Here is a 226,609-nt window from a genome sequence, read left to right on the forward strand (position 1 = left end):
ACGCCGCCGGCACGATCCCGACCTCGCGGGTCACCTCCCGCAGGCTCAGGCTGGAAAAGCTGCGGTCCTGCAAGAGCTTGAGCGCCGCGGCGATGATGGCGCGCCGCGTCGCCTCCTTGCGCTCCTCGCGCGACTGGCTTTCCCGCGAGCGTTCGCGTCCGGAGCCGCGCGCCCGTGAGCTAGGAGTACGGCTGTTCACTGTGTGAACCCTACCACATCGGGCCAGTAAACCCTTGACTACCTGGCCGTTGCGGCCGCACGGTGTACATATGTTCACTCAAAACGCTCAAGCTTCTGGCCGGGTCCTCGCAAGGACGTTCCGCCAGCGCGTGTTGGGTTCGGAGCTTCTAGACCTGCTGACCGGTCCGCACGGCGTCGACCGCTACACCGAGCTCGTCGCACCGACATGGACGCTGGGCGACGCCCGCGCCAAGGTGACCGACGTGCGCCGGACCACACCCCGCAGCGTCACGCTCGCCCTGACACCCAACGACACCTTCCTGGCCACCCACACCGTCCGGGCCGGCCAGTACGTCAACCTGACCGTCGAGATCGACGGGCGCCGGCACACCCGCTGCTATTCCCCGACCAACGCCGAAGGGGCCGCCACCCTCGAGCTGACCATCGGCCGCCACGAGGGAGGGCTGGTGTCGAACCATCTGTACGAACACGCCCGTCCCGGCATGGTGGTCGGTTTGGCCGGCGCCGGCGGCGACTTCACGCTGCCCGCGCCGCGTCCCCGGCGGATCCTGTTCGTCTCCGGGGGAAGCGGGATCACCCCGGTGATGGCGATGCTGCGCACCCTGGTAGCCCAGGGGCATCGCGGCGAGATCGCCTTCGTCCACTACGCCCGCACGCCCGCCGAGGCGTGCTACCGCGACGAGCTGGCCGCGCTGGAGTCGGTGCGGGTGCTGCGCGGTTACACCCGCGCCGACGGCGGCGACCTGGCCGGACGCTTCGGCCCGGAACACCTGGCCGCCGCGATGCCCTCACCCGACGCGGTATTCGTCTGCGGCCCACCGGCTTTGGTCGAGGCCGTGCGGGAGCACTGCGACACCGTGTACACCGAAAGCTTCGTACCGCCGGCCTTCGAAACACCGGCTGACCCGTCAGGAGGGCGAGTCACGTTCTCCGACAGCGGCGTTGACATCGTCGACGACGGACGCCCGCTGCTGGAACAGGCGGAATCCGCCGGCTTGTCCCCGGAAAACGGGTGCCGGATGGGCATCTGTCACACCTGCACGCGGCGCAAAACCGCCGGCACCGTGCGCAACCTGGTCACCGGCGCGGTCTCGACCGCACCCGATGAGGACGTGCAGATCTGCGTGTCCGTTCCGGTCGGTGACGTGGACGTCTCGCTGTAACAACGGACTTGAGAGGAAAAGCCATGACACCCAACAAGATCACCCTGACATCCGAGCAGGCCGAGGATTTCGGCCGCGAACTCGACGCCATCAAAGAGCGCGTGATGGCGGACCTCGGCGAAAAGGACGCCGACTACATTCGCCGCGTCATCAAGACCCAGCGTGCGCTGGAGGTCGGCGGGCGCGTGCTGCTGTTCCTGCCGCCCGCGTGGCTGCTGGGCACCGGCATGCTCGGCATCGCCAAAATCCTGGACAACATGGAGATCGGCCACAACATCATGCACGGCCAGTACGACTGGATGCGTGACCCGGCGATCTCCGGCCGCACCTTCGAGTGGGACACCGCGTGCCCGGCCGATCAATGGCGGCACTCGCACAACTACATGCACCACACCCACACCAACATCGTGGGAATGGACCGCGACATCGGCTACGGGATCCTGCGGATGAGCGAGGACCAGCGCTGGCAGCCGTACTTCCTGGGCAACCCGCTGTATGCCTTCCTGCTGATGGTGTTGTTCCAGTACGGTGTCGCGCTGCACGAACTGGAAACCGAGCGGATCCGCTCCGGCGAGATCCGCCTGGAGGACAAGCGCGAGGTGCTGCGCGCCATCTGGCGCAAGACCCGGCGACAGACGCTCAAGGACTACGTCGCCTTCCCGCTGCTGGCCGGCCCGTTCGCGCCGTTCGTATTCACCGGCAACCTCACGGCCAACCTGATGCGCAACGTGTGGTCGTACATGATCATCTTCTGCGGCCACTTCCCGGACGGCACACAGGAATTCACCGTCGAGGAAACCCGGGACGAGTCGCGCGGCATGTGGTACTTCCGCCAGGTGCTCGGCTCGGCGAACCTCACCGGCGGCCGGCTCTTTCACCTGCTCTCCGGCAACCTCTCCCACCAGATCGAGCACCACCTGTTCCCGGACATGCCGGCCCGCCGCTACGCGGAGATCGCGCCCGAGGTGCAGGAGATCTGCGAGCGCTACGGCATCCCGTACAACCGCGGTCCGCTGCTGCGGCAGTTCGGCACCGTCGTCCGCAAGATCGTCAGACTGACCTTCCCGGACAGCTGGCGGCCCAAAGCCAGCGCCGACGCGCCCGCCGCCCGCGAGCCGGTCGCCGCGTAACTCGGTGCCGTCCACGCATTGCCTTGCGCCGGACGAGGGGGACAATGAGGTCCGTGGAATGGACCGGCGCGCGCTACGCGGACACCCCGACGGTGGAGGCCTCGACGTGGATCGACGCCGACCCGCAGCGGGTCTGGAACCTGGTCTGCGATATCGAGCTGATGCCCGCGGTCAGCAACGAGCTCCAGGCCGTGGAGTGGGCCGAGGGATCGGACGGCCCGCGGGTCGGCGCCCGCTTCGTCGGATACAACGAGCACGAGGCGTTCGGGCAGTGGAGCACCACGTCTGAGATCGTCGCGTGCGACGAGCCACGCGAATTCGCCTGGGCCGTCGGCGGTCCCGATAACCCGGCCTCGATTTGGCGATTCCGGCTGGCGCCCCGCGACGGCGGCACGGCCCTGAACTACTGGATGCAGATGGGGCCGGGACGTTCGGGGTTGTCGACCGCGATCGACTCGATGCCCGACAAGGAACAGAAGATCGTGTTCGTGCGGATGCGGGAGTTCGAGGCCGCGATCGGAAAGACCCTAGCCTCGATCAAACGGCTGGCCGAGCACGGAGTGCGGTGATGCGGACCGCCACCACGGTGGAGTTCTCCGGTACCGGGGACGACGCCGGGCAGGCGGTGGCGCTCGCGGTCGAGGCGGAAAAGCTGGGCCTCGATGTGTGTTGGGTGGCCGAGGCGTGGGGCGCGGACGCGCCGTCGGCGCTGGGCTACCTCGCCGCCCGCACCGAGCGGATGCTCCTGGGATCCGGCGTGATTCAGGTCGGCACCCGCTCGCCCGTCCTGATCGCCCAGACCGCGATCACGCTCGCCAATCTGTCGAACGGGCGGTTCCTGCTCGGGTTGGGCGCCTCGGGCCCGCAGGTGATCGAGGGTCTGCACGGCGTCTCGTTCGAGCGGCCGCTGGCGCGCACCTCCGAAACCATCGACATCATCCGGCAGGCGTTCGCGGGCGCAAAGATTTCTTACACCGGTAAGGAATTCGAGCTTCCCCGCCCCGGCGGCGAGGCGGTGCCGATGCGGTTGTCGACGCGGCCGCAGCACCCGATCCCGATCTATTTGGCCACGCTGTCACCGGCGATGCTGCGGTTGACCGGGCGGGTCGCCGACGGGTGGCTGGGCACCAGCTTTGTCCCGGAAGGCGCCGAGGACGCCTATTTCCGCCACCTTGACGACGGCCTGGCGGCCGCCGGCCGCGCCCGGGCCGACATCGACATCTGCCAGGGAGCCGAGGTCGCCTTCGCCGCTGACGAAGTCGAGTTGCAGGGCATGGTCGCGGGCCGCAAGAAGGAGCTCGCGTTCAGCCTCGGCGGCATGGGATCGTCGAGCACGAACTTCTATAACCGGGCCTACGGCCGGCAGGGCTGGTCCGAGGTCGCCGCCGAGGTACGCGAGCGCTGGCAGCGCGGCGACCGCGACGGCGCGGCCACGCTGGTGACCGACGAGATGGTGCTGGCGACCACGCTGATCGGGACCGAGGAGATGGTGGCCGCGCGCCTCGCGGTGTGGCGCGACGCCGGCGTGAACACCGTGCGGCTTTATCCCGCGGGCGACACGCTGGACGCCAAGCTCGAGACGCTGGGCCGGGCCATCGAGCTGGTCCGCGCGGCTTCGGATTCTTGACGGCCGCCGAACGTGCACTGGCGGCGGGTTTTCCGCGCGTTTTTCGCCCTCGTTACACGCTCGGCGGTTCAGCTGGTCGTCGTCGGCGCGTCGGCCGCCTTGACGAGCTTCACCTCCGGCCGCTGCGGCACGCCGTCGGCGAGGAACCACCGGAAGGCCAGGTTGCCGCGCGGATAGCCGAGCGTGGTCAGGGAATTCGGGTGCGCGGTCTTCGCCCCGGACAGCACGATCGTCACCGAGCCGTCACTGTTGGCGACGGCGCTGTGGCCGTTGATCGAGCAGCGCGCGTCGGGGCCCTCCGAGGCGCCGTAGGTGGCCATGAACTGGTTCCACACCACCATGTTCCAGAACCTGCACGCTGGCGGCCGATGCGTGATCACCAGCGCCTCGTCGTCGTCGAGCACGAAACTGCCATACGAGTAGCAGGCGTCGCGCGCCGACCAGCCGAAGTTGGCGTCCGGCACCTGGTAGGGCTCGGCGAACGCGTTTGCGGCGTGGGCGGTTTCGTGCCCGAGGGCGTGCGCGTCTTCGACCCGGTTGCCGACGGCCAGCGGCACGATGGCGAACATGGTTTGCAGCCAGGTCGCGACCGCGCGCAGGCGCGCCGCCGTCTCGGCGTCGCCGTGGCGGATCGGCGCCGGCTCGTCGAGCGCCTCGATCCGCCAGACAACCGGGCGCCCGGTCAGGGGGTCGGCCTGGTAGTCGCGGGTCATCAACACGGCCGCGTCGGCCGTCGGGGGGAATTCGAAGGAGAAGTTGCCGTCGGCGTCGACGTCGAGGTCGGTGTCGCGGACGATCGCGACCACCCGGTCCGACCACGCCCCGAGCGTCGGCTCGTTGTAGGCGGTGACCGAAAAGTACACGCTGTCACCCTTGTTCCCGCTGATGCGGTAGCGGCGCGCCGGGTCGACCGGGCAGATGTGGTAGTAAGCGTCGGTGTTGTCCCCGCCCCAGCGGCGGTCGCGACGGAACGGGGTGTTGACCGCGACGAATTGCGGCCGATCGGGTTCGGGGAACAGGTAGGTGTCCAACGCCACGCCCAGCGTGGTGGCGAGCATGCGGTAGCCGTCGGCGATGTGCCGGTCATCGGTGACGGCGCGGTCGCCCTCCAAAAACGAGCGATCAAGGCCGCCAAGGGTTTTCAACAGATCCTGCCACGCGACCGTCGATTCGTGCGTCATGCGCTGATTCCTTCCAGGAGCAACCGTGTCGTGCGATCGACCCACGCGTCATCGAGCTCGGTGGGGCGGGTGAGCAGGGCGACCAGCGTGATGCCGGCGATGGTTTCGGCCAGTTCCGCGGCGGTGACCTCCGGGCGCACGTCGCCGCGGGCCGCCGCCGCGGCGAGCCAGTCGGCGAGCCCGCCACCGATGACGCCGGCGAAGCGCTCCAGCAGCGCCGAGTGCAGGCTCGGATCCGCGGCCATCTCGCCGATCAGGCCCGGCAGGGCCGCCCGGGCGGACGGCGTGGTGAGGAAAACCATTGTGCGGCGCACCATCTCGCGCAGGCCGTCGGGCGTCGAGCCGGTATCCGGGATGGCGGTGCCCGCGCCGATGGGGAACACCGCCTCGTGCACCAGATGCGCCTTGCTGGGCCAGCGGCGGTAGATCGCGGGCTTGCTGGTGCCGGCCCGCTCGGCGATGGCCGACACCAACAGCCCCGGATAGCCCGATTCGGCGAGCAGTTCAACCGTCGCGCGCAACACCGCGGCGTCGATACGCGGATCACGGGGCCGGCCAAAATCACCATCCATTACGAAACTGAGAGTAACATAAGTCGCCGTGACCGATGCCGTTCGCTCCGTTTCCCTCGATGACCTGGCCACGCCCCGATTCAGCGCCGAGGGTCAGCAGATCCTCGACATGATGAGCGCGATGGCCCCGCAGTGCCCGTTGGACGCCGACGCGCTGCACGCCCAGGCCAGTGCGGACACCGGCCTGCACGATTTCGGGCCCGACGACTACCGCGAACGGCTCGACGTCTTCCTCGCCGCGCTGCGCGAGATCGACGGGCTGCACGGCGCCGGGGCGGTCAACTTCTACGGGCAGCTGCTGCAGATCCTGAAGAACCGGCTGCTGCTGGCCGACCTGCTGCGGCGCCATCCCGAGATCAACGACATCGAACTGACCTCGCCCGTGGTGATCGCCGGGCTGCCCCGCACCGGCACCACGCACCTGCACAACCTGCTGGCCGCGCCACCCACCTTCCGCACCATGCCGTACTGGGAAAGCAACGAGCCCTTCCCGATGCCGAACGAGGTTGCCGTGCAGCCGGATCCGCGGCGGGCCCGGATGGACGTCGCGGTCGGGGTGATCAACACGGTGATGCCGCATTTCGCGCTCATGCACGAAATGACCACCGACCACGTCCACGAGGAGATCCAGCTGCTGGCCAACGATGTCTCCACGATGCTGCTGGAGACTCTCGCCGACGTGCCCCACTGGCGTGACTACTACCAGTCCCACGACCAGACGCCGCACTACGAATACCTGGCCACCCAGCTGCGGGCGATGCAGTTCCTGCGCGGGGGCCGGCGCTGGCTGCTCAAGTCGCCGCAGCACCTCGAACAGGTGCCGGTGCTGGATCGGGTGTTCCCCGACAGCATCGTCGTGTTCACCCACCGCGACCCGGTGCCGGTGGCGCTGTCGATGATCACGATGATCACCTACTCCGCGCGCATGCACCGCTCGCCGGTGCCGGTCGAACAGATCGCCAACTCCTGGATCGACCGCCTCGATCAGATGCTCAGCGCGCTGGTGCGCGACCGCGACACCATCGGCCCGGACCGCTCGGTCGACATCCGGTTCGACGACTTCATGGCCGACGAAGCCGGCGTGGCCGAGCGCGTCTACGCCCTGGCCGACGAGCCCTACACCGATGAGGCGCGCCAGGCCGTCGCCGGCTACCTGGCGGGCCACCGCCGCGGACGCCTGGGCAACGTCAAAACGTCGTATGAGATGTTCGGCCTGAACGAGCACAGCCTGCGCCAGCGCTTCGCGCCCTATGTGGAGCGGTTTCTGGCCTAACCCTTTCCGAGCCGCTACGTTCTCAACACATGGTCACCATGCCCACGCTGGACGGCGTCGAACACCGCTACGTCGAGCTCGGAAACGGCGTGACGATCCACGTCGCCGACGCGGGCCCGGCGAGCGGGCCGGCGGTGATGCTGGTGCACGGCTTCCCGCAGAACTGGTGGGAATGGCGCGAGCTCATCGGCCCGCTGGCCGCCGACGGGTACCGGGTGTTGTGCCCGGACCTGCGCGGCTCGGGCTGGAGCTCGGCGCCGCGCACCAGCTACCGCAAGGACGAGATGGCCGACGACCTGGCCGGGGTGCTGGATCGGTTGGGCGTCGCGTCGGTCAAGCTGGTGGCCCACGATTGGGGCGGACCGGCCGCGTTCATCATGATGCTGCGCCATCCGGACAAGGTGACCGGCTTTTTCGGGGTAAACACCTCGGCGCCGTTCGTCAAGCGCTCCCCGTCGATGCTGCGCAACGTCTGGCGGTTCTGGTATCAGATCCCAATCTCGTTGCCCGTCATCGGCCCCCGGGTGATCAGCGCGTCGAACCCGCGGTTCCTCCGCCTGCTGGGGTCATGGGTCGGCGGCGGCTACACGCTGCCCGAGGAGGACGTGCGGCTGTACCTCGAGTGCATGCGGCAGCCCGGCCACGCCGAGGCGGGGTCGCGGTGGTACCGGTCGTTTCAGACCGGGGAGATGCTGAGCTGGATGCGCGGCGAGTACGACGGGGCCCGCGTCGACGTCCCCGTTCGCTGGCTGACGGGCACCGAAGACCCGGTGATCACGGCCGACCTGACCGAGGGATATGCCGACCACATCAAGGATTTCGAGGTCGAACTGGTCGACGGGGTCGGCCATTGGATCGTCGACCAGCGACCCGATCTCGTGCTGGATCGGGTCCGGGCCTTCCTCGCCGAAAAGTAAACCGGGTGCGGGCTTTTCGGCGCACCTAGTCGACGCCGATGGTGACTTCGGTCGATTTGATGAACACGGTCGCCGGCTGGCCCACCTTGAGCCCGAGGTCGGTCGCGGCGTCCCTGGTGACCGACGACGTGACGACCTGATCGCCGCCGTCGAGCGTCACCTTCACCACGGCCATCACGGTGCCGAGTTCGACCTCGGTAATCTTTCCCCGGAGCTGGTTTCGAGTCGAGAGCCGCATCGCAGAATCCTCCATGTCAGAACGGGCGGGGTCTGCGGTGAGCCTAGCCCCGCCGGGCCGGGCCCGGGATGGCTTGCGACACCTCGATTTACGGCGCCGGACGCGCTCAATGCCGCGGACCGAGCAGGGCTACGGACGCATCCACCGCCGGTTCCACGATTTCTCGGACCGGTGTTCCGTCTTCGACCGCAAGTGCGGTCAGCTCCCGCAGACCGCCCAACAGGATCACGGCCAGGGGCGCGGTCAACGGCGGCAGCTTCGCGCGCCGGAACCCGGGACTGGCGCTGAGGTCGATCAACAGGCTGGTCAACAGCTGCAACCCGCGGCGCTGGACCGGTCGAGCGGCCGCACCCAGCGACGGCAACTCACGGATCCAGCTCAACGTGATGGCCGGGCGCGCCTCGATGTAACCGACATAGGCCTCGACCGCCTGCCGGATCTGCGCGTGCCAATCGGCGTCGGGATCGACCGACGCCGCGATCTTCGCGCCCAGTTTCTCGATGTCGACGGCCAGCAACTCGAGAAAGCACTCCTCCTTGCCCGCGAAGTGGTCGTAGAAGGTGCGTTTGGACGTGCGCGCGCAACGGACGACGTCGGCGACTGTGCTGGCGCGATAGCCGCGTTCGGTGATCGACGTGGCCAGGCCGTCGAGGAGCCGGAGGCGGAAAGGATCGACCTCTTCGAGAGCGGGGTCGCCATCCGTTGCTGTCATTGCTGAGGTCACGGCCCGCACCCCCTTTCGGTTCGAAACGCACCTTGTCAGCTTTGGTACTGCAGAGTACCGTACTCGGAAAGGTCCGTGGTACATCGCGGTACCAACTCCGGCCCGGCAGACGTGGGGAGCAATGACGCCATGAGTGAACTAGCCACCGTCCCGCCGGCCACGGTTCACCTGCCCCCCGCGGTCCGAAGCCCGAAGCTGGTGCAGGGCGTCGGTTTTGCCGTGTCGCGGCGGATGATGATGCGACGCCTGTCACGCCGCTACGGCAACGTCTTCACGCTGCGGCTGCCGATGTGGGGGCGCGTCATCATGGTCAGTGATCCACAGCTGGCCAAGCAGATCTTCACCACCAGCCCAGACGAACTCGGCAACATCCAACCCAATTTGAGCAGACTGTTCGGTCCCGGCTCCGTATTCGGACTCGAGGGCGACGACCATCGCCGGAGGCGGCGGCTGTTGGCGCCGCCATTTCACGGCAAGAGCATGAAAAATTACGAAAGCATCATCGAGGAAGAAACGCTGCGCGAGATGGCCGGCTGGCCGGAGGGCAGCCCGTTCGCGACGTTGCCGCCGATGATGCGGATCACGCTGAACGCCATCCTGCGCGCGGTGTTCGGCGCCGAGGGGGCCGAACTCGACGAGCTGCGCAGGCTCATCCCGCCGTGGGTCACCCTGGGCTCACGCCTTGCGGCGCTGCCGAAGCCGAAGCGCTATCCTCGGTTCGGCCCGTGGGGCAGGTTGGACAAGTGGCGGCGCCAATACGACATCGTCATCGAGAAGCTGATCGCCGCGGAGCGGGCCGACCCGGATTTCGCCGAGCGGACCGACGTGCTGGCGCTGCTGCTGCGCAGCACCTACGACGACGGTTCCGCGATGTCGCACAAGGACATTGGCGACGAGCTGCTGGCCCTGCTGGCCGCCGGGCACGAGACCACCGCGTCCACGCTGGCATGGGCATTCGAGCGGATCAGCCGACACCCCGAGCTGTTGGCGAGGCTGGTCGAGGAGGCCGACGGGGCCGATGAGGGCGGCAACGAGCTGCGCCAAGCGACGATCCTCGAGGTGCAACGGGCCAGGACCGTCATCGATTTCGCCGGTCGCCACGTCTACCCCGAGGCCTACCGGCTCGGCGAATGGGCGATCCCGCGCGGCTACTCGATCATCGTCGGCATCGCGCAGATACACGACAACCCCGACGTGTTCCCCGATCCGCGGCGGTTCGACCCGCAACGCTTCATCGACACCAAACCGTCGGCGCTGTCCTGGATCCCGTTCGGCGGCGGGACCCGCCGCTGCGTCGGCGCGGCGTTCGCCAACATGGAAATGGACGTCGTGCTCCGGACCGTGCTGCGCCACTTGACAATCGAGACCACGGATGCGCCCGGTGAGCGGTGGCATTGCCGCGGTGTGGCGTTCACCCCGAAGGACGGCGGCCGGATCACGGTGCGCCGGCGCTGAATTCGCCGGGGACCGCTACTGGCTGGAGGCGGCCCGATGCGGCAGCTTCCAGCCCGGCCGGATGAAGTGGCAGGTGTATCCGCTCGGATAGCGCTGCAGGTAGTCCTGGTGCTCGGGCTCGGCCTCCCAGAAGTCGCCGGCCGGGCTGACCTCGGTCACCACCTTGCCGGGCCACAGGCCGGACGCCTCGACATCGGCGATGGTGTCCAGCGCGATCCGCTTCTGCTCCTCGTCCAGGTAGAAGATCGCCGACCGGTAACTGGGGCCGCGGTCGTTGCCCTGGCGGTCTTTCGTTGTCGGGTCGTGGATCTGGAAGAAAAACTCCAGGATCGCCCGGTAATCGGTTTCCGCCGGGTCGTAGATGATCTCGATGGCCTCGGCGTGGGTGCCGTGGTTGCGGTAGGTCGCGTTGGGGACGTCACCGCCGGTGTAGCCGACCCGGGTCGAGACCACCCCCGGCTGCTTGCGGATCAGTTCCTGCATTCCCCAGAAGCAGCCGCCGGCGAGAATCGCTTTCTGGTTGGTCATCGCTCGTCCTCCTCACCCGCCACAGTGAGGCCCAGGCTACACTCCGCCGATGAGCTGCAATGGTGCCGCGAAATCATGAGCACGCCGAAGTTCTCCCGTAGCGAACTGGCCGCCGCGTTCGAGCAATTCGAAGCCACCGTCGATGCGGCCGCGCAGTCGCACGACTGGGACGCGTGGGTCCAGCACTACACACCCGACGTCTTGTACATCGAACACGCGGCGGGCACCATGCACGGCCGCGACGAGGTCCGCGAGTGGATCAGCAGGACGATGGGCAGCTTCCCCGGCAGTCACATGGTCGCGTTTCCGTCGCTGTGGTCGGTGATCGACGAGGCCACCGGGCGCATCATCATGGAACTCGACAACCCGATGCGCGATCCGGGTGACGGCACGGTCATCGGCGCGACCAACATCTCGATCATCACCTACGCCGGTGATGGCCTGTGGCGTCAGCAGGAAGACATTTACAACCCGCTGCGCTTCGTGCAGGCCACGTTGAAGTGGTGCCGCAAAGCGCAGGAGCTCGGCACCCTCGACGAGGCCGGCGCGCAATTCATGGAGCAATACGGAGGCGCCCAGTGACCGCCAGGCCCAAACTCGTCATCGGCGCCAACGGCTTCCTGGGTTCGCACGTCACGCGCCAGCTGGTCGCCAAGGGCCATGAAGTGCGGGCCATGGTGCGCGAGAACGCCAACACCCGGTCCATCGACGACCTCGAGCTCACCCGGTTTCACGGTGACGTGTTCGACACCGCCGTGCTGCGGGAGGCCATGGACGGGGTCGACGACGTCTACTACTGCGTCGTCGACACCCGCGCCTGGCTGCGCGACACCTCGCCGCTGTTTCGCACCAACGTCGAGGGGCTGCGCAACGTCCTCGACGTGGCCGTCGCGCAACCCGACCTGCGTCGGTTCGTCTTCACCAGCACCTACGCGACGGTCGGCCGGCGGCGCGGGCGCGTGGCGACCGAGGACGACATCGTCGCCACCCGCGGGTTGTCGGACTACGTCCAATCCCGGGTCCAGGCCGAGAACCTGGTGATGCGCTACGTGGCCGAATCCGGGCTGCCCGCGGTGGCGATGTGCGTGTCGACGACCTACGGCAGCGGCGACTGGGGCCGCACCCCGCACGGCGCGTTCATCGCCGGCGCCGTCTTCGGCAAGTTGCCCTTCACCATGGACGGCATCCAATTGGAGGTCGTCGGCGTCACCGACGCCGCGGAGGCCATGCTGTTGGCCGCCGAGCGCGGCCGCGTCGGCGAGCGATACCTGATCTCCGAGCGAATGATCGCGTTGACCGAGGTGGTGCGGATCGCGGCCGACGAGGCCGGCGTGCCGCCGCCGCGACGTTCCATCCCCGTTCCGGTGCTGTACGCCCTCGGCGCCCTGGGCAGCCTGCGAGCCCGGCTCACCGGCAAGGACGCCGAGCTCAGCCTCGCGTCGGTGCGCATGATGCGTGCCGAGGCGCCCGTCGACCACAGCAAGGCCGTCCGCGAATTGGGTTGGCAGCCACGCCCGGTCGAGGAGTCCATCCGCGAGGCGGCCCGATTCTGGGCCGCCATGCGAAATGCCAAGGGTAAGAGCGCGACTCCCCGCTGAACGCCACGCCGACCGCTGTTCAGGACGCGGCGCGGCGCTGGCGTGGGACTAGCCTCGAGCGGGTGAATACCGAGCGAGTGTCCGTCGATCTCACCGGGGCTCCCCAGACCATGCTGGCGACGTTCTACGCCAAGGCGCTGGACGCCGACTTCGACAAGCCGATCCTGGGTGATCGGTACGCGAAGGAGATCGTCGATCGCATCGACTACGACTGGAAGAAGACGACCATCACCGCCCGGCGGGCGCCGTCGGTCACTACCCGTTCGGCACACTTCGACGAGTGGACGCGCAAATTCCTTGCGGCGCACCCGCGCTCGGTCGTCCTGCACGTGGGCTGCGGACTGGACAGCCGGTTCTTCCGCGTGCAGCCGGGTCCGGACGTGCAGTGGTACGACGTCGACTACCCCGAGGTCGCGGCGCTGCGCGCCCAGCTCTACCCGAGCCGCGAGCACTATCGCGTGATCGCCGCCTCGGTCACCGACCCGTCATGGCTGAGCGAAATCCCCACCGATCGCCCCACGCTGATGATCGGGGAGGGGCTGACCATGTACCTGACCGAGCAGGACGGCACCGCGTTGCTGCGCCGGGTGGTCGACCGGTTCGGCTCGGGTGAGCTGCAGTTCGACGTGTTCAACTGGCTCGGGATCAAGTCGCAATGGCTCAACTCCGTGGTGCGACGGTCGGGATCCACGCTGCGGTGGGCGATCAACGGGCCCGACGACATCATCGCGGCCGTACCGGCGGTGCGGCTGCTGGCCTGCGAGCGCTGGTTCGAGTCGGACACCTTCGCACGATTGCCACGCTCCTCCCGACTCCTGGGAAGGGTGATGTCGCTGATCCCCGCCGCCGCGAACATGTCCCAGTACCATCGCTACGCATTCGGCCCGCCGGACGGGAAGGGTTGACGGCGGCCGGGTGTTACAGCCCCAATAGGCGTCTGTAGGAGGTATCGACCATGGCCCACCGGCAAGTCCTCGAGCCGAACGCGGGGCACCCGATCACCATCGAACCCACCCAGGGCAGGGTGCAGGTCCGCGTCAACGGCGAACTGGTGGCCGACACCACCGCCGCGCTGGAACTGCGCGAAGCCACAATCCCTGCGGTGCAATACATTCCGATCGCCGACGTGCAACAGGATCGGCTCACCCGCACCGACACCAGCACGTATTGCCCGTTCAAGGGCGACGCCAGCTATTACAGCGTGACGACCTCGTCCGGTGACACCGTCGACGACGTGATCTGGACCTATGAGCAGCCGTATCCGGCGGTCGCCGCGATCGCCGGGCACGTCGCGTTCTACCCGAACAAGGCCGACATCACCGTCTCGGCTCAGTAGGGGACCCATCCGGGGAGGGCGGACGCCGTCGCCCGGGTGTCGCCGTAGAGGCGCATCGAGACGATCAGCCCGGCGCGGGTGTCGAAGATGCACACGAACGGGCTGTCGTAGGAGGTGCCGTCGGACGTCGTGCCGGTGGCCTGTGCCTCCACCACCACCGTCTCTCCCTCGTTGACGCAGCGCACCAGGTCGATGACCAGCTCGAGGTCTTGTTTGCGCCGCTCGACCGCGCGCCGGAAGGTGTCCTTGTCGCATGCGGTGCGCGTGTAGAGCGTCCAGAAGGTGAAGTCGTCGCGCAGCAACGCGAAGCCCTCGTCCAGATCGCCGCCGTCGCTGATGCTCTGCAAAAACATCCAGGCCAGTTCGCCCTGAGGGTCATCGAAGGGCGTCATCACACCGCAATACTGACTGGGGACGGAGTTCAGGGTCAATCGAGCGGTCGGAGAGTCATCAGGTGAAAAGCACGCGCACGGTCGTGTTCCCCGGGGCCGCCAGCTTCGGGCACACGTTGTCGCCGCTGCGCCGCGGCCCCGCGGATCCCTGCTTCCGCGCGACCGGCGACGGCTCGATCTGGCGGACCAGCCTGCTGCCCACCGGCCCCGTCACGGCCAGGATCAGCCGCGCGGCCCCCAACGCCGCGCACTGTGTGGCGTGGGGGAGCGGCGCGGGTGAGTTCGTCGAAATGCTGCCCGCCCTGCTGGGTCTCGAGGACGACGCCTCCGACTTCGTGCCGCGGCATCCGACGGTCGCCGCCGCGCACCGGCGGGTTCCGCACCTGCGGCTGGGCCGCACCGGGCTGGTGCTCGAGGCGCTGATCCCGGCGATCATCGAGCAGCGGGTGCCCGGCGCCGACGCGTTCCGCTCCTGGCGCGTGCTGGTGACCAAGTACGGGACACCGGCGCCGGGGCCCGCCCCCGAGGGCATGCGGGTGGCGCCGTCGGCGCAGCGGTGGCGAACCATCCCGTCGTGGGAGTTTCATCGCGCCAACGTCGACCCCAGGCGCGCACAAACGGTGGTGACCTGCGCGCAGCGCGCCGCGTCGCTGGAGCGGCTGACATCACGGCCGGCGGCACAGGCGCGGGCGGCCTTGACGTCCCTGCCGGGCGTGGGGGAATGGACCGCCGCGGAGACGGCCCAACGCGCCTTCGGCGACGCCGACGCCGTATCGGTGGGCGACTACCACATCCCCAAGATGATCGGCTGGACACTGCTGGGTGAGCCCGTCGACGACGCGGGAATGCTCGACTTGCTGGAGCCGATGCGGCCACATCGCCAGCGCGTGGTCCGGCTGCTCGAGGCCAGCGGATTGGCCTACGAACCGCGCCGGGGCCCGCGCCTGCCGGTGCAGCAAATCCACTCACTGTGATCCGTCGCGTTTTTCGGCGTCGCCATCGGGTACCCAGCAGAGCAAGAAAGTGTGTGGGAACCCCACGGAAGGAAGCTAGGAAACACGCGATGACTCAGTTCACAATTCCGGGATTGACCGACAAGCAGGCGGCGCGGCTCACCGAACTGCTGCAAAAACAGTTGAGCACCTACAACGATCTTCACCTGACGCTCAAGCACATTCACTGGAACGTGGTCGGCCCGAACTTCATCGGCGTGCACGAGATGATCGACCCGCAGGTGGAGGCCGTGCGTGGCTTCGCCGACGATGTCGCCGAACGCATTGCCGCCCTGGGCTCTTCGCCGCAGGGCACGCCGGGTGCCATCATCAAGGACCGCTCGTGGGACGACTATTCGGTGGGCCGCGACACCGTCCAGGCCCACTTGGCCGCGCTGGACCTCGTCTACAACGGCGTGATCGAGGACATCCGCCAATACATCGACGAGACCGACGAACTCGACCCGGTGACCCAGGACCTGCTGATCGGCCAGGCGGGCCAGCTGGAGAAGTTCCAGTGGTTCGTCCGGGCGCACCTGGAAAGCGCCGGCGGTCAGCTCGCCCACGCGGGCAAGAGCACCGAGAAGTCCGCCGCCAAGAGTGCGCGCAGCAAATCCTGACACCCTCAGTCGCACACTTCGCGCCATCGCCCCGGCAAATCGATGCCGGGGCGATGGCGCGTCGGCTTGGCCGCCACGCAGGTGCCGACCGCCCGGAATAAGTGGACCCTAGTCCGGTTATACCGGGTAGTCCGCTCTACGAGGAGGTCAAATGCCTGCAGTTACGGCCAACCCACTGACATTGCCGCGCGTCCGCGGCCCCGGCCCCGCCGACACCGAGCGGCCGGTGCGATCGATCACCACGGGCCCGCGCGGGTACGAGGGTGAGGGGTTCCCGGTCGTGCGCGCCTTCGCCGGGGTCGGTAGCGCCGCCCTGGATCCCTTCGTCCACATGGACCAGATGGGCGAGGTGAACTACCAGCCCGGCGAACCCAGGGGCACCGACTGGCACCCGCACCGCGGCTTCGAAACGGTGACCTACATGCTCGACGGGAAATTCGCGCACCAGGACTCCCACGGCGGTGGGGGGCTGATCACCGACGGAGCGACCCAGTGGATGACCGCCGGCTCGGGCATCCTGCACATCGAGACGCCGCCGGCCGAACTCGTCGAGAGCGGCGGACTGTTCCACGGCGTCCAGCTCTGGGTGAACCTGCCGAAGAAGGACAAGTTCGCGCCGCCGCGCTACCAGGCCATCGAGGGTGGTGACGCCGCATTGGTCGCGTCCGACGACGGCGGGGCTCTGATCCGCATCATCGCGGGCGAGATCGACGGCCACCGGGGGCCCGGGGTCACGCACACGCCGGTCACGCTCGCGCACGCGACGGTCGAGAACGGCGCCCGGCTCAACATCCCCTGGCGGCGCGACTTCAACGCGCTCGTGTACGTGCTGTCGGGCAGCGGGTACGTCGGGCCGGTCGCCCACCCGATCCACCAGGGGCAGCTGGCGGTCCTGGGCCCAGGCGACCGGATCACCGTCGGGGCGGAGCGAGCTCGGGATTGGGGCGACGCGACCGCCATTGATGTCCTGCTTCTAGGTGGGCGGCCCATTCGCGAGCCGGTATTCCACTACGGGCCTTTCGTGATGAACACTCGCGCGGAATTGATCGAGGCGCTCGAGGACTATCAAGCCGGAAAATTTGGCGCTATTCCGCCAAATGCACTAATGCCCCACCATGGCGGTGGCACACTCTAGCAATGCTTCCACGGGGGACTCGCAGGCCGGGCCGTCCGCCTGCGGCGAAGGCGGACGAGACCCGGAAACGAATCATCCAAGCTGCTCGTTTGGTGTTCAGCGAACGCGGCTACGACGGCGCGACGTTCCAGGCCATCGCCTCCCGTGCCGACCTGACCCGCCCGGCGATCAACCATTACTTTTCGAGCAAGCGAGCGTTGTATCGGGAAGTTCTGGAGGACACCAACGAATTCGTCATTGCGGCCGGTATCAAAGAGGCGGACGCCGAAACCGGGCTGGTCGCGCGGCTGACGGCCTTCATCTCCGTGGCCGTTAGGGCTAATTCGGAAAATCCCGCCGGATCGGCGTTTTTAATCAGCGGCGTACTCGAGTCCCAGCGCCATCCGGATTTGACCGGAACCGACAACTCGTCGGTGCGCGTGTGCCGCGAGTTCCTGTTGCGCGCCGTCAACGACGCGATCGAAAACGGTGAGCTCGCGGCGGACGTCGATGCGTCGGCACTGGTCGAAACCCTGCTCGTCATCATCTGCGGGGTGGGCCTGTACGCGGGCTACGTCGAGAGCTACCAGCAGATGCTGGCCGTCACCGGAATGCTGCGCCAGCTGCTGGAGGGCGCGCTCTGGCGTCCGGGGGCCTAGCCCGCCGGGCGGCGCAGTGAAGTTGCGCACAAAGCGTATAGGCTAACTAACTTATCCCGGTACCATGGTCGGGATATGACTGACCTGGATGCCTCGACACCGCCTTCCGTGCGGTCTGCCGGCGACAGCTGGTCCATCACCGAACTCGTCGGCGCGACCGCGCTGGGCGTCGCCGCGTCGCGCGCGGCGGAGACCGCCGGCGCCGACCCGCTGATTCGTGACGAGTTCGCCCGCCTGCTGGTGTCGTCGGCCGGCCCGGCGTGGGCGCGGCTGGCGGACCCGGAGCTGTCCTGGCTCGCCGACGATCAGCACGGGCGGCGCGCGCACCGAACCGGCATCGACTACCAGGCCGTGCGCACCCACTTCTTCGACGAATACTTCGACGGCGCGGTGCGTTCCGGAATCCGGCAGGCGGTGATTCTGGCCGCGGGCCTGGACTCGAGGGCCTACCGGCTGGACTGGCCCACCGGCACCACCGTCTACGAGATCGACCAGCCCAAGGTGCTGCAGTACAAGTCGGGCATCCTGCAGCAGCACGGCGCCGTGCCCACCGCGATCCGCCATCCCGTCCCGGCGGACCTGCGCGAGGATTGGCCGGCCGCGTTGGCCGCCGCGGGATTCGACCGCACGGAGCCGACCGCCTGGCTGGCCGAGGGGTTGCTGCCGTACCTGCCCGGCGACGCCCAGGACCGGCTGTTCGAGATGTTGACCGCGCTCAGCGCGCCCGGCAGCCAGGTCGCGATCGAGGTGTTCGGCATCAACTCGCGGAGCAACTCGCAGCGCTGGTTGCGGATGCGCGAGCGGCTCGGCCTGGACGTCAACGTCCAGGCGCTGACCTACCACGAGCCGGACCGCTCGGACGCCGCCGCGTGGCTTTCCGACCACGGCTGGCACGTGCACGCCGTGGACAACCGCGAGGAGATGGCCCGACTCGGCCGCGCGGTGCCCGACGACCTTTCCGACGAGGCGGTGCGCAGCACGTTGCTGCGGGCGCGCCTCGGCGAAACCACCTTTTGACCTTCGCCTGCCCAAGACCCAAGGAGTTAATGCATGAGCTCACTGCGCACCCACGACGACACCTGGGACATCAAGAGCAGCGTCGGCACCACCGCGGTCATGGTGGCCGCCGCCCGGGCCATCGAGACCGAGCAGCCCGACGCGCTGATCCGCGACCCCTACGCCCGGCTGCTCGTCAACAACGCCGGTGCCGACGTCCTGTGGGAAGCCATGCTCGACCCGGACGTCGTGGCCAAGATCGAAGCCATCGATGAGGAATCCGCCGCCCGGATCCAGCACATGCGCGGCTACCAGGCGGTGCGGACCCACTTCTTCGACGAGTACTTCGCCGACGCCGTCGCCACCGGGATCCGGCAGGTGGTGATCCTCGCGTCGGGGCTGGACTCGCGGGCCTACCGCCTCGACTGGCCGGCCGGCACCACGGTGTACGAGATCGACCAGCCCCAGGTGCTGGACTACAAGACCACCACGCTGGCCGAAAGCGGCGTGACGCCGTCCGCCGATCGCCGCGAGGTGGCGATCGACCTGCGCGAAGACTGGCCGGCCGCGCTGCGCGCCGCGGGTTTCGACCCGACCCGGCCGACCGCCTGGCTGGCCGAGGGACTGCTGATGTACCTGCCCGCCGAGGCGCAGGACAAGCTGTTCACGCAGATCGGCGAGCTGAGTCCGGCCGGCAGCCGGGTCTCCGCCGAAACCGCACCGATGCACGCCGAGGAGCGGCGCCAGCAGATGCGGGAACGGTTCAAGAAGGTCGCCGACCAGCTCGGCCTGGAAGAGACCATCGACGTCGGCGAGCTGATGTACCGCGACGAGCACCGCGCGAACCTCGCCGACTGGCTCAACGACCACGGCTGGCGCGCGACGGCGCAGAACTCGATCGATGAGATGCACCGCCTGAACCGCGGGGTGCAGAGTTTCGAGCTGGACCAGGACAAGGACGCCTTCTCCGACTTCGTGATCGCCGAGCGCCTGTAACGGCGCGGTTACCGCCGTTTCGGCAGGTCATCGCCCATAATGATGACTCATTATGGGCGGCGGCGCGGCGCAGCGATCACACCGCTGGGTGCTGTTGAAGGGCCGGCTCGTCGCCGGCATCGCTTCGGCCTTCGTCATGGCCATCACCGGAATCGGCTGGACGGGTTACCACACCGCCCTGGGCCGGATCATCATCTCCCACGCGCTGCCGAATGGGGCCGCCTCGCTCGGCGACAACCAGAACATCCTGCTGATGGGCCTGGACAGCCGGTTGGACCAGAACGGTCGGCCGCTACCGCAGGAGGTTTACGACGCGCTGCACGCCGGCGACGAAACCTCGGGCGGCTACAACGCCAATGTCCTTATCGTCGTGCACATTTCGGACCGTGACGGTCCCGTCACCGCGGTGTCGATTCCCCGCGACGACTACGCCGAGCTGCCGGGCTGCCCCGGCTCGGTGTGCACGGGCAAGATCAAGCAGGCGTACGGCCTGGCCTATCAGCAATCGTTGAACACGCAGGCCGCCGGGGACTCGGGCGGCGCGGGGTCGACCGATCTGGCGGCCCGCGAGCAAACCGCCCGCGAGGCCGGCCGCAAGGCCGAAATCAGCGCCGTCAGCGACTTTTTGGGTATCTCGGTCGACCACTTCGTCGAGGTCACGTTGGGCGCCTTCTACCAGATCGCCAAGGCGGTGGAGCCAATCACGGTGTGCCTCAACGGCGATACGCGTGACAGCTACTCGGGCGCGGACTTCCATCAGGGTGTACAGCGCATCGATGCGGCGGAGGCGATGGCCTTCGTGCGGCAGCGGCGCGACGAAAACGACGGCTCGTTCACCGATTTCGATCGGACGCGGCGCCAGCAGGCGTTCCTGGTGTCGTTGGTCGAGGCGGCCCGCAGCGGCGGCGCGCTGTCCAGCGTGAGCGGGCTGCGCAAAATGCTCGAGGTCGCCCGGGACAACGTCGCCGTCGACGCCGGGCTCGACCTCGGGCAGTTCGCCGCGCGGGCCTCTCGGCTGACCGGGCGGCCGCTGTCGCTGTACACCCTGCCGATCTCCGGCTTCGGCAAGGACGCGAACGGCTCCGACATCAACCTCGTCGATCTCGCTGCGATCCGGCGCATCGTCAACGAGCGCTTCATGTCCGACGCGCCGGCCGCGCTCGACGCCGCGTCGCCGGCGGCCCAGTCACCGCCCGCGCTGACCGAACCCGTCATCCTCGACGTCGTCAACGCCAGCTCGCGCGACGGACTCGCGGCCGCGCTCGAGGAGGCCCTCACCGGCCGGGGCTTCACCCGGGGCAGCGTCACGACCGCCGCCGCCGCGGCCGACGACAGCACGATCGAATACGGTCCCGGGGCCGACGCGGGCGCGCAGGTCCTGTCCGGGCAACTGCACGTGCCGGCGACCGCGGATCCCTCGGTGGCCTCCGGAACCGTCCGGCTGACCGTGGGAACGCGGTTTCCCGCGGCGGACTACCTCTCCCATTCCGAAGCCCAACCCGGCGCGGCCGGCGACGCGCCGTCGTCCGGGCAGGTGAGTGCGGTCGCCGCCACCGGCAGCGGCGACCGCGCCCCGGCGCCGACCGACCTCAGCCAGATGACGGCCTCGAGCGTCCCCTGCGTCAAGTAACCGCGCGGCCCGATCCTTTCTACTGCTCTCCCAACCGGATGGTTAGTATCGCGGTTATCACCGATGAGCGGCCGCCCCGCGGCGGGACTCTGCTCGGGAAGGACAATGATGACCACCGAATCGGTTGCATCGCAGGCATCGCTCTCCAAGGACTCCACGAACGGGACCGGCTCGGCCGACGTCGCCGCCACGGTTGCCCGGCTTCGTCAGACCTTCGCCACCGGACGCACCCGCGACGTCGACTGGCGCAAGCGGCAGTTGCTGCAGCTGGTGAAGCTGATGGAGGAGAACGAGGCCGCGCTGGCCGCCGCGCTCGCCGAAGACCTGGACCGCAGCCCCTTCGAGGCCTACATCGCCGACATCGCCACCACCGCCGGTGAGGCCAAGTACGCGGCCAAGCGCGTGCGCAAGTGGACGCGGCGCAAGTATCAACTGCTGGAGCTGCCGCAGCTGCCCGGCCGCGGCTGGGTGGAATACGAGCCCTACGGCACCGTGCTGATCATCGGCGCCTGGAACTACCCCTTCTACCTCACGCTGGGCCCGGCCGTCGGGGCGATCGCCGCCGGCAACACCGTGATCCTCAAGCCGTCGGAAATCGCGGCCGCGTCCTCGCGCGTGATGGCCGAGCTGGTGCCCAAGTACCTCGACAACGACGCCATCGCGGTCATCGAGGGCGACGGCGCGACCAGCCAGGAGCTCATCGCCAAGGGCCTCGACCGGGTGATGTTCACCGGCGGCACCGAGATCGGCCGCAAGGTCTACGAGGGCGCGGCGCCGCACCTGACCCCCTGCACGCTCGAGCTCGGCGGCAAGAGCCCGGTGATCGTCGCGGCGGACGCCGACGTGGAGGTGGCGGCCAAGCGGATCGCCTGGATGAAGCTGCTCAACGCCGGACAGACTTGCGTCGCACCGGATTACGTGTTGGCCGACGCCACGATTCGCGACGAACTGGTCGACAAGATCGGCGCCGCCATCACCAAGTTCACCTCCGACAAGCCGGACGGCATGCGGGTGGTCAACCAGCGGCAGTTCGACCGGATCAGCGGCTACCTTTCCGGCAAGGACGGCACGGTCACGGTCGGCGGGGCGTGCGACGCGTCGACGCTGCGCATCCAGCCCGCGGTGGTGGTGGACCCCGACCCGGACGGCCCGCTGATGCGGAACGAGATCTTCGGTCCGGTCCTGCCGGTGATCACCGTCCAAAACCTGGACGAGGCAATACGTTTCGTGAACTCGCGGCCCAAGCCGCTGTCGGCGTACCTGTTCACCAAGCGGCGCGAGACCCGCGAGCGGGTGATCAAGGAGGTGCCGGCGGGCGGCATGCTGGTCAACCACGTCGCCTTCCAGGTGTCGACGGCCAAGCTGCCCTTCGGTGGCGTCGGCGCGTCGGGCATGGGCGCCTACCACGGCAAGTGGGGCTTCGACGAGTTCAGCCACCGCAAGGCGGTCCTGACCAAGCCCACCCGGCCCGACCTGTCGAGCTTCATCTACCCTCCATACACCGAGCGGGCCTTCAAGATGGCCCGCCGGATGTTCTGACCCGGCTTCGCCGAACCAGTTGCTAGACAAAGTTTTTCACAGCAGAGAGGAACCTAATGCCCGGAGTGCAGGATCGCGTCGTCATCGTCACCGGAGCCGGTGGGGGACTGGGCCGTGAGTACGCCCTGACCCTCGCCAAGGAGGGCGCCAGCGTCGTGGTCAACGATCTCGGTGGCGCCCGCGACGGCACCGGCGCCGGCCACAACATGGCCGACGAGGTGGTCAAGGAGATCAAGGACGCCGGTGGCCGGGCGGTCGCCAACTACGACAGCGTCGCCGAGCCCGAGGGCGCCGAGAACATGGTCAAGACCGCGCTCGACGAATTCGGCAAGGTCGACGGCGTGGTCAGCAACGCGGGCATTCTGCGCGACGGCACGTTCCACAAGATGTCCTTCGAAAACTGGGACGCCGTGCTCAAGGTGCACCTCTACGGTGGGTACAACGTCATCCGCGCCGCGTGGCCGCACTTCCGTGAGCAGAGCTTCGGCCGTGTCGTCGTCGCCACCTCCACCAGCGGGCTGTTCGGCAACTTCGGGCAGGCCAACTACGGCGCGGCGAAGCTCGGCCTCGTCGGGCTGATCAACACGCTGGCCCAGGAGGGCGCCAAGTACAACATCAAGACCAACGCGGTCGCGCCGATCGCCGCCACCCGGATGACGCAGGACATCCTGCCGCCGGAGGTCTTCGAGAAGCTCACCCCGGAGTACGTCGCCCCGGTGGTGGCCTACCTGATGACCGAGGAGCTGACCGACACCGACTCGGTGTTCATCGTCGGCGGCGGCAAGGTGCAGCGCACCGCGCTGTTCCAGAACGACGGCATCACCTTCGACAGCGTGCCGTCGGTCGAGGACATCGCCGCCAAGTGGGGCCAGATCACCGACCTGTCCGCCGCCCAGCAGGCCAGCTTCAAGCTGGGCTGAGCCCGGCCTTCCCGAGTGGTCGGCGGGTCAGGCGAGCAGCGCCTCGCGCAGGCGCTCCACGTCTGACTCGCTGACGCTCGCGGCGCGCAAGTAGGCGTCCAGCGACCCGAATTCCTCGTCGATGGTTTGGCGCGCGGCGGCCAGGTAGACCTCGCGGACCCCGAGCACGCCGTCGGACAGCCGCGCCTCGGTCCAGGTCACCACCTCCGGGGTCAGCTCGGCGTCCTGGCGCTGCGCGATCATCGCGGAGATCTGCGCCCGCAGGGCGGGCGCGGCGTCGTTGCTGCGCAGGAAGTCGGCCAGGATGGTGTCGCGGTCGATGCCGATCGCCTCCAGCACGGTCGCCACCACGAAGCCGGTGCGGTCCTTACCGGCGAAGCAGTGCGTCAGCACCGAATGCCCGTCGGCCAGCAGCGAGATGACGCGGTGCAACGCCCGCTGCGCCCCGTTACGCGTTGGGAATTGGCGGTATTCGTCGATCATGTAGCGGGTGGCGGCCTCGTTGACCGACTGCTCCGATTCCTCGACGCCCTCGCCGGTGAGCAGGCGCTGGAAGGCGTGTTCGTGCGGCGCCGCGTCGTCGGTCCCGGCGTCCTGCTCGCCGAGATCGGGGAAGGGCAACAGGTGCACCTCGACGCCGTCGGGAACCAGCCCCGGCCCGCGCCGCGCGACCTCGCGGGCCGCCCGCAGATCGGCGACGTCGGTGATGCCCAGCCGGCTCAGCGTCGCGCGGCCGTCGTCGTCGAGCCCGCTCAGTTCGCCGGAGCGGAACAGCCGCCCGGGTTTGAGCGCCGGTGCGCCATCGGAGACGTCACGAAAGTTCCACGCGCCCGACAGTTCTCGCAACGCCTCAGTCATGCGCGGTGACCGCCGCGGCGAGCGCCGACTTCTCCCGGCCCAGCTCGGCGCGCGCGATGGTTCGCATGTGCACCTCGTCCGGGCCGTCGAAGATCCGCATGGCGCGGTGCCAGCCGTAGAGGCGGGCCAGCACCGTGTCGTCGCTGACGCCGGCAGCCCCGTGCACCTGGATGGCGCGGTCGATGACGTCGCAGGCCACCTGCGGGGCCACCGCCTTGATCTGGGAGACCAGCAGGTGCGCGGCCTTGTTGCCGTGCTGGTCGATGGTCCACGCCGCCTTCTCGCACAGCAGCCGTGCCTGGTCGATCTCGTTGCGGGACTTGGCAATTGACTCCCGAACCACGCCCTGCTCGGCCAGCGGGCGGCCGAACGCCACCCGCTTTTGGGCCCGGTCGGACATCAGGGCCAGGGCGCGCTCGGCCCCGCCGAGCGCGCGCATGCAGTGGTGGATGCGGCCCGGCCCGAGCCGGGCCTGGGCGATCGCGAAGCCGCCGCCCTCTTCGCCGAGCAGGTTGGTGGCCGGCACACGCACGTTGTCGTAGACGATCTCGCAGTGGCCGTGCTGGTCCTGCCAGCCGAAGACCGGGGTGGAGCGCACCACCGTCACGCCGGGCGTGTCCATCGGCACCAACACCATCGACTGCTGCTGGTGGCTCGCGGCGTCGGGGTTGGTGCGGCCCATGACGATCAGGATCTTGCAGCGCGGGTCGGCCGCGCCCGACGTCCACCACTTGCGGCCGTTGATCACGTAGTCGGCGCCGTCGCGCACGATCGAGGTCTCGATGTTGCGGGCGTCGCTGCTGGCCACGGCCGGCTCCGTCATGGAGAAGGCGCTGCGGATCTCGCCGGCCAGCAACGGCTCCAGCCACTGCTTGCGCTGTTCCTCGGTGGCGAACAGGTGCAGCGTCTCCATGTTGCCGGTGTCGGGTGCCGCGCAGTTGAGCGCCTCGGGGGCGATCTCCAGGCTCCAGCCGGTGATCTCGGCCAGCGGCGCGTATTCGAGGTTGGTCAGGCCCGATTCGGCCGGCAGGAACAGGTTCCACAGGCCCTGCTGCTTGGCCTTGATCTTCAGTTCCTCCACGACGGGCGGAACCGTGTGGTCGCGCGGGCCGACTTCGTGACGGAACTTGTCGTAGTCGGCCTCGGCCGGGAACACATACTCGGTCATGAAATCGGTCAGCCGCTTGTGGTAGTCGCTGGCCTTGGCCGACATCGCGAAGTCCATGCCCGTCACGATAGGTCACGCGCGACAAGGGGGCGCGAGCAGACGCAGAAGCACCGCGACACGCCGTTGAGGAGGTGCTCGGGTGTCTGTTCGCGGCAGGATTGGGGCGTGACCGAATCCCGCCCCCCGTTCCCGCCGTTCACGCGGGAGACCGCGCTGCAGAAGGTGCAGGCGGCCGAGGATGCCTGGAACACCCGCGACCCGCACCGCGTCAGCCTGGCGTACACGGTCGATTCGCGGTGGCGAAACCGCGGCGAGCACATCGTGGGCCGCGACGAGATCGTGGCGTTCCTGACCCGCAAGTGGCAGCGCGAACTGGATTACGCGCTGCGCAAGGTTCTTTGGGACTTCCACGACAACCGCATCGCGGTCCGCTTCCAATACGAGTGCCGCGACCGGTCGGGGCAGTGGTATCGCAGCTACGGCAACGAGCTGTGGGAGTTCGCCGAGTCGGGGCTGATGGCCCGCCGCGAAGCCAGCATCAACGACGTGCCGATCGACGAATCGCAGCGACGCATCTTCGGGCCCCGCCCGTCGTCCGAACACGCCCACGACATCCCGCTCTGGTAGCGGCGCGCAACAACGACGCCTTGTGACCTCACAACGGTGTGGCCGCTACTGCATCGGCATGCGGCGGCGAACCATCGACCGGGAGTCGATCGCCCGTCGGCGGGGTATCCCGCCCCGGGTGGCCCAGAGCCGATCACCCATCCATGGCGGAACCTGGTTAAGGTAGCGAAGCGCGCGGCCGAGCCAGCGCCACGCCCATCGGCACGGACAGTACGTAAGAGTACGGAAAGTAGATGTACGCGCCATGACAGATGCGCAGACGACGGTAGGAGTGGTCTCCGAGTCCGGGGCCGACGAGCGGCGGGTCGCGCTGGTGCCGAAGGCGGTGGCGTCGCTGGTGGGCAGCGGCGTGGCGGTCGTGGTCGAGTCCGGCGCGGGCGAACGGGCGCTGCTGCCCGACGCGCTCTACACCGAGGCCGGCGCCACCATCGGGGACGCGTGGGCCGCCGACGTCGTGGTCAAGGTCGCGCCGCCGACCGCGGACGAGGTCGGCAAGCTGCACAGCGGGCAGACGCTGATCGGCTTCCTGGCGCCGCGCAACGCCGAGAACTCGATCGGAGCTTTGAAGCAGGCGGGCGTGCAGGCGTTCGCGCTGGAGGCCATCCCGCGGATCTCGCGGGCGCAGGCGATGGACGCCTTGTCGTCGCAGGGCAACGTGGCCGGCTACAAGGCGGTGCTGCTGGCGGCCTCGGAGGCGACCCGGTTCTTCCCGATGCTGACGACGGCCGCCGGAACGGTGAAGCCGGCCACGGTGCTGGTGCTCGGGGTCGGGGTGGCCGGGCTGCAGGCGCTGGCGACGGCCAAGCGGCTCGGTGCCCGCACCACCGGTTACGACGTGCGGCCCGAGGTGGCCGATCAGGTGCGCTCGGTGGGCGCGCAGTGGCTCGACATCGGGATCGACGCGGCCGGTGAGGGCGGATACGCCCGCGAGCTGACCGACGAGGAGCGCGCGCAGCAGCAGCAGGCGCTGGAGAAGGCCATCAGCGGTTTCGACGTCGTGATCACCACGGCGCTGGTCCCGGGCCGGCCCGCGCCGCGGTTGGTGACCGCCGCGGCCGTGGAGGCGATGAAGCCCGGCAGCGTGGTGGTGGACCTGGCCGGCGAGACCGGCGGCAACTGCGAGCTCACCGAACCCGGCAAGACGGTCGTCAAGCACGACGTCACCATCGCGTCGCCGCTGAACCTGCCGGCGACGATGCCCGAGCACGCCTCCGAGCTCTACAGCAAGAACATCACCGCTTTGCTGGACTTGCTGCTCACCGACGGCAAGCTGGCGCCGGACTTCGACGACGAGGTCATCGCGGACTCCTGTGTGACGCGGGACTGAGAGGACTACATGTACGACGAACTGTTGGCCAACGTGGCGATCCTGGTGCTGTCCGGGTTCGTCGGGTTCGCGGTCATCTCCAAGGTGCCCAACACGCTGCACACGCCGCTGATGTCGGGCACCAACGCCATCCACGGCATCGTGGTGCTGGGCGCGCTTGTGGTGTTCGGCTCGGTCGAGCACCCCTCGCTGGCGGTGCAGATCATCCTGTTCGTGGCCGTCGTGTTCGGCACCCTGAACGTCATCGGCGGGTTCATCGTCACCGACCGGATGCTGGGCATGTTCAAGGGCAAGAAGAAACCGGTGCCCGCCGCGAGTGAGGAGCCGGCCGCCAAATGAACTACTTGGTCATCGGCCTGTACATCATTTCGTTCGCCCTGTTCATCTACGGCCTGATGGGCCTGACCGGGCCCAAAACCGCGGTGCGGGGCAACCTGATCGCCGCGGTGGGCATGGCGATCGCGGTGGCCGCGACGCTGGTCAAGATCCGCCACACCGACCAATGGGTGCTGATCATCGCCGGCCTGGTGGTGGGCGTGGTGCTCGGTGTCCCGCCGGCGCGCTACACCAAGATGACGGCGATGCCGCAGCTGGTGGCGTTCTTCAACGGCGTCGGCGGCGGCACCGTCGCGCTGATCGCGCTGTCGGAATTCATTGAGACGCAAGGCTTTTCGGCGTTCCAGCACGGTGAGTCGCCGACCGTGCACATCGTGGTGGCGTCGTTGTTCGCCGCGGTCATCGGCTCGATCTCGTTCTGGGGATCGATCATCGCGTTCGGCAAGCTGCAGGAGATCATCTCGGGCGCACCGATCGGTTTCGGCAGGGCCCAGCAGCCGGTCAACCTGCTGCTGCTGGTCGCCGCGGTGGCCGCGGCGGTGGTGGTCGGGGTGCACGCCCATCCCGGCACCGGCGGGGCGTCCCTGTGGTGGATGATCGGGCTGCTGGCCGCGGCCGGCGTGCTGGGCCTGATGGTGGTGCTGCCCATCGGCGGCGCCGACATGCCGGTCGTCATCTCGCTGCTCAACGCGATGACGGGGTTGTCTGCCGCGGCCGCCGGTCTGGCGCTGAACAACACCGCGATGATCGTGGCCGGCATGATCGTCGGCGCGTCCGGCTCGATCCTGACCAACCTGATGGCCAAGGCCATGAACCGCTCGATCCCCGCGATCGTCGCCGGCGGCTTCGGCGGCGGCGGGGTGGCCCCCAGTGGCGACGGCGGGGGAGACAAGACCGTCAAGGCCACCTCGGCCGCGGACGCCGCGATCCAGATGGCCTACGCCAACCAGGTGATCGTGGTGCCGGGCTACGGCCTGGCCGTCGCGCAGGCGCAGCACGCGGTGAAGGACATGGCGGCCCTGCTGGAGGACAAGGGCGTGGAGGTCAAATACGCCATCCACCCGGTCGCCGGCCGGATGCCCGGGCACATGAACGTGTTGCTGGCCGAGGCCGAGGTCGACTACGACGCCATGAAGGACATGGACGACATCAACGACGAGTTCGCGCGCACCGACGTCGCGATCGTCATCGGCGCCAACGACGTCACCAACCCGGCGGCCCGCAACGACGCGTCCAGCCCGATCTACGGCATGCCGATCCTCAACGTGGACAAGGCCAAGTCGGTGATCGTGCTGAAGCGATCGATGAACTCCGGGTTCGCGGGAATCGACAACCCGCTGTTCTACGGCGAGGGCACCAGCATGCTGTTCGGCGACGCGAAGAAGTCGGTGACCGAGGTCGCCGAGGAACTCAAAGCGCTGTAAAGACTGCGGTCCTCCGCGCCGGGGCTAAACGGGCGGGTAGGCCGGCGGCGGGTACCCGTTGCCGTCGGTGACACCGCGCAAGCCCCAGGTGAGGTACCGCATGAAGAACTCGATCTCGTCGCTTCCGTCGTAATCCGGGCTCGGATCCATCGGTCCCACCTCTCGAATCTCGTTCGAGGAGGAGTCTAGTCGCATGCCCGTCGACGTGACACCCGGCGTTTTTGCTTAAACTGTCCAACCAGTTGATTGATAGTTATTCTTGGCCGAACCGGGCCTGGCCTGCCCGTACCGACGATAGTGAGAACAGATGCCCACCGACAGCGTCACACCCAATGGGCAAACGCGGCGCGAAGAGCTGCTGGCCGTCGCCACCAAGCTGTTCGCGGCGCGCGGCTATCACGGCACCCGGATGGACGACGTGGCCGACGTGATCGGCCTGAACAAGGCGACCGTCTATCACTATTACGCCAGCAAGTCGCTGATTCTGTTCGACATCTACCGCCAGGCCGCCGAGGGCACGCTGGCCGCCGTGCATGACGACCCGTCCTGGACCGCGCGCGAGGCGCTCTACCAGTACACCGTCCGGCTGCTGACCGGCATCGCCAGCGATCCCGAGCGCGCCGCGGTGTACTTCCAGGAGCAGCCCTACATCACCGAGTGGTTCACCAGCGAGCAGGTCGCCGAGGTCCGCGAGAAGGAAGCGCAGGTCTACCACCACGTGCACGGCCTGATCGACCGCGGGATCGCCAGCGGCGAGTTCTACCAGTGCGATTCGCACGTGCTGGCGCTGGGCTACATCGGCATGACGCTGGGCAGCTATCGCTGGCTGCGGCCCAGCGGGCGGCGCTCCGCCAAGGAGATCGCGGCGGAGTTCAGCACGGCGCTGCTGCGCGGACTGATCCGCGACGAGGCGATCCGCACGACGTCTCCGCTGGGTCCTTAACCGCGCAGGTGCTTGTCGAGGAACGCGAGCTGGTCGGCGACCGCCCGCTCGAACGCGTCGTCGACATAGATCGCGAAATGGCACTCGGGATACAGCTTGACCTCGCCGCGGGGCGCTCTGGCCGCGTGGCGCAGCGTCGCCGCCGCGGGGGCCACCGAGTCGGCCTCGCACACGCAGAACAGGATCGGGCAATCGATCTTCGGTGTCAGGCGTCCCGGGCGATAGGTGAAGACCTGCAACGCGATTCGGGCGGCGACCTCGTTGCGTACGTCGGCGCCGTCGGGCACCAGCCGCAGGTAGCCCTCGTACGCGTCGGGCGTGTTCATCAACGCGACCTCGCCGGGCCGCCCCGCCGTCGCGACCATCACCGGTGGCCGGCCCCGCTTGCTCGCGAGCACGTCGCGCACCGCCCGCGCGGTGATGCGCGCGGTGATCAGCGGGTTGGTGATGGTGCGCGCGGACGCGATGCCGTCGGTGAAGGGGCACTGGGCGACGGCCGCGGCGATGCCCGGCAGCCGCGCCGCCGTCGCGATCACGTGACCGCCGGCAAAAGAGGTGCCCCACAACGCGATTCGGTCGGGATCGACACCCGGCAGGGTGCGCGCGTAGTCGACGGCCGCGGCCCAGTCGGCGAGCTGCATGCCGACGTCGAGGACCTGACGGGGCCGGCCCCCGCTGTCGCCGAAGTTGCGGTAGTCGAACACCAGGCACGCGTAGCCGGCCGCGCTGAAGCGTTCGGCGTAGGCGTCCAGGCGCATGCTCCGCACGGCGCCCAGGCCGTGGGCCATCACCAGCAGCGGCGCGGGGCCGTCGCCCGGCGGGCGGTAGAGCCAGGCGCTGATCAGGTCGTCGCCGGACGGGAACCGAAGGTCTTCGCGTGTGGTCATCAACGGTTGATTCTGCCCCCGCGGTCCACGGGCGTCCGCAGGTATGCGCGCCCAAATTAATGGACTAGTGTCTAGAAACGTTTTGAGCGCTCAACGGACGGAGACTGTCATGGCGATCCGCGTCGCGCACGTCGGTACCGGCAACGTCGGTGGGCTGGCCCTCGCCGAACTGATCACCAACCCGCAGTTCGAGCTGACCGGGGTGTGCGTCTCCACCCCGGAAAAGGTGGGTAAGGACGCGGGCGAGCTGTGCGGCGTCGGCCTGGACGCCGGCGTGGTGACGGGCGTCGCGGCCGTCGACGACCTGGACGCCATCATCGCCGCCAAGCCCGAGTGCGTCGTCTACTGCGCGATGGGCGACACCCGGCTGCCCGAGGCGATGGCCGACGTCATGCGCATCCTGGCCGCCGGCATCAACGTCGTCGGATCCTCGCCGGGGCTGCTGCAGTACCCGTGGGGCGTGATGCCCGACAAATACATCGCCCGCGTGGAAGACGCTGCCAAGCAAGGCAATTCAAGCATCTTCATCAGCGGCGTCGACCCCGGGTTCGCCAACGACCTGATCCCGTTCGCGCTCGCCGGGACGTGTCAGCGCATCGAGCAGGTGCGCTGCATGGAGATTCACGACTACGCGTCCTACAACGGCACCGAGGTCATGGACTACATGGGATTCGCCAAGCCCATGGACGAGATCCCGATGCTGCTGCAGCCGGGCATCCTCAGCATCGCCTGGGGCACCGCGATCCGTCAGCTGGCGGCCGGCCTGGGCATCGAGGTCGACGAGATCACCGAGTCCTACCAGCGCGAGCCCGCGCCCGAGGACTTCGACATCGCGGTCGGCCACGTCGCCAAGGGGACCGTGGCCGTGCTGCAGTTCGAGATCCGCGGCATGGTCAAGGGCCACCCCGCCATCGTCATCGAGCACGTCACCCGGCTGCGGCCCGACCTGCGCCCGGACCTGCCCCAGCCCGCCGCGGGCGACGGCTCGTACCGCGTCGAGATCACCGGCGAGCCCTCCTACGCGGTCGACATCATTCCCAGCAGCCGCAAGGGCGACCACAATCACGCCGCGATCGCGGGCGCCGCGGGCCGCGTCGTCAACGCCATCCCGGCGGTGATCGCGGCGCCCCCCGGCATCCGGACCACGCTCGACCTGCCGCTGGTCACCGGAAAAGGCCTTTACGCACCAAGCACTTTGGTGACCAGTTAATCGAAAGGAGACCCAGGTGGGTCGCGTTGACGGAAAAGTTGCACTGATCAGTGGCGCCGCCGGTGGGATGGGCGCCGAAGACGCGCGCCTGCTCGTCGAGGAGGGCGCCAAGGTTGTCATCGGCGACATCCTCGACGACCAGGGCAAGGCGCTGGCGGACGAGATCGGGGAATCCGCGCGCTATGTACACCTCGACGTCACCCAGCCCGACCAGTGGGAAGCCGCGGTCGCGACCGCGGTCGGCGAATTCGGCAAGCTCGACGTTTTGGTCAACAACGCCGGCACCGTCGCGCTCGGCCCGCTCAGGAGCTTCGATCTGGCCAAGTGGCAGAAGGTCATTGACGTCAATCTGACCGGAACATTCCTGGGCATGCGGGTGGCCGTCGACCCGATGATCGCGGCCGGCGGTGGCTCGATCATCAACGTGTCGTCGATCGAGGGCCTGCGCGGTGCGCCCATGGTGCACCCGTATGTCGCATCCAAGTGGGGAGTGCGGGGCCTGGCCAAGTCGGCCGCCCTGGAGCTGGCAAAGCACAACATCCGGGTCAACTCCATACACCCCGGCTTCATTCGCACCCCGATGACCAAGCACCTGCCCGAGGACATGGTGACCGTCCCGCTGGGCCGGCCCGGGCAAGTGCGGGAGGTCGCAACGTTCGTGCTGTTTTTGGCCAGCGACGAATCGTCGTATGCCACCGGCAGCGAGTTCGTCATGGACGGCGGCCTGATCACCGACGTGAACCACAAGGACTTGTTCTAGTGCGGTGCTATAACCGCAATCATGCTGCGTAGGCTGGCCGGCCTGGTCGGATCGAATCACGTCGTCACCGACCCCGACGTGCTGGCGGCGCGCAGCGTCGACCACACCGGCCGCTACCGCGGGCGGGCGAGCGCGCTGGTGCGGCCCGGCTCGCCCGAGCAGGTCGCCGAGGTGCTGCGGGTGTGCCGCGACGCGGGCGCGCACGTGACGGTGCAGGGCGGCCGGACCTCACTGGTGGCCGGCACCGTCCCCGCACACGACGACGTGTTGCTGTCCACCGAGCGGCTGCACGCCATCGGGGACGTCGACACCGTCGAGAGCCGCATCGAGGTCGGCGCCGGAGCCACCCTGGCCGCGGTGCAACGGGCCGCGGCCGCGGCCAATCTCGTGTTCGGCGTGGACCTGTCCGCCCGCGACACGGCGACCGTCGGCGGCATGGCGTCGACCAACGCCGGCGGCCTGCGCACCGTCCGGTACGGCAACATGGGTGAGCAGGTGATCGGCGTCCAGGTCGCGCTGCCCGACGGCTCGCTGCTGCGCCGCCATAGCCGGGTGCGCCGGGACAACACCGGCTATGACCTTCCGGCGCTGTTCGTGGGCGCCGAGGGCACGCTGGGCGTCATCACCGGGCTGGATCTGCGGCTGCACGCCATCCCCCCGCACCGGGTGACGGCCATCTGCGGATTCGCCGACCTCGACGCGCTGGTTTCCGCCGGCCGGATCTTCCGCGACGTGGACGGCATCGCGGCCCTGGAATTGATCGACGGCCGGGCCGCCGCGCTGACCCGCGAGCATCGCGGCGTGGGGGCCCCGGTCACCGGGGACTGGCTGCTGCTGGTGGAGCTGGCCGCCGATCACGACCAGACCGAGCGCCTCGCCGGGCTGCTCGAGAACGTGCCGATGTGCGGTGAACCGGCGGTGGGCGTGGATCTTGCCGCGCAGCAACGGTTGTGGCAGGTGCGCGAATCACTCGCCGAGGTGCTCGGCGTGTACGGCCCGCCGCTGAAGTTCGACGTGTCGCTGCCGTTGTCGGCGATCAGCGAATTCGAAAGGCACGCCGTCGAATTGGTCAGCACGCACGCCCCCGGGGCGGTGCCGGTGCTGTTCGGGCATATCGGCGAGGGCAACCTGCACCTGAACGTATTGCGTTGCCCGGGCGAGCAAGAGCGGCACCTCTACGAGCCGATGATGGACCTCATCGCCCGCTGTGGCGGCAACGTCAGCTCCGAGCACGGCGTCGGCAGCCGCAAGCGGCCCTACCTCGCGATGTCACGCGAGCCCGCGGACATCGCCGCGATGCGCACGCTCAAGGCGGCGCTGGACCCGACCGGCTATCTCAACGCCGCGGTGCTGTTCAAGTAGGCCAACATGCACAGCAAAGAGGCAGTTCCACATTCATTGACTGCATAGTCTGAGGGTTCCCGGCTGCTGCACGCGCGGCCGCCCGGACTGCGGATCGGGCGGTCGAAAATGCCAACTGCGATACGTTTGTCTCCTCGACCTCAGGCTTCCCTGTCAGTTGCTACGGCCAAGTCGTCGAGGCCGACGACTTTCAATGCCTGCCGCTAAAACCAGCACAAGATAGCGTTATCAGCCGAGCTCGAGTCAAGCTATTAAGCGACGCTCATAATGCTCGCCGCTTGAAACTTTCACATCGGTCCCTCGCCGGCCCTTAACTACTCAACAGTTGCTAGCAAACAGTCCTACATCAACTCGTGACGCGATAGTTGCGCAAAACCGGCCAGAGGTGCAGCTCTATGGGTCACCATGAGCAACGATGCCGATCCCAAAGCCGAACTCGCAGGGGTACCTTGATCCCAGCACCGACCCTTATCCATGCACGTTGCCCGAATTGCATGAGCGATTCGTCTCCGAGTCGCCAGACCACAAATCCGCACGTCAGCGGATTTTCAAGGCGTTAGAGCTACACTTGGAATTGCTGTACGAGGTAGGTGGGCCTGCCAAGGTGTGGATCGACGGTGGGTTTGTCACATACAAAGCCGACGCCCCGAAGGACGTCGACCTGGTCTATTTGTGTCGCGACGAAGCGCACATGGGCACGATGTTGCGAGCGGACCGTATCCCCACATTGCTGACGCTCGGTGATGTGATCTTCGGATTCCCATTCGCTGCAGGCGCGAGGAGAATGCAGCCTGTCGGTGGCCTGGTCGATGCTTTCCTTACAGTGCCAGCTGGGCAGACGTACTGGGCAGCACAGTGGGCGATGATTAAGGGACCTGACGGCAAGCGCGTGCCAGGGACTCGCAAGGGATTTGTGGAGGTGAGTCTGTGAGTACTGATCCAGCAGACCATCTCAGCGATTTAAGGCGCATTCGCGATGAAGCGCTTGAGCATCGTTTCGGCGACGCCCTCGTCGACGCGTATCACCGCGGTTCGATCTCCATGGCTTGGCAAGACATTGTTGATGCGGAGAAGGGCGATCCTCTCCCCCTTCTGGATACCTTCCGGGTCGAGGTGCTAGGTGTGTCAAAGGTGCCTTCGCGTCTGGCAGGGCTCATATCTGCCGGTGTGCAACGAGCGACAACTCAGATGGACGGAGCACTGCTTCGACCACAGTCATCAGCGCTTCGACCATCGCGCGAGGATCTCATCGACACCTTGGTCATCCAGGAGGGCGCAGCGGGCAACACGCTGATATTCCGAGCCCCGGCGGCAGTTTTAGGGCACGGCGCCTTCGACATCGGGGCTCATCCAAGCCGCGCCGGTCGGGCGTTACAAGAGTTGATGAATGTGCTTCCCGAAAATCGGGAGGATATCGGTTCATTCGTGCGTGGCATCGGACGAGCGCCGGTGCTCGAAAGGCAAGCGGTGCAAACCATTTCGCGTGTCGCACTCGAAAGCCCATTTGGACTGGGCCTCAACTTCGAGAGTCCGCGGACTAGTGTCCGCTCCAACTTCGACAGGCAAAGCGCCGAGCAGGTCGACGATTATTTGCGTGATCGCAGCGTCAAACCGTCGACCGAACAGCACTCGGGGATCCTGGACGGCTTCAGAGGTACCAGACGCGTGTTCTACCTCATCACGGACGATGGACGCGAGATCGCTGGGTCAGTCGATGACGGTCTACTTCCGACGGTCAGACGCCTCGCTGGCACACGAGTGATGGCGCACTTGGCAGTAACGCAGTGGGCTGCGCGTAGCGGCCAGCTCGGTCCGAAGCATTACGACCTGCTGAAGCTCGAGCCCGAGCCTGAGCCTCCGGCGCTCTTTTCAGAATGAATCGATAGCCGTCTCTGCGGTACCGAAGATCTCGTGTGGTGTCATGCTCGCATCGGTCGATACAAGGTCGTCACCGTTCACAGTGAAGGCCGCAAATGGCGGCAGCGCGCCTAAAGGCACGGTTGCCCATGGATTTACCCATAGGCGCGGCAACGCTGCAAACGGATCCCACGGTTGCAAAGACTCGCCGAGTAGGACGGCAGAAATGCGGCTGCCGCCCCCGTCTGGAGGCGCCCGCCAATAGCCGTTGCCCTGCCGAGTGAGCCCTCTGTCTTCGTGTACAGCTTCGCCGATCGCGACTGTCACGGCGACCGAACCGTAAAGAGCGTTCGTCATTTCAAACACGCCTGCTGTGATTGGCCTTGCGAGCAGAGCGAGCACGAACGGATAAGGCAGCTGCCCATACTTCGAGCCCTTGTCGCTCAGGATTGTACGCATCTGCTCCGCGTGCTGGAGTACCCCGCTCTTCATTGGGCCGGCAGCGATCGACCCGCTCGCAGTTCCGCGATGGACCGGATCGACGACTAGGGCCCGCACAATAATCGTCCATCCTCGGATCTCGAATTCCTCTTCAGGCAAACTGGAGTCGCCAGCTTCCGCTGCTTCCCAAAGTGCGTCGGCATCTAGCGCCGCCAACCATGCCTCAATTGGCCGCACAATGTCTTTACGACTCGGTCGCTGGTTGCCCTCAGTCCCGATATCGACGCCCAGCCGGAAGTTTGGACTCACTACTCCGTCGATGCACTCGAGCACCCACGACTTCCCATCCGAATCGCCCCATTGGGCCTCCTCGAGCATGACCGCGCATTCGACGACCAATTTTGTGGAATCTCGCGTCAGCACGAAGTCGGGATTCTTCTTGGTGCCGGGCAACACCGGATGCACCCCGATCTCATAACCGAGCCGACGAAACAGCGTGTAGATGTACAGCTCCCACCACGCTCCCATGTGCTGACCTAACGCATCTTGCCGAAAACGACCGCGCAAGTCGCCGTCAGGATCGGGGTAGTCCGCGTACCACGACTCCAACAGAGTCCGCGTCTGATCCCAAAGCGCGCCCTCGGCTCGGTTTACGAACTCGAATAAGCTCTCGGTGGGACGCTTCGGAGGCGGAACTCGGTCGACCTCATCAAACAGTCGGGCATTGGTCATGAAAACACCGTAATTGTGGCTAACCGCTGTTATCCACAACAGCCCGGCCATGTCCAGGCGCGACCGTCCGACACAAATCCCGCGACTATCGGCGCCGTTTGACTGAACGCGAGATATCGCGCGACTAGCTGCCCTTGATCCCGACCGCGTGGCGCAGCTGCGCCAGGAACTGGTCGGCGTCGTCGCTGCGCACGATGTAGTGCGAGATCGCGATCCGGATCACCGTCGCCGCCTTCACCGCAGAGTTGGGCCCGGGCAGGTGCCGCTGCAAGCCCTCGCGCATCTGCGGGATCACCCACGAGAACTGGGCGATGGTGTGCTCGGGCTCGACGTCGACCATGCGCACGCCGGAGTACGAATGCTGGTAATCGACGATGAACCGCAGCACGGCGTCGAGCTTGTCCACGCCCTTGAGACCCGCGGTGGCCTTCACGAGGCCGCTTTCGAAGATCTGTCGCTCGTAGGCCGAAAACGCCGACAGCAACTCCTCTTTGGAAGCGAACCAGCGGTACAGCGTCGGGCGGGAGACGCCCGCCTGGGTGGCCACGTCGGACAGGCTCAGCTTGGTCTTGCCGTTGCGGCCGAGCACCTCGGCGGTGGCCGCCAGAATGCGCTGACGGGTCGAGGTGTCAGTGTCGGCGATCGTCGTAGCCCGGATCGGGTGGCTCATGTTTTCGCCTCCACGTTAGGCCCGAGGCGGGCGCCGGCGCACCAGCACCGACTGCTGGATGGCGCCGACCGCGCCCTGTTCGTCGAACAATGTGCCGATCGTCGTCCCGATCCCGTCCGGCCCGTAACTGGTTTCCGCCCTGATCCCGATCCAATCACCATCGGGGACACGAAACACGTGCACGGCCAGATCGGTGTTGAGGAAGGTCCATTTGGTGATGTCCAGCTCGCTGCCGATGCCGTTGGCGCAGTCGGCGACCGCGAACAGCCGTTCCAGCTGGGTCATGGGCTCGCCGTTGACCAGATCGACGGTCGGGTTGATCCACGATTCGCCCGGGCCTTCGCTCAGCGGCTCGGTCAGCCACAGCCACTCGAGGCTGTGCACGTAGTTGCGGTCCCAGTCCTTGGCCTTGAGGTTGCGGTCGTAGGCCTCGGCCCTCGGCCGGGGCAGGGGAGCCGCGGCGTGCGCGAGCTCCTCGGTGTCCTGGTGCTGCAACCGCCAACCGGTGGCGCGCGCCACCGGCCGGGGAGCGCCGTCGGGACCCGGCGCCAGCATCTCGGCGCTGACGAGTTCGATCTGCTTGCCGGGCCGTTGCACCTGCGAGCGGACCCACAGGTCGCCCTCGGCCGGCACCCCGCCCAGCAGGTCGATCACGACCCGGGACAGGCGGGTGTCATCGCGCTGTTCGCAGCGCTCCAGCGCCCGGACCAGCAGCCCCGACACCGGACCACCGTGCTGGATCGCCGCCGACCAGGTGCCGCGCGCCAGGTCGGTCGCCCGGAACTTCTCGCCCGGCGCGTCGGCGGGGTCGATCAGCTCGTAGTAGGCGTCGGTCATCGTCAACCTCTTCGGGGGTCAGGGCAGGCCGGCGCCGGGAGTGGTCACCGTGACGGCGTCCAGCCGGGAAAGCCGGGTGCCGGCCAGGCGCTGAGGATAGGCGTCCGTGCTCGACAACAGAAACAGGGTGCGGCGCTGCGGGCCGCCGAGGGCGCAGGCGATGGCGACCCGGTCGCCCATGTCGATCCGGTCGGTCACGTCCCCGCCCGCCACGATCCGCTCGAACTGGTGGGCCAGGGTCATCGACGTCCACACCCCGCCCTCGGCGTCGAGCGCGATGCCGTCGGGCGGCCCGTCCAGGCCGTCGGCGAAGATCCGGCGGTCGGTCAGCCCACCGTCGCCGCCGATCGAAAACGCGGTCAGCCGCCGCCCGGTCGACTCGGCGACGATCAGCGTCTTGCGGTCTGGGGTGATCACCATCCCGTTGGGGAAGTCGAGATCCTCGGCTACGACGGTCGCGCTGTCGTCGGGGTCGAGGCGGACGATGACGCCGCCGCGCAGCGCCTGGCATCCGATGTAGGCGCGGCCCACGTCGTCGATGACCATGTCACCGAGGTTGGCCGGCGCCACGTCGGCGAGATCGGCGATGGTGGCGACGCTTTCGCCGTCGTAGCGCAGCACCCGCCGGTCCTCGGTCGACGCGATCAGCAGCGAGCCGTCGGGACGGAAACCCAAGCCCGACGGCGAGTGCCCGGGCAACGGCAGCGTGGTCAGCGAGCCCCCCATGGTCGAGGTGTGGACCGCCTCGCCTAGCATGTCGGAGAACCACAGCAGGCCCTCGAACCAGCGCGGCCCCTCGCCGAAGCAGAACCCGTTGGCCAGCGGCTCGGGGATCATCCGCTCATGCCTTTGGCCAACCTTCCGCTTTACAAAACACCGAAAAAGTGTCACGCACCGCGGGTACCGGTGTCAATCTGCCGACCGGGCGAGTTCTCGTGCGACGGCCTCGTGGTAGGCGTCGATCTTCGCCGGGTTGGCCTGGATGAAGAGCTGATCGGGCAGGGGCGCGTGCTTGTACGCCTCGATCGTCATGGTCCGGGAGAACAGCGTGACGTCCTGGCCCGGCCGGGTGAAGTGGTACGACACGGTGATCCTGCCCTCCATGCCGCCGTTCCCGTCGCGGTCATGGCCCAGGCGGCCGATCGAGGTGAACACGAACAGCGTCGGCCGCACGGCGGCGGCCAGCTGCCAGCGGAAGATCCGGTCGCCGTCGGGCCCCGCTTCCTCCCAGGTGTCACCCACCTTGAGGGGTAGGTCGGGCAACCCGCCGATGTGCGCGCTGCCGGGGTAGGTCTTGGTCCAGTTCAACGGGTTGGTGACGAAGTCGTAGACGGTCTCGGCGGACTGCGTGAACGCGGTCTCCGAAGTGGTGGTCACGATGCCCAATGGCGTTGCCTCCCTGCGCTTTTCGTCGGCGGGCTGGTCCGCCGGGCCGCGGTCTTGTTAGCCAAGCTTTACAAATCCTACTCAAAGTGTCACGCTGAGCCCTGAGCTGCTAGCGCGAGAGGTGGAGCGGATTTGACGAAAGCTTCCGAGGAGTCTCAGCAGACCGAGTGGACGGTGCAAGGCCTGCTGGATCTGTTTGACGTGCAGGCCGACGGGCAGGACCGGTTCACCGGCGAGACCGGCATCGCCGGCGGCGACGAACGTCAGGTGGTGGAGGGCACCCAGGTGCTCGCCCAGGCGATTGTCGCGGTGGCCAAACGATTCCCGGACAAGTCGGTGCGCTCGGCGCACGCCGTGTTCTCCCGAGCCGTGACCGTCGGCCCGCCGATCGAGCTGATCCTCGACGTCGTGGCCGAGGGCCGGTCCACCGCCACCGCCGTCGTGGCCGTGCACCAGAACGGCCGCCGGTGCCTGAGCATCACGGTGCTGGCCGACGTCCCCACCGCCGACGTCATCCGTCACCACCTGCCGCGCCCCGAGGTGGCCGCGCCGGCCGACGCCAACCCCTCAGCGATGCCGATGGTCGGCCGCGAGCTGCGCCTGGTGGACGTCGTCGACGTCAACAGCCCCGACGAGGTCGGCCCGCCGGAGCTCTACGCGTGGCTGCACTACGACCCCATCCCGACCCGCGACGACCTGGCCAAGGCGCTGCTGGCGTACTTCACCGGTCACCTGGGGATCTCCACCACCATGCGCGCGCACGAGGGCATCGGCACCGCCCAGGCGCACCTGACCGTGTCCACCGCGCCGATGAGCATCTCGGTCGCCTTCCACGAGCCGGCGCGCTGGAGCGGCTGGCTCCTCTACACCCATGAGAGCACCCAGGTGGGCGCGGGCATGTCGTACGTGCGCGGCACCGTGCACGCCGAGGAGGGGGAGCTGCTGGCGTCGTTCTCCCAGGAGGCGCTGATCCGCCCGCTGCGGACCAGCGACACCGCGATCGATTCCCGCGCGCGCTTCTGACGGCTGGAAAGTCAGATGCGCTTCACCATCACCCACCCGATGCACAGCCATCCCTACAACCCGGAATTGGTCAGTGGGGACGGCATCGGCAAGGTGGCCGCGGCCACCGAAGCGGCCGGGATCCACGGTTTCGGCTTCACCGATCACCCCGCGCCGTCGCAGCGGTGGCTGGACGCGGGCGGGCATGACGCGTTAGACCCCTTCGTCGCACTGGGTTTCGCCGCCGCCACCACCTCCACCCTGCGGCTGATTCCCAACATCGTCGTGCTGCCGTACCGAAACCCGTTCGTGGTGGCCAAGTCCGGCGCCACCCTGGATCTGCTGTCCGGCGGCCGCTTCACCCTCGCGGTGGGCGTGGGCTACCTCAAGCGCGAGTTCGCGGCGCTGGGCGTCAGCTACGACGAGCGCGCCGAGCTGTTCGAGGAAGCGCTGCAGGTGATCCGGGCCGTCTGGACCGAAGACGACATCTCCTTTGAGGGCAAGCACTTCAGCGCGCGCGGCATCACCGCGCATCCCCGGCCGCTGAGCAGCCCGCACCCGCCGATCTGGATCGGCGGCAACACCACCGCGTCGCGCCAGCGGGTGGCGCAGTACGGCGACGGCTGGTGCCCGTTTCCCGCCCCGCCCCAGTTGGCGCAGACCGCGGGCACGGCCACCATCGACTCGGTGCCAAAGCTCGCCGAGGGCATCGAGGACCTGCGACGCAGATGCGATGCGGCGGGCCGGGATTGGTCGGCGATCGACATCACCTTCACCAACTTCGAGGGCGGCAGCCCCGCCGATGACGCGTTCAACGCCGACGCGTACCTCGACGGCCTGGACAGGCTGGCGAAGCTGGGCGTCACGTGGGTCAGTGTCCACCTGCCCGGCGACAGCATGACGCACTCGCTCGAAACCCTCGACCGTTTCCGCACCCTCGTGATCGACGCGGCCTGAATGGACTTCTCCCGCGTCGCGCTCTCACCCGAGGACCAGGATTTCTACGATCAGTTCCGGGAGTTCATCGCCGAGCATGTCACCGATGAGGTGCGGCGGCGTGACCGGGAGACCGGTGAAAACTTCAGTGAACCGGTGCATTTGGCGTTGGGCGAAGCCGGCTATCTGGAATCGGACTGGAAGCTGGAGTCCGAGGGCGGCTTCAATCCGGTGCGCCGCCGGATCTTTCACCTCGAGATCGGTCGCGCCCACGCCCCGTGGTTCCACTGGGGCACCACGGCGGTCGTCGCGCGATTGGTGCAGCAGTTCGGGGCGGCCGAACTCGTCGACGCGGTGCTGCCGGGTGTGCTGTCCGGTGAGATCCGGCTCTGCCTGGGCTACACCGAACCCGAGGGCGGCTCCGACGTCGCCACCTGCAAGACGCGCGCCGTGCGCGACGGCGATGCGTGGATCATCAACGGGTCCAAGATGTTCACCTCGAACGCGCAGAACGCCAAGTACGTCTTCCTGCTCACCAACACCGATCCGCAGGGACCCAAGCACAAGAACCTGACCATGTTTCTGGTGCCGCTGGATTCGGAGGGCATCGAGATCCAGGGCATCCGCACGCTGGATGGTGACCGCACCAACATCGTGTACTACAGCGACGTGCGGGTCGATGACCTCTACCGGATCGGCGAGGTCAACGGCGGCTGGACGGTGATGCGGTTCGCCCTCGACGCCGAACACGGCATCACCGAGGTCCAAGACCATGGCCTGCAGAACATTTCGATGCTCTCCGAGCACGGCCAGCTGATGGCCGAGGCGGCCGACGGAGTCGCGGCCATCCTGGCCACGCCCGACGCCGACGGGCGGCGCCCGATCGACGACGAGGCGACGAAATACCGCCTCGGGCGCGCCATGGCTCGGATCGAGGCGGCCATGTCGACTCCCGGGATGTACGGGCGCGTGGGCCTCATCCAGACCATGCGGGAGGTCTCCCAGGAATTGATGGACCTGCTGGGGACGGCCTCGGCATTGCCCACCGACACAACGGGTTCCGCGGACGACGGTGCCATCGAGTTCATCTTCCGCCACGGCGTGCCCGCCGGAATCTACGGCGGCACCATGGAGGTGTTCCGCAACATGATCGCCCAGCACGAGCTGGGGCTCGGGCGTCCCAGCTACGGCCGCTGACTTTTGCCGCGAGAGTGTCACCACCGACGGTGGCACCCGGGAGATGCGTTGCCAGTTACACTCTCGCGGGATCGCGGGGGCCACCGGGCAGCTCGGCGAGCACGTCGGCGCGGGTGTCGTCGAAGCTGAGGAATCCCTTGATCGGCAGGCTTTCCGGCGGCGGATCGGGATAACACCAGGCGACGTCCTCGACGACGCGCTCACCCGAGACCAACGACCAATACGTCGCAAAGCCCTTGTAGTTGCAGTAACTCGACGTCTCGGAGCGCACCAGCAGATCGGTGCGCACGTGTGCCGGGTCGACATACAACCTCGGCTCGAGCGCCGTCTCGAAGAGGATCGTCGTGTCGTCGGTGTCGACCAGCGTGGTGCCGCCGACGCGGACGCGCAGGCGGCGCTGCGTCGGACGGCAGTCGACGCGGTGATACGGATTGGGCGGATAGTGCACGAGTTTGCGCCCCTCCTCGAACCACGTGTCCACCGCGTCCCAGGGAACGTGAACGAAACCGGGGGCCTCCGGCTCGGGCTCATTCGGCAGGTCGCCGACGTCGTCGGGCGCGAAGACGTAGCTCAGCGGTCGGCCCCGCCGGTGCACCATCAGCGCCCGCTCTGTGTCGATCACCAGCCGCCCGTCCTTGACCGCCTGCACGCGCCGGGGATGCGGCTCGACGTACACAATCCCTTCTGGCCCGTCGGGTATCGCGGGCGAGAAGCGCCCCGCCGGATCGCTGCTGAGCGGTCCCCGCCCGGCCACCAGAGTCATGCGTTCCTCCCGGTTGCAACCACTCATCTAGCTCCCGCGTAGGCCATTGTGGTGCACACCGGCCTCGATCCGACAGACCCGGTTAGGGCGGGAGCCCGACCGCAGCGCGGCCGAGTAAGCGTGGCGGCATTCGGATTCGTGATTGCGAGTCAGGATGTGACGGGATCTCCGGGTGCGAGCAGGGCCGCGTACTGCTGCTCGAGCAGCTTGGCGACGCCCACCTGCCAGCGCTGCGCCAACGAACGCGACATCGGGTCGGGAAAGATCTCGTCATCGCCGTTCTCCAGCCCGTCGAAGATGCCTTGTGCCACGGATTGCGTTGAGGCCTTGGGGATGTCGAGGCCTCGGGTCATGTCGGTGTCGACGGGACCGGTCAGCACCGCATGAACCCGCACGCCCCGCCCGGCCAGGATGACACGCAGCGATTGCGTGAGGGAGAACGCCGCGGCCTTGGAGATCGAATACGCCGGGATCAGCGGCAACGGCGCCAGGGCGTTCACCGACAGGTTGTTGACGATCGATCCCCCGGATCGCGTCAGCATCGGCAGGAAGGCCTGAATCACGTCGTACGTGCCGAGCAGATTCACCGCAAGGTGCGTCCGCAGTGCGGAGGCGTCGCCGAGATCGTCGTACACCGCCAGGCCGGCGTTGTTGACCAGGACATCGAGCGAGTCGACCCTGGCCACGGCCCGCCGAATCTGCGCGGGGTCGGTGATGTCGAGGGCCAGCGGTGTCACGCGGGAATCGCCGTTGCCGGCCAAGGCCTTCCGGGTGCCGACGTACACCCGTCGGGCGCCCCGGCGTAAGGCCTCCGCGACCAGCGCGGCGCCGATGCCACGATTTCCCCCGGTGATCAGCACCGTCCTGCCTGAGATTGTGGCCACGATGACGGCCTCCTTCATTGATTGGTGTCGGATTGGGCAGGCCGCATAGGTGAGGTGGCTTGCCGCGGTCAGTCGTTGCGCGACGCCCGCATGTATTCCGATCCACGGGGCCGCCCAGATTCATCGGCGGGCAGATCAGAACGGCGAACCGGATGACCCGGTGGCATCGGGCGGCCGGCGCAGGGAGTAGGAACTTACGCATGGCGGGACCGGTGGAAGGCGTCAAGGTCGTCGAACTCGGGGTGTGGGTGGCCGGACCGGCCGCCGGCGGCATCCTGGCGGACTGGGGCGCCGACGTGATCAAGATCGAGCCGCCGACGGGTGACCCGGCGCGCATGTTCGGCCGCATGCTGGGCTGCGACATGGGCCTCAACCCGCCCTTCGAAATGGACAACCGCTCCAAGCGCAGCGTGGTCCTCGATCTCGGCACCGACGCGGGCCGCGCCACCGCGTTCGAATTGCTCGCCGGCGCAGACGTTTTCCTGACCAACGTGCGACCCGGCGCGCTGCAGCGTCTGGGGCTGGACTTCGAGTCGGTGTCGGCGACCAACCCCCGCCTGGTCTACGGGCTCATCACCGGGTACGGCGAAAACGGGCCGGACGCCGATCGCGCCGCCTTCGACGTGGCCGCGTTCTGGTCCCGGGCCGGGGTGGCCCACCTGCTCACCCGGCCCGGCGAGACGCCCCCGTTCCAGCGTGGTGGCATGGGCGACCACTCCGCGGGGATGACGATGGCCGCGGCCGTGTGCGCGGCGCTGCTCGCGCGCGAACGCACCGGGGCGGGCCAACTGGTGACCACCTCGCTGTACCGGCAGGGCGCCTACACCGTGAGCTTCGACCTGAACACCTACCTGATGAGCGGGCAGCCGATCGCGATCGGGCAACGCGAGTCGATGGGCAACCCGTGCATGAACAACTACGCCGCCCAAGACGGGCGGCGGTTCTGGGTCGTCGGCCTGGAGCCCGAGCGGCACTGGCCGGCCCTGTGCCGCGCCGTGGGGCGACCCGAATGGCGCGACGACCCGCGGTTCGCCGACGCCCGCTCCCGCGCGGCCAACTCGGCGGCGCTGATCGTCGCGTTGGACGAGATCTTCGCGACGCGCCCGCTCGACGAATGGGCGCAGATCTTTGCCGGCGAACCGGATTTCTTCTGGTCGCCGGTCAACACGCTCGAGGACGTCGTGGCCGACGAGCAGTTCCACGCCGCGGGCGGCATCGTCGACGTGCCCGACGGGGACGCGGCCGTGCCGATGGTGGCCACGCCGGCGGATTTTCACGGCACCCCCTGGGCACCGCGTTCTGCGGCACCGGAACTCGGGCAGCACACCGAGGAGGTCCTGGCCGACCTCGAGGCGCGCCGCGGGTCGTGAGGACCCGACCGGACCTTTACAAATTTCGCCGGAAGTGTCACGCTGTGCGGTGAGTCGCTTCACCCGACGCGTGCAGCGGCTCCAGCCCTTGAGAAAGCCGTGACAAGCGCGTGAGGCCCGCCAACGGAGTCGTTGGGGCCGTGGTGAGGAATGGATCGATGGTCGCTCCAACGTTCGACATCAGCAAGACCGACGCCGCCCGAGCAACCCAGGCCAACGCCGACGGCCTGCGCTATCGCCTGGACGTCGTCGCCGCCAGCGCCGTCGACGTCGTGCAATCGGCCGGGGGGTGGCTCTACGACCGGGCGATGGCCGGCTGGGAGGTGACGGTGCTGCTCCCGCAGGGCCGCGACACCCGCGCGCTGCGGATCCTGGGGGTGCGGGCGTCCGACCTCGAGCCGTCCCTGGGCGCGCTGGGTGCGGGCTCGACCAGCCTGGCCGTCAGCGCCGACGCGTTCACCGCCGACGCGCGGGTGCGCGACGCGGTGCTCGAGTCGCTGGATAACCGGCTGACGGAGGTCGCGTTGTGGGGCGACGGGTGGCCGCTGGGAGTGCAGCGTGCCACGACCCGCGCCCAGCACCTGCTCAGCGGGGCGGCGCGCATGTTCAAGGGCTATGCGCTTGCAGCAGAGGGTATTTCGGACGCCACGGTCGCCCCGACGGAGACGCTGCTGTGCGACGTGGGTTCGGGGGCCGACTCCGAGCTGATCCGGCTCGACTAGGCCATGAAGAAGTACTACAAACACGCGTTGCTCTACCTGCACGAGACGATCTCGCTGGGATCCGGGCGCAGCGACCGGTTCACCGAGGCCTTCGCCGACACCTACCAGCCGATGATGGAACAACTCGGCGCCCGGCTGTTCGCGATCTGGGAATCCACCCTGTACAACGGCCACTGGCCACAGGTGACGGTGATCTGGGAGATCGACGGGTTCGCCGATTACGCCAGGATCGGCGCCGCCCAGGCCCGCGGCGGCAGTCACGAGGCCGCCGCCGGCAAATGGTCGGCGTTCCTGGCCGACCTCGGCGCCTCGGGCGAGGGCCGCATCATGTACGCCGGCCCCAGCAACAGGACGCTCGCCCAGCTGCGCGAGGCCAATTTCACTGCGCCGCTGGTGATCCAGGAGATCATGCAGACCAAGCCCGGCCGGCAGGACGACTACATCCGGGAGCTCGAGCGGCTCTACGTGCCGTGGTCGGAACGCACCGGAAAACGCTGGCTCGGTTCGTTCACGACGACCTTCCGCTTCAACGAGGTCATCCACTACTGGGCGCTGGACGGGGGATGGGACTGCTTCGCCGAGCACTACCCGTCGTGGAAGGAGAGCCCACCCGCCGAGATCGTCACCTGGATGAGCGTGGCCCCCGCGTTGCGGGACGGGTGGGAAGATTCCATCCTGCAGGCTCTCCCGCCCTCACCCCTGCAGTGACCGAGCGCCAAGGACCCATGGACCACACCGACTTCAGCTACGACCCTTTCGACGCTGCGGTGATGGCAAACCCCTTGCCGTACTACCGAATCCTGCGCGACCAGCACCCGGTGTATTACATGCCGCAGTGGGACACCTTCGCGCTGTCGCGTTTCGAGGACATCTGGAAGGTGCTGGAAGTCAACAACGGCACGTTCGTCGCCTCGGAGGGCACGCTGCCGGCGGCATCGGTTCTGGCCCAACACAACTCCGGACCGGTCGACGACCCGCCGCTGCACCCCCTGCCGTTCCACGCCATGTTCGACGCCGACCTGTACGGCGAGATCCGGCGCACGCACTCCCGGCCGTTTCGGCCGCGTTCGGTCACCGACCTCGAGGGCAGGATCCGCGAGCTGGCCAACGAACGCCTCGACCTGCTGTTGCCGCGCGGCTCGTTCGACCTGACCCAGGACTACGGTGGCGTCGTGGTGGCCGCGATCGTCTGCGAACTCCTCGGCATTCCCACCGATCTCGCGCCGCAGGTCCTCGCCGCGGTCAACGCCGGCAGCCTCGCCCAGCCGGGTGTCGGCGTGGACACCGGGCAGGCACGCCCGAACTATTTCGAGTTCCTGCTGCCCGCGGTCGCGCGCCGCCGCGCCGACCGGTCCGGGCCGCCGCTGGACGTGGTCGACGGCCTGCTCGGCTACCACCTGCCCGACGGCAGCGCCCTGGACGACATGGAAGTCGCCACCCAGATGCTGTGCATCTTCATCGGGGGGACCGAGACGGTCCCCAAGATCGTCGCCCACGGGCTGTGGGAGCTCAGCCGGCGGCCCGACCAGCTGGCCGCCGTGCGCGCCGATCCCGAAGGCAACGTGCCCGTCGCCCGCGAGGAGATGATCCGATACTGCGCGCCCGCGCAGTGGTTCGCGCGAACGGCGCGCAAGCCCTTCGACATTCACGGTCAGACCATCAATCCCGGCCAGCGCGTCATCACCCTGCTCGCCTCGGCCAGCCGCGACGAGCGGGAATACCCCGAGCCCGACGAGTTCATCTGGGACCGGCCCATCCGCCGCTCGCTGGCGTTCGGCCGCGGCCAGCACTTCTGCATCGGCTACCACCTGGCCAGGCTGGAAATCGATGTGCTGCTTGCCGAATGGCTGCGTCGGGTGCCCGACTACGCGATCCAGACCCACGCCGCCACCCGGTTGCCGTCCAGCTTCCAATGGGGCTGGAACAACATCCCGGTGGAGGTCTGAGGTGTGGTCCTACCGGCTCATCGCCCCGTATCTGTTCGAGCGGACGACGATCGCCGACACCGCCCCTGAGTCCCTGACCGACGGGCAGGTGCTGCTGCGGTTCCTGGCGGCCGGCGTCTGCGGCAGCGATCTGCCCGCGTTTCGCGGCGCCAAGGGCCGAATCCCCGGCGACGACGGCCGCAGCGGACCCGAGAAGGACGGCTTCCCCATCCACGAGGTCGCCGGCGAGGTGATCGCCAGCCGCCACCCCGCGCACCGCCCCGGGGACCTCGTCGTCGGCTGGGCCTCCGGGTTCGACGGCATGATGGAACGCATCGTCACCGACGGTGACGGTTTGGCGCCCTACGACCCGGCGCTGACGCCGGCGCAGGCTATCGGCCTGCAACCGCTGGCCTGTGTGCTCTACGCCTGCGAGCAGCTCGGCGATCTGGCCGGGCGGCGCGTCGCGATCATCGGCCAGGGATCGATCGGCCTGCTGTTCTCCTACGTCGCCAAGGCGGCCGGTGCGCGCCGCGTCACCGGGGTCGATCCGATCGACCGCCGCGATGTGGCAAGGGCATTCGGCGTCGACGAACCGGTGCGCGCCACCAGCGACCGCTGGGCGAGTCAGCTGGAACCGGGGGACCGCGCCGACGTCGTCATCGAGGCGGTCGGTCACCAGGTGGCCACCCTCACCCACGCCATCGACGCCACCGCCCCCGGCGGCACCGTCTTCTACTTCGGTGTCGCCGACGACGAGATGTATCCCATCAGCATGCGGGCCATGCTGCGCAACAACCTGACGCTGAAATCCGGTGTGACGCTTGACCGTCGGCGGATGCTGGAGCTCGCGAGCAAGTTCGCCGCCGAGCATCCCTGGCTGCTCGGCGCGTACCTCACCCACACGTTCGGCGTCGAGCAGGTGCAGGACGCGTTCGAGCTGGCCTGCCGACCGGTGGCCGAGCGCATCAAGATCGCGATCGCCGGGTGAGGGGCCGACCGTGACCGACGCTTCGCCGGGCAATCTGCAGCTGGCGCTCAGCAGCAAGCCCGCCATCTTCGGCGGCTGGGTCACCGGCCCCACCTGGCTGGGACCCGAGGAATTCGCCCGCGCCGGTTACGACTACGTCGGATTCGACGCCCAGCACGGCTATCTCGACGACGCCGGCATCGCCCGCATGCTGCGCCGCACCGAACACCTGCCGCTGGGCACCGTCGTGCGCCTGCCCAACGCCGACGCCGCACCGATCGGGCGGGTGGCCGACGCCGGGGCCGACGCCGTCGTCATCGCGATGATCGAATCGGCCGGCGAGGCCGCCGCCGCCGTGGCCGCCACCCGCTACCCGCCGGCGGGCGTGCGCAGCTTCGGACCGCTGCGCGCCAGCCTGGGGCACGACCCCGCCGCCCACGAATCCCGGATCGGCGTGTTCGCGATGATCGAGACCGCGGCGGCGCTGGCGGACATCCGCGAGATCTGCGGGGTCGACGGCCTGACCGGGATCTACGTCGGCCCGGCCGATCTCGCCATCTCGATGGGCGCCGGCGTCCTCGGTGCGACCCGGCATCCCGAGGTGCTCGACGCGATTACGCGCATCCACCGGGCGGCCTCGGATGCGGGGCTGGTCACCGGCATTCACGCCGGGGACGGCATGACGGGCCAGGCCATGGCGCGGCTGGGCTTCGGCATGATCACCCTGGCCGCCGAGTCCCAGGCGCTGCGGCGCGGGGCCGCCGAACACCTGCGTGAGGCGACGCAATGACCGCCTACCCGCCGGACGACGAGGCAGCGATCCGCGATTTGATCGCCGGCTACGCGCTCGCTCTCGACGCCGGTGATGTCGACGGTTGCGTCCGGCTGTTCGCCCCCGACGGCGAATTCCTGGCGTACGGCCGGACTTTCGCGGGCCATGACGGGATCGCCGACATGTTTCGCGCCGCGGCGCGCGGCCTGCATCTGACCGGCGTCTCGCGGATCACAGTCGACGGGGACCGCGCGAGCGCCCGATCGCAGGTGCTGTTCGTCCGGGCCGGCGACCTGCAGCTGCGGCCCGCCCTCTACGACGACGAGCTGACCCGCGTGGACGGCCAGTGGCGCTTCGCACGGCGCCGATGCCGCTTCATCACCAGCGGCGGACTGTCCGACAACCCCGAGGGCGCGCCGGCATGAACCCACGTGTCGCACTCGTGACCGGCGCGGCCGGTGGGCAGGGCCGGGCCATCGCCGAACGGCTACGCGCCAAGGGGTTTTCGGTGGCGGCCTGCGATCGGCGGGCCGACGATCTCGCCGCCGCGGTGCGCGAATCGGGCGACGAGGAACTGATCGCGGTGGAGCTCGACGTCACCGCGGAGCGGCAGTGGGACTCCGCGGTGGCGGCGGTGGTCGAGCGCTTCGGGTCGCTGAGCACGCTGGTCAACTGCGCCGGCGTGCTACACCGGGCGTCGTTGACCGAGGAGACCGCCGAAGGATTCGAAAACTCGTGGCGGGTCAACTGTCTGGGCGCGTTCCTCGGCATGCGCGCGGCGCTGGAGCACCTGCGCGCGGCGCCCGACGCGTCCATCGTCAACATCTGCAGCACCGGCGCGATCCGCCCGTTCCCGCAGCACGGCGCCTACGGCTCGTCGAAGTGGGCGCTGCGCGGCCTGACCCAGACCGCGGCCGCCGAACTCGCGCCCTCCGGCATCCGGGTCAACGCCGTGTTCCCCGGGCCGATCGCCACCACGATGCTCGACGAGACCACCCAGACCCGGCTCGCCGCCGCATCGATGTTCGGGCGGATAGGCCGCGTCGACGAAGTCGCCGACGCCGTGGCGTTCCTGGTCTCCGGCGAGGCGTCGTTCATCACCGGCTCCGAACTCATCATCGACGGTGGTCAATGCCTGCAGATCCGATGACCGACCTGTCGGTCGGCATCATCGGCGCCGGCCCGGGCGGCCTGGCGCTGGGAATCATGCTGTCACGCGCCGGGTTTCGTGACTTCACCATCTTCGACCGCGAGGATGGCGTCGGGGGCACCTGGCGGATCAACACCTATCCGGGACTGGCGTGCGACGTCAAGTCGCACCTCTACTCGTTCTCATTCGACCTGAACGCCCAGTGGTCACGGCTGTGGTCGGGACAACCCGAAATCCTGGACTACTTCCAGCGGGCCGCCGACAAGCACGGCCTACGGCCGCACCTGAAGCTGCGCACCGAAATCCGCTCGGCACACTGGGATTCGGACACCCAGCTCTGGTGCCTGACCACCACCGCCGGCGAACGGCACCACTTCAACATCGTCGTCTCTGCCGTGGGCCTGTTCACCCGGCCACTGCTGCCCGACCTCGTCGAGGAAGAGCCCTTCGCCGGAACGGTGATGCACTCGTCGCGCTGGGACCACTCGATCCCGCTGGAAGGCAAGAAGATTGCGGTGCTCGGCACCGGGTCGACGGCCTCCCAGCTGATCCCCGAATTGGCCAAGGTGGCCGACACGGTGTATTCGGTGCAACGATCGCCCACCTGGATACTGCCCAAGCCCGACCGGCGCTACACGCGGCGGGAGCGCTGGGCCTTCGCGCACCTCCCGTTCGCCAAGAAGCTCTACCGCGCCCGGCTGTGGCTGCGCAGCGAATCCAACATCGCGGTGATCGAGCACGGCAGCGAAAAGACCGAGCAGTTCACCGAACTGGCCCTGCGGTTGCTCGAAAAGACGGTCGACGATGAGGAATTGCGCCGCAAGCTCACACCGGACCATCCGATGGGCTGCAAGCGGCTGGTGTTCTCCTCGGACTACCTGCCCGCGCTGACCCGCCCCAACGTCGAGGTGCTGACGAGCCCGGCGCGCTCCCTGCGCGCCCGGTCCCTGGTGACCGAAGACGGCACCGAACGCGAGGTCGACCTGGTGGTGTGCGCCACCGGCTACGCCGCCGCCGACTATCTCGGGGAGCTGGACGTTTCCGGCGAACGCGGAATCACGCTGCGGCAGGTCTGGCGCGACGGCGCGCACGCCTACCTCGGCATGGCCGTGCCGGATTTCCCCAATTTCTTCATGCTGTACGGGCCGAACACCAACGTCGGCTCCAACAGCGTCATCTTCATCCTCGAAGCCCAGGCGCGCTACATCGTGCGGGCGCTGCGGCACCTTCGCCGCCACCGCAAACGCTACGTCGCGGTGCGTGCCTCGGCGCTGGCCGAGTTCGTCGCCAAGATCGACCGCTGGATGGTGGGCACCGTCTGGACCACCCAGTGCAGCAACTACTTCCGCGCCCCCAACGGGCGCGTGGTCACCCAGTGGCCGCGCAGCGCCCGAACCTTCTGGGGGATGACGCGCAGGTTCAGGCCCGCCGACTTCCGTTTCGAACCGCCCGCCACCTCCGCCGCGTCCCCGGTCGCCGTGCCCGAGCGGGGCACCCGATGACGGAGCTCGACGGCGCCGACCGCCTCGACCCGGCGCTGCGCGCACTCGCGACCACGCGCACGGACTTCTCGGCCGCCGCGATCCAGCTGACGCGTGGACCGTTCAACGAACGCCGCCGCATCACCGCCGAGCAGACCGACGCCGCTGACGTCCGGATCGACGAGGACAACGCCGCCGGCGTCGGGGTGCGCATCTACCGCGGCGGCCCGGCCCCGGCGCCCGCCGTCGTGTATTGCCACGCTGGCGGTTTCGCGCTGGGAAACCTGGACACCGATCACCGCCAGTGCGTGGAGCTCGCCCGCCGCGGGCGCTGCACGGTGGTGTCGGTGGACTACCGGCTGGCTCCGGAGCACCCCTATCCGGCCGCGCTCGACGACGCGAGCGCCGTGCTGCGCTGGGTGATCGACGACGCGGCGTCGCTCGGCGTGGACCCGGCGCGGGTGGCCGTCGCGGGCAGCAGCGCCGGCGCCGCCCTGGCCGCATGCCTGGCGCAGCGCGCCGCCGACGGATCGTTGCCGCCGGTGGTGTTCCAGCTGCTGCACCAGCCGGTGCTCGACGACCGGCCCACCGGATCGAAGTCGGAGTTCCGCACCAGTCCCGCCTTCGACGGCGAGGGCGCCGAGCTGATGTGGCGCCACTACCTCGACCCAAAGGCCGCGCCGGAGGCCGCGGTGCCCGCACGGCGACCCGAATTCGCCGGGCTGGCACCGGCTTTGATCACCTGCGCGGAGATCGATCCCTTCCGCGACGAGGCCATCGACTATGCGCTGCGGCTGCTGCACGCCGGGATCTCGGCGGAGCTGCACGTGTTTGCGCGCGCCTGCCATGGATTCGACTCACTGCTGCCGGAATGGCCGGGCTCGCAACGCCTGTTCGCGCTGCAAGGCGAGGCGCTGGCCGGCGCGCTGCACGGCGACTAGGCGTCGAATCGGATCAGCTGGCGCACGGCGGTGCCGTCGGCCAGGTGGTCCATCGCCTCGTTGATCTCGTCGAGCGCGATCGTCGACGACACCAGCGATTGCACCGGCAGCCGGCCGGAACGCCACAGCTCGACGAACCGCGGGATGTCCCGGCTGGGCACCGCCGAACCGAGGTAGCTGCCGATCAGCGACCGGCCCTCGGCCACAAAACCCAACGGCGACACCGTGATCCGGGCGTCCGGCGGGGGCAAGCCGACGGTGATGGTGCGCCCGCCCGGCGCGGTCAAGGCGATCGCGGTCTCGAGCGCGGCGGGGTGGCCGACGGCCTCGACGACCACGGCCGCCTTCACCCGCGCGTCGTCGGCCTGCTGCGGCGTGTAGGCCTCGTGGGCGCCCAGGGCGCGGGCGGCGGCCAACTTGTCGGGCAACTGGTCGACGGCGACGACGCGCACGTCGTCATAGGTGAGGGCGGTGAGCAGCGCCGCCATCCCGACGCCGCCCAGCCCGACCACGGCGACCGTCTGGCCCGGCCGCGGCTGCCCCACGTTGAGCACCGCGCCGCCGCCGGTGAGCACCGCGCACCCCAACAGCGCGGCGACATCGGCGGGCACGTCGGGCGGCACCGCGACCGCGCTGGCCCGATTGACGACCGCGTGCGTCGCGAAACCCGAGACCCCGAGGTGGTGATACACCGGTTGGCCGGCCCGGCTGAGCCGGATGTCGCCGCCCAGCAGGGTGCCGGCGCCGTTGGCGGCGCTGCCCGGCTCGCACGGCGTCAGGCCTTCGGTCGCGCACGCCGCGCAATGGCCGCAGCGCGGCAGGAACACCAGCACCACCCGCTGGCCGACGGCCACATCGCCGACACCGTCACCGACCCGCTCGACGATCCCGGCGGCCTCGTGGCCGAGCAGCATCGGCACCGGGCGCACCCGGTTGCCGTCGACCACCGACAGGTCGGAGTGGCAGAGGCCGGCCGCCTCGATGCGGACCAGCACCTCGTCGCGACCCGGCGGCGCGAGGTCGACGTCGGCGATGCTGATGGGCCGCGACCGCGCGTAGGGCCGGGGCGCCCCGATGTGCTCCAGTACCGCGCCCCGAATTCCGGACATGCTGGAATACAACCATGGCGTCGGCTCCAGTAGTTCCCCCCGCCCCGGACGGGTTGACCAGCAACGACTTCCCGGTGCTGTGGCCCGTCGGGACGCGATGGGCCGACAACGACATGTTCGGCCACCTCAACAACGCCGTCTACTACCAGTTGTTCGACACCGCGATCAACGCCTGGATCAACACCGCCACCGGGCTGGACCCGATCACCACGCCGGCGCTGGGCATCGTCGCCGAGTCGGGCTGCCGCTACTTCTCCGAACTGCATTTCCCCCAGGACCTCACGGTGGGCCTGGCCGTGACCCGGCTGGGCCGCAGCAGCGTCACCTACCGGCTGGGGGTGTTCGAGTCCGGTGACGGCGACCCGCGGCCGATCACCGCGCTGGGACATTGGGTGCACGTCTACGTCGACCGGGCCACGCGCAAGTCCGTCCCGATTCCCGACCCGGTCCGGACCCTGCTGTCGACGGCCAGCGTCGGCGAATCGGCCTAGCTCCGGGCCCAGATACCGCCCTGCGCTGGGGTTTTCGCGCACCCCGTTATGCTGCGCGCATGCCAGTGTTGAGCAAGACCGTCGAGATCGGCGCCGACGCCGGGTTGATCATGAAGATCGTCGGCGATTTCGAGGCCTACCCGCAGTGGAACGAGGAGATCAAGGGTCTCTGGGTGCTCGCCCGCTACGACGACGGGCGGCCCAGCCAGCTGCGGCTCGACACCGATTACCAGGGCATGCAGAGCATGTTCATCCAGGCCGTGTACTACCCGGGGGAAAACCAGATCCAGACCGTCCTGCAGCAGGGCGACCTGTTCACCAAGCAGGAGCAGCTCTTCTCCGTGGTGGCCATGGGCGCTTCCAGCCTGCTGACCGTGGACCTGGACGTCGAAACGTCGATGCCGGTCCCGGCGCCGATGGTCAAGCAGCTCCTCAACAACGTCCTCGACCACCTCGCCGAGAGCCTCAAGCAGCGCGCCGAGCAGCTGGCCGCGACCTAGAAATTGGCGGCGACCCGCTTCGCCCGGCTGCGCCGCGCTCGCGATCGCCGCTAGGAGTTGGCGGCGACCCGCTTCGCCCGGCTGCGCCGCGCTCACGATCGCCGCTGATATGTGAGTCATTTTGTCAAGGGGCAGGGTGAAGCGGCGGCCGCAACCGTCGTCGAGGCCGCCGCTTCGTTGACCAGATGAGCGTTGAGGTGTCGAGCGTGTCGTGTCGACGCGTGTCAGTCTGATATACGCGGGTTGGTTACCGCAGGACGGGACTTTCGAGTCGGAGCGGTCCGCTTGTCTAGATGTCGAGCGTGATCGGTTGTGGTGCAACGTGATTGCTCATAGCGGCGACGCGGGTCACTCCAAGACGCTTGCCGACATCTGCTTGCTCATCTGGACGTTTGTGGGCCGCTTAGTCCTCGAGGACGGCCAGCGACCAGCACCATCCGGCCAGCTCACGCGCGATCGCGGCGTTGGCCACCACGGAGCGTTTCTTGCGCTCATCGAATCGCATCCAGCGTTCATGCAGGCGCCGGTTGCCGGCCTGGCCGCGGGCGCGGGCGGCTGGGGATGCGGCATCCCAGCGGCGGCGCATCACCGCGCCGGGCCGGTAGGGGGCTCGGTGATGCCAGGCGGCTTCGATGAGCAGGCGGCGGGCATGACCATTGCCGGTCTTGGTCACCGCGCCCTGGGTTCGCGTCGCTCCTGAGGAGTACTCGCTTGGCACCAGCCCCAGATAGGCGCCGATACTGCGCCCGGTCAGCCGAGACCAGTCCCCGATCTCGACGGCCAGCCCGAACGCGGTCAGCGTGGACACCCCGCGCAGACACCCCAGCCGGGTCACCACCGGGGTGAACCGCGAATCAGCGGCCATCTCGGCGATCGCGGTATCGAGGCGCTCCCGGCGCTCGAGGGTGGCCAGCATCGCGTCGAAAGCGGTGTCGTAGGCCAGCTGCAGCGCGGCACTGTCGAACCGCTGCCGACGCAACCACCGCTGATGCTCACGGATCCAGGCTCGTCCACCGCAATAGACGATCCCCTGGCGCAACAACAGTTTCGACAGTCGATGCCGAGCAGACATCAAATCCCCACGGACATCCTCGCGGGCCCGCACCAAATCCCGCGCCGCTTCCTGCTCGATGCTGGGAACCGTCACTTCGGTGATCTGGCCCAGATGCAACAACCGCGCCAGATGCGCGGCGTCGCGGGCATCGGTTTTGACTCGGTCACCCGTCGGGCGAATCAACTTCGATGGCGCAGCCACCACACAGGCGATGCCCGCGGCATCCAACGCCCGGGCTAACCCGAACCCGGTCGGACCCGCCTCATAGGTCACCGCCACCGGGCCCGGAAGATCCCTTAGCCATGCTGCGATCTCACCACGGTCGGGGGTCAACCGCCGCTCGAATACCTCCCCGGTATCCCCATCCAACCCACACCCGACCACCGATCGGGCGTGCACATCCAACCCAACACTCGTACGCTGAATCTTCACTGGGGCCTCCATCCACATCTGTGGCTCTACTGGCCAGGACCAACTTCCTGACAGCAACCCACGTTCACATGTGGCGAGGCCCCAGCCTCCTCATACCGTCTAGAAGGGGTTGCCGGCGCGGTCGCGCATCTCGGTCAGCCGGGCCGCCGCGTCGGTGAACTGCCACACGGTGTGCTCGATCACCGCGGCGGTGTCGCGGTGGCGCAGCGCGGCGATCAGCTTCCGGTGGTTGTCGACGGCGGCCTTGCCCCAGTGCGGATCGGCCGCGTACACCAGCACCGGCATGTAGCGGGCGGCGTTGAGCAGGAACCACGCCAGCTTGATCCGGCCGCTGGCCTGGTTGAAGACCCGGTGAAAGGAGAACTCGATGCCCGCGATGGTCTCGGCGTCGCCGGATCCGACGGCCGCGGCGAGCGAATCGTTGATGCGGTCCAGCTCGTCGATCTCGGCGTCGGTGATGTGGTCGGTGGCCGCCGCCGCCAGCTCCTTGGCGATCGAGGCCTGCAGCCAGAAGATGTCCTCGATGTCCTGGCGGGTGAGCGGCAACACGACGTGGCCGCGGTGCGGCTCCAGCTGCACCATGCCCTCGCCGCGCAACTTCAGCAGGGCTTCCCGCACCGGGGTGACGCTGACCCCTAGCTGGGCCGCGGTCTCGTCGAGACGGATGAACGTCCCCGGACGCAGCGTTCCGGACATGATCGACGCCCGCAGATGGCCCGCGACCTCATCGGACAGCTGAGCCCGCCGCAGCGGCCGCCGGCTCCTCGGCTGCATGGACATCGGTGCGTTCACAGGGTCTGCCAGGACTTTCAGTGACTTGGCGGGACGGGATTCAAGTTTTGACGGACCTTGACGGGCGCTTGTCGAGGACTTGTCAGTGGACCGTCAAAGCCATAGTGTGACCCACACAACACTATGTTTTATCAAATATCAACCTGGCGCAAGCGGTGCGCGAGTGAAGGGAAGTGTCGAGTTTGACCGCGCAATTGGCAGACCATCTGACAGAGCAGCCGTACCTCGCCCGGCGGCAGAACTGGGTGAACCAACTCGAGCGGCACGCGCTGATGCAGCCGAACGCGACCGCGCTGAGGTTCCTGGGCAAGACACTGACGTGGGGCGAACTGCGCGGCCGGGTGGCGGCGCTGGCCGACGCGCTGAGCCGCCGGGGTGTCGGCTTCGGCGACCGCGTCATGATCCTGATGCTCAACCGCACCGAGTTCGTCGAATCGGTGCTGGCCATCAACATGCTCGGCGCCATCGCCGTGCCGCTGAACTTCCGGCTGACCGCGGCCGAAATCGCCTTCCTGGTCCAGGATTGCGAAGCGCGGGTGATCATCACCGAATCGGTGCTCGCCCCGGTGGCAACCGGCGTGCGCGACATCGAGTCGATGCTCGGCACCATCGTGGTCGCCGGCGGTTCGACCGACGACACCGTGCTCGGTTACGAAGACCTCGTCAACGAGACCGGGGAGTCGCACCAACCCGTCGACATCCCGAACGACTCGCCGGCGCTGATCATGTACACCTCGGGCACCACCGGCCGCCCCAAGGGCGCCGTGCTCACCCACACCAACCTGACCGGACAGACGATGACCGGGCTGTACACCAACGGCGCCGACATCAACAGCGACGTCGGGTTCATCGGGGTGCCGTTCTTCCACATCGCCGGCATCGGCAACTTGCTGACCGGGGTGCTGCTCGGCATCCCCACGGTCATCTACCCGCTCGGCGCGTTCGAGCCCGGGCAGCTCCTCGACGTGCTGGCGGCAGAAAAGGTCACCGGGATTTTTCTGGTTCCCGCGCAGTGGCAGGCGGTCTGCGCCGAGCAACAGGCGCGCCCGCGCGACCTGAAACTGCGGGTGATCTCGTGGGGTGCCGCCCCGGCTCCCGACGCGCTGCTGCGGGAGATGTCGGCGAGGTTTCCCGGCACCCAGATCCTGGCCGCGTTCGGCCAGACGGAGATGTCGCCGGTCACCTGCATGTTGCTCGGCGAGGACGCCATCCGGAAGCGCGGCTCGGTCGGCAAGGTGATCCCGACGGTCGCCGCCCGGGTCGTCGACGAGAACATGAACGACGTGCCCATCGGCGAGGTCGGTGAAATCGTTTATCGCGCACCAACTTTGATGAGCGGCTACTGGAACAATCCCGAGGCGACGGCGGAAGCGTTCGCCGGCGGCTGGTTCCACTCCGGCGACCTGGTCCGCATGGACTCCGACGGCTACGTGTGGGTGGTCGACCGCAAGAAGGACATGATCATCTCGGGTGGCGAGAACATCTACTGCGCCGAGGTGGAGAACGTCCTGGCCAGCCACCCGAGCATCGTCGAAGTCGCCGTCATCGGCCGGGCCCACGACAAGTGGGGCGAGGTGCCGATCGCGGTCGCCGCGGTGGCGGGCGAGGGGTTGGCGCTCGACGAGTTGGACGAGTTCCTGACCGACCGACTGGCGCGCTACAAGCACCCGAAGGCGCTCGAGATCGTCGACGCGCTGCCGCGCAACCCGGCAGGGAAGGTGCTCAAAACTGAGCTGCGGATCCGCTACGGGGCCGCAAAAATCGACTAAATCCATTCTAGGGCAAGAGGTTTTAGGACCAGAAAGGAAATTGGGCAGGAGCTGTAACGTTTGCCAGTCGTTGGCGAAGGGTTAATTGTGCGGATGCGGTTCACACGTGCTTGGCCATCGGGTACATTCCTGTGGTCTCCGTTACTACTTGCCAGTAGGGAGCCGATGGTCACAGACGTCGAATCGGGGCGAGGAGGGGGCGTGCTATATGTTCCGCCGCGGCGCCGGACGGCGCGCGGTGACGGCCAGAGGGGGCAGCGGTGACTTCGACGTCGACTAGTCGACGGGGCCCCTACCTGGTCGGCTATGTGCGCGATCAACTGCAAACCCCGCTGGAGCTTGTCGGCGGGTTCTTCCGGATGTGCGTGCTCACCGGGAAAGCCCTGTTCCGCTGGCCGTTCCAGTGGCGCGAATTCGTCCTGCAGTGTTGGTTCATCATGCGGGTGGCGTTCCTGCCGACGATCATGGTGTCGATCCCGCTGACGGTGCTGCTGATCTTCACCCTCAACGTTTTGCTGGCGCAGTTCGGCGCCGCCGACCTGTCCGGCGCCGGCGCGGCGATCGGCGCGGTCACCCAGCTCGGCCCGCTCACCACGGTGCTGGTGGTCGCCGGGGCCGGGTCGACGGCGATCTGCGCCGACCTGGGCGCGCGCACCATCCGCGAAGAGATCGACGCGATGGAGGTGCTCGGCATCGACCCGATCCACCGGCTGGTGGTGCCCCGGGTGATCGCCGCGACCCTGGTCGCCACCCTGCTCAACGGCCTGGTGATCACCGTCGGCCTGGTCGGCGGCTACCTGTTCGGCGTCTACCTGCAGAACGTGTCGGGAGGGGCGTACCTGGCCACCCTGACCACCATCACCGGCTTGCCCGAGGTCGTCATCGCGACGGTCAAGGCCGCGGTCTTCGGCCTGATCGCCGGACTGGTCGGCTGCTTCCGCGGGCTGACGGTGCGCGGCGGATCCAAAGGCCTGGGCACCGCCGTCAACGAGACCGTCGTGCTCTGCGTCGTCGCGCTGTATGCGGTCAACGTCGTGCTGACCACGATCGGCGTGCGGTTCGGGACGGGGCACTGACATGTCAACGACCACCGTCTTTCGCTCCCGCTTCCCGCGGGCCGCAGAGAATCTCAACCGCTACGGCCTGGCCGCGGCGCGCGGGCTCGACGACATCGGCCAGATGGCGTGGTTCGGCGGGGTGGCCCTGGCGCACATCCCGCACGCGCTGCGCAACTACCGCAAGGAAACCCTGCGTCTGGTCGCCCAGATCGGGATGGGCACCGGCGCCATGGCCGTCATCGGCGGCACCGTCGCCATCGTCGGCTTCGTGACGTTGTCCGGTAGCTCCCTGGTCGCGATCCAGGGGTTCGCCTCGCTGGGCAACATCGGCGTCGAGGCGTTCACCGGATTCTTCGCCGCGCTGATCAACGTGCGCATCGCCGCGCCCGTCGTCACCGGCATCGCGATGGCCGCCACGGTCGGCGCCGGCGCGACGGCCGAGCTGGGCGCGATGCGCATCAGCGAGGAGATCGACGCGCTGGAAGTGATGGGTATCAAGTCGATTTCGTTCCTGGCGACCACCCGGATCATGGCCGGGCTGGTGGTGATCATCCCGCTGTACGCGCTGGCGATGATCATGTCGTTCCTGTCGCCGCAGATCACCACGACCGTGCTCTACGGACAATCCAACGGCACCTACGAGCACTACTTCCGGACGTTCCTGCGCCCCGACGACGTCTTCTGGTCGTTCCTGGAAGCCATCCTTATCACCGCGGTCGTCATGATCACCCACTGCTTCTACGGCTACAACGCCGGTGGCGGGCCGGTCGGCGTGGGCGAGGCCGTCGGCCGATCGATGCGCTTCTCGCTGGTGTCGGTGCAGGTTGTCGTGTTGGCCGCCGCGTTGGCGCTCTATGGCGTCAACCCCAACTTCGCGCTCACGGTGTAGCCATGTCAGCGCCGATCCAGACCAACGCCCCCCGGACCCCGCCGTACAAGTGGGCCGGGTTGGCGGCGCTGGTGATCGCCGCGCTGGTCCTCGGTTTCGTCTACGGCCAGTTCCGCGGCGACTTCACCCCCAAGACCAACCTGACGATGCTGGCGTCGCGGGCCGGTCTGGTGATGGATCCGGGCTCGAAGGTGACCTACAACGGGGTGGAGATCGGGCGGGTCGGCAGCATCGCGGAGACGGTGCGCGACGGCAAGCCGGCGGCGAAGTTCACACTCGAGGTCTATCCGCGGTATTTGAAGCTGATCCCGTCGAATGTGAATGCCGATATCAAGGCGACGACGGTGTTCGGTGGCAAGTACGTGTCGTTGACGACGCCGGCGCACCCGTCGCCGCAGAAGATCTCGGCGCACACCGTGCTCGACGCGCGTTCGGTGACCACCGAGATCAACACGCTGTTTCAGACGATCACCTCGATCGCGCAGAAGGTCGATCCGGTCAAGTTGAATCTGACGCTGAGCGCGGCGGCTCAGTCGTTGGCCGGGCTGGGGGAGAAGTTCGGGCAGTCGGTGGTGAATGCGAACGCGGTTTTGGATGAGGTGAATCCGCGGATGCCGCAGGCGCGCAAGGACATTCAGCAGTTGGCGGCGCTGGGTGACACGTATGCGGACGCCTCGCCGGATTTGTTCGACTTCTTGAACAACGCGGTGGTCACCTCGCGCACGATCAACGCGCAGCAAAAGGATCTGGATCAGGCGCTGTTGTCGGCGGCCGGGTTCGGCAACACCGGCGCGGAACTGTTCACCAAGGGCGGCCCGTATCTGGCGCGCGGGGCCGCCGATCTGGTGCCCACGGCCCAGCTGCTCGACACCTACAGCCCCGAACTGTTCTGCGCGGTCCGCAATTACCACGACATCGAGCCCAAGGCCGCCTCGTTCCTGGGCGGCAACGGCTACTCGCTCAACAGCCACACCCAGGCCCTGTCCGGGCTGGGCCTGATCGCCAACCCGCTGTCGCTGGTCGCCGTCGCCGCGCTCACGCTTGGGCTCGGTGCCACGGCAGGTTTGGTCGGTGGGGCGCCTAACCCCTACGTCTGGCCCGAGAACCTGCCGCGGGTGAACGCCCGCGGCGGCCCCGGCGGCGCCCCCGGTTGCTGGCAGCCGCTCACCCACGATCTGTGGCCGGCACCGGAGTTGGTGATGGACTCCGGCAACAGCATCGCGCCGTACAACCACCTGGACACCGGATCGCCGTACGCGATCGAGTATGTCTGGGGCCGCCAGGTAGGGGATAACACGATCAACCCATGAAAATCTCCGGAACCATTACCAGGCTCAGCATCTTCTCGGTGGTGCTGTTGATCTTCACCGTGATGATCTTCGTGGTGTTCGGTCAGATGCGCTTCGACCGCACCAACGGGTATTCGGCGGAATTCAGCAACATCAGCGGCCTGCGGGCGGGCCAGTTCGTCCGCGCCTCGGGCGTCGAGGTCGGCAAGGTCGACAAGGTGGAGCTGGTCGACGGCGGCAAGCGCGCCCGGGTGAAATTCAACGTCGACCGCTCCATCCCGCTGTACCAGTCGACGACCGCCCAGATCCGCTACCTCGACCTGATCGGTAACCGCTACCTGGAGATCAAACGCGGTCAGGGCGAAGGCGCGGACAAGGTCCTGCCGCCCGGCGGGTTCATCCCCTTGTCGCGGACGACGCCGGCGCTCGACCTCGACGCCCTGATCGGCGGTTTCAAGCCACTGTTCCGGGCGCTCGACCCACAGAAGGTCAACACCATCGCGACCGCGCTGGTCACCGTGTTCCAGGGCCAGGGCGGCACCATCAACGACATCCTCGACAACACCGCGCAGCTGACCAACCAGCTCGGCGAGCGCGACCAAGCGATCGGTGAGGTCATCAAGAACCTGAACATCGTCTTGGACACCACGGTCCGGCACCGGCAGCAATTCGACCAGACGGTCGACAAGCTCGAGGTGTTGATCACCGGCCTCAAGAACCACGGCGACTCGCAGGCCGCGGGGTTCGCCCACATCAGCAACGCCGCCGGGACGGTCGCCGATCTGCTCGCCGAGGACCGAGCGCTACTGCACAAGACGATCAACTACCTGGACGCCGTTCAGCAGCCGCTGATCGACCAGCAAGACCAACTGCAGGACTACCTGAAGAAGGTGCCCACAGCGCTGAACATGATCGGGCGCGCGATCGGCTCCTACGGGGACTTCGTGAACTTCTACGCCTGCGACATCACCCTCAAGATCAACGGTCTGCAGGCCGGCGGCCCGGTCCGCACGGTCCGGTTGTTCCAGCAGCCGACGGGTAGGTGCACGCCGCAATGAGAACACTGGAACCGCCGAACCGGGTCCGCATCGGGCTGATGGGCATCGTCGTGACGGTGCTCGTGATCGGCGTCGGCCAAAGCTTCACCAGCGTCCCGATGCTGTTCGCCAAGCCGAGCTACTACGGCCAGTTCACCGACTCCGGCGGCATCAACACCGGCGACAAAGTGCGTATCGCCGGCCTGGACGTCGGCAAGGTGGAGGGCATCAAGATCGACGGGGACCACATCCGGTTGAAGTTCTCCATCGGCACCAACACCATCGGCACCGAGAGCCGGCTGGCGATCAAGACCGACACCATCCTGGGGAAGAAGATCCTCGACGTCGAGGCCCGCGGCAACCAGCCGCTGCGGCCCGGGGCGAGTCTGCCGCTGGGCCAAAGCACCACGCCGTACCAGATTTACGACGCGTTCTTCGACGTCACCAAGGCCGCCCAGGGCTGGGACATCGATACCGTCAAGCAGTCCCTGCACGTGCTCTCCCAGACCATCGACCAGACCTACCCGCACCTGAGCCCGGCGCTCGAAGGGGTAGCCAAGTTCTCCGACACGATCGGCAAGCGCGACGAGGAGGTCAAGCACCTGCTCGCCCAGGCCAACCAGGTGGCCGGCGTCCTGGGGGATCGCAGCGACCAGATCGACCGGGCCTTGGTCAATGCGAAAACGCTCCTGGCCGCCTTCAACGAGCGCGGCCAGGCCATCAACGCCTTGCTGGCCAACATCGCCGCCTTCTCCGAACAGGTCAAGGGGCTGCTCGACGACAACCCGAACATCAATCACGTGCTCGAGCAATTGCGCACGCTCAGCGACATCCTGGTGCAGCGCAAAGACGACCTTGCCAATGGGCTCACCGAGGTCGGTAAGTTCCTGCCGTCGTTGAACGAGGCCATCGCCTCGGGACCGTTCTTCAAGGTGGTCCTGCACAACCTGGCCCTGTATCAGATTTCGCAGCCGTGGGTCGACGCGGCGTTCAAGAAGCGTGGGATCGACCCGGAGGACTTCTGGCGCAGCGCCGGATTGCCGGCCTACCGGTTCCCCGACCCCAACGGCACCCGGTTCCCCAACGGCGCGCCGCCCCCGGCGCCCCCGGTGCTCGAGGGCACGCCCGACCACCCGGGGCCGGCCGTCCCTCCGGGATCGCCGTGCTCGTACACGCCGGCGGCGGACGGGCTGCCCCGCCCCGACAACCCGCTGCCCTGTGCGGGTGCGGTGTCCGGGCCGTTCGGTGGACCGGGCTTCCCGGCGCCGGTGGACGTGATGACGTCACCGCCGAACCCCGCGGGCCTGCCACCCACGCCCGGCATCAATATCGCGGGCCGGCCGGGCGACCCGCCGCCGGACGTGCCCGGGACACCCGTCCCGTTGCCGACGCAGGCGCCCCCGGGTGCGCGTACCGAGAACCTGGCGCCGGCCGGACCGGTGCCGCCGCCGTCGACGTTCGCGCCGGGGCTACCGCCGGGTCCGCCGGCACCGCCCGGGCCGGGCAACCAGTTGCCGGCGCCGTTCATCAACCCCGGTGGAGCCGGAGGCAGCGGTGTCACGGGAGGTAGCCAGAATTGAGCACCATCTTTGACATCCGCAACATTCGACTCCCGAAGCTGTCCCGGGCGTCGGTGATCATCGGATCACTGGTGATCGTGCTGGCCCTCGTCGTCGGCTACGTCGGCTGGCGGCTCTACGAGAAGCTGACCAACAACACCGTGGTGGCCTACTTCCCGGCGGCCAACGCTTTGTACCCGGGGGACAAGGTCCAGATCATGGGCCTGCGGGTGGGTGCGATCGACAAGATCGAGCCCACCGGCGACAAGATGAAGGTCACCTTCCACTACGAGAACAAATACCGGGTGCCGGCCAACGCGTCGGCGGTGATCCTCAACCCCACCCTGGTGGCCTCGCGCGCCATCCAGCTGGAGCCGCCGTACAAGGGCGGTCCGGTGCTGGCCGATAACGCCGTGATCCCCGAAGAGCGCACCCAGGTTCCGGTCGAATGGGACCAGCTGCGCAACAGCATCACCAACATCATCTCGAAACTGGGTCCCACCGCCGAGCAGCCGAAGGGCCCGTTCGGTGAGGTCATCGAGTCGTTCGCCAACGGGCTGGCCGGCAAGGGCAAGCAGTTCAACACCACGCTGAGCAACCTGTCGCAGGCGTTGACCGCATTGAACGAGGGCCGCGGCGACTTCTTCGCCGTGGTGCGCAGCCTGGCGCTGTTCGTCAACGCGCTGCACCAAGACGACGCGCAGTTCGTCGCGCTCAACCAAAACCTGGCCGACTTCACCACCCGGCTCGCGCACAACGACACCGACCTGTCCAACGCGATCCAGCAGTTCGACAGCCTGCTCACCACCGTGCGCCCCTGGCTCGACAAGAACGCCGGGGTGCTGACCTACGACGTCAACAACCTCGAGACCGCGACGAACGCGTTGCTGCAACCGGATTCGCTGAACGGTTTGGAGACCGCGCTGCACGTCCTTCCGACGGCCGCGGCGAACATCAACCAGATCTATCACCCGTCGCACGGATCGGTGGTCGCCATCCCGTCGATCACCAACTTCGCCAACCCGATGCAGTTCATCTGTAGCGCGATTCAGGCCGGCAGCCGGCTTGGGTACCAGGAGTCGGCCGAACTGTGCGCGCAGTACCTGGCGCCGATCCTCGACGCGATCAAGTTCAACTACCCGCCGTTCGGCTTGAACCTGTTCAGCACCGCCGAGACATTGCCCAAGCAAGTGGCCTACTCTGAGCCGCGGTTGCAGCCGCCCAACGGGTACAAGGACACGACCGTCCCCGGCATCTGGGTGCCCGACACCCCGACCTCGCACCGCAACACCCAGCCGGGCTGGATCGTCGCCCCGGGCATGCAGGGTCAGCAGGTCGGTCCCATCACCGCGGGCCTGATGACGCCGGAGTCGTTGGAAGAGCTCATGGGTGGCCCGAACATCGAACCCGTCCAGTCGAACCTGCAGACCCCGCCGGGTCCGCCGAACGCCTACGACGAGAACCCGATCCTGCCGCCGATGGGACTGAACGCCCCGGTGCCGATCCAGCCGCCGCCGCCCGGGCCGGGCGTGGCCCCGGGCCCCGTGGCGCCGACCCCGGCGCCGGTGTCCGCGCCCGCGCCGAACGCTGGCGGGCCGGCGTCGGCCGCTGACTTCGGAGGTGGCCAGTGACGAGCGCGATGAGGCTGATCCGCCACCGTGCGTGGCAGACGCTGGTGCTGCTGGTGGCCGCGATGGTGCTGAGCTCGTGTGGCTGGAAGGGCATCTCGAACGTCTCGATTCCGGGCGGCCCCGGCAGCGGCGCGGGTTCGATGACCATCTATGTGCAGGTGCCCGACACCCTGGCGATCAACGGCAACAGCAAGGTGATGGTGGCCGACGTGTTCGTCGGCTCGATCAAGGCCATCAACCTGAAGAACTGGGTGGCCACCCTGACGCTGGGCTTGGACAAGCACACCAAGCTGCCCAAGAACGCCACCGCCAAGATCGGCCAGACCTCGCTGCTGGGTTCGCAGCACGTCGAGCTCGCGTCGCCGCCGAACCCGTCGCCCGAGCTGCTCAAGGACGGCGACACCATTCCGCTGAAGAACTCGTCGGCGTATCCCACCACCGAGCAGACGCTGGCCAGCCTTTCATTGATCCTGCGCGGCGGCGGCATCCCCAACCTGGAGGTGCTGCAGAACGAGATCTACAACATCTTCAACGGCCGCGGCGAGGCGATCCGGTCCCTGCTCGGCAAGCTGGACACCTTCACCACCCAGCTCAACGCGCAGCGCGACGACATCACCCACGCCATCGACTCCACCAACCGGCTGCTGACCTACGTCGGCGGGCGGGCGGATGTCCTGGACCGGGTGCTCACCGACATCCCGCCGCTGATCAAACACTTCGCCGACACGCAAAACCTGCTGATCAACGCCGTCGATTCGGTGGGGCGCCTGAGCCAGGTCGCCGACCAGTACCTGTCGGAGGCGCGAGCGCCGCTGTACACCGACCTGCAGGCGCTGCAATGCCCGTTGAAGGAGCTCGGCCGGGCCTCGCCGTACCTGATCGGCGCGCTGAAGTTGATCCTCACGCAGCCGTTCGACATCGACACGGTGCCGAAGATCTTCCGCGGCGACTACATCAACATCTCGTTGACGCTGGACCTGACCTACAGCGCGGTCGATAACGCGTTCCTGACCGGGACCGGGCTGTCGGGAGCCCTGCGGGCGCTCGAGCAGTCGTTCGGGCGTGACCCCGAGACGATGATCCCCGACGTGCGCTACACGCCGAACCCGAATGACGCGCCGGGTGGACCGCTGGTGGAAAGGGGGGACAGGAATTGCTGACTCCCTTCATCCGACGCCAGCTGATCGCCTTCGGGATCCTGACCGTCATCTCGCTGCTCGTGCTCGGGGTGTACTACCTGCAGATCCCGAGCCTGATGGGCATCGGCCGGTACACGCTGAAGGCCGAGCTGCCCGCCTCGGGCGGGCTGTATCCGACGGCGAATGTCACCTATCGCGGCATCACCATCGGCAAGGTCACCGACGTCGAGCCGACCGAGCGCGGCGCCGAGGCGACGATGAGCATCGACAGCCACTATAAGATCCCGACCGACACGATCGCCAACGTGCACTCGGTCTCGGCCGTCGGTGAGCAATACCTGGACCTGGTGTCGAGCGGAAACCCCGGCAAGTACCTCGCGGACGGACAGACCATCACCAAGGGCACGGTGCCCGCCGAAATCGGGCCGGCCCTGGACACGGCCAACCGCGGCTTGGCGGTGCTGCCCAAGGAAAAGATCGGCCAGCTGCTCGACGAGACGGCGCAATCCGTCGGCGGGCTGGGTCCCGCCCTGCAGCGCTTGGTCGACTCCACCCAGGCCATCGTCGGCGATTTCAAGACCCAGATCACCGACGTCAACGACATCATCGAGAACTCCGGCCCGGTGCTGGACAGCCAGGTCAAATCGCGCGACAACATCGAGCGCTGGGCACGCAACCTGAACAGGCTCGCCGCCCAGTCCGCGCAGCAGGACCAGCGTCTGAAAAGCCTGCTGCACCAGGCGGCGCCGACGGCCGATCAGGTCAACGACCTCTTCAGCGGCGTCCGGGAGTCGCTGCCGCAGACGCTGGCCAATCTTGAGGTCGTCTTCGACCTGCTCAAGCGCTACCACACCGGCGTCGAGCAGGTCCTGGTGTTCCTTCCGCAGGGCGCGTCGATCGCCCAGACGGTGGCCGCCCCATTCCCGAACATGGCCGCGCTCGACCTGGCGCTGTCGATCAACCAGCCGCCGCCGTGCCTGACCGGCTTCATCCCGGCCTCGGAGTGGCGGTCCCCGGCGGACACCAGCATTCAGCCGTTGCCGACGGGCACGTACTGCAAGATCCCGATGGAGACACCGGCCAACAGCGTGCGCGGGTCGCGCAACATCCCCTGTACGGACATCCCGGGCAAACGGGCGGCCACCCCGCGGGAATGCCGCGACCCCAAGCCGTACGTTCCGGCGGGCACCAACCCCTGGTACGGCGACCCCAACCAGATCCTGACCTGCCCCGCGCCGGGAGCGCGATGCGATCAGTCGGTGCGCCCGGGCATGGTGATCCCCGCGCCGTCGATCAACAACGGGCTCAACCCCGCGCCCTCGGACCGGGTGGCGGGGACTCCCCCGCCCACCAGCGATCCGTTGTCGCGGCCGGGGTCGGGTAGCGTGCAGTGCAACGGCCAGCAACCCAACCCGTGTGTCTACACCCCCAGCGGGCCTCCCACGGCGGTCTACAGTCCCCAAAGCGGTGAACTGGTGGGGCCAGACGGGGTTAAATACTCCGTCGAGAACTCGACCAGAACAGGAGACGACGGATGGAAGGAGATGCTGGCACCAGCCGGCTGAACCCCATCGACACGGACGACGATTCGTTGAGCCCCGAAGACAAGGACGAGGATTCGACGGTACCCGACAGCGGAGCCGAGCAGGCCAATCCGCAGGGTGACCCCCAGGATCCGGCGGAATCCGGTGAGCCCGGTGCGACCGCGCCGCGCGGCCCGTCGCGGGTGGGACGCGGGTGGCTGGCCGCCATCGCGGTGCTGCTGGTGCTGTGCGCGGGCGCGATCGGGGCGGGGGGCTACCTCGCGCAGCGCTATCACCGCGACAGCCTGGTGATCGCCCGCAACGATGCCACCGCGCTCAAGGCGGCGGTCGAATGCGTCACGGCGACGCAGGCGCCGGACACCAACGCGATGACCGCGGCTGAGCAGAAGATCATCGAATGTGGCACAGACACTTTCCGCACGCAGGCCTTGCTGTACACCAGCATGCTCGTTCAGGCGTACCAGGCCGCGAACATCCACGTTCAGGTGTCCGATGTGCGGGCGGCGGTCGAGCGCAACAACCCCGACGGGTCGATAAATATCCTTGTCGCGCTCCGCGTCAAGGTGGCCAGCGATCAGACTGAGAACGAGACCGGCTACCGCCTGCGGGTGAAAATGGCCTTCGCCGAGGGGCAATACAGGATCTCCAAACTCGACCAGGTGACGAAGTGACGGTGGTGGTCGAACAGACTGCACCCACGGACGTCCCAGAGCCACCGCGGGAAGCCTTGGCGCCCTGGCATTCTCGCGTCGGCGCCTTCGCCATCGACGTGCTGCCGGGCGTGGCGGTGCTGGCGACGCTGGCGTTGGTGTCGCTCACGGTGCCGGCGCGCGGCGTGTGGTGGTGGGTGTCCATCTGCGTCATGGGACTCGCCGTCCTGGCGATGCTGGTCAACCGGTTGCTGCTGCCGACGATCCTCGGCTGGAGCCTGGGCCGCGGCGTGGCGGGCATCGCCGTGACGCGTCGCGGCGGTGAGGCCGCGGGGCCCTGGACGCTGCTGCTGCGCGACGCCGCCCACCTGCTCGACACCGCGACGGTGGTGGGATGGCTGTGGCCGCTGTGGGATTCGCGTCGCCGCACCTTCGCCGACATGGTGGCGCGCACCGAGGCGCGACGCCTGCAGCCGGACCAGGCGCCCCGGAACGTCCGGCGCTGGGCCGCGGGCGCGGTGCTGGCCGCGACGGCGGTGTGCCTGGGCGGCGCCGCGCTCAGCTACGGCGCGGGGTACGCCCCACAGCGGGCGAGCGATCAGACCCGCGCCGAAATCGCCACGCAGGGGCCCAAGATCGTGGCCCAGATGCTGACGTATGACCCCAAGTCGCTGCAGGACGACTTCGCCCGGGCGCAGTCGCTGGCGACCGACAAGTACCGCGGACAGTTGGCGGCCCAGCAGGACCTGGTGCGCAAGGGCGCCCCGGTCATCAACGAGTACTGGGTCACCAACAGCTCGATCGAATCGGCCGGCCCGAACCGGGCCACCATGCTGCTGTTCATGCAGGGACGGCGCGGCGCGGCACCCGAGGTGCGCTACATCAGCGCAACTGTGCGGGTGAACTTCGCCAAGGGCGGCGGAAACGCTTGGCGCGTCGACGATCTCACCGTACTGTCCAAGCCGAAGCCGCCGGGGAACGGCAAATGAGCCCGCGCCGCAAGTTCACGCCCGGCGAGCGGCCACTGCTTGTCGAGCACCCGGTGCCGCCGCGGCAAGGATGGCTGGTGCCGCTGGCCGCCACGGTGGCGGCGGTGCTGATGGTCGCGGCGATCGGCGTCTGTGCGCTGATGTGGGGCTCCCACGAATCCCGGGCGCGCGCCGCCTCCCGGGACCGCGAGGTGCTCACCTACGTGACCGGATTCATGACGCAGTTCACCTCCATCGACCCGTTTCATGCCAACGACTACGTGAACCGGATACTCGCCCAGGCGACCGGCGATTTCGCCAAGCAGTACGAGAAGAACGCCAACGAGATCCTGCTTCAGGTCGCCCGTGCCGAACCGGCCACGGGCAGCGTGCTCGACGCCGGCCTGGAGCGATGGAACGACGACGGCAGCGCCAATGTCATGGTGGCCACGGCCATCACCACGAAATCACCGGACGAGAAACAGGTTTTGGAGAACGCCAATCGTTGGGCGGCAACCGCGACGCAGGAAGGTAACCAGTGGAAGATCAGCAACCTGCAGCAGGTGATCTGACCGCCAAGGACGAGGCGACCGTTGACGAGGCGACCGTTGCGGCGCCGGACGACGGCGACGCCGGGGCCACCGACGACGCCACCGACGCCGAGGCTACGGAGGACGCCACCGACGCCGAGCCTACCGACGACGCCGGCGAGCAGGCGACGGACGGCCCGGCACCGGCGCCACGCAAGCGGCGCCTCGCCGGCAAGGCATGGGCAATCGTCGCCCTGGTCGCCGCCGTGCTGTTCGTCGGCTCCGCCGGGTTCGCCGGCGCGATGGTGCAGCCCTACCTAACCGACCGGGCCGTCGCCGAAACGAAAATCAACGTCGCGCGCACGGCGGCCAACGCGATCACCACCCTGTGGACCTACACCCCGGAAAACATGGACACCCTCGCCGACCGCGCATCCGCCTATCTCACCGGCGATTTCGCGGCGCAGTACCGCAAATTCGTCGACGCCATCGTGGCGCCCAACAAGCAGGCCAAGATCACCAACCACACCGACGTCACCGGCGCGGCGGTCGAATCGCTCGACGACAACAACGCCGTGGTCATCATCTACACCAACACCACGTCGACCAGCCCGCTGACCAAGAACGTGCCGTCGCTGAAGTACCTTTCCTACCGGCTGTTCATGAAGCGCCAAAAGAGCCGCTGGCTGGTGACCAGGATGACGACGATCACCTCACTGGATCTGACACCGAAAACCTGACGCCGCAGCGACGGGCACGCCGAAATAGACTGCACCCCATGGCGGTTACCTCACCGGTCTCACAACGATCGACGGTGGCGGCGCTGCTGTTGCTGACGTTCGCGACGGGACTGGCCGACGCGATCAGTATCCTGGTGCTCGGCCACGTGTTCGTCGCCAACATGACCGGCAACGTGATCTTCCTGGGTTTCTGGCTGGCGCCGAGAACCAGCATCGACCTGACCGCCGTCGTGGTCGCCTTGCCGACCTTCGTGTGCACCACCGTGCTCAGCGGCCGGCTGTCCCGGCATTTCGGCGAGCGGACGCGGGCGTGGATCACCACGGTGCTGGCCACGGAGATCGTCCTGCTGGTTACGGTGGCAATCCTGGCGGGCGCGGGAGTGCTGACCTACCAACGGAATTCCACCCTCGTCATGATCGGCATCCTCGCCGTGACGTTCGGGCTGCAGCACTCGAGCGCGCGCCAGTTCGGCATTCCGGAACTCTCCACCACCGTGCTGACGTCGACGATCGTCAGCCTCGGCCTGGACAGCCGGCTGGCCGGCGGCACGGGTGAGCGCCAAAGGCTGCGGGTCGGCGTTGTCGTCACGATGGGCGCCGGCGCCTTCGTCGGCGCGACGATGTCGAGGTACACGGTCGCCCCGGTGTTCGTCGTGGCCGCGGCGGTGATAGCGACGAGCCTGCTGATCTTCAGGTTCGGGCCTGGTGCAACGAAAGGCTCTGCGGCCGTGGTTAGTTGAACGCGAGCCAGCTCGGCAGCGCCCGCTCGTGTGAGTCGCAGAGCACCTGTCGGGTGTCGCACGACCCCCTGGGGGAGCCGGCGCCGGCCCACATGCCGCCGGTGTCACGGCGCAGCACGATCGCCGAGGAGCCACCGCCGTCGAGCAGCACGGCGTTGTCGCTGCCCAGCCCGCGGAACAGGTCCTGCATGTTGTCCGGGGTGTAGTTGCCGCCCTCGAAGATGTACATCTCGTCCTTTTGCCGCGCGTAGGCCAACGCCGTTCGCGCGGCGCTGGGCCCGCCGTCGTGCAGCTGTTCGGTGTTGCCCGGCGCCAGCAGCCCGATGCCCGACACCGCCACGAACCTCTCGTTCTTGCTGAGCAGATCCTGGACGACCGGGGTCGCGGCGTCGTAATCCTTTTTTGTCTTGGGCCACACCACATACGGCGCGCCGCCGGACGGCAGGATCATGGTCGTCAGCGCGCTCCAGCTCTCGCCGCCGCCGGAGAGACCCTGCTTGCCGGGATAGGCGAGGGTGCCCGTGACCGCCTGGTTGGCGCGGCCCCGGCCATTGGTGTTGTCCACGAAGGCGCCCAACGGTGAGCTGCACCCGGTCTGGCGCCACGAACCGCCCTTTTGCCCGCGCACGTCGAAGAAGTTGGCGTTGATCGCGATCGTCGGCTGGCCCATGCGTTGCCACGCCTGCAGCGGTGTGTAGAGCTCCGAGGCCTGCCACAGCCCCTCCCCGGTGCGGGCACCGGGATTGTTCTCGCAGCGGGCCTGGTCGCCCTGGTGCGTGTCGACCAGCAGGTGCGGTGAGAGACGTCCGGCCGCGTTCTTGATGATCATCAGGTGGCCGCCGTTGTTCATCTCATACCAGCTGCCGGCGGCGTTGAGCATCGGCGCGGGATGGCCGGGGCCGAAGTTGTACACCAGGTAGGAACCGCGGGTGCTGCCGATGGCGTTGGCGAGCAGATCGCGCCCGTCGGCGGCTCGCGCCAGGGGCAGCCCGTTGGTGGCGGCCAGCGTGAAGCAGGCGAGGAGGGCGGTGCAGCACGCCGCCAGCCGGCGGAAGCTGGCGCGTCGGGTCAGCACGATAGCCCTTTCGGCCATGATCTGGATGCAACAGAGACATCATCAGCCTCATTAGTCACACTGTCAATAAAGATAACGAGCCGATGACGCTGGGGCCACGTGCGAATTACGTTTGCTCGCTGGAACTTTCGGGCTCGGCGACGTCCGGGGTTGATTCGGTGGCGGCGGGCTCGGCCCGCTTGCCGCGGCGGGCCTTGTGTTGAGCCTGGTGTTCCTGCGCGAGCGCCAGGGCGGCCGCGCCCTGGATCCGGTGAAAGCCCTTGCGGTCGTAGAGGTGCGTGACGATGCCGCCGAGCAGCAGGCCGATGACGAGGCCCACCGCCGTCATGGTCAGCGCCTGGCTCAGGCCCGCATCCCCGCGGCCGCCGAAGTACAGCAGCGATCGCGCGCCGAGGAAAACCTGATGCATCGGCTCGAATTCGGCCAGCCATCGGAAGAAGGACGGCGTCGCCTCCAGCGGCACCGTGGCTCCGGCCGACGGCAGGCCGAGGATCACGAAGATGAGCATGCTCACCAACATCCCCGCGGTGCCGAGCACCGAGAGCAGCGAACTGGACGTGATGCCCACCGCGGCGATCGCGAACACGCCGAACGCCCAGAGCTGCCAACTGAGATCGATGGGCATACCGAGCGCGTCGGCGATCCAGAGGTACACCGCCGAGGTGAGCAGCCCGAGCAGCACCATCATGGCCCACTTGAGCAGCAGCGTCTGGAATCTCGAGATCCTGACCTGCTCGGCGAATCGGTACACCGGGCCGAATTCGGCCGGCACGTAGCCGAGCAGCGCGTCGACCAGCGTGCTGACCACGATGCTGCCGGTGAACCCGGCAAGCAGGAGCAGCAGCGCGTAATAGAACGCGGACAGCCCGTTGCCGGTGCCATCGGGCAGCGGGTTGTAGACGACCGACTGGATCTCGATGGGGGCGGCCAGCCCCACCTGGGCCGCGCCGGGTAGCGGCGCGCCGCCGGTCTGCGCGGCCACCTCCGCTGTAACCCGTTGCCCCGCTATGCCGTTGGCCATGCCCATGGCCGTGCTGAGGGTTTGGCCGGCGATGCTCGCGCCCAGCGTGCCGGCCCGCGGGTTGGTGGAGACGGTGATCGACGGCCGTTCGGCGCGGGTCGGCGCCACGGCGCTGGTCCCGAAGTCCCGCAGCTTGGACGAGAAGCTGGGCGGTATCACGACCGACCCGTACACCCGGCCGGTGTCCAGTTGACGTTTGGCCTCGCCGCGGGAGAGCACGCGGACGTCGAACTTGTTCTTGTCCAACCCATTGACCAACCGGTCGGTGATCTGCGCACCCCCGGGGCCGGCGTCCTCGTTCACCACCGCGATGGGGAAATGGTGCAGGTTGGTGCTCGGGTTCAAGATGCCGCCGAGGTAGAGCGCGCACAGCGCCGACATCAGCGCCAACGTGATGATCAGGGGCGCCGCCCAGAACCGCACGGTGCGGATCGCCTTGATGTTGTGCTTGGGATTGGGCGCCGCGTGCTGCGCGTGCGACTGAGGCATGCCGACTCCTGTCTGTCGTGCCCACTCTATGGGCTGCGTCGCCGGCCCTCCATGTCTCAGTCGCCCAGCTTGGCGTGCATCTCCCACAGCAGCAGTTCCGAGGGCTCGCTCGCCGCCGCGCGGCGGCCGTCGGCGTCGGTCAATCGCACGGCGTCGCCCGCGTGCAACTCCCCGATCCCTTCGACGCTGACCCGGCCGCGGGCCAGGAAAAGATGCAGGTAGGGCGCGGCCGGGAGGTGCGCGGCCGCCCCGGCCCCCAGGCGCGTGCCGTGCAGCGCGGCGTGGCGGTTGTGCAGGGTGATGGCCGCGTCGTGGGTGGGGATGCCAGAGGCGATCGTCACCAGGTTGTCGTCCAGCATTTTCGGGTCGATCTCGTGCTGTTGGTAGCTCGGGTCGATGCCGGACTCGTCGGGTACCACCCACATCTGCACGAAATGCACCGGCTCGCTGGGGGAGTCGTTGCGCTCGGAGTGCAGGATGCCGCTGCCGGCCGACATGCGTTGCGCCAGTCCGGGATAGACGACCCCGTGGTTGCCGGTGGAGTCGCGATGGGACAGTTCGCCGCGCAGCACCCAGGTCACGATTTCCATGTCCCGGTGCGGGTGCGTGTCGAATCCCGTTCCGGGGGAGACGATGTCGTCGTTGTTGACCAACAGCAACCCGTAGTGGGTGTTGTCCGGGTCGTAGTGGTCGCCGAAGGAGAACGAGTGCCGGGAGGTCAACCACGGCGTGGTGGTGACGGCCCGATCGGCCGCGCGGCGGATCTCCGCGGTGGCAGACATGATCCCAGCGTAATGCCCGGGCGGGTCAGCCGACCGCCGCGGTGAGCAGCCGCTGGGCGTGGCGGAGCGCGGCGTCGAGCTCGGGCAGGGTCAACCCGGTGGCGTGGCCCAGGTGGATCTCGATCTGATACTCCGGCTGGCCATCGGGGGAGAAGATCGGCAGCACGACGAATTCGGCGGTGGCCAAGTCCGTTTCGAGGACATCGGTGACCGACCGCAGCGTCACCATCGTCATCAGCGTGGTGAGCTGACGCGTGACGTGGGCCGTCGGCTCCAGCGAGGCCAGCACCTCGGCCAGCCGATGGTGCAGCGACTGGTGGGTGTCGTCGAAGCGCCACGCGCCATAGCCGCGGGCACGGATATCGGTCAGCACCCGCTGATGCTCGGAGATTTCGGCGCGGGTGAGCCGGGGCATCACGCGATGCAGCCAGGCCTGGACGAAATCCTCGTCGCGCCAGGCCATGGCGACCAGGCCGAAGGGCGGGTCGATGGGAAAGCGCTGGCCCACAGCGTGTTCGCCGTCGGTGCCGTGGCCGACCGTGTCGACGGTGATCAGGTGCCGGGCGCCGATCTTCGACATGGAGCAGCCCGCGCTGAGCCTGTCGTGCAGGAAGCGCAGCGCGTCGCGGCCGCGGTCCAGCAGCGGAAACTGCTCGCGCAGCCCGTGCACCAGCCCGAACAGCCCGCTGCCCAGCACGTAGCGACGATCCCCGCGCCGCGCCACCCAGGCGCGCCGTTCCAACTCGGCCAGCACGAGGGCGCACGTCGAGGTGCTGATGGCGCAACGTTTTGCCAGTTCCGCCGATGTGAGCCCACCCGGCGAATTTGCCAGGGCGGCAAGCACATCCATCACCCGCGCGGTCGGCGGCGATTTGGGGCGTGGTTCGCCCCGCGCCTGCGCCATTGACGTAGCCACCGCCGCCTCCCTACGATCCGTCCAAAATGCCAGAATATATGTCCTAATATTAGGAGACAATCGTGTTGAAGGTGGGGGTGTGGGGGCCCGGGTCCATGGGAGTGGTCGCCCTGCGTGGCGTGATCGACCATCCGGAGCTGCAACTGGTCGACGTCGTGGTGCACAGCGATGCCAAGGCCGGCCGAGATGCCGGGGAGCTGTGCGGCATTGCGCCGGTGGGCGTGGTGGCCACCCAGGATCCGGCGGCCATGCTCGCCGGCGACGCCGACGCCGTGGTGTACGCCGCCGCCGCCAACCTGCGGCCGCTGGACGCCGTCGAGGACATGGTGTCGATCCTGCGGGCCGGAAAGAACGTGGTGTCGTGCTCGGTGGTGCCGCTGGTCTTTCCCGACGCCGTCGACGCCGCGTTCACCGAGCCGCTGCGCCAGGCCGCGATCGACGGCGGGGTGTCGTTCTTCACCACCGGCATCGACTCGGGATTCGCCAATGACGTTCTGCCGCTGGTGCTTACCGGCGTGTCGCGGGTGATCGAATCGGTGCGCGTGACCGAGATGTTCAACTACGCGACCTACCCGGACCGCTCCGCCGTCTACGAGATCCTCGGGTTCGGTCAGCAACCGGACTACCCGGCCTTCGCGGCCCAGCCGGGGATTTTCACCTTCGGCTGGGGGCCCGTGTTGCACCAGCTCGCCGCCGGGTTGGGGGTCAAGATCGACAACATCGAGGAGGCCAACGAGCGGATCCCCGCCGGCGAATCTTTCGACACGCCAACGGGGCACATCGCGGCCGGAACGATCGCGGCCATGCGCTCGACGCTGACCGGTTACGTCGGGGGGAAACCGACCTTCGTCCTCGACCACGTGACGCGCATGCGCGACGACATCGCCCCGGACTGGCCCCAGCCCCGCATCTGCATCGAGCCAAAGGACCTCGGTTACGGCCCGGCGTCCGGCCGCGGGTTGTACCGCGTCGAGATCGAGGGTTCCCCCAGCATGCGCTGCGAATTCGAGATGGCCGAAGACCACGACCACGATCTGGGGGCGCGCATCGCGGGCTCCTCGAGGATGGTCAACGCCATCCCCGCCGTGTGCGCCGCCGCGCCCGGGCTGCTCTCCGCGCTGGACCTGCCGCTGATCACCGGGAACGGCCTGGTGCGTCCGGTGCCGGGCCCGCCGCCCGACAGCCGGCTGTTCTAGTTGGTGACGGCGCGAGTGAGGAGGCGGACAATCTTGCCTCGCCCGGTGACGGCGAGCGCCGGAACGGCGCGAGTGAGGAGGCGGGCAATCCTGCCTAGGACCGCGCGCCGGGGTACGTCGCGGCGGCGAGCTCCAGGATCTCGGCGCGGTCGGCCGCCAGAATGAATCCGGAGCGGATCGCCGCGTCGAGCGCGCCGGTGAAGCGCTCCAGGTATTCCGTGCTCCCGCCGGGATAGAGCCGGCGCAGCGTGGCGGCGTCGAAAAGCTCGCCGGAGCCGAAGATCATGGACATGATGCTTTCCTCGCCACCCAGCCCCGACGTCCGGGCGACCGGCACGTCCACCCAGGGGGTCCTGAGCCCTCCGCGGGCGAGGCCGTTGCCATCCAGAACCGGTTGCGGCCCTTCGGTTTCCCGGGCCGCAAGGGGTTCCGCGCTCGGCGCCGGCTCGCCGCTGGCGACCCACGTGTTGAGGGCGGCGAGCGCGGCCTGCACCACATAGTGGTGTTGCGGCCCGAAGTTGATGCAGTGCGCCAACTGCTGGCCCATCAGCATGTTGGTCGGCGTGTAGGCGGCGGCGATGTCCGCGAGCGGCGCCGACCCGCTGTCGATGAACGCGACCTGGATGGTGTAGTTGTCGGCGTGGGCGGCGCCGGCGATCTCCCAGACCCGCAGGTAGTTGCTGTCGGGCTGGCGGGCGAAGTAGTAGCCCTGCCGGGCTCCGCCGAACACGTCGGTTTCCGTGACGACCGTCAGCAGCGGGACACGCAGCTCCGGGCGAAACGCAACCCCTTGCGGCTCTTCGGTTTCCGCGAAGATCGAGGTTCCGTCGAGCGGGGCGGCCGAGCCGAAACGGGAATGGACGAGGAACCCGTCGTAGGTGCGGGCCAACGGGTCGACGGCGTTGATGTAGGTCGTGAGGAACATGGCCGATTGCGATTCGCCCAGCGCGATGACGCGCCGCACGGGCAGATCCCCCAGCAGGGCCCGGCCCTCGTCGCTTTTGAGCAGGCCGCCGATCTGGGAGAACATGTCGTAGCAGAAGGCGTCGCCCGGGTGGTGTAGGGGCGCATACCGTTGTGGGTCCTGGGTTTTCAGCGACATGTCCGCGCCGAGCAGGCTGTCGCCGCCCTCGGCCCCCACCCGCTGCGCCGAGACCCCGACGTAGGCGTAGCCCGCCCGGATGATTTCGCGGTGCGCCATCATCCATACCGCGGGAGCGTCGATGCCGCCGCTCACGTTGAGCCATTCGACCAGCACGGTTCCGTTGAATCGCGCCGGATCGGTGGGTGTCAACACCACGATCCGCGTCGTGAAATCGGCGGAGCCCGAGGGTGTTACGTCCCAGCGGCCATCGGGTCCCAACTCGGTCACCGGGATATAGGACGAGGCCGTCGCGGAAACGAAGAATTCCTCGACGCGGTAGCCCACGTCGGCGAGGTCATAGGCGCTCAGCAGCAGCAGCGGCTTGCCGGGCGCGGCCGTGACCAGGGCGGTGGAATTCGTCATGTGCGCAACCTTCTTACTCCTGACCGGCGGACAGCGAACCGGGCAGCCCGAACTTCGTGAACAACGTCTCATCGATGAACGCCACCACGTGAGACACCTTCTCGCCGTGCACATCCAGCACATGCAACTGGAAGGGGACATGCACGTCGCCGGCGCGCATGTACATCGCGGCGGCGAGCTGACCGTTGGCGACCAGCGGCAGCAGCCGCATGTCTCCGCCCGCCTCGGCCGGGCATTGCTGGTGGATCAGGGTCACGATGTCCGCCGCGCCCCGATACCAGCCGGCGTACGGCGGCATTTCCCAGATCGCCTCCGCGGTGAACAACTCCACCAGGCGGTCGATGTCGTAGGTCTCGAACGCGGCGATGTAGCGGGCCAGCAGGTCTTGGGCCTCGGGCGAATCCGGCGGCGCCAGTTGGTCGTCGGCGCTGGGACCGACGGCATCCAGTTGCGACCGGGCCCGCTGCAGCAGGCTGTTGACGGCGGTCGTGGTGGTGCCGACCGCCTCGGCGACCTCGGCGGAGCGCCACTGCAGCACGTCGCGCAGCAGCAGCACCGCCCGCTGCCGCGGCGGAAGGTATTGCAGCGCAGCCACGAACGCCAGCCGTACCGACTCCCGCGACCCGACGACCACCGACGGGTCCGCCGGGTGATCGGTCAACTCCGGCAGCGGCTCGAGCCAGGGCACTTCGCGGCGCTCCACCAGCTCCGCGGTCGGGTCCGAACTCGGGGCGCCCAGGCCCACCGGCAACGCCCTGCGCCCCTTGCCCTCCAGCGCGCTCAGGCAGGTGTTGGTGGCGATGCGGTGCAGCCAGGTCCGCAGCGAGGACTTGCCTTCGAAACGGTCGTAGGACTTCCAGGCCCGCAGCAACGTCTCCTGCACCAGATCTTCGGCGTCGTGCAGCGACCCGGTCATCCGATAGCAGTGGGCGAGCAGCTCGCGGCGATAGGGCTCGGCCTGGGCCGAGAAATCGGTCCCCAGCACCGCGTCGCCTTCGGGGTCTTGGGCGAGAAGACTCACGCGGATGAGCCTACGCAGTGTCCGCAACCCCGGCCGGGATCCCAGCCATTACGCTGCACCTCAATGACTAGGACCAGCCGATGAACCGCACCGAACGCAGTTTCGACGGATTCGGCGGTGTGCGCATCGTCTACGACGTCTGGACCCCCGACACGCCGCCGCGGGCGGTCGTGGTGCTGGCGCACGGTCTCGGCGAGTACGCCCGCCGCTACGACCACGTCGCCCAGTGCTTCGGGGAGGCTGGCCTGGTCACCTATGCGCTGGACCATCGCGGGCACGGCCGCTCGGGCGGCAAACGGGCGGTGGTGCGTGACATCCACGAGTACACCACCGACTTCGACACCCTGGTCGGCATCGCCACGCGCGAACACCACGGCCTCAAGTGCGTCGTGTTGGGCCACAGCATGGGCGGGGGGATCGTCTTCGCCTACGGCGTCGAGCGCCCGGACAACTACGACCTGATGGTGCTGTCGGGGCCCGCGGTGGCGGCCCAGGACCAGGTGTCACCGCTGCTGGCCCTGGCCGCCAAGGTGCTGGGGGCCGTCGTGCCCGGCCTGCCGGCGCAGGACCTCGACGTCGACGCCATCTCGCGCGATCCCGCGGTGGTGGCGGCCTACAAGAGCGATCCGCTGGTGTACCACGGCAAGGTTCCGGCCGGCATCGGCCGCGCGTTGCTGCAGGTCGGCGAGACGATGCCGCAGCGGGCGCCGGCGCTGACGGCGCCGTTGCTGGTGGTGCACGGGTCCGAGGACCGGTTGATTCCCGTCGCCGGCAGCCGTCGGCTCGTCGAGTGCGTCGGGTCCACCGACGTCGAGCTGAAGGTGTATCCCGGCCTGTATCACGAGGTCTTCAACGAGCCCGAGCGCGAGCAGGTGCTCGACGATGTCGTCTCCTGGATCACCGCTCGGCTGTGAGCGGGCGTGTCGGACCGCTCCCGTACGTTGGCGCTAATGACCCGCACGGGCGAGGAGGAACGGCGCCATGACTCGCGCCGGTGACGATGCAGAGCGCGGCGATGAGGAGGAACGGCGCTAATGACTGACGACAAGATGCTGGCGCGCATCGCCGCGCTGCTGCGTCAGGCCGAAGGCACCGACAACTCCCACGAGGCCGACGCGTTCATGTCGGCCGCGCAGCGGCTCGCGACGGCCGCGTCCATCGACCTCGCGGTGGCGCGCTCCCATTCGGCCCAGCGTTCGGCCGCGCAGGCCCCGACGCAGCGCACCATCACCATCGGCGCGGCGGGCACCAAGGGGTTGCGGACCTACGTTCAGCTCTTCGTGCTGATCGCCGCGGCCAACGACGTGCGGTGCGACGTCGCGTCCAATTCGACGTTCGTCTACGCCTACGGATTTGCCGAGGACATCGACGCCAGCCACGCCCTGTACGCCAGCCTGGTCGTGCAAATGGTGCGCGCGTCGGACGCCTACCTCGCCTCGGGCGCGCACCGTCCCACGCCGACGATCACCGCCCGGCTCAACTTTCAGCTGGCCTTCGGGGCGCGTGTGGGCCAACGGCTGGCCGAGGCCCGCGACGAGGCCCGGCGGGAAGCCACCAAGGACCGGCAACGTGCGCCGGGAACCGCTATCGCCTTGCGGGACAAGGAGGTTGAGCTCGTGGACTACTACCGCGGTGCGTCCAAGGCGCGCGGCACCTGGCAGGCCAGTCGAGCGTCGGCCGGGTATTCGTCGGCGGCGCGGCGCGCGGGCGACCGGGCCGGCAAGCGAGCGCGGCTCGGCAACAGCCCGGAACTCCCCGGAGCGCGGAGCGCGCTGAGCGGGTGACTCCCGGGAACTCCCCGCGGCGGGATTCTCAACGCTCCAGGGTCTATGCGGCCGAGGAATTCGTCCGCACGTTGTTCGACCGCGCCGCCCAGCACGGTTCACCCGCCGTGGACTTCTTCGGCACACAATTGACGCTGCCGCCGGAGGGCCGCTTCGGTTCGGTGGCCTCCGCCCAGCGCTACGTGGACGACGTGCTGGCGCTGCCGGCGGTGCGCAGCCGGTGGCCCGGGGTGGCCCCGTTGCGGGTCCGGCCGCGCCGGGCCGCCACCGCCGCGCACTACGAAAACCAGGACGGCGCAGGCGTTATCGCGGTCCCCGACCGTGACACCGCCGACTGGGCGCTGCGTGAGCTGGTGATGTTGCACGAAGTGGCGCATCATTTGTGCCGGGCCGAGCCGCCGCACGGCCGCGAGTTCGTCGCGACGATCTGCGAGTTGACGGAGCTGGTGATGGGACCCGAAGTGGGGCATGTGCTGCGCGTCGTCTACGCCAAAGAGGGTGTGCGGTGAGCGATCCCGACGAGAGGGCCCGCGAGATCGAAGCCCAGATGACCGACGACGAGCGGTTCTCCCTGCTGGTCTCGGTGATGGGCGCCGGCGACCTGTGGCCGGTGCGCGACGAACGCATCCCGGCGGACACGCCGATGAGCGCGGGGTACGTGCCCGGGATTCCCCGCCTGGGGGTGCCGCCCCTGCGGATGAGCGATGCCGGCCTGGGCGTCACCAACCCCGGCTACCGTCCGGGCGACACGGCCACCGCGCTGCCCGCCGGGCTGGCGCTGGCCGCGGGTTTCGATCCGGCGCTGGCCCGGTCCGCCGGCGAAGTGATCGGCTCAGAGGCGCGCAGCCGCGGATTCAACGTGCAGCTCGCCGGGGCGATGAACCTCGCGCGCGACCCGCGCAACGGCCGCAACTTCGAATACCTTTCCGAGGACCCGCTTTTGACCGCCGCGATGATCGCGGAGTCGATCGACGGCATTCAGCGCCACGGCGTCATCTCGACGGTCAAGCACTACTCGCTGAACTGCAACGAGACCAATCGGCACTTCCTGGACGCGGTCATCGATCCCGACGCGCACCGCGAGTCCGACCTGCTCGCCTTCGAGATCGCGATCGAGCGGGCGCAACCGGGCGCCGTGATGACCGCCTACAACAAGGTCAACGGCGTCTACGCCGCGGCGAACGATGTCCTGATCAACGAGGTGCTCAAGGGCGCCTGGGCGTATCGCGGTTGGGTCATGTCCGACTGGGGCGCCACGCCGAGCTGGGAGTGTGCGCTGGCCGGCCTCGATCAGGAGTGCGGCGCCCAGATCGACGCGCTGCTGTGGCAGGCCGAGGCCTTCGGCGCGCCGCTGCGCGACGCGTACGCCGAGGGCAGGCTGCCCAGGGAGCGGTTGTCGGACATGGTCCGACGGATCCTGCGGTCCATGTTCGCCGTCGGTATCGACCGCGACGCCGCGCCGCCGGATCCGGATCGGGCCGCGCACAACGAGATTGCGCTGCGCATCGCCCGCCAGGGGGCCGTGTTGCTGACCAACCGGGGAGCGCTCCCGTTGACGCCCGAGCCGGGCATGCGCATCGCCGTCATCGGCGGATACGCGCACCTGGGCGTGCCGGCCGGCTATGGTTCGAGCACCGTCGTTCCCGACGGCGGCTACGCGGGCGTGGTCCCGATCGGCGGCGCGGGGCTGGAGGCCGGGCTGCGCAACCTGTACCTGCTGCCGTCGTCGCCGTTGCAGGAGTTGCGAAACCAGTTGCCGCGGGCGCAGATCGAATTCGACCCTGGCATCAGTCCGGCCGAGGCGGCGCTGGCGGCGCGGCTCGCCGATGTCGCGATCGTGTTCGCGGTGCGCGCGGAAGGGGAGGGATACGATCTCGCCGACCTGTCGCTGCCCTGGGGCCAGGACGAAATGATCGCGGCGGTGGCGGCGGCCAACCCCAATACCGTGGTGGTGCTCGAGACCGGCAACCCGGTGAGCATGCCGTGGCGCGACGCGGTGAATGCCGTTGTGCAGGCGTGGTATCCGGGTCAGGCCGGCGCCCGGGCGATCGCCGAGATCCTCACCGGCCGGGTCAATCCTTCGGGCCGGCTTCCGATCACCTTTCCCGCCGATCTGGACCAGACGCCTCGCCCGCGGCTACCCGGTGTCGGCACGCCGTGGGGGACCGCGAGCACGATCGAATACTTCGAGGGCGCCGATGTCGGCTATCGATGGTATGCGGCCAACGGCCACGTCCCGATGTTCGCCTTCGGTCATGGCCTGTCCTACACCAGGTTTGACTACCGTGACCTGGTGGTCACCGGCGGGGAGACCATCACGGCCAGTTTCACCGTCGTCAATGCCGGCGACCGCGCCGGGGCCGACGTGCCGCAGCTGTACGTGACGGCGGAGCCCGGCGGACCGTGCCTGCGGCTGCTGGGATTCGAGCGGATCGAGTTAGAACCGGGCGCCAGCCGCCGGCTGAGGATCGAGGCCGATCCGCGCCTGCTCGCACGCTACGACGGCGGCGCCGGATGCTGGCGGATCGAGGCGGGCGATTACGCGGCGGCCGTGGGCATTTCGGCGTTGGCCATGCGGCTCGCGGCCGGGGTCGAACTGACCGGCCGTACGTTCGGGCGATGACTCCCTCGGGCTGACGCCCGAACGTACGACCGGCCCGAGGCGTTACTCCACGGGGGTCAGCGCGTCGCCGCACGTGCAGCGGTAGCCCTCGCCGGCGCCCGAGCAGTGGCAGGGCACCTCGATGCGGACACGGCAGCCGCAGCCTTCGTGACCGCACGTCAGCAGGGTCCCGGCTTCGTAAGTTGCCATTTGACTCACCCTTTTCTCCTGGTGTGACTCGTGCGGCGCGGTTCGGCCGCACCCCCACTATATACCCCCCATGGGTATACGTAAACGGTCGCGACGGGTTTCGTGGCGGGGACGGCTGTCGTGCGGGGGCCCGGCGGGCGCGGCTAGCGTTGACGTCATGAGCGAGAAACCGACCCCCCACGACGTCGACGCATTCCTGGACAGCACGGTGGTGGGCGACGATCCGTCCTTGACCGCGGCGCTCGAGGCCAGCAACGCGGCCGGCCTACCGCCGATCGCGGTGTCGGTGCAACAGGGAAAGTTCCTGAGCCTGCTCGCCGGCGCCATCGGCGCGCGGCGCATCCTCGAGATCGGCACCCTGGGCGGCTTCAGCACCATCTGGTTGGCGCGTGGCGCCGGGCCGCAGGGCCGCGTGGTGACGCTGGAGTACGAGCCGAAGCACGCCGAGGTGGCGCGGGGCAACTTGAAGCGCGCCGGCGTCGACGATCGGGTGGAGGTGATCGTCGGCGCGGCGCTGGATACGCTGCCGACGGTCACCGGACCCTTCGATCTGATCTTCATCGACGCCGACAAGGAGAACAACCTGGCGTATGTGGAGTGGGCGGTCCGATTGGCCCGGCCCGGTGCGGTCGTGGTGGTGGACAACGTGATTCGCGACGGGCAGATTCTGCGGCCGGATTCCGACGATGCCCGGGTGCGGGCGACCCGCGAGACGCTGCAGGCGATGGGCGAGCACCCGCGGCTGGACACCGCGGTGATCCAGACGGTGGGGGCCAAGCACTGGGACGGCTTCGCCTTGGCGCTGGTGCAGTAGCTCAGCGCGGGGACAGGTCGGCGACCGCCTGCCCGGCGGAGGTGAGTTCGCCGATCCGCAAGGCGGTTTCACCGGCGTACAGGGCGGCGCCGTCCAGCCAGGAGTCGGGAACACCGGCCACCGGTGCCAGCGGCGTGAAGAACGGGAGGGCCGGCGACTGCAGGCGCATCAGTGCGCCCGCATCGAAATAGCCCAGCGCCGACAGGGGACGACTGGCCGCGTTGAGCGCCGCCGGCACCGCCTTGGCCCGCCCGTCGGCGCGGCACCACCGGCGCGTCGCCTCGTTGGGCACGACGCGGTGCCGTAGCGGCCAGCTCAGGCCGAACAGGTTTGTCTCGATCGTCCTGTCGGCCCGAAGGATTCGCCGCTGATACTCGCGGCTCGCGTTGGCCTCGTGCGTCAACAGGAATCGCGTGCCCGCGATGACACCGCTGGCGCCGCCGTCCAGCGCGGCGCGAGTGTCGGCGGCGGTGGCGACGCCGCCGGCCAGGAACACCGGTCGGTTCCCGGCCGCGCGCAGGGCGTGCGGGAGAAAATCCAGGGCCGGCACGGTCCCCACGAGGTGCCCGCCGGCCTCGCGCCCCTGAGCGATCAAACCGTCAGCGCCGCAGGCGATCGCGGCCCGCGCCTGCGCCTCGGTGCCCACCATCACGAAGACGAAGACCCCGGCGTCGCGCAGATGCTCGACGAGGCCCCGCTTGTCGCCGAACGCCAACACCACCGCGTCCACCCGGGCGTCGACGCAGGCCGCGACGTGATGGCGATGCACAAAGGGCAGCAACAGGTTTACCGCGACGGCACGACCCGGCGCCTGCTCGCGCACCCGGTTGATCGCGGCGCGCAGCCGGCCCGGGGTGTCGATGCCCAGCGTGCCGAGCCCGCCCGCGTTGGCGACCGCGGCCGCCAGGGCCGCCCCCGCAAGCCCGCCGCCCATGCCGGCCTGTCCCACCGGGTGATCGAGCCGCAATCGATCCGCGAGGTCCATGCCTCAAGACGCTACGCGGTTTCTCGAACTGAGCCGCGATCGGGCGTAATGTTGATCACAGATGGATGGGTGCAGCCCAGCTCAAAAGGCTTGCTGCATAACAGAAAGGTCACAAAATGAGTACAGTCCATTCATCAATCGATCACCACCCCGATTTGATGGCGTTGCGCGCCCGCTACGAGCGTGTCGCCGAGTCGATGAGTGCGCATTTCACCTTCGGCCTGGCGCTGCTGACGGGTCTGTATGTGGCCGCGTCGCCGTGGATCGTGGGATTCAGCGCGACGAGGTCGCTCGCCACGTCTGACCTGATCGCCGGTATCGCGGTGGCGTTCCTGGCGTATGGGTTCGCCACGACGCTGGATCGCGCGCACGGCATGACATGGACGCTGCCGGTGCTCGGCGCGTGGGTCATCGTGTCGACGTGGATCCTGCCGGACGTCACGCTGACCACCGGCATGACCTGGTCGAATGTCGTCGCGGGCGCGTTGCTGACCTTCCTGGGTCTCAACGCCACCTACTTCGGCATGCGCACGCGCGCCACGGGAACGCACGCCTAGCCCCGAACTCGGTTAGGGCACAGGTCGATTCGCCGCCTGGCCGGGCGATCCGGTCAGGCGGAGATCAACCGCAGACTGCGCCGATGGCGGCCGAGCTGACCAGCTTGACGTACTTGGCCAGCACCCCGGTCTTGTAGCGCGGCGGCGGCGGCGTGAAACCCTTTCGCCGCGAATCGAATTCGGACGGATCGGCGAGCACGTCGAGCACCCGGTTGGCGACGTCCAGCCGGATGCGGTCGCCGTCGCGCAGAAACGCGATCGGTCCGGCGTCCACCGCCTCCGGGGCGATGTGACCGACGCACAGCCCGGTCGTCCCGCCCGAGAACCGGCCGTCGGTCAGCAACAGCACGTCTTTGCCGAGACCGGCGCCCTTGATCGCGCCGGTGATGGCGAGCATCTCGCGCATGCCGGGTCCGCCCTTCGGGCCCTCGTAGCGGATCACCACCGCGTCGCCCTTGGTGATGGTGCCGTCCTCGAGGGCATCGAGCGCGGCCCGTTCACCGTCGAAAACCCTTGCGGTGCCCTCGAACACGTCGGAATCGAAGCCGGCGGACTTCACCACCGCGCCCTCGGGAGCCAGCGATCCGCGCAGGATGGTGATGCCGCCGGTGGGGTGAATGGGATTGCTCAGGGCCCGCAGCACCTTGCCGTCGGGGTCGGGCGGTGCGATCTCGGCCAGGTTCTCGGCCACGGTCGCACCGGTGACCGTCAGGCAATCGCCGCGCAGTAGGCCGGCATCCAGCAACGCCTTCATCATCACCGGCACGCCGCCGATGTGGTCGACGTGCGACATCACGTGGCGGCCGAACGGCTTGACGTCGGCCAAATGCGGAACCTTCGACCCGATCCGGCTGAAGTCGTCGAGCGTCAGCGCGACGTCGGCCTCGTGGGCGATGGCCAGCAGGTGCAGCACCGCGTTGGTGGACCCGCCGAAGGCCATCACCACCGCGATGGCGTTTTCGAACGCCTCCTTGGTGAGGATGTCGCGGGCGGTGATCCCGCGCCGCAGCAGTTCGACGACGGCCGCGCCGCTGCGCCGCGCGAACCCGTCGCGGCGGCGGTCGGTCGCCGGCGGCGCCGCGCTGCCCGGCAACGACATCCCGAGCGCCTCGGCGGCGCTGGCCATCGTGTTGGCGGTGTACATGCCGCCGCAGGCGCCCTCGCCGGGGCAGATCGCCCGCTCGATGGCGTCGACGTCCTCGCGCGGCATCAGCCCGCGGGCGCAGGCCCCCACCGCCTCGAACGCGTCGATGATGGTGACCTCGCGCTCGCTGCCGTCGGAGAGCTTGGCCACCCCCGGCAGGATCGAGCCCGCGTAGAGGAACACCGAGGCCAGGTCCAGCCGCGCGGCGGCCATCAGCATCCCGGGCAGCGACTTGTCGCAGCCGGCCAGCAGCACCGAGCCGTCGAGGCGTTCGGCCTGCATCACCGTCTCGACGCTGTCGGCGATCACTTCGCGCGACACCAGGGAGAAGTGCATCCCCTCGTGGCCCATCGAGATGCCGTCGGACACGGAGATGGTGCCGAACTCGAGGGGGTACCCGCCGGCCGAGAACACCCCCTCCTTGACGGCCTTGGCGAGCCGGTCCAGCGAGAGGTTGCACGGCGTGATCTCGTTCCAGGACGACGCGACGCCGATCTGCGGCTTGGCGAAGTCCTCGTCTCCCATGCCTACTGCCCGCAGCATGCCACGGGCGGCGGCCTTCTCCAGGCCGTCGGTGACGTCACGACTACGCGGCTTGATGTCGGCGGTCCGAGCCGAATCGGTGGTGGGCATCGTTCAAGTATGCGCTGGCCAGTCGCGATGCCCGTTCCCGGGGTAATACCCCGTCGGGGTATAAGCTGGGATGGGCGGGCCAGACGGAGCGGCAGGGGTGAATCGACGATGACAGACGAACACGGGTACTCGCAGCAGAAGGACAACTACGCCAAGCGGCTGCGGCGCATCGAGGGCCAGGTGCGGGGCATCGCCCGCATGATCGAGGAAGACAAGTACTGCATCGACGTGCTGACCCAGATCAGCGCCGTCAACAGCGCGCTGCGGTCGGTCGCGCTGAATTTGCTCGACGAGCACCTGAGCCACTGCGTCACCCGGGCCGTTGCCGAGGGCGGCGACGAGGCCGACACGAAGCTCAGCGAGGCCTCCGCCGCGATCGCTCGCCTCGTCCGCTCCTGATCGCAGGGCGTGTTGCCGCGCCAAGTTGGAGGAACCGGTAGCCGGTGTGCGTACGGTATGGGGAGCGTGACCTCGGCGACGTTGCTCAGCCGATTGCGCACACCCAAGCGATGACTGTGATGACTGCCGAAACCGCCAACGCAGCCGCGCGAACGTGGACGCCACGGATCGCGGCTCAGCTCGCCATCCTCGCGGCCGCGGCCTTCACCTATGTCACCGCCGAGATCCTGCCGGTGGGGGCGCTGCCGGCGATCGCCCGCAACCTCAACGTCAGTTTGGTCCTGGTTGGGACCCTGCTGTCCTGGTACGCCCTGGTCGCGGCCCTGACGACGATCCCGCTGGTGCGCTGGACCGCGCACCTGCCGCGCCGCCGCGTGCTGGTCGCGAGCCTGACCTGCCTGACCGCCTCCCAGCTCATCTCGGCGCTGGCGCCCAACTTCGCGGTGCTGGCCGCCGGGCGGGTGCTGTGTGCGATCACCCACGGGCTGCTGTGGTCGGTCATCGCGCCGATCGCGACCCGGCTGGTGCCGCCCAGCCACGCCGGGCGAGCCACCACATCGATCTACGTCGGCACCAGCCTGGCGCTGGTCGTCGGCAGCCCGCTGACCGCGGCCCTGAGCCTGATGTGGGGATGGCGCCTGGCCGTCGTGTGCGTCACCGTCGCGGCCGCGCTCGTCACGGTCGCCGCCCGGCTGATGCTGCCGGAGATGGTGCTCACCGAGGATCAGCTGGCCCACGTCGGGCCCCGGTCCCGCCATCACCGCAACCCGCGGCTGATCATCGTGAGTGTGCTGGCGATGATCGCGGTCACCGGCCACTTCGTGTCCTACACCTTCATCGTCGAGCTCATCCGCAACGTCCTGGGCGTGCGTGGGCCGAACCTGGCCTGGGTGCTGGCCGCCTACGGGCTGGCCGGCCTGCTATCGGTGCCGCTGGTGGCGCGGCCCCTGGACCACCGCCCCAAGGGCGCCGTCATCCTGTGCATGACGGGTCTGACGGCCGCCTTCGTGGTGCTGACGGCGCTGGCGTTCGGCGGCCGGTCCGGCGCGACGACGGCGCTGATCGGCACCGCCGCCATCGTGCTGTGGGGGGCCATGGCCACCGCCGTATCGCCGATGATGCAATCCGCCGCCATGCGCAACGGGGCCGACGACCCCGACGGGGCCTCGGGCCTCTACGTGACGGCATTCCAGGTCGGCATCATGGCCGGCTCGCTGGCGGGCGGTCTGCTCTACGAGCACAGCGTCACGATGATGCTGATCGCTTCGGCGATCCTGATGGCGGTCGCGCTGGTCGGCATCGCCGCCAACCGGCGGATGCTCGACGTCCCCCCGCCGCGGCCGACAAGCTCACTCGATTCATAACCGCCCAGCTCAGAGGCGTGTTCTTGGCGGCTCCGGGGCCGCGGACGCCCGCCGGCGACGGTCGACGGCGCCCGCCCTATGCCAGACTGTGTCGGAGTAGACGAGTGGAGGTATGCATATGTCGGGCTGGACGAAGGCCTGGACTTTCAAGGGTCTCTTCGCCGCTCTGAACGTCACCGGCTGGGGCGCAGTGTTGACCCTGGCGCTGGTGCTGAGCGCCGCCCCCGCGCTGGCCGACCCGGACCCGGCTCCCGCCGACCCGGGCGCCGTCGCCGCCCCGCCCGGCCCGCCCGCGCCGCCGGATCCCTTCGCGCCGCCACCCCCGCCCGACCCGCTGGCACCGCCGCCCCCGCCCGACCCGGCGGCGGCGCCACCATGGCTCCCGCCCATGGCGGAACCCGCGGCGGCCTCGGCCGCCGGGCAGAACCCCACCCCGTTCACCGGGACGGCCCCGTTCGGGCCCCCCAAGATCCAGCCCGCCAACGGGTCGACCGTCGGCGTCGCCCAGCCGATCATCATCAACTTTCCGGGACGCGTCGACGACGCCGGCGCCGCGGAGGGCGCGGTCCACGTCTCGTCGGTGCCCGCGGTCCCGGGCAAGTTCTACTGGATGACCCCGACGCAGCTGCGCTGGCGGCCGTTGAGCTTCTGGCCCGCCCACACCGCGGTGACCGTCGACGCCGGGGGCACCGTGTCGAGCTTCCGCACCGGAGACACGCTGGTCGCCACGGCCGACGACGCCACGCATCAGCTGACCGTCACCCGCAACGGCACCGTGGAGAAGACGATCCCGATGTCGATGGGCATGACGTCCGGCAACCACCAAACCCCCAACGGCACCTACTACGTGCAGGACAAGAAGGCGTCGGTGGTGATGGATTCGTCCACCTATGGGGTCCCGGTCAACTCGACCTACGGCTACAAGGTGACGGTGGAGGACGCGGTCCGGTTCGACAACGTCGGCGACTACGTGCACAGCGCCCCCTGGTCGGTGGACGACCAGGGCAAGCGCGACGTCAGCCACGGCTGCATCAACATCAGCCCCTCCAACGCGAAGTGGTTCTTCGACAACTTCGGCGCGGGAGACCCGATCATCGTGAAGAACTCCACCGGCGGCAACTACAAGAAGAACGACGGCTCCGCCGACTGGATGAACTAGCTGCCCGAGAGCAGTCGCAGAATCGCCCGTTTCCCCCGCGAAATCGGGCGATTTTGCGTCTGTTGACCATCTCCTCCCCGAGGGGGCTTCCGCGGGCCCGGCGATTATGTATAGCATCATATATAACTTCGGCCCCTGAGGAGCGGCGATGCGCGGTCCACGCGACCGGATGGTGGTTTCGGCCGCCCTGCTGATCAGGGAGCGCGGCGCCCACGCCACCGCCATCTCCGACGTCCTCGAGCACAGCGGCGCGCCGCGCGGATCGGCCTACCACTACTTCCCGGGCGGGCGCACGCAACTGCTCTGCGAGGCCGTGGACTACGCCGGCGACCACGTCGCCGCGATCATCGCCGACGCCGCGAGCGGCCTCGACCTGATCGACACCCTGATCGACAAATTCCGCCAGCAGCTGCTCGACAGCGACTTCCGCGCCGGCTGCCCCATCGTCGCCGTGTCCGTGGAGGCGGGCGAGCAGGACGCCGAGCGCATGGCGCCGGTCGTCGAGCGCGCGGTGGCGGCGTTCGACCGCTGGACCGACCTGATCGCCCAGCGCTTCATCGCCGACGGCATAGCCCGGGAACGGGCCGGCGAATTGGCGGTCCTGGCCACCACCGCGCTCGAGGGCGCGATCCTGCTGGCCCGGGTGCGCCGCGACCTGATGCCCCTCGACGTCGTCCGCCGCCAGGTGCGCGAACTGCTCTTGGCTACGTCGTCGTATCGGGTGACCGGAGAGGATGTCCCACAGTGACCACAGACACGACCGGTGAATGGCACTCCACCGCATGCATCTTGTGCGAATGCAACTGCGGCATCGTCGTTCAGCTCGACGATCGCCGGCTGGCCCGCATCCGCGGTGACAAGGCGCACCCGGCCTCGCAGGGCTACACCTGCAACAAGGCGTTGCGGCTGGATCACTATCAGAACAGCCGCACCCGGCTGACCGCCCCGCTGCGCCGCCGCGCCGACGGCAGCTACGAGGAAATCGACTGGGACACCGCGATCGTGGAGATCGCCGAGGGATTCAAGCACATCCGCGACACCTACGGCGGGGACAAGATCTTCTACTACGGCGGCGGCGGGCAGGGCAATCACCTGGGCGGGGCGTACAGCGGCGCCTTCCTGAAGGCGCTCGGCTCACGGTACCGCTCAAATGCGTTGGCGCAGGAGAAAACCGGTGAGTCCTGGGTCGACGGGCAGCTGTACGGCGGTCACACCAGGGGAGAGTTCGAGCACGCCGAGGTGGCGGTGTTCGTCGGCAAGAACCCGTGGATGTCGCAGAGCTTCCCGCGCGCCCGGGTGGTGCTGAACGACATCGCCAAGGATCCGGCCCGGTCGATGATCGTCATCGACCCCGTCGTCACCGACACCGCCAAGATGTCCGACTTCCACCTGCGGGTGCGGCCCGGCACCGACGCGTGGTGCCTGGCGGCGCTGGCCGCCGTCCTCGTCCAGGAAAACCTCTGCGACGAAACGTTTCTCGCCGAGCACGTGCGCGGCGCCGACACCGTCCGCGACGCGTTGCGCGACGTCGCGGTCGCCGACTACGCCCAACACTGCGGGGTCGACGAGGAACTGCTGCGCGCGGCGGCGCGGCGCATCGGCGCCGCGGCGAGCGTCTCGGTCTTCGAGGATCTCGGCGTGCAGCAGGCACCCAACAGCACGCTGTGCTCCTACCTGAACAAGCTGCTCTGGGTTCTCACCGGCAACTTCGCGAAAAGGGGTGGTCAGCACCTGCATTCGTCGTTCGCGCCCCTGTTCGGGCAGTTCTCCGGCCGCACCCCGGTCACCGGCGCGCCCATCATCTCCGGGCTGGTGCCCAGCAACGTGGTCCCCGAGGAAATCCTGACCGACCATCCGGACCGCTTCCGCGCCATGATCGTGGAAAGCAGCAATCCCGCTCACTCGCTGGCCGATTCGACCGCCTGCCGCCAAGCCTTCCAGTCGCTGGAACTGATGGTGGTCATCGACGTCGCGATGACCGAGACCGCCAGGCTCGCCCACTATGTACTTCCGGCCGCGTCCCAATTCGAGAAGCCGGAAGCCACCTTCTTCAACCTGGAGTTCCCGCACAACACTTTCCAATTGCGCCGTCCGCTGCTGGAGCCGTTGCCGGGAACACTGCCCGAGCCCGAGATCTGGGCGCGGTTGGTGCGGGCGCTCGGCGTGGTCGACGACGCGGATCTGCGGCCCCTGCGCGAAGCCGCCCAGCGGGGTCGGCAAGCGTACGCCGAGGCCTTCCTGTCCGCCGCCGCCACCAATCCCACGGTGGCTCAGCTACTTCCGTACGTGCTCTACGAGACGCTCGGACCGACCTTGCCGGACGGGCTGCGCGGGGCGGCCGCCCTGTGGGGCCTGGCTCAGAAGACCGCGATGAACTATCCCGACGCCGTGCGGCGCGCCGGTCACGCCGACGGCAACGCCCTGTTCGACGCGATCCTCGACAACCCCTCGGGCGTGACGTTCACCGTCCACAATTACGAGGACGACTTCGCGTTGATCAGCCACTCCGACCAGAAGATCGCGCTGGAAATCCCGTCGATGCTCGACGAACTGGCCGCGCTGGCCCGGACCCCGGCCGAGCTGACCACGCCCGATTTCCCGATCGTGCTGTCGGTGGGGGAGCGGCGCGCCTACACCGCCAACGACATCTTCCGCGACCCGTCGTGGCGCAAACGCGACGCCGACGGCGCGCTGCGGGTGAGCGTGGAAGACGCCCAGGCCCTAGGGCTCGTCGACGGATGCCGGGCCCGCATCAGCACCGCGGCCGGCAGCGCCGAGGCCACCGTCGAGATCACCGAGACCATGCTCGCCGGACATGCCGCCCTGCCCAACGGCTTTGGGCTCGACTATCTCGACGACGACGGTCACACCGTCGTGCCCGGAGTGGCCCCGAACGCCCTGACCTCGACCGGGTGGCGCGACCCCTACGCCGGTACGCCGTGGCACAAGCACGTGCCCGCGCGCATCGAGGCGCTGACGCCGGTCAGTTCCAGATCTTGACCCGGCGCTCCGGTTCCAGGAACAGCGCGCCGGTGTCGGCGCCGTCGAACGCGTCGTAGAAGGCGTCCATGTTGCGCAACACGCCGTTGCAGCGAAACTCCGGTGGCGAGTGGGGGTCCACCGCCAGCCGCCGGATCGCTTCGGCCTCACGGGATTTGGTGCGCCATACCTGGGCCCAGCCGTAGAACACGCGCTGCACGCCGGTCAGGCCGTCGATCACGGGGGAGGGTTGGCCGTTCAGCGACAGCTGATAGGCCAGCAGCGCGATCGACAACCCACCCAGATCCCCGATGTTCTCCCCGAGAGTGAACGCGCCGTTCACATGGTGGCCGCTCGACAGCCCCCTCGGGGTGTACGTGTCGTACTGAGCGATGAGGGCCTTTGTGCGAGCACCGAATTCGGCGCGGTCGGCGTCGGTCCACCAGTCGACCAGGTTGCCGTCGCCGTCGTACTTGGCGCCCTGGTCGTCGAAGCCGTGACCGATCTCGTGCCCGATCACCGCGCCGATGCCGCCGTAGTTCGCGGCGTCATCGGCCTCGGCGTCGAAGAACGGCGGCTGCAAAATGGCTGCCGGGAAGACGATTTCGTTCATCCCCGGGTTGTAGTACGCGTTGACCGTCTGCGGGGTCATGAACCACTCGTCCTTGTCCACCGGGCCGCCGAGCTTGGCCAGCTCGCGGTCGTGGTTGACGGCGTACCCGCGCTGGTAGTTGCCGTAGAGGTCGTCGCGGTCGATCACCAGCGTGGAGTAGTCCCGCCATTTCGCCGGGTAGCCGACCTTGGCGGTGAACTTGTCGAGCTTGGCCAGCGCCCGCTCCCGCGTCTGGGGCGTCATCCACTCCAGGTCGTTGATGCTCATCCGGTAGGCCGCCTGCAGGTTGGCCACCAGCTCGTCGATGCGCGCCTTGGCGCCGGGCGGGAAATGCCGTTGCACGTACAGCTTTCCGACGGCGTCGCCCATCAGGCTCTCGACCAGCGAGACCGCCCGCTTCCACCGGTCCCGGATCTGCTCGGTGCCGGTCAACCGGCGGCCGTAGAAGTCGAAGTCCGCGGCCACCACCTCGTCGGTCAGCCAGGCGGCCCGCGCGCGGATCACCCGCCACCGCGCCCAGCTCTTCCACACCTCGAGGTCCTCGCTGCGCCACAGCTCGGCGAATGACCGAACGTAATCCGGTTGGCGCACAACGACTTCCGCGAGCGCTTCGGGCTGGGTGCCCAGCGCGGCGACCCACGTGCCCCAGGCGAAACCCACCGACTCGTCGCGCAGTTCGGCGAACGTGCGCAAGTTGTAGGTGAGGTCGGCGTCGCGGCGCTTGACCACATCCCAATGCGCCTCGGCCAGCCGGGTCTCCAGCGCGACGATGCGCTCGGCGGTCCGGATGTGGCTTTCCGGGTCGCCGCCGAAGACCAGGCCGAACATCCGGGCGATGTGCCCGGGGTACGCCTCGAGCACCTCGGCGTGCTGTTCTTCGCGGTAATAGGACTCGTCGGGCAGCCCGAGTCCGGACTGGGTGAAGTGCACCAGGTAACGGGCCGAGTTCTTGGCGTCGGTGTCCACATACATCGCGACACCGCCGCCCACCCCGGTGCGCTGCAGGGCGCCGAGGGTGGCGGCCAGCGCGTCGGCGTCGGCCGCGTCGTCGATCACGGCCAGTTCGTCGAGCAGCGGGCGCACGCCGCGCCGCTGGACGGTCTCCTCGTCGAGAAAGCTCGCATACAGGTCGCCGATGCGTTGCGCGTCCGCGTCGCCGGCGGCCGCACCCCGCTCGCTGGCCTCGACGATCAGGTCCCGCACCTGCTCCTCGGCGCGGTCGTACAGCTGCCGGAAGGCGCCGTCGGTGGCCCGGTCCGCCGGTATCTCGTATTCGGCCAGCCAGCGGCCGTTGACGTGACCGAACAGGTCGTCTTGGGGGCGGATGCTGTCGTCTACGTAGCTCAGGTCGATGCCCGAGCGGAGGGCCGTATTCGTCACCCCGCCATCCTTCCATCTTTCCCGGGTGCGACGATCGGGCCATGTCCGAGGGCGCGCGCACCGAGCCACCTGCCGAAGAAGATGTCGTCGACGCCGGCGACGACGCCGAAGAGGGCGGCCACCCGACCGCCGACGACGCTGACGACGGCGAACCCGGCGATGGGGTCTTCTCGCATTACGGGGTGGCGTCAACGGTTCTCGGCGTGCTGTCGGTGGCCGCGGTCGTGCTCGGGGTGATCATCTGGTCCGGCCACCGCGACCAGGTCGCCGAGCGCGGTTATCTGAGCCGCGTCATGCAGACCGCCGCCGGGTGGACCAACGTGCTGATCAACATGAACAGCGGCAACGTCGACGCCAGCCTGCAGCGGCTGCACGACGGCACGGTCGGCGAACTCAACACCTACTTCGATGCCGCCGTGCAGCCCTACCGGGCGGTGGTGGAAAAGCTGCAGTCCAAGAGCGCCGGGCGGATCGACGCGGTGGCGATCGAAACCGTGCACCACGAGCTGGACGCCCAGCCCGGCGCCGACAGGCCCCCGGGGTCGGAATCGGTGACCACCAAGCTGCCGCCGTTCGCCAGCCGGACCGACTCGGTGCTGCTGGTCGCCACGTCCGTCAGCGAAAACGCCGGCGCCAAGCCGCAGACCGTGCACTGGAACCTGCGGCTGGACGTGTCCGACGTCGACGGCAAGCTGATGATTTCCGGACTGAGTTCGATCCGATGAGAAACATCTGGCGACTGTTCGCATTCGACATCGCAGCCCCGCTGGCCGCGATCGCCGCGTTGGTGGCCATCGGGGTGGTGCTCGGCTGGCCGCTGTGGTGGGTGTCGGCCTGCTCGGTGCTGGTCCTGCTGACCCTCGAGGGTGTCGCGGTCAACTTCTGGCTGCTGCGCCGCGATTCGGTCAGCCTCGGCACCGACGACGACGCGCCGGGGCTGCGGTTGGCGGTGGCCCTGCTGTGCACGGCCGCCCTGGCGGCGGCCGTCGCGACCGGATACACGCACTGGACGAAGACGGACCGCGACTTCACCGACGACTCCCGCAAGGTCGTGCGGATCGCCACCGGCATGGCCGAGGCCATGGCGTCGTTCAGCCCCACCGCCCCGACCGATGCGATCGACCGGGCCACGGCCATGGTCGTCCCCGAGCATGCGGCGGCGTTCAAGGAGCAGTACACCAAGTCCAGCGCCGAGCTGGGCCAGCACAAGGTCACCGCCCAGGCCGCCACGGTCTCGGCCGGCGTCGAGGCGCTCGGGCCGACGGCGGCCAGCGTCGCGGTGATCCTGCGGGTGACCCAGAACGCGCCGGGCCAGCCACCCAGTCAGGTGGCGCCGGCGCTGCGGGTGACGCTGACCAAGCGCGGTAGCGACTGGCTGGTCGCCGACGTGCTGCCGATCAGGTAGCTCAGTTGGATTCGGCCGAGGGGCCGGACTTCACCTTCACGAACCGGTCCGACAACCGGCGGATGCGGATCATCAGTGCGGCCGTCGGGCTGGTGCTGCCGTCGAGGTAGCCGCCCAGCTCCTCGGGGCTGACCCCGATGCGGGACGCGAACTCCTGCTGCGCGAGTCCCGAGCGGTCGATCAGTAGCCGCACGTGGCGGGCCACCTCGGCGCGCTCGTTGGCGTCCAGGTGGGTGCGGGCGCGCTCGAGCACCTCCCACAGCGCCTTGGCGATGCCGTAGGGGCGGGTGCCGCCGAGGACCTCTTCGACCTGGCGGGCGGTCCGCCCGTACGGGTCGCGCTTCAACGCGCCGGCGATGCGCTTCCAGGTGGCGATGTCACCGCCCTGCAGGGCCGACCGGATGGCGGCGGTCGGCCAGAACTCCACCGGCTGGTCCAGATCCGGAACGGATCCGGACGGCCCCTCGGACGGGCCACCGCCGCGGTTGCGCTGTTCGGGGGCCGGCCGGCGGGGCGGCGGTGGGGGGCGTCGGTCGGATGCCAACGTCACCTCGCCTCCTCCAGCATCGCTACCGCCACGGACAGGCAGCGTTCCCTGATCCCCTCCCAGTCCGAGTTCGCGTCGGCTTCCGACCCCTGGTCTTCCGGGTAGTCGCACGGATCGGGATCTGCGAGTCGACGGACCAACTGGGTGGCGATGCATTGCCGCCTGGACGATTCACAACAGTAATACCTGTCCATTCCGGCCAGCACCACCGCGGCGGTCTCGGGTTCCATCGCATCCACCATGTCTGCAAAGTCGGCATAATCGCGGCGACTGTTACGGCACATGATGAGGTAGCCCTTGAGCCGCAGGGTCTCCGCGCCGGTCGGGACCAGCAACCGGTCGCCGGTGGGCAGCTGCACATGGGTCGTCTCCACCGGGCTGCGCCGCGCGTACCTCGGACGGTCGGTGGCCCCCGCCGGTGCGGCGTCCGGGTCGGTCTCGAGCGCGTCGATCGCCACCGACAGGCGGCCCCGCCACAGCGTCACCGGATGAACGGGCCGGTCCGACCCGGAGATGGCCTTGGCGATCCCGTTGCGCGCCGCCAGCCCGCCGACGAGCTTCTTGGGGCCCGACGAACCGTTGGCATGGCCGTTGGTGGCGGTCTTCCTGTCGGCCGCGGTCACCCCGACGGCGACCTTCTCCTCGCCCAGCGCTACCTGGTGGGGGATCTGCCCGGGCCCCAGGCCGCGGGTGCGTTCCTCGTCGGGGCCCGACGAAGCCTGACCGCGGCCGCGACCGCAGCCGCTGAAGGCCAGTGGATCGGTCACGCAGATGGCGTCGGGCGCCAGGTGCTTGAGCTTGGCGGCGGACTTGAGCACCATCCGCAGGTCCGCGCTGGGCGCCACCAGCGCCGAGATGTCGTCGGGAATGACGACGACGTCGCCGAGGTCGACCTCCGGCAGCGGCCGGTCGAAGTCGACCGACGGCAGCACGCGGGACAGCCACGGCGGCAGCCACCAGTTCCACTGCGCGAACATCGCCATCAACGCCGGAACCATCACCAGCCGCACCACGGTGGCGTCCACCGCGATCGCCACGGCGCAGGCCACGCCGATCTCGGCCACCAGCGGCATGCCGGCGAAGGCGAACCCGACGAACACCGCGATCATGATCAGCGCCGCGCTGGTGATGGTGCGGGCGCTGGTGCTGACGCCGTAGGCCACCGCGTCACGGGTGTTGCCCGAATGCAGGAACCGTTCCCGGATGCGGGTGAGCAGGAAGATCTCGTAGTCCATCGACAACCCGAAGGTCATCGCGAGCACCAACGGGGGAACCGTGCTGTCGATCGAGCTGATCTGGGCGAAGCCGAGATCCTTCAGCCACCCCCACTGGAACACCATCACCAAACTGCCGTAGGCGGCCGCGACCGACAGCAACGTCATCAGTACGCCCTTGAGCGCCAAGAACACCGAGTGGACGGACACCAACAGCATCACGAACGCGATCAGCGCGACGAAGCCCAGCACCAACGGTTCGGTCGCCGACACCTGGTCGTCGAAGTCCTTGATCAGCGCGGTCGGGCCGCCGACGTCCACGCGCGCGGTCCCCAACTGTTGGACCTTGGGGAGCTCCGCGCGCATCCAGCCCACGGTTTCGCGGGCCCGCATGTCCTCGGGGTCCACCGACAGCACCGCGGACAGCAGCGCGCTGCCGTTGTCCTCGGCGTACTGGGGCGGTGACACCGAGACGATGTTCGGCGCCTGCGTCATCCGCTGGCGGACCGCGCCGACGGTGTGGCTGTGCTCGGGCGAGGCCGCCCCGCCCTCGGGGAAGTTGATCAGCACCCGGATCGGCCCGAGCGCGCCCGGACCCAACGCCTGGGCGGCGGCGCCGACGCCGGCGCGGATCTCGTGGGACGAGTCGAACTGGCGTAACAGGCTGTTGCCCAACACCATTGACGCCGCGGGCGCGGCCATCACGAGCAGCACCAGCGACGCCGCCAGCGCGGACATCCACGGCCGGCGCATCACCCATCCGATCCACCGGTTCCAGAACCGCGACTGCGTGCTTTCGGGCCGACGGGACCAGTGCAGGAAGCCCGACCGCTTGGCGGCCGCCCGGCCGAACGTCGCCAGCGCCGCAGGTGTCAGGGTGGTCGAGGTCAGCATCGCGACGGCGACGGCCAGGATCGCGCCGGTGGCCATCGACTTCAGCGCCGGGGTGTTGATCACGTAGATCCCGGTGAGAGACGCGACGACGGTCGCGCCGGACAGCACCACGGCCAGCCCGGAGGTCGCCATCGCGGCGTCGACGGCCTCGCGGGGCTGGCGCCCGCTGCGCAGTTCCTCGCGGAAACGCATCAAGATGAACAGCGAATAGTCCACGGCCAGCGCGATCCCGAACATCGACACCGTCGAGGTCACGAACACCGACATGGTGGTGTACGCGGAGAGCAGGTACACCAGGCCCATCGTCACCACGACCGTGCACACGCCCAGTGCCAGAGGGATCGCCGCGGCGGCCAGTGAGCCGAACACGGCGAGCAGGACGATGAGGATCACCGGCAGGTTCCACCGTTCCGCGGCGGCGATGTCGTGCTTGGTGTTGGCGGCCGCGGCGGCGCTCAGCGCGCCCTGGCCGATGACGTAGAGCCGCACCCGGCCGTTGGCGGTCTGGCCGGGCTGGTCGCCCTTGATGCCGACCTTCGTGCGGAGCTTCTTGGCGACGTCGCTGGTGTTGCGGGAATCGAGCCGCACCGACAGCACGTAGGGGCGATCGGGTTGCGGCGGCCGCTGGGTGGGGTTGGGGATCTCCGAGGTGCCGGGGACCTCGGCGGTGAGCCGTCGCAACTGTGCGACCGCCTCGTTCATGTCCTGGTAGGTGGCGTCGGCGCGGGGCGCGGCCACCAGCGCCAGCGATGACCCGCCCTGGTCGTGGTAGAGCTCCTCGAGCTGGTCGTGGACCGCCAGCGATTGGGAACCGGCCACGTCGAAACCGCCGCCGGTGAGGTTGCCGGATTGCGTCAGCGCCAGGTAGACCGCAGGAACCAACGCCAGCAACCAGCCTGTGAAGACCAACCAGCGGTACTTACGCAGGCTGCGGCTGAGGCGCATCATCAACTGCTGGATTTTTCTCGCTCCCCGGTTCTCGCGTAACGCGTGCAGGCGAGGATACCGGAGCACGCTGTGGTTTATGTGGGGTTATGTAGTTCCTGAGCTGCGGTGACGGCGTCGTTGCCAAGAAGCTGCGGAGTCGTTGTGAACCGGTGACCAAGCGGGATCTCGGTCACATCCGCAGTTCGCGGCTGGCCGGGCGATATCGGCGGTGGCAGGATGTCGGTTGGCCTGGCGGGTCCTCGGGGGATTCAGGGGGACCCGGCCATCGGTAAGGCCGTCCATTGCAGCTGTTTGCGACGCGCTCATTCGTGGCGGTCCGCGCAAACTGTGAGGAGTTCTCGATGACGACAGGCAGCGCTGGACGGCGTCGCAAAATCTTGGCCGGCCTGATCGCCGCCGCCGCGCCCGGCGCCGCCCTCGCGGTGCTCGCCGGTCCGCCGGCGACCGGCGCCAACGATCCGTGCGCGGCCAGCGAGGTCGCCCGCACCATCGGCTCGGTCTCGAAGTCGATGGGTGACTACCTGGATTCGCACCCCGAGACCAACCAGACGATGACCTCGATGCTGCAGCAGCAGGCGGGGCCGCAGTCGCTGAGCGGGCTGAAGACCTACTTCGACGCCAACCCGAAGGTCGCCGGGGACATGACGTCCATCGCGCAGCCCCTGACCAGCCTGTCGCTGCAGTGCAAGCTGCCGATCTCGATCCCGCAGATGATGGGCATGATGCAGCAGGCGCAGGGGGCCGCGGGCGCCCTGCCCGCGCTGCCCGGTAACCCCCCGGGCGCCTCCCCGCTGGGCGGAACGGGCGCCCCGCCCGCCGCGCCGCAGCCCGCTCCTCTCCCTGCCGGCACCAACCCGCTCTCGGGCCCGCCGCGCGGAAACACCGTCGGCTAGCTGTCCCGGCCCTCGGTCTCCGGGTTTCGGTCGGGCGGCAGCGGCCCCTGCAGGGCGGCCTCGGTCGGGTCGGCGGAAGCGTCGCCCGGCTGCGGCACGATCGGCAGCGGACCGGTGATCGGGTCGTCGTCGGAGTCGTCGACGTTCTCGGTGCGGAACACGAAGAAGAACACCACCCAGCCGACCGCGGCGATGAGCAGCCAGCTGATCAGCCGGTAGATCAGCATGGCCGAGATCGCGCTCGACAGGGACATCCCGCTCGAGACCAGCCCCGGCACCAGCACCGCCTCGACGACCAGCAGCCCGCCGGGCATCAGCGGGATGGTGCCGACCGCGCGGGCCGCGGCGTAGGCGACGGTCAGCCCGGCCACCGACGCGTGATCCCCGGCGGCGTACGCGGCGAAGCCGAGGCAGGCGACGTCGGCGACCCAGTTGAACATCGACCACCCGAACGCCACCCCCAGGTCGCGGCGGCCCAGGCTCACCGATTCGAGCTGCATCAGCGTCTCGCGCCACTTGTCCAGGCCGGTGTTGGCGGGCTTTCCGCGCACCGAGTTGACCCACGTCAGGACCCGGCTGCCGATGCCTTCGATCAGCTCCGGCCGCGAGGCGACGGCCTGCGCCAGCAGCAGCAGGGCGACGAAGCCGCCGAGCGTGAACAGCAACGAGAAAGGGTTGTTCTTCGCGCCCAGCAGGAAAGCGCCGCCCAACCCGAGCAAAGCCAATCCCACCGCCTGCAGCACGCCCGACATCACCAGCTGCCACGACGCCACCACCGTCGAGGCACCCCAGAGCCGTTGCTGGCGGAACAGGAACGTCGCCGACAGCACGGGCCCGCCGGGCAGCGTGGTGCTCAGCGAGTTGGCCGCATAGAACGCGGCCTCGGAGCGCAGTTGCTTGACGTGCACCCCGGCCGACTTGAGCAGGGTGCGCTGGATCTGGGCAAAGCTGTGCATGGACGCGGCCGCCGCCACGACCGAGGCGAGCAACCACCACCAGTTCGCCTCGTACAGGCTCATCCACGCCTTGGCCAGCTGATCCCAGCCCAGGGAAACCTCGACGGCAAGCACGATGGCAACCATCCCGAGGATGACCCAGCGCACCCACCAGTACTTCCCGCGCGGGGTTTGTTCGCGCGGGAAGTCGAGATTGCGGGCGGGTGCGTCGTGCGACACGTGATTTAGGGTAACGGTGCAGGTGGCGCGGCGATCGCTGCGCGCCGCCGACTGTGTCGCCGTCGTAACCGGATCGTGCCGGCTCCGACGGCTGCGGGCGACGCGCAGCCCGTCGCGAACCGATTCGGGGCGGCGCCGCTACCGATAGGCTGGCCAGATGTCAGCAAACGTCGACGACGCGTCGGTGGAACCCGTAGTACGCAAGACCGCAGCCTGGGCGTGGCGTTTGCTCGTCATCCTGGCCGCCGCGGTTGCCCTGTTGTGGGTGGTCAAGAAGCTCGAAGTCATCGTCGTTCCGGTGCTGGTGGCGCTGCTGCTGAGCGCGCTGCTGGTGCCGGTGGTCGACTGGCTGGACCGGCGGGGGCTGCCCCGCGGCGGCGCGGTGGCGCTGGTGTTGCTGGGGGGCTTCGCGATCCTGGGCGGCATCCTGGCGTTCGTCATCCTGCAGTTCATCGACGGCCTGCCGGGCCTGACCGAACAGGTGACGCAGAGCATCGAGTCGACCCGCCGGTGGCTGATCAACGGGCCCGCGCATCTGCGCAGCGAACAGATCGACAGCGCGGGCAACGCCGCCATCGAGGCGCTGCACAACAACCAGGCCAAGCTGACCAGCGGCGCGCTATCCACCGCGGCGACCGTCACCGAGCTGGTGACCGCGGCGGTGCTGGTGCTGTTCACGCTGATCTTCTTTCTCTACGGTGGCCGCAACATCTGGCGGTACGTGGTGCAGATCATCCCCGCCCACGTTCGCGACCGGGTGCACGAAGCCGGCAACGCCGGGTACGGGTCGCTGATCGGGTACGTGCGGGCCACCTTTCTGGTGGCGCTGACCGACGCGGCCGGGGTGGGCACGGGCCTGGCGATCATGGGCATCCCGCTGGCGCTGCCGCTGGCCTCGCTGGTCTTCCTGGGTGCCTTCATCCCGCTGATCGGTGCGCTGATTTCCGGCCTGCTGGCCGTGGTGGTCGCCCTGTTGGCCAAGGGCATCGTGTACGCGCTCATCACGCTGGGGGTGTTGATCGCGGTCAACCAGATGGAGGCCCACCTGCTGCAACCGCTGGTGATGGGCCGCGCGGTCTCGATCCACCCGCTCGCCGTGGTGCTGGCCATTTCCACCGGCGGCGTGCTCGCCGGGATCGTCGGGGCCCTGCTGGCCGTCCCGACGGTCGCGTTCCTCAACAACGCGTTCCAGGTGCTGCTGGCGCCCAATCCCGAGGCGGAAGCCGAGAAGCAGACCGAGGAGGCGGACGAGAAGAACGCCATCCTGCAGGCCGAGCCGGACAAACCGGGCTCCGACTGATTCCAGCGTCAGGAGGCGCCGGGGCGCTTTCCTATAACCGTCCCTCGCGGCGCAGCAGATCCGCCGCGGACAGCCCGCCGCCCGAGCGGCGCCGCTGCCGCGCCGGGTCGCCGTTCTCGCTCTGGCCGCGGGGGTTCACCGCCTCACCGGGGGCGTCGCTGTCGGGGTCGTCGGGGCGGTTGCCGGGCACGGGGATGGCCCGGGTCTGATCGCCGGACGGCGGAGCCGTCGGCGGGCGCTGGGGTGCCTGCGGGGCCGGCGGCGCGGGCTTGGCCGGGGGGCGCGGTTCGGCCGGCCGGTCCCGGCCCGGGGCGCCCTGCGCGGCGAAACGTGTGGTCTTGGCCTCGGTCGGCTGGTTCGGCCGCGCCGGGATGCGGGTGGTGTCCACGCTGTCGTCGGCCCGGGTGGTCGACGCGCTCGGGGTGGGTTCCTTTGCGGGCCTGGGTTCCGGCGCCGGGCGCGCCGGTCGCGACGGCTCCAGCGGCGCGGGGTGGGTGGGGTCGTGCGGCGGACGCGGCGCGGCGGCGACCAGGCTGGCCGCCACCGGCGGCCGCGCGGGGCGCCCGTTGAGCGTCGGCCGCTTGCGCTCGTCGGGCAGATCGATCTCGCCCAGCCCGATCTTGTTCTGCAGGCGCCGGGCCCAGCGCGGCGCCCACCAGCAGTCGTCGCCGAGCAACTTCATCACCGACGGCACCAGGAACATCCGGACGACCGTCGCGTCCAGCAGCAGCGCCGCCATCAGACCGAACGCCAGATACTTCATCAACACCAGGTCGGAGAACACGAACGAGCCCGCGACCACGGCCAGCACCAGCGCGGCGGCCGTGATCAGGCGGCCGGTGGTCGCGGTGCCGATCCGGATGGCCTCGGCGGTCGACATGCCGCGTTCGCGCGCCTCGACCATGCGCGAGACCAGGAACACCTCGTAGTCGGTGGCCAGGCCGAAACCGACGGCGACAACCAGCGCGATGACCACCACCATCAGCGGGGTCGGCGTGAAATTCAGCACCCCCGACAGGTGACCGTCGACGAAGATCCACGTCAGGATTCCCATCGTGGATCCCAGCGTGAGAGCGCTCATCACCGCGGCCTTGACGGGCAACACCACCGAGCCGAACGCCAGGAACATCAACAGCATGGTGGCGCCGAGCAACAGCACCAGCATCAGCGGAGCCTTGTCGAACAGGCTGTGGATGCTGTCCTGCTCCAGCGCCGGGGTGCCGCCTACATAGAGGTTCAGCCCCTTCGGGGGGTTGACCGCCCGCAGTTCGGTGATCTTCTTGGCGGCGTCATTCTTGTTGACCAGGCCGTTCTGGATCACCCGCACCGAGCCGTCCTTGGGCACCGTGGTGCCGTTCGGGCCGGCGACGCAGGGATTGCCGGCGATGGTCGGGCAGGCCCGCTCCTCCCATTGCTTGTCGGTGAACCCGCCGATCGAGGAGATCCTGTTGCGGATGTCGGCCACCTGCTGGTCGGTGACCTTGCTGTGGTTGTCGCTCTGGATCACCACCGTCAGCTGCTCGGTGCGGTAGCCGGGGAATCGCTTGTCGAAGTGTTCCTGCGCCAGGCGCACGGCGTTGTCGGGCGGCAGATACTTCTCGCTCATGCCGCCGAACGAGAGGTTGCCGAGCGGGATGACCAGCAGGATCATGCCGACGGCGATCGGGATGGCAAACGCCAACGGCCGCTTCATCACCCAGTTGACGAGTTTGCCCCAGAAGCCGGCCTCGACCTCCTCGCGGGTCTTGGTCTTCTGCAGCCGGTCGGCGAGCCAGTTCAGGTAGGCGCGTGAATACTTCCAGTTGCGCAGGAACGGCACCCGGAACGCGGTCCGCACGCCCAGCGCATCGACGTGGCGGCCGAGGATGCCCAGGCACGCGGGCAGGAACGTGATCGACAACAGCGCGGCAAGCCCTACCGCCGCGAAGATCGCGTAGGTCAGCGAATGCACGAAGCCCTGGGGCAACACCAGCAGGCTGGCGCTCGAGGCGATGATCAGCACCGCCGAGAACGTCACTGTGCGCCCGGCCGTCATCACGGTTCTTCGCACGGCGGCCTCGGTGTCGTAGCCCTCGGCGATCTCCTCGCGGAACCGGCTCACGACGAACAGCCCGTAGTCGATGGCGATACCCAGGCCGATCAGCGAGACCACCGGCTGGGCGAAGAAGTGGACCGGCCCGAACAGGGAGACGAGCCGCAGGATGCCCAGCGAGCCCGCAATGCTCAGCCCGCCGACGATGGCCGGCAGGCCGGCGGCGACCGCGCCGCCGAACACCAGGAACAGGACCACTGCCACCAGCGGCACCGCGAGGACCTCCATGCGGCGCTGGTCGGTCGCGATCGTGCCGGTCAGGGCGTTGGCGATTGGCTCGAGGCCGGCCAGCTCCACGTTGCCGCCGCCGAGCTTCTGCAGGCCGGGCGCGATGGCCTTGTAGTTGTTGAGGATGCTGTCGTCGTCGTCGCCCTTGAGCGGAACGCTGACGAAGGTGTGCTTCTTGTCCTCGCTGACCATCCCCTTGATCACGGGGTTGTCGCTATTGGGGGCCGCCAGCCAGCCCGCCCACCCGACGACCTGGTCGGGATGATCGGCCTTGAACTTGTTGAGCTCGGCGACGACCTTGTCCCGCCACGCCGGGTCCTCGACCGTCTTGCCGTCGGGGGCGGTGAACGTCGCGACCACGTGGCTGGTGCGGTCGCGGCCGTAGGTCTCGTCCCCCAGCACCGAGGCTTTGACGGATTGACTGCCGTCGTCGTAGAAGCCGCTCTGTGTAACATGCTTGCCCAGGCTGATGCCGAAGACGCCGCCGAGCAGACACAGAGCTACCGTGACCCCGATCACGATGTACCGATACCGGTACACAGTTCGACCCCACCAGGCGAACACGCAAGCTCCTTACTGGATCGTCTTAGTCGTCAACGACCCGCGCACTGGTTTTTCAGTGTCACACACGCGCGGTCAACAGCGCTGACAGCGGCCGGAATGGCTGCAGCCATGCGCCCTGGTCAGGCAGCGAATCTAGGCCGATCCGCGGCAATGGTTCCCGGAAGACGCCGGCGATCTCCTCCAGGTCAACGAAGTCCAAGGTATCCGACGCTAGCGCCCAACTCGCATGTTCGCGAAATCCGATCACTTGGACGCTGGTGCCGCTCCGGGCGATCTCCTCGAGCGGTTGGCGGAACGCCTGTCCGTCGGCCGAGGCCACCACCAGGGCCGCCAGCCCTTCGGTCCGCCGGAGTTCGATATGGGCCAGCATGTCGCGGTCGACGTCGCTGTCCTCATCGATCTTCGGCTTGGCGAACACCGCGAACCCAACGTTACGCAATGCGTCCACCCAAGGCCGGACGACGTCGGCGCTGCCCGGCGCGATGTTGGTGAACACGGTGGCCTCGGGCTCGACGACGACGCCCGGTCGCTGCGCGCTGATCTCGGCCGTGCGCGACAGCAGCCAGCGTCCCAGGGCGTCGAACCGCGGGCGTTCCAAGGCGGTCGGCCGGCGACCCAGGATCGAGCCCAGACCCATGTCGAGGTTGGGGGCGTCCCACACCAGCAACACGCGTCCGCCGGACGGCGAAAAGCCGCCCAGGGCGCCCACGCCGTCGTCCGGCAGCACCGCCGGCGGCGCGACGGGTTCCGCTCCGGCGTTGGTCGTCTCAGTCAGGCTCATCACTCATCGCCTACTCATCGTTTAAGCCAAACGAACTCGGTGACGGCGCTGCCCGCTTCTTGGGCTTTCGTCTCGTACTTGGTGGTCGGGCGGACAGTCGAGATGGGCAGCGGGGTTTCGGGCTCCGCCCGGCGCAACCGGGACTCGCCCGCGCCGACTTCGGCGATGTGCTCGGCGTAGCCGGCGTGGTCCGTCGCAACGTGGAGGACACCACCAGGGAGTAGCCGGTCGGCTATCAAGCCAACCGTGCCCGGCTGCAGGAACCGGCGCTTGTGGTGCCGCGCCTTGGGCCACGGATCGGGGAAGAAGACGCGGACCCCGGTCAGCGAAGCCGGGGCGATGAGCCGCTGCAGCACGTCGAGCGCGTTGTCGCGGACCAATCGGATGTTGGTCACCGCGTCGCGGTCGATCGCGCACAGCAACTGCGCCAGCCCCCGCCGGTAGATCTCGACCGCGATCACATCGACGTCGGGCTCGTCCTTGGCCATCGCCAGCGTCGATGTGCCGCTGCCACAACCGATTTCGAGCACCAGCGGCGCCTGGCGCCCGAACCACGAGCGGGTGTCCAGCGGCGGCTCGTCGCCGACGGTCCCGTCGGTGGGGGTGCCCACCGACAGACCGAGTTCGGGCCAGCGCCGCTCCCACGTCTGGCGCTGGGCGTCGGACAGCGCGGATCGCCGCGACCGGAACGCCGTCGCGGGAAGATAGCGCTGCTCGGGGCGGGCCGATTCCCCGGTCGGCGTGTCGGCGGACATTGCCGCCCCGCGCTGCGCATGCATTTGTCCATGGTGGCCTATGAACACCGGATGTAGCCGCCCCTGGTCCGGATTGATACCCAACAGTTGCCTTGAACTGGTAACTGATTAACGGTGGCTCGCTTCTTGGCGACGCGGATGCCACCATTCGGTGGGACCGCGACGGGGAGATCGGGTCATTCGGACCGAACAGGCGGGATATGAGGGGACAAGGACACCAGATTTTCGGCGACGAGCTGGCGCGGTTCGCCGACGGCCTCGGCGACGCGCGTGTGACGGCGATCGCCAGGCGAACCGCCGCACCCCTGCGCGTGGCGGTCCGCGGCCGTCGCGGGGTCGGCCGCCGAACGGTGGCGCGCGCCCTGGGCCGGGCCGGAAGCGCATCGGGGATCGCGGCGGACCTCCAGCTGACATCGGCGGCCCCGGATCCCGGCATCGATGCGGTGGTCTACGTGGTCGCCGAGGTGGTCAAGCCCGAGGACGCCCACGCCATTGCGACCGCCGGACGTCCGGTGGTGGCGGTGCTGAACAAGGCCGACCTGTCGGGCCGGCGCGGCGACGGGCCGATCGCGGCCGCCCGGGCGCGCTGCGCCGACCTGTCCGCGCTGATCGGCGTGCCCATGGAGCCCATGATCGGTCTGCTCGCGCTCGCGCTCGACGAGCTGGACGGCCCTGAAGACAACCCGCTGTGGGCGGCGCTGCACACGCTCGCCACTCACCCCGGGGGTGCCGCGTGCCTCGACGGCTCCTTCGCCGGGTTCCTGGCGGCGGACGGCCCGGTGCCCGCCGGGGTGCGTCAGCGCCTGCTGGACGCCCTCGACCTGTTCGGCACCGCGCTGGCCGTCGCCGCCATCCGCCAGGGCAGGACCCCGGCGCAGGTGCGCACCCTGCTGCGCCGGATGAGCGGCGTCGACGCCGTCCTAACGCGCCTCGGCGCGCTCGGCGCCGAGGTGCGTTACCAGCGGGTGCTCGCGGCCGTCGCGGGATTAGAGGCGCTGGCCGCCGGCGGGGGTGAGCTCGGCGATCGGATCGGCGGGTTCCTGTCCCGCGACGACACGGTGGTCGCCCGGATGGCGGCCGCGGTAGACCTGGCCGAGGCGGCCGGGCTGGACCCGGGCGACCCCGAGCCGGCCGGCATGGATCGCGACCCCGCCGCGCACCTGCCACGCGCGGTGCGGTGGCAGCGCTACGGCCGCGCCTCGGCGAGCGAACTGCACCGCGCCTGCGGCGCGGACATCGCTCGCGGATCGCTGCGGCTGTGGTCGCAGGCCTGCGCGTCACTGCCGGGGGAATCCTGGTGAGCGACGATCAGATCGCGCAGGTGGACGCGCTGGTCGCCACTATCGCACCGGAACTGGATCCGCCGGCCGTGCACCGCTGCGACGTGGTGCTGGTGACGGGCCCGTGGATGGCCGGGGTGAGCGCGGTGGCTACGGCGCTGCAAGGACGCCTGCCGCAGCACAAGTTCGTGGAGTCGACGGACCTGGGACCCGGCGAGGTGCCGATGGCGGTGGTGTTCGTCGTGTCCGCGGCGGCCCACCTGACCGCCTCCGACTGTGCACTGCTGGACGCGGCGACCGAGCACACCGACGCGGTGGTGGGGGTGGTGTCCAAGATCGACGTGCATCGCAGTTGGCGTGAGGTCGTCGACGCCAACCGCGGCGCGCTGGGCGCGCATGCGCCGCGCTACGGCCGGGTGGCGTGGGTGGGCGCGGCGGCCCTGCCCGACGCGGGTGAGCCGGACGTCGACGACCTGATCGCCGCCGTCGCGGCGCAACTCGACGACCCCGACCTCGCCCGGCGAAACAGGTTGCGGGCGTGGGAATCTCGCCTCGAGACGGTCAAACGGCGGTTCGACCGCGACGTCGAGGGGTCCGGTCGCCGCGCGCGGGTCGAGGCGCTGCGCGAAGAACGCAGCACGGCGTTGCAGCAGCGGCGCCAGGCGAAGAGCGAACGCACCATCACGCTGCGCGGCCAGATCCAGCAGGCGCGGGTGCAGTTGTCGCACTCCGCGCGTAACCAATGCGCGACGGCGCGCACGGAACTGCAGGAACACGCGGCGGGATTGCCGCGGCGCGACATGTCGGGGTTCGAGGCGCACACGCGCGCCCGCCTCGACACGGTGGTCGCCGACGTCAGCGACGGCACGGACACCCAGCTGGCCGACGTCGCGCAGGTGGTGGGCGTGCCGGTGGACCTGCCCGCGCTCGAGAAGCTGCCGACCGTCGAGGTCGCGCCCCCGCCGCTGAAGTCGCGCCGGCAGGAGACCTGGCTGATGATCCTGCTGGGCGTCGGCTTCGGGCTCGGGGTGGCGCTGACGCTGAGCCGGCTGATGAGCGGGGTGGTCTCGCGGCTCAACCCCGCGCTGGCCGTGATCGCGGCGGTGGTGTGCGTGGCGATCTCGGTGGCGCTCACCTTCCTGGTGATCAACATCCGCGCCCTGCTGCATGACCGGGCGCTGCTGGACCGCTGGGCGGGCGACGCGACGTCCTCGCTGCGGTCGGTGGTCGAGGAACTGGTCGCCACCCGGGTGCTGGTCGCCGCGTCGGTGCTGAGCAAAGCGTTGCTGGCCCACGACGAGGCGGAGAATGCGCAGGCATCGGCGGCGGTCGGGGTCATCGACACCGAACTGCGCGAGCACGCGCTGGCCGCCGCGCGGGCCGCGGCCGCGCGGGATCGGGAGATGCCCGCGGTCGCCGCGGCGCTTGAGGCGGTGCGTGCAGAACTCGGAGAACCGGGTATACAAACCCCTATACAAACGGCTGAAAGTCCCGCCGAAGATGTCGGCGGTGACGAAACCGAAAAACCCGCTTCGAGGAGCGAAGATGGCGACCCGTCGGGAGCTTCTGAATCGTTGTTGTGAGAAGGCTTATACCCGCCCGAGACTTCCCCGACAAGTTCCTCACGATAACCTGTAGTTAACGCCACCAAGTCCTTAATTATGTGGGCGACGGCATACCGAGCAACACAGCCCGATACGCGACGAATCCAGGAGAGTTCGATGACCTCAGCGACCATTCCCGGTTTGGACACAGCACCCACGAACCACCAGGGCCTGCTGACATGGGTGCAGGAGGTTGCCGAGCTCACCCAGCCCGACCGGGTGGTGTTCGCTGACGGCTCCGACGAGGAGTTCAACCGGCTGGCCGGGCAACTGGTCGAGGCCGGCACGCTGAAGAAGCTGAACGAGAAGAAGCACCCCAACTCCTACCTGGCGCTGTCCGACCCGTCGGACGTGGCGCGCGTGGAGTCGCGGACGTTCATCTGCACCGAGAAGGAAAGCGGTGCCGGGCCGACCAACAACTGGATGGACCCCGCAGAGATGCGGTCCATCATGACCGACCTGTATCGCGGCTGCATGCGGGGCCGCACCATGTGGGTGGTGCCGTTCTGCATGGGTCCGCTGGGCGCCGACGACCCCAAGCTGGGTGTGGAGATCACCGACTCCGAGTACGTCGTCATCTCGATGAAGGTGATGACCCGGATGGGCAAGGCCGCCCTGGAGAAGATGGGCGACGACGGGTTCTTCGTCAAGGCGCTGCACTCGGTCGGGGCGCCGCTGGACGAGGGCCAAAAGGACGTTCCGTGGCCGTGCAACGACACCAAATACATCACCCACTTCCCGGAGACCCGCGAGATCATGAGCTACGGCTCGGGTTACGGCGGTAACGCCCTGCTGGGCAAGAAGTGCTACTCGCTGCGGATCGCCTCGGCCATGGCCCACGACGAGGGCTGGCTGGCCGAGCACATGCTGATCCTCAAGCTCATCTCCCCGGAGAACAAGGCGTACTACTTCGCCGCGGCGTTCCCGTCGGCCTGCGGCAAGACCAACCTGGCCATGCTGCAGCCGACCATCCCGGGTTGGCGCGCCGAGACGCTCGGCGACGACATCGCCTGGATGCGGTTCGGTAAGGACGGCCGGCTGTACGCGGTCAACCCCGAGTTCGGCTTCTTCGGCGTCGCGCCGGGCACCAACTGGAAGTCCAACCCCAACGCCATGCGCACCATCGAGGCCGGCAACACCGTCTTCACCAACGTCGCGCTCACCGACGACAACGACGTGTGGTGGGAGGGCCTCGAGGGCGACCCGCAGCACCTGATCGACTGGAAGGGCCGCGACTGGACGCCGGACTCCGACGAGAAGGCCGCCCACCCGAACTCGCGCTACTGCACGCCGATGTCGCAGTGCCCGATCCTCGCGCCGGAGTGGGACGACCCGCAGGGCGTGCCGATCTCGGGCATCCTGTTCGGCGCCCGCCGCAAGACCACGGTCCCGCTGGTGACGCAGGCCCGCGACTGGCAGCACGGCGTGTTCATGGGTGCGACCATGGGCAGCGAGCAGACCGCCGCCGCCGAGGGCAAGGTCGGCACCGTCCGCCGCGACCCGATGGCCATGCTGCCGTTCCTGGGCTACCACGTCGGTGACTACTTCCAGCACTGGCTCGACCTGGGCAAGAACGCCGACGAGTCGAAGATGCCGAAGGTGTTCTTCGTCAACTGGTTCCGTCGCGGCGACGACGGCGGCTTCCTGTGGCCGGGCTTCGGCGAGAACAGCCGCGTGCTCAAGTGGATCGTCGACCGCATCGAGCACAAGGCCGGCGGTCAGGACACCCCGATCGGCATCGTGCCGAAGGCCGAGGACCTCGACCTGGACGGGCTCGACGCCAGCAGCGACGAGGTCGCCCAGGCGCTGGCGGTCAACCCGGCCGAGTGGCGCGAGGAACTGCCGCTGATCGAGGAGTGGTTCGAGTTCGTCGGCGACAAGCTGCCGACCGGCGTCCGCGACGAGTTCGAGGCGCTCAAGCAGCGGCTGTCCGAAGCGGGCTGATCAGCCCGCCAGCCGCGAATTGGGGCTGGCTTTCTTCTGCGCGTACATCAGCTCGTCGGCGCGGGCGAGTAGTTCGCCCACGTTCGCGGTGTCGGAAACCGGCGCCCGCACGAAGCCGATGCTGGCCGAGAGACGGTAGGGCCGCTCACTCGTCTTGTTGAAATTCCCGAACGCGAGCGCGAGCCGCTCCTCGAGCGACGGGGTGTCGCCGTCGCTTTCGGTGATCATCACACAGAATTCGTCGCCGCCGATGCGGGCGAGGATGTCGGACTCGCGCCGGATGGTGCGCAGCACCCCGGCGACGTCTTTGATCAGTTTGTCGCCCATGTCGTGGCCCAGCTCGTCGTTGACCTTTTTGAGGCCGTCGACGTCGAGAAAGGCGAGCACGCAATTGTGGCCGAGGTGGTGTGACCCGCGCAGTTTCTGCTCGGCCAGCAGGTAGAAGCCGCGACGGTTGTTCAACCCGGTCAGCTCGTCGGTGACCGACAGCCGGCGGATCTCCTCGTTGGCGTCCTCCAGGGCGGCGGTGCGGTCGCGCACCCGCCGTTCCAGCTCGGAGTACACCCGCACGTTCTCCATCGCGATCGACGTCGAGTCCGCCAGGGCCTGCAGCAGGTGGACCTCCTGGTCGGCCGGCTGGTGCCGGCTGGCCCAGTAATTGCCGATCGCGCCGATCGGCTCGAGCTTGCGGATGGGCACCATCACCAGGCTCTTGACGAAGGTGGGGCGGTACAGGGCGTGCGGGATGCGCGGGTCGCCGTAGATGTCGGGGATCACCGCCGCGTCGCGGTTGAGCATCGCCCAGCCGCTGATGCAGGACCCGATGGGGAAACGGCTGCCCTTCCACAGCGGGGCGATCGCGTCCTCGTCGGCGTAATAGCAGCTGTCGTTGTCGCGGAGCACGAACGTCGCGCCGTCACAACCGGTGAGCTCGCGCGCCGAGGAGCGGACGATGCGCTGCAGGTCGGGCAGGGTGCGCGCCAGCGACAGCTCCTGAATGGCGTGCACGAGCCGCTCCATGCCGTCGACATAGTCGGAATCGGCGAACGAAGATGCGGCAGGCTCCGATTCTTGCTCGGCGGTCATGCGCACCTCCGTGCGGCAGTGGCGTATCCCGCCGCGCGTTGCTGACCAAGGTCGGGTTCCAGGGCCCACGGCGCTCTACTTGACTGCATTATGGCTGGCGCCGCGCGCCCCGCGCCGGGATTGACGCAGAAACTCGCCGGGTCCACCCACCACTTAACACCCGTCAAGTTTGGCGGCGGTACAGTCTGCGCATGCAGATCCGCCCGTATATCGGCGCCGACAAACCTGCTGTCATCCTGTACCCGTCCGGCACGGTCGTCACCTTCGATGACCTCGAGGCCCGCGCCAATCGCCTGGCGCACCGGTTCCGTCAGGCGGGCCTGCGCGAGGGTGACACGGTCGCCATCCTGATGGAGAACAACGAGCACATCCACGCGGTGATGTGGGCTGCTCGCCGCAGCGGTTTGTACTACGTGCCCATCAACACCCATCTGACCGCGGCGGAGGCCGCCTACATCGTCGACAACAGCGCCGCCAAGGCGATCATCGGCTCGGCCGCGCTGCGCGAAACCTGCGCCGGCCTCGCCGAGCAGCTGCCGCGCGGGCTACCGGAACTGTTGCTGATCGCCGCCGAGAAGCAAGACGAGGGCCTGCCGGGCTGGGAGCGCTACCCGGAATGCGTTGCCGGCCAACCGGATACCCCGATCGACGACGAAATCGAGGGTGACCTGCTGCAGTACTCGTCCGGAACCACTGGCCGGCCCAAGGGCATCAAGCGCGAATTGCCGCACGTTCCCCCGGCCGACGCCCCCGGCATGATGTCGGCGCTGGTCGGCTTCTGGATGACGCCCGATTCGGTCTACCTGAGCCCCGCGCCGCTGTACCACACGGCGCCGTCGGTGTGGTCGATGAGCGCGCAGGCCGGCGGCATCACCACGGTGGTGATGGAGAAGTTCGACGCGGAGGGCTGCCTGGATGCCATCCAGCGGCACCGGGTCACCCACGGACAGTTCGTGCCGGCGATGTTCACCCGGATGCTGAAACTGCCTGATGCGGTGCGTCATTCGTACGACCTGAGCAGCCTGCAGCGGGTGATGCACGCCGCGGCGCCGTGCCCGGTGGAGATCAAGAAGCAGATGATCGACTGGTGGGGTCCGATCATCGACGAGTACTACGCCTCCTCCGAGGCACACGGGTCGACGCTGATCACCGCCGAAGATTGGCTGGCGCATCCGGGTTCGGTCGGCAAGCCCATGGGCGGCGCCGTGCACATCCTGGACGAGAACGGCGACGAGCTCCCGCCCGGCCAGGCCGGCGAGATCTACTTCGAGGGCGGGTATTCGTTCGAATACCTCAACGACCCAACGAAAACCGCGTCATCGCGCTCCAAGCACGGCTGGGCCACCGTCGGCGACATCGGCTACGTCGACGACGAGGGCTACCTGTACCTGACCGACCGGCGCCACCACATGATCATCTCCGGCGGGGTCAACATCTACCCACAAGAAGCCGAGAACCTTCTGGTCACCCACCCCAAGGTGATGGACGCGGCGGTGTTCGGCGTTCCCGACGACGAGATGGGCCAGCGCGTCACCGCGGTCGTGCAGACCGTCGACCCCGCGGACGCCACCGACGCGTTCGGCGATGAGCTGCTGGCCTGGCTGCGGGATCGCCTGGCGCACTACAAATGTCCGCGATCGATCGCCTTCGAAGCGCAGCTGCCGCGCACCGACACCGGCAAGCTCTACAAGAATGGGCTGATCGAGAAGTACTCGGTGTGACCGATGCTCCGGGTGGTCGACCTGTCGAGCGCGCCGGAGGACGGTCCGGCGTCGCCGCCCGGCGTGATCATCGCCGTCGGCTCGGCCGACGACATCGCTAGGGCCGGAACCTGGCTTGACGCAGCGACTTTCACGCTGACCGAGGACGCCTGCGCCGACCGCCGGGTCATCACCGTCGATTCCGTGTCCGACGCGCTGGTCGAGCTGACCGATCGCTGTCGACGTTGGCCGCACGCCGGCGGGATCTGTGACGACGTATTGCGCGCGGTGGATCCCGAGGGGCCGACGCTGGCCGGGGTGGTGGCCGAGTCGCTGGGGTATTCAACGCTGCAGTCCGGCCCGGAGTTCGCGCGGTGGCTACAGGAGCGCGGCCGGGTCCGCATGCCCGACATCGCCGACCCGGTACTGGCGGACCGTGACGGCGACATCCTGCGCATCGCCTTCAACCGGCCGCAGCGCCACAACGCGTTCTCCACCGACGCCCGCGCGGCGCTGTTGGAGGCGCTGTCCGTCGCGCAGCTGGATCCCTCGGTCACCGGCATCGTGTTGAGCGGCAACGGCCCATCGTTTTGCAGCGGTGGAGATCTCGCCGAATTCGGCACCTTCGCCGACCCGGCGAGTGCCCACCTCGCCCGCACCCGGCACAGCCCCGCCCTCGCGCTCGACGCGCTGACCGCGCGACTCGGCCGCGCGTGCCGCGCCGAGGTGCACGGCCGGGTGATGGGCAGCGGACTGGAGATGGCCGCGTTTTGCGGGTGGGTCACCGCCCGCGGCGACGCGGTGTTCGGGCTACCCGAATTGGCGCTCGGCCTGATCCCCGGCGCCGGCGGCACCGTCAGCGTCACCCGGCGGATAGGCCGGTGGCGCACGGCGTATCTCGTGCTGTCCGGCCACACCGTGGACGCCGAGACCGCGTTGGCCTGGGGGTTGGTGGACGAGGCCTAGCGACCGCGCCGCGGCACGCTCGACGTGGCCCGGGTTCGGCGTCAGAAGCCCGAATACGTGGTCGTGGTCGTCGAGGGCAGATGGGAGACGACCAGCACCCCGGCGACGACGTAGATCAGCACGAAGATCACCGCCGCGACGACGCCCACGATGGCGCCGATGATGGCCCACTTCTTGGCGTTGTTGGCCGCCTCGTGCGCCTCGGCGTAGCGGCCCTGCGCCCACAGCCCGGAGACCTTGTTGGAGTACACAATCGAGACGATCCCCAGCGGCAGGCAGCACAGCACCGTGCACAGGATCGCCCAGACCAGATAGTTCTCGGGTTCCGGCTGGCCCTGCCAGCCCGGCTGGGCCGCGGGCCATCCCGCGGGCGGCTGACCCGGCCACGCCGGAGGCGGCTGCGGCGGATACCCCGGCGGCGGCTGACCTTGCCAGTCCGGCGGCGGTTGGCCTTGCCATTCCGGTTGTTGCCCTTGCCATTCCGGCTGTTGCCCGGGCCATTCAGGCGAACCGCCGGGCGGCGCGGGAGGATAACTCATGGCGGCTGCCTTTCCCTTTGGTTCGGAAGTCAGGCAAATATACTCCCAAACGCCGTTCTGCCGCCGCGCGATTGACAAGCCCGCGTCAGATCCCGCCGCGGGTCACCAGTTGCCGGGCGATCACATTGCGCTGGATCTCGTTGGTGCCTTCACCGACGATCATCAACGGCGCGTCCCGAAAGTAGCGTTCGACGTCGTATTCGGTGGAATAGCCGTAGCCGCCGTGGATTCGCACCGCGTTCAGCGCGATCTCCATCGCCACCTCGGAGGCGAACAGCTTGGCCATCCCGGCTTCCATGTCGCAGCGTTCACCGCTGTCGTAGCGCTCGGCGGCGTAGCGGGTGAGCTGGCGGGCGGCGGTGAGTTTGGTCGCCATGTCGGCCAGGTAGTTGCCCACCGACTGGTGCTGCCAGATCGGCTGCCCGAAGCTCTCCCGCTGCTGGGCGTAGGCCAGCGCATCCTCGAGCGCGGCGGTGGCCACGCCCAGGGCGCGGGCCGCCACCTGGATGCGGCCCGTCTCGAGTCCCTTCATCATCTGTGAAAAGCCCTCGCCCGCAACGCCACCCAGTATCGCCGTTTCCGGCACCCGGTAATTGTCGAAGGACAGCTCGCAGGACTCCACGCCCTTGTAGCCCAGCTTGGGCAGGTCCCGCGACACCGTCAGGCCCGGCCCGTGCTCGACGAGCACGATCGAGATGCCCGTGTGGCGCGGCTTGGCGTTCGGGTCGGTCTTGCACAACAGGGCGATCAGCCCGGAGCGGCGGGCGTTGCTGATCCAGGTCTTGGACCCGTTGATCACCAGGCCGCCCGCGTCGTCGCTCAGGGCGGTGGTCGCCATGTTCTGCAGGTCCGAGCCGCCGCCGGGCTCGGTCAATGCCATGGTGGCGCGCACCTCGCCGCCGGCCATCGGAGGCAGGTAGGTCCGCTTCTGCTCCTCGGTGCCGAACAGCGTCAGCAGCTTGGCGACCACGGTGTGCCCGCCCATCGCGCCGGCCAGGCTCATCCAGCCCCGCGCCAGTTCCTCGGTGACCCGGACGTAGCAGGGCATGGACACCGGCGAGCCGCCGTACTCCTCGGGCACGGCAAGCCCGTAGATGCCGATCCGCTTCATCTGCTCGATCCACGCCTCGGGATAGGTATTGGCGTGTTCGGTCTCGCGCACGCTCGGCTTGACCTCGCGGTCGATGAACGCCCGCACCGTCGCGACCAGCATGTCCTCTTCGTCGTTCACCTATGAGCACCTCGTCGATTCGCGCCGAACGTCGACTTGCTGGGGAAAATCGGCACCAGCAGGTCGACGTTGGGGCCTGATCCGGATTGACCCTCGATTCCACAGCCTGCCAGCATGTGGCGTTGTGACTAGTGACGGGTATGCGCGGATTCGCGAGGGTGGGCCGTACTTCGACGACCTCTCGGTGGGGCAGGTGTTCGACTGGGCGCCGTCGATGACGCTGTCGTCCGGCCTGGCGGGCGCGCACCAGGCGATCGTGGGCGACCGGCTGCGCCTGGCGCTCGACGCCGATCTGTGTGGGGCGGTGACGGGGCTGCCCGCCCCGCTGGCCCACCCGGGGTTGGTGTGTGACGTGGCGATCGGCCAGTCGACGCTGGTGACCCAGCGGGTCAAGGCCAACCTGTTCTATCGCGGCCTGGTGTTTCACCGGTTCCCCGTCATCGGCGATTCCCTCTACACCCGCACCGAAGTGGTTGGGCTGCGGGCCAATTCACCCAAGCCGGGCCGGGCCCCGACGGGCTTGGTGGCGCTGCGGATGATCACGATCGACCAGGCCGACCAGTTGGTACTCGACTTCTACCGTTGCGGGATGCTGCCCGCCGGACCGGATTTCGATGCCGACAACGCACCGCACGACGATCTGTCCACCATCGGCGCCGACGTGCCCGGCCCGGCCCACGATCCCACCGCGCAATGGGACGGTGAGGCTTTCCGCACCAAGGTGCCCGGGCCGCACTTCGATCCCGCTCTGGCGGGATCGGTGCTGCACAGCACCGCCGACGTCGTCACCAATGCCCCCGAGCTCGCCCGGCTCACCCTGAATATCGCTGCGACCCATCATGATTCGCGGGTCGGCGGGCGCCGGCTGGTGTACGGCGGACACACCATCGGGCTGGCGCTCGCGCAGTCCGGCAGGCTGCTGCCCAATCTGGTGACGGTGCTGGGCTGGGAGTCGTGCGATCACACAGGTCCCGTACACGAGGGCGACACCCTCTACAGCGAGCTGCACATCGAATCCGCCGAGCCGACCGAGCATGGGGGAGTGCTCGGGTTGCGGTCGCTGGTGTATGCCGCCGGTGACGCGGAGGGCGGGCCGGACCGGCCGGTGCTGGATTGGCGGTTTCGCGCGCTGCAGTTCTAACGACGATGCGCGCCACGAGCACAATGGGGGGCGTGAGCTCGGCCGCAACCGCCTGGGGAAGCAGCGGGCTGGCCTACCTGACCGGCCCGCCCGACGGACCCGCCGACTTCTCCCGCGCCCGCGTGCTGTCCCGCGCGCACGAGGTGGCCGCGGCGATCGGCGGCCGCTGGGGCATCGACGTCGACGCGGCCGGGCTGCTGACCGGCCGGGCCGCCCTACGGGGCCTGACCCGCGCCGGCCGGGTGTCGCCCGGCGGCGCCACCCGCCTGCTCGCGGCGCGGGACGGCTGGTGCGCGCTCACCCTCTCCCGCGCCGACGACCTCGCCGCCGTCCCGGCGCTCCTGCAGGTCGACGACGCCGCGGTCGACCCGTGGCCGCAGCTGCGACGGTGGGCCGCCACCCGTGCGGTCCCCGACATCGTCGAGCGGGCGGCGCTGCTCGACATCCCGGCGGCGGGCCTGGGTGAGGCGACGGCCGCGCCGTCGCACACACGCCGCATTGGACCGCCGGCGCCACCGCGCGCGCCGCGGGGGCTGCTGGTGGCCGATCTGTCCTCGATGTGGGCGGGCCCGCTGTGCGGTCGGCTGCTGGCCCACGCCGGGGCGACGGTGGTCAAGGTCGAAAGCCCTCGCCGCCCGGACGGAACCCGCGCCGGGGACCGAACCTTCTTCGACTGGATGAACCACGAAAAGCTGTGCTATGGCATCGATTTCGACAGCCATACCGACGAATTGCGCGAGCTCCTCACGGTCAGCGACGTCGTCATCGAGGGCTCCCGCCCGGCCGGGCTGGCGCGCCGGGGCCTCGGGCCCGACGACGTCGCGCCACGACCGGGCCGAATCTGGTTGCAAATCACCGCCTATGACGGCCGCCGGCCGGGATTCGGGGACGACGCCGCCGTCGGTGGCGGCCTGGTCGGGACCAGCGCCGAGGGGCCGGTGTTCTGCGGCGACGCCATCGCCGACCCGCTGACCGGCCTGCAGGCGGCGCTGGCGGTGGCCGAATCCCTGGCGCGCGGCGGCGGCGAATTGATCCGCCTCTCCATGGCGGCCGTCGCCGCGACCTACGCGGCGCTGCCCACGGGGCCCTCGGAGTCGCCCGCGCCGGTGTCACCGCCGCTAATGCCGCCGGCGGCGCCTCCCGCGTCCGGGCTGGGCGCCGACAACGCGGCGGTGCGCCACCTCGTCGGCCAAAGGCGTTGCCTGTCATGCTGATTCGTCAGGCGACCCTGCTGGATGGGACCGTGACCGACATCCGCGTTGGCGCGCAGATCGAGGAGATGGCGCCCTCGGGCGAGGGCCTGACCCCGCGGGCTGGCGAGGGCGTGCTGTACGCGGGCGGCGGAACCGTGCTGCCCGGGCTGCACGACCACCACGTGCACCTGCGCTCGGCGGCCTCGGCGCTCGATTCGTTCTTCGTCGGACCGCCCGGGGTCAGCACCGAAGCCGAGCTCACCCAGTTGCTGGCGAACGCCACGCCCGGGCCCGACGGGTGGATTCGCGCCGTCGGCTACCACGATTCGGTCGCCGGGGAACTCGACCGGACCGCTCTGGACGCGATGGTCCGCAGCGTGCCCGTGCGCATCCAGCACCGCAGCGGCGCGTTGTGGATCCTCAACTCCGAGGCGCTGGGCCGGATCGGCCTGGCCGAACACCCCGACGGGCGACTGCGCAGCGCCGACGACGGCTGGGCGCAGGCCCTGGACCGACGCGAAACCGACCTCGCCGAACTCAGCCGCCGCATCACGGCGACCGGCGTCACCGGGGTCACCGACGCCACCCCCGACCTCGACGCCGACGACAGGGCCTTGCTGGCGGCGGCGCACGGCCGCGGCGAGTTCCGGCCACGGGTCAGCTTCCTGTCCCCGGGCAAGAAAATCCTGCACGACGACCGCCTCGACCTCGACGGCCTCACGGAATGGATTGCCGGGCAGCACAACACGGGCCAACCGGTCGCCGTGCACTGCGTGACCGCGGCCCAGCTGGTGGTGACCATCGCCGCCCTGCGCGCGGCCGGCGGCCACCCGCAGGACCGCATCGAACACGCCGCGGTGGTGCCCGACGACAACGTGGCCGACCTCGCCGAGCTCGGGGTCACCGTGGTCACCCAGCCCAACTTCGTCGCCGAGCGCGGCGATCAGTACCTCGCCGAGGTTGCCGCCGCCGAGCACGATCAGCTGTGGCGCGTCGCGGCGCTGCGCGACGCGGGCGTGCCGGTCGCGCTGTCCACCGACATGCCATTCGGCCACGGCGACCCGTGGACGGCGATGCGCGCCGCGGTGCACCGCACCACACCGAGCGGTGCCGTTCTGGGCGCCGACGAATGTGTCTCGCCGTCAACGGCTTTGACGATGTTTCTGGGGTGCGCGGATCGACCGGACCGGGTGCGCGCCGTGCGCACCGGGCAGCCGGGCGACCTGTGCGTGCTCAGCGAGCCACCGGCGACGGCGCTGGCCGAGCTGGACGCCGGCATGGTGGCCGCCACCGTCATCGGCGGCGAGCTGGTGTACTTCGCGATGTGACCCGGCGGTCAGGACGCCGGGGCGAGCGCGGCGCGCAGGATGTCGCATTGGCTGCCGAAGAACTGTTGCGACACTTGAAGTTTCGGCGCGATCAGGTCGAACCCGTGGAAGGCGCCGGGAACGATCTCGACCTGGCACGGCACCCCGGCGGCTTTCAGCCGTTCAGCGTAGGCGAGGTCTTCGTCATGGAACAGGTCATGCGTGCCCACACCGATCCACGCCGGGGGCAGCCCGCTCAGGTCGTCGCGCCGGGCGGGCACCGCGACCTGCGGGTCCGCGCCGCCCAGGTATGCGGCCCAACCGAATCGGTTGCTGCGGTTGTCCCAGAGCCGGTAGTTCGCGCTGGGCTCGGTCGCCGAACTGCGGTCGTCGAGCATGGGATAGGTCAGCAGCTGAAACGAGGGGCTCACCTCGGCGCGGTCGCGGGCCAGCAGGGCCAGGGCCGCGGCGAGGCCACCGCCGGCGCTGGCACCCCCGATGGCCACCCGGTACCGGTCCACCGACGGCAGCCCGGCGAGCCAGGTCAGCGCCGCGTAGCAGTCTTCCAGCGGTGCGGGGTACGGATGTTCGGGCGCCAGGCGGTATTCCACCGACGCCACGGTGATGCCCAGCCGCCTGCTGAACCCGCTGCACAACCGGTCGTCCTGCTGGGCGGTGCCGATCACGTATCCGCCGCCGTGAATCCACAGCAGCGCGGGCGTCGGCTCGCTGACACCGGCGGGCCGGAACAGCCGGACGCCGGCCCCGGACTCGAGGGTGATCACCTCGACGTCGCGGACGGGCTTGCCCAGCCGCGCCCGCCAGTCCATCGCCGCCCGCATGATGGGCAGGGTGCGTGGGCCGACGAGCCGCCGGGGAGCGAAGCGGGCGAGTTTTTGCAGGTCAGGATGAACAGCGTCGTTCGTCACCGATCCAGTATCACCGACGGGGAAAATGAAGGGACCGCTATCGGTGTTCTGCCGTTCATGACACGAGGAGGCCGCGTGCCCGCAAACGTCCCCCACCTCGCCACGCGATTGGTCGACACGACGCTCGGGATGCTTCGGGTCCAGGTGAGTGGCGGAACCGGTCCCGCGGTCCTCATGTGGCCGAGCCTGCTGATGACGGGCGACCTGTGGGCCGGGCAGGCCGCCCGGTTCGGCGACAGCCATCGCCTGGTGCTCGTCGACCCGCCCGGCCACGGCAGCAGCGCGCCGCTGAGCGGGCCCTTCAGCTTCGCCGACTGCGCGCGCTGCGTCGTCGACCTGCTGGACGGGCTCGGCATCGACCGCGCCCACTTCGTGGGCAACTCCTGGGGCGGGATGATCGGCGGCACCTTCGCCGCGCTGCACCCCGAACGGCTCGACCGCGCCGTGCTGATGAATTGCACCGCCTCCAAAGCCGGTGTCGCACAAAAGATTCAGTACGCCGCCATGCTGTGGCTGGCGAGACTGCTCGGCGGCATCCGGCCGCCGCTGACCCGGTCGGGCATCCGCGCCTTCCTGGGCCCGACCACGCTGCGCACCCGCCCGGACGTGGTCGAGGCCGTGCGGACGAACGTGGCTGCGGTGAACGCCGATTCGGTCCGCTGGGCGGTGCGCAGCGTGGTCTCGGCCCGGCCCGATCAGCACGCCCTGCTGGCGCGCGTCACGGCGCCGGTGCTGGTGGTCGCCGGCGCGGAAGACGCCACCTTCCCGGTGGCCGAAACCCGGGCCATGGCCGAGTCGATCCCTACCGCGTCCTTCACCGTCCTGGACGGGGTCGCGCACCTCGCGGCGCTCGAGGACCCCGCCCGGGTGAACGCGCTGCTGGAGTCGTTTCTGTTCGGGTGACGCGGCGCCGCTATCGAACCGAAACACGCGTTGCCACGTAGCCCTAACGGGCCCGTGCAGGGCCCACAAGGCAGTGGATTAACCGAACCGCGATCGGGGTATCGGTGCAATGCTGGCGAACGTGCTTGCCGTCAGCTTGTGGGGTTTGTCGGCTCGTGTTCGCTACGTCCCGCCTGGGGCCGCGCGTCGCAGGCCGCCCGATCGGCCGCGACGCGAGGGGCGAGACATGCTGGGGCAGCTATACGATCGGGCACTCGGCGGGGAGCGATGTTGGATCCGCCATGATGACGGCGAACTGCGGCCGCTGCCGGCGCACCGCTGGTTGGGCGTGCGATGTCCCCCCGACGGCTCAGGCGGATCCGGTGACGCCGTCGACGAGGTTTTCGACGAGGCCGTCACCCAGATGTGCACCGGGCCGACCATCGAGCTGGGCTGCGGTCCGGGGCGGTTGGTGGCGAGACTGATCCAGCGGGGCATCCCCGCACTCGGTATCGACCGATCCGCGACCGCGATCCAGCTGGCGGGCCGGGGCGGTGCGCCGGCCCTGTTGGGTGACGTGTTCGAGGAGCTGCCCGGAACGGGCTTGTGGCAGACGGTGTTACTGGTCGACGGCAACGTCGGGCTCGGTGGAGACCCGCTGCGGATTCTCGGGCGCGCCTTCGAGTTGTTGGCCCGCGGCGGCCGTTGCATCGCCGAATTCGAAGCCGAGACCATCGGCATCCGGTCGCGCTGGGTCCGCCTCGAGTCGTCGTGCGAGGTCGGGCCCTGGTTTCGCTGGGCCACCGTCGGGGTGGACAGCGCCGCCGCGCTGGCCGCGCAGGTGGGGCTGACGCTGACCGGCGTCCGCCTGATCGGCGACCGGGTGATCGCCAGCCTGGCGGCGGTCTGAGCGTGTCGCGCGCAGCTAAATCAGGCGCACGTAGCGAACCGCCAAATGCGTTCCAAACAGGGTGAATAACCCCGTCAGCGACACCCCTGGGCAAAGCGTGAGCGCAACCATAGCCGGTTCTACGTAAACACCGGTTTCGGCGACCTGCCCGGGGGTACAGTTCCCGACATGACGGCGAACCGACCGGGTTTCACACCGTGGATGAAGTGGTTGCTGCGGGCCGGTCCCGCCGACTATGCGCTGGCGCTGAGCGTGGCCGGGGCGTCGCTGCCGGTTGTCGGCAAACACCTCGAGCCGCTGGCCGGCATCACCGCCATGGGCGTGTGGGGCGCGCGGCACGCACCCGAGGCGATCTCCGCGGCGAAAAAGGACTGGTTCACGCCGGGGATCAACGACGCGCGGCGCCGGGACCGTGAGAGCACGCGGCAGGTCTCCCTCGCGGCGTTGCGGGGGGTCGTGTCGGCGGCGGACCTCGAGATGGATTGGCCGGCGGCCGAACGGACACCGCCGATCTGGGACGGCCTGCGCCAGCGGCGCCACCTTTATCGCCGGGGCGTCCACTACGGGGACCACCCCGCACAGGTGCTCGACGTCTGGCGCCGCAAAGACTTGCCCGCGCAACCCGCGCCGGTCCTGATCTTCCTGCCGGGCGGCGCCTGGGTGCACGGCAGGTGCATGGGTCAGGGGTCCGCGCTGATGTCGCGGCTGGCCGAGCAGGGGTGGGTGTGCCTGGCGGTCGACTACCGCGTCGCGCCACACCACCGCTGGCCGCGCCACATCGTCGACGTCAAAACCGCCATCGCGTGGGCGCACGCCAACGTCGACAAGTTCGGCGGCGACCGCAATTTCGTTGCGATAGCGGGGTGTTCGGCCGGCGGCCACCTGTGCGCGCTGGCCGGGCTGACCCCCGACGACCCGGAGTACCGGGCGAAGCTGCCCGAGGGTGCGGACACGTCGGTGGACGCGGTCGTCGGAATCTATGGCCGGTACGACTGGGAGGACCGCTCGACGGCGGAGCGCGCCCGGTTCGTCGAATTCCTGGAACGGGTCGTGGTGAGAAAGTCGATCGCCCGTCACCCCGAGGTATTCCGGGCCGCCTCGCCGATCGCCCGAGTGCACCGTAATGCGCCGCCCTTCCTCGTGATTCACGGCAGCAAGGACAGCGTCATCCCGGTGGAGCAGGCGCGCAGCTTCGTCGAGCGGCTGCGGACGGTGTCGCATTCGACGGTGGGCTACCTGGAGTTGCCGGGCGCGGGCCACGGATACGACCTCATCGACGGCGAGCGCGCCGGCGCGGCGGCACACGTCGCCTCCCTGTTCCTCAACCAGGTTTATCGCACCAAGACACGGATCGGGGCAAAAGAGGTTATCTGAGCCGGCGCCGCTGAGTATGGTCCCTCTATGGGTAAGGGGCAGCGGTGAAGAGGCTTAGCGGCTGGGACTCGGTGCTGCTGTACAGCGAAACGCCGAACGTGCACATGCACACCATCAAAGCCGCCGTCATCGAACTGGACGTTGATCGGCGTTCCCTGGACGTCGACGCGTTCCGGCAAGTCATCGCCGGCCGGCTGAACAAGCTCGATCCGTTCTGCTACCAGCTCATCGAGGTCCCCCTCAACTTCCACCACCCGATGTGGCGGGAAAACTGCGAGGTCGACCTCGACTATCACATCCGTCCCTGGCGAGTGTCGCCGCCCGGGGGCCGCCGCGAGCTGGACGAAGCCATCGGGCAAATCGCCAGCACCCCGCTCGACCGCAGCCGCCCGCTCTGGGAGATGTACTTCGTGGAAGGGTTGGCCAACAACAGGATTGCGGTCGTCGGCAAAATTCACCACGCGCTCGCCGACGGCGTCGCATCCGCGAATTTGTTGGCCCGCGGCATGGACCTGCAGCCGTGCCCGGACGGCGGACCGTACATGTGCGACCCGCCCCCGACCACGCGGCAGCTCGTCGCCTCGGCGCTCGCCGACCACGTCCGCCACGTTGGGCGGCTGCCGCACACGATCCGCTACACCGCGCAGGGTTTGGGCCGGGTGCGCCGCAGCACACGCAAGTTCTCCCCGGAACTGACGCGGCCGTTCGAGCCGCCGCCGACGTTCATGAACCACAAGCTCACCCCGGAACGCCGGTTCGCCACCGCCACACTGGCCCTGGCCGACGTCAAGGAGACCGGCAAGCGGCTCGGGGCGACGATCAACGACATGGTGCTGGCCATGTCGACGGGCGCGTTGCGCACCCTGCTGTTGCGCTACGACGGCAAGGCCGAGCCGTTGTTGGCTTCGGTGCCAATGAGTTTCGACTTCTCGCCCGAGCGGATCTCCGGCAATCGTTTCACCGGCGTGCTGGTCGGCCTGCCGACCGATTCCGACGATCCGCTGGAGCGGGTGCGGTGCAGCCACGAGAACGCGATCGCCGCCAAGGAAAGCAACCAGCTGATGGGACCGGAGTTGGTCAGCCGGTGGGCGGCCTACATGCCGCCGGGCCCCACACAGGCCTTCTTCCGGTGGGCGTCCGGCCGCGATGGCCACAACAAGATCCTCAACCTGAACATCTCCAACGTCCCCGGGCCGCGCGAGCGCGGCCGCGTGGGCGGTGCGCTGGTCACCGAGATCTATTCGGTGGGCCCGTTGACCGCCGGCAGTGGGCTCAACATCACCGTGTGGAGCTATGTCGATCAGCTCAACATCTCGGTGCTCGCCGACGGGGCCACGTGCGAGGACCCGCACGAGGTCACCGACGCCATGGTCAACGATTTCATCGAAATACGCAGGGCCGCAGGGATTTCGGAGAAGCTCACCACAATCGAAGCCGCGATGGCGCCGGCCTGACCGGGTCGGCACGGTCGCTGACCGCGCGCGGGCGGTAACCCGAATCTCGCCGGGCCGTTAACGCCATTCCCGTCGACCGTTACCATCGGTCCGACAAGTCAGTAGCGTGACGAACAAGGGAGCACCGTGAGCGAAGAGGCCAACGAACCCGAAGTCCTGGTCGAACAGCGGGACCGGATCCTCATCATCACGATCAACCGGCCGAAGGCCAAGAACGCGGTCAACTCCGCGGTGGCCAACGGCCTGGCCGCCGCCGTCGACCGGCTCGACGACGAACCCGGCCTGTCGGTCGGCATCCTCACCGGCGCGGGCGGCTCGTTCTGCGCGGGCATGGACCTCAAGGCCTTCGCCCGCGGCGAGCTCCCGATCGTCGAGGGCCGCGGCATGGGCTTCACCGAACGTCCGCCGGTCAAGCCGCTGATCGCGGCGGTCGAGGGCTACGCGCTGGCCGGCGGCACCGAGCTGGCGTTGGCGACCGACCTGATCGTGGCCTCCAAGGACTCGGCGTTCGGCATCCCGGAGGTCAAGCGCGGCCTGGTCGCCGGGGGCGGCGGGCTGCTGCGGCTGCCGCAACGCATCCCGTCCGCGATCGCCATGGAGCTGGCACTGACCGGTGAAAACCTGAGCGCCGAGCGCGCGCACGCGCTGGGAATGGTCAACGTCCTCGCCGAGCCCGGATCGGCGCTGGACGCGGCGATCGAGCTGGCCGAGAAGATCGCCGCGAACGGGCCGCTGGCGGTGGCCGCCACCAAGCAGATCATCGTCGAGTCCCGCGGCTGGAGCCCCGAGACCATGTTCGCCGAGCAGAACAAGCTGCTCGCCCCGGTGTTCTCCTCCAACGACGCCAAGGAGGGCGCGATCGCCTTCGCCGAGAAGCGCCCGCCCAAGTGGACGGGCACTTAATCGGTCAGGTAGCGCTGCAGCGTCGGCCCCAGCCGGCCGACCAGGTCCTCGATGCTGGTCGACGCGAGCGGCTCGATCTTCAGCTGGTAGCGCGCGAAGGCGAGCCCGGCCAGGTGGCTGGCCACCAGCTCGACCCGTAGCTCGGCATCGGCAACCCCGAATTCCGTCGCGACCCGCTCGGCGATCGGGCCGGCGAGGCTGTCGTGCAACACCTTTCGCGCCTCGGGGTGGATCGCCGCCGAACGCCACAGCGTCAGGAACGGCTCGAACACGGCGCCTTGTTCCCAGTGCTCGAGGAAGCGGCGCGCCAGCCGTTCGCCGACCCGTTCGGTCCCCTCGTCGAGCAGCGTGGCCAGCTGGTGCAACGGGTGCTCGGGACCGGTCAGCGTGGACGCGGTGAACAGACCTTCCTTGTTGCCGAAAAAGTAGTAGACCATCGCGACGTCCACACCGGCGTCGGCCGCGATTGCGCGGACGGTGGCCCGTTCGTACCCGTCGCGCATGAAGCGTTCGCGCGCCGCATCGATGATGCGCTGTCTGTTCACTTGGCCGGTGCGCCACCGGCCGGCGCGCCGCGCTGCTGGCATGCGCACCAGAATACTTCAACAAGCGTTGGCGAATGCCGTCGCGCGGCGTACCTTAGTTGTTGAACGAAGGTTGAAGTATTAGCTGAAGGAGGCCTTCAATGGTGACGAGGACGCGGCGACGCCTGTGGTGGCGCCACCTGATGTCGGTCCTGTTGTTCCCGGCGACGATGACGCTCGTGGTGCCGGCCCTGATCGTCGGCACGGCCGGCGTGCACGAGCCGCGCCTGGATGCCGCGCCGACGATCGCGCTGATCACGGTCGGCTGCGTGCTGATCGCCGCCGGCCTGGCCCTGATGATCTGGACGAATGTGCTGTTCGACCGGGTGGGCGAGGGGACGCTCGGGCTGGGCAACGTGATGGGGGAGCCGGTCCATCTGGTGGTGCGGGGCCCGTATCGGCACGTGCGGAACCCGATGATCACCGGCGTGCTGTGCATCCTGCTCGGCGAGGCGGCCATCATTGCATCGGGCCCGCTATTGCTTTGGTTCGCAATCTTTTTCACGTTCCAGGCCATCGCCATCCGGTTCTGGGAGGAACCCCATCTCGCCGAGCGCTACGGCCGTGAATACGTCGACTATCGAAGCAACGTGCCGCGCTGGATCCCGCGGGTCTCGGCCTGGGATCCGCCCGCCCGCTCCTGAGGCGGTGGCAAGCGCCGGCACCGATCGCAACTCGGGGTTCCCGTCCCACCGTTGCCGTCGAGGGACCCGCCGTGACCAGGGCGCCCGTCGCGCGGCAAGCTCGGCATCGAGGGACAATCCGGCTGAGTTACACTGCAGACGAGATTTGTAAAGGGCCGGGAATCCAGAAGGATCGAGGATGAGCATTTCGTTGCTGCTCGAGATGGCCGTGTCCGGCGACGCCGAGCGCACCGCGGTGGTGTCCGGCGATTTGCGGCTGACCACGCAGCAGCTCAGCGATCTTGCCGACGGCGGCGCGGGGGTGGTCGCGGCCTCGGGAGCCAAGCACCTGGTGTACGTGGGCACCGGCGGCGCGATGCTGCCGGTGTTGATCTTCGCCGCGGCGCGCGCCGGGGTGGCGTTCACGCCGATCAATTACCGGCTCTCCGCCGAGGGCATCCAGGCGCTGATCGAGCGGCTGCCCGAGCCGTTGGTGGTGGTCGACGGTCGCTACCGGGAGATGATCGGCGGCGTGTCGGACCGGGTGATGGTGTCCGACGACTTCCTCGACGCCGCCGGCGGTGCCGAGCCCGCGGCGGAATTCCCCGATCCGGACGCCGTCGCGATCGTGCTGTTCACGTCGGGCACCACCTCGCAGCCCAAGGCCGTCGAGCTCTCGCACAACAACCTGACCAGTTACGTCACCGGGACGGTGGAATTCGGGGCGGCCGCCGACACCGATGCCGCGCTGATCTGCGTGCCGCCGTACCACATCGCCGGGGTCAGCGCCGCGCTGTCGAATCTGTATGCCGGCCGCAAGATGGTGTACCTGCCCAATTTCGATGCGCAGGAATGGGTTCGGCTGATCAACACGGAGAACGTGACCACCGCGACGGTGGTGCCGACCATGCTCGACCGCATCGTCACGGTGCTGGAGAACGGGGACGGGCCGGCCATCGAGTTGCCGTCGCTGCGCAACCTCGCCTACGGCGGCTCCAAGGTCGGTTTGCCGCTGGTTCGCCGGGCCCTCGAGCTGCTGCCCGACGTGGGCTTCGTCAACGCCTACGGCCTGACCGAGACCAGCTCGACGATCGCGGTGCTGACACCCGACGACCATCGCGCGGCGCTGGCGGCGTCGACTCCGGAGGGCGCGCGGCGGCTGGGGTCGGTCGGGCAGGCGGTGGCGGGCATCGAGCTGCAGATCCGCGACGAGGCCGGCAACGTGCTGCCGCCGGGCGAGACCGGTGAGCTGTTCGTGCGGGGCGAGCAGGTCTCGGGCCGCTATACCGGGATCGGTTCGGTGCTCGACGAGAACGGCTGGTTCCCGACCAAGGACATCGCCATGCTCGACGACGAGGGCTACCTGTTCATCGGTGGGCGCAGCGACGACACGATCATCCGCGGCGGCGAGAACATCGCGCCCGCCGAACTCGAAGAGGTCCTGGTCGAGCACCCCCACGTGCGGGACGTCGCCGTGGTCGGGGTCGAGGATCCGCAGTGGGGCCAGGCGATCGTCGCGGTGGTGGTGCCGGCGCCGGGCGTCGACCCCGACCCCGCGGAACTGCGCGAATTCGTCCGCAAGAGTTTGCGCGGATCACGCACCCCCGACGAGGTAGTGTTTCGCGACGAGCTGCCCACCACCGCCACCGGCAAGGTGTTGCGGCGGGAGATCATCCAGACCCTCACGGAATTGCGCTCCGCGCCGGCCCAGCAGTAAGCGATCAAGGACGGAAATCAATGATCAAGAACGGAACTCGTCTCGCCAGCCAGGTATGCGACACCCAGGTGATCGTCGTCAGAAGCGCGGACAGCCTCGACGACCTGCGGTGTGGCGGTGCGCCGATGGTGCCGGTGGGCGCCGAGCGCTCGGGCGAACTGGACCCGGCGTTCTCCGACGGCACGGTCATGGGCAAGCGCTACGTGGACGAATCCGGCGCCGAGGTGCTGGTGACCAAGCCCGGCGCCGGAAGCCTGAGCATCGGGCAGACCGCGCTGCACCTCAAAGAGGTCAAGCCGCTACCCGCGAGCGACTGACGACGTCACTGCGAGCCGGCAGGCTTGCCCGGGATCTTGTTCCGGAGAACGAATTCCTTTGCCTTGATCAGGAATTCGAGCTGCTCACCCACTTGGTGTAGTGGGCCTGCGTTGCGGGTCGACCGCGACAGGACGATGGCGCCCTCCAGCGCGGAGATCGACATCACGGCCAGCGACGCGGCGTCAGCGTCGTCGAAGCCGTCATTGACGAACGCGCGGGTGAGCGCGGTGCACCAGCGGCCCAGGATCGCGCCGGCCTCGGTGGAGAGCTTGGGCCCGTCACCGTCGGAACACCCGATCGCCGCCGCCACCACCGGGCAGCCGGCGGTGAAGCCGCCCTCGGTGAGCAGCCGCTCCCAGTACCCGACGAACTCGGCCAACAACTCCCGGGCGCCGCGCCCGGCGGCGTCGTCGATCAGGGCGGTGATGGAGTCGCCGGAGTAGCGCAGCGCTTCGGTCAGGATCTGATTGCGCCCGTCGGGAAAGTGGTAGTAGACCGAGCCACGCGGGGCGCCACTGCGGGCGAGCACCGCGTCGATCGTCACGCCCGCGGCGCCGCGCTCACGCATCACCTCGGCGGCGCTGGCCAGCATTTTTGTCCGGGTGTCCCCGCGCTTCGTCGGGGCGTCACCGATAGTCGGCACTGTCGTACCTCCCGAGGCTGGCGTCATGCAGCGTGCGAGTGGCGCAGCGCCGGCCAGTGCATATGACGCGGGCTGAAGCGGAATGTCCGGCGCCGCAACTCTGGCATCTCGCGGGTGAATTGATAGCCGGCGACGTTGAGCTCAATGATCCACATGGTGTTCTCCCGGCCTGTGTGCGGCCCTTGATTATGCTAAGAACCATATAAGACATCCGTAAATTAAGCAATTTCTCAGGCGAAATGTGACGTACGCCGCACAAACAGGGCGCGTCGGCGCGGCGGTCCGCACTTGCGGCCGCGTGAACCGGCCGAAAATATGCTCTATTGCATAACCGCTAGAACGCGGCCAGGGACGGCCCCCCAAACGCCGAACGCGCACCCACGGCGAAAAATCGGCAGATATCTCGCCCTGCGTGCACGTTCGACGCGGGATTTAGCTTTCGATCGTGTGGCCCATCGGCATCAGCACGCTCTTCTGCTGGGTGAAGTGCTCGACGCCCTCGGGTCCGTTCTCGCGGCCGATGCCGGAGTTCTTGTAGCCGCCGAACGGGCAGCACGGGTCGAACGCGTACCAGTTGATCGCGTACGTCCCGGTGCGGATCTTCTCCGAGACCTCGATGCCCCGCTGCACGTCGGCGGTCCACACGCTGCCGGCCAGCCCGTACACCGAGTCGTTGGCGATCTTGATCGCATCCTCCTCGGTGTCGTAGGGGATGATCGAGAGCACCGGCCCGAAGATCTCCTCCTGGGCGATCGTCATCTTGTTGTCGACGTCGGCGAACACCGTCGGCTGCACGAAGAAGCCGCCGTCGAGGCCCTCGGGACGGCCGCCGCCGCACACCAGCCGCGCACCCTCCTCGATGCCCTTGGCGATGTAGCCCTCCACCCGGGCCCGCTGCTTCTCCGAGATCAGCGAACCGATCTGGGCGGCCGGGTCCGACGGCAGGCCCACCGGCAGCGCCTGCACGAAAGTGCTTACCGCGTCCACGATTTCGTCGTACCGCGAGCGCGGAGCCAGGATGCGGGTCTGGGCCACGCAGGCCTGCCCGGTGTTCATGATCCCGGAGAACACCAGCATCGGGATCGCCGAAGGCAGGTCGACGTCGTCGAGGACGATGGCCGCCGACTTCCCGCCCAGCTCCAGGGTGCACGGCTTGAGCATGTCGGCGGCGCGACGGCCGATCTCCTTGCCCACCGCCGAGCTGCCGGTGAAGGAGAAGATGTCGACGTCCGGGTTGGAGGTCAGCGCCTGCCCGGTCTCGATCCCGCCGGGCACCACCGACAGCACGCCATCGGGCAGCCCCGCCTCGGCGAAGGCCTCCGCCAAAGCGTTTGCGCTCAGCGGTGTTTCGGCCGCCGGCTTGAGCACCACCGTGCAGCCGGCCAGCAGCGCCGGGCCCAGCTTGTTGACCGCCAAAAACAGCGGCACGTTCCAGGCCACGATCGCGCCCACCACACCGATCGGCTCGCGGTGGACGATGCTCTGCCCGTAGCCGCCGGTGCGGACCTCTTTCCACTTGACCTGGTCGACGGCCGGGCCGGCGAAGAAGTTCAGCGCCCCGATCGAGCTCATCCAGTGCATCGTTTCGACGGTCGTCGGCGGCTGGCCGGTCTCGGCCGCGAGCAGCTGGGTGAACAGGTCCTTGCGCTCCTCCATCACCTTGAGCGCGTTGGCGATGACGGCGGCGCGCTCCTTCGGCGGCGTGGTCGGCCACGGGCCGTTGTCGAAGGCCGCGCGGGCCGCGGCGACGGCGGCGTCGACGTCGGCCGCGGCGGCCAGCGGCACCTTGCCGACGTAGTCACCGGTGGCCGGACAGGTCACCTCGATCACCTCGGAGGTCGACGGTTCCGTCCACTTGCCGCCGATGAAAAGCTTGTCGTATTCGGTCTTAGCGTCTGTCATCTTCCGCCACTCCTCCTGCTTGTTCAGATCGCACTGCCCTGTCATCGTCGTCGGCGGGCATGCGCGCCACCCTACCCAAGCCAGGGCAAAACGAGAACACGTTTCACTCTTGGGGTTGCAGGACCAGCACCAGATTGCTCACCAGGAACTCGCGCAGCACCGGCACGCCCGTCAGCCACCACGCCCATCGCGGGTGGTAGCGGGGAAATGCGGCCAGCGCGGCGCCGGTGTTCGCGGCCCACGTCAGGCCGTCGGCCGCCGACACCTCGAACAACGACGACCCGTAGTTGTTTTTGGCGGGATGGCCGTGCTTGCGCGCGTAGCGCGCCGCGGCGCGCTCGCCCCCCAGGTAGTGGGTCAGGCCCATCTCGTGTCCGCCGAACGGGCCCAGCCAGACCGTGTAGGACAGCACGGCCAGCCCGCCGGGCCGGGTCACTCGCAGCATCTCGGCGCCGAGTTGCCAGGGCCGCGGCACGTGTTCGGCGACGTTGGACGACAGGCAGATGTCCACCGAATCGTCGGCGAACGGCAGCGCCATGCCCGACGCGCGCACGAAGGTTCCCCCGGCCGCCGCGTCGGCGGGTCCGGCCGCGTGCATCTCGCCCGGGTCGGGCTCGACGCCGACGTAGTCGAGTCCGGCGCGGGCGAAGGCCGTCGCGAAGAAGCCCGGCCCGCCGCCGACGTCGAGCAGCGTGCGGCCGGCGGGGGAGTCCGCGTGGGCGGCGCGCCACAGGTCGCTCACCATCGCCACGGTGTCGGCGGCCAGCGCGCCGTAGAAGCGGGCGGGATCGGTCTGCTCGTAGCGAAACTCCGACAGCAACCGCACCGAGCGGGCCAGCGTCGCCCGGCGAGCGAAGAGGTCGGTCACGGCCACCGGCCAACCCTACGGCCGGGCGCGCAACCGGGCGCGCACATAGTGTGGCGGCAAAGAGGGTACGGAAGCGACGAAGACCCAGACGACGGCTCCGACGAAGGTGGCTCAGGCAGCGAAATGGATGTTCCCGATTGGGTGTGGGCCCTGACCGTCTTGGCCATCGTCGGGCTGTTGGCCTTCGACTTCTTCTTCCATGTCCGCAAGGCGCACGCCCCGACGCTGCGGGAGGCCGCGCTGTGGTCGATGGCCTACGTCGGCATCGCGCTGCTGTTCGGCGTCGGCCTGCTCGCGTTCGGAGGCCACGAGGAGGGCCCGGAATACTTCGCCGGGTACGTCACCGAGAAGGCGCTCTCGGTCGACAACCTGTTCGTCTTCTTGATGATCATGGCCAGCTTCCGGGTGCCGCGCGAGGATCAGCAGAAGGTGCTGCTGTTCGGGATCGTCTTCTCGCTGATCGCGCGGACCGGCTTCATCTTTCTGGGCGCCACGCTGATCAACACGTTCGCATGGGTCTTCTACCTGTTCGGGCTGATCCTGCTGCTCGCCGCCGGCGGCGTGCTGCGGCCCGACGAGCGCGAGGAATCCCACAAGGCCGACAACGTCGTCATCCGGATCGCGAAGAAGGTCCTGCACACCACCGAGCACTATGACGACGACAGGTTGTTCACGATGGTGGATGGCCGGCGCGCGATGACGCCGATGCTGCTGGTCATGGTGGCCATCGGTGGAACGGACATCTTCTTCGCGCTCGACTCGATCCCGGCGATCTTCGGCCTCACCCAGAACGTCTACATCGTGTTCACCGCGACGGCCTTCTCGCTGCTGGGCCTGCGCCAGCTGTACTTCCTCATCGAGGGCCTGCTGGACCGGCTGGTCTACCTCTCGTACGGCCTCGGGGCGATTCTGGGCTTCATCGGCGTCAAGCTGATCCTGCATGCGCTGCACGAGAACAACGTCCCCTTCATCAACGACGGCGAGCCGGTCTCGCTGGTCGAGATCAGCACCTACCTGTCGCTGGCCGTGATCGTCGGCGTTCTGGTCGTCACCGTCGTCGCCTCGTTGCTGAGCCCCATGGGCAAGGCCCGGACGGCCATCGCCGGCGCCCGGCGGCACGCGACGGCCTATCTCGACTCCGAATACACCCACGACGCGGGCGAACGCGAGCGCATCTTCCGCAAGCTGCTGGACGAGCGCGACCAGATCCTCGCGCTCGGTCCCAAGTACCGCCAGCTGGTCCGCGACGAGCCGGCGCTGATCGACCTGTTCGACCGCGCGGCCGCCAAGCACGACGAAGCCGTCGGCCGCGGCGAGGCCGAGCCGTTCGTCAGGATGGGCCTGACCTCCTGAGAAGCCGGCCGCCGGCGCGCGCTGTGTAGTGTTGCGCTCTAGTGTTCGATTCCCTGCTTGATGCGCTCGGCAACTCGTGGTGGGCGTATCCGCTGATCCTGGCCTCGTGCACTTTCGACGCCATCCTCCCCCTGTTGCCGAGCGAGACGGCGCTGCTGACCGGCGGCATCCTTGCGGCCAACGGTTCGATGCTGCTGGGCTGGGTGATCGTCATGGCGGCCATCGGCGCGTTCGTCGGCGACAACCTCGCGTACGCGATCGGCCACTCGGCCGACGACTTCGCCCGCCGCTGGATCACCCGCGGCGAGAAGGGACAGCGCAGCCTGGACTGGGCCCACCGGGAACTGGAGCGGCACGGGGGCCCGCTGGTGATCGTGGCCCGGTTCCTGCCCGGGGGCCGCACGGCCACCACCATCGCCTGCGGCGTGCTGGACTTCCCCTATCGCCAGTTCGTGGTGTTCGACGCGATCGGCGCCGTGGTGTGGGCGACGCTCAACACCCTGATCGGCTACATCGGCGGCAACGCGTTCGCCGATAACACGGTCGCGGCGTTCGCGGTGGCGTTCGGGACGGCGCTGGCGCTGGCCGGGATCATCGAACTGATCCGGTGGGTGCGCCGTCGCGCCCGGCAGGAAGGGCGGGTGCGGCGCTAGCGGTCCCGCATGGCGCGCCGACCGATTCCCATTAGGCTGACCGGTGATGTCTGCTCTGCGCTCGGTCCTGCTGCTGTGCTGGCGCGATACCGGGCACCCGCAGGGCGGCGGCAGCGAAGCCTATCTGCAGCGCATCGGTGCGCAGCTGGCCGCCTCGGGGATCGACGTCACGCTGCGCACCGCCCGCTATCCCGGCGCGGCGCGCCGCGAAGTCGTCGACGGCGTGCGGATCGACCGCGCCGGTGGCCGGTACTCGGTGTACGTCTGGGCGTTGCTGGCGATGGCGGCGGCCCGGCTCGGGGTGGGCCCGCTGCGCAAGGTGCGGCCCGACGTGGTCGTCGACACCCAGAACGGGTTGCCCTTTCTGGCGCGGCTGGTCTACGGCCGCCGCGTGGTGGTGCTGGTGCATCACTGCCACCGCCAGCAGTGGCCGGTGGCCGGCCCGGTGCTCGGCCGGCTCGGCTGGTTCGTCGAGTCGACGCTGTCGCCCCGGGTGAACCGGCGCAACCAGTACGTGACGGTGTCGCTGCCGTCCGCGCGGGACCTGGTCACCCTGGGCGTCAATGGCGCGCAGATCGCGGTGGTGCGCAACGGCCTGGATCTGGCGCCGGCGCAATCGTTGTCGGGCCCGCGCGCGGCCGCGCCGCGCGTGGTCGTGTTGTCGCGGCTGGTGCCCCACAAGCAGATCGAGGACGCGCTCGAAGCGGTCGCGGCGCTGCTGCCGCGGACGCCGGGCCTGCATCTCGACATCGTCGGGGACGGCTGGTGGCGCGAGCGGCTCGTCGAGCACGCGCGACGGCTCGGCATCTGCGCCGCGGTGACGTTCCACGGTCACGTCGACGACGTGACGAAACACCATGTGCTGCAAGCGGCTTGGGTGCACGTGCTGCCCTCGCGCAAGGAGGGCTGGGGGCTGGCGGTCATCGAGGCGGCCCAGCACTCGGTGCCGACCATCGGCTACCGGTCCTCGGGCGGCCTGTCGGACTCTATCGTCGACGAGGTGACCGGGATCTTGGTGGACACCCACGCCGAGCTGGTGGACCGTCTCGAGGAACTGCTCGCCGATCCGGTGCTGCGCGACCAACTCGGCGCCAAGGCGCACACCCGCAGCGGCGAGTTCTCCTGGGCGCAAAGCGCCGACGCGATGCGCGGCGTGCTGGACGCGGTGCACTGCGGCCGCACGGTGCACGGACTAGTCACCGGGCGGGGCTGACCGAGGCGCGGCGCCGCCACGCGCCGATTCCCGCGCCGGCGCCGCCCGCGACCAACAACGCCAGCCACGCCGCATGGGCGATCACCGTCGCCGCCCGGCGATCGGCCGACACCCCGGCGCTTTGCCCGCCGACCCGGTAGAGCGCGATCGCGTCGTCCCGGTAGACCGGCGCCAGCGCGCCCAGGGTGCGGGCGGCCGCCCCCATGTCGCCGGCGCTGTCCGATTCCACCACCAGCCATCCCACGCCCGCCGCCGCCAGCGCCGACGGATCGGGCCCGGCCAGAAGCAGCCGCTGCACTTCGCGGGCGTGCGCGCCCTCGCCTGCGATGGTGGACCCCGAGATCACCAGGTCGCCGCTGCTCAGCACCTCGGCGCGCACCCAGCGCGGCAGCGGGTCCAGCACCGGCGCGGCGCCCGACCAAAAGAAGAGCCGCATCGTCCCGGCCGGCAATACCGCCACCGCGGCCGGCCGTGCGTTGATCGCCGCGGCGACGGCGGTCCAGCCGTGCGGGTAGTGCACCGGCGACACCTTGCCCCACACCCCCCAGGCCAGGTCGGGCAGCGCCAGGAGCAGCGCCAGGCAGCAGACGAGCGCCGCCGCAACGTCCGCAGGCGGCGGCGTCCACCGTCGCAACGTCACCACCGCGCCGGCGCCCGCCACCGTGTAGCCGGGCACGGCGAGCGCCACCCACTTCTGCCCGTCGCGCAGCACGCCGAATCCCGGCACGGCGTCGACCACCGCGCCCAGCAGGTGCAGGCCCGGCCCGGTGGCCAGCGCCGCGGGAACCAGCACCGACACCGCGGCCAGCACCAGCAGCGGAACCGCCACCGACCGGCGGGCGACCGCCGGCAGGCCCGCCGCCACGATCCCGAGCAGCACCACGGCCGAGGACACCGCGAAAAGCGTGGCGCGCGAAGCGGGTACGGCGTCGCCGTTCCAGATTCCGCCGAGGCTGGCCAGGCTGGCGAGCGTGCCCAGGCCGGGCTCGGCGCGCGGCGCGAACGCCTCGACCCCCAGCCGGTTCGCCGCGGTGTGGGCGGTCAGCGAAGCGCCCAGCGCCGACGCGACCAACCACGGCAGCGCGGCCACCAGCGCGACGCCCAGCGCCGCCGCGGCGCACCACCGGCGCGGCCAGGGCCCGGCCGTGCCGTCACCCGGGGCGGCCACGCAGACCAGCGCCACCGTCGCGGCCAACAGCAGCCCGGTCGGGGTCAGACCGGCCAGCGCGATCCAGAAGGCCAGCCCGAACAGCGAGCCGGATCCCGCGCGCAACGTCAGCATGGCCGTCGCCACCCAGGGCAGGCAGCCGTAGCCGACCAGCAGGCTCCAATGGCCCTGCAGAAGTCGTTCGGCGACATAGGGATTCCAGATCGCCAGCGTGATCGCGACGAACTGCCCGGGCGCGCCCGCAGGCGGCAGGGCCACCTCGACGAGCCGGGCCGCGCCCCAGCCCGCCAGCCACAACCCCACCACGAGCAGCGCTTTGACCACGATGCCGCCGTCGACCACATGCGAGGCGAGCGCCACCGCGAAATCCTGGGGGGTGGCGCGCGGCGCCGAGGTCAACCCCAGGGCGGTGTCGGACAGGTATGACCGCGGCGTCGAGACGGCGTCACGCAGCAGCAGGTACCCCGGGGCCAGCAGCGGCCCGACCACCAGCAGCGCCAGGACCAGTGCGTACCCGGGTCGGGTCCAGCGCACGGCTACCGCATCCGGGCCGGGCTATTCGCGGTCGTGCGGGCCGGGCGGGTTGGACTCGGTGGGGCCCGCCTCGGTGGGCTCGTCCGGGCCGGACGGTCCGGGGGCCCCAGGCGAGCCGGCCGAGCCGGGCGGATCCCCACCGGACTCCTGGCGCAGATCGGGACGCTGGGTGGGCAGCTTCTCCGTCTCGGCCTCGGCCCCGGGCACCGGCTCCTCGAGGCCGCTGCGGCCGAAGAAGTCCTGATCGCCGCGATCCAGGCCGGGGTCGGTCAGCGCGCTCTCGCTGCGCAGGCTGAACGAGGCGAGCAGCCCCCCGCCGACCAGCGCGATCAGCCCGACCGCGGTGAACGTGATGGGCAGCACCCGCGACCACAGCGCCAGCCGGTCGCGCTCGTCGCGGGCGGCGTTGACCTGGGATTCGACGGTGTCCTCGTTCGAGGTGACCTTGTAGTCGGCCAGCGTGAGCTCCGGCTTGAGCGGGTCCCGGGCGAAGTAGTGGTCGGCGTGCACGGTCTGCTTGACGATGGTGCCCGACACCGGGTCCACCCAGAACGTGCGCTGCGCCGCGTAGTAGCGGGTCATGGTGATCTGTTCGTTCGGATCGCCGCCCTGGACGCCCCACATCGACGCCGACGTGGTCTGCTTGGCGTCCTCGTTGCCGGCCAGCAGCGACGGGTACGCCACCGGGGCCACCAGCTTGCCGTCGGCGTTGTAGCCGACGTTCTGGGTGAACTTGTAGGTGGTCAGCCCGTTGACGTCTTCCTCGGTGTCGTAGTTGACGTCGAACGGCTTCTGGGCGATCGGATCGAAGTAGGGATAGGTCTTCTTCTCGGTGTGGAACGGAAACCGGTACGACAGCCCGTCGTGCCGCAGGGGCATCGCCGTGGGCGGGTTCTCGTCGTTCACGGCGCGCGGCTTCTGGACCGAGCCGCCGGTGTGGGTGTCGTCGGAGACGGCCAGCGCGGTCTTGCGGTTGAGCGTGACGGTGTCGACGATTGCCAGCAGCAGCCCGCTGTCCTTCTGCTTGTCCGTGCGCCGCAACGAACTTCCGACCTGCAGGGTGACCACGTCGGCGTTGGCGGGCGACTCGACGCTGATCTGCTGCTGGGAGACCAGCGGCACGTTCTGGTTGACGACGACGTGGTCGGTGGACAACGACGCGGAGTCCAGCGCCGTCCCGGTGCCGTCGCCGACCAGCGTGGCGTCGAGGTCCAGGGGGACCTTGGTGATCCTGCTGGTGGTGTACGTCGACAACAGCAGCGCGGCGATCAGCAGGGCGGCTCCGAGTCCGATGATCCCGCATGCGGCGAACCGCAACATGACTGCTCGGTTCACGTCGCTGTGCCCTCCTCATGTCCTTGCATTTCTCAGCCGCGACCCGACCCGAGCGAGCAGCCCGGGGCAAACTCGTTTGACCCTAACAGCAGAAAGTAAGGCGGCGGCTTACGAACCTGATGCTCGCGCGGGCGGGTCCTTCGGGTGTACCCATTCGCCGGGCAACCCAGCACGGGCACACTGTGGTGGTGAGCGACGACCAGCGGGTGGGCGGGGTGCGCAGCTTCCTGCCGGCGGTGGAAGGGATGCGCGCCTGCGCGGCGATGGGCGTGGTGGTCACCCACGTCGCCTTCCAGACCGGGCACTCCAGCGGCGCCTCCGGCCGGCTGTTCGGCCGGTTCGACCTCGCCGTCGCGGTGTTCTTCGCGCTGTCGGGTTTCTTGCTGTGGCGCGGACACGCCGGGGCGGCAAGGGATCTGGGACCCCGCCCCCGCACCGGCCACTACCTGCGGTCCAGGGTCGTGCGCATCATGCCCGCTTACCTGGTGGCGGTCGTGGTGATCCTGACGCTGCTGCCCGACGCCGACCACGCCAGCCCGACGGTGTGGCTGGCCAACCTGACGCTCACCCAGATCTATGTGCCGCTCACGCTGACCGGCGGGCTGACCCAGATGTGGAGCCTGTCCGTCGAGGTCAGCTTCTATCTGGCGCTGCCGGTGCTCGCGCTGCTGGCCCGCCGGCTCCCGGTGCGCGCGCGGGTGCCAGCGATCGCCGCGCTGGGGGCGCTGAGCTGGGCGTGGGGCTGGGTGCCGGGCCACGCGGCCGAGGGCGTCAACCCGCTCAACTGGCCGCCGGCGTTCTTCTCCTGGTTCGCCGCCGGCATGCTGCTGGCCGAGTGGGTCCACAGCGGCGTCGGGTTCCCGCACCGCATCGCGCGTCACCGCCTGGTGATGGCCGTCGTCGCGGCGGCGGCCTACCTGGTCGCGGCCTCGCCGCTGGCCGGGCCGGAGGGTCTGGTGCCCGGCAAGCCCGCGCAGTTCGCGGTGAAGACCGCGATGGGCGCGCTGGTGGCCTTCGCGTTGGTCGCGCCGCTGGTGCTGGACCGGCCGGACACGCCGCACCGGCTCTTGGGGACCACCGCCATGGTCACCCTGGGCCGCTGGTCCTACGGCCTGTTCATCTGGCACCTGGCCGCGCTGGCCATGGTGTTTCCGGTCGTCGGGACGTTTCCGTTCACCGGCAACATGCCGACGGTGTTGGTGCTGACCCTGGTCTTCGGGTTCGCGATCGCCGCCGTCAGCTACGCGCTGGTGGAGTCGCCCTGCCGAGAAGCCTTGCGGCGCTGGGAGAAACGCGAGCGACCCGCAGATTCCGCGCAGGCCGTCGATGCGGAGGCGGACGCGATCGCGCCCTAGCCGCTGCGGTCCGTCTATCGTTTCCAGCGCGTCAGCGCCAACCGAAGGGCAGGTTCACCGGCGCTGACAGGCTGATACGTTCGTCGGGGTGCGCACGAGATTCGACTTCGACTTGACAACGGCATCGCCTCATGGGGTCGTCGAACTCATGACCGATTTCTCGCCCAACCGACCGCACCGCTGGCCGGCATTGTCGGCCAAGGCGTTCGAGGTGTATCACGTCGGCGCGACCGAGGCCGATGTCCGCGAGGGCCAAGACTTTCCGGTGTCCACCTAGACGTCTGCTGGTGCTATTGGCATGACATACCGCTAGCTGGGCACGGCTTCGATGACGCAGAGCGGCCCTGCCGTCTGCACCACGCGCTGCAGCCGGAAGCCGCCCTGCCGGAGTAGGTCGGTCCACTGCGTGAGGCTGCGTTCCAGTGCGCCCGCCATTACCAGCATCTCCATATCGGCGTAGTGGCCGAGGAATTCGCGGTCGTGATCGGGGACGACCATCTCCAGCAGCAGCAGCGTCGCGCCCGGAGGGGCCGCGGCTTTGACGGTGCCCAGGATCGCGACGGCCTTGTCATCGGGCCAGTCGTGGATGACGTTCTTCATCACATAGGCGTCAGCGGCCGGCACGCTTTCGAAGAACGACCCGCCCGTCACGGTGACTCGGTCGGCGACACCGTGCCCGGTCAACACCGGTGGCGCCCCCTCGACCGCCTCGGGGAGGTCGAACAGCACGCCGCGGGCATCGGGGGCGGCGGCGAGAATCGACGAGAGTAGCCGGCCGTGGCCGCCACCGATGTCGGCGATGACACCGAATTGGGTGAAGTCGTAGGCCGCGACCACCGCCGCCTCCAGCACCGACGACGTGGAGGTCATGGCGCTGTTGAAGATCTCCGCGAACTCGGGGTCGTCGCGGAGATAGTCGAAGAAGTCCTTACCGAACACTTTCGGGGGGTTCGGCTCTCCGGTGCGCACCGCGTCGGCCAGCCGCGTCCAGTTCGCCCGGTGCTGCGGCGAACCGAAAAGCAGGGCGGCCCCACGCGTCGAGACCGGCGAATCGGTGCGCAAGGTGTCGGCCAGCGCGTTCAGTGCGAAACGGCCGTCGCGGCGCCTGCGAAACACGCCGCGGCTGATCAGCAACCGCATCAGCCGCGCCACGCTGTCCGGGTCGGCCCCGATGCGCCCCGCCAGTTCCTCCTTGGTCAGCGGGCCCGCGGCCAGCTCGTCGGCGATACCCAGCTGCGCGGATGCCGAGATGGCCTGCGACAGAAAGGCGCCGAAGATGATGTCGATGACCGCGATCGGCGGGGGAGCCAGGCGCAGGTATAGCCGCCCCACATGATGACGGACTCGTTCGACCGCGCGAGCCACCCGGGCGGGCGGCAGTTTCGGGGTCGATGACGGTGACTTAGGCGGCATCGTTCTCCATTACCCGGTGATGACAGGACTCGACAAGTATCACTTCTTGCTCTCGAGCGCCCCCCGCCGCCTCATATCGAGTGGCTTGCCGCCGATTTCGAAGGTGTCGGGTCAGCCGGCTTCCGCGGTCTGGAGCCGCTGCAGGATCCGGTCCCGCACCGCCGAGCGGCGGGCCTTGCCGGCGTCGTCACGCAACGGGGTGTTGACGAGTTCGATGAAGTCGGGGCTGGGTGGAACCTTGTACGCCGCCAGGTGTTCGCGCAGGAACGCCTGCACGCCAACGGAATCCAGGGTGGAGCCGTCGGCCGTGTGCACCAGGGCGTAGGGCACCTGGCCCAGGTCCCCGTGCGGAACTCCGACGACCAGACACGACAACACGTCCGGGTGCGCCGACAGCGCGTTCTCGATTTCGGCGGGGTAGACGTTGCGGCCGCCGACGGTGAACATGTCGACCCGCCGGTCCGACAGGTACAGGAAGCCGTCGTCGTCGAAATACCCGAGGTCGCCCAGCGAGTCCCAGCCGTCGCGGCTTTTCGCCGTGGCGCCGACGTAGCGGTAGGTGGGCGCGCTGTCTGGCCCGGGCCGCATGTAGATCTCGCCGACCACGCCGGGCGGGCACGGGTTGCCGTCGTCGTCGAGCACCTTCATCTCGCCGGCGACGACCACGCCCACCGAACCCCGGTGCGCCAGCCACTGGTCGCCGGAGATGAAGGTCAGCGCCTGTAATTCGGTGCCGCCGTAGAGTTCCCACACTTTCTCCGGGCCCAGCAGGTCGATCCAGGCCTGCTTGATGGCCGGCGGGCACGGCGCCCCCAGGTGCCAGAACCGTCGCAGCGACGACAGGTCGTACGAGGCGGGGTCGGCGTGATAGACCGGCAGCGTCCGCTGCATGATCGTCGGCACCGTCGTCAGGAACGTGACGCGATGATCGGTGATCAGCCGGAGGAACTGAACCGGATCGAACCGGCTCATCAGCACCAGGTGATGGCGCATCAGCAGGGCGATGGTGGCGGTGGTGAAGCCCGTGTTGTGGCTCAGCGGCACCGGCACCAGCGTGGTGTCGCCCTCCTGGGCGCCCAGCGGGTAGCCGATCAGCGGCGGTATCCGGCTGTCGCCGCCGGATTCGATCAGCTTGGGCCGCCCGGTGCTGCCGCCGGATCCCATCGCCTTCCACACCGGCGACACCGCCTCGGGCAGCGCGCCGTCCGGCAGCGCCGGATCGGGCACGAAACCCGCTGGCACGCAGGGGAATTCGACATGATCGCGCCCCACCAACAAGGCCGGTGGCCGCAATTCGAGCAGGCCCGCCAACTCCGCGTCGGGCAGCCGAGCCGACAGCGGCTGGGGCACCGCGCCCAGCTTCCAGCAGGCCACGGCGGCCTGGATCCACTCGATCGAGTTCGGCAGCACCATGGTCACGTAGTCGCCGACGCCCACGCCCCGCTCGGCGTAGGCCCGGGCCAACCTATTCGTCGAGCGGTCGAGCTCGGCCCGGGTCAGGGTCACCCCGTCACAGGTGACGGCGGGCTCGTCGGGGGCGAGTTGGGCTAGCTGCGAAATCTGGGTGCCGATCGGCGGGACCGGCTCACTCATAGCCACCCTGACGCTCGAAGATGCGGCGCGGATTGTCGACCAGCATGGTGTGCAGCTGCTCGTCGGTGACGCCGCGCTCCTTGAGCGCGGGGATGACGTCGTTGTGGATGTGCAGGTAATGCCAGTTCGGGGCCATCTGCGGCACCAGCTCTTCGGGGAGCGCGTCGAAGTAGCAGTTGGCGTCGTGGGAGAGCACCATCCTGTCGGCGTGCCCACGCTCGCACATCTCCGCCACGATCCGCACCCGCTCCTCGAACGGCGAGATCACGTCGAGGCCGAACCGATCCATGCCGAGGTAGGAGCCGGCGGAGATCAACTCCTCGAGGTAGCCGATGTCGGTGCTGTCGCCGGAATGGCCGATCACCACCCGGGTCAGGTCGACGCCCTCCTCCTCGAAGATGCGTTGCTGCTCGAGGCCGCGTCGCAGTCCGGCGTGGGTGTGCGTGGAGATCGGCACCCCGGTGCGTTTGTGCGCCTGGGCGACGGCGCGCAGCACCCGCTCGACGCCGGGGGTGATGCCGGGCTCGTCGGTGGCGCACTTGAGGATTCCGGCCTTGATGCCGGTGTCGGCGATGCCCTGCTCGATGTCGCGGACGAACATCTCGGTCATGATCTCCGGGCCGCCCAGCAATCCGCCGGGGCCCTCGTAGTGGAACCGGAACGGCACGTCGTTGTAGGTGTAAAGCCCGGTCGCCACAACGATATTCAGCTCGGTGGCCGCCGCGACGCGGGCGATCCGCGGGATGTACCGGCCCAAACCGATCACCGTGAGGTCGACGATGGTGTCCACGCCGCGGGCCTTGAGCTCGTTGAGCCTGTCGATGGCGTCGGCCACCCGCCGTTCTTCGTCGCCCCAGGCTTCGGGATAGTTCTCGGCGATCTCGGTGGTCATGATGAACACGTGCTCATGCATGAGCGTGACGCCGAGGTCGCTGGTATCAATCGGTCCACGTGCGGTATTCAGTCGCGACACGCATCCGATGCTAGAGCTCCGGCCGCCTGAATTCGACGGGTTCGAGGACCTTACCTCCGCGCATCGCTCGTGCACCGGCCGTACCAGTGGATATGACGCATCGGATGACCGCAGAAACGTGCGGCACGTTCCCGTTCTGGTAGCGGGCAGCTGCGGCGGGTACCCGCGAACTGAGCCGCATACAAGGGGAGCCGACATGGACGCCGCAACCGGGACCGATCGATGGCCGTCGCTACGGGTCGACGACTGGACTCCGACTCGCGAAACGCTGCACATGTGGACCCAGATCGTCGGCAAGGTCCGCATGGTGCGCACGCCGATGGTCAACCACTGGTGGCAGGTGACGCTGTACGTGAGCCCGCGCGGATTGACCACGGGCGCGATACCCCACGAAACCGGGGTGTTTGACATAGAATTCGACGTCATCGACGCCGTGCTGCGGATTCGTCACAGCGACGGGCGACAAGTCTCGGTGCCGTTGACGGCCAAACCGGTGGCGCAGTTCTACGACGAAACCATGTCGGCCCTGGACGATTTGGGGGTCGCGACACGCATCAGCGCCAGCCCCAACGAGGTGGATCCGGCCATCCGGTTCGCCGAGGACCATCAGCACGCCTCCTATGATTCCGACGCCGCGCGCTTGTTCTGGCGGCAACTCCTGCAGGCGCACCGGGTGATGAGCCAGTTTCGCGCATCGTTCATCGGCAAGGTCAGCCCGGTGCATTTCTTCTGGGGGGCAATGGATCTGGCGTGTACACGGTTTTCCGGGAGGCCGGCGCCCAAACATCCCGGCGGCGCACCGAACTGCGGCGACTGGGTGATGGTCGAGGGTTATTCGCACGAATTGAGCAGCTGCGGCTTCTGGCCCGGCGGCGGTGAGGAAGGCGCTTTCTACTCCTACGCCTACCCGCAACCGGACGGCTACGCCGACTACCCGATAGCGCCCGCTGCGGCGCATTTCAGTGCAGACCACGGTGAATTCGTCCTGCCCTACGAGGCGGTGCGCATTGCCGAGGATCCCGACGGGGATTTACTGCAGTTCCTGCAAACGACTTACGCGGCCGCCGCGGACCTCGGCCGCTGGGATCGCGGCGCCTTGGAGGCCGATCCCGACCGGTGGCAAAAGCCGTGAGCACCACGCCGATCGCGGACTATGCCCTGCTCTCGGATCGTCATACCGCTGCGCTGGTCAGCCGCGGCGGGTCGGTCGACCGGCTGTGCATGCCGCGATTCGACTCACCGTCAGTGTTTCGGGCGCCTGCTCGACGATGACGCCGGGTGCCGCCGGCTCGACGGCCTCCTGCGCACAAGTGCCCCGACGGGCGCGCCGTTGCAGTACCGTCACCCTCGTCTGCGTCGAGAACCGCTGGGAGTCCCGCCATGTTGCTCAACCCCAATCACCTGCAACGCCAGTACCCGGACCGCCGCTCGGCGGAGATCATGGCCGCCACGGTCGACTTCTTCGAGTCCCGGGGCAAGGCGCGGTTGAAGTCTGACGACCACGAAAGGGTCTGGTACTCCGAGTTTTTGGACCACATCGGTCGGGAGCGCATCTTCGCGTCGCTGCTGACGCCGTCGGCCTACGGTGCCCCCGACTGCCGCTGGGACACCTACCGGATCAGCGCGTTCGCCGAGATCGTCGGCTTCTACGGGCTCAACTACTGGTACCCCTTCCAGGTCACCGCCCTGGGTTTGGGCCCGATCTGGATGAGCGCCAACTCCGACGCCAAGCGCAAGGCCGCCGGGTTGCTCGAGGCCGGCGAGGTGTTCGCGTTCGGCCTGTCGGAGCAGACGCACGGCGCCGACGTCTACCAGACCGACATGAACCTGACGCCCTCCGGCGGGGGCTGGGTCGCCAATGGGGAGAAGTACTACATCGGCAACGCCAACGTGGCCCGGATGGTCTCCACCTTCGGCAAGTTCGCCGGCGCCTCGAAGAACGACGCCGAGTACGTGTTCTTCGCCGCCGACTCCCAGCACGAGCGCTATCAGCTGATCAAGAACGTGGTGAACTCGCAGAACTACGTCGCCAATTACGCGCTGCGCGACTACCCGGTGACCGAGGCCGACATCCTGCACCGCGGCCCCGAGGCGTTCCACGCCGCGCTCAACACCGTCAACGTCTGCAAGTACAACCTCGGATGGGGCGCGGTCGGCATGTGTACCCACGCGATGTACGAGGCGGTCACCCACGCGTCCAATCGCATCCTGTACGGGACCGTCGTCACCGACTTCACGCATGTGCGGCGGCTGCTCACCGACGCGTATGCGCGGCTGGTCGCGATGCGGCTGGTCGCCACCCGCGCCTGCGACTACATGCGCAGCGCGTCAACCGACGACCGCCGCTACCTGCTGTACAGCCCGCTCACCAAGGCCAAGATCACCAGCGAGGGCGAGCGCGTCATCACCGCGCTGTGGGACGTCATCGCCGCCAAGGGCGTGGAGAAGGACACCATCTTCGAGGCCATGGCCCGCGAAATCGGCCTGCTGCCCCGGCTGGAGGGCACCGTCCACATCAACATCGGGCTGCTGGGCAAGTTCATGCCCAACTTCCTGTTCGCCCCCAACGACGCGCTGCCGTCGATCGGCCGCCGGGATGACGCCGCCGACGACACCTTCCTGTTCGCGCAGGGCCCTACGGGCGGCCTGGGCAAGGTGCGCTTCCACGACTGGCGCGCGCCGTTCGAGAGCTTCGGCCACCTGCCCAACGTCGCGCTGCTGCGCTCGCAGGTCGACGTGCTGGCCGAGATGCTGGCCAGCGCCACCCCGGATGCCGCGCAGCAGAAGGACATCGACTTCGCGTTCGCCGTCGGTCAGCTGTTCGCCACGGTGCCCTACGCCCAGCTCATCTTGGAGGAGGCCGGGCTCTCGGGTGTCGACGAGGGATTGCTCGACGAGATCTTCGCCGTGCTGGTCCGCGACTTCAACGCCTACGCCGTGGAGCTGAGCGACAAGCCCGCGACGACGGACGCCCAGGCGCGCTACGCGATGCGGATGATCCGTCGCCCCGTCCACGACCCGTCGCGGTACGCGCAGATCTGGAAGGAGCACGTCCTTCCGCTCAGCGGCGCCTACCAGATGCGCCCCTAGGTTCGTCGCCTTCGGCGCCCGGGCGTGACTGTGCAGTCACGCCCGGCGCCGGACGTGACTCTGGCGTCACGGCCGGCAAGCAAACCCCCGCCTGAAGTTCGCTCGCCGAGCGCCCGGCCGGCCGGGCGTTGGGATTCGAGCGCCCAGGCCGCCGGGCACTCGGCGAGGCGGCTGGGCCCGACCCCTTGACTGTGACGCAGGTCACCGTAATATGACCAGTGGTCATCGAACCGAGGAGCCAGCATTGCCGACGGTCACCTGGGCGCGCGTCGACCCCGCTCGTCGCGCCGCGATCATCGAAGCCGCCGAGGCGGAATTCGGGGCGCACGGCTTCTCCCGTGGCAGCCTCAACGTCATCGCGCGCCGCGCGGGCGTCGCCAAGGGCAGCCTGTTCCAGTACTTCGCCGACAAGCGCGACCTGTACGCGTTCATCGCCGACATCGCCAGCCAGCGGGTGCGGGCCTACATGGAGGGCCGCATCCGCGAACTCGACCCGAGCCGGCCCTTCTTCGAGTTCCTGACCGACTGGCTCGACACCTGGGTGGCCTACTTTGCCGACCACCCGCACGAGCGCGCGCTGCACGCCGCGGCGACCCTCGAAGTCGACACCGAGGCCCGCGTCAGCGTGCAGAACGTCATCCACCGCCACTACCTGGAAGTGATGCGCCCGCTGGTCCGCGACGCGCACGTGCGCGGCGACCTGCGCGCCGAGTCGGACACCGACGCGCTGTTGTCGTTGCTGCTGTTGATCTTTCCCCACCTGGCGCTGGCGCCCTACATGCGCGGGCTGGACCCGATCCTCGGGCTCGACGAGCCCACCCCCGAACAGCCGGCGCTGGCCGTGCGCAGGCTCGTCGGCGTGCTGGCCGCGGCATTCTCGGCGGACTCCTCCGTCAACTCAGCCCCCCAACGATCTGAGGAGGTCTCATGAATCGAACCCGAATCGCCTCGATGGCCGAGGGCGGCCTCAACTGGGATAGCTTGCCGCTCAAGCTGTTTGCGGGCGGCAACGCGAAATTCTGGAATCCGGCCGACATCGACTTCTCCCGCGACCGGGAGGACTGGGAACGCCTCACCGACGACGAACGCAGCTATGCGACGCGGTTGTGCGCCGAGTTCATCGCCGGCGAGGAATCGGTGACCCAGGACATCCAGCCGTTCATGGCCGCGATGCGGGCCGAAGGCCGGCTGGGTGACGAGATGTACCTGACGCAGTTCGCCTTCGAGGAAGCCAAGCACGTCCAGGTGTTCCGCATGTGGCTCGACGCCGTCGGCATCACCGAGGACCTGCACTACTTCCTCGACGACGTCCCGACCTACCGCACCATCTTCTACGAGGAACTGCCGGCGTGTCTGAACGCGCTGACGCTCGATCCGTCGCCGGCCGCCCAGGTGCGGGCGTCGGTGACCTACAACCACATGGTCGAGGGCATGCTGGCGCTGACCGGCTACTTCGGCTGGCACAAGATCTGCGTGGAACGCGGCATCCTGCCCGGCATGCAGGAGCTGGTCCGGCGGATCGGCGACGACGAGCGCCGCCACATGGCGTGGGGCACCTTCACCTGCCGTCGCCACGTGGCCGCCGACGACGCCAACTGGGGCGTCTTCGAAACGCGCATGAACGAACTCATGCCGCTCGGGCTGCGGCTGATCGAGGAGGGCTTCGCCCTCTACGACCCGATGCCGTTCGGCCTGTCCGTCGACGAGTTCATGCAGTACGCCTCCGACAAGGGGATGCGGCGGTTCGGCACCATCTCCAGCGCCCGCGGCCGGCCGCTCGGCGAGATCGACCTGGACTACTCGCCGCTGCAGCTCGAGGACACGTTCGCCGACGAGGACGAAAAGGCGCTGGCGGGCGCGTCGGCCTAGCAGCTCACTCGACCTTGTCGTCGCCCGACGAGGAGCCGCTTTCGGATTCGCCGACCCAGACGGTCTTGGCGTTGACGAACGCGCGGATGCCCAGGCCCGCGAGTTCGCGTCCGTAGCCGGACCGTTTGACGCCGCCGAACCCCAGCTCGGGGTAGGACACCGTCATCCCGTTGATGAAGACCTGGCCGGCCTCGATGTCGTCGATGAAGCGCTGCTGCTCGGCCTCGTCGTTGGTCCAGGCGTTGGACCCCAGGCCGAACGTGGTGGCGTTGGCGATCTCGATGGCCTCGTTGATGTCGGCCGCCCGGTACATCGACGCGACGGGGCCGAACACCTCCTCGGTGTAGAGGGCCATGTCCTTGGTGATGTCGGTGACCACCGTGGGCGGGTAGAACCACCCCGGCCCGTCGATGGGCTTGCCGCCGAGGCGGATGGTGGCGCCCGCGGCGGCGGCGTCGTCGACCTGCTTGGCGATCTCGTCGCGGCCGGACTCGGTGGCCAGCGGGCCCACGTCGGTGTCGGGGTCGGTCGGGTCGCCGACGGTGAGCGCCTGCATGCGCTCGGTGAACTTGTCGACGAACGCGTCGTAGATGTCGGTGTGGACGATGAACCGCTTTGCGGCGATGCAGGATTGGCCGTTGTTCTGCACCCGTGCGGTGACCGCGGTCTTGGCGGCCTCGTCCAGGTCCGCCGAGGGCATCACGATGAACGGGTCGCTGCCGCCGAGCTCGAGCACCGTCGGCTTGATCTCGTCGCCGGCGATGGCCGCCACCGATTGGCCGGCCGGCTCGCTACCGGTCAGGGTGGCCGCCGCGACGCGAGGGTCGCGCAGGATGCGCTCGACGGCGCCCGAGGAGACCAGCAGGGTCTGGAAGCAGCCCTCGGGGAAGCCGCCGCGGGTGATGACGTCGGAAAGATACAGCGCGCTCTGGGGGACGTTCGAGGCGTGCTTGAGGATCCCGACGTTGCCGGCCATCAGCGCCGGGGCGGCGAACCGCACGGCCTGCCACAGCGGGAAGTTCCAGGGCATCACCGCCAGCACGACGCCGAGCGGTTGGTAGCGGATGTAGGCCTTCTTCGCGCCCACCGCCTTGGCGTCGGCCGGCTCGTCGGCGAGCAGCTGCTCGGCGTGCTCGGCGTAGTAGCGAAAACCCTTGGCGCACTTCAACACCTCGGCCTTGGCCGATTTCAGGGTCTTGCCCATCTCGAGCGTCATCATGGCGGCGACGTCGTCGGCCTCCGCTTCCAGCAGGTCGGCGGTGGCGTTTGCCCACCCCGCGCGCTGGGCAAACGTGGTGTTGTGGCGGTAGTCGAGGAAGCGTTCGTAGGCACGGGCGATTGCGGCATCGACTTCTTGATCGGTGGCCGGGGTGAAGGTTTTCACCGTCTCGCCGGTAGCCGGGTTAATGGTGGCGATGGGCACCTGGCCCTCCTTCATCGGATGAGTAGCTGAAAAGTCCAACACCCACCCTGCCACTATCGTTCCTTCAAGGGAGGTGCCGGATGAGCAGAGCCGCCGAGTTGATCGTCAAGTGCCTGGAAAACGAGGGTGTGTCCGTCGTGTTCGGGGTGCCCGGCGAGGAGAACATCCGATTCGTGCAGGCGCTGGCGGCGTCGCCCATCCGCTACGTGCTCACCCGGCACGAACAGGCCGCGTCCTTCATGGCCGAGATGTACGGCCGGGTCACCGGCCGGGCGGCGGTGGTGTCGGCCACCCTGGGGCCCGGCGCGATCAACATGCAGCTCGGCGTCGCCGACGCCACCACCAATAGCACCCCGCTGGTCGCCATCTCCGCGCAGGTGGGCCACGACCGGGAGTTCAAGGAGTCACACCAATACGTCGACCTGGTGTCGATGTTCGCCCCGATCACCCGGTGGGCGGCCGGCATCCCGACCCCGCGCGCCATCCCCGAGATGGTGCGTAAGGCGTTCAAGCTCGCCGAGTCCGAACGCCCGGCCGCGGTCTATCTCGCGGTGCCCGAGCACATCGACGCCGACGAGAAGGATTACGACCTGGGGCCGTTGCCGCGCAACGTCGTGCGCCCCGACGCTCCGGCGCCCCGCCAGGTGGAACGCGCCGTCGCAATCCTGCGCAACGCCAAGCGCCCGGTGGTGCTGGCCGGGCACGGCGCCGCGCGCGCCGACGCCACCAAAGCCCTGGTGCGCTTCTCCGACGAGTTCGGCATCCAGGTGGCCAACACCTTCCACGGCAAGGGCGTCATGCCCGACGACCACCGCAACAGCATCGGCACGCTGGGCTTCATGCGGCACGACTACGTCAACTTCGGGTTCGACAACGCCGACGTCGTCATCGCCGTCGGCTACGAGTTGCAGGAATTCGACCCGGTCCGCATCAACCCGCAGGCCGACAAGAAGATCATCCACATTCACCGGTTCCCCGCCGAGGTCGACGCGCACTACTCGGTCGACGTGGGGATCATCGGGGACATCAGCGATTCGCTGAACGCCCTCACCGACGCGCTCTCCGGTCACAGCTTCAGCCACGCCGCCGACGTGCCCGGGTCGGGCCTGCTCGCCGAGGAATTCGCCCGGGGGCAACAGGATTCGCGCTACCCGCTGGCGCCGGCGCGGGTGGTCGCCGACACCCGCGCGGCGCTGGGCCGCAGCGACGTCGTCCTGGTCGACACCGGCGCCACCAAGATGTGGATGGCCCGGCTCTACCCGACGTACGAAAAGAACACCTGCCTGATCTCAAACGGCCTGTCCACCATGAGCTTCGCCCTTCCCGGGGCGCTCGGCGTCAAGCTGGCGCAGCCGGAGTCCAAGGTGCTGGCCGTCGTCGGCGACGGCGCGTTCCTGATGAACTCGCAGGAGATCGAGACCGCCGTGCGCGAGCGGATACCGCTGGTGGTGCTGATCTGGGAGGACGGCGGGTACGGCCTCATCGAATGGAAGATGGATCTCGAACTCGGGGCGCACTACTACGTGAAATTCAACAACCCGGACGTGGTGACGTACGCGGAAAGCTTCGGCGCCAAGGGATATCGGATCACTCATGCCGACGAACTGCTCCCGACGCTGCGCGCCGCGCTCGACGACGAGGGCGTCTCGTTGATCAGCTGCCCGGTCGACTACTCGGAGAACCTGCGGCTGACCGACCGGCTCGGCGAGCTGGACGAAACGCTGTGATTCGGGAATCCATTGCCGATGACCGAGCGTGATCGCGACGAATCGGGCCGGCCCCGCAGCGCCCGACCCCGCGACGCCCTGGGCCGGCCCCTGCCGCCGGGCAGCGAAGGCGTTCCACGCATTCCGGACGACCTGGCGCTGGCGCCGGTCGAGACGCTGGCGTACGCCCAGGATCTGCTGGACCGAGGCCTCGCCTTCAACGCCCATGAGGTGCTCGAGGCCGCCTGGAAGAACGGACCGGCCGACGAGCAGGCCCTGTGGCAAGGCCTGACGCAGCTCGCGGTGGGGATCACCCACGCGCAGCGTGGCAACGTCAAGGGTGCGACCACGCTGCTCAGCCGTGCCCGCGCCCATCTGGCGCAGCAGGATCGGCCGGCGCCGCACGCGGTTGATGCGGCCGGGCTGGTGGACTTCGCCGATGCGCTGATCGACGCCCTCGCCGCCGGGGCGGATATCACCGCGCCGCGGCTACGGCCCCGCCTGACGGCCTGAAATGGCAGGTGCTCCAACGGGATCGGCGCGTCCCGCTACCAGTCTTGTTGATTCTCCAACAGCGTGACCCGGCGAAGTTCCACAACGAACCACAAGGTTGCGGCGACGGTGGCGAGTAGCGCGATGATCGCCACCGTGCTGAGCCATTCGTAATGCTGGTAGGCGGCGACGGCCAAGCTGGCGATGATGCCGCACAATGCGACCCCCAGCAGAATGAACCCGGGCCAAAAGAAGTTGTCCTTCATCGTGAGACCGGCGCGTGGGTGTGCCGTCCGATGACGATCGGTCGGGTCGTGATGTGTGTCTCCCATGGTTCCCTCTCGTCGGTCAATTCCGCAGTGACTCGGCAACTTTGGGGAAGCCGATATCACGGGGAACGTAGACGTCGAATAGCAGGATCGCGCCGATCGTCGTCACGAGCCAGACCATGACCGTCGCGGCGAGCCACGATGCGCCGCCGTAGATGCTGAGTCCGTGCGTCGACACCGAAGCCAGGCTCATCGCGCCGATGGTCAGGGTCAGGCCGGTGCAGCCCAGCAGCAGCGACGCGTATCCATGGGGCAATTTCAAGATCTTCACCGACAGGGTCGTCTGCGTTACCGAGAAGAACACCACGGCAACGATGAGGCCCGATGCCGTCAGCACAACGTGGGGAACGGTCCTCGCCGCCAGCGCCAGCCCGATGGTCCAGGTGGCCGACCGCGCGGCGGTCCGGAGCACAAAGTGCTTCACGACACCGGGCGCTTTACCACGGCGATATCGCATCGTGGTCGGCGATGCGCGCGGGTAGCCTGATCGTCGAACCGATGGATGTGGGCGGCGCTGGTTGGCAAGGTGACCATGGCGGCTCCTGAAAACTAACAGATAAGTAATTAAACTTTAGAAATTATTCGCTGTAACGTCAAGACTCTTGTGATTTAGAAGTGGGCGCGATGGACCAACTGCAACGCGATGCCGCCGGAATCGGCGCCCTCGCCGACCCCGTGCGCTACGAGCTGTATCAGTTTGTGTGTTCGCAGCCCGGACCGGTGAGCCGCGATCAGGCGGCCGAAGTGGTGGGAATCGCCCGGCACCAGGCGAAGTTTCATCTCGACCGGCTGACGGCCGAAGGCCTGCTGGAATGTGACTACGCCCGGTTGACCGGCCGGACCGGCCCGGGAGCGGGGCGCACCTCGAAGCTGTACCGACGTGTCCGTCGCGACATCGCCGTGAGTTTGCCGCAACGTCAGTACGAGTTGGCCGGGCGGCTGATGGGCCGGGCCATCGTCCAATCCCAGCAGAGCGGCGCGCCCGTCGTAGAGGTGTTGCACCGCAACGCCCACGACTACGGCCGGAGCATCGCGGAGAGCGCGCTGAGCGCGGCCCGCCGGCGGCCGGCCGACGCGCGTGCGGCGCTGAAACTGGTGGCCCGCTTGTTGCGGGAGTATGGCTATGAACCGGGTCACGACGACGACGGCGTGTATCTGGTCAACTGCCCGTTCCATGCGCTGGCTCAGGAACAGACCGAATTGGCCTGCGGCATGAACCACGCGCTGATCAACGGGATGGTGGACGCGATGACCCCGCGTTGCCTGGATGCCCGGCTGCAGCCGACGCCGGGCCGGTGCTGTGTGGTGGTCGCAGCAAGCGCTGACTAGCTCACGGCGCTGCCGCGTGCCAAACCCGTTGCCTCAGTGTGTTATTCAGGCACCGTCGGCGTCCGCCGGGTACGTCACCCGCCCGCGCTCGTCGACGACGGGTGTGGCGCCCCATTGTCCGAGTCGATGCTCACGCGGCGCGGATCCGCTGATGAGGTGCCATACCGTCCAGCCCTGGGCGACAAGGCTGTTCGCGATCAATTGCCGATGGCATCGCCACGGCACGGGCTCACCGCACATGATCGCCACGCGGTGGGAGCGGGCGAGCGTGATCAGTTCCGCCAGGCCGCGCTGGTATTCGTCGGTGAGGGTGTAATCGGCGTAATTCTTGAAGCTGGCGTTCTGCCAGCCCGCGTTGATGGTGGGGTCGACGCTTTGCCGGCCGCGTCGTCCCCCGAGCGCGGGAAGGTGGAGGTAGCCGATGCCGGCGTCGCCGAGCCAGCGCGCCATCTCCGCACTGCCGAACTGGGGATTGCGTCGCGAGCCGGGCTGGGCGCGCACGTCGACGAGCAGGTCGATGCGGGCCTGATCGAGGGGTTCCAGGAAGGTGGGCACCGGGCATGTCCAATGCCCGATCGTCCAGATCTCGCCGTCGTCGCTCATGGTGGTGTCGCGGCGTGTCCTAGTCGATCTTCTCCAGGGCGTCGCCCTTGTGCATCGCGATGTGGTCGGTTTTGTCGCTTCTGATCTCGTATTGCGGGTCGTCTTTCGTGCAGTGCCGTTTGTGGCCCTTGTACTCGGTGTCGCGGGTGTGCTTCTTGACCACGATGCCGCTGACGTGACCGGCTTCCGAATTCCATCGGACGTGGTCCCCGACCTCGAACTGTTTGGCCACCGTGCGCCTCCTTCGCGTGCGTTGTGGTTCGCTGCGTGGGTTCCCCCACCACTGCGACGAGTAACCGTGCGCGTGGTCGAATGGGCGCATGCTGTTTCGTCAGCTGGAGTACTTCGTCGCGCTCGCGCAAGAGCGCCACTTCGCGCGCGCCGCGCGGGCGTGCTACGTGTCGCAGCCCGCGCTGTCGGAGGCCATCCGCAAGCTCGAATCCGAACTCAACGTCCCGCTGGTGCGGCGGGGGCAGCGGTTCGAAGGCCTCACCCCCGAAGGCGAGCGGCTGGTGCCCTGGGCGCGGCGCATCCTGGCCGACCGCGACTCGCTCAAACGGGAGGTCACCGCGCTGCAGGCCGGGCTGACCGGCGAGTTGCGGCTGGGGGTGGTCCCGGCCGCATCGACCACCGTTGCGCTGCTTACGGATCCGTTCTGTGCCGCGCATCCCCTGGTGCGGGTCCGGCTCGAGGTCAATCTGCGTTCGGCCGGCATCGTCGAACGCGTCCGCAAGTTCGAATTGGACGCGGGCATCCTCTATCCGGACCAACAGGACACGGCCGACCTGCTGGTCACGCCGCTCTACCACGAACAGCCGGTGCTCATCGCCGCCGCCGATCTGCTGGGCGGCGAGTCGGACACCATCGCGTGGTCGGATGCCGTGCAGCTGCCGCTGTGCCTGCTCACCCAGGGCATGCGCGGGCGCCGGGTCATCGACGACGCGTTGGCCACCCACGGCCTCGAGGTGACACCGCAGCTGGAAACCGACTCCGTGGCAGCGTTGTTCGCGCACGTGCGCACCGGCCGGTGGGCGAGCATCGTGCCCCAACCGTGGATCCACACCCTGGGCATCCCCGCCGGGGCCAGCGTGCTGCGACTGCGCCGGCCCTCGGTCACCGCGCTGATCGCGTTGGTCACCAACCGGGCCGAGCCGGGTTCGTTGCTGGCGCGGGCGTTGCGGCGGACCGCGCGCGAGGCCCGCATCGGCGCCACGCTCTCCGAGCGGTCCTAGCCCCCGTCTCCACTGATCGGCGTCGCCTATCAGCCAGTCGGAATCGCGTCTTGGACAGCCCGTGGCCGCGCCGTGAGACTGGGGTTATCGCCAGTTAAGGAGAATTCAATGGCCAAGTGTGTGATGGTGCTTTATCCCGACCCCGTCGACGGATACCCGCCGGCCTACGCGCGCGACAGCATCCCGACGATCCACGGATATCCCGACGGCAGCACCGTGCCGACTCCGTCAACGATCGATTTCACGCCCGGTGAGTTGCTTGGCTGCGTGTCGGGCGCCCTCGGGCTGCGCAAGTTTTTCGAAGACGCGGGCCACGAACTGGTGGTGACGTCGGACAAGGACGGACCCGACTCGGAGTTCGAACGCGCGTTGCCCGACGCCGAAATCGTGATCTCGCAACCGTTTTGGCCGGCCTACCTGACCAAGGAGCGCATCGCCAAGGCGCCCAAGCTCAAGCTGGCCCTGACCGCCGGCATCGGCTCGGACCACGTGGATCTGGATGCGGCCAAGGAGCGCGGGATCACCGTGGCGGAAGTGACCTACAGCAACAGCATCAGCGTCGCCGAGCACGCGGTGATGCAGATCCTGGCACTGGTCCGCAATTTCGTCCCGTCCCACCGGTGGGCCGTCGAGGGCGGCTGGAACATCGCCGACTGCGTCGAGCGCGCCTACGACCTCGAGGGCATGGACGTGGGTGTGATCGCCGCCGGACGGATCGGGCGTGCGGTGCTGCGCCGGTTGGCGCCGTTCGACGTCAACCTGCACTACACCGACACCCGCCGGCTGGCACCGGACGTCGAGAAGGAACTGAACGTGACGTTTCATCCCACGGTGCAGGAGCTGGTGCGGGCGGTCGACGTGGTCTCGGTCCACTCGCCGCTGTACGCGGACACCCGCGCGATGTTCGACGAGAAGCTGATCTCGACGATGCGGCGCGGCTCCTACATCGTCAACACCGCCCGCGCCGAGGAGACCGTCCCGGAAGCGGTCGCCGACGCCCTGCGCAGCGGGCAACTCGGGGGCTACGCCGGCGACGTGTGGTATCCACAGCCCCCGCCGGCCGACCACCCGTGGCGGACGATGCCGAATAACGCGATGACGCCGCATGTTTCGGGCACCACCCTGTCGGCCCAGGCCCGTTATGCGGCCGGCACCCGGGAAATCCTGGAAAGCTGGTTCGCCGGCACGCCCATCCGTCCGGAGTACCTGATCGTCGAGGGCGGCAAGCTCGCAGGCACGGGGGCGTTGTCTTACCAGAAGTAGTCACGGGCGTCCGCCAGGTGGCGCTCAGCCACCTTTGCCGGTGCCACCTTCGAGTTGGCTCGGGCAGTACGCCTTCGCAGAGATCGTCGCGAACTGGGCGGCACCGCTGGTGGTCAGGTCGGGGTTGTTGTCCCGGATGTCGGTGAGAAGTTGCAGACCGGATACGCCCCGAGAAAGCATGCCGCACACCGATTTTCCAGCGGCCACGGCTTGGCCCGGATCCTTGAAGCTGATCCCTACGGTGTGTAGGTCGGAGAGGAAGGAGCCATTGTTGTCATCGGTGGGTGCCTCGTCCTCGCCCGGCGTGGCGTGAGCGGGTGCCGCGAGCGTGATGCCCAGCGATACGGTGAGAAGCGCGAGCAGCCGTGTCATGGAGCCTCCTTCGGTGTGGTTATCCCAGCTGGGATTCGGGGTGTGCGGCGGCGGGCGTCGGTTCGTCGTTGACGTGCACGGCGTGCACTCCGGGTGTGGTTCTGAGTTGGGCGACCAGGTCGTCGAGGCCGGACTCGTCGACGTTCCAGTGCTGCACCTGGTCGGGCATTTCTTGTAGTTGGGCGATGATGCGGTCGAGTTTGACCGGTTGGGTGCGGCGCTGGCCGGCGATCGCGCGGGTCTGGATCCCGGTGGTGGTGTTGATGACGCGGGCGGCGGGGCCGCCGAGTGCGCCGCCGGCCAGGCTGCCCAGGGTGGCGTCGTTGACCAGCTCGGCCGGGAAACCCGCCGCGGCGGCCGCGGCCGCGCTGGTGGCCGGCAGTGCGGTGGAGGCCAGCCGGATGGCGGGGGCGGCGGTGGCCCAGCTCGAGGGCACCGACAGCTTTCCCACGGTCGGCGCGGTGCCCAGCACCGCCGATACGGGACGCACCGGGACGCCGGCGCCAAGGCCTCCGGGGGAGGCCAGACCCGCGCCCAGCGAAGCTTTGGGCAAGCCGGCGCTCCAGGGGGCATAGACGAAGGCCCCCTTCCATTCCGAGACGCCCAGGCCGCCACTGGCGCCGACGACGTTGGTCCAGGTGGCCTGCCCGCCGACGCCCTTGACGCTGGAGAACAGCGCCTCCCACAGCGGCGCGACCTCCTTACTGCCGGTCATGCCCTCGATCAGCTTCTGCCACGATTGGGTGTATCCCGTGGTAAGCGAGTTGATGTAGTCCTGCAGCTGTTGCGTCCACGAGGACGACGAGCTCGACGCCGCGGCGGCCGTGGTGCTCGCCTGAGCCGCCGACCCGGTGTCCTTGCTGACAGCGGGCGCCTGCTCGAACGGCGCCAGCTCCCCGGCGGACTGGGAGGCGGCGGCGTAGCCGAACATCGCGGTGACGTCTTGGGACCACATCTGGGCGTATTCGGCTTCGGTGGCCGCGATCGCCGCGCCGTTTTGCCCCAACAGGTTGGTCGCCTGCAGCGCTGCCAGCTGGGTGCGGTTGGCGGCGATCAGCGCGGGCGGGACGACGGAGGCCAGCGCGGCCTCATAGGCGGCAGCCGCGGCTTGGGCTTGGGCGGCAGTCTGCTCAGCGAGGCCCGCCGTGGTCGAGATCCAGTTCACGTACGGTGCCGCGGCGGACGCCATGGAGTCCGACGACGGGCCCTGCCAGTCCTCGCCGATGAGTTCGGAGATCGCCGCGCCGTACGAGGATGCGGTGGAATGCAATTCGGCGGCCAGCGCCTGCCATGCGGCGGCCGCGGACAGCATGGGCGCCGCGCCGGGGCCGGCGTAGAGCTGGATGGAGATGACCTCTGGTGGGAGCGCTGCGAAATCGGTGAAAACCATGGCGGTGCCTTTCCTTATTTCGGGTTCGGCGGGATCACGATGACCGTGGAGGTGGTGGCGATGTCATCAACGGCCACCGCCCCGGGCACCCGGACCGCCGGCCCGGCCACCGCGCGGGTGGCGCTGCCCCCGACGGCGCGTCCGGCCAGGCTCGACAAGGCGGTGGGGCCGAACAGGCCCTGGCCGGGGTTCATCGTCATCGCGGGTGCGGCGTCCAGCATCGTCTCGGGCAGCTCGGCGGCCAGGGTCCTGATCGCGGGCGCGGCCGAGGCCCAGTTCGCGGGAACCGACAACGATCCGACCACACCGGCACGACCCACCGCCGCCGACACCGTTCCCGCACTCGGTGCCTGAAAGGAGGTGGCGCCGGTCAGCAGATCGCTGTGCAGCAACGGGGCCAGAACCCCATGGAGACCCTTGGGATGCAGTGTGGGGTCGACACTTTGAACGTTGCCGCCCATCGCCTTGGTGTTGAGCGCAAGCTGATAAAAACCCTTCCCCGCGTCTGCGACCCCGAGCGGCGAGTAGGGCCCGGTCAGGGTGCTGAGGAAGCTGTTGAAACTTTTCAGGCCTCCCGTGGCTTCCCCGAGACCGAGCGAGATTCCCGGCGACGTCGTCGCCGCGGTTTGTGCCGCGGCCGGGGCCTGCGAGAGCGCCTGGGAGACCGCGGTTTCCACATTGGAGCTCGCCGAGGACTGAGTCGCGGCGGCGACCGCGGTGGTCTGGTTGGTTTCCGCGCTGCCGTCGGTGGTCGTCGGCGGCGTGGTGAACGGTGCCAGTTGAGTCGCGGCCGCCGAGGAACCCGCATAGCCATACATCGCGGCCGCGTCTTGGGCCCACATCTCGGCGTACTGGGCCTCGGTGGCCGCGATGGCCGGGGTGTTTTGGCCCAGGATGTTGGTCGCGACCAGTGTCGCCAACAACGCCCGGTTGGCCGCGATCACCGGCGGCGGCACCGTGGCCGCGAAGACGGCCTCGTACGCGCCCGCCGCCGCCTTCGCCTGACTTGCCGACTGCTCGGCCTGCGCGGCGCTGCCGATCAGCCACGCGACGTACGGCGCGGCCGCGGCCGCCATCGACGTCGACGAGGGGCCATTCCACGCGGTTCTCAGCTCTGCGACGACGGACCCGTAAGACGCTGCCGTGGCGCGTAATTCGGACGCTAATCCGTCCCAGGCGGCCGCGGCGGCCAACAACGGGGCCGGCCCGGGGCCTGAGTAGATCCTGCCGGAGTTGATCTCCGGCGGTAACGCTCCGAATTCCATTTGTTTCCTCCGCCTCCGGCCGCGAACACCACGGACCCCGCGCTCGTCCTTGCCGATAAGGTTGGTCTTCAACAACATTGAGCAACTTCGGTCGGCACCCGCCAGTGGATGCCAGTTGCTTGAAATGTTCGGGTGCTCAGAAGACTAGCCAGCTCTGCCCGAAGAGCTCGTGGCAAATGCAGGCCGACGCCGGGGGAACACCGCGTTCGAATGGCAAGGCCTGCAACGCAGCGGTTTGATTGGCAAGGCGCCGATAGCCCCGTCTACCTCGGGCGAATTCGTACACGTCCCAGAGTGAAAACACGATCAACACCCGGCAAACATGAGCGTGCCAGGGGGTTTCCTCAATAAAAATCTCACCATCCAAAATTCGCTGCCCCGCACCGGGCGCGGTCATCCGCGTGCGCTTGACCAGAGTCCACTGGCAACACGACGTCGCCGTCGCGGCCCGGAATCACCGGCGCAGCGACGACCGCGAATGTTGTTTCGCTCCACAGCCTCCGGTGCCTGAGCCGGCCGCCCCGGCGGCGTCAACCGATGCGAACACCACTACGTCGGCCTTGCCGCGCCCACTATCGCGGGGCGGTCTGGCCTCGTCATCAGAAGTCCCACCTCATGCGGGTCAGTGAGTTTCGGCGGCGGTGGCGGCAAAGCGACGATCCACCCAGTTGCCGAAGCGCGGTGCGGACTTGATCTGGCCCGCCGCCGCCAGTAGGTCGGTGAGGCGCTGTTCGGCGTCAATCACGGTGTCGTCGAGGGGGATCGGCTGTCGCAGAGTGCGCCCCTGCGCGACGGCGGCGACGGCGGGGTCGATGCCGGCGGACCCGGCGTACTGAGCGGCCCACTCCTGCGGGTGCTCGCGCGCCCAGACCGCGGCTCGGGTGTATCGCGCCAGCAGATCCGCCAGGGCGGTGTTCCGTTTGGCGTCGGCCAGCGTTTGGTCGGAGGCGATCCCGAACGAGTACTTGTACTTGCGTGTGACCAGGCCCCGCACCGGGAGTTGCTGTTCGGCCTGCGCGGTATAGGGATCCCACACGGCCCACGCGTCGACCTGGCCATTGCGGAATCCCGACAGGGCGTCGGCCGGTTGCAGGAACACCAGGTGGACGTCGTCGGGTTTGAGTCCGGCCTTGTCGAGCTGATCAAGCACATTGGCGTGCGCCGAACTGCCCTTGGCCAGCGCGATGGTTTTGCCTCGCAGGTCGGTGACGGAGTGAATAGGCGAATCGGCGTGAACCAGAATCTGATCGCCGGGGCCCCCACCGTCGAATGCGGACACCACCTTGATGCGGGCGTTGGCGACCGCGCCGAAAATCGGTGGGGTGTCACCGGTGATGGCGAAATCGATCTTGCCGGCGGCGGCGGCCTCGACCATCGGTGGTCCCGAGGTGAAGGTGGAGAATTCGATCCGGTACGGAAGGTTCTGCAGCTCGCCGGCGGCCCTCAGCATGGCTTCGGTGCCAACGCTCTTTTGATCGCCGACCTTGAGAGTCAGGTCGGCCAGCTGTGACAGCGGAACTCGGTCCGGCACCGCGCCGGGGCCGGCGGCCTGTTGGCGGGAGACGCACGCCGGCAGCAGCAGAGCGATGGCAGCCAGCAGTAGCGCGGTATGGCGTCGTGTCGACATCGAGCTCCTCAGATCAGGACACCGAGCTGGCTGAGCACGTCGGTGCGGTACCCGGGACGGGGCCGGTTGGCACGGGATTCGCGCAGGCAAGGCTGCGGCGCTGTGGAAGGCGAGGCTATGGCAGATCGGTTGGGCGGACAACGGTTTGAATTTCCGTGAACGCAACCGCGCCTAGAGGGGGTTCACGCGGCCTTGCGTCGCGTCCTGGCCGATACGACCGGTGACGCCGAGATTGGCCTCAATTGGTGGTGGTAGGTGTCGACAACGTCATGGGCGGCGCATAGCCACCCACCAGGGCGCGATGCCACCACGCCCGGTCGCGGCGCAGCTCGGCCGGGGTGGTGAAGCGGTACTGGTACAGCTGGGCGCGCACAAACCGCGGTGGCGCATCCGGGAACGGGTTGTGGCGCAACAGACGCAGGGTCGGCCGGTCGTTGCGCAGCAGCCGCTGCAGGAACGGCCGCAGCCAGGGCTGCGCGTAGCCCGGCGAGATCGCGGCGAACCACATCAGCCAGTCCAGGCGCAGATGATAGGGGGCCCACTGTCGCGGCAGCCGGCGCGGCCCACCCGGCTTGCCTTTGAATTCATATTCCCGCCAGACGGTCTGGTCGCTGAGCTGGTCATCGTCGGTGCCCTCGATCACCACCTCCCGACGGATCCGCCCGATGCTGCCGAAGGCCCCGTAGGTGTTCACCAAGTGAAATGAGTTGAACGACATGTTCATTCGCTGGCGCGACGACAACATGTTCCGTATCGGCCAGTAGCTCATGAACAGCACCGCCGCCGACACCGCGGCAACCAGGACCGCAAACCACGCGGGCGCCGCCGGGCCGTCGTGCGCCGGGACCAGCCCCCCGGGAAGCAGCGACGCGACCGACGCGTCGTCGATGGCGCTGCACGCCAACAGAATCGTCACCCAGTTCAGCCAGGCGAAGTTGCCCGACGCGACCAGCCACAGCTGCGTGATGACGATGATCGCCGCGGCCACGCTGGCCACCGGCTGCGGCGCGAACAGTCCGAACGGCACGATCAGCTGCGCGAAATGGTTGCCCGCCACCTCGACCCGGTGCAGCGGTTTGGGTAGGTGGTGGAAGAACCAGCTCAGCGGCCCGGGCATGGGCTGCGTCTCATGGTGGTAGTACAGACACGTCAGGTCGCGCCAGCACGGATCGCCGCGCATCTTGATCAGCCCCGCACCGAATTCGACTCGGAACAACAGCAATCGGACCATCCACAACGTCAGCACCGGGGGCGCCACGTCTTCGTTGCCGAGAAAGATCATCAAAAACCCGGTCTCGAGAAGCAACGACTCCCAACCGAACGAGTACCAGGTCTGCCCGACGTTCACGATCGAGAGATAGAGCACCCACAGCACGAGCCACATCGCCATCGCGGCCCACAGCGGCGCCGCGTCGGCCGCGCCGGCGGCGACGGCCGCCGACAGTGCCGCGCCGAACCAGGCGACCGCCGCGAACAGCCGATCGGAGTAGCGCAGATGAAAGATGCTCGGCGTGCGCCAAAACGACTGCGCCGCCACAAACCGCGGAATGGGCAGCATCCCGTGTTCGCCGATGAGTGCGCGGAATTGCGCGGCCGCCGCGACGAACGCCAGCAGATAGATCGCCGCGGCGCCGCGCTCGAGGACCAGTCTGCCCACCCAGTATTCGGGCGCGGAAAACCAGGTCATGGCGCTCACTCCCCGATCGGCGGCTGTCGCACCGACCGCATATCCAGTCAATCAGCCGATAAACGGGGGTAGCCACTACGCGCCAAAACTATTCGGCACTATTCGTCGCCGGACCGGCGCTCCCGGTCGGGCATGACGATCACCGAGGCGGTCAGCACCGCGAGCGAAACCAGCGCCAGCAGTTGGACGTTCGCCGAATGACCCGCGTAGCCGTCCGCCGAGCGCCAGGGCTGGCGCGACAACGCCGCCCCCGCCACAATCAGCCCGCCGGCGCTGCCCACCAGGGCGAGGCGTTCCCAGCGCCGGGCGCGCAGCGCGTAGCGCAACCCCAGGGCGGCGCCCATCACGACGACGCCGCCGGCGCCGGCGATCAGCGCCCCGGCGGCCAGCGCCGGGACCGCCGCCCATGCCCCGGGCCGCCATGGTTGCGTGGGGGCGCCCGCGTCGCGGGTTCGGGTGCGCCAGAACGCCAGCAGCGCCAGCAGCGGCAACAAGGCCAGTCCCACCACCAGTCCCGCGCGGTAGAGCGGGTTGGAGGCGAACGTCAGCGTGATGGTGCCGGGGTCGCCCGCGGGGACCACCCACCCCTGCTGCCAGCCGTTGACGGCGATCGGCGTCAGCCGGGCCCCGCTGCCGGTGCGCGCCACCCAGCCGGGGTTGATGCTTTCCGGGATGACCATCACCCGGGGGGTGGCCGACGGGGGAGCCTGGACCTCGCGCCGGGCCGGTCCCCATGCCCGCCAGGACGAAAGACGTTCGGCCCGCGCGCTTTCGGGGGCCCGCGAGGTCGACAGTTGGGCCCCGTCGACGACGAACTGCGCCCCCGGGCTGATCAGCAGCTCCTGGTCGCCGGCGGGCAGCGCGATCGGATCGCGGTCGCACGGCACCGCAGCCAGGGGCTGATCGTCAAGTATCGCCCCGACGGTGGTGTGGATCGCGGTGTGCACGAACCGGCCCGCGACCGCGATGACCGGGCCGCGATCGCACCCGAGGAAGATCTCCCGGCCGCGGTTGCGGGCGGCGTCGGCGGGCGCGATCGCGTTGCCGTCGGCGCCGAGCGCGGCCACCTCGGCCAGCCCGGGCGGCTTGAGCTGGTCGAAGCCCAACGCGTTGCGGTCGATGACGTCGTCCCAGTCCAGCAGGCTGAGCGTCACCGTGTCGGTCACCCGGGGCTTCAGCGCGAGCGTCTGCGCCCCGCCTGAATCGGCCTTGACCGCCGCCACTTGCGGGCCGTCACCGAGGTTGACGGCCACCATCGTCGGACGCACGGGCAGCGCCGCCCGGCTGGGCACCAGCCGCAACCCGGTGACCTCGGTGGGTCGAGGCAGCCTCAGCGTCAGCGTCGGCGGGGTCTTGTGCTGCACCACCCGCTGCGGCGCCGTCCAGGCGGTGGCCGGGTCGCCGTCGGTGCCCGCGTAGGCCGAGCCCAGCACATCGACCGCATCCGAATCACCCTGGGCAACAGTCGCATCGGGCTCGGCGATCAGGGCGGCCAGCTTCGGGCCCTGCCGGGGCCGCACCCACACCGTCGGGGTCACCGACACCGGCGCCGGCACGGTCAACGTCCGGCTGAAGTTGACCGGCTCCTCCGGGGTGAGCGCCATCGACGGCGCGCAGCGCACGGTGTCGGGCGCCGGGGCGCAGCCGGGCCTGCCGAGCAGTTCCGAGCCCAGGTCCCACCCTGCGATCGGGGCGCCGGGGGGCGGCCCGGGCACCCGCACGGTGTGCCGCAGGTCGACCTGGTGGGCGAACCCGGACGCGTCGTACTGGGTGATCGTCAGGTCGGTGATGCCGAATTGCACGCCGGCGGACCCGTCATCGGTGCCCGCGGCGGTGATCCGGACCCACGGCGTTTCACCGTAGGGGAGCGCCGCGGCGAGCGGCTTGCCCGGCTCGTCGAACCGCAGCGTGGTGCTGCCGGTGGCGGTTTCGATCAGGATGCGGCGGACCTGGGCGCCGACGGCGGTTGCACTGGGGGTCAACGTGATTGCCGCATTCGTCACGGGGTGGTCGAAATCGATCCGCATCCACTGGCCGACGGCGGCCTGCAGCGAGTTGGACACCCAGGCGGTCGCGGAGTCCCCGTCGATCGCGGCGGCCGGGGAGGTCGCCGGGGCGACGTCGGGCATGGCGGTGGAATCCGACGACGAGCTCGACACGGTGATCCGCCCGCCGGTCCACGCGCCGGCCACCGGCTCCGCGCCCGGGACGGGATAGTCCGGCACCCGGTTGTAGGTGTGCCGCGCGTCGCCGGGGGCCCGGATCGCCGACGAATGTTGGTCCACCCGACCGTAATCCGTCTCCCGGGTCACCGGGGTGTCGGTGACGGTCACGCCGCCTCCCGGCGGCAGCGGCAGCCCGGCGGCGCCCGCGTCGGCGGTCAGCAGCGCCGGGCCGAGCGGCGGCTGGCCCAGCAGCCGCCGCCGTTCGTCCAGGCGCAGCAACGCTTCCGGGCCGCCGTCGACGCGGGCCAGCCGGTCGGCGTCGACGAGGTAGGGCGCGGCGGGGTCACTGACGTCACCGCCGCCGGTGACCCGGTAGATCTCGACCGCCGGGTAGCGCGGCCGCAACCCGCTGTCGGCGACGAAGCCGGCCAGCGTTCCGGGGCCCACCGGGGCGCCGAACTGCGCCACCTTCCGCAGCCCCGGCGAGCCGTCCACGGCGCGGTGCACCAGGATCGGGCGCGCCGAGCGCGACGTGTCGGGATCCAGGTCGTTGCGCACCGCAAGGTAGGAAATACCGTGGCGCGCAAGGGTATCGGCCAATCCCGCCGAGGGCCGGCCGGCGGCGAACAGGCGCTGCACCGAATCCAGCGCCCGGATGGTCTGCGGCGGGGTCAGCGGGATCGAATCGCGCACCCCCCACGGGCTGCTGCCCAGCACCTGCAGCGGCTCGTCGTGGCTGGTGCCCCACACCTGCGTGGCGAACGGCGCCCCCGGCACGACGAGCACCCGCCCGGGTGTGGGGGCGCCCGTGTTGTGCTCGGTGAGCCAGTCGGCGGCCTCATGCCAATACGGCGGGATGGCGGTGAACGTCCCCGGCGGCGCCAGCCGACCGGTCCACGCCAGCGAGGTGCTGACCATCAGCGCCGTCAGGACCACCATCGCGGCCGCCACCCGCCTGTCGCGCTCCGGGTGGGCGAACGCGCGCAGCCACACCGGCGTCGGGGCGGCGCCCGGCAGCGGTATCCGGCCGAGCAGGTGGGCGATGCCCAGCGCCACCGGGATGCCGATCACCGACCCCAGCTTGTGCACGTTGCGCAACGGGGCGCCGCCGGCGTCCAGGAAGGCCTGCACCGCGTGCGCCACCGGAGAGCCCAGCCCGCCGCTGTAGCCGACGGCCATCAAGACCGCCCCGACCAACAGCATCGTGACCAGGCGGCCACGCGCCGGCATGGCGGCCGAGGCCAGCCCCGCCAGCCCGGCCGCGGCGACCAGGCAGGTGCCCAGGATGGCCGCCGATCCGGTCACCAGCGGGGCGCCCGCGGTGGCGTTGGGCGCCACGTACGGGGTCCAGCTGTCGGTCCCGCGCAACATCTCGGTCAGTGACGACCATTGCGTTGTCACACCGGAGGATTCGATGAAGTCCAGGAACGGCGGGCTGATGGCGCGCAGCATCACCAGCGCCACCACCCACCACAGCGTGGCCAGCAGCAGCGCCAGCAGCCACCACCCGGTGTAACGCCACCACCGCCGGTTCGGTCGGTGGCATGCCCACCAGATCACCGCGGGCAGGCAGCCGGCCAGTGTCGCGATGGCGTTGACCGCGCCCATCAGCGCGACGGCCAGGCCCGCCCGGGCGGCCAGCGCTCGCACGGACCGATCCGTCGACGCCCGCAACGCGAGGATCGTGGGCAGCAACACCCAGGGCGCCAGCATCATCGGCAAGGTTTCCGACGAGATCGATCCGAGGGTGGTCAGCACCCGCGGCGACAGCGCGAACGCGGCCGCGGCGATCACCCGCGACGCCGGGCTGCCGATCCGCAGCGCCTCGGCGACGCGCATCAGCCCCCAGAAGCCCGCCGTGAGCAGCAGCGCCCACCACAGCCGCTGCGTGATCCAGCCGGGCACGCCCAGCGCGTGACCGATCAGGAAAAAGGTGCCGTGCGGAAACAGGTAGCCGTAGGCCTGATTCTGCGCCTGCCCGAACGGCAGCTCGCTGTTCCACAGGTTGGTCGCGCGCGCCAAAAAACGCAGGGGGTTGGCGGTCAGGTCGAGCTTCGTGTCGGGGGAGATCCGCCCCGGCGACTGGGCGAACGTCAACGCCAGCGCGATCGCGCCGACCAACCACAACCAGCGGCGCGACACAGCCGACGAAGTGAGGGTCGTCTCCGCGGGCTCCGGCCGCGCTGCCCCTACCTCGCCGCTAGCTACGGTTGCCGTACTCGACCCGGTTGAGCACTGACGACTGCGGATCGCCCCCGGGAAGTGGCGGCTTCGTGTCTTGCTGGACCATCAACGTGATCCCGAAGATCGCGGCCGCGCCGAGCAACAGGCCAACCACAACGCTCGCTGCGGCGGGCGCAACGATCCGGTTCATCGACGGCTCCTGGGTAATTGCGGGGCTTGCGGTCGTGACTTCAACCTAGCGCCAACCTAGCAGAAGAGCGTTCGACCGAGCGCTCGTCACCAGTGCAGACAGTGTCCGTGGAAACAGCGGTCGCCGTATTGCACCTGATAGGGCAACGCCGGGCGCGCCGGCGCCTGCACGGGGACGGCGGTGTCGTCGGCCACCGCGAGCGTGATGCCGACCGTCGTCGCGATCCCGACGGCCAACCCCGCCGCGATGCTGGCCGCGGCCGCCACCGTGAAACCGCTCATCGCCTGCTGACCTCCCCTGATGGGCAACCTACCGCTTGTGCCCCCTGGGGCCGGGGACGAAACGCCCCCCTGTGAAAGCATGGCCCGATGGCATTTTCGCGCACCTTCGCCGTGCTTGCGGCCGCGTCGGCGCTGGTGGCCGGCTGCGGCCACCACCCCGCGCCACCCGCCCACTCGTCGACGTCGAGTAAGCCGGCGGCCGCGCCCGCGCCCCCGGTGTGCGCCGACCCGGCGGCGGTGCCGGCCGCGCTGGGCATCCGCGACAAGCTGGCCCAACTCCTGATGGTGGGCGTGAAGAACGCCGATGACGCCCGGGCCGTCGTCAACGGCTACCACGTCGGCGGGATCTTCATCGGCAGCTGGACCGACCTGACGATCTTCCAGGGGCCGTTGGCGGACATCAGCGCCAAGGCGGGACCGCTGCCGCTGGCGGTCAGCGTCGACGAAGAGGGTGGCCGGGTGTCGCGGCTGAAGACCCTGATCGGCACGTCGCCGCCGGCCCGGGAGCTGGCGCAGACACAAACCGTCCAGCAGGTCCACGATTTGGCCGCCGACCGCGGCCACAAGATGCGCGACCTGGGCATCACCGTCGACTTCGCTCCCGTGGTCGACGTCAGCGACGAGGACGACGACGCCGTCATCGGCAACCGTTCCTTCGGCGCGGACCCGCAGACGGTGACCGACTACGCCGGGGCGTACGCGCAGGGCCTCCGCGACGCCGGGCTGCTGCCGGTGCTCAAGCATTTCCCCGGGCACGGGCACGGCTCGGGTGATTCGCACACCGGCGGGGTAGTCACGCCGCCGCTCGCCGACCTGCAGACCAGTGACCTGGTGCCCTACCGGTCGCTGGTGGCCGCGGCGCCGGTCGCGGTGATGGTGGGCCACCTGCAGGTCCCGGGCCTCACCGGCGATGTCCCCGCCAGCCTGAGCCCCGAGGCGGTGCAATTGTTGCGCAACGGCGTCGGCTACAAGGGTCCGCCGTTCACCGGCCCGGTGTTCAGCGACGACCTGTCCAGCATGGCCGCCATCTCCGACCGGTACGGGGTGTCGGAGGCGGTGCTGCGCAGCCTGTTGGCCGGCGTCGACGTCGCGCTGTGGGTCACCACCGACGAGGTGCCCGCGGTGCTGGACCGCTTGCAAAAGGCCGTCGCCTCAGGCGAACTGCCGACACGACGGGTGGATGAGGCGCTGGTGCGGGTGGCGAAGATGAAGGGCCCCGGCCCGACCTGCGGGCACTAGACGGTATGAGGAGGCTGGGGCCTCGCCACATGTGAACGTGGGTTGCTGTCAGGAAGTTGGTCCTGGCCAGTAGAGCCACAGATGTGGATGGAGGCCCCAGTGAAGATTCAGCGTACGAGTGTTGGGTTGGATGTGCACGCCCGATCGGTGGTCGGGTGTGGGTTGGATGGGGATACCGGGGAGGTATTCGAGCGGCGGTTGACCCCCGACCGTGGTGAGATCGCAGCATGGCTAAGGGATCTTCCGGGCCCGGTGGCGGTGACCTATGAGGCGGGTCCGACCGGGTTCGGGTTAGCCCGGGCGTTGGATGCCGCGGGCATCGCCTGTGTGGTGGCTGCGCCATCGAAGTTGATTCGCCCGACGGGTGACCGAGTCAAAACCGATGCCCGCGACGCCGCGCATCTGGCGCGGTTGTTGCATCTGGGCCAGATCACCGAAGTGACGGTTCCCAGCATCGAGCAGGAAGCGGCGCGGGATTTGGTGCGGGCCCGCGAGGATGTCCGTGGGGATTTGATGTCTGCTCGGCATCGACTGTCGAAACTGTTGTTGCGCCAGGGGATCGTCTATTGCGGTGGACGAGCCTGGATCCGTGAGCATCAGCGGTGGTTGCGTCGGCAGCGGTTCGACAGTGCCGCGCTGCAGCTGGCCTACGACACCGCTTTCGACGCGATGCTGGCCACCCTCGAGCGCCGGGAGCGCCTCGATACCGCGATCGCCGAGATGGCCGCTGATTCGCGGTTCACCCCGGTGGTGACCCGGCTGGGGTGTCTGCGCGGGGTGTCCACGCTGACCGCGTTCGGGCTGGCCGTCGAGATCGGGGACTGGTCTCGGCTGACCGGGCGCAGTATCGGCGCCTATCTGGGGCTGGTGCCAAGCGAGTACTCCTCAGGAGCGACGCGAACCCAGGGCGCGGTGACCAAGACCGGCAATGGTCATGCCCGCCGCCTGCTCATCGAAGCCGCCTGGCATCACCGAGCCCCCTACCGGCCCGGCGCGGTGATGCGCCGCCGCTGGGATGCCGCATCCCCAGCCGCCCGCGCCCGCGGCCAGGCCGGCAACCGGCGCCTGCATGAACGCTGGATGCGATTCGATGAGCGCAAGAAACGCTCCGTGGTGGCCAACGCCGCGATCGCGCGTGAGCTGGCCGGATGGTGCTGGTCGCTGGCCGTCCTCGAGGACTAAGCGGCCCACAAACGTCCAGATGAGCAAGCAGATGTCGGCAAGCGTCTTGGAGTGACCCGCGTCGCCGCTATGAGCAATCACGTTGCACCACAACCGATCACGCTCGACATCTAGACAAGCGGACCGCTCCGACTCGAAAGTCCCGTCCTGCGGTAACCAACCCGCGTATATCAGACTGACACGCGTCGACACGACACGCTCGACACCTCAACGCTCATCTGGTCAACGAAGCGGCGGCCTCGACGACGGTTGCGGCCGCCGCTTCACCCTGCCCCTTGACAAAATGACTCACATATCAGCGGCGATCGCGAGCGCGGCGTGAGCCGGCCGCCGCAACCTTGAGTGTGAACTGACGGCTTTGAGTGTGCAGTGGCGGCGCGCCCGATCGGCGTGTCGCCGCCGCAGATTCACACCGAAAGCCAACGATTCACACTCGACGGGCCAAGGCGAGGCGAAGACGGGCCAAGGCGCGGCGAAGACGGGCGCGGCGGGGCCGTCGAAGCGGGTCGCCGCATAGTCGACCCCGGGCGAAGCGGGTCGCCGCCGTGGGCACTAGTGCTGTGCGGTCCGGCCGCATTGCTTACTCTTGAGTCAGATAGACGGGCTAGAGAGGCGAGCGATGGCGGGTGGTACCAAGCGATTACCGCGCGCCGTGCGCGAGCAGCAGATGCTCGACGCCGCCGTGCAGATGTTCTCGGTCAACGGCTACCACGAGACCTCGATGGACGCCATCGCCGCCGAGGCGCAGATCTCCAAGCCCATGCTGTACCTGTATTACGGCTCCAAGGAGGACCTGTTCGGTGCCTGCCTGAACCGGGAAATGACCCGGTTCATCGACGTGTTGCGCGCCGACATCGACTTTCGCCAGAGCCCGAATGACATGCTGCGCAACACGATCGCGTCGTTCATGCGCTATATCGACGCGAACCGGGCGTCGTGGATCGTGATGTACACCCAGGCCACCAGCTCGCAGGCGTTCGCCCACATGGTGCGCGAGGGACGCGAGCAGATCATCGACCTGGTCGCCGGGCTGATGCGGGCCGGCAGCCGCGCGCCGCGGCCGGACATCGAGCACGAGATGATGGCCGTGGCGCTGGTGGGCGCCGGCGAGGCGGTGGCCAATCGGTTGTCCACCGGCGATATCGATGTCGACGAGGCGGCCCAGCTGATGATCGACCTGTTCTGGTACGGCCTCAAAGGCTCACCGGAGGAGCGGGAAGCGGCCCGGTCCCAGCCGGACGGCTCGGATGCCGCCGGCGACTAGACCCCTCCTTCGTCAGGTGGCCCCGATGCCCGTCGCCCGCACGGACCGCGGCAACCTCGACTTCTTTTGCGCGGTCGTCATCGTCGGGTTGCTGGCCGGCGTCGCCGGGTTGGCGACGACGCTCGTGCTGCGGGCGGTCCAGCACGCCACCTACCACTACAGCTTCGGCACCCTGCTGGCCGGGGTCGCCGCCAGCAGCCCGATACGCCGCGTGGTCGGCCCGATGATCGGCGCCGCGTTGGCCGCGCTCGGGTGGTGGCTGCTGCGGCGCCGCACGGACGTGCCGCCGCTGGCGGAAACCATCGCCCGCCGAGAACGCGTGCCGCGGCTCTCGTGGAGCATCGACGCCATGCTGCAGGTGGTGCTCGTCGGGTCGGGAGCATCGCTCGGCAGGGAAGGGGCGCCACGCCAATTCGCCGCGGTGCTAAGCGATTTGGGAACCGGATGGCTCAAGCGGCTCTCCGGGCGCGACCGTGAGATCCTGCTGGCCTGCGCGGCCGGGGCGGGGCTGGGCGCGGTGTATGCGGTTCCGCTGGCCGGGGCGCTCTTCTCGACCCGGACCTTGCTGGGCACCTGGCACCCGCGTGCGGTGGGCGCGGCGTTCCTGTCCTCCGGCCTGGCGGTCGCCATCGGCTCGGCCATCACGCGCGATCAACCCAACCTGCAGTGGCCGATCGAGGAATCGACCTATCTGTTGACAGCGCACGGATTGCTGTTGGCGCCGGTGGCTTTCGCGGCGGGCTGGGCCTTCAACCGGTTGATGGCCGCGGCGCGGCCGCCGCGCCCGGTGCGAAGCTGGGCGCTGATCCCGGCGCTGGCCGGGGCGGGCCTGGTAATGGGCGTCTGCTCGCATTGGTGGCCCGAGTTACCCGGCAACGGCCGCAGCATCCTGACGGTCAGCCTGGCCAGCGGCATGACCCTGGTGTCCGCGCTGGCGATCCTGGCATTGAAACCCCTTCTGACAGCGTTGTTCCTGCGCGCCGGGGGTACGGGCGGGCTGCTGACGCCGTCGCTGGCCACCGGCGCGGCGGCGGGGGCGGCGCTGGTGCTGGCGATCAACTGGGCGAGCGGGACGCACCTGCACGTGCCGGCGGTGTCGCTGGCCGGGGCCGCCGGTGTGCTCGCGGTGACCCAGGGCTCGCCGATCTGGGCGGCGATCTTCGTGTGGGAACTCGCCCGCCCGCCGCTGTGGTTGTTTGCGCTGTTCCTGCTGACCGCGACCGCCGCCCACGCGCTGAAAGTGCTTGCCTGCGGGCGCGGTTCGACGCACGCCGGCTAGCCGATCGCCACCGGTAGAAGCTAAAGCGGCCGGACCGTGCCGGTCAGGTGCGGGTATCCCTTGGCAATGTTGCGCAGCGAAAGGTCCCAGCCGTCGTCGTTTTCGTCGATGTAGAGACCGGCCGTCGCGGGCAGCACCAGCGGCTTGCCGAAGCGCACCGAGTACCGAGCCGCGTCCGGGATGGCGGCCTCGATGTTGGCCAATACGGCTGCGGCGCTGAACATTCCGTGCGCGATCACGGTGGGGAATCCGAACAGCTTGGCCGCGATCGGGTTGGTGTGTATCGGGTTGTGATCGCCCCCGACGACGGCGTAGCGCCGGATCAGGCCCGGGCTGATGCGCAGCACGGTGGGCGGTGGCGGCAGCTTGGGCTGTTTCTGCGGGGGCGGTTTGGGTTCGTCGGACAGGCTGGTGCGTTGCTGGTGCAGGAAGGTCGTGACCTGGTGCCACGCGGTGTCGTTACCGACGCTGACATCGGTCACCAGGTCGACCAGCAGACCTTTGCGGTGTTCGCGCAGGTTCTCGGCGTGCACGTGCACGCCGACGGTGTCGGTGACCGCGATGGGGCGGTATTGGGTGATGTGGTTTTCGGTGTGCACCGAACCCATTGCGGCGAAAGGAAAGTCGAACCCGGTCACCAGCGACATCAGCGCCGGAAAGGTCAGCGCGAACGGGTAGGTCAGCGGCACGCAGTTGCCGTAGCGCAGGCCGGTCACCGCCGCGTACTCGGCGACGTTCGTGCGGTCGATGGGCAGTTCCTCGATGGTGACCGTGCGGGTGGGCAGTCCGCCGCCGCGGGACACCACCGGCAGGGCTCCCGCGGCCGCGCGCAGCAGATTCTTCAGGCCGCTTGGCTGGTTCATCACGTTCTCCTATGCGCCCAGCATGGCCTGGCCGCATACGCGAATGACGTTGCCGGTCACCGCGTTCGAGGCCGGGCTGGCGAAGTAGGCGATGGCCTCCGCGACATCCACCGGCTGGCCGCCCTGCAGCAGTGAGTTCATCCGGCGGCCGACCTCGCGGGTGGCCAGCGGGATGGCGGCCGTCATCTGGGTCTCGATGAATCCCGGTGCGACGGCGTTGATGGTGATGCCCTTGTCGTAGAGCTCCGGGGCCAGCGCCTGGGTCAGGCCGATCATCCCCGCCTTGGTGGTGGCGTAATTGGTCTGGCCGCGGTTGCCCGCGATGCCGGCCATCGACGACAGGCCGATCACCCGGCCGCCCTCGCCGATGCTGCCGTTGCCGACCAGCCCCTCGGTAAGGCGCAGCGGGGCAAGCAGATTGACGGCCAAGACGGCGTCCCAGCGCGCATCGTCCATGTTGGCCAGCAGCTTGTCGCGGGTGATCCCGGCGTTGTTGACAAGGACGTCGGCGTGGCCGCCGTGATGCTCGCGCAGGTGCTCGGTGATCTTGTCGACGGCGTCGGGGGCAGTGACGTCGAGCCACAGCGCGGTGCCCCCCACCCGGCTGGCCGTCTCGGCCAGCGCCTCGGCGGCCGATTCGACGTCGATCGCGACGACGCGCGCACCGTCGCGGGCGAACACCTCGGCGATCGTCGCGCCGATGCCGCGGGCCGCGCCTGTCACGATGGCGACCTTGCCGTCCAGCGGCCGTTCCCAATCACCCGGCGGTGTGGAGTCCGCCTCCCCGACATAGAACACCTGGCCGTCCACGTACGCCGACTTGGCCGACAGGATGAACCGCATGGTCGATTCCAGGCCCGTCGCAGCGGGTTTGGCGTCCGGCGACAGGTACACCAGCGCGACCGTGCTGCCGTTGCGCAGCTCCTTGCCCAGCGAGCGGGTGAAGCCCTCCAACGCGCGCTGGGCGATCCGCTCGTGCGGGTTGGCGGCGCCGTCGGGCGTGGTGCCGACCACCGCCACGCGGGCCGAGTGGCCCAGGTTGCGCAGCAGCGGGGTGAAGAACTCGTACAACCCCTTGAGCCCTTCGGGCGTGGTGATGCCGGTGGCGTCGAAGACCAGCCCGCCGAACTTGTCGGCCCAGCGCCCGCCCAGGTTGTTGCCGACCAGGTCGTAGTCGGCGTCCAGCGCCGCGCGCAGCGGCTCGACGACTCTGCCCTCCCCGCCGATCAGCAGCGCCCCGGCCAGCGGTGGATCACCGGCGCGATAGCGGCGCAGCGTCTCGGGTTGGGGAACACCGAGCTGCTTGGCGAGAAACGAACCAGGACCGGAGTTGACGATCTGAGAGAACAGATCGGACGAGACCTTGGGAGCCACCGGAGCTACCTTCCATGTTCTTGCGAAGTCGGGGTATGCCTACAGCACAACCGTATCGAGGACGAACTTACTGCAGAGTAAGAACAGTGGGTAGTATGGCCCCAGACGGGCGAATCCCAAACCGATAGACCGCACGAGCACGGAGAAAACAGTGGCCCCTGCAAGTTCTGAGGCAAGTACACCGGCTGCTCAGCGCAGCTCCGAGCGGCGGCGCGTCGCCATCCTGGGCGGCAACCGCATCCCGTTCGCCCGGTCCGACGGCGCCTACGCCGAGGCCTCCAACCAGGACATGTTCACCGCCGCGCTGGGCGGGCTGGTGGATCGCTTCGGGCTGGCCGGCGAGCGGCTCGGCGTGGTGGTCGGCGGCGCCGTGCTCAAGCACAGCCGGGACTTCAACCTCACGCGCGAATGCGTGCTCGGTTCGCAGCTGGCGTCGTACACGCCGGCGTTCGACCTGCAGCAGGCGTGCGGCACCGGCCTGCAGGCGGCCATCGCCGCCGCCGACGGCATCGCGGCCGGCCGCTACGAGGTGGCCGCCGCCGGCGGGGTGGACACCACCTCCGACGCGCCGATCGGCCTCGGCGACAACCTGCGCCGCACCCTGCTGAAGTTGCGCCGCGCCAAGTCCAACGTGCAGCGGCTGAAGCTGGTGGGCACTCTGCCCGCGACCCTGGGCGTGGAGATCCCGGTCAACAGCGAACCGCGCACCGGGCTGTCCATGGGGGAGCACCAGGCGATCACCGCCAAGCAGATGGGCATCTCGCGCGTCGCCCAGGACGAGCTGGCCGCCGCCAGCCACCGCAACATGGCCGCCGCCTACGACCGCGGCTTCTTCGACGACCTCGTCACGCCGTTTTTGGGGCTGTACCGCGACGACAACCTGCGAGCGGACTCGTCGGCCGAGAAGCTGGCCAAGCTGCGGCCGGTGTTCGGCGTCAAGGCCGGCGACGCGACGATGACGGCCGGCAACTCGACCCCGCTGACCGACGGCGCCTCGGTCGCCCTGCTGGGCACCGACGAGTGGGCGGAGGCCCACTCGCTCACACCGCTGGCGTACCTGGTGGACTCCGAAACGGCGGCGGTCGACTACGTCAATGGGCGGGACGGCCTGCTCATGGCGCCCACGTACGCGGTGCCGCGGCTGCTCGCCCGCAATGGCCTGAGCCTGCAGGACTTCGATTTCTACGAGATCCACGAGGCGTTCGCGTCGGTTGTGCTGTGTCATCTGCAGGCGTGGGAATCCGAGGAGTACTGCAAGGGGCGGCTGGGGCTGGACGCCGCGCTGGGCTCGATCGACCGGTCCAAGCTCAACGTCAACGGCTCCTCGCTGGCCGCCGGCCACCCGTTTGCCGCCACCGGCGGGCGGATCCTGGCTCAGGCCGCCAAGCAGCTCGCGCAGCGAAAGGCCGAGCAGAAGGGCGCGGGCAAGCCGGTGCGCGCCGTGGTCTCGATCTGCGCGGCGGGCGGCCAGGGAGTGGCCGCGATCCTGGAGGCCTGACCGTCGGGCCCATGAGATGGGTCACATCGGGTTAGCGATCGAAGGCGGCGGGTATCCGTGACCCCGGATGGCCCCGTGTTGTGGTCTGACCCCCCGACCCCGACGGCAATACGGGGCATCCCCCGGAACGACCGCCTGTCGGTCTTGGCCGATGGGCGTCCGAAAAGGGCCGCCGCTGGAGTGAGGGGATCCAGCGGCGGCCTTTTTGGTGTTCTGACGGTCAGACCGACGCAAAATCCCCCGCCTCGCACGCGAGGCGGGGGATTTGTGCGTCCCTACGAAGCGGCCTAGAAGGCGGCCTCGTCGAGCTCCATGATGTCGTTGTCCAGCGTCTCGATGACCTCGCGGGTGCTGGTCAGCATCGGCAGGAAGTTCTTCGCGAAGAACGACGCCACCGCGACCTTGCCCTCGTAGAAGGCCTTGTCGTCACCGCTGGCGCCGGCGTCGAGCGCCGCCACGGCCACCGCGGCCTGACGCTGCAACAGCCAGCCGATGACCAGGTCACCGACGCTCATCAGGAAGCGCACCGAACCCAGACCCACCTTGTAGAGGCTGGTCACGTCCTCCTGCGCCGCCATCAGGTAACCGGTCAGCGAGGTCGCCATGGCCTGAACGTCGGTCAGGGCCTTGGCCAGGTACTCCCGTTCCGTCTTCAACCGCCCGTTGCCGGACTCGCTGTCGACGAACTTCTGGATCTGCTCGGACACGTGGGCCAGCGCCACACCCTTGTCGCGGACGATCTTGCGGAAGAAGAAGTCCTGCGCCTGGATGGCGGTGGTGCCCTCGTAGAGCGAGTCGATCTTGGCGTCCCGGATGTACTGCTCGATCGGGTAGTCCTGCAGGAAGCCGGACCCACCGAACGTCTGCAGGCTCTCGGTCAGCTTGGCGTAGGCCTGCTCCGAGCCGACACCCTTGACCACCGGCAGCATCAGGTCGTTGACCTTCACGGCCAGCTCGGCGTCCACACCGTGCAGGGCCTCGGCCACCGAGGCGTCCTGGTAGGTCGACGTGAACAGGTACAGCGCCCGCAGACCCTCGGCGTAGGCCTTCTGGGTCATCAGCGACCGGCGCACGTCGGGGTGGTGCGTGATGGTCACCCGCGGTGCCGTCTTGTCGGTCATCTGGGTCATGTCCGCGCCCTGGACCCGGGACTTCGCGTACTCCAACGCGTTCAGGTAACCCGTCGACAGGGTCGCGATGGCCTTGGTGCCGACCATCATGCGGGCCTGCTCGATCACGTCGAACATCTGCGCGATGCCGTTGTGCACCTCGCCGACCAGCCAGCCCTTGGCGGGAACGTCGTGCTGGCCGAAGCTCAGCTCACAGGTCGCCGACACCTTCAGGCCCATCTTGTGCTCGACGTTGGTGACGAACACGCCGTTACGCTCGCCCAGCTCACCGGTCTCGAAGTCGAACAGGAACTTGGGCACGAAGAACAGCGACAGGCCCTTGGTGCCGGGTCCGGCGCCCTCGGGGCGCGCCAGCACCAGGTGGAAGATGTTCTCGAACAGGTCGCCGGAGTCGGCCGAGGTGATGAATCGCTTCACACCGTCGATGTGCCAGGACCCGTCGTCCTGCTTGACGGCCTTGGTCCGCCCGGCGCCGACGTCGGAGCCGGCGTCCGGCTCGGTGAGCACCATGGTCGAACCCCAGCCGCGCTCGGCGGCCAGGACGGCCCACTTCTTCTGCTCCTCGGTGCCGAGGTGGTACAGGATGTTCGCGAAACCCGCGCCGCCGGCGTACATCCACACGGCCGGGTTGGCGCCCAGGATGTGCTCGTGCAGCGCCCACAGCAGCGACTTGGGCATTGCCACGCCGCCGAGGGCCTCGTCGATGCCGACCTTGTCCCACCCGGCCTCGATGACGGCGTGTACGGACTTCTTGAAGGATTCCGGCAGCGTCACCGAGTGCGTCTTCGGGTCGAAGACCGGCGGGTTGCGGTCGCCCTCGACGAACGAGTCGGCGATCGGCCCCTCGGCCAGCCGGCTCATCTCGTTGAGCATTTCGTTGGCGGTGTCTACGTCCAGGTCGCTGTATTCGCCCTGGCCCAAGGCCTTGTCAACGCCCAATACCTCGAACAGGTTGAACGCCTGGTCGCGGACGTTGCTCTTGTAGTGGCTCACTACGGTCCTCCTCGTTGAGAATGCCACTTGTGGTTGGGTACTAGGTCTAAGTTACCCACCAGTAACAACACCTAAAATATCGTTAGCGTCAGTGGGATGCAAGCGGATGTGAGCTAGATTTCATTGCCTAATTAACCAACCGGTTGGGAAGGGTGCGCCGATGCCGTCGAAAACCCGCGCTACCTGCGGAGACGGGCGCGGGACGGCCAATGTGCCGGGCGTCACTGCGGTGCCGGTCGTCGACCTGCGGGCCGATCCGGCGCGGTTGCGGGACGGTCTGCGCGAGGCCGCCCACCGGGTCGGATTCTTCTATCTGACCGGCCATGGGGTCGCCCCGGAATTGGTGACGCGGATGCTCGAGGCCGCGCGCCGGCTCTTCGCGCTGCCGCAGCACGACAAGGACTCGGTCGCCATGGTGCGCAGCCCGCATTTCCGCGGCTACACCCGCCTGGGTGGCGAGGTGACCCGCGGCGAGGTGGATTGGCGCGAGCAGATCGACATCGGGCCGCAACGTCCGCCGATCGGCGGGCTGGGCAAGTCCGACTACCGGTGGCTACAGGGTCCCAACCAGTGGCCGGCCGCGCTGCCCGAGCTGCCCGGACTCGTCGAGGAGTGGGACGCCGCGCTGTCGGCGGTGGCCCGCACCCTGCTGCGGCACTGGGCGGCCTCGCTGGGCAGCCCGGCCGACGTGTTCGACCGCGCCTTCGCCGAAACCCCGGCCACGCTGATCAAGATCATCCGCTACCCGGGGCGCGCGGCCGGCTCCCAGGGCGTGGGCGCGCACCGGGACGCCGGGGTGCTCACGCTGCTGCTGGCGGAGCCGGGCAGCCGGGGCCTGCAGGTGCGGCGGGCGTTCGACGACGCCTGGATCGACGTCCCCCCGCGCGAGGGGGCGTTCATCGTCAACATCGGTGAACTGCTGGAGGCGGCGACGCGCGGCTACCTGCGGGCCACCGAGCACCGGGTCAACCTGCAGGGCCCGGCGACCGACCGGATCTCGGTGCCCTACTTCTTCAATCCGCGCCTCGACGCGCGGATACCCGTACTCGCGCTGCCCCGCGAACTCGCGGCGGGCACCGGGACGGACTGGGCGGCGTCGCAGGATCCCGCCGACCCCATCTTCTCGGTCTACGGCCGCAACGCCTGGAAGAGCCGGCTGCGCTCGCACCCGGATGTCGCTTCCGCGCACGGGTATTCGGCAGAGCGCTTAGAAAACGAGTAAGGGTGTCCGCGCCGGGACGATGCGCGCCGGGTAGGGTCGGACCCGAAAATACGTCTGGCGCTCTAGGGGCGAAAAAGTCCGGTGAACTCGAACAACAAGCTGACAGCGTCGTCACTTCGTGAGGCCTTCGGTCATTTCCCATCGGGTGTGGTGGCCATCGCCGCCGAGGTGAACGGAACCCGGGAAGGGCTGGCCGCCAGCACCTTCGTGCCGGTCTCGCTGGACCCGCCGTTGGTGTCGTTCTGCGTGCAGAACACCTCGACGACGTGGCCCAAACTCAAGGACCTGCCCATGCTGGGCATCAGCGTGCTCGGCGAGGCGCACGACGAGGCCGCCCGCACGCTGGCCGCCAAAACCGGCGACAGGTTCGCCGGCCTGGAGACCGTCTCGCGGCCCACCGGGGCGGTGTTCATCAAGGGCACCGGCCTGTGGCTGGAAAGCGCCATCGAGCAACTCATTCCCGCCGGCGACCACACGATCGTCGTGTTGCGGGTCAACGAGGTGACCGTGGACGCCGACGTGGCGCCCATCGTGTTCCACCGGAGCAATTTCCGCCGCTTGGGCGCCTGAACCGGGGCCGCCGGCGCGCGCTAGGGCCGGTGGCTGAGTTCTTCCCGGAAGCCTTGGATGCGGCTTTCGAGTTCGGCGGCGTCGTTGTGCCGCCCCTCCTTCTGCGCGAGCTGGGCGCGCACGGACAATTGCCGGATTGCGGTCCGAATGTTGTTGATGCTGGCGGTTTCTCGCCTGGGTTCCATGAGCTGCCTTTCCGGTCGTTGGTACAGCGGCCGTCCATCCGGACGGCCCGACAGGATGCAGGTTGGTTACCCGGGTACCGCGACGCCCTAACCCCGCCACCCGGGTGGGGGCGCGGCGGGAGCGCTCAGCGACGGAACAGCTTGTTACCGAGCCAGACCACCGGGTCGTACTTGCGGTCGGCGACGCGCTCCTTCATCGGGATCAGCGCGTTGTCGGTGATCTTGATGTTCTCCGGGCAGACCTCGGTGCAGCACTTGGTGATGTTGCAGTACCCCAGGCCGTGCTCTTCCTGGGCGTCCTTGCGCCGGTCCCGGGTGTCCAGGGGGTGCATCTCCAGCTCGGCGATCCGCATCAGGAAGCGGGGGCCGGCGAACGCCTTCTTGTTCTCCTCGTGGTCGCGGACCACGTGGCACACGTTCTGGCACAGGAAGCACTCGATGCACTTGCGGAACTCTTGGGAGCGCTGGACGTCCTCCTGCGCCATCCGGTACTCGCCGGGTTGCAGGTCCTTGGGCGGCGCGAAAGACGGTATCTCGCGGGCCTTCTCGTAGTTGAACGAGACGTCGGTGACCAGGTCCCGGATCACCGGGAACGTCCGCAGCGGCGTGACCGTGACGACCTCGTCCTCGGCGAACGTGGACATCCGGGTCATGCAGAGCAACCGCGGATAGCCGTTGATCTCCGCGGAGCACGAGCCGCACTTGCCCGCCTTGCAGTTCCACCGGACCGCCAGGTCGGGCGTCTGGGTCTGCTGCAGGCGGTGGATGATGTCGAGGACAACCTCACCCTCGTTGACCTCGACGGTGAAGTCCTGCAACGCACCGTTGGCGTCGTCGCCGCGCCACACCCGCATCGTCGCGTTGTAGGTCATTTACTTCTCCGTCCTGGGTGTCCGCCCTGGATGCCCGGCGAGCTCCTCGTCGGTGTAGTACTTCTCCAGCTCGGCGATGTCGAACAGTTCCAGCAGATCGGGCCGCATCGGCGTCTGCTCTTTCTTCGTGATGGTGATGTCGGGGATCACCGCGGCTTCAACGTCGCCTGGCTCGGCGACTGCCTCGCAGACCAGCAACAGCTTGCGCCACGACGAGTCCATCGACGGGTGGTCGTCGCGGGTGTGCCCGCCCCGGCTCTCGGTGCGCTGCAGCGCGGCCTTGGCGACGCATTCGCTGACCAGCAGCATGTTGCGCAGGTCGATGGCCAGGTTCCAGCCCGGGTTGTAGCGGCGCTGCCCCTCCACATGCAGGTTCTTGAACCGCTCCCGCAGCTTGTCGAGCCGGGCCAAAGCCTCGGAGATCTCGTCGGCATTGCGGATGATGCCGACCAGGTCGTTCATCGACTGCTGCAGCTCGAGCTGCAGGGTGTAGGGGTTCTCGCCGGGGCCGCCGCCCGCCGGCGCCTCGAAGGGGGACAGGGCCCGCTTCGCCGCCGCCTCGACGGCGCCGTCGCCGACCGTCGGACGGCTGCTCAGCGCCCGCACGTAGTCGGCGGCGCCCAGGCCGGCGCGCCGGCCGAATACCAGCAGGTCCGACAGCGAGTTGCCGCCCAGCCGGTTCGAGCCGTGCATGCCGCCGGAGCATTCGCCCGCGGCGAAGAGCCCGGGCACGGTGGCCGCCCCGGTGTCGGCGTCGACCTCGACGCCGCCCATCACGTAGTGGCAGGTCGGCCCGACTTCCATCGGCTCCTTGGTGATGTCGACCCCGGCCAGCTCCTTGAACTGGTGGTACATCGACGGCAGGCGGCGGTTGATCTCCGCCGGCGTCAGCCGCGACGCGATGTCGAGGAAGACGCCGCCGTGTGGGCTGCCCCGGCCGGCCTTGACCTCGGAGTTGATCGCGCGCGCGACCTCGTCGCGCGGCAGCAGGTCAGGGGTGCGGCGGGCCGAGTCGTTGTCCTTGAGCCACTGGTCGGCCTCTTGCTCGGTCTCGGCGTACTGGCCTTTGAAGACCGGCGGGATGTAGTCGAACATGAACCGCTTGTCGTCGGAGTTCTTCAGCACCCCGCCGTCGCCGCGAACGCCCTCGGTGACCAGGATCCCCTTCACGCTCGGCGGCCACACCATGCCCGTCGGGTGGAACTGGACGAACTCCATGTTGATCAGGGACGCGCCCGCCCGGAGCGCCAGGGCGTGCCCGTCGCCGGTGTACTCCCAGGAGTTCGAGGTGACCTTGAATGACTTGCCGATGCCGCCGGTGGCCAGCACCACCGCGGGCGCCTCGAACAGGATGAAGTTGCCGCTTTCGCGGATGTAGCCGAACGCCCCGGCGATCGCGTCGCCGTCCTTGATCAGTTCGGTGATCGTGGTTTCGGCGAACACCCGGATGCGGGCCTCGTAGTCGCCGAGCTCGGCGTAGTCCTCCTGCTGCAGCGAGACGATCTTCTGCTGCATGGTGCGGATCAGCTCCAGGCCGGTGCGGTCACCGACGTGCGCCAGCCGCGGGTAGGTGTGCCCGCCGAAGTTGCGCTGGCTGATCTTGCCGTCCTTGAGGCGATCGAACAGCGCGCCATAGGTTTCCAGCTCCCAGACGCGGTCCGGGGCCTCCTTGGCGTGCAGTTCGGCCATCCGCCAGTTGTTGAGGAACTTCCCACCGCGCATCGTGTCGCCGAAGTGGGTCTTCCAGTTGTCCTTCGGGTTGGTGTTGCCCATCGAGGCCGCGCACCCACCCTCGGCCATCACGGTGTGTGCCTTGCCGAACAGGGACTTGCACACCACCGCGACCCGCAGGCCGCGTTCGCGCGCCTCGATGACCGCGCGCAATCCCGCGCCGCCGGCGCCGATGACGACTACGTCGTAGGCATGCCGCTCGACATCAACCATGAAAACCCTCGCTAGCTACGTTCTGATTTGTAAGTCAAATGGCTTTTCAGCCAACGAATCTCAGGTCGCTGATGGCGCCGCTGGCCACCAGTGCGATGTAGAAATCGGTGAGCATCAGGGTGCCCAGCGTGATCCAGGCGAACTGCTTGTGCCGGGTGTTCATCGCGCTGACCTGCGTCCAGATCCAATACCGCACAGGGTTTTTGGAGAAGTGCTTGAGTCGCCCACCGGTCACGTGCCGGCAGGAGTGGCAGGACAGCGTGTAGACCCACAGCATGATGACGTTGCCCAGCAGGATCAGGTTGCCCAGCCCGAAGCCGAATCCGCCCGGCCCGCTGTCGGAATGGAACGCGACGATCGCGTCGTAGCTGTTGACGATCGAGATGAGGCAGGCGATGTAGAAGAAGTACCGGTGGGTGTTCTGGATGATCAGCGGGAACTTCGTCTCGCCGCTGTAGTGCACGCGGGGCTCGGCCACCGCACACGCGGTGGGCGACTGCCACACCGTGCGGTAGTAGGCGCCGCGGTAGTAGTAGCAGGTCAACCGGAACAGCAGCAGGAACGGCAGCGACACCGCCGCATACGGCAGCCACCACACGTCGGGCAGGAACTGCGGCCAGATGTCGCCGGCCTCACCGCAACCCTTGCTGACGCACGGCGAGTAGAACGGCGTCAGGTAGTGGTATTTGGGGACGAAGAAGTAGTTCTGCTGGAACGCTCGTGCCGTCGCGTAGATGACGAATGCGGCGAAGCCGAGGTCGATCCTCAGCGGCGACATCCACCACCGGTCGGTACGGAGGGTCCGCTGCTGTATACGGGCGCGCGTGGGTGAAAAGACACCGGACGCAGGACGGTTCGCCGTGGGTGCGCTCATCTAGTTGTTCCTCTTCGAACGGGCTGTCTGTCGAAGGGTACACAGAGAGAAGGCCCCCTCCAGCGGGGGGCATGGAGTCGGGGCGCTCGGGTTGTTCAGGCCCTGTTGTGACCGCCGACGCCCTCGTCGTCGACATCACGCCAGAATTCGCTGTCGTACTGGGTGTCGGGGATGACGATCTTCTCGCCCGACTGCTGCACGGTGGCACCCGCCAGGTCCAACTCGGACACGTCGGTGTCGAGCAGATCGACGTCGGACAGGATGCGGTCGGCGTCGATGACGATGCGACGCATCGCGGGGCTGTCGCCGTATCGCGACCGCAGCGAGCTCACGCACCGCCGCAGGCCGCCGATCAGATCGTGCAGTTCGGCGAATTCTGTCGTGCCAGTCGTGCTCGTCAACGCATCTCCTCGGCAGTGTTTCGGATCACAGTACGTCCCCAATACTATCCACGGCACAGGCGAACGTCAGACCATTGAGCTCCGACGCCAAGGGAGCAAACACTGATGACGGGCCCCACCACGCCGGCCGAGCGCGCCGCCACCCTGTTGAAGCTGCACCGGCCGGGCAACCCGGTCATCCTGCCGACCGTGTGGGACGCCTGGTCGGCGCGACTGGCCGTCGGCGCGGGATTCGCCGCGCTGACCGTGGGGAGCCATCCGATGGCGGACTCGATCGGCAAACCCGACAACGAGGGCATGTCGTTCGACGACGTGCTCACCCGCGTCGCGCAGATCACCGCGGCGGTCTCGGAAACGGAAGGCGTCCCGGTCTCGGTGGACATCGAATCCGGCTACGGACTCCCGGCCGACCGCCTGATCGAGGGCCTGCTGAGCGTCGGGGCCGTCGGGCTGAACATCGAGGACACCGTGCACTCGGAGGGCGGACGGCTGCGGTCCGCCGAGGAACACGCCGAGCTGGTCGGCGCGCTGCGGTCGGCCGCCGACGCGGCGGGAGTGCATGTGGTCATCAACGCCCGGACCGATCTGTTCCTGCGCCAAGACGGCGAGGAGTCCGATCGCGTCGACCGCGCCGTGGCGCGACTGAATCAGGCGGCCGCCGCCGGCGCCGATGTCCTGTACCCGGTCGGCCGCCACCACCCCGACACGTTGCGGCGCTTGACCGCGGAATTGGTGTTGCCGGTCAACGCGATCGCGCTGCCCGACCAGGACGACCCCGCGGCCTTCGGTCCGCTGGGCGTGGCGCGAATCAGCTTCGGGCCCTTCCTGCAGGCCGCGCTGACGGGCCGGGCCAACGAGCTGCTCGCCCGCTGGGGCTGACGCGCAACAGAGGGCAAAAGCCCCCGACACGCGGTGCGTGCGGGGGCTTTTGCGTCTCGTCGGTGCCTTACTTGGTGATCGCGATGCGTTGCGCCTGGTTCCCGGCGTACGCGCCGCTGACCCGCACCGTCAGCACTCCGGCGTCATAGGACGCCGTGATGGCGTCGCCGGTGACGTGGGCGGGCAGCTGGAATGACCGGCGGAACGAGCCGTAGCGGATCTCGCGCAGCGTCCGGCCGTCCTTCTCCTCCGCGTGCTCGTCGCGGTGTTCGCCGTGGATGACCAGGCGACCGCGGTCGACCTCGACGTTCACGTCCCGGTCGACGTCAACGCCCGGGAGCTCGACACGTACGACCGCGTCGTCACCGTCCTTGACGATCTCGGCGGCGGGGCGCCAACCGCTGCTCAGCGGGTTGTTCCAGTCCGCCGCGGCGGCGGGGCCGAAGAAGTCGCGCAGCCACCGGTCGGTGTCCCAGGCCGGTCGCGACCACAGTGCGAGGTTGCTCATGGTGCTTCCCCTTTCGATTCCTTGATCTTCGTTGTGAGATTCCTGTGACCGGCGCTCCGATGACCGGCTACTAGTACAAACATGAGTCGACCACGCTTAAGTTCCAACTGGCCGTTCGCCGGCAGCGAACGATCAATCACAGCCGTCCCTGTGAGTTGTGAGATCCTCGTCATAGGACTGTCACATTGCGCGAAAAAGACGTAATTTCTGGCCGTTACTCTCAAAGCCATGTCTGCAGACGGGATTTCGCGCGCAAGCTGTGCGCCGCGTCACATCATCGTAGTCGGACATGGCATGGTGGGCCACCGGTTCGTCGAGGCGCTCCGCGCCCGCGACACCGAGGGCCGTTGGCGCATAACGGTTTTCGCCGAGGAGACCGACGCCGCCTATGACCGCGTGGGGCTGACCTCCTACACCGAAAGCTGGGACCGCAAGCTGCTCGCGCTGCCCGGCAACGAGTACGCGGGCGACGACCGGGTCCGGCTGGTGCTGAACCAGCGGGTCACCGAAATCGACCGCGCGACAAAGTCGGTGCTCACCGCCGACGGGCGGCGCCACGACTACGACACCCTGGTCCTGGCGACCGGCTCCTACGCGTTCGTGCCGCCGGTGCCCGGCCACGACCTGCCCGCCTGCCACGTGTACCGCACGCTCGACGACCTCGACGCCATCCGCGCCGATGCCCAGCGCGCGGCGCAAAGCTCACACGCGACCGCGGGCGTGGTCATCGGTGGCGGCCTGCTGGGGCTGGAGGCCGCAAATGCGCTGCGCCAGTTCGGGTTGCGGACCCACGTCATCGAGATGATGCCGCGACTGATGGCCCAGCAGATCGACGAGGCCGGCGGCGCGCTGCTGGCCCGGATGGTCGGGGACCTGGGCATCTCCGTGCATGTCGGCACCGGCACCGAGTCGATCGAATCGGTCGACCACCCGGACGGGTCGACGTCGGTGCGGGTGCGCCTGACCGACGGGCAGGTGGTCAACGCCGGCCTGGTGATCTTCGCGGCCGGGATCCGGCCGCGCGACGAACTGGCGGTCGCCGCCGGGCTGACGCGCGCCGAGCGCGGCGGTGTGCTCACCGACGTGTCCTGCCGGACAAGCGATCCCGACATCTACGCGATCGGCGAGGTCGCCGCGATCGGCGGCCGGTGCTACGGCCTGGTGGGTCCGGGCTATACCTCGGCCGAGGTGGTGGCCGACCGCCTGCTGGACGGCGTCGCGGAGTTCGGCGAGGCGGACCTGTCCACGAAGCTGAAGCTGCTGGGCGTCGACGTCGCCAGCTTCGGTGACGCGATGGGCGTCACCGAGAACTGCCTCGAGGTCGCCATCAACGACGCGGTGAACCGGACGTACGCGAAGCTGGTGCTCTCCGACGACGCCAAGACCCTGCTCGGGGGCGTCCTGGTCGGCGACGCCTCCTCCTACGGGGTGCTGCGGCCGATGGTCGGCAGCGAGCTGCCCGGGGATCCGCTCGCGCTGATCGCGCCGGCCCAATCCGGCGGCGGCGAGGCGTTGGGCATTGGGGCGCTACCGGATTCGGCCCAGATCTGCTCGTGCAACAACGTCACCAAGGGCGATCTGAAGTGCGCGATCGCCGACGGCTGCACCGATGTGCCCTCGCTGAAGTCGTGCACCTCGGCCGGGACGTCGTGCGGGTCGTGCGTGCCGCTGCTCAAGCAGCTGCTGGAAGCCGAGGGCGTCGAGCAGTCCAAGGCGCTGTGCGAGCACTTCAGCCAGTCGCGCGCCGAGCTTTTCGAGATCATCTCCGCCACCGAGCTGCGGACCTTCTCCGGACTGCTGGAGCGCTTCGGTCGCGGAAAGGGTTGCGACATCTGCAAACCCGTGGTGGCCTCGATCCTGGCGTCCACCGGCTCGGACCACATCCTCGAGGGCGAGCAGGCGTCGCTGCAGGACTCCAACGACCACTTCCTGGCCAACATCCAGAAGAACGGCAGCTACTCGGTGGTGCCGCGGGTCCCCGGCGGCGACATCAAGCCCGAGCACCTGATCCTGATCGGCCAGATCGCCCAGGACTTCGGCCTTTACACCAAGATCACCGGGGGCCAGCGCATCGACCTGTTCGGCGCGCGGGTGGACCAACTGCCCGAGATCTGGAAGCGCCTGGTCGACGGCGGCATGGAATCCGGGCACGCGTACGGCAAGGCGCTGCGCACGGTGAAGAGCTGTGTGGGCACCGACTGGTGCCGTTACGGGCAGCAGGATTCGGTGCAGCTGGCCATCGACCTCGAACTGCGCTACCGCGGCCTGAGGGCGCCGCACAAGATCAAGATGGGCGTCTCGGGTTGCGCGCGGGAGTGCGCCGAAGCCCGCTCCAAGGACGTCGGCGTCATCGCCACCGAAAAGGGCTGGAACCTCTACGTCGGCGGCAACGGCGGGATGACCCCCAAGCACGCGCAGCTGCTGGTCAGCGACCTCGACACCGAGACGCTGGTCCGGTACGTCGATCGGTTCGTCATGTACTACATCCGCACGGCCGACCGGCTGCAGCGCACCGCGCCGTGGGTCGAGTCGCTCGACGGCGGTCTGGACCACGTGCGCGAGGTCGTCTGCGAGGACTCGCTGGGCCTGGCAGCCGAATTCGAGGCCGCGATGGAGCGGCACGTGCGCAACTACAAGTGCGAATGGAAGGGGGTGCTCGACGACCCGGACAAGCTCTCGCGCTTCGTGTCGTTCGTCAACGCCCCCGACGCCGTCGATTCGACGGTGACGTTCACCGAGCACGCCGGCCGCAAAATCCCTGTGTCCATTGGCATGCCGACGGTCCGCGAGCACAACTCCGAAGGAACGAGGAAGGTATCATGACGCTTCTCAACGACATTGCCGTGTGGACGAGCGCGTGCGCGTACGACCACCTCATTCCGGGCCGCGGCGTCGGCGTACTGCTCGACGACGGTTCCCAGGCCGCGTTGTTCCGGCTCGACGACGGGTCCGTGCACGCGGTGGGCAACGTCGACCCGTTCTCCGGGGCGGCCGTGCTGTCCCGCGGCATCGTCGGCGACCGCGGAGGCCGCGTCACGGTTCAGTCGCCCATTCTCAAGCAGGCGTTCTCGCTCGAAGACGGTTCCTGCCTGGACGATCCGAGCGTTTCGGTGCCGGTGTACCCGGTGCGGATCACCGCCGACGGCTTCGTGCAGATCGCCCGCGACGCCGAGGCCCGGGCGGCCTGAGCGCGCGACCGCTCACCGGGTGATGTCGCCGACCAGGTAGCGCTGCATCGTCGGACCGATCGCGTCGACCAGCGCGTCCACCGACATCGAGTGCAGCGGCTCGGAGCGGATGCCGTAGCGCATGATGCCCAGGCCCACGAGCTGGGAGGCGCACAACGAGGCCCGCGTAGCCGCCTTGTCGGCGCCGAGGATTTTCAGCAGCGGGCCGAAGACCGGGCCCACGAAATTGCTTTGGACGATTTCGGCGGTCTTGGCCATGCCCGTGGACGCGACGGCGCTGGCCGCGAACGGCCCACCCCCGGCGGCATCCCAGGTGGTGATCAGCATCGTCAGGGTCCGGCGGCCGATTTGATTGACCCCTCCGGTGACGAGCCGGTCGATGAATTCCGGTGTGCCGAACGGCAAACGCAGCGCCTTGGCGACCGGATCAAGGATGCCACGCGACGGCTCTTCGCGACGGGGCATGGTGCCAGGATCGCCGGTTCGAGCCCAAAGATCAAGGAATTGGCCGTAACGCGCGCGTGTGGGTGACCTGTTGGGGGGCCGATCGACGCGACGCATGCCGGGCGGTGGCGGCCAGGGCGGGCGGCAGGGCGCGGCGGAAGCGGTTCGCGATCAGGCGCGCCAGGCCGGGATGGGTGCCCAGCGGTTGACTGACCAGATCGGCGCCGCAATCGTGCAGCCGTTGTTGGAACAGGCCGTCGGCCAACAGGTAGGAGGCGACCACGACGCGTCCACCGCGGCGCCTCGCCCGGTCGACGGACTCGTGCAGTTGCGGGTCCCCGGTGGCCGCGAACGCCAGGCTCACCCGCGATCCGGTGAGCGCCGACAACAACGTCGCCGTGGTGTGCAGGTCGGCGCGGGCCTTGTCGTCCGAGGTTCCCGCGGCCGCCAGAATCACCGAATCGCCCGGCCGCCAACCGCATTTCAGCAGCTGATCGCCGACGATCCGCGCGACCTGCCCGCTCGGGCCCAGCGCGGGGGTGACGGTCACGTTCGGATGACCGCTGATCGCGATGTGGGCGGGCAGGTCGGCCCGGACGTGATATCCGCGCGACAGGAACGCCGGCACCACGATCGCCGGCCGGCCGGCGGCCATCGCTGTGGCCAGCACCTCGCTGGGGGTGGGTCCCACCACGTCGACGAACGCCACGTCGACCGGGCTGCGGACGAGCGTACTCACCTGTGCCGCAAGGTCTTCGACCATCGCCACGCCGCCGGGCCTGCGGGTGCCGTGCGCCACCAGGATCAGTGCCATGGGGATTCGTCCGGATGGTCGATCGCGAGCCGGTAGCCACGCTTGACCACCGTCGCGATGATGTTCTTGTCGCCCAGCGCCGTTCGCAGCCGCAGCACGGCCGTGTCGACGGCGTGGGGATCGTTGCTGTTGCCGGGAAGCACCCGCAACAGGTCGTTGCGCGCGACGACGTCGCCGGGGCGCTCCGCCAGCGCGCGCAGCGTCGCCATTCCCGATCCCGACAGGGACCGCGGCGAACCGTCGACCAGCACGCAGGTCCCGCGGATCTCCATCTCGTGGCCGGCGGCCCGGATGGTGGTCGAGCGAAGGGTCGGGAGCTCCTGGGCGATGTGACGGGCCAACGCCCCCAACCGCATTCGCTCGGGCGACGACGTGGGGACCCCGGCGCGGAGCAGGGGCTGCGCGGTGACCGGGCCCACGCACATCGCGTGCACGTCGCTGCGAAGCGCTTGCAGCAGTTGCTCTTCGACGCCCAACTCGCGGCTGCGCTCCAGCAGCGCCGCGCCCGCGGGCGCCGAGGTGAAGGTCACCGCGTCGAACTGCCGCCGGGCGACCGAGGTGACGAGTTGGTCGAACTCGCCGCCGGCCGGCGTTGGTTTCCAGCGATATACGTGGATGGGGACCACCTGGGCGCCCGCGGACCGCAACCCGTTGAGGAATTCCGGGAACGGATCCCAGGTGTCGGCCGCGCCGTGCAGCTGGACCGCGACCCGCTTACCGGCGACATCCGATTCGAGCAGGTAGCGCAGGACCTCGCTCGACGATTCGGACCTGGGCGACCACTCCTCGTGCAGTCCGGCGGCGCGCAAGGCGCCGGTCGCCTTCGGCCCGCGGGCCACGATCCGCGCCCGGGACAGGGACGCCAGCAGCTGGGTGGCCAGTCCCCAGCCGTCGGCCGCGGCGACCCAGCCGCGGAAGCCGATGCCGGTGTGCGCCACCAAGATATCGGGAGGCTCGGCGATGACCGCTTCGGTGTGGCGCTGCAGTTCTTCGTCTTCGGGCAGCGCGATGAGGTCGATGGCCGCGGCGCTGGACACCTCCGCGCCGTTGCGGCGCAGCAACGCGCACAGCTCTTCGGCCCGGTTCGCCGACGTCACGGCGATCCGGTAGCCGGTCAGCGGCGCGGAGTCTGGTGGGGCCAGTTGGGGGGCCATATGAAGTGTGTATGCCTGCGACATTTCGGTTGCGTTACCGGGCAATTGCTGTGGCATTGCCCGTGTTGCGAGTCCGCTCACACACGGGCGGCCTCGGCTTCCGCCCGCGCCCCGGAGCGGCCCGGGGCCGAGACGGGACGCCGGACGTAGACCATCCAGGTCATGATCGCCGCACCGACGTAGGAAGCCAAAAACGCCCAATACGCCGCCGTTTCGGTGCCGGTGCTCAGGTAGGACTGCCGCAGCGCCAGGTTGATTGCCACGCCGCCGAACGCGCCGACCGCGGAGCAGATGCCGATCAGCGATCCCGACTGCGCGCGCGCCCAACGACGACGGTCGTCCTCGCTCATGGCCAGCCCGCGACTGCGGGCCTCGTAGACCGTCGGGATCAACTTGAACACCGACCCGTTTCCCATGCCGGACAGGACGAACAGCACCATAAAACCGGCGACGCAGCCGATCATGCTGACGGAACGTGTTACGGCGTGCTGGTCCTCGAGGGCGCTGATGGTGACCAACAGCGCGGCCGCCAGGGTCATCCCGGCGAGGACGCCAAGGGTGACGCGGCTGCCGCCGATGCGGTCGGCCAGCCGCCCCCCGTAGATGCGCGCCACGGAGCCCAGCAGGGGGCCGACGAAGGCGACCTGGGCGGCGTGCAGCGCGGCGTGCTTGGCGGTTTCCCCGCTTTCCAGGAAGTGGACCTGCAGCACCTGCCCGAAGGCGAAGGAGAACCCGATCCAGGAGCCGAAGGTGGCGATGTAGAGCAGCGAGATGACGTGGGTGTCGCGCTCGAACAGGATCGAGCGCATGGTGCGCAGCTGGGTGCCATGGTGGACGTTGTCCATGACCAACGCGGCCGCGATCCCCACGGCGACGAGCAAGACCAGGTAGATCGCGCACACCCAGTACGGGGCCTGGTGCCCGGCGGTGGCCAGCACCAGCAGGCCGATCAGCTGGATCACCGCGACGCCGAGGTTGGCGACGCCGGCGTTGACCGCCATCGCGGCGCCCTTGAGGCGCTGCGGGTAGAAGGCGTTGACGTTGGCCAGCGAGGCCGCGTAGTTGCCGCCGCCCAGCCCCGTCAGCGCGGCGCACAGCACGAAGAGCCACAGGGGCAGGCCGGGGTTGGCCAACAGGGCGATCGTGCCCGCCGTCGGGATCACCAGCACGAAGGCCGAGAACGTCGTCCAATTGCGACCGCCGAAGGCGGCGATGCCCAGGGTGTAGGGGATCCGGGCGCAACCACCGACCAGGGTGGCCACCGCGCCCAGCAGCAGCTTGTCGCCCGCGGAGAAACCGTAGACGGCGCCCGGCATGAACAGCGCCATGACGGGCCACAGCGTCCAGATCGAGAAGGCCACGTGGTCACCCGCGATGGTGCCGAGCAGATTGCGCCGGGCGATCTTCTTGTTCCCGGCCTCCCAGGCCGCCGCGTCTTCGGGATTCCAGTCCGCGATGCGATGGCTGCGGCGCGGCGAAATCACCTGGGCGCGTTGGCATATGGACGCTGCGCGTGCGTGCATACCGATCCCTCTCTTTGGAAGCAGTTCGGGGTCTGGCCGGCGACGCGCGTGGGCGTCCCGCATGAAGGGGCATGCCCCGCCGTAGGTTTCCGATGCTCACATCTAGGACGCGAGCGGGTCAACCGGAATCGGCCGATATGGGCTGTTAGTTGATTACCAGTTATCTGGTAAGTCCCTGAAGGTTGCCGGCGCGCGCGAATGCCGATCGCCGCCAAGTGATCTCACGCCGGTGCGTCGGACTTTGTGAGCTGTCCTACAGTCGAACGCCGGAATTGCGTTAGCCGAACGGCCAACTCGCGACGCCGGCCCCGGCCACGGCGCCGATCGGGGTACGCGGCCGCGCCCAGTGCAGCCGCACCGACTGGCCGGGCCGCACCTGGGCGACCTTGTCGACGTCCTCGTCGATCACCACACCCACCACCGGATAGCCACCGGTGACCGGGTGGTCCGGACCGAGGATCACCGGTAAACCGTTGGGCGGCACCTGGATTGCGCCACGGGTGGCACCCTCGCTGGGCAGCTGCCGGTCCGGGTGGAGGCATTGCAGGGGACGGCCGACCAACCGCATCCCCACCCGGTCGCTGCGATCGGACGCCACCCAAGCGGTGCGCACCAGCGCGTCGGGGTCGAGGAACCAGTCGTCGCGCGGCCCGGGCACCACGGACAGCTCGACGACGCCGCCGGTGATGGCCGCCACCGGCGCCTGGTCCAACTCGGGGTAGTCCGCGGTGTGCTCGCCGATCGGCAGCCGGTCCCCGGCCCGCAGGGGTGAGGGCCCGATGGCCGACATGACGTCGTAGCTGCGCGAGCCCAGCACCGGCTCCACGCAGATCCCGCCGCGGACCGCGAGGTAGCTTCGCAGCCCCGCCCGCGGGGCGCCCAAAGAGATCACCTGACCGTCGCGCACGTGCTGAATGCTGTTGGTGCCGAACTCGATTCCGTCGACGGTCGGATCGGTGTCGGCGCCCGTCACCGCGATGTCGACGTCGCTGCCCCGGACCCTGGTCGCGAACCCGCCGAACGTCACCTCCACGGTGGCGCGGTCGTCGGGGTTGGCCACCAGCCGATTGGCCAGTTTGTGCGCTCGCCGGTCGGCGGCCCCGGACCGGCTGACGCCGAGGTGGGCCAGTCCCGGCCGGCCGAGGTCTTCGACGACGGCGAACGGCCCGGTGCGCAGGATCTCCAGGACTGCCACGACTGCCTCCTTGAATGGTGCGGCCCGGTTGGGCTAGACGGCCCGGAACTGAACCCACATGCCTTGCATCAGCAACGCAGGGTCCGGGCGCTGCAGGTCCCACAGGACCGCGTCGGTGTGGCCGATGAGTTGCCACCCGCCGGGGGATTGCCGGGGATAGATCGCGCTGAATTCTCCGGCGAGGGCGACGGATCCGGCCGGCACGGCGGTCCGCGGCTCGGGACGCCGGGGCACCCGCAGGCGCGGGTCGCCGTCGACCAGGTACGCGAAACCGGGTGCGAATCCGCTGAATCCGACCCGCCACAGGGTGGCGGTGTGGGCGTCGATCACCTGCGGGATGGTCAGCCCGGTGTGGCCGGCGACCTCGGCGAGGTCGGGGCCGTCGTAGACCACGTCGATCACCACGTCGGCGCCGCGCTCGGACGGGGCCGGTGGCGTGGCGGTGACGCGCATCGCGTGCAGCCTCCGGCGGACGACGCCCTGGCGGCGTGGGCCGTCCAGCTTCACCAGCACGGTGCGGGCGGCCGGCACGACATCGACCACGCCCGCGATCGGCTCGGAGCGCAGCGCGGCGGTCCACGCCAAAACCTCTGCGGCACTGCCACATTGCACCATCAGCGCCCGGTCGCCGTAGTCCAGGACGGTGTTGCCGGCCAGCTCGGTCGGCAGTTCGTGGGCCAGGTCGCCGCTAAGGTCCGTCACGCTCATTACTCGACGGTAACCCCGGGATCGGGGCTCGTGCGAGGGGCGGCGGCGGGATTTTCGAGCACTGCCAGAGCTGCCTTAGCAAACGCTCAAACAGCCAGGATGCGCGCGAGCGGCTAGCCCAGGATTTTGGCGAGCAGCGGGGGCAGTTGGTCGGCGACGAGGGGGTAGCTCAGCGGTGAGGCGAAGGCGATCGCGCCGGCTTGCTCCGCGGTGGTGAAGATGTGGCGGTTCTGCGCGGTGGTCAGTGACCCGGCCACCTCGGGGTCGGCCAGCAGGGCCTTCTGATCGTCGGGGTTGCGGGTCGTCCAGATCACCACGTCGGCCGAATCGAGCACGGACTTGATGTGATCGCGCGGGATGACGGCGCGCTGATCGGTGCCGAACGGTTTGATGGTGTCGGCGATGACCAGCCCCATCTGGTTCAGGAAATCCGTGCGCCAGCCCGCCATGGTGGCCACGACGGTCCCCTGCCACAGCGCGCCGTGCATCAGCAGCGCCTTCTTGCCGGTCCACTGCGGGTTTCTCTTGCCGACGTCGGTGAACTTCTGGTCGACACCGTCGACCAGCGACTTCATCTGGTCCGCCTGGAACACGGCCTGCCCGACGGCGGCGGCCTGCTCCTTCCACGGTTCGAAGAAGGCGTCGCCCCCGGATTGCGCGACGGTCGGGGCGATCGCCGACAGTTTCTGATAGGTGTCGGCGTCGAGGCCGGCGTTGACGGCCACGATCAGGTCCGGTTTCAGCCCCGCGATCTGGTCGACCGGGATGCCGTTGTCCAGGTTCAGCACCACCGGCCGCGCGCCGCCGAGCTTGGGCGCGGCCCACGGCCAGACCGCGAACGGCTGGTCACCGAACCAGTTGGTCACCGCGATCGGCACCACACCGACGGCGAGGAGGTCGTCCTGCTCGGTGAAGCCGGCGCTGACGACGCGCTTGGGCGGCTCTTTGATGACGGTCTGACCGAACAGGTGGGTGAGGGTCACCGATCCCGGCGTGGCTCCCGGTGCGGATTTGTTTGACGAGCACCCCGCCGAAAGCGCCGAGGACCCGGCCAGCGCGGCGACGCCGGAAGCCCCTGCGAGCTGCAAGAATCCCCGTCGATTCCATCCCTGTCGCATCGCGTGAGAGTATCGCGTTCCGCCACCCGGCGGCTCGCGTTGCAGAGTTCTGACAAACGCGCCCGCCCCGTTGCGATTTCTGCGTATCGCCCGCGTAACTGTGCACACCCGGACCGGTAACAGTGCCTCTCTAGCGTCAAGTGGTCACCGCCCGCGCCTACCCACAAGGGAGTCCCACCAGATGACCACGACCCTCAGCCCGGCATCGCAGCCCGCGCCGACGCGCGAGCGTCCTGCCGGACGGCACTGGATCGACGACTGGCGACCCGAAGACCCGGAGTTCTGGGAGGCGACCGGCAAGCCGATCGCCCGCCGCAACCTGATCTTCTCGATCTTCGCCGAGCACGTCGGGTTCAGCGTGTGGATGCTGTGGAGCATCGTCGTGGTGCAGATGACCGCGGGCGCGCACGGGCTGCCCGCCGCGTCCGGCTGGGCGCTGACCCCCAGCCAGGCGCTGTGCCTGGTCGCCGTCCCCAGCGGGGTGGGCGCCTTCCTGCGGCTGCCGTACACCTTCGCGGTGCCGATCTTCGGTGGCCGCAACTGGACGACCATCTCGGCGGCGCTGCTGCTGATCCCGTGCCTGCTGCTGGCCTGGGCGGTGAGCCATCCCGGCATCCCGTTCGCGGTCCTGGTGGCGGTCGCGGCGACCGCCGGCTTCGGCGGCGGCAACTTCGCCTCGTCGATGGCCAACATCTCCTTCTTCTACCCGGAGAAGGACAAGGGCTGGGCGCTGGGCCTGAACGCGGCCGGCGGCAACGTCGGCGTCGCCGTTGTGCAGAAGATCATCCCGCCCGTCGTCGTCGCCGGCGGCGGGGTGGCCCTGGCGCGCGCCGGACTGTTCTACGTGCCGCTGGCCGTCGTGGCCGCCGTGTGCGCGTTCGGATTCATGAACAACCTGAGCGAGGCGAAGGCCGACGTGAAGCCGGTGTGGCAGTCGCTGCGCCACCCCGACACCTGGGTCATGTCGCTGCTCTACATCGGCACGTTCGGGTCCTTCATCGGCTACTCGGCCGCCTTCCCGACCCTGCTCAAGACGGTGTTCGGCCGCGGCGACATCGCGCTGACCTGGGCCTTCCTCGGCGCCGGCATCGGGTCGGTGATCCGGCCCCTCGGCGGCAAGCTGGCCGACCGGATCGGCGGGGCGCGCATCACCGCCGCCAGCTTCGCGCTGTTGGCCCTCGGGGCGGCGGCCGCGCTGTGGTCGGTGCGCGCGGTCAACCTGCCGGCGTTCTTCGCCAGCTTCATGTTCTTGTTCGTCGCCACCGGCATCGGCAATGGCTCGACCTACCGGATGATTTCGCGGATCTTCAAGATCAAGGGCGAGCTGGCCGGCGGCGATCCGGACACCATGGTGCAGATGCGGCGCCAGGCCGCCGGCGCGCTGGGCGTCATCTCGGCGGTGGGCGCCTTCGGCGGCTTCATCGTGCCGCTGGCCTACGCCTGGTCGAAGTCGGAGTTCGGCAGCATCGAGCCGGCGCTGCGGTTCTACATCGCGTTCTTCCTCGCCCTGCTGGGCGTCACCTGGTACTGCTACCTGCGCAGGCACAACGCGATAACCCGGGTCGGGATCTAATTACGGCTGCTGCTTGCCGCTGTAGTTGGCCCAGGGGCTGTAGTCGGCGATCAGCTCCTCCTGCGGCGGCCGCTGGTCCTCAGGAACGTGCTGCAGGTTGATCCGGATCCGGTACCAGATCGAGCTGGGCCCGCGCATGCCGTCGACGAGGACGTCGACCGGCTGCAGCCGCTCGGCCGCCGCCGGATGGCGGCCGCGCCAGGCGTCCAGCGCCGCCATCGCCTCGTCCTTGGTCTTGGTGCGGGCGATCTCGATCAGGGGCATCGAGGATTGACGCCGGCCGCCGGTGCCCTTGTCGCGCTTGCCCGACCCTTTGGGCGCCCGCTCGGGAGGCCCCATCTCCTCGGCCAGCACCAGCAACCGGTCGAGGTCACCGACCGCGTCGTCCATTCCCTCCCAGGGGTCACCGATCTCGGCGAACCGCGCGGGCACGGTATCGATCGTGAACGCCTCGGGCCGGCACCCGGCGACCTCGTCCCAGTGCAGCGGGGTCGAGACCCGGGCGTCGGGCGTCGCCCGCACCGAATAGGCCGAGGCGACCGTGCGGTCCTTCGCGTTCTGGTTGAAGTCGACGAACACCCCCTCGCGTTCTTCCTTCCACCACCGGCTGGTCGCCGCCTCGGGCACGCGCCGCTCCACCTCCCGGGCGACGGTCTGCGCGGCCAGGCGCACCTGGCGGAACTCCCAGCGCCGGGCGATGCGGGCGTAGATGTGGAAGCCGCGCGACCCCGACGTCTTCGGCCACGGGGTCAGGCCGTAGTCCTCGAGCACCTCGCGCGCCACCAGGGCGACGTCCACGATGCGCCGCCAGGAGACCCCGGGCATCGGATCGAGGTCGACGCGCAGTTCGTCGGGATGATCGAGGTCGTCGGCGAGCACCGGGTGCGGATTCAGGTCGACGCAGCCCAGGTTGATCGCCCAGGCCAGCCCGGCGGCGTCGCGGATGACGGCCTCCGCCGCGGAAGTGCCTCGCGCGTAACGGAGTTCGGCGACGTCGACCCAGTCCGGCCGTTTCGCCGGCGCGCGCTTCTGGAACACCGCCTCTTCGGTGATGCCCTTGACGAAGCGCTTCAGGATCATGGGGCGCCCCGCCACGCCGCGCAGCGCGCCGTCGGCCACGGACAGGTAATAGCGGACCAGGTCGAGCTTGGTGTAGGGGCCCGATGTTTTGTGGCCGTCCGCGCGGGGGAACACGACCTTGTCCGGATGGGTGACGGTGACCTCGCGCCCGGCCACCTCCAGCAAAACCGGACGGGTCATGCGGTTCATGTTAATTCGCCAGAATTTCTGGCCGTGCTGAGACGGACGTCACATATGGTGGATTCCATGCCTAACCTCCTCGGCCTGCCCGGTCAGGCCTCCAAAGCGGTAGCAAAACTGCACCAGTACGTCGAGCGCGGCTCCGCCGAACTGCACTACGTGCGCAAAATCTTCGAGTCGGGCGCGTTCCGGATCGAGCCGCCGCAGAACTACGCCGCGATGGCGGCCGACATCTACAAGTGGGGCGAGTTCGGCATGTTGCCAGCCCTCAACGCGCGGCGCCATCCCGACCGCGCGGCGTGCATCGACGAAGAGGGCGAATTCTCCTACCGCGAACTCGACGAGGCGGCGCACGCGGTGGCCAACGCGCTGATCGAGAAGGGCGTCAAGGGCGGCGACGGCGTCGCCATCCTGGCCCGCAACACCCGCTGGTTCCTGATCGCCAACTACGGCGCCGCGCGGGTCGGCGCGCGCATCATCCTGCTCAACAGCGAATTCTCGGGTCCGCAGATCAAAGAGGTGTCCGAGCGCGAGGGCGCCAAGCTGATCATCTACGACGACGAGTACACCAAGGCCGTCAGCAAGGCCTCGCCGGAGCTGGGCAAGCTGCGGGCGCTGGGGACCAACCCGGATAGTGACGAGCCGTCCGGCAGCACCGACGAGACGCTGGCCGACCTGATCGAGCGCAGCAGCAAGGAGCCCGCCCCCAAGGCGGCCAGGCACGCCTCGATCATCATCCTGACCAGCGGGACCACCGGCACCCCGAAGGGCGCGAACCGCAGCACCCCGCCGACGCTGGCGCCGGTCGGCGGAATCCTGTCGCACGTCCCGTTCAAGGCCGGCGAAGTGACGTCGCTGCCGGCGCCGATGTTCCACGCGCTGGGTTATCTGCACGGCACGATCGCGATGTTCCTGGGCTCGACGCTGGTGCTGCGCCGCAAGTTCAAGCCGCCGCTGGTGCTGCAGGACATCGAGAAGTACAAGGTGACCGCGATGGTCGTCGTCCCGGTGATGTTGTCGCGGATCCTCGAAGCGGTCGAGAAGATGGACTCCAAGCCCGACCTGTCCAGCCTGAAGATCGTGTTCGTGTCGGGATCGGCGCTGGGGGCCGACCTGGCGGAGCGCTCGCTCAAGGACCTCGGCCCGGTGATCTACAACATGTACGGCTCGACCGAGATCGCCTTTGCGACCATCGCCGAACCCAAGCACCTGCAGTACAACTCGTCGACCGTCGGGCCGGTCGTCAAGGGCGTGCGCGTCAAGATCTACGACGACAACGGCAAGGAGCTGCCGCAGGGCGAGGTCGGCCGCATCTTCGTCGGCAACGCCTTCCCGTTCGAGGGCTACACGGGCGGGGGCAAGAAGCAGATCATCGACGGCCTGTTGTCGTCGGGCGACGTCGGCTACTTCGACGAGAACGGCCTGCTCTACATCAGCGGGCGTGACGACGAGATGATCGTCTCCGGCGGCGAGAACGTCTTCCCGGCCGAGGTCGAGGACCTCATCACCGGGCACCCCGACGTCGTCGAGGCCACCGCGATCGGCGTCGACGACAAGGAATGGGGCCACCGCCTGCGCGCCTTCGTGGTGAAGAAGGACGGCGCGGACCTCGACGAGGACACCGTCAAGCACTACGTGCGCGATCACCTGGCCCGCTACAAGGTGCCGCGCGAGGTCATCTTCCTCGACGAGCTGCCGCGCAACCCCACCGGCAAGATCCTCAAGCGCGAGCTGCGCGAAATGGAGATCGAATAGGCCTCAGCGCCGTTCTTTGATGGCCCGGGTGATCTGGGCCGTGAGCTTCGGGTCGACCAGGAGTTGGTCGATCAGCGCGGTGAGCACCTCTTGCCCGGTCACGCGGGCGACGCCGAGCCGATCGGCCGCCTCGCGCTGCCAGATGTCGAGGGCCCGGTGAGTGGCGGCCGCCAGGTCGACGGTCCGGCGGGTCCGCTGGGTGCGCCCCGCCTGGTTGGCCGACGGCTCGCTGGCGATGCGCTGGCCGCGGGGCTGCCCGAGGCTGAGGCGCTCGGTTGGCGCGGCGTCTCCGGCCGGGCCGCCCGCCGGGGTGGGGGCGCGAAAGGATCCGGCGCTGGGTCCGTTGGGACTGGGCTTGAAGTTCACTTCGGTGTCTTCCTCCGTGAGTGCGGATCAGTAAATCAGCGCTCGTCGCCTATGTGTCAATACTGATTCTCTCACCGACGCCACCCTAAGTCGCGTCGCCGGGCCGCGGACGGCCCGGGTGGGACGCCGACGGATTTACGCGCGGCTGCGCGACGCCGGATGCAGGCGAAAGCGCAAATTCCTGCAAATAGCTGACGTCGGTAAAAACGGGCGACAGCATTGCGGTGATCCGACGACCCGTGGTCGGTAATTCGGAGACGAATCAGTGGATCTGACAATGCGCACATTCGGACTTCAGTAAATACGGTAGGTTCGCGCAGTACATCAGTATACGGCGTACTACCTGCAGGTATAAGCCGATCACCCGTGCGCTGGCTCAGTATTCGCGGATAAATGAATTGCGTAAATAGGGATTGATCAGCGCGCGTTGGATTGGGCGCTATCACGTCATTGTTGCGCAATTCACACCGCAAAAGCCCTGAATTCGCTTGTTTGCTTAGAAATGTCCGGTTAGCGTTTTAAGCATCGATATCAAGTCTTTGAAAGGAGCGCCCTCGATGATCTCGTCAGCATCGTTACGTGGCGCGGCCGTAGGTGTTGTGGGCGCCGGAGCCGTGGCGGGCGCGCTGCTCTTCGGCGGCGCCCCCGTGGCTTCGGCCGCCCCCGGGCCGAGTCACTCCACAAGCTTCGCCAGTGCCGGGCCGCAGAGCGGACCGGGCTTCATTCCCGAGCGCCCCGGCGGTCGTGGATGGGGTGGCCATGATGGTCGGGGACATGGCAATTGGGGTCACGGCGGCTGGGGGCACGGTGGCTGGGTCCACGGGCCCGGCTACTGGAAGCCCCAGCACTGGTGGAACTGGTGGTGGTGACCACCATCTCCGCGCGGTAGCCGGCCATCACCGACACGCCAACCCTCGGGATGGACGGCCCGCGTATGGGGGGAACCATGCCGGCTTGACTCAGTCAGGCCGGCATGGCCCATTTCTGCGCCCGGTTACGGATCGCGCGGCAGGCCCAACAACCGTTCGGCGATGATGTTCAGCTGCACCTCGGACGTCCCGCCGTAGATGGTGGTCGCGCGGCTGGCCAGCAGGTACTCGCCCCATTTGCCGGGCAGTTGGTCGGTGTCGCCGATCGCGGCGTCGGTCCCGAAGGACGAGACCGCGAATTCGGCGTAACCCTGGCCGGTGCGCATCGACAACAACTTGGAGATCGCCGCCGACGGCATCGCGTCCCCGCCGGCCAGCGTCAGCAGCGTGGAACGCAGGTTCAGCACCTTGGCCGCATGGCCCTCGGCAATCAACTGACCGGCGCGGTGCTGCGCGACCTGATCGAACTGCCCGTCACGAACGAACTCGACGAACTGCGACAGCGTGGCCAGGAAGTTCGCCTCGCTGCTGCCGATCGACACCCGCTCCGCGGTCAGCGTGTTGCGGCTGACCTCCCAGCCCCGGTTCACCTCACCGAGCACGCACTCGTCGGGCACGAACACGTCGTCGATGTAGACGGTGTTGAACATCGCGTTGCCGGTGAGCTCGCGCAGCGGCTTGACGTCGACGCCCTCGCTCTTCATGTCCAGCAGGAAGTACGTGATGCCGCTGTGTTTCGGCGCGCTGGGGTCGGTCCGTGCGAGCAGCGCACCCCACTGCGAGAACTGCGCGGCGGTCGTCCAGATCTTCTGGCCGGTGATGCGCCACCCTCCGTCGGTCCGGGTGGCCTTCGTGGACAGGCCGGCCAGATCCGAACCCGCGCCGGGCTCGGAAAACAGCTGACACCAGATCATCTCGCCGCGGAAGGTCGGCGGCAGGAACCGCTGCTTTTGCTCCTCGGTGCCGAACGCCACGATCGACGGGACGATCCAGGTGGCGATGCCGGTCTGGGGCCGCTTGACCCGCCCGGAGGCGAACTCCTGCGCGATGATGATCTGCTCCACCGGCCCGGCCGCCCGGCCCCACGGCTTGGGCAGGTACGGCAGCACCCAGCCGCCCTCGGCGATGGCGACCTTGCGTTGCTCGCGCTCGATCTCCTTGAGCGCCGCCACTTCGGCCCGGATTTCCGCCCGCAGCTTCTCGGTCTCGGGATCGAGGTCGATGTCGACCGCGCGCATCCCGGTGGTGGTCGCGGTGTCGACCACCTTTTGCGGGTAGTCCGAGCTGCGGCCGAAGGAGGCGGCCAACATCAGCGCCCGGCGGTAGTACACGTTCGTGTCGTGCTCCCACGTGAAGCCGATCCCACCGTGCACCTGGATGCAATCCTGCGCGCACCGTTGAGCGGCCGCCGGCGCCAGTGTCGCCGCCACGGCGGCGGCGAACTCAACGTGGGAACCCGCGGTGTCCCAACGGTTTTCGCGGGCCTCGTCGATCGCGCGGGCGGCATCCCACACCGCAGCCGTGGCCCGCTCGGTGTCGGCGATCATCTCGGCGCACTTGTGCTTGATGGCCTGGAATTGGCCGATCGGCCTGCCGAACTGCTCGCGGATCTTGGCGTAGCTCGACGCGGTGTCGGTCGCCCAGCGCGCCACGCCGATGGCTTCGGCGGACAGCAGCGTCGTCATCAGCGCGTGCGCGGTGCCCATGCTCAGGTTCGTCAAGACGACGTCGTCGCCGACCTCCACGGCGTTGGCCCGCACGTCGGCGATGGGCCGCAACGGGTCCAGGCTTTTCACCGGCTCGATCTCGAGCTGGTCGGCGCGCAGCACCACCCACGCCTCGCCGCTGTCGATCGCGACGGGCAGCACCAGCAGCGACGCCTGCGCGGCGGCGGGGACCGCGCGGAGCTCGCCGCGGATCACCAGAGAACCGCCCTGCCGGGTGGCGGTCAGCGCGCAGCAATTCAGGCCGTAGGCGGCGATCTCGGCGCCGGATGCCAGCCCGGCGAGCACCTTGGCGTCCGGGTCGTGCGCGGAGATCAACGCGCTGGCGATCGCGGACGGAACGAAGGGGCCCGGCACCGCCCCGTAGCCGAATTCCGCGAGCACGATGGCCAACTCGAGAACGCCGAAGCCCTGCCCGCCGACGGATTCCGCCAGATGAACGCCCTGCAGGCCCTGCTCGGCCGCGGCCTGCCAGTACGGCGGCGGGTTCTGGACCTCCGTCTCCATCGCCTCGTGCAGCGTCTCGGACGGGGCGATGCGCGCCACCAGCGCTCGCACGGAATCGGCCAGTTCTTGATGCTCGGGATTTATCGCGATCGGCATTGGTCGCCTTCCGTTGCTGAGGACGCCGTCTCGGCCAAGTACCTTCCAAGCTAACAACCAGTCGGTTGGTTGACGACATCACCTACCGCCACCGCTTGCCGATCCATCCGGCGATGATGTCGGCCTGCTCGCTGCGGGCCCCGGGGGTGGTGAAGTAGTGATCGGTGTCCACCGAGGCCCGGGTCTTGTCCGCGCCGGCGAGGGCGTCGAAGATGCGTTGCGCGTCAGAGGGAAACACCCCGGTGTCGGCGTCGGCGTTGATCACCAGGGCCGGACACCGGATCCGGGCCAGGTGCGGCTCGGCCCGGGTCTGGGCCACCCGCAGGCTCCACATGCCCAGCCAGTTGCGCAGCGTGCACGCCGCCGCGATGCCGTGCGCCGAGCGGTTCGCCTTGGCCGGGACGCCCGCATAGCACATGTTGGGCTGCCGGTTGGTCGGCTCGATGCCGGGATCGACCATGCGCGGGTCGGCCCAGGTGCGCATCACCGAAAACGGGCGATCGGAAAACCCCGCCGCGCGAACGCGTTTGAGCTCTCTTTCGGCCCAGTCGGTGATGGCGTGATTGCGCGCGACCTGCGCGCTGCGGTACCGGGCGAGGAACTCCGCGGTGTAGGGCGGCCCATTGCGCCCGTTGAACAGGTCGAGATCGGCGTCGGTGGCGACGGGATCGTTCTCGTCGACGACGGCGGCGTCCATCCAGGCGGTGAGCACTTCGGGTCGCCCGGGATGGGCGGCGGTGGCCACGTAGCCGTCGGCGGGCGGCAACTCGGTCACCCCGGCCGCGGGGCGCATGCCTTCCAGCGGGGTCACGTTCGGCTCGACGGCCTGGGACTGGTAGGCGGCCATCAACGACCCCCCGCCCGAGTTACCCAGCAGCACAACGGTATCCACTCCCTGCACCTCGCGCAGCCAGCGCACCCCCACCCCGATGTCCACCAGCGCGTGGTCGAGCAGGAAGCTGCTTTCGAAGCCGCGGAACCTGGTGTTCCAGCCGAGGAATCCGATGCCGCGAGTGGCCATGTAGTCGGCCAGGTAGTGCTCGGAGAAGTCGATCTGGTAGTGCGCCGCGATCATCGCCACCTTGGGCTTGCGTCCCACCCCCCGGTGATACAGCCCCTGGCAGGGGTGCCCGCCGGCGCCGGCGCGCCCGGCCGTAGGCGACGGCAGCCCGACGAACTCGCGGATGACTCCGGCACCGGTGCGACGAGTCAATTCAGCGGTCCCCCTCAGTGGCGTAGATGGCCCGGTAATAGATGTTGGCCAGGGTTTGGATGCAGGCCTCGTCGTCGGGTTCCCCGCAGCGTGCCGAACCGAGCTGGATGTAGCAGAACTGGTTGAACATCGCCACGATCGCCTCCGCGATCAGCTGCGGGTCGTCGTCGCGGCAACGGCCCTCGGCCTGCGCGCGACGGACCGATTCGGCGATGAAAGAAATTGGTATCGAGCAGATTTCGGCCCAGTACTGGGCGAAGTCGTCGTTGATCATCGCCAGCTGTGACACGCTGATCACCTCGGCGAGCCGGTTGCGGTAGGTGTGCCAGTGCGCGGCGGCCGCCCCGTACGCGCGCTCGCGATCGGTCAACCCGTGCTGGGTCACCGCCAGCGCGCGCTGGTTGGCCTCGTCGCGGAAGCGCAGCGCCCATTGGCGCACCATCGCCTCTTTGGACTCGTAGTAGTTGTAGAAGGACGCCGCCGAGCGGCCGGCCTCCGCGGCGATGTCGGCGATGGTCGTGGCCAGGACGCCTTTGCGCGCGATGACGGTCCGGGCGGCCAGATCGATCGCGGCCTGCGTCCGCCTGCCGCGATGCGTGGGCAGCTCCGAGGGTGGCCCGCTCCGGTCAGCAGGGGATGCCGCGGTGGACACCGGCGCACCTCCCTGGGCCAAAACTGAATCTGATGTTAGATTCAGATTCGGATCTTGGCCAGGCTCGTCGAGCCGGGAACCGAGGGGAGCCGCACGATGATCAAGCCGCACAACACCAACGCGGAATTCGAACTCGGCGGGATCAATCATGTCGCGCTGGTGTGCTCGGACATGGCCAAAACCGTCGACTTCTACACCAACATCCTCGGCATGCCGCTGATCAAGTCGCTCGATCTGCCCGGCGGGGCGGGCCAGCACTTCTTCTTCGACGCCGGCAACGGCGACTGCGTCGCCTTCTTCTGGTTCGCCGACGCCCCCGACCGGGTGCCGGGCATTTCGTCGCCGGGCGCCATCCCCGGCATCGGCGACATCACCAGCGCGGTCAGCACGATGAACCACCTGGCCTTCCACGTGCCGGCCGAGAAGTTCGACGCCTACCGCCAGCGACTCAAGGACAAAGGGGTGCGGGTCGGGCCGGTGCTCAACCACGACGAGAGCCCCATGCAGGTCTCGGCGACCGTGCATCCCGGCGTCTATGTGCGCTCGTTCTATTTCCAGGACCCCGACGGCATTACCCTTGAGTTCGCCTGTTGGGTGAAGGAATTCGAAAGGGGCGACGCGATGGCCGTGCCCAAGACCGCCGCGGACCGCCGGCCCCCGGTGGGCGCCGGTCGCTGATCGCGCCGCTGCTGCGCGAGTCGGAGAATGCTAGGTATGACCGACGGCATTTTGACCGACGAACAGATCGCCGCACTTACCCCCGGGGAGCGCCGCGACCTCATCTCCCGGCTGGAGCGGCCCCTCGGCGAGGTCATCGACCCGGACTTCCTGGACCGGGTGCGCCGCGTCCGGCTGAGTCTGATGATCGGCGGTTCCATCGCGATGGTTCCCTGGCTGGGGTACCTGGCGATGACGCTGCCCGAGAAGTACGTCGCCCACAACTGGCCGGTCACCTGGATCGGCTTCGATGTGCTGCTGGTCGCCTTCATGCTGACGACCGCCGCGCTGGGGTATCTGCGCCGCCAGCTGCTGGTGCTCGCCGCGTTCACCACCGGGGTGCTGCTGATCTGCGACGCGTGGTTCGATCTCATGACCGCGGGCCCCAAGGACGTGTGGCTGTCGGTGGTCACCGCGCTGCTGATCGAGGTGCCGCTGGCGATCTTCATGATCTTCAGCGCCATGCGCATCCTGCGGCTCACCATGATGCGTTTGTGGCTGCTGCGTCCCGGCATGCGCCTCTGGGAGCTGCCGCTGTTCCCGTGAGGCGGTGCGGGTTTGGCCCGCGCACCGGCTCGAGGGCCGGACAACTGTATCCCGACTTGCGGGCGTAGCGGGCCGAATCGGCGATAAGTCGTCGCGAATCGACCCCGCCCGGCGTGGCCAGGGCCGTTGAGGGGGAAAAGATTACTGCACCGCCGGCGATCTCGCGGCGGAATTCGAGTCTTGACAAAACCGCGAAATCTTCGCCTGCGTCAGCTAGCGTCCACAGCAGCGACATAGGGGTATGAGCGGCGGGGTAGTTCACCAACACAGGCGAAAGTCCGTCGGACAATTTCAAGCGCGACACACATCGACGATCCTCGAAAAGCCAAGCGCCAACCGCACTTCCAGCACCCCCAGACCGCCCCGCAAACGTCGTCGTCTCACAGCACAAGGACTCGAGGAAATGGTCGCACTCGGAAATATCAACGAATGGCACCCGCCGCACGGCCCGGTCACCATGTGGATGGCCGCACCCGACGCACGCGAAGCGGCCCGCGCCGCACGGCGAAGCGACCTAGCGCCGAGTTACCAACAGAATCAACACCTCTGGGCCTCCTACCAAGGCAAGGCCATGAACCGCCAGCTGCCCCGTCTGATGATCGTCGCGTGGGACATCCCCGGCACCTGCGACATTGCGGCGATGACGGCGACGATCAACGCCCACGTTCGCCGCCAGGACACCTATCACAACTGGTTCGAGTACGACAACGGCACGTTCGTGCGCCGGGTGATCGACGATCCCGAAGCGATCGAGTTCGTCCCCGTGGCGCTGGGGCACAAGACCGCGGACCAAGTCCGCGCCCATGCCTTGACCACCACCCCGGACACCCTCGAGTGGGGCTGCTTCACCTACGGAATCGTCCAGCACGCCGACTATTTCACGTTCTACGCCAGCGTCGACCACCTGCACATCGACGGCTTGTCGGCCGCCCTCATCTTCCTCGACGTCCACCTCACGTATCAGGAATTCGCGCAGACCGGGCACCAGCCCGCAGGCCTACCGGAGATCCGCAGCTACCGCGACTACGTTGCGCGCCAACGCGAGAAGGCGGCGACGTTGACGCTCTCGTCGCCCGAGATCAAGGACTGGATCGAGTTCGCCCGCGACACCGACGGCGACTGGCCCAGTTTCCCGCTGCCCCTTGGTGACACGTGGTCCAGCACCAGAGGCGACCTGTTGACGGTCGAGCTGATGAATGCCGAGGACACGGAGTCATTCGACGCCGCCTGCGTGGCGGCCGGCGCCCGGTTCATCGGGGGAGTGCTGGCCTGCACGGGCCTGGCCGAGCACGAATTGACCGGCAAGAAGACCTATCACGGGTTCACGGCCAAGGACACCCGGACACCGGGCGTCGACTCGATGACCGTGGGCTGGTTCGCCAGCCTGATTCCGATCACGGTGCCGACCGCCGGCGAGACGTTCGCCCAGGCCGCCCGGACGGCGCAGAAGTCGTTCGACGACGCTCAGCGCCTCGCCGACGTGCCGGTCGAGCGGGTGCTGGAGCTGGCCACCCCGGACGAATTGGGCATCAAGCTGCCCACGCAGCTGCCGATGATGTTGTCGTTCCTCGACTTCCGCAAGATCCCCCTCAACGGGTTGTGGGCGGAGACGAAGTTCGGCACCTACGGCGACAGCCTGTCCCACGGCGGGGTGAACATGTGGATCAACCGCCAGGCCGCGAACACCACGGTGACGATGTCCTTCCCGGACAACGCGATCGCGCGGGAGTCGGTGCTGCGCTACATCGCGACGCTGATCCAGGTGTTCGCGCGTGTCGCCAGGCCCACCGGGGACGAGCCGGTTGTGGTTGCGCCCCAGGTGAACCCGGACGACACATTCGCTCCGGCGCCGGACACGGACGATCACGAAGCGGCGTAGCGATGAGCAACGTGCTGGACCTGGCCGACCAAACACTCTTCCTGGGTGAGCGGGCGACGGGTGCCACCAGCTTGCTGCAGTGCGTCTGGGTGTACGACCGCGCCGTCGACGTCGGTGGGCTGCGTGAGTTCCACAGCCACCTCGGCCGGGGGCGGCTGTCGCGGCGAGTCGAGCGCTCCGCCTTGCCGTTTGGCCGTCATCGCTGGGTGGCGGCCGCCGAGTGCTCCCCCTTGGAGATCGTCGCGCCGCCCCGGGAGCGCGAGGACATCGACGCGTGGCTTGACGAGCAGACCCACAAGCGACCGGACGCCGAGCGTGGGCCCGGATGGCACTTGGCGATGCTCCCGCTGTCCGACGGCGGCGCGGTGGTGAGTCTGGTCACCACCCACTGCCTCACCGATGGCGTCGGGCTGTGCGAGGCCCTGGCCGACGCGGCTCGCGGACGCGGCGACCGGACCCGCTGGCCCGCAGCGGGAGGCCGGCGGCGCTGCCAAGCCCTGCGCGAGGACGCGCGCCAAACCGCGCACGACGCGCTCGATGTCGGCCGCGCCGTCGGCGCCGCGGCCCGGATGCTCCGGCAGGGCCGCGACGGCACCGCGGCCGTCGCCCCGCCACGCGGGAAGCGGCCCGCGCCGCCGGCCGCGCCCGACGACCCCATCGTCCTGCCGATGGAGACGATCTTCGTCAGCGCCGACGACTGGGACGCGCGCGCAACCGCCTTGGGCGGCACCAGCAACGCGCTGCTCGCCGGGTTGGCGGCCCACCTCGCCCAGCGGGTGGGGCGGGTGGCCCCCGACGGCTCGGTCAACATCGGCATGCCCGTCAACGAGCGCGCCCCGGGCGACACGCGCGCCAACGCGGTCACGAACGTCGACGTCACGCTGGGGTCCGCGGCGATCACCACGGACCTGCGCGAGATCCGCGCCGCCATCAAGCGGGCGCTGGTTCGCCATCACGACGAGCCCGACGAGCGGTGGGCGCTGCTGCCCCTCGTCCCGCTGATCCCGAAGCCGGTGTTTCGGCGGTTGCTCAGCGTGGTCACCGGCGGCGCGGCGACCGTGGTGTCGTCCAATCTCGGCGCGCTCGACCCGGCCGCCAACCGGCCGGACGGCACGGACGCCGACTACTTCGCCATGAAGTCGGTGTACCCGGGCGTGACCGCCGCGACGATGCACCGCACCAACGGGGCCCTGGCGTTGCTGTCGGGGCGGGTCCACGGCCGGGTCTTCATCTCGGTCCTCGCCTACGAATTGGGCCGCCGCAATTCGAACGAGGGTCTGCGACAAGCGCTTTCCAAGACGCTGAGCGACTTCTCGCTGACCGCGACGACGGGCTGGCACACGGTCTGCCCCGTGTGAGCCGCTAGGCCTCGGCCCGTGTTTCGGTGAGCCGGTACAGGTTTGGCTCGGCAAGCTCGTCGAGCAGGGCGGCCAGGTGATCGACGAGCTCACCCGGTTCGAGCCGGACGTCACCGGCCAGCCAGGCGCTGATGGTCTGCCCGACCCCGCCGACCACGAAGTGCGCGGCGGCCTTGATGCGATCGTTTGCCGGCACCTGAAGCGCGTTGCCGACATGCTGGCCGGACAGCATCGCGAACAGGGCGCTGGACTCGGCGCGTTTGCGCACCACCACGGGGTCGGCCAGCTGCGTGCTGAACAACAGGCGGCCGACGCGGGCGTCGTCGGTGATGGTCCGCACGATGTTGGCGATGCCCGCGCGGGTCTGCTCGTCGGCGGGCACCGTGGCGACCGCGGCCTGCGTGGTGGCGGCCAGCTCGGCGACCACCCAGTCGAAGACGCAGGAGACGAATTCGTCCTTGTCGGTGAAGCTCTCGTAGAAGTACCGGGCCGCCAGCCCGGCGCGGCGGCACACCCCGCGGACGGTGACCGCCGAGATGTCCGGCCGCTGATCGCCGAGCAGGTCCAGGCCGGCGGCCAGGAGCCGGTTACGGCGGGTGGCCAGGCGTTCGGCGGCCTCCACCCCGCGATACGGCCGCGCGCTGGACGTGTCGCTCATGCGGACCATCTTGACACTAACGCCGCGGCGCGACAATATCAGGAAACAAGCGTTCGCACATTAGCGGCCGCGCTGCGGGAGGATCTGACGATGGCAACTCACCAGTCGGTGCAGGCACCGATCGGGCACGTCGAGCGCGGGGCCACCGATCCGCCGCGCCCGCAGCGGCGCAGGCGCGGGCGGACGCTGGGCATCGACGAGGGCCTGATGGGCGTCGCCCTGCTGGCCGGTCCGGCGAACGTGATCATGCAACTCGCGCAGCCGGGTGTGGGCTACGGCGTCATGGAAAGCCGCGTCGAAAGCGGCCGGGTCGACCTGCACCCGTTCAAGCGGGCCCGCACCACGTTCACCTACCTGGCCGTGGCGACCAACGGCAGCGAGGCCCAGAAGGCCGCCTTCCGCCGGGCCGTGAACAAGGCCCACGCGCAGGTTTACTCGACGCCGGAAAGCCCGGTGTCCTACAACGCCTTTGATCCCGCGCTGCAGCTCTGGGTGGGGGCCTGCCTGTACAAGGGCGGCCTCGACATCTACCGGATGTTCATCGGTGAGCTCGACGGCGAGGACGCCGAGCGCCACTACCGCGAGGGCATGGCGCTGGCCACGACCTTGCAGGTGCCGCCGAAGATGTGGCCGGCCGACCGGGCGGCGTTCGACCGTTACTGGGAAGAGTCGCTGGCCAAGGTGCACATCGACGACGCGGTGCGGGAATACCTGTACCCGATCGCCGCCAACCGCATCCGGGGCGTGAAGCTGCCCGGCCCCATCCAGCGCCTCTCCGAGGGCTTCGCGCTGATGATCACGACGGGCTTCCTGCCGCAACGGTTCCGCGACGAGATGCGGCTGCCCTGGGACGCGACCAAGCAGCGGCGCTTCGACAGGCTGATCGCCGTGCTGGCCACGGTGAACCGGTATCTGCCGCGGTTCATCCGGCAGTTCCCGTTCAACGTCTTGCTGCACGACCTGGACCGCCGGATCAAGAAGGGGCGGCCGCTGGTGTAGCGGCCCGCGGCGGCATGGCGCCCGCCAAGTTGATAACGACAATCATATTCATTAAGCTCTCCTCAGTCTGGTAAGCCCTCCAGCCCGAGGAGTACCTATGACGGCGCCGATCTTCATGGCCTCGCCGCCCGAAGTGCATTCCGCTTTGCTCAGCAGCGGCCCCGGCCCCGGGCCGCTGCTGGCGGCCGCCGGCGCGTGGTCCGAGCTGAGCGCCGAATACGCTTCCGCCGCAGAACAATTGAGCACCTTGCTGGCGGGGGTGCAGGCGGGGGCGTGGGAGGGCCCCAGCGCGGAGTCCTATGTGGCCGCGCACGCCCCCTACCTGGCGTGGCTGACCAAATCCAGCGCCGACAGCGCCGCCGCCGCCACCCAGCACGAGACCGCCGCGGCCGCCTACACCGCCGCGCTGACCGCCATGCCGACGCTGCCCGAACTCGCTACCAACCACGTCGTCCACGGGGCCCTGGTGGCAACGAATTTCTTCGGCGTCAACACGGTTCCGATCGCGGTCAACGAGGCCGACTACGCACGGATGTGGACCCAGGCGGCGACCACGATGTCGACCTACCAGGCGGTGTCCACCGCCGCCGTCGCCGCGACACCGCAAACCGATCCGGCGCCGTCGATCGTGAAATCCGATGCGTCAAGCGATGATTCGGGTGACGAGGATCACGACCCCAAGATCGACAATCCGTTCAACGACTTCATCGCCAACATCCTGAAGAACTTGGGCATCAACTGGGACCCGTCCGAGGGCACGGTCAACGGCCTGCCCTACGACGCCTACACGAATGCCGGGCAGCCCATCTTCTGGGTGGTGCGCGCCCTGGAACTGCTCGAGGATTTCGAGCAGTTCGGCTATTACCTGGTGCACAATCCGGCGTTGGCCTTTCAGTACCTGGTGCAACTCATCCTGTTCGACTGGCCGACGCACATCCTCGAGATTTTCATCAGCCAGCCGGAGTTGTTGGCGCCCGCGCTCCTCCTCGCGGCCGCGCCCCTCGGCGCCGTCGGCGGATTCGCCGGGCTGGCCGGCCTCGCCGCCATCCCCCAGCCCGCGGCCCTCCCGGTGGTGGCCGCGCCGCCGCCGCCGACGCCCAGCATCCCGCCCGCCATCGCCATGGCCCCCACCGCCCCCGTCGCGCCGGTGGCGGCGCCGGCCTCCGCCCCGGCACCGGCGCCCGCCCCCACGGCGACCACCGTGACCGCCGCTCCCGCCGCACCCGCTGCGGCGCCGGCCGCGGCGGGCTTCTTTCCTCCGTACGTCGTCGGTCCGCCCGGAATGGGAACGGGCTCGGGGATGGGGGCGAGCGCCAGCTCCAGCGCGAAAAGGAAAGCGCCGGAACCGGATAGCGCCGCCGCCGCGGCGGCCGCGGCCGCGCGCACGCGCAAAGCGGCCCGGGCGCGGGGGCGCCGGGGCGCGACGGACCGCGGGTACGGCGACGAGTTCATGGACATGAATGTCGATGTCGACCCCGATTGGGCCGCGTCGCTGGCATCCGATCGGGGTGCCGGCACGCTGGGATTCGCCGGCACCGCCGAGCGTGAGGCGGTCGCCGCGGCGGCCGGGCTGACCCGGCTGGCCGGGGACGAATTCAACGGTGGCCCAACGGCACCGATGATGCCGGGCACCTGGGGCGACGACGGTGCCGACGAGGGGGGCCGCGACGGCTAGCGCCCCGGCACCCCATCGCCGGGTTCGTCAGGCGTCAGTTGCGTCGATGCGAGTCGCGTGTCCAGCGCTGATGCCGATCGAGTTGCCTTGGGACGGGGATGTTTTCCCATTGACCGAGCACCAGCCAGTCGCGCAGCGCCGCGGCTGAATCGCTGTCGGCGATGGGTCCTATCCACCGCGCCGGGCCGCTGGCCACCCGATCGTTCGTGCAGGGCTGGACCAGGGCCATCACGCCCCCGCCGGTCGGCCGAGAGGCGCAGGTGAGTGGTCCGAGCATGCAGGCGACCGAGACCAACATGGAATGCGGGCAGCGCCGGATGGCGGGGCGCAATTCGTCGATGACCGACAGTCGATCGTCGACGGCGCATGCGGCACAGACGATTACGGTGAACGGGCGATCGGTGCCGCGGCGTGGGGACGTCAAGGCGCCGTGTGCCGTCCGGGGTAGGGCAGGAGCGCCATTTCGCGGGCGTTCTTGATGGCGGCCGCGACCTGTCGTTGTTGTTGGACGGACAGGCCGGTCACCTGGCGGGAACGGATCTTGCCGCGTTCGGAGATGAACACCCGCAGCGTCGCCGTGTCTTTGTAGTCCACCGTGCGCAACCCGAGGCTGTCGAGCAGATTCCTCTTGGGCGAGCGGCCGGCCGGCGCGGTGGCCCGGCGACGCGCGACTTTTCTGGCCATCACCAGCTCGCCTTCCGCACGCCGGGGAGCTGGCCGGCGTGGGCTAGTTCGCGGACCCGGACCCTCGACAGCCCGAACTTGCGGAGGTGGCCGCGGGGTCGGCCGTCGACGGCGTCGCGGTTGCGCACCCGCACCGCGCTGGCGTCGCGGGGCTGGCGCGCCAACTCGTCCTGTGCCGCCGCCCGTCGCTCGGGGGTGCTCGCCGGTGAGCGGATGATCTTTTTGAGTTCGGCGCGGCGTTCGGCGTAGCGGGCCACGATCGCGCGGCGACGCTCGTTCTTGACGATCTTGGATTTCTTGGCCATGGTCAGCGCTCCTCGCGGAAGTCGACGTGGCGGCGGATGACGGGGTCGTATTTGCGCAGGACCAGTCGGTCGGGGTCGTTGCGTCGGTTCTTGCGGGTGATGTAGGTGTAGCCGGTGCCCGCGGTGGACCGAAGTTTCACCAGGAGACGGATCTCGTTGCGCGCCATCAGATTCGCTGCCCTTCGCGGCGCAACCGCGCGACGACCGCCTCGATGCCGTCGCGGTCGATGACCTTGATGCCCTTGGCGCTGACCCGTAGCCGGATCCGGCGGTCCTCCGAGGGCAGGTAGTACGTCTTGAGTTGGATGTTCGGCGACCAGCGCCGACGGGTCCTGCGATGGGAATGCGACACCGCGTTACCGAAACCCGGCCGCCGGCCGGTCACCTGGCAGTGGGCGGACACCTGCACCTCCACATCTCTTATTGAAAATCATTTTCGACAAGGTCCCCCACGGACGGTACCGTAGGAACGGCTTAGATGAAAATGATTATCAATAAGGAGGACGATGCGGACGCCCGTCATCCTGGTCGCCGGCCAGCGGGACACCGACGCCGTTGTGGGCGCGATGCTGCAGACGCCGGGAACGCTGGTCGTCGAGCACCGATTCGACGGTCACGTGGTGCGCCGCACGACGGCGTCGCTGTCCGACGGCGTGTTGACCAGCACCGAGAACGGACTGGAACTCGCGCACGGCTGTGTCTCGTGCACCATCCGCAACGACCTGTTGGTGCTGCTGCGCCGGCTGCACCGCCGCGACGACGTGGACCGGATCGTGGTGCACCTGGCGCCCTGGTTGGAACCCGAACCAATCTGCTTGGCCATCAAGCACGTTCGGGTGCGGGTGGCGCCGGGGTACATCGACGGGCCCGCGGCCCTGGACGTGGCGATCGCCGCCGTGGTGACCTGCGTCGATTCGGCGGCCTGGCTGGACCAGGCGTTGGGGGAGGAGGAACTCGACGACGGCCGCACCCACGCCCAGGTGGTGATCGGACAGGCCGAGTTCGCCGACGTCGTCGTGCTCGACCGCGCCAACCCGTTCGTGGCGGCCGTGCTGCGTCGCCTGTCGCCGCGCGCCCGCGTCCGCGTGGGGGCCGGCGGCATCGAGGACGCACTGAACAACCTGTACCGCGACGCGCGCCGCGGCCGAAGCGACGACCCGCACGGCCCGCTGCTGGCTGGGCAGCCGCCGCTGGAGTCCCGCGGTCCGATCAGCCTGGTGGAATTCAACGCCCGTCGCCCCTTTCATCCGCAGCGCCTGCACGCCGCCCTGGATCTGTTGCTCGACGGCGTGATCAGGACCCGGGGACGGCTGTGGCTGGCCAGCAATCCCGACCGCGCGATGTGGCTGGAATCGGCCGGCCCCGGGCTGCGGGTGAGCTCGGCCGGCAAATGGCTGGCGGCGATGAGCGGGCCGGAGCGCGACGGCGTCGACGCCGAGCGACGCGCGCTGGCCGCGCTCGGCTGGGACGACCGGCACGGTGATCGGCATACCGCGATGGCCATCCTGGTGTGCGGCGCCCGGACCGACGAGGTCCTCGACGCCCTGCGCGGCGCGCTGCTCACCGAGGAGGAGATGCGGAACCCGCGCACCTGGATCGCCTACGACGACCCGTTCGGCGATTGGCACGAGGATCCGTGCGCGGAATTGACCGAGGCCGCCGACAACGTGGCCGGCCACACCCAGCAAGGCAAGGACCCTTCATGAAGCCCGGCGTGCATCCCGACTACCACCCCGTCGTCTTCCAGGACGCCACCACCGGCGCCATGTTCTTGACGCGGTCGACCCGCACCAGCCCGCGGACGGTCGAGTGGCAGACGGCGCGGGGAACCCGGACCTATCCGCTCGTCGTCGTCGACGTCACCGCCGACTCCCACCCGTTCTGGACCGGCAGCCGCCGCATCGTCGACAGCGCGGGACAAGTGGAGAAGTTCCACCGCCGCTACGGTCGCCGGTAGCCCGTACCGCGCCGACGCGCTCCACTACCGTTGCGCGCCAGCCGAAAAGGGGCCGAGTCGCGGCGGCGTACTGTGGGCGGGGTGCGAAGCGAAGGCGATACCTGGGACATCACCACGAGCGTGGGCTCGACCGCGTTGTTCGTCGCGACCGCGCGGGCGCTGGAGGCGCAAAAGCCCGACCCGCTGGCCGTGGATCCGTACGCGGAGATCTTCTGCCGCGCCGTCGGCGGTGCCGCCGCCGACGTCCTCGACGGCAAGGACCCCGACCACCAGCTGAAGACCGCCGACTTCGGCGAAAACTTCGTCAACTTCCAGGGCGCCCGCACCAAGTACTTCGACGACTACTTCCGGCGCGCCGCCGACGCGGGCGTGCGACAGGTGGTGGTCTTGGCGGCGGGCCTGGACTCGCGCGCCTACCGCCTGGACTGGCCGGCCGCGACCACGATCTTCGAGCTCGACCAGCCGCAGGTGCTCGACTTCAAGCGAGAGGTGCTCGCCGGCGTCGGCGCCGAGCCGCGCGCCGAGCGCCGCGAGATCGCCATCGATTTGCGCGAGGACTGGCCGCAAGCCCTGCGCGACAGCGGCTTCGACCCGGCCAAACCCTCGGCGTGGATCGCCGAGGGCCTGCTGATCTATCTCCCGGCGAGCGCCCAGGAGCAGCTGTTCACCGGTATCGACGGGCTGGCCGGTCACGGCAGCCACGTCGCCGTCGAGGACGGCGCCCCGATGAACCCCGAGGACTTCGAGACCGCCGTCGCCGAAGAACGCGCGGCCACCGCGCAGGGCGACCAGCGCGTGTTCTTCCAGCTGGTCTACAACGAGCAGTGCGCGCCGGCCACCGAGTGGTTCGGCAACCGCGGCTGGACCGCGGTCGGCACCCCGTTGGCCGACTACCTGCGCGAGGTCGGCCGCCCGGTGCCGGGGCCGGAGACCGAAGCCGGCCCGATGATCGCGCGCAACACGTTGGTGAGCGCCGTCCGCACCTGAGCCCTCGGGCGGATTTCACAGAAGGCCGGGCGAGTTCGCTCGGGCAGCGACCAACGCCGGAACTTTTTCGGTCCGCCAGCCGACTAGTGGCTGCGTGATCGTTCCACCGGCCTGCGGGTCGGGGCGATCGTCGAGCACAACCCGATCGTCGAGGAGTCCTTGCCATGACCGCGCCGGTGCGGACGATGTCGTGCCTGATCCGCTCGGCCGAGCCGGTGGGCGCCGAGGTGGCGTGCCGAGATTGAAAATGAAAATGATTTTCAGTAAGGTGAGGCCTTGCTGTGAGGCCGCACGGCGTGCGGCTGTGAGTATGCCGAAAATGCGGCTAAACCCTCTCCAGAACGTCCTCATCGGCGGTAGAAGAAGGGCAGTGCAGTGGTGAGTCGGACAGGCCCAAACGCCTCGACAGTTAGCTTATGCAATGCTAACTTCAGGCGGGTCAGGTTAGGGGAGACTACATACATGAAAAGACGCGGCCGTGGAACACGGTGACACCGGCATGCTCACAGTTCAGCCGGCCAATTCGCGCGTGGACACGCGCGTTGACGGCGACGTCGTCAGCCGGTTCGCCACCTGCTGCCGCGCGCTGGGCATCGTCGTCTACCAACGCCAGCGGCCGGCCGACCTGGCCGCCGCGCGTTCGGGTTTCGCCGCGCTGACCCGCATCGCCCACGATCAATGCGACGCGTGGACGGGGCTGGCGGCTGCCGGAGACACGTCCCTGCGGGTGCTCGAGGCGGTGTCGCGCACCGCGGCCTCCGCGGGCGTGCTGCAGCGCCAGGTCGACCTGGCACCCAACTCGCTGGGCTTCCGCTACGACACCGGACTGTATCTACAGTTCCGCGCGACCACTCCCGACGACTTCCACCTTGCCTACGCGGCCGCGCTCGCGACGGCGGGACGGTTTGCTGACGCCGACGCGATCGTCGCGGGCCTGACGACCGAGCGACCGAACTGGCGTGAGGCCCGCTGGGTGTCCGTCGTCATCAACTACCGCGCCGAGCGCTGGTCGGACGTCGTCAAACTGCTGACCCCGATCGTCAACGACACGGACCTGGACGAGGCGTTCTCGCACGCGGCCAAGATCGCGCTCGGCACCGCGCTGGCCCGGCTGGGCATGTTCGCCCCGGCGCTGTC

217 protein-coding genes and 1 pseudogene (2 of these 218 running past the window's edge) are annotated in these 226,609 nt (G+C 68.8%); 127 read left to right on the forward strand and 91 right to left on the reverse strand.

Translation table 11 applies throughout. The features are described from left to right. Window positions 1-199, reverse strand: partial view of a TetR family transcriptional regulator gene (locus QGN31_RS00770; protein WP_008262100.1) — the 5' portion only. The gene continues 476 nt to the left of window position 1, outside the view; 199 of the gene's 675 nt are visible here — the first part of the coding sequence; the start codon lies at window positions 197-199; the stop codon falls past the left edge of the window. 70 nt (window positions 200-269) lie between these two features. On the opposite strand from QGN31_RS00770, the gene QGN31_RS00775 reads away from it, so the two are divergent. Genes QGN31_RS00775 through QGN31_RS00790 form a run of 4 tightly spaced genes read left to right on the forward strand, consistent with a single transcriptional unit; the run spans window position 270 to window position 4,121 of the window. Then, window positions 270-1,364, forward strand: a complete 1,095-nt coding sequence (locus QGN31_RS00775; RefSeq protein WP_041785309.1) for a ferredoxin reductase — start codon at window positions 270-272, stop codon at window positions 1,362-1,364. A gap of 23 nt (window positions 1,365-1,387) precedes the next feature. Beyond that, entirely contained in the window at window positions 1,388-2,494 is a 1,107-nt protein-coding gene (locus tag QGN31_RS00780; RefSeq protein ID WP_014943146.1) for a fatty acid desaturase family protein, read from the forward strand. A gap of 44 nt (window positions 2,495-2,538) precedes the next feature. Next, the gene (locus QGN31_RS00785; RefSeq protein ID WP_020188393.1) at window positions 2,539-3,063 is read left to right on the forward strand and encodes an SRPBCC family protein; all 525 of its coding nucleotides are present in this window, start codon (window positions 2,539-2,541) and stop codon (window positions 3,061-3,063) included. Next, entirely contained in the window at window positions 3,063-4,121 is a 1,059-nt protein-coding gene (locus tag QGN31_RS00790) for an LLM class flavin-dependent oxidoreductase (RefSeq protein WP_014943145.1), read from the forward strand. The genes QGN31_RS00785 and QGN31_RS00790 overlap by 1 nt, the downstream gene beginning before the upstream one ends. A gap of 68 nt (window positions 4,122-4,189) precedes the next feature. On the opposite strand, the gene QGN31_RS00795 is transcribed toward QGN31_RS00790, so the two are convergent. Then, window positions 4,190-5,302 carry a DUF1214 domain-containing protein gene (locus QGN31_RS00795; protein ID WP_014943144.1) on the reverse strand — a complete coding sequence of 371 codons (1,113 nt, stop codon included), beginning with the start codon at window positions 5,300-5,302 and terminating at the stop codon, window positions 4,190-4,192. Further along, window positions 5,299-5,874 carry a TetR/AcrR family transcriptional regulator gene (locus tag QGN31_RS00800; RefSeq protein ID WP_014943143.1) on the reverse strand — a complete coding sequence of 192 codons (576 nt, stop codon included), beginning with the start codon at window positions 5,872-5,874 and terminating at the stop codon, window positions 5,299-5,301. Before QGN31_RS00800 ends, QGN31_RS00795 begins: the two co-directional genes overlap by 4 nt. A gap of 28 nt (window positions 5,875-5,902) precedes the next feature. Here QGN31_RS00800 and QGN31_RS00805 point away from each other — a divergent pair, with 28 nt between their 5' ends. Both QGN31_RS00805 and QGN31_RS00810 read left to right on the forward strand, forming a co-directional pair. Beyond that, complete coding sequence (locus tag QGN31_RS00805) at window positions 5,903-7,147, forward strand: sulfotransferase family protein (RefSeq protein WP_014943142.1); 1,245 nt, start codon at window positions 5,903-5,905, stop codon at window positions 7,145-7,147. A gap of 29 nt (window positions 7,148-7,176) precedes the next feature. After that, entirely contained in the window at window positions 7,177-8,064 is an 888-nt protein-coding gene (locus QGN31_RS00810; protein WP_008262085.1) for an alpha/beta fold hydrolase, read from the forward strand. 25 nt (window positions 8,065-8,089) lie between these two features. Here QGN31_RS00810 and QGN31_RS00815 read toward each other — a convergent pair whose 3' ends face one another. Continuing rightward, on the reverse strand, window positions 8,090-8,302 hold the full coding sequence (locus QGN31_RS00815; RefSeq protein WP_008262084.1) for a TOBE domain-containing protein: 213 nt from the start codon (window positions 8,300-8,302) through the stop codon (window positions 8,090-8,092). A 106-nt stretch (window positions 8,303-8,408) separates the two neighbouring features. Continuing rightward, on the reverse strand, window positions 8,409-9,014 hold the full coding sequence (locus tag QGN31_RS00820; protein ID WP_014386065.1) for a TetR/AcrR family transcriptional regulator: 606 nt from the start codon (window positions 9,012-9,014) through the stop codon (window positions 8,409-8,411). A 141-nt stretch (window positions 9,015-9,155) separates the two neighbouring features. On the opposite strand from QGN31_RS00820, the gene QGN31_RS00825 reads away from it, so the two are divergent. Continuing rightward, complete coding sequence (locus QGN31_RS00825) at window positions 9,156-10,481, forward strand: cytochrome P450 (RefSeq protein ID WP_043955505.1); 1,326 nt, start codon at window positions 9,156-9,158, stop codon at window positions 10,479-10,481. A 15-nt stretch (window positions 10,482-10,496) separates the two neighbouring features. Here QGN31_RS00825 and msrA read toward each other — a convergent pair whose 3' ends face one another. Beyond that, window positions 10,497-11,009 carry a peptide-methionine (S)-S-oxide reductase MsrA gene (gene msrA, locus QGN31_RS00830; RefSeq protein WP_014386063.1) on the reverse strand — a complete coding sequence of 171 codons (513 nt, stop codon included), beginning with the start codon at window positions 11,007-11,009 and terminating at the stop codon, window positions 10,497-10,499. 75 nt (window positions 11,010-11,084) lie between these two features. On the opposite strand from msrA, the gene QGN31_RS00835 reads away from it, so the two are divergent. From QGN31_RS00835 to QGN31_RS00850, 4 genes are all read left to right on the forward strand, one after another. Next, entirely contained in the window at window positions 11,085-11,591 is a 507-nt protein-coding gene (locus QGN31_RS00835; RefSeq protein ID WP_009956654.1) for a nuclear transport factor 2 family protein, read from the forward strand. Then, window positions 11,588-12,607: an NAD-dependent epimerase/dehydratase family protein gene (locus QGN31_RS00840; RefSeq protein WP_014386062.1), complete on the forward strand. Its 1,020-nt coding sequence runs from the start codon at window positions 11,588-11,590 to the stop codon at window positions 12,605-12,607. The genes QGN31_RS00835 and QGN31_RS00840 overlap by 4 nt, the downstream gene beginning before the upstream one ends. A gap of 77 nt (window positions 12,608-12,684) precedes the next feature. Beyond that, window positions 12,685-13,512 (forward strand): class I SAM-dependent methyltransferase, encoded by an 828-nt coding sequence (locus tag QGN31_RS00845; protein ID WP_014383486.1) that lies wholly within the window; start codon window positions 12,685-12,687, stop codon window positions 13,510-13,512. Window positions 13,513-13,562: 50 nt separating this feature from the next. Beyond that, complete coding sequence (locus QGN31_RS00850) at window positions 13,563-13,943, forward strand: DUF427 domain-containing protein (protein ID WP_008262071.1); 381 nt, start codon at window positions 13,563-13,565, stop codon at window positions 13,941-13,943. On the opposite strand, the gene QGN31_RS00855 is transcribed toward QGN31_RS00850, so the two are convergent. Then, window positions 13,937-14,335 (reverse strand): nuclear transport factor 2 family protein, encoded by a 399-nt coding sequence (locus tag QGN31_RS00855; protein WP_009956648.1) that lies wholly within the window; start codon window positions 14,333-14,335, stop codon window positions 13,937-13,939. The genes QGN31_RS00850 and QGN31_RS00855 overlap by 7 nt on opposite strands. Window positions 14,336-14,397: 62 nt before the next feature. Here QGN31_RS00855 and QGN31_RS00860 point away from each other — a divergent pair, with 62 nt between their 5' ends. The 9 genes from QGN31_RS00860 (at window position 14,398) to QGN31_RS00900 (ending at window position 23,801) form a co-directional block, all read left to right on the forward strand. Beyond that, window positions 14,398-15,309 (forward strand): DNA-3-methyladenine glycosylase family protein, encoded by a 912-nt coding sequence (locus QGN31_RS00860; RefSeq protein ID WP_008262067.1) that lies wholly within the window; start codon window positions 14,398-14,400, stop codon window positions 15,307-15,309. An 89-nt stretch (window positions 15,310-15,398) separates the two neighbouring features. Continuing rightward, window positions 15,399-15,947 carry a Dps family protein gene (locus tag QGN31_RS00865; RefSeq protein ID WP_008262065.1) on the forward strand — a complete coding sequence of 183 codons (549 nt, stop codon included), beginning with the start codon at window positions 15,399-15,401 and terminating at the stop codon, window positions 15,945-15,947. A 151-nt stretch (window positions 15,948-16,098) separates the two neighbouring features. Further along, window positions 16,099-17,082, forward strand: a complete 984-nt coding sequence (locus QGN31_RS00870) for a pirin family protein (protein WP_014712547.1) — start codon at window positions 16,099-16,101, stop codon at window positions 17,080-17,082. A gap of 2 nt (window positions 17,083-17,084) precedes the next feature. Further along, window positions 17,085-17,720, forward strand: a complete 636-nt coding sequence (locus tag QGN31_RS00875; protein WP_041298126.1) for a TetR/AcrR family transcriptional regulator — start codon at window positions 17,085-17,087, stop codon at window positions 17,718-17,720. Between the two features lie 75 nt (window positions 17,721-17,795). Continuing rightward, window positions 17,796-18,737, forward strand: a complete 942-nt coding sequence (locus QGN31_RS00880) for a class I SAM-dependent methyltransferase (protein WP_014943139.1) — start codon at window positions 17,796-17,798, stop codon at window positions 18,735-18,737. A 33-nt stretch (window positions 18,738-18,770) separates the two neighbouring features. Next, window positions 18,771-19,712: a class I SAM-dependent methyltransferase gene (locus QGN31_RS00885; RefSeq protein ID WP_009956642.1), complete on the forward strand. Its 942-nt coding sequence runs from the start codon at window positions 18,771-18,773 to the stop codon at window positions 19,710-19,712. Between the two features lie 52 nt (window positions 19,713-19,764). After that, the gene (locus QGN31_RS00890) at window positions 19,765-21,342 is read left to right on the forward strand and encodes an LCP family protein (RefSeq protein ID WP_014381483.1); all 1,578 of its coding nucleotides are present in this window, start codon (window positions 19,765-19,767) and stop codon (window positions 21,340-21,342) included. A 105-nt stretch (window positions 21,343-21,447) separates the two neighbouring features. Then, complete coding sequence (locus QGN31_RS00895; protein ID WP_014943138.1) at window positions 21,448-22,881, forward strand: aldehyde dehydrogenase family protein; 1,434 nt, start codon at window positions 21,448-21,450, stop codon at window positions 22,879-22,881. 56 nt (window positions 22,882-22,937) lie between these two features. Further along, the gene (locus QGN31_RS00900; RefSeq protein ID WP_008262046.1) at window positions 22,938-23,801 is read left to right on the forward strand and encodes an SDR family oxidoreductase; all 864 of its coding nucleotides are present in this window, start codon (window positions 22,938-22,940) and stop codon (window positions 23,799-23,801) included. Between the two features lie 27 nt (window positions 23,802-23,828). Here QGN31_RS00900 and QGN31_RS00905 read toward each other — a convergent pair whose 3' ends face one another. Next, on the reverse strand, window positions 23,829-24,659 hold the full coding sequence (locus tag QGN31_RS00905; RefSeq protein ID WP_009956639.1) for a tyrosine-protein phosphatase: 831 nt from the start codon (window positions 24,657-24,659) through the stop codon (window positions 23,829-23,831). Then, window positions 24,652-25,872 carry an acyl-CoA dehydrogenase family protein gene (locus QGN31_RS00910; protein ID WP_043955890.1) on the reverse strand — a complete coding sequence of 407 codons (1,221 nt, stop codon included), beginning with the start codon at window positions 25,870-25,872 and terminating at the stop codon, window positions 24,652-24,654. Before QGN31_RS00910 ends, QGN31_RS00905 begins: the two co-directional genes overlap by 8 nt. A 120-nt stretch (window positions 25,873-25,992) precedes the next feature. Here QGN31_RS00910 and QGN31_RS00915 point away from each other — a divergent pair, with 120 nt between their 5' ends. The 4 genes from QGN31_RS00915 to QGN31_RS00930 all read left to right on the forward strand — a co-directional run bounded on the left by QGN31_RS00915 (window position 25,993) and on the right by QGN31_RS00930 (window position 29,541). Beyond that, window positions 25,993-26,454 carry a nuclear transport factor 2 family protein gene (locus QGN31_RS00915; protein ID WP_014943136.1) on the forward strand — a complete coding sequence of 154 codons (462 nt, stop codon included), beginning with the start codon at window positions 25,993-25,995 and terminating at the stop codon, window positions 26,452-26,454. Window positions 26,455-26,698: 244 nt separating this feature from the next. Then, window positions 26,699-27,781: a Re/Si-specific NAD(P)(+) transhydrogenase subunit alpha gene (locus QGN31_RS00920; RefSeq protein ID WP_026071122.1), complete on the forward strand. Its 1,083-nt coding sequence runs from the start codon at window positions 26,699-26,701 to the stop codon at window positions 27,779-27,781. Window positions 27,782-27,790: 9 nt separating this feature from the next. Then, window positions 27,791-28,120, forward strand: a complete 330-nt coding sequence (locus QGN31_RS00925; RefSeq protein ID WP_008262035.1) for an NAD(P) transhydrogenase subunit alpha — start codon at window positions 27,791-27,793, stop codon at window positions 28,118-28,120. Continuing rightward, on the forward strand, window positions 28,117-29,541 hold the full coding sequence (locus QGN31_RS00930) for an NAD(P)(+) transhydrogenase (Re/Si-specific) subunit beta (protein ID WP_009956633.1): 1,425 nt from the start codon (window positions 28,117-28,119) through the stop codon (window positions 29,539-29,541). The genes QGN31_RS00925 and QGN31_RS00930 overlap by 4 nt, the downstream gene beginning before the upstream one ends. Window positions 29,542-29,565: 24 nt before the next feature. Here the strand turns inward: QGN31_RS00930 and QGN31_RS00935 are convergent, their stop codons facing one another. Then, window positions 29,566-29,691 (reverse strand): hypothetical protein, encoded by a 126-nt coding sequence (locus tag QGN31_RS00935; RefSeq protein WP_003874194.1) that lies wholly within the window; start codon window positions 29,689-29,691, stop codon window positions 29,566-29,568. A 157-nt stretch (window positions 29,692-29,848) separates the two neighbouring features. On the opposite strand from QGN31_RS00935, the gene QGN31_RS00940 reads away from it, so the two are divergent. After that, entirely contained in the window at window positions 29,849-30,484 is a 636-nt protein-coding gene (locus tag QGN31_RS00940; RefSeq protein WP_008262031.1) for a TetR/AcrR family transcriptional regulator, read from the forward strand. Here the strand turns inward: QGN31_RS00940 and QGN31_RS00945 are convergent. After that, a complete protein-coding gene (locus QGN31_RS00945; protein ID WP_014386055.1) occupies window positions 30,481-31,371 on the reverse strand; it encodes an alpha/beta hydrolase in 891 nt (296 codons plus the stop codon). The genes QGN31_RS00940 and QGN31_RS00945 overlap by 4 nt on opposite strands. 109 nt (window positions 31,372-31,480) lie before the next feature. On the opposite strand from QGN31_RS00945, the gene QGN31_RS00950 reads away from it, so the two are divergent. From QGN31_RS00950 to QGN31_RS00970, 5 genes are all read left to right on the forward strand, one after another. Next, the gene (locus tag QGN31_RS00950) at window positions 31,481-32,581 is read left to right on the forward strand and encodes an NAD(P)H-dependent amine dehydrogenase family protein (protein WP_014386054.1); all 1,101 of its coding nucleotides are present in this window, start codon (window positions 31,481-31,483) and stop codon (window positions 32,579-32,581) included. A gap of 16 nt (window positions 32,582-32,597) precedes the next feature. Further along, window positions 32,598-33,341, forward strand: coding sequence for a glucose 1-dehydrogenase (locus QGN31_RS00955; RefSeq protein ID WP_009956630.1), 744 nt, complete (start codon window positions 32,598-32,600; stop codon window positions 33,339-33,341). Between the two features lie 21 nt (window positions 33,342-33,362). Beyond that, window positions 33,363-34,703 (forward strand): FAD-binding oxidoreductase, encoded by a 1,341-nt coding sequence (locus QGN31_RS00960; RefSeq protein ID WP_014943135.1) that lies wholly within the window; start codon window positions 33,363-33,365, stop codon window positions 34,701-34,703. 415 nt (window positions 34,704-35,118) lie between these two features. Continuing rightward, a complete protein-coding gene (locus QGN31_RS00965; protein WP_158020473.1) occupies window positions 35,119-35,634 on the forward strand; it encodes a DUF6932 family protein in 516 nt (171 codons plus the stop codon). Then, window positions 35,631-36,581: a hypothetical protein gene (locus QGN31_RS00970; protein WP_014943134.1), complete on the forward strand. Its 951-nt coding sequence runs from the start codon at window positions 35,631-35,633 to the stop codon at window positions 36,579-36,581. Before QGN31_RS00965 ends, QGN31_RS00970 begins: the two co-directional genes overlap by 4 nt. Here the strand turns inward: QGN31_RS00970 and QGN31_RS00975 are convergent. The 5 genes from QGN31_RS00975 to QGN31_RS00995 form a co-directional block, all read right to left on the reverse strand. Further along, window positions 36,573-37,733 carry a hemin-binding protein gene (locus tag QGN31_RS00975; protein ID WP_158020472.1) on the reverse strand — a complete coding sequence of 387 codons (1,161 nt, stop codon included), beginning with the start codon at window positions 37,731-37,733 and terminating at the stop codon, window positions 36,573-36,575. The two genes, QGN31_RS00970 and QGN31_RS00975, sit on opposite strands and share 9 nt — an antisense overlap. A 124-nt stretch (window positions 37,734-37,857) precedes the next feature. Further along, on the reverse strand, window positions 37,858-38,403 hold the full coding sequence (locus QGN31_RS00980; protein WP_014943132.1) for a TetR/AcrR family transcriptional regulator: 546 nt from the start codon (window positions 38,401-38,403) through the stop codon (window positions 37,858-37,860). Between the two features lie 15 nt (window positions 38,404-38,418). Continuing rightward, the gene (locus QGN31_RS00985) at window positions 38,419-39,240 is read right to left on the reverse strand and encodes a thioesterase family protein (protein ID WP_014943131.1); all 822 of its coding nucleotides are present in this window, start codon (window positions 39,238-39,240) and stop codon (window positions 38,419-38,421) included. Between the two features lie 18 nt (window positions 39,241-39,258). Further along, on the reverse strand, window positions 39,259-40,077 hold the full coding sequence (locus QGN31_RS00990) for an SMP-30/gluconolactonase/LRE family protein (RefSeq protein WP_014386051.1): 819 nt from the start codon (window positions 40,075-40,077) through the stop codon (window positions 39,259-39,261). A 72-nt stretch (window positions 40,078-40,149) separates the two neighbouring features. Further along, the gene (locus QGN31_RS00995) at window positions 40,150-40,626 is read right to left on the reverse strand and encodes a polyketide cyclase (protein WP_008262011.1); all 477 of its coding nucleotides are present in this window, start codon (window positions 40,624-40,626) and stop codon (window positions 40,150-40,152) included. Window positions 40,627-40,758: 132 nt separating this feature from the next. On the opposite strand from QGN31_RS00995, the gene QGN31_RS01000 reads away from it, so the two are divergent. From QGN31_RS01000 to QGN31_RS01010, 3 genes are read left to right on the forward strand one after another with little or no spacing between them, the layout of a single operon-like run. Continuing rightward, window positions 40,759-41,649 carry an acyl-CoA thioesterase gene (locus tag QGN31_RS01000; protein ID WP_014386049.1) on the forward strand — a complete coding sequence of 297 codons (891 nt, stop codon included), beginning with the start codon at window positions 40,759-40,761 and terminating at the stop codon, window positions 41,647-41,649. 15 nt (window positions 41,650-41,664) lie between these two features. Further along, window positions 41,665-42,585, forward strand: a complete 921-nt coding sequence (locus QGN31_RS01005) for an LLM class F420-dependent oxidoreductase (protein WP_014383482.1) — start codon at window positions 41,665-41,667, stop codon at window positions 42,583-42,585. Next, window positions 42,586-43,761, forward strand: a complete 1,176-nt coding sequence (locus tag QGN31_RS01010; RefSeq protein ID WP_009955714.1) for an acyl-CoA dehydrogenase family protein — start codon at window positions 42,586-42,588, stop codon at window positions 43,759-43,761. A gap of 55 nt (window positions 43,762-43,816) precedes the next feature. Here the strand turns inward: QGN31_RS01010 and QGN31_RS01015 are convergent, their stop codons facing one another. Next, window positions 43,817-44,524, reverse strand: a complete 708-nt coding sequence (locus QGN31_RS01015) for a DUF427 domain-containing protein (protein ID WP_014943130.1) — start codon at window positions 44,522-44,524, stop codon at window positions 43,817-43,819. 149 nt (window positions 44,525-44,673) lie between these two features. Next, window positions 44,674-45,426 carry an SDR family NAD(P)-dependent oxidoreductase gene (locus QGN31_RS01020; RefSeq protein ID WP_014943129.1) on the reverse strand — a complete coding sequence of 251 codons (753 nt, stop codon included), beginning with the start codon at window positions 45,424-45,426 and terminating at the stop codon, window positions 44,674-44,676. A gap of 182 nt (window positions 45,427-45,608) precedes the next feature. Here QGN31_RS01020 and QGN31_RS01025 point away from each other — a divergent pair, with 182 nt between their 5' ends. The 10 genes from QGN31_RS01025 to QGN31_RS01070 all read left to right on the forward strand — a co-directional run bounded on the left by QGN31_RS01025 (window position 45,609) and on the right by QGN31_RS01070 (window position 54,739). Continuing rightward, complete coding sequence (locus QGN31_RS01025; protein WP_014386044.1) at window positions 45,609-46,778, forward strand: CaiB/BaiF CoA transferase family protein; 1,170 nt, start codon at window positions 45,609-45,611, stop codon at window positions 46,776-46,778. A gap of 158 nt (window positions 46,779-46,936) precedes the next feature. Continuing rightward, window positions 46,937-47,500: a hypothetical protein gene (locus tag QGN31_RS01030; RefSeq protein ID WP_009955720.1), complete on the forward strand. Its 564-nt coding sequence runs from the start codon at window positions 46,937-46,939 to the stop codon at window positions 47,498-47,500. A gap of 3 nt (window positions 47,501-47,503) precedes the next feature. Further along, on the forward strand, window positions 47,504-48,208 hold the full coding sequence (locus tag QGN31_RS01035; protein WP_014386043.1) for an NIPSNAP family protein: 705 nt from the start codon (window positions 47,504-47,506) through the stop codon (window positions 48,206-48,208). A gap of 17 nt (window positions 48,209-48,225) precedes the next feature. Beyond that, complete coding sequence (locus QGN31_RS01040; protein ID WP_014386042.1) at window positions 48,226-49,446, forward strand: cytochrome P450; 1,221 nt, start codon at window positions 48,226-48,228, stop codon at window positions 49,444-49,446. Between the two features lies 1 nt (window position 49,447). Then, window positions 49,448-50,416 carry a zinc-binding dehydrogenase gene (locus QGN31_RS01045; protein ID WP_014381466.1) on the forward strand — a complete coding sequence of 323 codons (969 nt, stop codon included), beginning with the start codon at window positions 49,448-49,450 and terminating at the stop codon, window positions 50,414-50,416. A 10-nt stretch (window positions 50,417-50,426) separates the two neighbouring features. Beyond that, window positions 50,427-51,185, forward strand: coding sequence for an HpcH/HpaI aldolase family protein (locus tag QGN31_RS01050; RefSeq protein ID WP_014386041.1), 759 nt, complete (start codon window positions 50,427-50,429; stop codon window positions 51,183-51,185). Continuing rightward, a complete protein-coding gene (locus tag QGN31_RS01055; RefSeq protein WP_014943128.1) occupies window positions 51,182-51,592 on the forward strand; it encodes a nuclear transport factor 2 family protein in 411 nt (136 codons plus the stop codon). Before QGN31_RS01050 ends, QGN31_RS01055 begins: the two co-directional genes overlap by 4 nt. Further along, entirely contained in the window at window positions 51,589-52,317 is a 729-nt protein-coding gene (locus tag QGN31_RS01060) for an SDR family NAD(P)-dependent oxidoreductase (RefSeq protein ID WP_043955497.1), read from the forward strand. Before QGN31_RS01055 ends, QGN31_RS01060 begins: the two co-directional genes overlap by 4 nt. Further along, a complete protein-coding gene (locus QGN31_RS01065; RefSeq protein ID WP_085978358.1) occupies window positions 52,299-53,819 on the forward strand; it encodes a flavin-containing monooxygenase in 1,521 nt (506 codons plus the stop codon). Before QGN31_RS01060 ends, QGN31_RS01065 begins: the two co-directional genes overlap by 19 nt. Next, window positions 53,816-54,739 (forward strand): alpha/beta hydrolase, encoded by a 924-nt coding sequence (locus tag QGN31_RS01070; protein WP_014943125.1) that lies wholly within the window; start codon window positions 53,816-53,818, stop codon window positions 54,737-54,739. Before QGN31_RS01065 ends, QGN31_RS01070 begins: the two co-directional genes overlap by 4 nt. Here QGN31_RS01070 and QGN31_RS01075 read toward each other — a convergent pair. Next, window positions 54,736-55,848 carry an alcohol dehydrogenase catalytic domain-containing protein gene (locus QGN31_RS01075; RefSeq protein WP_014943124.1) on the reverse strand — a complete coding sequence of 371 codons (1,113 nt, stop codon included), beginning with the start codon at window positions 55,846-55,848 and terminating at the stop codon, window positions 54,736-54,738. The genes QGN31_RS01070 and QGN31_RS01075 overlap by 4 nt on opposite strands. Window positions 55,849-55,862: 14 nt before the next feature. On the opposite strand from QGN31_RS01075, the gene QGN31_RS01080 reads away from it, so the two are divergent. Beyond that, the gene (locus tag QGN31_RS01080; RefSeq protein ID WP_043955495.1) at window positions 55,863-56,339 is read left to right on the forward strand and encodes an acyl-CoA thioesterase; all 477 of its coding nucleotides are present in this window, start codon (window positions 55,863-55,865) and stop codon (window positions 56,337-56,339) included. A 59-nt stretch (window positions 56,340-56,398) separates the two neighbouring features. After that, entirely contained in the window at window positions 56,399-56,839 is a 441-nt protein-coding gene (locus tag QGN31_RS01085; protein WP_008261971.1) for an SRPBCC family protein, read from the forward strand. Between the two features lie 403 nt (window positions 56,840-57,242). Here QGN31_RS01085 and QGN31_RS01090 read toward each other — a convergent pair whose 3' ends face one another. Continuing rightward, window positions 57,243-58,325 (reverse strand): IS110 family transposase, encoded by a 1,083-nt coding sequence (locus tag QGN31_RS01090; RefSeq protein WP_438362663.1) that lies wholly within the window; start codon window positions 58,323-58,325, stop codon window positions 57,243-57,245. 99 nt (window positions 58,326-58,424) lie between these two features. Continuing rightward, window positions 58,425-59,105: a GntR family transcriptional regulator gene (locus tag QGN31_RS01095; protein WP_193375571.1), complete on the reverse strand. Its 681-nt coding sequence runs from the start codon at window positions 59,103-59,105 to the stop codon at window positions 58,425-58,427. Between the two features lie 194 nt (window positions 59,106-59,299). Here QGN31_RS01095 and fadD5 point away from each other — a divergent pair, with 194 nt between their 5' ends. From fadD5 to QGN31_RS01165, 14 genes are all read left to right on the forward strand, one after another. Next, window positions 59,300-60,886, forward strand: coding sequence for a fatty-acid--CoA ligase FadD5 (gene fadD5 / locus QGN31_RS01100; protein ID WP_043955889.1), 1,587 nt, complete (start codon window positions 59,300-59,302; stop codon window positions 60,884-60,886). A 260-nt stretch (window positions 60,887-61,146) separates the two neighbouring features. After that, window positions 61,147-61,962, forward strand: coding sequence for an MlaE family ABC transporter permease (locus tag QGN31_RS01105; protein ID WP_014381458.1), 816 nt, complete (start codon window positions 61,147-61,149; stop codon window positions 61,960-61,962). Window position 61,963: 1 nt separating this feature from the next. Beyond that, window positions 61,964-62,833: an MlaE family ABC transporter permease gene (locus QGN31_RS01110; protein WP_008261964.1), complete on the forward strand. Its 870-nt coding sequence runs from the start codon at window positions 61,964-61,966 to the stop codon at window positions 62,831-62,833. Between the two features lie 2 nt (window positions 62,834-62,835). Continuing rightward, window positions 62,836-64,143 (forward strand): MCE family protein, encoded by a 1,308-nt coding sequence (locus QGN31_RS01115; protein WP_008261963.1) that lies wholly within the window; start codon window positions 62,836-62,838, stop codon window positions 64,141-64,143. Beyond that, window positions 64,140-65,180, forward strand: coding sequence for a virulence factor Mce family protein (locus QGN31_RS01120; RefSeq protein WP_009957839.1), 1,041 nt, complete (start codon window positions 64,140-64,142; stop codon window positions 65,178-65,180). The genes QGN31_RS01115 and QGN31_RS01120 overlap by 4 nt, the downstream gene beginning before the upstream one ends. Continuing rightward, window positions 65,177-66,739 carry a virulence factor Mce family protein gene (locus QGN31_RS01125; RefSeq protein WP_009957841.1) on the forward strand — a complete coding sequence of 521 codons (1,563 nt, stop codon included), beginning with the start codon at window positions 65,177-65,179 and terminating at the stop codon, window positions 66,737-66,739. Before QGN31_RS01120 ends, QGN31_RS01125 begins: the two co-directional genes overlap by 4 nt. Next, entirely contained in the window at window positions 66,736-68,349 is a 1,614-nt protein-coding gene (locus tag QGN31_RS01130) for a virulence factor Mce family protein (protein ID WP_014381456.1), read from the forward strand. Before QGN31_RS01125 ends, QGN31_RS01130 begins: the two co-directional genes overlap by 4 nt. An 8-nt stretch (window positions 68,350-68,357) precedes the next feature. After that, entirely contained in the window at window positions 68,358-69,509 is a 1,152-nt protein-coding gene (locus QGN31_RS01135) for a virulence factor Mce family protein (RefSeq protein ID WP_009955415.1), read from the forward strand. Continuing rightward, window positions 69,503-71,053, forward strand: a complete 1,551-nt coding sequence (locus tag QGN31_RS01140) for a virulence factor Mce family protein (RefSeq protein WP_014381454.1) — start codon at window positions 69,503-69,505, stop codon at window positions 71,051-71,053. The genes QGN31_RS01135 and QGN31_RS01140 overlap by 7 nt, the downstream gene beginning before the upstream one ends. Continuing rightward, window positions 71,023-71,703: a hypothetical protein gene (locus tag QGN31_RS01145; RefSeq protein WP_014943119.1), complete on the forward strand. Its 681-nt coding sequence runs from the start codon at window positions 71,023-71,025 to the stop codon at window positions 71,701-71,703. Before QGN31_RS01140 ends, QGN31_RS01145 begins: the two co-directional genes overlap by 31 nt. Next, window positions 71,700-72,671 (forward strand): RDD family protein, encoded by a 972-nt coding sequence (locus QGN31_RS01150; protein WP_014943118.1) that lies wholly within the window; start codon window positions 71,700-71,702, stop codon window positions 72,669-72,671. The genes QGN31_RS01145 and QGN31_RS01150 overlap by 4 nt, the downstream gene beginning before the upstream one ends. Continuing rightward, window positions 72,668-73,222: a hypothetical protein gene (locus tag QGN31_RS01155; protein WP_014386028.1), complete on the forward strand. Its 555-nt coding sequence runs from the start codon at window positions 72,668-72,670 to the stop codon at window positions 73,220-73,222. The genes QGN31_RS01150 and QGN31_RS01155 overlap by 4 nt, the downstream gene beginning before the upstream one ends. After that, window positions 73,189-73,920, forward strand: coding sequence for a hypothetical protein (locus QGN31_RS01160; protein ID WP_014943117.1), 732 nt, complete (start codon window positions 73,189-73,191; stop codon window positions 73,918-73,920). The genes QGN31_RS01155 and QGN31_RS01160 overlap by 34 nt, the downstream gene beginning before the upstream one ends. Before the next feature lie 74 nt (window positions 73,921-73,994). Beyond that, window positions 73,995-74,660 carry a YoaK family protein gene (locus QGN31_RS01165; RefSeq protein ID WP_014943116.1) on the forward strand — a complete coding sequence of 222 codons (666 nt, stop codon included), beginning with the start codon at window positions 73,995-73,997 and terminating at the stop codon, window positions 74,658-74,660. Here QGN31_RS01165 and QGN31_RS01170 read toward each other — a convergent pair. From QGN31_RS01170 to QGN31_RS01185, 4 genes are all read right to left on the reverse strand, one after another. Next, window positions 74,653-75,762, reverse strand: coding sequence for a phosphodiester glycosidase family protein (locus QGN31_RS01170; protein ID WP_085976465.1), 1,110 nt, complete (start codon window positions 75,760-75,762; stop codon window positions 74,653-74,655). The two genes, QGN31_RS01165 and QGN31_RS01170, sit on opposite strands and share 8 nt — an antisense overlap. Window positions 75,763-75,841: 79 nt before the next feature. Beyond that, window positions 75,842-77,245, reverse strand: a complete 1,404-nt coding sequence (locus tag QGN31_RS01175; RefSeq protein WP_201406935.1) for a YhgE/Pip domain-containing protein — start codon at window positions 77,243-77,245, stop codon at window positions 75,842-75,844. A gap of 56 nt (window positions 77,246-77,301) precedes the next feature. Continuing rightward, a complete protein-coding gene (locus tag QGN31_RS01180) occupies window positions 77,302-78,027 on the reverse strand; it encodes a pirin family protein (RefSeq protein ID WP_008261943.1) in 726 nt (241 codons plus the stop codon). A gap of 25 nt (window positions 78,028-78,052) precedes the next feature. After that, on the reverse strand, window positions 78,053-78,931 hold the full coding sequence (locus QGN31_RS01185; RefSeq protein WP_043955491.1) for a MarR family transcriptional regulator: 879 nt from the start codon (window positions 78,929-78,931) through the stop codon (window positions 78,053-78,055). A gap of 74 nt (window positions 78,932-79,005) precedes the next feature. On the opposite strand from QGN31_RS01185, the gene QGN31_RS01190 reads away from it, so the two are divergent. Continuing rightward, window positions 79,006-80,139: an NAD(P)H-dependent amine dehydrogenase family protein gene (locus QGN31_RS01190; RefSeq protein ID WP_083863028.1), complete on the forward strand. Its 1,134-nt coding sequence runs from the start codon at window positions 79,006-79,008 to the stop codon at window positions 80,137-80,139. 94 nt (window positions 80,140-80,233) lie between these two features. Here the strand turns inward: QGN31_RS01190 and QGN31_RS01195 are convergent, their stop codons facing one another. Then, complete coding sequence (locus QGN31_RS01195) at window positions 80,234-81,646, reverse strand: alpha/beta hydrolase domain-containing protein (RefSeq protein WP_014943111.1); 1,413 nt, start codon at window positions 81,644-81,646, stop codon at window positions 80,234-80,236. Between the two features lie 13 nt (window positions 81,647-81,659). After that, window positions 81,660-82,716, reverse strand: a pseudogene (locus QGN31_RS01200) (sigma-70 family RNA polymerase sigma factor). 31 nt (window positions 82,717-82,747) lie between these two features. On the opposite strand from QGN31_RS01200, the gene QGN31_RS01205 reads away from it, so the two are divergent. The 4 genes from QGN31_RS01205 (at window position 82,748) to QGN31_RS01220 (ending at window position 87,074) form a co-directional block, all read left to right on the forward strand. Further along, window positions 82,748-83,581: an alpha/beta hydrolase gene (locus QGN31_RS01205; protein ID WP_014381448.1), complete on the forward strand. Its 834-nt coding sequence runs from the start codon at window positions 82,748-82,750 to the stop codon at window positions 83,579-83,581. Between the two features lie 120 nt (window positions 83,582-83,701). After that, entirely contained in the window at window positions 83,702-84,451 is a 750-nt protein-coding gene (locus QGN31_RS01210) for a DUF2786 domain-containing protein (protein WP_009955435.1), read from the forward strand. Further along, window positions 84,448-84,960, forward strand: a complete 513-nt coding sequence (locus tag QGN31_RS01215; RefSeq protein WP_009955436.1) for a TIGR04338 family metallohydrolase — start codon at window positions 84,448-84,450, stop codon at window positions 84,958-84,960. The genes QGN31_RS01210 and QGN31_RS01215 overlap by 4 nt, the downstream gene beginning before the upstream one ends. After that, on the forward strand, window positions 84,957-87,074 hold the full coding sequence (locus QGN31_RS01220) for a glycoside hydrolase family 3 protein (protein ID WP_014381447.1): 2,118 nt from the start codon (window positions 84,957-84,959) through the stop codon (window positions 87,072-87,074). The genes QGN31_RS01215 and QGN31_RS01220 overlap by 4 nt, the downstream gene beginning before the upstream one ends. Before the next feature lie 42 nt (window positions 87,075-87,116). Here the strand turns inward: QGN31_RS01220 and mymT are convergent, their stop codons facing one another. After that, on the reverse strand, window positions 87,117-87,263 hold the full coding sequence (mymT, locus tag QGN31_RS01225; protein ID WP_008261926.1) for a metallothionein MymT: 147 nt from the start codon (window positions 87,261-87,263) through the stop codon (window positions 87,117-87,119). Window positions 87,264-87,420: 157 nt separating this feature from the next. Between mymT and QGN31_RS01230 the strand changes: the two genes are divergently transcribed. Continuing rightward, window positions 87,421-88,077: an O-methyltransferase gene (locus QGN31_RS01230; RefSeq protein ID WP_009955438.1), complete on the forward strand. Its 657-nt coding sequence runs from the start codon at window positions 87,421-87,423 to the stop codon at window positions 88,075-88,077. Window position 88,078: 1 nt separating this feature from the next. On the opposite strand, the gene QGN31_RS01235 is transcribed toward QGN31_RS01230, so the two are convergent. Then, the gene (locus QGN31_RS01235; RefSeq protein WP_014943109.1) at window positions 88,079-89,062 is read right to left on the reverse strand and encodes a nitronate monooxygenase; all 984 of its coding nucleotides are present in this window, start codon (window positions 89,060-89,062) and stop codon (window positions 88,079-88,081) included. A gap of 116 nt (window positions 89,063-89,178) precedes the next feature. Here QGN31_RS01235 and QGN31_RS01240 point away from each other — a divergent pair, with 116 nt between their 5' ends. Next, entirely contained in the window at window positions 89,179-89,619 is a 441-nt protein-coding gene (locus QGN31_RS01240; RefSeq protein ID WP_008261919.1) for an SPW repeat protein, read from the forward strand. Between the two features lie 64 nt (window positions 89,620-89,683). Here QGN31_RS01240 and ilvD read toward each other — a convergent pair whose 3' ends face one another. Beyond that, window positions 89,684-91,396: a dihydroxy-acid dehydratase gene (ilvD, locus tag QGN31_RS01245; protein WP_014943108.1), complete on the reverse strand. Its 1,713-nt coding sequence runs from the start codon at window positions 91,394-91,396 to the stop codon at window positions 89,684-89,686. Between the two features lie 108 nt (window positions 91,397-91,504). Here ilvD and QGN31_RS01250 point away from each other — a divergent pair, with 108 nt between their 5' ends. The 5 genes from QGN31_RS01250 to QGN31_RS01270 all read left to right on the forward strand — a co-directional run bounded on the left by QGN31_RS01250 (window position 91,505) and on the right by QGN31_RS01270 (window position 97,318). Continuing rightward, on the forward strand, window positions 91,505-91,795 hold the full coding sequence (locus QGN31_RS01250) for a metal-sensitive transcriptional regulator (RefSeq protein WP_008261917.1): 291 nt from the start codon (window positions 91,505-91,507) through the stop codon (window positions 91,793-91,795). Window positions 91,796-91,914: 119 nt separating this feature from the next. Continuing rightward, a complete protein-coding gene (locus tag QGN31_RS01255; RefSeq protein WP_008261916.1) occupies window positions 91,915-93,159 on the forward strand; it encodes an MFS transporter in 1,245 nt (414 codons plus the stop codon). Between the two features lie 118 nt (window positions 93,160-93,277). Next, the gene (locus QGN31_RS01260) at window positions 93,278-94,318 is read left to right on the forward strand and encodes a L,D-transpeptidase (RefSeq protein ID WP_008261915.1); all 1,041 of its coding nucleotides are present in this window, start codon (window positions 93,278-93,280) and stop codon (window positions 94,316-94,318) included. A 148-nt stretch (window positions 94,319-94,466) separates the two neighbouring features. Then, window positions 94,467-95,066 (forward strand): TetR/AcrR family transcriptional regulator, encoded by a 600-nt coding sequence (locus QGN31_RS01265; protein WP_043955486.1) that lies wholly within the window; start codon window positions 94,467-94,469, stop codon window positions 95,064-95,066. Further along, complete coding sequence (locus tag QGN31_RS01270; protein ID WP_043955484.1) at window positions 95,063-97,318, forward strand: molybdopterin-dependent oxidoreductase; 2,256 nt, start codon at window positions 95,063-95,065, stop codon at window positions 97,316-97,318. The genes QGN31_RS01265 and QGN31_RS01270 overlap by 4 nt, the downstream gene beginning before the upstream one ends. On the opposite strand, the gene QGN31_RS01275 is transcribed toward QGN31_RS01270, so the two are convergent. Beyond that, a complete protein-coding gene (locus QGN31_RS01275) occupies window positions 97,302-99,290 on the reverse strand; it encodes a M13 family metallopeptidase (RefSeq protein WP_014943105.1) in 1,989 nt (662 codons plus the stop codon). The genes QGN31_RS01270 and QGN31_RS01275 overlap by 17 nt on opposite strands. 41 nt (window positions 99,291-99,331) lie before the next feature. On the opposite strand from QGN31_RS01275, the gene QGN31_RS01280 reads away from it, so the two are divergent. Together QGN31_RS01280 and QGN31_RS01285 are read left to right on the forward strand one after the other, a co-directional pair. After that, on the forward strand, window positions 99,332-100,015 hold the full coding sequence (locus QGN31_RS01280; protein ID WP_014386014.1) for a hypothetical protein: 684 nt from the start codon (window positions 99,332-99,334) through the stop codon (window positions 100,013-100,015). Then, on the forward strand, window positions 100,012-100,695 hold the full coding sequence (locus QGN31_RS01285) for a hypothetical protein (protein ID WP_008261908.1): 684 nt from the start codon (window positions 100,012-100,014) through the stop codon (window positions 100,693-100,695). Before QGN31_RS01280 ends, QGN31_RS01285 begins: the two co-directional genes overlap by 4 nt. A 1-nt stretch (window position 100,696) precedes the next feature. Here QGN31_RS01285 and QGN31_RS01290 read toward each other — a convergent pair whose 3' ends face one another. Further along, window positions 100,697-101,245 carry a helix-turn-helix domain-containing protein gene (locus QGN31_RS01290; protein ID WP_008261906.1) on the reverse strand — a complete coding sequence of 183 codons (549 nt, stop codon included), beginning with the start codon at window positions 101,243-101,245 and terminating at the stop codon, window positions 100,697-100,699. Further along, a complete protein-coding gene (locus QGN31_RS01295) occupies window positions 101,242-104,298 on the reverse strand; it encodes an MMPL family transporter (RefSeq protein WP_009952659.1) in 3,057 nt (1,018 codons plus the stop codon). Before QGN31_RS01295 ends, QGN31_RS01290 begins: the two co-directional genes overlap by 4 nt. A gap of 341 nt (window positions 104,299-104,639) precedes the next feature. On the opposite strand from QGN31_RS01295, the gene QGN31_RS01300 reads away from it, so the two are divergent. Further along, entirely contained in the window at window positions 104,640-105,191 is a 552-nt protein-coding gene (locus tag QGN31_RS01300) for a hemophore (RefSeq protein WP_043955887.1), read from the forward strand. Here QGN31_RS01300 and QGN31_RS01305 read toward each other — a convergent pair. After that, window positions 105,188-106,366: a lysylphosphatidylglycerol synthase transmembrane domain-containing protein gene (locus QGN31_RS01305; RefSeq protein WP_014943103.1), complete on the reverse strand. Its 1,179-nt coding sequence runs from the start codon at window positions 106,364-106,366 to the stop codon at window positions 105,188-105,190. The two genes, QGN31_RS01300 and QGN31_RS01305, sit on opposite strands and share 4 nt — an antisense overlap. Before the next feature lie 157 nt (window positions 106,367-106,523). Between QGN31_RS01305 and QGN31_RS01310 the strand changes: the two genes are divergently transcribed. After that, window positions 106,524-107,666, forward strand: coding sequence for an AI-2E family transporter (locus QGN31_RS01310; RefSeq protein ID WP_014383468.1), 1,143 nt, complete (start codon window positions 106,524-106,526; stop codon window positions 107,664-107,666). Between the two features lie 31 nt (window positions 107,667-107,697). Here the strand turns inward: QGN31_RS01310 and QGN31_RS01315 are convergent, their stop codons facing one another. Genes QGN31_RS01315 through trmB form a run of 3 tightly spaced genes read right to left on the reverse strand, consistent with a single transcriptional unit; the run spans window position 107,698 to window position 112,128 of the window. Further along, a complete protein-coding gene (locus QGN31_RS01315; RefSeq protein WP_043955482.1) occupies window positions 107,698-110,550 on the reverse strand; it encodes an MMPL family transporter in 2,853 nt (950 codons plus the stop codon). Between the two features lie 58 nt (window positions 110,551-110,608). After that, window positions 110,609-111,331, reverse strand: coding sequence for an NYN domain-containing protein (locus tag QGN31_RS01320; RefSeq protein ID WP_008261879.1), 723 nt, complete (start codon window positions 111,329-111,331; stop codon window positions 110,609-110,611). A 14-nt stretch (window positions 111,332-111,345) separates the two neighbouring features. After that, a complete protein-coding gene (trmB, locus tag QGN31_RS01325; RefSeq protein ID WP_233425343.1) occupies window positions 111,346-112,128 on the reverse strand; it encodes a tRNA (guanosine(46)-N7)-methyltransferase TrmB in 783 nt (260 codons plus the stop codon). A 158-nt stretch (window positions 112,129-112,286) separates the two neighbouring features. Between trmB and QGN31_RS01330 the strand changes: the two genes are divergently transcribed. From QGN31_RS01330 to QGN31_RS01340, 3 genes are all read left to right on the forward strand, one after another. Then, on the forward strand, window positions 112,287-113,387 hold the full coding sequence (locus tag QGN31_RS01330; protein WP_014943100.1) for a hypothetical protein: 1,101 nt from the start codon (window positions 112,287-112,289) through the stop codon (window positions 113,385-113,387). Beyond that, a complete protein-coding gene (locus tag QGN31_RS01335) occupies window positions 113,384-114,949 on the forward strand; it encodes a hypothetical protein (protein WP_014943099.1) in 1,566 nt (521 codons plus the stop codon). Before QGN31_RS01330 ends, QGN31_RS01335 begins: the two co-directional genes overlap by 4 nt. Window positions 114,950-115,087: 138 nt before the next feature. Continuing rightward, window positions 115,088-116,914: a phosphoenolpyruvate carboxykinase (GTP) gene (locus tag QGN31_RS01340; RefSeq protein WP_014943098.1), complete on the forward strand. Its 1,827-nt coding sequence runs from the start codon at window positions 115,088-115,090 to the stop codon at window positions 116,912-116,914. Here the strand turns inward: QGN31_RS01340 and QGN31_RS01345 are convergent, their stop codons facing one another. After that, a complete protein-coding gene (locus tag QGN31_RS01345; RefSeq protein ID WP_008261873.1) occupies window positions 116,915-118,000 on the reverse strand; it encodes a GGDEF domain-containing protein in 1,086 nt (361 codons plus the stop codon). A 191-nt stretch (window positions 118,001-118,191) separates the two neighbouring features. On the opposite strand from QGN31_RS01345, the gene fadD4 reads away from it, so the two are divergent. Next, a complete protein-coding gene (gene fadD4, locus QGN31_RS01350; RefSeq protein WP_008261872.1) occupies window positions 118,192-119,721 on the forward strand; it encodes a fatty-acid--CoA ligase FadD4 in 1,530 nt (509 codons plus the stop codon). A gap of 3 nt (window positions 119,722-119,724) precedes the next feature. Next, a complete protein-coding gene (locus tag QGN31_RS01355; protein ID WP_008261871.1) occupies window positions 119,725-120,666 on the forward strand; it encodes an enoyl-CoA hydratase/isomerase family protein in 942 nt (313 codons plus the stop codon). 41 nt (window positions 120,667-120,707) lie between these two features. Here the strand turns inward: QGN31_RS01355 and QGN31_RS01360 are convergent, their stop codons facing one another. After that, a complete protein-coding gene (locus QGN31_RS01360; RefSeq protein ID WP_008261870.1) occupies window positions 120,708-121,205 on the reverse strand; it encodes a CD225/dispanin family protein in 498 nt (165 codons plus the stop codon). A gap of 85 nt (window positions 121,206-121,290) precedes the next feature. Then, window positions 121,291-122,436, reverse strand: a complete 1,146-nt coding sequence (locus tag QGN31_RS01365) for an acyl-CoA dehydrogenase family protein (RefSeq protein ID WP_008261869.1) — start codon at window positions 122,434-122,436, stop codon at window positions 121,291-121,293. 124 nt (window positions 122,437-122,560) lie between these two features. Between QGN31_RS01365 and QGN31_RS01370 the strand changes: the two genes are divergently transcribed. Genes QGN31_RS01370 through QGN31_RS01380 form a run of 3 tightly spaced genes read left to right on the forward strand, consistent with a single transcriptional unit; the run spans window position 122,561 to window position 126,098 of the window. Next, the gene (locus QGN31_RS01370; protein ID WP_014943095.1) at window positions 122,561-123,577 is read left to right on the forward strand and encodes a MaoC family dehydratase; all 1,017 of its coding nucleotides are present in this window, start codon (window positions 122,561-122,563) and stop codon (window positions 123,575-123,577) included. Between the two features lie 23 nt (window positions 123,578-123,600). After that, entirely contained in the window at window positions 123,601-124,791 is a 1,191-nt protein-coding gene (locus QGN31_RS01375; protein ID WP_043955476.1) for a CoA transferase, read from the forward strand. Further along, entirely contained in the window at window positions 124,785-126,098 is a 1,314-nt protein-coding gene (locus tag QGN31_RS01380; protein WP_014943093.1) for an amidohydrolase family protein, read from the forward strand. Before QGN31_RS01375 ends, QGN31_RS01380 begins: the two co-directional genes overlap by 7 nt. Window positions 126,099-126,106: 8 nt before the next feature. On the opposite strand, the gene QGN31_RS01385 is transcribed toward QGN31_RS01380, so the two are convergent. After that, entirely contained in the window at window positions 126,107-127,006 is a 900-nt protein-coding gene (locus QGN31_RS01385) for an alpha/beta hydrolase (RefSeq protein WP_008261865.1), read from the reverse strand. Between the two features lie 129 nt (window positions 127,007-127,135). Between QGN31_RS01385 and QGN31_RS01390 the strand changes: the two genes are divergently transcribed. The 5 genes from QGN31_RS01390 to QGN31_RS01410 all read left to right on the forward strand — a co-directional run bounded on the left by QGN31_RS01390 (window position 127,136) and on the right by QGN31_RS01410 (window position 132,529). After that, entirely contained in the window at window positions 127,136-127,909 is a 774-nt protein-coding gene (locus QGN31_RS01390; RefSeq protein WP_071196530.1) for an alpha/beta fold hydrolase, read from the forward strand. Between the two features lie 226 nt (window positions 127,910-128,135). After that, window positions 128,136-128,798: an SAM-dependent methyltransferase gene (locus QGN31_RS01395; protein ID WP_014943091.1), complete on the forward strand. Its 663-nt coding sequence runs from the start codon at window positions 128,136-128,138 to the stop codon at window positions 128,796-128,798. Window positions 128,799-128,966: 168 nt separating this feature from the next. Next, window positions 128,967-130,172: an alpha/beta hydrolase gene (locus tag QGN31_RS01400; protein ID WP_014943090.1), complete on the forward strand. Its 1,206-nt coding sequence runs from the start codon at window positions 128,967-128,969 to the stop codon at window positions 130,170-130,172. Between the two features lie 44 nt (window positions 130,173-130,216). Beyond that, window positions 130,217-131,626 (forward strand): WS/DGAT/MGAT family O-acyltransferase, encoded by a 1,410-nt coding sequence (locus QGN31_RS01405; protein ID WP_014385998.1) that lies wholly within the window; start codon window positions 130,217-130,219, stop codon window positions 131,624-131,626. Window positions 131,627-131,752: 126 nt separating this feature from the next. Continuing rightward, window positions 131,753-132,529, forward strand: a complete 777-nt coding sequence (locus tag QGN31_RS01410) for a crotonase/enoyl-CoA hydratase family protein (protein WP_008261853.1) — start codon at window positions 131,753-131,755, stop codon at window positions 132,527-132,529. Here the strand turns inward: QGN31_RS01410 and QGN31_RS01415 are convergent. After that, complete coding sequence (locus tag QGN31_RS01415) at window positions 132,526-133,116, reverse strand: TetR/AcrR family transcriptional regulator (RefSeq protein WP_008261850.1); 591 nt, start codon at window positions 133,114-133,116, stop codon at window positions 132,526-132,528. The two genes, QGN31_RS01410 and QGN31_RS01415, sit on opposite strands and share 4 nt — an antisense overlap. A 98-nt stretch (window positions 133,117-133,214) precedes the next feature. Between QGN31_RS01415 and QGN31_RS01420 the strand changes: the two genes are divergently transcribed. The 3 genes from QGN31_RS01420 to QGN31_RS01430 all read left to right on the forward strand — a co-directional run bounded on the left by QGN31_RS01420 (window position 133,215) and on the right by QGN31_RS01430 (window position 135,770). Continuing rightward, complete coding sequence (locus QGN31_RS01420) at window positions 133,215-133,757, forward strand: methyltransferase family protein (RefSeq protein WP_008261849.1); 543 nt, start codon at window positions 133,215-133,217, stop codon at window positions 133,755-133,757. Between the two features lie 178 nt (window positions 133,758-133,935). Continuing rightward, a complete protein-coding gene (locus QGN31_RS01425) occupies window positions 133,936-135,453 on the forward strand; it encodes a class I adenylate-forming enzyme family protein (protein WP_008261848.1) in 1,518 nt (505 codons plus the stop codon). Window positions 135,454-135,473: 20 nt separating this feature from the next. Further along, a complete protein-coding gene (locus tag QGN31_RS01430; protein ID WP_008261847.1) occupies window positions 135,474-135,770 on the forward strand; it encodes a hypothetical protein in 297 nt (98 codons plus the stop codon). 5 nt (window positions 135,771-135,775) lie between these two features. On the opposite strand, the gene QGN31_RS01435 is transcribed toward QGN31_RS01430, so the two are convergent. The 4 genes from QGN31_RS01435 to QGN31_RS01450 all read right to left on the reverse strand — a co-directional run bounded on the left by QGN31_RS01435 (window position 135,776) and on the right by QGN31_RS01450 (window position 139,190). Next, a complete protein-coding gene (locus QGN31_RS01435; protein WP_172417544.1) occupies window positions 135,776-136,441 on the reverse strand; it encodes a TetR/AcrR family transcriptional regulator in 666 nt (221 codons plus the stop codon). Further along, window positions 136,438-136,569 carry a hypothetical protein gene (locus QGN31_RS01440; RefSeq protein ID WP_014381414.1) on the reverse strand — a complete coding sequence of 44 codons (132 nt, stop codon included), beginning with the start codon at window positions 136,567-136,569 and terminating at the stop codon, window positions 136,438-136,440. Before QGN31_RS01440 ends, QGN31_RS01435 begins: the two co-directional genes overlap by 4 nt. Before the next feature lie 277 nt (window positions 136,570-136,846). Then, window positions 136,847-138,316 carry an aldehyde dehydrogenase gene (locus tag QGN31_RS01445; protein WP_008261845.1) on the reverse strand — a complete coding sequence of 490 codons (1,470 nt, stop codon included), beginning with the start codon at window positions 138,314-138,316 and terminating at the stop codon, window positions 136,847-136,849. 103 nt (window positions 138,317-138,419) lie between these two features. Beyond that, a complete protein-coding gene (locus QGN31_RS01450; RefSeq protein WP_008261844.1) occupies window positions 138,420-139,190 on the reverse strand; it encodes a class I SAM-dependent methyltransferase in 771 nt (256 codons plus the stop codon). Window positions 139,191-139,307: 117 nt separating this feature from the next. On the opposite strand from QGN31_RS01450, the gene QGN31_RS01455 reads away from it, so the two are divergent. Genes QGN31_RS01455 through QGN31_RS01465 form a run of 3 tightly spaced genes read left to right on the forward strand, consistent with a single transcriptional unit; the run spans window position 139,308 to window position 142,403 of the window. After that, window positions 139,308-140,537, forward strand: a complete 1,230-nt coding sequence (locus QGN31_RS01455) for a TerC family protein (RefSeq protein WP_008261842.1) — start codon at window positions 139,308-139,310, stop codon at window positions 140,535-140,537. A gap of 41 nt (window positions 140,538-140,578) precedes the next feature. Next, window positions 140,579-141,190, forward strand: a complete 612-nt coding sequence (locus tag QGN31_RS01460) for a DedA family protein (protein ID WP_008261841.1) — start codon at window positions 140,579-140,581, stop codon at window positions 141,188-141,190. A gap of 46 nt (window positions 141,191-141,236) precedes the next feature. Beyond that, window positions 141,237-142,403: a glycosyltransferase family 4 protein gene (locus QGN31_RS01465; protein ID WP_008261840.1), complete on the forward strand. Its 1,167-nt coding sequence runs from the start codon at window positions 141,237-141,239 to the stop codon at window positions 142,401-142,403. Here QGN31_RS01465 and QGN31_RS01470 read toward each other — a convergent pair. After that, the gene (locus QGN31_RS01470) at window positions 142,387-144,105 is read right to left on the reverse strand and encodes a hypothetical protein (protein WP_014943089.1); all 1,719 of its coding nucleotides are present in this window, start codon (window positions 144,103-144,105) and stop codon (window positions 142,387-142,389) included. The two genes, QGN31_RS01465 and QGN31_RS01470, sit on opposite strands and share 17 nt — an antisense overlap. Before the next feature lie 21 nt (window positions 144,106-144,126). Continuing rightward, the gene (locus QGN31_RS01475) at window positions 144,127-145,440 is read right to left on the reverse strand and encodes a porin PorA family protein (protein WP_158020471.1); all 1,314 of its coding nucleotides are present in this window, start codon (window positions 145,438-145,440) and stop codon (window positions 144,127-144,129) included. Window positions 145,441-145,559: 119 nt separating this feature from the next. On the opposite strand from QGN31_RS01475, the gene QGN31_RS01480 reads away from it, so the two are divergent. Further along, complete coding sequence (locus QGN31_RS01480; protein WP_085977587.1) at window positions 145,560-146,795, forward strand: acyltransferase family protein; 1,236 nt, start codon at window positions 145,560-145,562, stop codon at window positions 146,793-146,795. A gap of 148 nt (window positions 146,796-146,943) precedes the next feature. Next, complete coding sequence (locus tag QGN31_RS01485) at window positions 146,944-147,072, forward strand: hypothetical protein (protein ID WP_009957638.1); 129 nt, start codon at window positions 146,944-146,946, stop codon at window positions 147,070-147,072. A 32-nt stretch (window positions 147,073-147,104) separates the two neighbouring features. Here QGN31_RS01485 and QGN31_RS01490 read toward each other — a convergent pair whose 3' ends face one another. From QGN31_RS01490 to QGN31_RS01500, 3 genes are all read right to left on the reverse strand, one after another. Then, window positions 147,105-148,127 (reverse strand): methyltransferase, encoded by a 1,023-nt coding sequence (locus QGN31_RS01490; protein ID WP_014381408.1) that lies wholly within the window; start codon window positions 148,125-148,127, stop codon window positions 147,105-147,107. Window positions 148,128-148,319: 192 nt separating this feature from the next. Continuing rightward, window positions 148,320-149,801, reverse strand: a complete 1,482-nt coding sequence (locus QGN31_RS01495; protein ID WP_009957639.1) for an AMP-binding protein — start codon at window positions 149,799-149,801, stop codon at window positions 148,320-148,322. Beyond that, window positions 149,794-150,774 carry a phosphotriesterase gene (locus QGN31_RS01500; RefSeq protein ID WP_009957640.1) on the reverse strand — a complete coding sequence of 327 codons (981 nt, stop codon included), beginning with the start codon at window positions 150,772-150,774 and terminating at the stop codon, window positions 149,794-149,796. Before QGN31_RS01500 ends, QGN31_RS01495 begins: the two co-directional genes overlap by 8 nt. A 196-nt stretch (window positions 150,775-150,970) precedes the next feature. Between QGN31_RS01500 and QGN31_RS01505 the strand changes: the two genes are divergently transcribed. From QGN31_RS01505 to QGN31_RS01520, 4 genes are all read left to right on the forward strand, one after another. Beyond that, window positions 150,971-151,906, forward strand: coding sequence for a DUF5996 family protein (locus tag QGN31_RS01505; protein ID WP_009957641.1), 936 nt, complete (start codon window positions 150,971-150,973; stop codon window positions 151,904-151,906). Window positions 151,907-152,154: 248 nt separating this feature from the next. Then, on the forward strand, window positions 152,155-153,864 hold the full coding sequence (locus QGN31_RS01510; RefSeq protein ID WP_009957642.1) for an acyl-CoA dehydrogenase: 1,710 nt from the start codon (window positions 152,155-152,157) through the stop codon (window positions 153,862-153,864). Window positions 153,865-154,108: 244 nt separating this feature from the next. Then, window positions 154,109-154,795, forward strand: a complete 687-nt coding sequence (locus tag QGN31_RS01515; RefSeq protein WP_014385994.1) for a TetR/AcrR family transcriptional regulator — start codon at window positions 154,109-154,111, stop codon at window positions 154,793-154,795. After that, entirely contained in the window at window positions 154,792-155,733 is a 942-nt protein-coding gene (locus tag QGN31_RS01520; RefSeq protein ID WP_014943087.1) for a R2-like ligand-binding oxidase, read from the forward strand. The genes QGN31_RS01515 and QGN31_RS01520 overlap by 4 nt, the downstream gene beginning before the upstream one ends. Window positions 155,734-155,737: 4 nt before the next feature. Here QGN31_RS01520 and QGN31_RS01525 read toward each other — a convergent pair whose 3' ends face one another. Next, window positions 155,738-157,156: an NADP-dependent succinic semialdehyde dehydrogenase gene (locus QGN31_RS01525; RefSeq protein ID WP_043955886.1), complete on the reverse strand. Its 1,419-nt coding sequence runs from the start codon at window positions 157,154-157,156 to the stop codon at window positions 155,738-155,740. Window positions 157,157-157,236: 80 nt separating this feature from the next. Here QGN31_RS01525 and QGN31_RS01530 point away from each other — a divergent pair, with 80 nt between their 5' ends. After that, the gene (locus tag QGN31_RS01530) at window positions 157,237-158,883 is read left to right on the forward strand and encodes an acetolactate synthase large subunit (RefSeq protein WP_009957646.1); all 1,647 of its coding nucleotides are present in this window, start codon (window positions 157,237-157,239) and stop codon (window positions 158,881-158,883) included. 18 nt (window positions 158,884-158,901) lie between these two features. Further along, window positions 158,902-159,375 carry a DUF309 domain-containing protein gene (locus QGN31_RS01535; protein ID WP_014381404.1) on the forward strand — a complete coding sequence of 158 codons (474 nt, stop codon included), beginning with the start codon at window positions 158,902-158,904 and terminating at the stop codon, window positions 159,373-159,375. A gap of 35 nt (window positions 159,376-159,410) precedes the next feature. Here QGN31_RS01535 and usfY read toward each other — a convergent pair whose 3' ends face one another. Together usfY and QGN31_RS01545 are read right to left on the reverse strand one after the other, a co-directional pair. Continuing rightward, window positions 159,411-159,686, reverse strand: coding sequence for a protein UsfY (gene usfY, locus QGN31_RS01540; RefSeq protein ID WP_225336761.1), 276 nt, complete (start codon window positions 159,684-159,686; stop codon window positions 159,411-159,413). A gap of 16 nt (window positions 159,687-159,702) precedes the next feature. Continuing rightward, window positions 159,703-160,095 carry a hypothetical protein gene (locus tag QGN31_RS01545; RefSeq protein WP_237394281.1) on the reverse strand — a complete coding sequence of 131 codons (393 nt, stop codon included), beginning with the start codon at window positions 160,093-160,095 and terminating at the stop codon, window positions 159,703-159,705. A gap of 212 nt (window positions 160,096-160,307) precedes the next feature. Between QGN31_RS01545 and QGN31_RS01550 the strand changes: the two genes are divergently transcribed. Beyond that, window positions 160,308-161,012 carry a helix-turn-helix transcriptional regulator gene (locus QGN31_RS01550; protein WP_043955470.1) on the forward strand — a complete coding sequence of 235 codons (705 nt, stop codon included), beginning with the start codon at window positions 160,308-160,310 and terminating at the stop codon, window positions 161,010-161,012. A gap of 45 nt (window positions 161,013-161,057) precedes the next feature. Here the strand turns inward: QGN31_RS01550 and QGN31_RS01555 are convergent, their stop codons facing one another. Both QGN31_RS01555 and QGN31_RS01560 read right to left on the reverse strand, forming a co-directional pair. After that, window positions 161,058-161,615, reverse strand: coding sequence for a DUF488 domain-containing protein (locus tag QGN31_RS01555; RefSeq protein WP_014943084.1), 558 nt, complete (start codon window positions 161,613-161,615; stop codon window positions 161,058-161,060). A gap of 19 nt (window positions 161,616-161,634) precedes the next feature. Continuing rightward, complete coding sequence (locus QGN31_RS01560; RefSeq protein WP_008261813.1) at window positions 161,635-161,847, reverse strand: DUF2945 domain-containing protein; 213 nt, start codon at window positions 161,845-161,847, stop codon at window positions 161,635-161,637. A gap of 88 nt (window positions 161,848-161,935) precedes the next feature. Between QGN31_RS01560 and QGN31_RS01565 the strand changes: the two genes are divergently transcribed. Both QGN31_RS01565 and QGN31_RS01570 read left to right on the forward strand, forming a co-directional pair. Next, on the forward strand, window positions 161,936-162,847 hold the full coding sequence (locus tag QGN31_RS01565; RefSeq protein WP_014943083.1) for a LysR family transcriptional regulator: 912 nt from the start codon (window positions 161,936-161,938) through the stop codon (window positions 162,845-162,847). A gap of 108 nt (window positions 162,848-162,955) precedes the next feature. After that, window positions 162,956-164,110 carry an NAD-dependent formate dehydrogenase gene (locus QGN31_RS01570; protein ID WP_014943082.1) on the forward strand — a complete coding sequence of 385 codons (1,155 nt, stop codon included), beginning with the start codon at window positions 162,956-162,958 and terminating at the stop codon, window positions 164,108-164,110. Between the two features lie 24 nt (window positions 164,111-164,134). On the opposite strand, the gene QGN31_RS01575 is transcribed toward QGN31_RS01570, so the two are convergent. The 8 genes from QGN31_RS01575 to QGN31_RS01610 all read right to left on the reverse strand — a co-directional run bounded on the left by QGN31_RS01575 (window position 164,135) and on the right by QGN31_RS01610 (window position 175,271). Next, complete coding sequence (locus QGN31_RS01575; protein WP_014943081.1) at window positions 164,135-164,482, reverse strand: DUF732 domain-containing protein; 348 nt, start codon at window positions 164,480-164,482, stop codon at window positions 164,135-164,137. A gap of 19 nt (window positions 164,483-164,501) precedes the next feature. After that, window positions 164,502-165,872, reverse strand: coding sequence for a PPE family protein (locus tag QGN31_RS01580; protein WP_008261809.1), 1,371 nt, complete (start codon window positions 165,870-165,872; stop codon window positions 164,502-164,504). A 14-nt stretch (window positions 165,873-165,886) separates the two neighbouring features. Beyond that, a complete protein-coding gene (locus QGN31_RS01585; protein WP_008261808.1) occupies window positions 165,887-167,137 on the reverse strand; it encodes a PPE family protein in 1,251 nt (416 codons plus the stop codon). Window positions 167,138-167,759: 622 nt separating this feature from the next. Next, window positions 167,760-168,764, reverse strand: a complete 1,005-nt coding sequence (locus tag QGN31_RS01590) for an ABC transporter substrate-binding protein (protein ID WP_008261807.1) — start codon at window positions 168,762-168,764, stop codon at window positions 167,760-167,762. 238 nt (window positions 168,765-169,002) lie between these two features. After that, the gene (locus QGN31_RS01595; RefSeq protein WP_008261794.1) at window positions 169,003-170,451 is read right to left on the reverse strand and encodes a lipase maturation factor family protein; all 1,449 of its coding nucleotides are present in this window, start codon (window positions 170,449-170,451) and stop codon (window positions 169,003-169,005) included. Between the two features lie 98 nt (window positions 170,452-170,549). Beyond that, window positions 170,550-174,758 (reverse strand): alpha-(1->3)-arabinofuranosyltransferase domain-containing protein, encoded by a 4,209-nt coding sequence (locus tag QGN31_RS01600; RefSeq protein ID WP_014943080.1) that lies wholly within the window; start codon window positions 174,756-174,758, stop codon window positions 170,550-170,552. A gap of 58 nt (window positions 174,759-174,816) precedes the next feature. Beyond that, on the reverse strand, window positions 174,817-174,990 hold the full coding sequence (locus tag QGN31_RS01605) for a DUF2613 domain-containing protein (protein WP_007769006.1): 174 nt from the start codon (window positions 174,988-174,990) through the stop codon (window positions 174,817-174,819). Between the two features lie 86 nt (window positions 174,991-175,076). Then, a complete protein-coding gene (locus QGN31_RS01610; RefSeq protein ID WP_008261786.1) occupies window positions 175,077-175,271 on the reverse strand; it encodes a DUF2613 family protein in 195 nt (64 codons plus the stop codon). A gap of 87 nt (window positions 175,272-175,358) precedes the next feature. Between QGN31_RS01610 and QGN31_RS01615 the strand changes: the two genes are divergently transcribed. The 4 genes from QGN31_RS01615 (at window position 175,359) to QGN31_RS01630 (ending at window position 180,235) form a co-directional block, all read left to right on the forward strand. Next, window positions 175,359-176,510 (forward strand): glycoside hydrolase family 3 N-terminal domain-containing protein, encoded by a 1,152-nt coding sequence (locus tag QGN31_RS01615; RefSeq protein WP_014385987.1) that lies wholly within the window; start codon window positions 175,359-175,361, stop codon window positions 176,508-176,510. 99 nt (window positions 176,511-176,609) lie between these two features. Continuing rightward, a complete protein-coding gene (locus QGN31_RS01620) occupies window positions 176,610-177,692 on the forward strand; it encodes an IS110 family transposase (protein ID WP_438362663.1) in 1,083 nt (360 codons plus the stop codon). Between the two features lie 619 nt (window positions 177,693-178,311). Further along, window positions 178,312-178,956 (forward strand): TetR/AcrR family transcriptional regulator, encoded by a 645-nt coding sequence (locus QGN31_RS01625; protein WP_014383448.1) that lies wholly within the window; start codon window positions 178,312-178,314, stop codon window positions 178,954-178,956. A 25-nt stretch (window positions 178,957-178,981) separates the two neighbouring features. Next, the gene (locus QGN31_RS01630) at window positions 178,982-180,235 is read left to right on the forward strand and encodes a chloride channel protein (RefSeq protein ID WP_043955466.1); all 1,254 of its coding nucleotides are present in this window, start codon (window positions 178,982-178,984) and stop codon (window positions 180,233-180,235) included. A gap of 20 nt (window positions 180,236-180,255) precedes the next feature. Here QGN31_RS01630 and QGN31_RS01635 read toward each other — a convergent pair whose 3' ends face one another. Then, window positions 180,256-181,098, reverse strand: coding sequence for a MaoC/PaaZ C-terminal domain-containing protein (locus tag QGN31_RS01635; RefSeq protein ID WP_008261782.1), 843 nt, complete (start codon window positions 181,096-181,098; stop codon window positions 180,256-180,258). Window positions 181,099-181,107: 9 nt separating this feature from the next. Further along, window positions 181,108-182,472: a 3-oxoacyl-ACP reductase gene (locus QGN31_RS01640; protein WP_014381390.1), complete on the reverse strand. Its 1,365-nt coding sequence runs from the start codon at window positions 182,470-182,472 to the stop codon at window positions 181,108-181,110. 151 nt (window positions 182,473-182,623) lie between these two features. Here QGN31_RS01640 and QGN31_RS01645 point away from each other — a divergent pair, with 151 nt between their 5' ends. Next, on the forward strand, window positions 182,624-183,970 hold the full coding sequence (locus tag QGN31_RS01645; protein WP_014943078.1) for an acetyl-CoA C-acetyltransferase: 1,347 nt from the start codon (window positions 182,624-182,626) through the stop codon (window positions 183,968-183,970). 287 nt (window positions 183,971-184,257) lie between these two features. Here QGN31_RS01645 and QGN31_RS01650 read toward each other — a convergent pair whose 3' ends face one another. After that, window positions 184,258-186,093 carry an acyl-CoA dehydrogenase gene (locus QGN31_RS01650; RefSeq protein WP_008261764.1) on the reverse strand — a complete coding sequence of 612 codons (1,836 nt, stop codon included), beginning with the start codon at window positions 186,091-186,093 and terminating at the stop codon, window positions 184,258-184,260. Between the two features lie 160 nt (window positions 186,094-186,253). On the opposite strand from QGN31_RS01650, the gene QGN31_RS01655 reads away from it, so the two are divergent. Together QGN31_RS01655 and QGN31_RS01660 are read left to right on the forward strand one after the other, a co-directional pair. After that, window positions 186,254-187,315, forward strand: coding sequence for an isopenicillin N synthase family dioxygenase (locus QGN31_RS01655; protein WP_193375525.1), 1,062 nt, complete (start codon window positions 186,254-186,256; stop codon window positions 187,313-187,315). 81 nt (window positions 187,316-187,396) lie between these two features. Next, entirely contained in the window at window positions 187,397-187,885 is a 489-nt protein-coding gene (locus QGN31_RS01660) for a flavin reductase family protein (RefSeq protein ID WP_014943076.1), read from the forward strand. Window positions 187,886-187,905: 20 nt separating this feature from the next. Here the strand turns inward: QGN31_RS01660 and QGN31_RS01665 are convergent, their stop codons facing one another. From QGN31_RS01665 to QGN31_RS01685, 5 genes are all read right to left on the reverse strand, one after another. Further along, window positions 187,906-188,070, reverse strand: a complete 165-nt coding sequence (locus QGN31_RS01665) for a hypothetical protein (RefSeq protein WP_008261761.1) — start codon at window positions 188,068-188,070, stop codon at window positions 187,906-187,908. A 125-nt stretch (window positions 188,071-188,195) separates the two neighbouring features. After that, window positions 188,196-188,942, reverse strand: a complete 747-nt coding sequence (locus QGN31_RS01670; RefSeq protein WP_003874034.1) for a succinate dehydrogenase/fumarate reductase iron-sulfur subunit — start codon at window positions 188,940-188,942, stop codon at window positions 188,196-188,198. Continuing rightward, window positions 188,943-190,886 (reverse strand): fumarate reductase/succinate dehydrogenase flavoprotein subunit, encoded by a 1,944-nt coding sequence (locus QGN31_RS01675; protein ID WP_014381385.1) that lies wholly within the window; start codon window positions 190,884-190,886, stop codon window positions 188,943-188,945. Between the two features lie 46 nt (window positions 190,887-190,932). After that, window positions 190,933-191,760, reverse strand: coding sequence for a hypothetical protein (locus QGN31_RS01680; protein ID WP_008261757.1), 828 nt, complete (start codon window positions 191,758-191,760; stop codon window positions 190,933-190,935). Between the two features lie 95 nt (window positions 191,761-191,855). Further along, window positions 191,856-192,161: a hypothetical protein gene (locus tag QGN31_RS01685; RefSeq protein ID WP_008261755.1), complete on the reverse strand. Its 306-nt coding sequence runs from the start codon at window positions 192,159-192,161 to the stop codon at window positions 191,856-191,858. 105 nt (window positions 192,162-192,266) lie between these two features. Between QGN31_RS01685 and QGN31_RS01690 the strand changes: the two genes are divergently transcribed. Further along, the gene (locus tag QGN31_RS01690) at window positions 192,267-193,040 is read left to right on the forward strand and encodes an isocitrate lyase/PEP mutase family protein (RefSeq protein ID WP_009954320.1); all 774 of its coding nucleotides are present in this window, start codon (window positions 192,267-192,269) and stop codon (window positions 193,038-193,040) included. Between the two features lie 67 nt (window positions 193,041-193,107). Here the strand turns inward: QGN31_RS01690 and QGN31_RS01695 are convergent, their stop codons facing one another. Continuing rightward, a complete protein-coding gene (locus QGN31_RS01695; RefSeq protein ID WP_008261751.1) occupies window positions 193,108-193,548 on the reverse strand; it encodes an Hsp20/alpha crystallin family protein in 441 nt (146 codons plus the stop codon). Between the two features lie 228 nt (window positions 193,549-193,776). On the opposite strand from QGN31_RS01695, the gene nirB reads away from it, so the two are divergent. Continuing rightward, a complete protein-coding gene (gene nirB, locus QGN31_RS01700; RefSeq protein WP_083863027.1) occupies window positions 193,777-196,371 on the forward strand; it encodes a nitrite reductase large subunit NirB in 2,595 nt (864 codons plus the stop codon). Continuing rightward, a complete protein-coding gene (gene nirD / locus QGN31_RS01705) occupies window positions 196,368-196,736 on the forward strand; it encodes a nitrite reductase small subunit NirD (protein WP_008261748.1) in 369 nt (122 codons plus the stop codon). The genes nirB and nirD overlap by 4 nt, the downstream gene beginning before the upstream one ends. Window positions 196,737-196,748: 12 nt before the next feature. Here the strand turns inward: nirD and QGN31_RS01710 are convergent, their stop codons facing one another. The 7 genes from QGN31_RS01710 to QGN31_RS01740 form a co-directional block, all read right to left on the reverse strand. Beyond that, entirely contained in the window at window positions 196,749-197,201 is a 453-nt protein-coding gene (locus tag QGN31_RS01710) for a TetR/AcrR family transcriptional regulator (RefSeq protein ID WP_008261746.1), read from the reverse strand. Between the two features lie 31 nt (window positions 197,202-197,232). Further along, entirely contained in the window at window positions 197,233-197,994 is a 762-nt protein-coding gene (locus QGN31_RS01715; RefSeq protein WP_014385982.1) for a sirohydrochlorin chelatase, read from the reverse strand. After that, entirely contained in the window at window positions 197,985-199,136 is a 1,152-nt protein-coding gene (locus QGN31_RS01720; protein ID WP_085978391.1) for a uroporphyrinogen-III synthase, read from the reverse strand. The genes QGN31_RS01715 and QGN31_RS01720 overlap by 10 nt, the downstream gene beginning before the upstream one ends. Before the next feature lie 89 nt (window positions 199,137-199,225). Continuing rightward, a complete protein-coding gene (locus QGN31_RS01725; protein ID WP_043955461.1) occupies window positions 199,226-200,671 on the reverse strand; it encodes an MFS transporter in 1,446 nt (481 codons plus the stop codon). A 277-nt stretch (window positions 200,672-200,948) separates the two neighbouring features. Further along, window positions 200,949-201,866 carry a 5-oxoprolinase/urea amidolyase family protein gene (locus QGN31_RS01730; RefSeq protein WP_014385978.1) on the reverse strand — a complete coding sequence of 306 codons (918 nt, stop codon included), beginning with the start codon at window positions 201,864-201,866 and terminating at the stop codon, window positions 200,949-200,951. A 33-nt stretch (window positions 201,867-201,899) separates the two neighbouring features. Then, window positions 201,900-202,574: a 5-oxoprolinase subunit B family protein gene (locus QGN31_RS01735; protein ID WP_008261736.1), complete on the reverse strand. Its 675-nt coding sequence runs from the start codon at window positions 202,572-202,574 to the stop codon at window positions 201,900-201,902. A gap of 113 nt (window positions 202,575-202,687) precedes the next feature. Next, the gene (locus QGN31_RS01740) at window positions 202,688-203,692 is read right to left on the reverse strand and encodes an ABC transporter substrate-binding protein (protein WP_041785277.1); all 1,005 of its coding nucleotides are present in this window, start codon (window positions 203,690-203,692) and stop codon (window positions 202,688-202,690) included. A 181-nt stretch (window positions 203,693-203,873) separates the two neighbouring features. Here QGN31_RS01740 and QGN31_RS01745 point away from each other — a divergent pair, with 181 nt between their 5' ends. Continuing rightward, window positions 203,874-205,265, forward strand: a complete 1,392-nt coding sequence (locus QGN31_RS01745) for an MFS transporter (RefSeq protein WP_014383439.1) — start codon at window positions 203,874-203,876, stop codon at window positions 205,263-205,265. Here the strand turns inward: QGN31_RS01745 and QGN31_RS01750 are convergent, their stop codons facing one another. Next, on the reverse strand, window positions 205,266-206,534 hold the full coding sequence (locus QGN31_RS01750; RefSeq protein ID WP_014385975.1) for a DNA polymerase domain-containing protein: 1,269 nt from the start codon (window positions 206,532-206,534) through the stop codon (window positions 205,266-205,268). It abuts the gene before it with no gap. Between the two features lie 57 nt (window positions 206,535-206,591). On the opposite strand from QGN31_RS01750, the gene fadD2 reads away from it, so the two are divergent. Further along, complete coding sequence (gene fadD2 / locus QGN31_RS01755; RefSeq protein WP_038538862.1) at window positions 206,592-208,280, forward strand: long-chain-fatty-acid--CoA ligase FadD2; 1,689 nt, start codon at window positions 206,592-206,594, stop codon at window positions 208,278-208,280. Between the two features lie 3 nt (window positions 208,281-208,283). Here the strand turns inward: fadD2 and QGN31_RS01760 are convergent, their stop codons facing one another. From QGN31_RS01760 to QGN31_RS01775, 4 genes are all read right to left on the reverse strand, one after another. Continuing rightward, window positions 208,284-208,646: a hypothetical protein gene (locus tag QGN31_RS01760; protein ID WP_008261730.1), complete on the reverse strand. Its 363-nt coding sequence runs from the start codon at window positions 208,644-208,646 to the stop codon at window positions 208,284-208,286. Window positions 208,647-209,640: 994 nt separating this feature from the next. Then, complete coding sequence (locus QGN31_RS01765; RefSeq protein WP_009954759.1) at window positions 209,641-211,842, reverse strand: acyl-CoA dehydrogenase; 2,202 nt, start codon at window positions 211,840-211,842, stop codon at window positions 209,641-209,643. A gap of 82 nt (window positions 211,843-211,924) precedes the next feature. After that, window positions 211,925-213,055, reverse strand: coding sequence for an alpha/beta hydrolase (locus QGN31_RS01770; protein ID WP_043955459.1), 1,131 nt, complete (start codon window positions 213,053-213,055; stop codon window positions 211,925-211,927). A 1-nt stretch (window position 213,056) separates the two neighbouring features. After that, complete coding sequence (locus QGN31_RS01775; protein ID WP_014383434.1) at window positions 213,057-213,707, reverse strand: TetR/AcrR family transcriptional regulator; 651 nt, start codon at window positions 213,705-213,707, stop codon at window positions 213,057-213,059. A gap of 96 nt (window positions 213,708-213,803) precedes the next feature. Here QGN31_RS01775 and QGN31_RS01780 point away from each other — a divergent pair, with 96 nt between their 5' ends. The 4 genes from QGN31_RS01780 to QGN31_RS01795 all read left to right on the forward strand — a co-directional run bounded on the left by QGN31_RS01780 (window position 213,804) and on the right by QGN31_RS01795 (window position 218,207). Further along, window positions 213,804-214,385, forward strand: a complete 582-nt coding sequence (locus QGN31_RS01780) for a VOC family protein (RefSeq protein ID WP_014943073.1) — start codon at window positions 213,804-213,806, stop codon at window positions 214,383-214,385. A gap of 36 nt (window positions 214,386-214,421) precedes the next feature. Further along, a complete protein-coding gene (locus tag QGN31_RS01785; protein ID WP_014943072.1) occupies window positions 214,422-214,970 on the forward strand; it encodes a hypothetical protein in 549 nt (182 codons plus the stop codon). A gap of 403 nt (window positions 214,971-215,373) precedes the next feature. Next, window positions 215,374-216,849, forward strand: coding sequence for a condensation domain-containing protein (locus QGN31_RS01790; protein WP_014943071.1), 1,476 nt, complete (start codon window positions 215,374-215,376; stop codon window positions 216,847-216,849). Window positions 216,850-216,851: 2 nt separating this feature from the next. Beyond that, the gene (locus QGN31_RS01795) at window positions 216,852-218,207 is read left to right on the forward strand and encodes a hypothetical protein (RefSeq protein ID WP_014385968.1); all 1,356 of its coding nucleotides are present in this window, start codon (window positions 216,852-216,854) and stop codon (window positions 218,205-218,207) included. A 4-nt stretch (window positions 218,208-218,211) separates the two neighbouring features. Here the strand turns inward: QGN31_RS01795 and QGN31_RS01800 are convergent, their stop codons facing one another. Continuing rightward, on the reverse strand, window positions 218,212-218,874 hold the full coding sequence (locus QGN31_RS01800; RefSeq protein WP_009955646.1) for a TetR/AcrR family transcriptional regulator: 663 nt from the start codon (window positions 218,872-218,874) through the stop codon (window positions 218,212-218,214). Between the two features lie 81 nt (window positions 218,875-218,955). On the opposite strand from QGN31_RS01800, the gene QGN31_RS01805 reads away from it, so the two are divergent. Beyond that, on the forward strand, window positions 218,956-219,864 hold the full coding sequence (locus QGN31_RS01805; protein WP_014383431.1) for an oxygenase MpaB family protein: 909 nt from the start codon (window positions 218,956-218,958) through the stop codon (window positions 219,862-219,864). Window positions 219,865-219,961: 97 nt separating this feature from the next. Further along, the gene (locus QGN31_RS01810; protein WP_014943070.1) at window positions 219,962-221,539 is read left to right on the forward strand and encodes a PPE family protein; all 1,578 of its coding nucleotides are present in this window, start codon (window positions 219,962-219,964) and stop codon (window positions 221,537-221,539) included. Window positions 221,540-221,573: 34 nt separating this feature from the next. On the opposite strand, the gene QGN31_RS01815 is transcribed toward QGN31_RS01810, so the two are convergent. From QGN31_RS01815 to rpmB, 5 genes are read right to left on the reverse strand one after another with little or no spacing between them, the layout of a single operon-like run. Beyond that, on the reverse strand, window positions 221,574-221,963 hold the full coding sequence (locus QGN31_RS01815) for a hypothetical protein (protein ID WP_008261713.1): 390 nt from the start codon (window positions 221,961-221,963) through the stop codon (window positions 221,574-221,576). Further along, entirely contained in the window at window positions 221,960-222,223 is a 264-nt protein-coding gene (gene rpsR, locus QGN31_RS01820) for a 30S ribosomal protein S18 (protein WP_009952527.1), read from the reverse strand. Before rpsR ends, QGN31_RS01815 begins: the two co-directional genes overlap by 4 nt. Next, a complete protein-coding gene (gene rpsN, locus QGN31_RS01825; RefSeq protein WP_008261701.1) occupies window positions 222,223-222,528 on the reverse strand; it encodes a 30S ribosomal protein S14 in 306 nt (101 codons plus the stop codon). Before rpsN ends, rpsR begins: the two co-directional genes overlap by 1 nt. 2 nt (window positions 222,529-222,530) lie before the next feature. Beyond that, window positions 222,531-222,695, reverse strand: a complete 165-nt coding sequence (rpmG, locus tag QGN31_RS01830; protein ID WP_008261699.1) for a 50S ribosomal protein L33 — start codon at window positions 222,693-222,695, stop codon at window positions 222,531-222,533. After that, complete coding sequence (gene rpmB, locus QGN31_RS01835) at window positions 222,695-222,931, reverse strand: 50S ribosomal protein L28 (RefSeq protein WP_008261697.1); 237 nt, start codon at window positions 222,929-222,931, stop codon at window positions 222,695-222,697. The genes rpmG and rpmB overlap by 1 nt, the downstream gene beginning before the upstream one ends. Window positions 222,932-223,034: 103 nt before the next feature. Here rpmB and mrf point away from each other — a divergent pair, with 103 nt between their 5' ends. The 4 genes from mrf to eccA3 form a co-directional block, all read left to right on the forward strand. Beyond that, window positions 223,035-224,234: a ribosome hibernation factor-recruiting GTPase MRF gene (gene mrf, locus QGN31_RS01840; RefSeq protein WP_008261696.1), complete on the forward strand. Its 1,200-nt coding sequence runs from the start codon at window positions 223,035-223,037 to the stop codon at window positions 224,232-224,234. Beyond that, window positions 224,231-224,485: a type B 50S ribosomal protein L31 gene (locus QGN31_RS01845; protein WP_008261694.1), complete on the forward strand. Its 255-nt coding sequence runs from the start codon at window positions 224,231-224,233 to the stop codon at window positions 224,483-224,485. The genes mrf and QGN31_RS01845 overlap by 4 nt, the downstream gene beginning before the upstream one ends. A gap of 81 nt (window positions 224,486-224,566) precedes the next feature. Continuing rightward, window positions 224,567-225,472, forward strand: a complete 906-nt coding sequence (locus QGN31_RS01850; RefSeq protein WP_008261692.1) for a class I SAM-dependent methyltransferase — start codon at window positions 224,567-224,569, stop codon at window positions 225,470-225,472. A 478-nt stretch (window positions 225,473-225,950) separates the two neighbouring features. Continuing rightward, window positions 225,951-226,609, forward strand: partial view of a type VII secretion system ESX-3 AAA family ATPase EccA3 gene (gene eccA3 / locus QGN31_RS01855; protein WP_009952520.1) — the 5' end (the start) only. It continues 1,195 nt past the right edge of the window; the window shows 659 of its 1,854 coding nt (coding positions 1-659); the start codon lies at window positions 225,951-225,953; its stop codon lies off the right edge, out of view.

The sequence above is a fragment of the Mycobacterium sp. 2-64 genome (assembly GCF_035918375.1).
In the GTDB taxonomy this organism is placed as follows: Bacteria; Actinomycetota; Actinomycetes; order Mycobacteriales; family Mycobacteriaceae; genus Mycobacterium; species Mycobacterium intracellulare.

Excerpts from the sequence above, each read along its gene's own strand:
- QGN31_RS01845 (WP_008261694.1), top strand. The coding sequence starts at position 224,231 with ATGAAGCCCGGCGTGCATCCCGACTACCACCCCGTCGTCTTCCAGGAC.
- QGN31_RS01065 (WP_085978358.1), top strand. The coding sequence starts at position 52,299 with ATGCCTGCAGATCCGATGACCGACCTGTCGGTCGGCATCATCGGCGCC.
- QGN31_RS00875 (WP_041298126.1), top strand. The coding sequence starts at position 17,085 with ATGCTTCCACGGGGGACTCGCAGGCCGGGCCGTCCGCCTGCGGCGAAG.
- QGN31_RS01360 (WP_008261870.1), bottom strand. The coding sequence starts at position 121,205 with ATGAGTTATCCTCCCGCGCCGCCCGGCGGTTCGCCTGAATGGCCCGGG.
- QGN31_RS01175 (WP_201406935.1), bottom strand. The coding sequence starts at position 77,245 with ATGCCTCAGTCGCACGCGCAGCACGCGGCGCCCAATCCCAAGCACAAC.
- nirB (WP_083863027.1), top strand. The coding sequence starts at position 193,777 with ATGTCTGCAGACGGGATTTCGCGCGCAAGCTGTGCGCCGCGTCACATC.
- QGN31_RS01125 (WP_009957841.1), top strand. The coding sequence starts at position 65,177 with ATGAGAACACTGGAACCGCCGAACCGGGTCCGCATCGGGCTGATGGGC.
- QGN31_RS01425 (WP_008261848.1), top strand. The coding sequence starts at position 133,936 with ATGAGCATTTCGTTGCTGCTCGAGATGGCCGTGTCCGGCGACGCCGAG.
- QGN31_RS01120 (WP_009957839.1), top strand. The coding sequence starts at position 64,140 with ATGAAAATCTCCGGAACCATTACCAGGCTCAGCATCTTCTCGGTGGTG.
- QGN31_RS01690 (WP_009954320.1), top strand. The coding sequence starts at position 192,267 with ATGACGGGCCCCACCACGCCGGCCGAGCGCGCCGCCACCCTGTTGAAG.
- QGN31_RS01785 (WP_014943072.1), top strand. The coding sequence starts at position 214,422 with ATGACCGACGGCATTTTGACCGACGAACAGATCGCCGCACTTACCCCC.
- QGN31_RS01375 (WP_043955476.1), top strand. The coding sequence starts at position 123,601 with ATGGGGGGCGTGAGCTCGGCCGCAACCGCCTGGGGAAGCAGCGGGCTG.
- QGN31_RS00880 (WP_014943139.1), top strand. The coding sequence starts at position 17,796 with ATGACTGACCTGGATGCCTCGACACCGCCTTCCGTGCGGTCTGCCGGC.
- QGN31_RS01145 (WP_014943119.1), top strand. The coding sequence starts at position 71,023 with ATGGAAGGAGATGCTGGCACCAGCCGGCTGAACCCCATCGACACGGAC.
- QGN31_RS01085 (WP_008261971.1), top strand. The coding sequence starts at position 56,399 with ATGCCAGTGTTGAGCAAGACCGTCGAGATCGGCGCCGACGCCGGGTTG.
- QGN31_RS01655 (WP_193375525.1), top strand. The coding sequence starts at position 186,254 with ATGCCGTCGAAAACCCGCGCTACCTGCGGAGACGGGCGCGGGACGGCC.
- QGN31_RS01155 (WP_014386028.1), top strand. The coding sequence starts at position 72,668 with ATGAGCCCGCGCCGCAAGTTCACGCCCGGCGAGCGGCCACTGCTTGTC.
- QGN31_RS00940 (WP_008262031.1), top strand. The coding sequence starts at position 29,849 with ATGCCCACCGACAGCGTCACACCCAATGGGCAAACGCGGCGCGAAGAG.
- QGN31_RS01455 (WP_008261842.1), top strand. The coding sequence starts at position 139,308 with ATGGATGTTCCCGATTGGGTGTGGGCCCTGACCGTCTTGGCCATCGTC.
- QGN31_RS00800 (WP_014943143.1), bottom strand. The coding sequence starts at position 5,874 with ATGGATGGTGATTTTGGCCGGCCCCGTGATCCGCGTATCGACGCCGCG.
- QGN31_RS00890 (WP_014381483.1), top strand. The coding sequence starts at position 19,765 with ATGGGCGGCGGCGCGGCGCAGCGATCACACCGCTGGGTGCTGTTGAAG.
- QGN31_RS00815 (WP_008262084.1), bottom strand. The coding sequence starts at position 8,302 with ATGCGGCTCTCGACTCGAAACCAGCTCCGGGGAAAGATTACCGAGGTC.
- nirD (WP_008261748.1), top strand. The coding sequence starts at position 196,368 with ATGACGCTTCTCAACGACATTGCCGTGTGGACGAGCGCGTGCGCGTAC.
- QGN31_RS01795 (WP_014385968.1), top strand. The coding sequence starts at position 216,852 with ATGAGCAACGTGCTGGACCTGGCCGACCAAACACTCTTCCTGGGTGAG.
- QGN31_RS01260 (WP_008261915.1), top strand. The coding sequence starts at position 93,278 with ATGTCGGGCTGGACGAAGGCCTGGACTTTCAAGGGTCTCTTCGCCGCT.
- QGN31_RS01320 (WP_008261879.1), bottom strand. The coding sequence starts at position 111,331 with ATGAGCCTGACTGAGACGACCAACGCCGGAGCGGAACCCGTCGCGCCG.
- QGN31_RS01020 (WP_014943129.1), bottom strand. The coding sequence starts at position 45,426 with ATGAAGGAGGCCGTCATCGTGGCCACAATCTCAGGCAGGACGGTGCTG.
- QGN31_RS01185 (WP_043955491.1), bottom strand. The coding sequence starts at position 78,931 with ATGGCGCAGGCGCGGGGCGAACCACGCCCCAAATCGCCGCCGACCGCG.
- QGN31_RS01665 (WP_008261761.1), bottom strand. The coding sequence starts at position 188,070 with ATGGAACCCAGGCGAGAAACCGCCAGCATCAACAACATTCGGACCGCA.
- QGN31_RS01780 (WP_014943073.1), top strand. The coding sequence starts at position 213,804 with ATGATCAAGCCGCACAACACCAACGCGGAATTCGAACTCGGCGGGATC.
- QGN31_RS00945 (WP_014386055.1), bottom strand. The coding sequence starts at position 31,371 with ATGACCACACGCGAAGACCTTCGGTTCCCGTCCGGCGACGACCTGATC.
- QGN31_RS00885 (WP_009956642.1), top strand. The coding sequence starts at position 18,771 with ATGAGCTCACTGCGCACCCACGACGACACCTGGGACATCAAGAGCAGC.
- QGN31_RS01595 (WP_008261794.1), bottom strand. The coding sequence starts at position 170,451 with ATGACCTGGTTTTCCGCGCCCGAATACTGGGTGGGCAGACTGGTCCTC.
- QGN31_RS01110 (WP_008261964.1), top strand. The coding sequence starts at position 61,964 with ATGTCAACGACCACCGTCTTTCGCTCCCGCTTCCCGCGGGCCGCAGAG.
- QGN31_RS01340 (WP_014943098.1), top strand. The coding sequence starts at position 115,088 with ATGACCTCAGCGACCATTCCCGGTTTGGACACAGCACCCACGAACCAC.
- QGN31_RS01255 (WP_008261916.1), top strand. The coding sequence starts at position 91,915 with ATGACTGCCGAAACCGCCAACGCAGCCGCGCGAACGTGGACGCCACGG.
- ilvD (WP_014943108.1), bottom strand. The coding sequence starts at position 91,396 with ATGCCCACCACCGATTCGGCTCGGACCGCCGACATCAAGCCGCGTAGT.
- QGN31_RS01605 (WP_007769006.1), bottom strand. The coding sequence starts at position 174,990 with ATGAACCGGATCGTTGCGCCCGCCGCAGCGAGCGTTGTGGTTGGCCTG.
- QGN31_RS01505 (WP_009957641.1), top strand. The coding sequence starts at position 150,971 with ATGGACGCCGCAACCGGGACCGATCGATGGCCGTCGCTACGGGTCGAC.
- QGN31_RS01635 (WP_008261782.1), bottom strand. The coding sequence starts at position 181,098 with ATGAACCAGCCAAGCGGCCTGAAGAATCTGCTGCGCGCGGCCGCGGGA.
- QGN31_RS01055 (WP_014943128.1), top strand. The coding sequence starts at position 51,182 with ATGACCGCCTACCCGCCGGACGACGAGGCAGCGATCCGCGATTTGATC.
- QGN31_RS01480 (WP_085977587.1), top strand. The coding sequence starts at position 145,560 with ATGCTCGCGCGGGCGGGTCCTTCGGGTGTACCCATTCGCCGGGCAACC.
- QGN31_RS00900 (WP_008262046.1), top strand. The coding sequence starts at position 22,938 with ATGCCCGGAGTGCAGGATCGCGTCGTCATCGTCACCGGAGCCGGTGGG.
- QGN31_RS01295 (WP_009952659.1), bottom strand. The coding sequence starts at position 104,298 with ATGATGCGCCTCAGCCGCAGCCTGCGTAAGTACCGCTGGTTGGTCTTC.
- QGN31_RS01585 (WP_008261808.1), bottom strand. The coding sequence starts at position 167,137 with ATGGAATTCGGAGCGTTACCGCCGGAGATCAACTCCGGCAGGATCTAC.
- QGN31_RS01765 (WP_009954759.1), bottom strand. The coding sequence starts at position 211,842 with ATGCCGATCGCGATAAATCCCGAGCATCAAGAACTGGCCGATTCCGTG.
- QGN31_RS01230 (WP_009955438.1), top strand. The coding sequence starts at position 87,421 with ATGAGCGAGAAACCGACCCCCCACGACGTCGACGCATTCCTGGACAGC.
- QGN31_RS01010 (WP_009955714.1), top strand. The coding sequence starts at position 42,586 with ATGGACTTCTCCCGCGTCGCGCTCTCACCCGAGGACCAGGATTTCTAC.
- QGN31_RS01630 (WP_043955466.1), top strand. The coding sequence starts at position 178,982 with ATGCCCGTCGCCCGCACGGACCGCGGCAACCTCGACTTCTTTTGCGCG.
- QGN31_RS00960 (WP_014943135.1), top strand. The coding sequence starts at position 33,363 with ATGCTGCGTAGGCTGGCCGGCCTGGTCGGATCGAATCACGTCGTCACC.
- rpsN (WP_008261701.1), bottom strand. The coding sequence starts at position 222,528 with ATGGCCAAGAAATCCAAGATCGTCAAGAACGAGCGTCGCCGCGCGATC.
- QGN31_RS01610 (WP_008261786.1), bottom strand. The coding sequence starts at position 175,271 with ATGAGCGGTTTCACGGTGGCGGCCGCGGCCAGCATCGCGGCGGGGTTG.
- QGN31_RS01750 (WP_014385975.1), bottom strand. The coding sequence starts at position 206,534 with ATGAACCGCATGACCCGTCCGGTTTTGCTGGAGGTGGCCGGGCGCGAG.
- mrf (WP_008261696.1), top strand. The coding sequence starts at position 223,035 with ATGCGGACGCCCGTCATCCTGGTCGCCGGCCAGCGGGACACCGACGCC.
- QGN31_RS01075 (WP_014943124.1), bottom strand. The coding sequence starts at position 55,848 with ATGTCCGGAATTCGGGGCGCGGTACTGGAGCACATCGGGGCGCCCCGG.
- QGN31_RS00895 (WP_014943138.1), top strand. The coding sequence starts at position 21,448 with ATGATGACCACCGAATCGGTTGCATCGCAGGCATCGCTCTCCAAGGAC.
- QGN31_RS01715 (WP_014385982.1), bottom strand. The coding sequence starts at position 197,994 with ATGGCACTGATCCTGGTGGCGCACGGCACCCGCAGGCCCGGCGGCGTG.
- QGN31_RS01310 (WP_014383468.1), top strand. The coding sequence starts at position 106,524 with ATGTCAGCAAACGTCGACGACGCGTCGGTGGAACCCGTAGTACGCAAG.
- QGN31_RS01420 (WP_008261849.1), top strand. The coding sequence starts at position 133,215 with ATGGTGACGAGGACGCGGCGACGCCTGTGGTGGCGCCACCTGATGTCG.
- QGN31_RS00975 (WP_158020472.1), bottom strand. The coding sequence starts at position 37,733 with ATGACCAATGCCCGACTGTTTGATGAGGTCGACCGAGTTCCGCCTCCG.
- QGN31_RS00810 (WP_008262085.1), top strand. The coding sequence starts at position 7,177 with ATGGTCACCATGCCCACGCTGGACGGCGTCGAACACCGCTACGTCGAG.
- QGN31_RS01070 (WP_014943125.1), top strand. The coding sequence starts at position 53,816 with ATGACGGAGCTCGACGGCGCCGACCGCCTCGACCCGGCGCTGCGCGCA.
- QGN31_RS01040 (WP_014386042.1), top strand. The coding sequence starts at position 48,226 with ATGGACCACACCGACTTCAGCTACGACCCTTTCGACGCTGCGGTGATG.
- QGN31_RS01520 (WP_014943087.1), top strand. The coding sequence starts at position 154,792 with ATGAATCGAACCCGAATCGCCTCGATGGCCGAGGGCGGCCTCAACTGG.
- QGN31_RS01095 (WP_193375571.1), bottom strand. The coding sequence starts at position 59,105 with ATGTCCATGCAGCCGAGGAGCCGGCGGCCGCTGCGGCGGGCTCAGCTG.
- QGN31_RS01035 (WP_014386043.1), top strand. The coding sequence starts at position 47,504 with ATGAAGAAGTACTACAAACACGCGTTGCTCTACCTGCACGAGACGATC.
- QGN31_RS01030 (WP_009955720.1), top strand. The coding sequence starts at position 46,937 with ATGGTCGCTCCAACGTTCGACATCAGCAAGACCGACGCCGCCCGAGCA.
- QGN31_RS01250 (WP_008261917.1), top strand. The coding sequence starts at position 91,505 with ATGACAGACGAACACGGGTACTCGCAGCAGAAGGACAACTACGCCAAG.
- QGN31_RS00865 (WP_008262065.1), top strand. The coding sequence starts at position 15,399 with ATGACTCAGTTCACAATTCCGGGATTGACCGACAAGCAGGCGGCGCGG.
- QGN31_RS01415 (WP_008261850.1), bottom strand. The coding sequence starts at position 133,116 with ATGCCAGCAGCGCGGCGCGCCGGCCGGTGGCGCACCGGCCAAGTGAAC.
- QGN31_RS01390 (WP_071196530.1), top strand. The coding sequence starts at position 127,136 with ATGCTTCGGGTCCAGGTGAGTGGCGGAACCGGTCCCGCGGTCCTCATG.
- QGN31_RS01805 (WP_014383431.1), top strand. The coding sequence starts at position 218,956 with ATGGCAACTCACCAGTCGGTGCAGGCACCGATCGGGCACGTCGAGCGC.
- QGN31_RS01670 (WP_003874034.1), bottom strand. The coding sequence starts at position 188,942 with ATGACCTACAACGCGACGATGCGGGTGTGGCGCGGCGACGACGCCAAC.
- QGN31_RS00825 (WP_043955505.1), top strand. The coding sequence starts at position 9,156 with ATGAGTGAACTAGCCACCGTCCCGCCGGCCACGGTTCACCTGCCCCCC.
- QGN31_RS01530 (WP_009957646.1), top strand. The coding sequence starts at position 157,237 with ATGAGCAGAGCCGCCGAGTTGATCGTCAAGTGCCTGGAAAACGAGGGT.
- QGN31_RS00795 (WP_014943144.1), bottom strand. The coding sequence starts at position 5,302 with ATGACGCACGAATCGACGGTCGCGTGGCAGGATCTGTTGAAAACCCTT.
- QGN31_RS01580 (WP_008261809.1), bottom strand. The coding sequence starts at position 165,872 with ATGGTTTTCACCGATTTCGCAGCGCTCCCACCAGAGGTCATCTCCATC.
- QGN31_RS00950 (WP_014386054.1), top strand. The coding sequence starts at position 31,481 with ATGGCGATCCGCGTCGCGCACGTCGGTACCGGCAACGTCGGTGGGCTG.
- QGN31_RS01485 (WP_009957638.1), top strand. The coding sequence starts at position 146,944 with ATGACCGATTTCTCGCCCAACCGACCGCACCGCTGGCCGGCATTGTCG.
- QGN31_RS01440 (WP_014381414.1), bottom strand. The coding sequence starts at position 136,569 with ATGTGGATCATTGAGCTCAACGTCGCCGGCTATCAATTCACCCGCGAG.
- QGN31_RS01445 (WP_008261845.1), bottom strand. The coding sequence starts at position 138,316 with ATGACAGACGCTAAGACCGAATACGACAAGCTTTTCATCGGCGGCAAG.
- fadD2 (WP_038538862.1), top strand. The coding sequence starts at position 206,592 with ATGCCTAACCTCCTCGGCCTGCCCGGTCAGGCCTCCAAAGCGGTAGCA.
- QGN31_RS01790 (WP_014943071.1), top strand. The coding sequence starts at position 215,374 with ATGGTCGCACTCGGAAATATCAACGAATGGCACCCGCCGCACGGCCCG.
- QGN31_RS00980 (WP_014943132.1), bottom strand. The coding sequence starts at position 38,403 with ATGAGCCACCCGATCCGGGCTACGACGATCGCCGACACTGACACCTCG.
- QGN31_RS01380 (WP_014943093.1), top strand. The coding sequence starts at position 124,785 with ATGCTGATTCGTCAGGCGACCCTGCTGGATGGGACCGTGACCGACATC.
- QGN31_RS01195 (WP_014943111.1), bottom strand. The coding sequence starts at position 81,646 with ATGACGAATTCCACCGCCCTGGTCACGGCCGCGCCCGGCAAGCCGCTG.
- QGN31_RS01205 (WP_014381448.1), top strand. The coding sequence starts at position 82,748 with ATGAACCGCACCGAACGCAGTTTCGACGGATTCGGCGGTGTGCGCATC.
- QGN31_RS01510 (WP_009957642.1), top strand. The coding sequence starts at position 152,155 with ATGTTGCTCAACCCCAATCACCTGCAACGCCAGTACCCGGACCGCCGC.
- QGN31_RS01300 (WP_043955887.1), top strand. The coding sequence starts at position 104,640 with ATGACGACAGGCAGCGCTGGACGGCGTCGCAAAATCTTGGCCGGCCTG.
- QGN31_RS01725 (WP_043955461.1), bottom strand. The coding sequence starts at position 200,671 with ATGCACGCACGCGCAGCGTCCATATGCCAACGCGCCCAGGTGATTTCG.
- QGN31_RS01615 (WP_014385987.1), top strand. The coding sequence starts at position 175,359 with ATGGCATTTTCGCGCACCTTCGCCGTGCTTGCGGCCGCGTCGGCGCTG.
- QGN31_RS00990 (WP_014386051.1), bottom strand. The coding sequence starts at position 40,077 with ATGATCCCCGAGCCGCTGGCCAACGGGTTCTGCTTCGGCGAGGGGCCG.
- QGN31_RS01115 (WP_008261963.1), top strand. The coding sequence starts at position 62,836 with ATGTCAGCGCCGATCCAGACCAACGCCCCCCGGACCCCGCCGTACAAG.
- QGN31_RS01285 (WP_008261908.1), top strand. The coding sequence starts at position 100,012 with ATGAGAAACATCTGGCGACTGTTCGCATTCGACATCGCAGCCCCGCTG.
- QGN31_RS00985 (WP_014943131.1), bottom strand. The coding sequence starts at position 39,240 with ATGACCGACGCCTACTACGAGCTGATCGACCCCGCCGACGCGCCGGGC.
- QGN31_RS01550 (WP_043955470.1), top strand. The coding sequence starts at position 160,308 with ATGGACCAACTGCAACGCGATGCCGCCGGAATCGGCGCCCTCGCCGAC.
- QGN31_RS01745 (WP_014383439.1), top strand. The coding sequence starts at position 203,874 with ATGACCACGACCCTCAGCCCGGCATCGCAGCCCGCGCCGACGCGCGAG.
- QGN31_RS00920 (WP_026071122.1), top strand. The coding sequence starts at position 26,699 with ATGACAGATGCGCAGACGACGGTAGGAGTGGTCTCCGAGTCCGGGGCC.
- QGN31_RS01680 (WP_008261757.1), bottom strand. The coding sequence starts at position 191,760 with ATGAGCGCACCCACGGCGAACCGTCCTGCGTCCGGTGTCTTTTCACCC.
- QGN31_RS01280 (WP_014386014.1), top strand. The coding sequence starts at position 99,332 with ATGTCCGAGGGCGCGCGCACCGAGCCACCTGCCGAAGAAGATGTCGTC.
- QGN31_RS01555 (WP_014943084.1), bottom strand. The coding sequence starts at position 161,615 with ATGAGCGACGACGGCGAGATCTGGACGATCGGGCATTGGACATGCCCG.
- QGN31_RS00835 (WP_009956654.1), top strand. The coding sequence starts at position 11,085 with ATGAGCACGCCGAAGTTCTCCCGTAGCGAACTGGCCGCCGCGTTCGAG.
- QGN31_RS01435 (WP_172417544.1), bottom strand. The coding sequence starts at position 136,441 with ATGACGCCAGCCTCGGGAGGTACGACAGTGCCGACTATCGGTGACGCC.
- QGN31_RS01735 (WP_008261736.1), bottom strand. The coding sequence starts at position 202,574 with ATGAGCGTGACGGACCTTAGCGGCGACCTGGCCCACGAACTGCCGACC.
- QGN31_RS01695 (WP_008261751.1), bottom strand. The coding sequence starts at position 193,548 with ATGAGCAACCTCGCACTGTGGTCGCGACCGGCCTGGGACACCGACCGG.
- mymT (WP_008261926.1), bottom strand. The coding sequence starts at position 87,263 with ATGGCAACTTACGAAGCCGGGACCCTGCTGACGTGCGGTCACGAAGGC.
- QGN31_RS00930 (WP_009956633.1), top strand. The coding sequence starts at position 28,117 with ATGAACTACTTGGTCATCGGCCTGTACATCATTTCGTTCGCCCTGTTC.
- msrA (WP_014386063.1), bottom strand. The coding sequence starts at position 11,009 with ATGACCAACCAGAAAGCGATTCTCGCCGGCGGCTGCTTCTGGGGAATG.
- QGN31_RS01235 (WP_014943109.1), bottom strand. The coding sequence starts at position 89,062 with ATGGACCTCGCGGATCGATTGCGGCTCGATCACCCGGTGGGACAGGCC.
- QGN31_RS01710 (WP_008261746.1), bottom strand. The coding sequence starts at position 197,201 with ATGCCCCGTCGCGAAGAGCCGTCGCGTGGCATCCTTGATCCGGTCGCC.
- QGN31_RS01180 (WP_008261943.1), bottom strand. The coding sequence starts at position 78,027 with ATGTCTGCCACCGCGGAGATCCGCCGCGCGGCCGATCGGGCCGTCACC.
- QGN31_RS01060 (WP_043955497.1), top strand. The coding sequence starts at position 51,589 with ATGAACCCACGTGTCGCACTCGTGACCGGCGCGGCCGGTGGGCAGGGC.
- QGN31_RS00785 (WP_020188393.1), top strand. The coding sequence starts at position 2,539 with ATGAGGTCCGTGGAATGGACCGGCGCGCGCTACGCGGACACCCCGACG.
- QGN31_RS01625 (WP_014383448.1), top strand. The coding sequence starts at position 178,312 with ATGGCGGGTGGTACCAAGCGATTACCGCGCGCCGTGCGCGAGCAGCAG.
- QGN31_RS01265 (WP_043955486.1), top strand. The coding sequence starts at position 94,467 with ATGCGCGGTCCACGCGACCGGATGGTGGTTTCGGCCGCCCTGCTGATC.
- QGN31_RS01355 (WP_008261871.1), top strand. The coding sequence starts at position 119,725 with ATGCTCCGGGTGGTCGACCTGTCGAGCGCGCCGGAGGACGGTCCGGCG.
- rpsR (WP_009952527.1), bottom strand. The coding sequence starts at position 222,223 with ATGGCCAGAAAAGTCGCGCGTCGCCGGGCCACCGCGCCGGCCGGCCGC.
- fadD4 (WP_008261872.1), top strand. The coding sequence starts at position 118,192 with ATGCAGATCCGCCCGTATATCGGCGCCGACAAACCTGCTGTCATCCTG.
- QGN31_RS00870 (WP_014712547.1), top strand. The coding sequence starts at position 16,099 with ATGCCTGCAGTTACGGCCAACCCACTGACATTGCCGCGCGTCCGCGGC.
- QGN31_RS00925 (WP_008262035.1), top strand. The coding sequence starts at position 27,791 with ATGTACGACGAACTGTTGGCCAACGTGGCGATCCTGGTGCTGTCCGGG.
- QGN31_RS01080 (WP_043955495.1), top strand. The coding sequence starts at position 55,863 with ATGGCGTCGGCTCCAGTAGTTCCCCCCGCCCCGGACGGGTTGACCAGC.
- QGN31_RS00935 (WP_003874194.1), bottom strand. The coding sequence starts at position 29,691 with ATGGATCCGAGCCCGGATTACGACGGAAGCGACGAGATCGAGTTCTTC.
- QGN31_RS01800 (WP_009955646.1), bottom strand. The coding sequence starts at position 218,874 with ATGGTCCGCATGAGCGACACGTCCAGCGCGCGGCCGTATCGCGGGGTG.
- QGN31_RS01740 (WP_041785277.1), bottom strand. The coding sequence starts at position 203,692 with ATGCGACAGGGATGGAATCGACGGGGATTCTTGCAGCTCGCAGGGGCT.
- QGN31_RS01570 (WP_014943082.1), top strand. The coding sequence starts at position 162,956 with ATGGCCAAGTGTGTGATGGTGCTTTATCCCGACCCCGTCGACGGATAC.
- rpmG (WP_008261699.1), bottom strand. The coding sequence starts at position 222,695 with ATGGCGCGCAACGAGATCCGTCTCCTGGTGAAACTTCGGTCCACCGCG.
- QGN31_RS00820 (WP_014386065.1), bottom strand. The coding sequence starts at position 9,014 with ATGACAGCAACGGATGGCGACCCCGCTCTCGAAGAGGTCGATCCTTTC.
- QGN31_RS01210 (WP_009955435.1), top strand. The coding sequence starts at position 83,702 with ATGACTGACGACAAGATGCTGGCGCGCATCGCCGCGCTGCTGCGTCAG.
- QGN31_RS01565 (WP_014943083.1), top strand. The coding sequence starts at position 161,936 with ATGCTGTTTCGTCAGCTGGAGTACTTCGTCGCGCTCGCGCAAGAGCGC.
- QGN31_RS00850 (WP_008262071.1), top strand. The coding sequence starts at position 13,563 with ATGGCCCACCGGCAAGTCCTCGAGCCGAACGCGGGGCACCCGATCACC.
- QGN31_RS01675 (WP_014381385.1), bottom strand. The coding sequence starts at position 190,886 with ATGGTTGATGTCGAGCGGCATGCCTACGACGTAGTCGTCATCGGCGCC.
- QGN31_RS01005 (WP_014383482.1), top strand. The coding sequence starts at position 41,665 with ATGCGCTTCACCATCACCCACCCGATGCACAGCCATCCCTACAACCCG.
- QGN31_RS01400 (WP_014943090.1), top strand. The coding sequence starts at position 128,967 with ATGACGGCGAACCGACCGGGTTTCACACCGTGGATGAAGTGGTTGCTG.
- QGN31_RS01240 (WP_008261919.1), top strand. The coding sequence starts at position 89,179 with ATGAGTACAGTCCATTCATCAATCGATCACCACCCCGATTTGATGGCG.
- QGN31_RS00775 (WP_041785309.1), top strand. The coding sequence starts at position 270 with ATGTTCACTCAAAACGCTCAAGCTTCTGGCCGGGTCCTCGCAAGGACG.
- QGN31_RS01535 (WP_014381404.1), top strand. The coding sequence starts at position 158,902 with ATGACCGAGCGTGATCGCGACGAATCGGGCCGGCCCCGCAGCGCCCGA.
- QGN31_RS00965 (WP_158020473.1), top strand. The coding sequence starts at position 35,119 with ATGCCGATCCCAAAGCCGAACTCGCAGGGGTACCTTGATCCCAGCACC.
- QGN31_RS00910 (WP_043955890.1), bottom strand. The coding sequence starts at position 25,872 with ATGTCGGCCAAGGCCAGCGACTACCACAAGCGGCTGACCGATTTCATG.
- QGN31_RS01025 (WP_014386044.1), top strand. The coding sequence starts at position 45,609 with ATGGCGGGACCGGTGGAAGGCGTCAAGGTCGTCGAACTCGGGGTGTGG.
- QGN31_RS01330 (WP_014943100.1), top strand. The coding sequence starts at position 112,287 with ATGAGGGGACAAGGACACCAGATTTTCGGCGACGAGCTGGCGCGGTTC.
- QGN31_RS01135 (WP_009955415.1), top strand. The coding sequence starts at position 68,358 with ATGAGGCTGATCCGCCACCGTGCGTGGCAGACGCTGGTGCTGCTGGTG.
- QGN31_RS01495 (WP_009957639.1), bottom strand. The coding sequence starts at position 149,801 with ATGAGTGAGCCGGTCCCGCCGATCGGCACCCAGATTTCGCAGCTAGCC.
- QGN31_RS01015 (WP_014943130.1), bottom strand. The coding sequence starts at position 44,524 with ATGACTCTGGTGGCCGGGCGGGGACCGCTCAGCAGCGATCCGGCGGGG.
- QGN31_RS01810 (WP_014943070.1), top strand. The coding sequence starts at position 219,962 with ATGACGGCGCCGATCTTCATGGCCTCGCCGCCCGAAGTGCATTCCGCT.
- QGN31_RS00905 (WP_009956639.1), bottom strand. The coding sequence starts at position 24,659 with ATGACTGAGGCGTTGCGAGAACTGTCGGGCGCGTGGAACTTTCGTGAC.
- QGN31_RS00790 (WP_014943145.1), top strand. The coding sequence starts at position 3,063 with ATGCGGACCGCCACCACGGTGGAGTTCTCCGGTACCGGGGACGACGCC.
- QGN31_RS00855 (WP_009956648.1), bottom strand. The coding sequence starts at position 14,335 with ATGACGCCCTTCGATGACCCTCAGGGCGAACTGGCCTGGATGTTTTTG.
- QGN31_RS01590 (WP_008261807.1), bottom strand. The coding sequence starts at position 168,764 with ATGTCGACACGACGCCATACCGCGCTACTGCTGGCTGCCATCGCTCTG.
- QGN31_RS01575 (WP_014943081.1), bottom strand. The coding sequence starts at position 164,482 with ATGACACGGCTGCTCGCGCTTCTCACCGTATCGCTGGGCATCACGCTC.
- QGN31_RS01345 (WP_008261873.1), bottom strand. The coding sequence starts at position 118,000 with ATGACCGCCGAGCAAGAATCGGAGCCTGCCGCATCTTCGTTCGCCGAT.
- usfY (WP_225336761.1), bottom strand. The coding sequence starts at position 159,686 with ATGGGAGACACACATCACGACCCGACCGATCGTCATCGGACGGCACAC.
- QGN31_RS01430 (WP_008261847.1), top strand. The coding sequence starts at position 135,474 with ATGATCAAGAACGGAACTCGTCTCGCCAGCCAGGTATGCGACACCCAG.
- QGN31_RS01465 (WP_008261840.1), top strand. The coding sequence starts at position 141,237 with ATGTCTGCTCTGCGCTCGGTCCTGCTGCTGTGCTGGCGCGATACCGGG.
- QGN31_RS01395 (WP_014943091.1), top strand. The coding sequence starts at position 128,136 with ATGCTGGGGCAGCTATACGATCGGGCACTCGGCGGGGAGCGATGTTGG.
- QGN31_RS00780 (WP_014943146.1), top strand. The coding sequence starts at position 1,388 with ATGACACCCAACAAGATCACCCTGACATCCGAGCAGGCCGAGGATTTC.